Here is a 230,686-nt window from a genome sequence, read left to right as displayed (position 1 = left end):
GAGGAAAAGTAGTAGCAATTTCATCTTTAAAGGATCAGGTTGCTGAAGAATATAGTGATGTTTTCTATTATGTGGATCTTCCTCAAATTAGTGAAGATATTTTTCTAACTTTCCCTTTTATCTTATACGCACAAACCTTTGCTATGTATAAATCTATTAATCTTGGCTTTTCTCCAGATAACCCTTCTCCATTAGGAGTAGTTAACAGAGTTGTTAAAGGAGTTACGATTCACCCTTTTGCAAATGAGATGAAGAATGGAGGAGATTTATCTTGATTACATCAAGAAGTACGATTCTTTTAGATGCACAATCAAATGGCTACGCAGTACCGGCATTTAATATCCATAACTTAGAAACAATGAAAACAGTATTAGAAACAGCTCAGGAGCTGCGTTCACCGGTTTTGATTGCAGCTACACCAAGTACAGTTAGTTATATGGGGGAAGAATTTCTAATTAGTATGATGGAGGCCTCAAAAAAAAGATACGATATTCCAATTTGTTTTCATTTAGATCACCATGAAAAAATTAGTGATATAAAAGCTTTAATTGATAGTGGAATTCACTCAGTCATGATTGATGCCTCCCATCATGACTTTGAAGAAAATATTCGAATCGTTCGTGAAGTAGTTGATTATGCTACTTCATTTGGAGTTGCTGTGGAGGCGGAGCTTGGCCGACTGAGTGGAGTTGAAGATGATCTTGAAGTGGATGAAAAGGATCAAATTTATACAAATCCAGCACAAGCTAAAGAGTTCGTTTCTAGAACAGGAATCGATTCGTTAGCTGTTGCCATTGGAACGGCTCATGGTCTTTATAAAGGAGAACCTAAATTAGATATTGAACGATTAAGTGCAATCCAAAGAGAAGTTGATATTCCGCTAGTTCTTCATGGAGCTTCGGGCTTACCTGATGAATTAGTACAAAAAACGATTAAAAACGGAATATGTAAAGTAAATATTGCTACTGAATTAAAAATAGCTTTTGCTAAAGGATTACGTGGTTATTTAAATGAAAATCCAAATGCCAATGACCCTAGATATTATTTTAAAGATGCAGTAAGAGAAATGAAGTTAGTCGTTGCTGATAAAATTAAAATGTGCGGTAGTATGAATCGGGGTTAGAAAAATGATTGCTACAATTACATTAAATCCAGCTATTGATATTCGGTATAATCTTCCCGTCTTACACTTAGATGACGTTAATCGCGTTACAGCTGTAGATAAAACAGCCGGTGGAAAAGGACTTAACGTTTCACGTGTATTATCTCAGCTGGGAGTTAAAGTTACTTGTACCGGATTTTTAGGCGGAAAAAGTGGCGAGTGGATAGCTGGTCAGCTCCAAAATTATAATTTAATTAATCGTTTTGTAGGAATAAAAGGAGAGACAAGATTTTGTTTAGCAATTGAATCTAAAGAAGGTCATACAGAAATTCTTGAACAAGGGCCCGAGATATTGGAGAATGAAAGAGAAGAATTTTTGAAAAATTTTGATACCATTCTAGAATCGAATAACTATATTGTAGGTTCTGGCAGCTTGCCATATGGAATCAACTCTGATTTTTATAGAGACCTAATAGAAAAAACAAAACAAAAAGGGAAATATTTTCTTTTAGATTCAAGTGGAGAATCACTAGCCCAAGGTGTAAAGGAAAAGCCTTTTTTAATTAAGCCGAACAGAGAAGAGTTTTGCAAGTTAATCGGGTTAAACCAATTATCAATAGAGGATATGATCTGGCACGCTCGGGAAATATGCCAAAAGGGTACCCAATACGTTTTACTTTCTTTAGGAAAAGAAGGTGCTCTTTTAATTAGCAAGAACGTCACACTACGAGCAATCATTCCAACTTTAACAGAGGTGCACCAAGTTGGATCAGGAGATAGCATGCTTGCAGGCTTTGCCTTTGCACATTCGAAAGGTTATTCAATTGAAGATATTTTAAAGTGGTCATGTGCCTGCGGGATATCCAATGCTGCCTCGGAGCGGACTGGATCAGTTGAATTAACAAAAGTTCAACATTACTTTAATCTTATTAAGGTGAAGGAGTTAACAGGGGGCGATTATGGTGGAAAATATAGTTTGTTTTGATATCGGGGGTACATTTATCAAATTTGGACTAATAAATCGTGAAGGGCATTTAGTTTACAAAGATAAGATACCAACACCTAAAAGTAATATACAAAAGCTGCTTCCTGAACTTTTAGCTGAGAAAATAAAAAAGCTCCAAAATAATTTTTTAATAGCAGGAATTGGAATCTCCTCGTGTGGTCTTGTAAATCATGAAACAGGTAAAATTTTATTTTCCAACAATATTCCAGACTATTCAGGAATGAAGCTTGCAGAAATACTTTTCAATTTATTTAAATTACCCGTTAGTGTAGAAAATGATGTGAAAAGTGCTTGCATTGGTGAAATGTGGAAAGGTGCAATTCAAGGAAAGAAAGATGTAATTTTTCTAACATTAGGAACAGGTATTGGAAGCACCATTATCATAGATGGGAAGATTGTAAGCGGATCTCGTTATTTAGCTGGTGAACTAGGTCATACCGTCATTATTAGTAACGGACGTTCTTGTGGATGCGGACGGAGAGGGTGCTTTGAGAGATATGCTGCTACCTCAGCCTTAGTAAGCGATTATATTGATGAAAAGAACAAAAATGGTGAAGTTATAAAGAAAATCTCTGGAGAAGAAATCTTGGCTCTAGTAGAAGAAGGAGATCCAATTGCTACTGCCGTATATAAAAAGTTTATCAATTATATAAGCATAGGTCTCTCAAATATAGTTCATCTTCTGAACCCAGAGGCAATCATTATCGGAGGAGGAATTGCTGAGCGGGGAGAACGATTTATTCAAGACATCGACTCTGAGATTAAAAAGGAAACCATGCCAATTTATCATCAAGAAACTCTTGTATTTCCTTCGATTCTTGGGAATGATGCCGGGCTGTATGGAGCATGTTATTTAACTTTAAAAAAATTAAACTACTTACATGTATAAGTTTCAAGCAAACAGGCAGCATCCTATTTTGGTGTTGCCTATTGTTCTTTAAGAAAAAGTATTCCTGCGAAAGATAGAGGGGGAAGTATTATGAAAGCAATTAAGGTAGAAAAAGTTTATACGGCCGATAAAGTAATTGAAGCTGGCTATATACTGATTAACAACGGAAAAATAAATGGCGTAACAACGAATAAACCCTCCTGTGAAATTTTGGATTATTCTAGTTTTGTAGCCATTCCAGGCATGATTGATTTACATATTCATGGAATTGCTGGAAATGACACGATGGATGGTAGTATTCATTCATTGCAAGAAATGTCTATGTCACTTGCACGCCATGGAGTTACGGGATTTTTACCAACTACACTGACTCATGATTTCGAAAAAATTAAAAAAGCTGTAATGATCGTAAGTGAAGCGATGGGACAGACAGAAGGAGCAGAAATCATTGGATCGTATGTAGAAGGCCCATATATTACAACTGAGCATCGTGGTGCTCATCCGGTCAAGTATATTCGTGAACTAAATACTGATGAGTTAATTGAGCTTTTAAAAGTTTCCAATAATACGGTTAAAGTGATCACAATAGCTCCAGAAAAAGAGCTAGCAGAGGAAGCTATTAAATTGATAACAGATAAAGGAATTCAAGTGTCTATAGGTCATACAAATGCAGACTATGATACAACGAATAAAGCAATTGAACATGGGGCAAGAATTTCTGTTCACACGTTTAACGGCATGAGGGGATTTAATCATCGTGATCCTGGGTGTCTTGGTGCCGTTCTAACAAATGATCAGTGTTATTGTGAATGTATAGCAGATTTACAGCATGTCCACCCGGGAGCAATTAAACTTTTATACAAAGCAAAAGGAACAGAACAGATAATATTAATAAGTGATTCAATGGCAGCTGCTGATTTACCAGATGGATCCTATACGCTTGGTACATTAGATGTTAAAGTGGAAAATAAAATTGCTCGAACAGTAGAAACAGGCTCATTAGCTGGAAGTACGACTAATTTAATGGAATGTTTAAAAAATGTAAAAGATGTTTTAGGGGTACCTTTAGAATCTATTTTACCGATGGTCAGCCTTAATCAAGCAAAATTACTTAATATTCATCATGAAGTTGGAAGCATAGATTGTGGGAAAAAAGCAAATATCGTCTTAATTGATCGTCAGTTTAATGTTCAAGCTACTATTGTGAATGGAGAATTTGTATTTAGGAAAGATCATAAATAATATGAAGTATTTTAATAAAGAAGCAAAATTTAATAAAAGGTACTTAATTGAAGTATGTACAGAAGAAATTAATAAATAATAAGGATGACCTTACTATAAGTGATTAAATGATCATTTTTGGGTAGGTCATTTTGCTTTTTGAATGTACGAAAATTAGTAATTGAAATGAAATAAGAATGATTTTAAACGAGGACTATTGCCTAAAAGATAAAAACGTGGTAGATTAATACAGTATATATATTACAAATTATATAGAGGTCATATTTTCCCTATTTTAATTTTACTATACAAATCCTCTTGAGTCAACCCCCATTTTTATCTTTTAAAGGAGTGCATGAAATGAACAACGAACTTCAAAAAGAACAAGTAAGAATAAATACTGTACTAGATCTAATTACGGACAAAATTAGTAAATTAACAGACGAAACAGCCCAACGCAGAAACGAAGTAATCAATGTTCGTAAAAACTTTTGGGATGAGGTTAAAGTTAATACAGATAGCTTTGATGACTATTTAGAGACGGTTATTAGTTTAAGACAACAATCTCAACTTTTGGCGATCGGCCAAATTAATCATAAGCAATCTTCAAACCGATTATCAGCACTTCGTCGAATGAAAGAGGTTCCTTATTTTGGTCGCATTAACTTTACAGAAGAAGGTTTTTCTGAAACGGAGCGTATTTATATTGGCGTTTCAACGCTAATGGATGAAACTGGAGAGAATATTTTAGTTTATGATTGGAGGGCCCCAGTTTCAAGTGTTTACTATGATTATCCACCAGGTCCTGCTGAGTATGATACACCTGGGGGGAAAGTGAATGGCGTATTAGACCAAAAATGGCAATACATTATACGAAACGGTGTAATTGAATCAATGTTCGATACAAGTCTTACTATAGGTGATGAGATTTTGCAGCATGTGCTCGGCAAAGGTACGAATAAGCATATGAGAAGCATAGTAGCCAGTATTCAAAAAGAACAAAATCAGATTATTCGTTATGACAAAGGTAGATTACTGATTGTTCAAGGGGCGGCTGGTAGCGGAAAGACATCTGCAGCTTTACAAAGGATTGCATATTTGCTCTACAAATATAGAAACTGGATAAAAGCAGATCAAATTATCTTATTTTCTCCTAACGCAATGTTTAATAACTACGTATCGAGAGTTTTACCTGAACTAGGCGAAGAAAATATGCAACAAGTTACATTCCAAGAATACTTAGTTCATAGGCTAAGTGATGCGTTCCAAGTTGAGGATAATTATGAGCAACTAGAATATGTGCTAACTGCTATAGATGATCCTTCCTATAAGACTAGGACTTCAAGCATTCGATTTAAAGCTTCAACTCATTTCTTTGAAACGATTAAGGCATACAGACAGTCATTGGAATTATCCGGAATGGTCTTTAGGGGATTTAAATTTAGAGGCAAACCAGTCGTTACAGCTAAACAAATATATGAAAGCTTTTATAGCACTGACACTTCTTTAAAATTTAACAATCGATTAGAGAAGTTGACGGAATGGTTAAACAAACAAATCAATGAAATGGAAAAGCTAGAATTGAAAAAAACATGGGTACAGGATGAAATCGAGTTACTCAGCAAAGATGATTATCAAAAAGCATATAAGTACTTACAGAAAAAACAATCTAAAGAGGATTCATTCGATGATTACGAACAAGAAACTAAGGTATTAGGTCGAATGGTCGTGCGTAAAAAACTAAAGCCTCTACGTGAGTGGGTTCGAGGATTACGTTTCATTGACATAAAGGGTGTCTATAAACAGTTATTTTCCAATCCAACTCAAATTGAACAATGGATTGAAGGGGATACTCCTGAGAATTGGGAGGACATATGTCAGTTAACTTTAAATATGTTAGATGAAGGCAAATTGTTTTACGAGGATGCTACACCATATTTACTTTTAAAAGAGTTGGTTCAAGGATTCCAATCAAATGTTACGATTAAATTTGTACTTGTAGATGAAGCTCAAGATTATTCCCCTTTCCAATTTGAGTTTTTGAAGAGATTGTTTCCTTCTGCAAAGATGACCGTTTTAGGTGACTTTAATCAGGCTATCTTTGCGCATGCCAGTGAAATGGGAGATTTTAATGTCCTTAAAGGATTATATGGGCCAGATGAAACAAAAGTAATCAATCTGACCCGTAGTTACAGATCAACAAAACCAATTGTAGAGTTCACAAGTAGGCTCATACCTGGAGGCAATCTAATTACGCCTTTTGAACGAGTTGGGGATAAGCCTGTGTTAACGCAGTTATCTAATCGAGAAGATTTGCACAGCCATATTGCATCTAAAATTGAAGACTTAAAGAAAAGTGAATTCAATACAATTGCTGTCATTTGCAAATCTGCAGAAGAAAGTTTAGAGGCATATGAAGCATTAAAAGATGTTGAAGGAATCAAGCATGTGAAGAGAAACTCAGTTGAATATGAACAAGGTGTAGTCATTATTCCTGCATATTTGGCAAAAGGAATTGAATTTGATGCAGTGATTATTTATGATGCATCAGCTCAAGTTTATGGAGATGAGCATCTCCGAAGACTTTTTTATACTGCATGTACACGAGCAATGCATCAATTACATCTATATAGCTTAGGTGAAGCGACTCCTTTTTTAGATGATATCGGTTCAGAGTTCTTACTACTAAATCAGACCATAGTACATGACTAAATTTCAGACTGCCCGAAAACGCTCGCTTTCTTCGTTGCTTCGCCTGTCTGCGGTGCTCATTACCGTCTAAGGTAACTCCGCTCCTCACCAGGCTCGCGCCTCGAAAGACAAGCGCTTGCAATCAGTCTGAAAATCAATGTAAAAAAACTTCCCTTAAATTAGATAAGGGAAGTTTTTTTACATTGAACATTGTATCCTCTAGCTTGTAACTATTCGTAAAGAAAATTTTTATTTAAAGTTCATACTTAATTCATAATTAGTCGATATATTCATCTTGTAATAAGTCGTAAAGGAGGAAGTAAATTGGAGTATTTAAATAAAAAAATAATTACCCCAAATAATGGAGACTTGGCTGTAGAAGCGAGTGGTTTAGTTAAAATATTTGGTGAAAATCGTGCGGTTGATGGAGTGGATTTAAACGTTCGTGCTGGAAGTATTTATGGTGTACTTGGTCCAAATGGTGCAGGGAAAACAACGACAATTAGAATGCTGGCTACACTACTTAGACAAGACGCAGGTACTGCACGCATATTCGGACATGATGTTTTAAAAGAGGCTCAGATTGTGCGTCAATTAATTGGCGTTACTGGTCAGTATGCTTCCGTTGATGAGTCACTAAGTGCTACAGAGAACCTTATTATTTTCTCAAGATTACTAGGTCTAGGTAGAGCGGAATCGCGAAAGAAAGCAGCGGATTTATTAGAGGAATTTGGCTTAACGGAAGCAGCAAAGCGCCCATTGAAAAACTTCTCAGGTGGAATGCGTCGTAGATTAGATTTGGCAGCAAGTTTAATTGCTCAGCCACCACTTATCTTCTTAGATGAGCCGACAACTGGTTTAGACCCTCGTACAAGAAATCAAATGTGGGATACTATTCGTCGATTAGTAAAAGAAGGTTCAACAGTTCTATTAACAACACAATATCTTCAAGAGGCGGATGAACTAGCTGATCGAATCGCAGTAATAGATCGTGGTCATGTAGTTGCGGAAGGTACTGTTGATGAATTGAAAGCTTCAGTTGGTAGTTCATCGTTACAATTAAAAATTCAAGATATAAAAGATGTTCAAAAGGCGCGTCAAACAGTAGAACGAGTGCTAAAAGTAAAATCCAATATCACATTAGTAGAAGGAAGGATTACTGCACCTATGGCGGATGCCGACCGAGTAACCGACCTACTGATCGCCCTACGTGATGAAGGCATTCATCTAGCTGAAATGAGTGTACAAAAGCCGACTCTTGATGAAGTATTCCTTACGATTACTGGTAACAGCGTAGATGACGATGGATCAAAGGAGTCAGATAAAACAAAAGAAATGGAGGGAGTAAGGGTATGAGCACTTCAATAAAACCAGCTGCTTATCGTGAATTAAAAAATAAAACTAGCTTTAGTCAATCAGTAAAAAATTCATTTACGATGGCTTATCGTGGTCTATTAAAAATAAAACGTACACCAGAACAATTATTTGATGTTACATTACAACCTATTATTTTTACACTTATGTTTACTTATATTTTTGGTGGAGCAATCTCTGGGGATGTTAAGAGTTATTTACCGGTAATCATACCAGGAATCTTAGTACAGACTGTCATTACTACTTCGATTGTTACAGGTGTACAATTGCGTGAAGATATGGATAAAGGTGTATTCGATCGGTTCAAATCGCTGCCGATTGCACGTATTGCACCACTGGCCGGAGCCTTATTGGCGGATACGATACGTTATACAATCGCTACTGTTCTTACTTTCACGATGGGGTATATAATGGGATATCGCCCTGAAGGTGGCTTAGGCTATGTCGTTTTAGCTGGATTACTTGTAATTGTATGTTCGTGGGCGATTAGCTGGATTTTTGCCTTTTTTGGGGTAATTGCACGTACAGCGTCAAGTGTACAAGGGATTTCTATGCTAGCACTATTTCCATTAACATTCCTTTCAAATGCCTTTGTACCAGTCGATACAATGCCAAATTGGCTTCAATGGTTTGTAAAAATAAACCCGATTTCTCATCTGATCACTGCTGTGAGAAATCTTACGAACACAGGAACTGCAGGTTCAGATCTAATCATTTCGCTTATTGGAGCTGCTGTAATAGTAGCAATTTTTGCACCACTAACTGTAAAAGCTTATATGCGTAGAACATAATAGAAGGTGTTCCATTAGTTTTTTTCTAATGGAGCACCTTTTCTTTGCATTTTCTACTTGAAAATATTGAATAGCATGTGTAACATAATCAAGGTACAAATATATAAATAACTCATATAATCATGGGGATATGGCCCATAAGTTTCTACCGGACGACCAATATAATCGACCGACTATGAGTGAAAGCACATCTAGGGTTCCGCATTATTGTATATGTAAAATGGCTGGTCCGAGCGATGTGGGCACTACACGTGCTACACCATTAGGGATAAAAACCCAGAAGGACAGGTTTCACTTGAGAGAAACATACTCAAGTGGAACCTGTCCTTTTTTGTTTTATAAAGAGTAATAACTGTACGCCAATCAATATCGATATATAAAAGCAATGACAAGGGAGAGAATCAGATTGTTAAGTAAACAAAAAGCATTTACATTAGGTTTTCAACACGTCATGGCTATGTATGCAGGTGCAGTAGTTGTACCTCTTATAATAGGTGGCGCGCTTAAACTTACGCCAACTCAGATCGCTTATCTAATAGCAGCAGATTTATTTACTTGCGGTATCGCAACAATCCTGCAAAGCATGGGGACTAAATATATTGGCAGCAGATTGCCAGTCGTTTTAGGATGTACCTTTACGGCGGTAGGTCCAATTATTGCAATTGCATCTTCTTCAAACTTACCGACAGCTTACGGTGCAATAATTATTTCTGGGATTTTTGTTGTATTAGCTGCTCCTTTTTATGGCAAGTTATTAAAATTTTTCCCTACAATTGTAACAGGATCAGTAGTAACGATAATTGGACTTTCACTAATTCCAGTAGCTATGAATAATGCAGCAGGTGGACAAGGGAGTCCAGATTTCGGTCAAATACACAATTTATTACTAGCACTTCTTACACTCATCGTAATTTTAGTCATTAACAGATGGGCTAAAGGGTTTTTACGAACAATTTCCGTACTTGTTGGTTTGGTTGTGGGAACAATTGCCGGCTATGCAATGGGAATCGTTCACTTTTCAAGCGTATCAGAAGCATCATGGTTTAGTATCGCTCAACCATTCTATTTCGGAGCACCAAAAATCAGTATTACAGCTATTATCACAATGATTATCGTTTGTATCGTTAGTATGGTGGAATCAACTGGGGTCTATTTCGCAGTCGGAAAAGCGACTAACCAAAAGGTTAAACAAGATCAGATCGTAAATGGATTGCGTTCAGAAGGTCTTGCAATTATGCTCGGTGGTATTTTTAATGCATTTCCATACACAGCTTTTTCTCAAAATGTAGGTTTAATCTCACTTACAAAAGTTAAATCTCGTGAAGTTATTTATGCTGCGGGAAGTATCATGGTTGTTCTTGGATTATTACCTAAACTAGCAGCTTTAACGACTGTTATTCCGAATGCCGTTCTTGGAGGAGCAATGATTGTTATGTTCGGATCTGTCGCGGCTGCCGGTATTTCAATTCTTTCAGAAGTTGATTTAGGTAAAGGAGAAAACCTATTAATCGCAGCTTGTAGTATAGCAGTAGGATTAGGTTCAGCAACACTTCCACAAATGTTCGACCAACTACCTAATTTTTTAAAAATGTTAATGCAAAATGGAATTGTGACAGGTTCATTAACTGCGATTATTTTAAATTTATTCTTAACAAAACAAGATGTAGCAGTAGAAGTGCAAGTTACGTAAAAAATATCATAAACTAACAAAAGAGACCCCTGACTAGTTATAGGGGTCTTTTTAGTACTTGTTACTAATAAACTTCGATTTTAAATAATGCAAAATCATGTACGAACTTACAACTAACCTTGCCGTGCTCCCATAAACGCTAATAAATTTGCCTTGAATTGCTGATATCTCGATATTAAATTGCATACGTTTCGAATATCGATCCCAACACCCAAGCAGTATGACTGTGAGGAAACCGATTTGTGGAGAGAATACCGGCTCATCAAATACCCCTGTAAACAAAATAATTGGTAGGCCGAGTAAAAAACTGTTAAAAAAACATTTTTTACTGCGCTCAAACAAGAATAGGTGAATGCATTTTATAATATTTATACTAATTAATGTTATAAAAGCCAATCCTCCTAATGTTCCGTATTCCGCAAACATACCAAGCAGTAAATTATGTGCATGGGGGATGAAATGACCATATTGTATTACATATTCTTGACCAAATCCGATCGGGGTCACACCAAAGAATGGGTGATTTTTCCATATAGTATATGCGTTTTTCCAAATGTCCAACCTTTTATGCCCTGCTTGAATAACTGAATCGGCTCTTGGCATTATATAGAGCAACCATTTCGAAAAGAATAGTCCGATGATTGTACAAACAAAGAAAAAGATTCGATTAAGTCGGAAGATAAAAAGTAAATAAATGAGAATCATCGTCGCAAAGCCAGCTCTTGAACCCGTGAGATAAATTCCGTAACTAAGTAGTAGTTGGATCGGAAGCTGCCACGCTAAGCTAATATAGTGTTTCCTTTCTAGACTAGAAAGTAAACTGGCAAAGAGAAAAGAAATAGCGATTAATAAAATAAAAACAGTAAAATTGGGATTATATGCACAACCAATTAGACGGTTAAAATTCTTAGGTTCAACTTCTCCAAAAAGCACTGTCCCTAATAAATAACCAACAATTTTAGGAAATAACAACCATTTGGATATCCATCCAATTACACAACTATATACTCCTCCAAAGATTATGATCATGCGAAATCTCTGAAATAATTGACCCTTCTCAGTTACTAAAATCCTACAATATATTCCCCAGTAACCAAGAATCATGATACTGACCAATAAAAATAGTATATTTCTAAATAAAAGGGCAGCACCAATAGTAGATATAAGTAGACATAAGAAAAAGTACGAACTAAACGAATAAATAAATCGTTTATTAATAAACCATTGAGTATAGAGTGTACGAAGCCCGATGATCAATAGCAATGAAATACCTACTGGAGGTAAGAGAAAGCAGAGAAGTGCGCTTTTCTCCACTAACGAGAAATTTTTATAAAACTGTATAAACTTTTTCATTGTATACCCCTAGTTAAGTGACATAAATATCCTTAATCATATGGAGGATGTTGTCTTTTCATCTGTAAAATGAATTGTATTTTAGTTAAGTTGTCATCAGATTAACAAACATATTTTAAATACATAGGTTTAAAATACCACAATAGTTTATTAATTATGTTTTGAAATTGTAAATTGTGCCTAAACTTTTTTGCCAGACAAATTAATATACAAATTATAGAATTATGCATCTTTTAAAAGAAAAATTGTTAGTTGTCGTTTTATAAACATGACATTTTTTTGAACAAAAATACGATTAATAATATGAAATTTTTTCCTTATGAATTTTAGTGTTGAAATTTTATTTCAAAAAAAGTTATAATATGTATGAAATTAAATTTAGTTTTAAAAAATTACTTGAGGTGAAGCAAACATGCTTGAGAATTTAACAACCGAAACAAGAAATGAAAAAACAATGAATTTAGATGAAATGTCTATAGAAGAATTTTTAACCGTAATGAACGAAGAGGATGCTAAAGTTGCCACTGCCGTTCGAAATGAAATTCCTAATATTTCTAAAGCTGTTGAAAAAATTGTAACTGCTTTCAAACGTGGGGGTCGCTTGATTTATATTGGTGCAGGCACAAGTGGCCGCATAGGACTTTTAGACGCAGTTGAATGTCCTCCTACATTTGGAACAAGCCCAGAAGAGGTAGTAGGGCTAATAGCAGGCGGAGAAAAAGCTTTTATAAAAGCAGTTGAAGGCGCTGAGGATAGCGAAGAACTTGCAATTGAAGATTTAAAGGAAATTAAGTTAAGTAAAAATGATATTGTAGTTGGAATTGCAGCAAGTGGTCGTACTCCTTATGTTATTGGTGGTTTAAAATACGCCAAAGAGATTGGTGCTTCAACTGTGGCGGTTAGTTGTAACAAGGGCTCAAAAATTGGTCAAGAGGCAGAAATAGCAATCGAAGTTGTTAATGGACCTGAAGTATTAACTGGTTCAACTAGATTAAAGGCAGGTACTTCTCAAAAGTTAGTATGCAATATGTTATCTACAGCATCAATGGTTGGTATTGGAAAAGTATACGGTAACCTAATGGTTGATGTTCAATCAACAAATGAAAAACTAGTAGAGCGTTCAAAGCGTATTGTAATGGAAGCAACTTCTTGTTCATATGAAATTGCAGAAGAATATTTAACGAAGTCGAATCAAAGTCCAAAAGTAGCAATCGTTATGATTCTTACTGGATTTAGTTATGAGCAAGCAATTGAGCAATTGAAAAAATCAGAAGGATTTGTTCGAAAAGCAATACAAAAATAAAAATTGTTGGGGGAGTAGAAGATGGATAAATATCAAAGATTAGCTTCTGAAATCGCTGATGCAATCGGCGGTACTGATAATGTAGTTTCATTTACAAACTGTATGACAAGACTTCGTGTTAATGTTGCTGATCGTAATTTAATTAATGAAGATCAAGTTAAAAAAATTAACGGGGTTTTGGGAACTGTTGATGATGAGACTTACCAAATCATTTTAGGTCCTGGTACAGTAACTAAAGTTGCAGAACAATTTGGTCATCTGAAAAACAACTCATCAGGAAAACAAGGAACTTCATCAGCTGCTTTAAAAGAAAAGGGCTCAGATCTTAAAGCTGAATTAAAAAAGAAAAATAACACACCTTTTAAAAATTTCTTAAGAAAAGTCGGTAATATCTTTATTCCATTAATTCCAGCATTCGTTGGTGCAGGTTTAATTGCTGGTATTGCTTCGATTTTATCAAACAATATTACTGCTGAAAACCTAGATGCAGCAACTTGGTCACAATATGTTACAGTTTTAAATGTAATTAAAAACGCAATTTTTGCTTATTTAGCGATTTATGTTGGTATCAATGCAGCGAAGGAATTCGGGGCGACACCATCCCTTGGTGGGGTAATTGGTGGGGTAACACTTTTAACAGGTATGCTTCCTGATCAACCAATTAAAAATATCTTTAACGGTGATCCATTAGCTCCAGGTCAAGGTGGTATTATTGGTGTACTACTTGCAGTCTATTTATTATCACTTTTAGAAAAACAATTACGTAAAGTTATTCCAGATTCTTTAGATATTATTATTACACCAATGATTGCTTTATTAGTAGTAGGTTTGCTTACAATTTTCTTCATCATGCCATTTGCAGGATTTATTTCTGATAACTTAATTGGTTCAATTAACTGGATTATTGCAAAAGGCGGTATTTTTGCAGGATTTATATTAGGTTTGGGATTCTTACCATTAGTAATGTTAGGTTTGCATCAAGTATTAACACCAATTCATATCGAATTAATTAATACAACTGGTGCAACAGAATTATTACCAATTCTTGCAATGGCAGGTGCTGGACAAGTTGGAGCAGCATTAGCATTATGGTTACGTTGCAAAAAGAATAAATCATTATCAAATATGATTAAAGGTGCTCTTCCAGTAGGTATTTTAGGTATTGGTGAACCTTTAATTTACGGTGTTACATTACCTCTTGGTCGTCCATTTATTACTGCATGTATCGGTGGTGGTATTGGAGGTGCAGTAATTGGAATGTTTGGTAATGTTGGAGCAATTGCAATTGGTCCTTCAGGCTTAGCGTTAGTTCCACTAATTGCACACGGAATGTGGCTTAAATATGTGATCGGATTACTTGCTGGTTATGCTGGTGGGTTCGTCCTAACGTATTTATTCGGTACTCCAAAGGATGCAATGGCTGAACAAGAATAAATAACAAATAAAACCCGAATAATTAGACCTCTCAAGTCTACTATTCGGGTTTTTTATTTAATATGAATTGGAATCAATATACTGAACGATTCTTTCGCAAATTTCATGAGTGATTAAGGAATCATTTATTGAAGGGTCTGGCGTTTTATTCTGTTCTATACAGTCAATAAAGTGATCAACAATTTGGTAAAACCCACGTTTATATAAGGTTGGTTCCCAATCACCAAATTTTTTAATATTGATTTCTTTATTATGATAATGGGTTGTTTCAACTAAACTACTCACTACATATTTATTTTGTGGTGTCATATATTCAATCATTTCTTCTGTAACACCATTGTTTCTGTTCATTATTCCAATAGCCGTGCATCCCTCACCTATAAGATGAATGACTAGGTGTTCGAGCATACTATCTTTTTTTAAGAAATTGACTTTTAAATCAACTACATTAGTGGACATTAAATACCTAAGTGTATCCACGACATGAATAAAATCCTCTACAACAAATCTTCTAGTATATTCAGGAAAATTAAATCTATTTTTTTGCATGATTATTAAGCTAGCCTTTCCATGCATAGTAAGCTCTTTTACTCTAGGGATAAATCGTCTATTGAATCCAACCATCGCTATTTTTCCTTGTTCTCTGGCTAAATTTACAATTTGTTCAGTTTCTTTAAAATTCATCGAAATAGGTTTATCAATATAAACGTTTATACCATTTAATAATAACTTTTTCGTTATCATATAATGAGCTTCTGTAGCTGTACTAACAAATGCTGCATCAATATTCTTTTCTAACAATTCATCTACAGTATTAACAGTTTCACTGATTCGATATTTATTTGATAAATGGTCTAGTGTTTCATTATTTCTCGTACATAGCACCAACTCAATCTTTTCTTTTTCAGAAAGGACCGGTAGATAGGCCTTCGCAGCTATATCTCCTAAACCGATTATTCCAATTCTCATATGCTAACACCTCACTTGTTATTAATTGAAACACAGAAAAGTGGTAAAGTAAGTAATTGTATGTAATTTTACTTAAAAAATTTTGGATACTCAAATTAAATATCTCAGTTAAATCAAATAATTTTTTAAATTTTCAAAAAACTATTTATTCATTTAAGCTTTTCCATTATAATAAGGTCTAAAGTTGATTTTGATGATGATTTACTATTCCATTTTCCATTCCATCTTTTTTCCACACTAAACTTAGCAATTGCCTCATTTTGCAATTTACTTTCAATTAATTTCAAAGATACTATTTAAAATGAATGAATTATAAGCGTTTTCTAGTAGAGAGTTATTCTTTAATTAGGCATCCTATTTGAATATTTGCACTGGATTTTTTTGTTAATGTCTAAAATTTCATACATACAAGAAAGAGCTTTCCATATTAAATCTTAATATAAAAAAGGTAAATAAGCGGAGGGGAAAATTATGAGTACTTCACATTTTGCGTATTGGCCAAAAAGGGTATCTAAATCTTTAACTTTACCTGAGACAACACTTTATGATAATTTAGTCGTTTCGGCAAAAAGATATCCAAATAAAACTGCAATAGAGTATTATGGCGCTTCAAAAACGTATAAGCAGCTTCTTGAAGAGGTTGATTATTTAGCAGGGTATCTTGAGCATAGGTTAGAAATTTCCCCTGGTGAACGTGTAATGCTTTATATGCAAAACTCACCTCAATATGTCATCGCCTTTTATGCAATATTAAGAGTAAGAGGAATTGTAGTACCAATTAACCCGATGAACACCACAGATGAACTTGAATTCTACATAAATGATTGTGAAATTAAAACCGCAATTATTGGCCAAGAACTATCCCCTCAAATTGAACCTTTACAAGCTACAACTGGATTAGAGAATTTAGTAGTTGCAGTTTATTCTGAATACTTACCAACCATTCCTTTAGTTTCCGATTTAACGGCTGAAATAACTGAGTCAAAGAAAATCTATCAAAACGAAAATTTATTTTATTGGGAGGATGCAATACAAACACAGCTCACCCCGTCACTATATGAAGGTAATTCAGAAGATGTTGCAGTCCTTCCATATACTTCAGGAACAACCGGTTTACCAAAAGGATGTATACACACACATAAAACGGTACAAGCAAATGTAGTAGGATCTGCCGTTTGGATGAATATTTCTGCAAATGCCGTTAGTTTTTCAACTTTACCTCTATTCCATGTAACAGGAATGGTTCATGGAATGCATACACCGATTCTTACTGGTTCAAGTATGGTATTGCTAACGAGGTGGAATCGAAACCATGCATGCAAACTGATTGAAAACTATCAATGTACCCATTGGGTAAATATTAGTACAATGTTAATCGACTTTTTAGCAAATCCAAATTTAAATACAGAAGACATCAAGTCTCTTGTAAATATTGCAGGTGGTGGGGCTCCTCTTCCAGAAGCAGTAGGAGAGCAGCTATTCCAATTAACAGGTTTAAAGTTCGTAGAAGGCTATGGATTATCAGAAACAATTGCTCAGACACATTTTAATCCGCCAGATCGACCAAAACTTCAATGTCTTGGAATTCCATCATTTGACGTAGACGCCAGAATTATCGATCCAGTAACAATGAAACAGTTAGGTGTCGGTGAGGTTGGTGAGATTGTTGTTAATGGACCACAAGTATTTAAAGGCTACTTTAACCGACTAGAAGAAACAAATGACGCCTTTATTGAAATAGACGGAAAACTATTTTTCCGTACAGGAGATATTGGTCGGTTTGATGATGAAGGGTACTATTTTATCGTTGACCGTGTTAAAAGGATGATTAACGCATCAGGCTATAAAGTGTGGCCAACCGAAGTGGAAAACCTACTTTATAAACATCCAGCCATTCAACAAGCTTGTGTTGTTAGTAAGCCTGATGAAAAAAGGGGCGAAACAGTGAAGGCATATGTGATCCTAAATCCTATTTATTCAGGCAAAGTGAGTGAGGATGACATTATCGATTGGTCTAAAGAGCATATGGCTAACTATAAATACCCGAGATATGTCGAGTTTATTGAAAAATTACCAACTACCGCAAGCGGGAAAATTTTATGGAGGACTCTTCAGGAAGCAGAATGGAGTAAAGTGGAACAAGTTAATGAGTGAGAAAAGTCAAAAGTAAAGGGAAGGGATAAATAGTAACTAAATGAAAAGAGGAGCCTCAACATCAAATGTTTAGGTTCCTCTTTTTCGTGTTGTTTTTTGTTTGAACTATTTACCATTATCCAATTAGTGCCCTTAAACTATCTGGTAGTTATTACTAGATAGGTGTTTTTAATATTCAGACTAATAACAAATATAGTATGATAATTTTTAAAGAAAGCCCTTACACTAACTTACTACTGAAAAGGTGATTACAATCGTCAAAATAAGATTACGGTTAAGAAAATTAAACACTTTACGAAATCAAATATTGGCTGTCTTCTTGATTGTTATGGTGATTGTTTTATCTATTGTATCTATTATGGTATATAACCAAGTTGGAACGTTAATGAAAGATACAACAGAGAAGCAAATCAAACAAACGGCTGTTGAAGCAAATGGAAGAATGGAAACCTTGTATAAGCAAATTGACACGTTATCAAATCAATTAATGACCAATGAGACAGTTCAACAAATATTACTTGGATTGAAAAACGGAGAAAGTGTTGATTTTGCAAAAAGACAATCATTAATTAGAGTCATAAATAACTTTTTAGCGTACTCAAATGGAATCTCTTCTTTTGAGCTATATTCTTCAGAAGGTAATCGTATTTTTCCATTCGGCGAAAAAAATTTATCTAGTGTAATCGATGAGAAATGGGTAAAGGAAGCAGAAGCCGAGAAAGGAAGATTAGTGTGGGTAGGGAAAGATCCTAAAAATAGTAACTATTCTTATGCAATAAGAAGAGTAAGTTTAATGGATCGATGGTTTTCAAATGGAGGATATTTAGTCGTAAGAATTCTTAATAGTTACTTTCAGGTTGAAGAAAGTAATTTATCTCCTGGAGAGAAGGATTATATGATGCTTCTTGATAGGGATTTAGCTCCGATAACGGATAATTACGGCATTGATATTCAAAAGTTTTTATTAGAAGGATACGAATCGATAAAAATAAATAAAAAACAATATATGATTGTTACGCAACCATCTACAAAAACAGGCTGGACCCTTGTTATATTAAAACCTACAAGCTTTTTAAATGAGCGGGTAACACCGGTAAGAAAAGCGACCCTTTTATCTGGTGCGATTGGATTTATCATTTTTGTCATTTCATCAATTATTTTAGCAACAATGATCACAAGACCGATAAAGAAACTTACAAATACAATGAAGAATGCGAAAATGGACGAGTTGAAAATTAACAAGGAAAGCGCAGCTTCATTAGAAATTATTGAATTAAATAGAACATATAACCAGATGGTAGAAAATACTAATCATTTAATACAGGTCGTTTATGAAAAAGAATTACTTCGTAGTCAAACTGAGTTGAAGGCGCTACAAGCCCAAATTGATCCGCACTTCCTTTATAATACGCTAAATGCACTTTACTGGTCTTTAGATGATAGAGGTGAGGAGGATTTAGCAGAAATAGTGATTGCAATGTCGGGATTATTTCGTTATACAATTGGCAATGCAAACAGTAGTGAATGGGTAACTATACAAGCTGCTCTCGACCAAATTGAACGTTATTTACAAATTATGAAAATGAGATTAGGAGAACGGTTGTTATGGGAGATATCTGTTGAGCCAAGTCTATTAGCTATTAAAATACCTAAACTGCTAATCCAACCTTTAGTTGAGAACGCCATTATGCATGGTATTGAAAGTAGTCGAGAACAAGGGTTTGTTTTAGTGAAGATTAAACGGATTAATGACTCATCTAATTTATTAGTGGCTGTTAAGGACAATGGACCAGGGATCAATAGAGAAGCTCTTAATGCCCTTAATTTAGCAATTAAAAATGATAATGTATCGTCCTTTAAAGGGATGGGTATGGCGCTTACTAATGTAAATAAAAGAATCAAATTATATTACGAAGGATCTGACTTAAGTGACCTTCGTTTAGAAAGTGAGATTGGCAAAGGTACAACTGTATTATTCGAAGTTCCAGACAAAGGTGGAGAATAATTTGGATATAAAAACGATTCTAATTGTTGATGATGAACAAGTGACTAGACAAGGATTAAAAAAAACATTAGAGAAATGGTCAAACGGTAAATTTGAAATTCTTAGTGCGGCAAATGGTCAAGAAACATTTGAACAGATGAGCAGAACAAAAATTCATCTATTAGTAACTGATATTTGTATGCCTGAAATGAATGGTTTAGAGCTTTTAAAAAACCTAAAGGATAAAGGACATAAGTTTGTTTCAATTATTATTTCTGGACACCCTGACTTTGAATACGCCCAGGAGGCCATTCGTTTAGGAGTTGTAAATTACTTATTAAAACCGGTAAGTAAACAAAAGTTAATTGAGGCTATTGAGCAAGCGCTTGAAAAGGAAGCAAATATTGAACGGATTGAATATATGGAAAAAGTGACTGATCAGAAATTATTAAAACTAGATCAAGTTAATAACCGCTCTAACTCAATTAACGGAGCAAAGACCTTTATTAATGAAAATATAAGCAATCAAATTTCATTAAAGGATGTAGCAGAAGCGGTACATCTAAATGCGAGCTATTTTAGTGTGTTATTTAAAGAGCAGGTGGGGCTAACATTTAGTGAGTATTTGACTAGAAAGAGATTACAAATTGCAAAAAATCGTCTACTGACAACAGATTTACAAATTGAAGAAATTGCACTGGAAGTAGGCTATCAGACAGCTAAATATTTCATTAAGATCTTTAAGGATTACGAGGGTATTACCCCTAGTAAATTTAGAAAAGTGTCGGAACTTGATGATTCACTAATCCAAAAATAGTGGAATTTTATCCAATCGTGGTTACCTTACCGCGTTTTTTTTTTAGTGCTAGAATTTACTTGTAACGAAAAATTCAAAAAAATGGGGGTTAGACATGTTTAAGAAAGCGTCTTCATTAATGTTAGCACTAGTTCTTATTCTGATGGTTGCTTTAACTGGCTGTGGTAAATCAAATAACGCGTCAACTGAAAGCGGTTCCAAAAAAGTAATTAAGTTTATGCATCTTTGGCCAGCTGGTAGTTCTAAGCAACAAAATTTAATTGTATCTGACATTATTAAGCAATATGAGGCTGAACATAAGGATGTAAAAATCGAAGTAGAAGTTCTTGAAAATGAGCAATACAAGAATAAGATTAAAGTTCTTTCTTCTTCTAATGAACTTCCTGATGTCGGGTTTACATGGGCAGCAGGATATATGAAACCATTTGTAAAAGGTGGCCTTTTTGCTGATTTAGATGATGTGTTAAATAACGGATTAAAAGATTCTTTTGTAAGCGGAACAACAGAAGCATATGCAATCGATGGAAAAACATATGGATTACCTCTAGAGCTAAACATCGCTCCAATTTATTACAATAAAGCAATTTTTGAAAAATATAACCTTCAAGTACCACAAACTTATAGCGAATTCCAAAACGTTGTTAAAACACTTGCTAAAAATGGGGTTGCGCCAATCGCTTTAGGAAATAAAGATCGTTGGACAGGTTCACTTTGGTATATGTATTTGGCAGACAGAATTGGTGGAGCTGATGTACTAAATAAAGCAATTAACCGTACAGGAACATTCGAAGATCCTGCACTTGTATCAGCGGCATCAGAGGTTCAAAACCTAGTTAAAGAAAATGCATTTAATAAAGGTTTTAATGGATTATCGAATGATGAAGGTAAATCTGAATTCTTAAATGGAAATGCAGCTATGTACTTAATGGGAACATGGGAGCTTCCAAACTTTACGACAAATGAAGAAATTCCAAAAGATTTCCGTGATAACGTAGGTTTCTTTAAATTCCCTACTTATGAAGGCGGAAAAGGAAATATTAACAGCTGGGTTGGCGGCCCTGGAGTAGGTTTATTCGTAGCAGAGCATTCAAAAGTTAAAGCTGAAGCTAAAGACTTTGTTAAATTCTTTGTAGAGAAGTGGGGAGAGCAATCTGTTGAAAAAGCGGGTGTAATTCCAGCGACTAAGGTTGATACTTCAAAAGTAAATTTACCGCCGTTATATATTGATGTGTTAAATGAGCTAAATAAAGCTAGTAACTTAACACTATTTGCTGACGTTCAAATGAGTGCTTCTGTAGCAGAAACTCACTTAAACTTAATCCAATCTTTATTTGGAAATGAAGTAAAACCAAAAGACTTTGCAAAACAACATGAAGAAGCTTTAAAGGCAGAAGATAAATAAATTCTGACTAATGAAAAGGGCATATGGATTCATTGTAATATGCCCTTGATTTTTAAATATAGGGGAAGGAGTTGAATCGAAGTGAATAAAGCTATGTCAAATAAAAAAATAATCGCCTTGTATATTACACCAGCTCTTTTTCTGATCCTTGCTTTGATTTACGTTCCAATCGTACAAACTGGATACTTTGGCTTAATGAAATGGAATGGAATTGGGGAAAAGGAGTTCATAGGTTTAAAGAATTACTCCCACTTATTACATGATCCTCTATTTTGGAAAAGTGCTTTCCACTCCTTTTTATTGGCAGTATTTTCAGCAGTTAGTTTAATTGGTTATTTGTTCATCTCATTTATACTTGCCGGAAAAATTAAAGGTGCAGACCTTCTTAGAAAAATATATCTGATTCCAATGCTGCTTGCTTCTGTAGCAATTGCTCAGCTTTGGCTTAAAATTTATCATCCTACTAACGGTATTCTAAATAGCTTACTTGTTTCTCTAGGAGTTGATAATCCTCCAGCCTGGTTAGCAGAAACAAACTTAGCATTATATGCGATTATTATTCCAATTATTTGGCAGTACGCCGGTTTTTATATTCTGATTTACTATGCAGCTCTTAAAAATATTCCGGAATCTCTAATAGAGGCTGCAAGAATGGACGGGGCAACACCAATTCAAATCGCATTAAAAATAAAATTACCATTAATCATGAATGTTGTGAAAGTAACGATTGTTCTTGCTGTCGTTGGATCACTTAAATATTTTGATTTAATTTATGTTATGACAGGTGGGGGCCCTAATGGTTCAAGTGAAGTAATGGCTTCCTATATGTATCAAAAAGCATTCAAAGGTTTTGATTTTGGATATGCAAGTGCAATTGGATTTTTCTTATTAGTTATTTGTTTAGTAGTTACTTGGGTTATTCGTAAGTTTACTGAAGCAAATAATGACATTTACTAAAAGAAAGGGGGATTTTAAGTGGATACGGTAAGAGCTACAGGACCTCAAGCCATTGTAACTGAAAAGAAAACTGACCGAAGCAAGAATAGTGTTTTTAATAAAATTGCTTACGGATTTATGTATCTTTTCCTTATAATCGTAGCGATTTTTCAACTATTTCCGATCATATGGCTATTTCTTTTTTCACTAAAAAATAACCAAGAAGTTTTCAATATGTCACCTTTTTCTTTACCTGAAAGCCCAAAGTGGGAGAATTACACGAAAGTTTGGACTGAGGGAAACATTAGTCAATATTTCTTTAACAGTGTGACTTATACAATCGCTGCCGTTATTTTAACGGTTGTATTAGCAAGTATGGTAACCTTCGCCATTACAAGAATGAATTGGAAAGCAAGTAAATGGGTATTGGGATTATTTATGGTAGGTTTAATGATCCCAGTCCATTCTACATTGATTCCTTTATTTAATACTTTTACAAAAATAAATTTAATTGATAATCCACTCTCGGTAATCCTTACGTACACAGCTTTTAACTTGCCAATTACGATTATGATTTTAATTGGTTTTTACGAAGCTCTTCCTAGAGAGGTAGAAGAAGCAGCGATTATGGACGGAGCATCAATTAATCATATCTTTTTTAAGATTACTTTACCAATGACATCACCAGTAATTGCTACTGCAGCAATTATTAATATGATTTACAACTGGAATGAGTTTGTCTTTGTTAATACATTTATAAGTTCAGATCAATTTAAAACACTCACGGTTGGTATTCAAAACTTTATTGGACAGTATACGACTGATTGGGGAGCAATTGGAGCTACGTTAGTTATTAGTATTCTACCAATCCTAATTGCCTTCCTTATATTAAGTAATCGAATTGTAGAAGGAATTGCTTCTGGGTCAGTAAAAGGTTAACTGCATTAGATAAAGCTAAAATGAATTAGTAAAGGAGGGTGATTAAATGATACTCGGAAAAACAATGGGTAAATTGTTTACGCTATGTGAGTGGGTTATGAAATTAGCATATGTTAATCTACTATGGTTCCTCTTTACAATTGCAGGACTAGTCATATTTGGTTTTTTCCCTGCTACAGTAGCCCTATTTACAATTGTTCGTAAATGGATAGTAAAAGATACTGATCTTCCGATTTGGAGAACTTTTTTAAGTGTCTTCCTGAATGAATTTAAAAGTTCCAATAAACTTGGTTTGGTATTCATTTGTAGTGGTATCTTCCTAGCGTTTGATGTATTTTACATTCGAACGATTGAAGGGGTGCTCCAATTTATCTTAATCATCCCTTTGTTAATCATTGTGGCAGTTTATTTAATGGTTTTCCTTTATATTTTCCCACTATATGTACATTACGAATTTAAACTTAAAGACTATTTAAAAAATGCATTCTTTTTAAGTGTTTTTCATTTTCACATTACTTTACTAATGATAGTTAGTCTAATCGCAATATTATTTTTGTTGATGTACCAACCAGGACTAATTCCATTCTTTAGTGTCGTGTCAATTGCTTGGATTTTCATGTTCTGTGGTATGTATAGCTTTAATCGAATAGACCAAAGACAAGGTAAGGCTAGTAAAGTCTAAGTGCAGAAATTATGACAGAACGGGGAATCTAGATGAATACTTATGCTGAGGAAATCTCTTTTTTAAATGAACCAGCGATTAAAGCAGGTAATAGTGAATTGGAGATTATCATTATTCCCGGATGGGGATCAAACTTGATTTCCATGGTTCATAAAAAATCAAATACTGAGCTTTTAAGGGTCCCTAACTCAACCGAGGAGTATTTGAATAATCCAGTTCTTTACGGTACTCCAATCCTGTTCCCTCCAAACCGAATCGATCAAGGTAAGTTTCGATTTGGCAAAAGAACGTATCAATTTGAAATTAATGAAATGGACAAGCAAAATCACATTCATGGTTTTATTCACACAAGGGAGTGGAATATCTCGAGTGTAGAAGTTAATGAGCAAACGGTGAAAATTATTACTGAGTTTGATTCAAGTAAGCATGAAGATGTAATGACTCAATTCCCACATCATTTTGTGATAAGAATGAGCTTTATTCTGAATGATAATTTATTCGCTAAAAAAGCAGAAATTATTAATAAAAGTAATGAAGTTTTACCGTTTGGATTTGGATATCATACTAGTTTCGTATTCCCAGAAGAAACTTCAATCTTTAAGCTTCCAGTCGATAAACGTTGGAAACTAAATGATCGATTTTTACCAACAGGAGAATTAGAAGATGTTGAGTACAAAAATGAGTTGAGTGAAGGAATGAGCTTGTACGGGCTAGAGCTAGATGATGTTTTTCTATCTAGTCCTAATAACAGTGGCCTACAAACGGCACAAATAACAAACAATTCAACAGGAATTGAGATTAATTATACCGTTGACCAAAGTTTTAAGCATTGGGTTGTTTATAACAAAGATGGGAGAAGCGGCTTTTTATGCCCTGAGCCTTACACGTGGGTAACTAACGCTCCTAATCTTGAAGTGAATGGAGAATTGACTGGCTTACAGGGAATTGAGCCAGATGATATGAAAGTATTGCGCACATGGATTGTCATTTCACATAAGTCATAAAATACAAAACTACTATTTTAGGAGGAATTAAGCATGAGTTACTTTACTAATATTAACAAAATTAAATTCGAAGGTCCTAAATCAAAAAATCCATTTTCATTTAAATATTATGATCCTCAAAGAATAATTAATGGCCAAAAAATGGAGGATTTACTTCGTTTTTCAGTTGCTTACTGGCATACATTTACTGCGGATGGTTCAGATCCATTTGGAACAGGTACAATGCAACGTCCATGGAACCATTTAACGGGAATGGATCTTGCTAAAGCACGTGTAGAAGCATCATTTGAGTTCTATGAAAAATTAGATGTTCCTTTCTTCTGTTTCCATGATTCAGATGTTGCCCCTGAAGGAAATACATTAGGTGAAACTTATAAAAACTTAGATGTCATTGTAGAAATGATAAAAGAATATATGAAAACAAGTAAAACTAAATTGCTTTGGAACACGGCAAATATGTTTACTCATCCTCGCTATGTAAATGGAGCCGCTACTTCTAATAACGCGGACGTATTTGCATATTCAGCTGCAAAAGTGAAAAAAGGATTAGAAATTGCAAAAGAGCTTGGTGCAATTAACTATGTATTCTGGGGTGGGCGTGAGGGTTATGACACGCTTATGAATACAGATATGAAGCTTGAGCAAGACAACCTTGCGCGTTTCTTCCATATGGCTGTAGATTATGCAAAAGAAATCGGATTCGATGGTCAGTTCTTAATCGAACCAAAACCAAAAGAACCAACGAAGCATCAATATGACTTTGATGTGGCAACTGGACTAGCTTTCTTACAAGCTAATGGTTTAGAGAAACAGTTTAAATTCAATATTGAAGCAAATCATGCAACCCTTGCTGGTCATACATTTGAGCATGAATTACGCGTTGCTCGAATTAATGGAATGCTTGGTTCAGTTGATGCAAACCAAGGTGATAAGTTAATTGGTTGGGATACAGATGAGTTCCCTACAGATCTTTACTCTACTACATTAGCAATGTATGAAATCTTAAAAAATGGTGGCTTAGGAAAAGGCGGCCTGAACTTTGATGCAAAAGTTAGAAGAGGATCATTTGATGTAGAAGATTTATTCCATGCACATATAGCTGGAATGGATAGCTTTGCAATTGGCACATTAGTAGCTAATAAACTAATTGAAGATAAAGTATTTGAAAGCTTTATTGAAGATCGTTATAGCAGCTTCACTTATGGTATTGGTAAAGAAATCGTAGAGAATAAGGCAAGTTTCCATACACTTGAAGCTTATGCATTAAATTTGGGTGATATCCAAAATAAATCTGGTCGTGAAGAACGTCTTAAATCAGTGTTAAACCAATATTTATTAGAAGTGATTGCTGAATTCGCAACAGTTTAAAAATCTTTTGACCATAAAATGTGCTGGGAAACTCTTATTTCCAGCACATTTTTCTCATACGATATGCTAAAAAAACAATAAAAGGATGATTGTTATGAAATATGTAGTTGGTATTGATTTAGGTACAAGTGCCGTAAAAATTTTGTTAGTTAATCAGTCCGGAGAGGTATGCCAAGAAGTATCTCGTGCCTATCCATTAATACAAGAGAAATCCGGATATAGTGAACAAAATCCAGAAGAATGGGTTGAAAAAACAATCGACGGACTTGCTGAACTAGTTAGAGATTTTAAAGGTCATCCGAATGATATAGAAGGGATTAGCTTCTCAGGGCAAATGCATGGTCTAGTGCTATTGAATAAAGAAAATGAAAGCCTTCGTAATGCAATTTTATGGAATGACACAAGAACGACTAAGCAATGTGAAAAGATCAATGAAATAGTTGGCAAAGAACGTTTACTTGAAATAACGAAAAATCCAGCACTTGAAGGATTTACTTTACCAAAGCTTTTATGGGTAAAGGAAATTGAACCGGAGATTTTTCATCAGGCAGCAGTATTTTTATTGCCTAAAGACTATCTTCGTTATCGTCTGACTGGAGAAATTCATACTGAATACTCGGATGCTGCTGGAACATTACTTTTAAACGTAAAAGATAAGCAGTGGAGTGAAGAAATATGTACTAAATTCGATATTCCTTTACATCTTTGCCCACCAATTATCGAGTCTCATGATTGTGTCGGAACAATTACAAAAGAGGTTTCTAATTTGACAGGAATTAGTCGTGAAGTGAAAGTATTTGCAGGAGGAGCCGATAATGCTTGTGGTGCAATTGGCTCAGGTATTTTAAAAGAAGGCAATACGCTATGTAGTATTGGTACTTCAGGAGTTGTTCTTTCTTATGAAGAGCATGGAGAACACGACTTCAAAGGTAAAGTTCATTATTTTAACCATAGTAAAGAAGATGCTTTCTATTCAATGGGTGTAACGCTTGCCGCAGGATTTTCATTAAGCTGGTTTAAAGATACTTTTGCTGAGGGTGTGAATTTCGAACAACTATTAGATGATGTTGATCGTGTTTCAATTGGATCAAATGGTTTAATGTTTACTCCGTATTTGGTTGGTGAAAGAACGCCACATGCGGATTCAGTTATTAGAGGATGTTTTATCGGTATGGATGCAGCACATAAGAGAAGTGATTTTGCAAGGTCTGTCATGGAAGGCATTACTTTTTCATTGAATGAGTCAATTGAAATTTTCCGAAATAACGGTAAGAAGATAGATTCAATTATTTCAATTGGTGGCGGTGCTAAAAATCCTATTTGGCTTCAAATGCAAGCAGATATTTTTAATGCGGCAATTATTAAGCTTTCAAGCGAGCAAGGTCCTGGAATGGGTGCAGCGATGCTTGCTGCTTATGGATGTAATTGGTTTGAATCATTAGAGGCGTGTGCGGAAGAGTTTATAAAGCCAATCACTTCATATAAACCAATTAGTGAAAATGTTAAACAATATGAGAAGCTTTATTCTATTTATAAGCAAGTTTATTCCAACACGAAGGAACTAAATAGAATGTTATCTGAATTTAGAAAGTAGTATAAGACGCTAAAGATAACACTAGAGGGGGAGTTTTACTTGAATTATCGAGAGCTTGGTAATACAGGTTTAATGATTAGTGAGGTAAGTTTTGGAACTTGGGCAATTGGTGGAGCATGGGGAAAAACAGATGATACTGAAGCTTTAAAATCATTACAGCACGCAATCGACCAAGGTGTAAATTTTTTTGATACTGCAGATGTTTATGGAGATGGTCATAGCGAAGAACTGTTAGCTAAAGCCACAAAAGGACTTGAAGACAAAATTTATATCGGCACAAAGTTTTGCCGAAAAGGTGATATCTTTTCACCGGAAAATTACTCATATGAAGAGGTTAAGTCTTATTGCGAGGATAGTCTAAAACGCTTAAATCGAGATGTGATCGATTTATATCAAGTACATTGCCCAGCAACTGAAATTTTAAAGGATGGACAAGTATTTGATGTACTTGACCGTTTAAAAAGTGAAGGGAAAATCCGCCATTACGGGGTTAGCGTTGAAACGGTTGAAGAAGGAATGATTTGTTTAGAAAACTCAAATGTGAAAAGCTTACAGGTTATCTTTAATATTTTTAGACAAAAACCATTAGAAGAATTACTACCTGAGGCTTATAAACGTGGGGTTGGAGTTCTTGTAAGGTTACCTCTAGCCAGTGGACTCTTATCTGGAAAGTATAAGACTGATCATATTTTTGAGGAAGATGATCACCGAAACTTTAATGAAAATGGAGCGGCCTTTAATATCGGAGAAACATTTGCAGGCTTGGGCTTTAAAAAAGGAGTAGAATTGGTAAATCGAATTAACTGGATTGCTGAAGGAAGGTCATCGATGGCAAGTGCAGCACTTAGATGGATCTTAGATCAAAAGGAAATTACATGTGTAATTCCTGGATTTAGAAACCAAAGCCAAGTGGATGGCAACTTAGAAGCAATGAATATACAATCTTTTTCGAAAGCAGAATTAGATCAATTAGAGCTTTTCTATCAAAAAAATGTTTCTGACTTTATCAAAGGTGCTTACTAATAAGTAATGTATTGAACTATATAGATGTATATGGAGGAGTTTAAAATGGCTAAAATCAGTAATCCAATTTTACCGGGATTTAATCCGGATCCAAGTATTTGCCGAGTTGGGGAAGATTATTATATTGCAGTTTCAACTTTTGAATGGTTTCCAGGAGTAGGGATCTATCATTCAAAGGATTTAAAGAACTGGCGCATAGCATCAAGACCCTTGAAACGTTTAAGTCAATTAAACATGACAGGTAATCCAGATTCTGGCGGAATTTGGGCTCCTGCATTATCTTATCGTGATGGACAGTTTTGGTTAATTTACACTGATGTAAAGGTAGTTGAAGGTCAATGGAAAGATTGTCACAACTATCTCGCAACATGTGAAACGATTGACGGAGAATGGTCAGATCCAATTTACTTAAATAGTACTGGATTTGATCCGTCGCTATTCCACGATGAGGATGGAAAAAAGTATTTAGTGAATATGGTTTGGGATCATCGCGTAGGAAATCATCATTTTTATGGCATTTCATTACAAGAATACAGTGTAGAAGAACAGAAACTGATCGGAAAAGCAGAGGTTATCTTTAAAGGAACCGATATTAAACTGACGGAAGCACCACATTTATATAAAATAAATGATTACTATTACTTATTAACGGCAGAAGGTGGTACGAAATTTGATCACCAAGCTACAATTGCTAGGTCAAAACAGTTAATGGGCCCATATGAAGTACACCCAGAAAACCCATTAATTTCGTCATTCCATGCACCAAGAATTCCCCTTCAAAAAGCAGGACATGCATCAATTGTTCAAACACATACAGATGAATGGTTCCTTGTGCATTTAACAGGAAGACCATTACCAAGAGAAGGTCAACCGTTGTTAGACCCAAGAGGTTTCTGTCCATTAGGAAGAGAAACTGCTATTCAAAGGCTTGAGTGGAAAAATGATTGGCCGTATGTAGTAGGAGGGAATAGTCCTTCACTTGAAATAGAGGGTCCAAAAATAGAGGAAGTAAAATGGGAAAGCGATTACCCTGAGATGGATGACTTTAACTCAGAAATCTTAAACCCTCACTTTCAAAACTTAAGAATTCCATTAGGAGAGAAGATCGTTTCACTAAAAGACAATCCAGGGCATCTACGTCTTTACGGAAGAGAATCCCTAACATCTAAATTTACTCAGTCATTTATCGCAAGACGTTGGCAACATTTTAACTTTACTGCAGAAACAAAAGTAGCATTTAATCCAAGTACATTCCATCAATCAGCTGGTTTAGTAAATTATTACAACACTCAAAACTGGACTTCATGTCAAATAACTTCGAATGAAGAAAAGGGCAGAATTCTTGAATTAGTAACATGTGATAATTTTAAGTTCGATCAACCTCTTCAAGGCAACGAAATAATTATTCCAGAACACGTTGAATATGTGTATCTTCGAGTAGATGTGAAAACGAATGTTTACAAGTACTCTTACTCATTTGATGGAGAGGAATGGACAGAAATACCTGTAGCACTTTATTCATATAAACTGTCTGATGATTATATTCAAGGCGGTGGTTTCTTTACAGGTGCATTCGTTGGAATGCAATGTCAGGATACAAGTGGGCAAGGGTTGCATGCTGATTTTGATTATTTTGTTTATAAAAATTAGTAAAAAAGTTCAACCAATTTTGGTTGAACTTTTTTAGTCTAAGAATTACTTTATTAATTCTCTGCTAACTTTTTCTTAAAGTTAGCACTTGTATTCTTATTTTCTTTCACTACAGGTTCCTCTGCGGCTGTTGAACGTTTAATAAAGAATGCAAGAACTAGTGCTACTGCGGCAACGAATACCGTCACATAAAATGAGAAATTAATTCCCTCTAACATTGCCTTCATTGTGATCTCTTGCTTAATTTGAGCAAGCATTTCAGGTGTAGGTTTACTAGTCACATGCTTCATCGCTTCAGCAGCAAGTTCTTTAGCTTTAGATTCTGTACGATTCGACATTACTGTTACGAGTAAAGCAGTACCAATTGCTCCAGATACCTGCTGTAAAGTATTATTCATGGCAGTACCATGTGGATAGAATCGTTTTGGTAATTGATTTAAACCATTTGTTGATACTGGCATCATTACCATCGACATACCGAACATACGTAATGAGTATAAAATAATAATATGTGTATAAGTTGTATCCATTGTTAATTTACTTAAAAAATAAGTAGTAACAGTCATAATCGCTAAACCAGTTACTGCAAGTATTCTTCCGCCAATTTTATCAAATAATTTACCCGTAATTGGCGACATAATTGCCATTAATAATGCACCTGGTAACAGCATTAAGCCTGCATCAAAAGGTTTTATGCCTCGAAGCGTTTGAGTGTAAATCGGTAAAAGCATCATTGCTGAGAACATAGCCATTGTAACTACAATTGAAATCGCTGATGATAAAGCAAACATAGGATAGCGATAAATTCTAAAATTTAACATTGGCGTATCAAGTTTTAATTGACGCAAAATAAATAGTACTAATGAAATAACCCCTACGATTAAAGTCACATAAGCTTCTGGACTATCCCATCCTTTTGTTCCTGCAGTACTAAAACCATACAATAATCCACCAAAACCTATACTTGATAAAAGAACAGATAAAAGGTCGATCGTACTATTTGATTTCTCTTTTTTATCTTTAAGTAAGAAAAAGCCAATAATTAAAATCGTCAATGCGATCGGTGAAACAACATGGAAAAGCATTCTCCAGTCATAATGTTCAATAATCCAACCAGATAATGTTGGTCCAATTGCTGGTGCACCCATCATTACTAAACCAAAGAAGCCCATTGCAGTTCCTCGTTTTTCAACAGGGAAGCTAGTTAGCATAACGTTCATTAATAATGGCATTAAAATAGCCGAACCGGAAGCTTGAATCATACGGCCCGCTAATAATAAAGGAAACACATGTGCAAATCCTGCAGTTAAAGTACCAATATTAAATAAAAGTAGTGCAGTTAAAAATAAATGTCTAACAGAATATTTTTGGATTAAAAAAGCAGTAGTCGGAATTAAAATTCCATTTACTAGCATATATCCAGTAGAAAGCCATTGAACAGTCGAAGGCTCAACGTCCAAATCCTTCATAATAGAAGGTAAAGCAATATTAAGTAAAGTATTGTTTAAGAAAGCAATAAAAGCACCAATCATTAAGATTGTAATAATCCCATATGGTGGATTAACTGATTTATTCATGGAATGATCCATGATTCCCCCTCCTTTGTACATCTAGTTCAATTTTTTGAACTACGTTTCCATCTTCTATATAAGATAATATGATATACCATTCATTCATTAGATGCAATTATAATAACCATTAGAAATCTTTAATAATCTAATCAGATATTTACTAGTTAAAAATGTTAAAATAATGTACTATGTTTTTTAAGCAGTAATTAACTAGAACCAAGGTGATTATATGAATGATCGTAAACAGCATGTTGTAAAAATAGCTCATGAATTGTTTATTGAAAAAGGATTTCAAGCAACGTCAATTCAAGACATATTAGACTATAGCGGTATTTCTAAAGGTACATTTTATAATTATTTTTCGTCTAAAAGTGATTTAGTAGTCGCATTATTTAATATGATTTATAAAAAACTTGAACATGAAAGAAATGAGTTGTTGATCGGACAGAGCCCTTCAAACATTGAAATTTTCATTAAACAAATAACTTTATTAATGGAGGCAAATAGAGATAATAAATTGATTTCTCTATTTGAAGAAGTAATTTATATAAATGACTTAGATATTAAACAGTTCATAAGAGAAGGTAATTTTAAGACATTAAATTGGGTGTATACACGATTCTTAGACATTTTTGGCAGTGAGAAGAAAGATTTTTTATTAGATAGTGCCATTATGTTTTTAGGAATTATACACCATAATGTGAGATACTATGACCTCGCCAAAGATATGAATATTAGTATGGATCAAGTCGTCCGATATAGTGTAAAACGTATTATTAAGATTGTTGAGGATGTTGAGGAATCTGGTGAGCAATTATTCAATTTGGAATTATTAGATAGATGGTTACCAGTAAGAAAGACCGAAGAAAATCTTCAACAAAAGCTTTGTAGTATTATTTGTACAATGAAAAAATCAGCATTAAATAGTAATGAACAACAAAAGTACAATGAGTTACTAGATTTTTTACAAAACGAATTGTTGCAGTCAAAAACACCAAGAAAATATTTAATTGAGAGTGCCCTAGTATCCTTAAATGAAGGGAAGACATTACTAGGAGAAGAAGAACTACAAAGGCTGAATGAGCTGATCGACATTAATTTTATTCAACATGTAAAATAACTTAATTAATATGAAAGAAAACCATCCTTTAGCTTTTAATGCTTAGGTTGGTTTTCTTTTGTTTAAAAAATGATTAGTTCAAATGTTGCGATACTAAAGTTGTATTTTCCCTTGAAATTCTTTAATTAGATAAGTTCAATACAACTTTCGTCTACTTTTATGAAGGAAAATTAGCTTGAAATCAGTATAATTGTCGTTATTATACTTTTTTTACCATTAATTGACAAAAAATTCTGAATTGATGATATACTTTCTTTTATAAATGAAAAAGGAGGTATCTTTGTTGTGAAATCTTTAAAATCAATAGTAGTTTGGGGATTAATTTCAATACTTGGAGCTTTCTGTTTTTCTGTATTAGCTTTAAAAAGAGGGGAAACAATAAATGCAATTTGGCTCCTCACAGCGGCAGTTTGTACTTATGCAGTGGCTTATCGTTTTTATAGTAAGTTTATTGCAGAAAAAGTATTTAAACTAGACGAAGATCGTAAAACACCTGCCGAAATTAATAATGATGGTAAAGACTTTGTACCAACGAATAAGTGGGTATTATTTGGTCATCATTTTGCAGCGATAGCAGGGGCTGGACCACTGGTTGGACCAATTTTAGCTGCGCAAATGGGGTATTTACCCGGAACGATTTGGATTATAGTAGGAGTTGTTTTTGCAGGGGCAGTACAGGATTTTGTCATATTAGCTGCTTCTACACGTAGAAATGGTAAGTCGCTTGGAGAAATGATTAAGGAAGAGATTGGACCTATAACAGGGGTCATCGCGTTAATAGGTATATTAGGAATTATGGTTATTTTATTAGCTGTATTAGCACTTGTTGTAGTTAAAGCGCTTGCAGGAAGTCCGTGGGGAATGTTTACGATTGCAGCAACTATTCCAATCGCGATTTTCATGGGTATTTATATGCGATACATACGTCCAGGCCGAGTAGGAGAAGGGTCTTTTATTGGTGTGATTTTATTACTACTTTCATTATTTGCAGGACAATATGTAGCAGAAAATCCAACTTTAGCGGCAATGTTTACGTTTAAGGGAGAAACGATTGCCCTTATGTTGATTGGTTATGGGTTTATAGCATCAGTACTTCCAGTTTGGCTATTATTAGCTCCACGAGATTATTTAAGCACATTTTTAAAGGTTGGTACGATTTTAGCTTTAGCAATTGGCATTATTATTGTAGCACCAGATTTACAAATGCCGGCCGTTACAAAATTTATTGATGGAACAGGACCAGTATTTGCCGGAAATCTATTTCCATTTTTATTTATAACAATTGCTTGTGGATCTGTTTCTGGATTTCATGCATTAGTTGCTTCAGGCACTACGCCTAAAATGATTGAACGTGAAACGCATGCACGTGCTATTGGTTATGGGGCTATGTTAACGGAGTCTTTTGTAGCTGTAATGGCTATGATTGCCGCTTGTTTATTAACTCCAGGAGCATATTTTGCCATAAATAGCCCACCTGCCATAATTGGAACTGACGTGAACCAAGTGGCTCAAGTAGTTTCAAGTTGGGGCTTTACAATAGCTCCAAATGATTTGACTACGCTAGCCAAAGATGTAGGAGAACAAACAATTCTTTCTCGTACTGGTGGGGCACCAACTTTAGCAATCGGCATGGCGGCACTCTTCTCTAAAGTAATCGGTGGTAAAGCACTAATGGCTTTTTGGTATCATTTTGCTATTTTATTTGAAGCATTATTTATTTTAACAACAATTGATGCTGGAACTAGGATTGGACGTTATATGACGCAGGATATTTTAGGCAATGTGTATAAGCCATTTGGAAAGACGGATTCACTTCCTGCAAATTTAATTGCGACAGCTATTTGCGTTTTCGGCTGGGGTTATTTCCTTTATCAAGGTGTTATTGATCCACTTGGAGGCATTAATACTTTATGGCCGTTATTCGGTATCGCAAATCAAATGCTTGCAGCGATTGCATTATTGCTAGGCACAACTATCTTGCTGAAAATGGGGAAAAAGGCATATGCATGGATTACATTAGTGCCAACAATCTGGATATTAGTCGTTACAATGACAGCTGGTTGGCAAAAGCTGTTTCATGCATTACCTAAAATAGGGTTTTTAGCGCATGCTAAAGTTTTTAAAGATGGTTTGGATGCTGGCAAAATCCTTGCACCAGCAGCTAGTAAAGCACAAATGAATCAAATAATTTTAAATGACTATATTGACGCAACAATTTGTGGCTTGTTTATGGTGATTGTGCTTTTAGTTCTAATTGCTTCGATTCGAAATTGGATCAATATATTGTCTAATAAACCGATAAAATTACATGAAACTCCGTACATTAAACGTGAAGAAAGTGAACCGAAAAATTATGCACTATAAAGTGAAGGAGTTCAAAAAATATTATAAGCAGTTTATTAGTTTATTAGTAGGTGTACCTAGCTATGAGAAATATGTTGAACATATGAAAACACAACACCCTGATCAACCAATTCAATCTAGAAAAGAGTTCTTTATCGAAGCGCAAGAGTCACGTTTTAATTCAAAAGGTGGTAAAGTTACTCGTTGTTGTTAAAAAATATAGCACATCTAAATAATCTAATCAGTGAACAAAATCCACAAGAAATAATCTTGTGGATTTTTTGCTTCTATTTTTTATCTCTACGATATAAATCCAGCGTTTTATATCCAGCACCTAAGACCATTTTCATTTCTTCACGTCTTTTTGCCTTCGTTGCTTCTTGTTTAGCGCTATAGACGTGTCGTGCCCAATCTTTACGATATCCAGGAGTTAGAGATTTATAGATCGTAAGTAATTCAGGAGAATCTTCTAAATCCTTTTCAACATTTGGAATCATATCGATATAATCATCTACACACTGACTTGCTTTCGATGAATTCGCAGCTTTTGTTTTTGATTCGTCTTTTAATCCAACAACTGTAAAGACGTCATCTAATCCAACCATACGAGCAAATTTAATTGTACTTGAACCAATATATCCGCTCTCATCCGCACCTAATCCTTCAAATAAATCATCACGATGAATATAAGTCGGATATACTTTGTTTCCTTTTTTAGGATAGGCAATAAAAATATAGCCATTTTTGTCTAAATAATGATTCTGGATAATCTTTGTGACTAGTTTTTTTAACGAGTCCATATCAAGTACAAAAGCAAATATCAGATCATAAGGATGGTTTTGTAGATCCGTATCAAAATGTGGTAAATCTGCAAAATAATTTGCATCACTTGGTTGATTTAAAACTGTAGCTTTTTTATATTTTTTTAAGTTTAGCTTTTCAACAATCGTTTTAGTCATCCCGATCCACCTTTAAAGTAATATGTATAAGGCTATTATAAATCAAAATAAGTAAAAAAATAATAGAAGCTCAGGTTCGAGTTTCTATTATTTATTAGGTAGTATTGTTAGTCTAAAGAGCTTCTTTAATTACTTTTTTATAATAAAGAACGGATAAAAGACCAAAGACCGAATATAAAACAGCATATAAAACCATGACGATAATCATTGGTGTCCAGACTTCAGTACCGAATAAGAACCATCCAGATTGAACGGCAAAATAGCTATGAACTAGTCCGACTACTAATGGGATACCGAAATTAAACAATTGCTTAGAACGTATACCTCTTAATAGGTCTCTACGGGAGAAACCTAGTTTACGTAAAATAGTATAGTTTGGTTTTTCGTCAACACTTTCATCCATTTGTTTAAAGTATAAGATACATCCAGATGTCATTAAGAACGTTAGTCCTAAAAATCCGACGATGAACATAATAAGGCCCATATTTGCTTTCTGACTTTTAACGATTTCAAGTCGAGAAGCATTAGGATAATTCTTATCAAATTGATGGTCCATATAAATCGTATTTGCTTTTTCAATTTGTTTTTCATCACTTATATTAATTCCATTGTAGACAGTTGAATCTTTTTGAATGGATGAATCAAGATTCCGTTTTAATGTTTTAAATACTTGATCGTCTATAATTACAGTAGGAAATCCTCCATTTGTGAAATAGGAAGGTATAATCTTTTCACGTTTTAATCCTAAATAGTTTAGATTAAATTTTTCCTTACTGCTAGTTAATTCAATATGCCCTGAATCCTTTAAGGTCATAAATTTTTGAAGCATATCATCGTATCCAGTAAATAAGGCTTCATTTGAAGCAAGGTTTACTTTAACTGACTTTTCGCTTACAACCGCTAGTGGGAATTTGTCAGCATCCTTCATCATGCCTTTTAACTCTGTATCTAGTATATTCTTTATATTTGTATTAACTTGAATAACCTCAACCTGTTTTTCGTTATATTTAATACCATTTTCATTTAGAGCAGAGGTGAAAGTTTGTAAATCCTTATTATTATTTAAGAAAAAGTTAGCAGGGACATGGCTCTCTGCAGTTTTTTCGGCAGAATAATAAGATATATAGCTTAAAGATAATAATCCAATCGCTAGAGCTGAAACGGTTGTAATAATTGTTAGTAGCAAGGCATTAGACTTCATTCTAAACATAATTGAAGATAAAGATAGGACATCATTAATATTTAAATAGCCATTTTTCTTTTTACGAACGATATTTAAAATAAAACGAACCGAACTTTTATACACTAAATAAGTTCCAATAATGACTGACGCTAAAATATAAATCATTACCGAAAATAGTTCAGTCATAGTAGTAAAATCACCATCAAATAATTTTGATGATAGAAAATAACCTGAGATTATTAATAAAATACCTAAAATTCCAATAGAAATCTCGAAAATAGACATTTTTTTAAGCTTTCCTTCAGTCGATGAGACTACTCGGAATAAAGATAAAATAGTTTGACGTTTAATAAAAGCATAATTCATTAACATAATAAACGCGTAAATTACGACAAAAACAATTAATGTCTGCACTAATGCTTGTGAAGAAAAATGTAAAGTAGCAATCGCTTTTACTCCGACGATTTTATATAAAATCATGATGATTAGCCTTGAAATCGAAAAACCTACTAAGATCCCAAGAACCGATGAACTAAAATATAGAATACAATTTTCAACTGTTAAAATACCGAAAATCCTGTTTTTAGTCATTCCAATTAATTGAAACAAACCAATTTCTTTACTCCTTCTTTTTATAAAAATCATATTTGCATATAAAAGGAAAATCGAAACGATTGCGACAAGTAAAATCGACGCTGAGCGAATTGCTGCTGCTCCATTGATTGAACCCTTTGTCGCTTCCATTGAAGGATCATACTGCAATGTAACAAATGAGAAGTATAAGGCAGCACTAAAAATTAATGCAAAAACATATAGATAATAGTTTTTTAAATTCTTTTTTAAATTTCGGAATATCAAATGATTAATGCTCATGGTGAACACCACCTAATACACCTTGGGTTTTCATGATATCTTTAAAGAAATTCTGTCTCGTTTCATCGCCTTTGTGTAGTTGTGAATAGATTTGTCCATCTTTAATAAAGACAACGCGATTGCAGAAGCTTGCTGCTACTGGATCATGTGTAACCATTACAATTGTCGCGTTTCTTTTCTCATTTAGTTCACTTAGTTTATTTAATAAATCTGAAGCAGATTTTGAATCCAATGCGCCTGTAGGTTCATCTGCGAAAATAATACTAGGTTCATGAATAAATGCTCTAGCCGCTGAAGTACGCTGTTTTTGTCCCCCAGAGATTTCGTTAGGATACTTATCTTTTAATTCATAAATGCCAAGCTCTTTAGCAATAACATCAAACTTTTGATTTGCTTCACTTGGTGACGTTTTTGTTATTGATAAAGGTAGAAGTATATTTTCTTTTACAGTTAATGTGTCTAGTAAGTTGTATTCCTGGAAAATAAAGCCTAAGTAGTATTTACGAAATTCTGCTAATTGTTTTTCTTTCATATCCGTTATGTCTTTACCTTCAATTGAAATCGTTCCACTATTAATTTTATCTATCGAGGAAAGAACGTTTAGTAAAGTTGTTTTACCAGATCCAGACGGACCCATGATACTAACAAATTCACCTTTTTCGATGTTTATATTAATGCCACTTAACACTTCTTGTTTATTAAATTTATTTCCGTAACTTTTATGAATTTTATTTGCTTCTAAAATATTCAATTCGTACACTCCTTTATTTTCATTCGATAAAATTAGTATAAATGGTTACTAAGACCGTTTCCTTTGATTAACCGAACAATAAACAAAAGCATGTGACAATTTTGTCACATGCTTGTTATTTTTACAAATTCATTTCGTTTAGGGAAGGTTAGTGTGAAAGTTGAACCTTGATCTAACTCAGACTTTACTTGGAAAGTAATATGTAGGGACTGGGCAGCTTTCTTTGCTAAATATAATCCCATCCCTGTAGAGGCATTGTCTTGATGCTGAATCGTAGACGTAAATCCTTTTTCGAAAATTCGCGGCAAATCTTTTGAATGAATACCACGACCGAAGTCTTCAATTTCAAGAATCACTTGCTCATTTTTTTGCTTACTTATAATCCGAATGTCTGAAGATGGACTATATTTCACTGCATTTGTTAATAGCTGTCGTAGTATATATGATAGCCATTTAGCATCACTGAATACTTCTAGCTCCTCTAATTCAATATCAAATCCAATCCCTTTATGTATACACCATGATTGCAAAGTTTTAATCTCTGGATAAATGACATCTTCCAGTTGAATTTTTTCGATATAAAGATCATTTTCAATAAAAGGTATTCTTTTTTGGTGAAGCTGTTGATCTAGTAATAGGTGAATACGTAGCCATTCATATGTTAAATTTGATTTCAACTTTTCATCCTTCATACGATCAATCATTAAGTGCATTGCTGTTAAAGGTGTTTTTACTTCATGGATCCATGATAGGAGTTCATCTTTTTCTTGCTCTAAATAAGTTTGATTTTGAATAGCTATTTTTTTTAATAAGCTTGTTTGATTTGTTAAGCTATTTTCAACAATTTCTTCAAATGGGCTATTTGATTCTTCAACTCCAGTCAAATCAAGGTTATCTTCCCGTTCAACAAGACTTTTATAAAATTTTATTTCTTTAGGATATCGAATGACTAAAAAAATGATAAACAATAATAGTGATAGAAAGACAATGTAAAGTAGTGATTTTAAAGGAATTGACGAATCAATAAATGAAACAAATACAACAAGTACTTGTGTTAGTAGAAAAAAAAGAATCCAACTAAATCGCTCAATAAGAAATGTTTTAATCATTAGATAACCTCTTCTAAAGCAATATATCCTTGACCAACCTTTGTTTCAATAAATTGTCCTAATCCTATTTCATCTAGTCTTTTACGCAATCGATTTACGTTTACTGTTAAAGTATTATCACTAATAAATCGTTTATCATCCCAAAGGGCATTTATTAATTGCTCACGACTTACGATTTTATTTTTTTGTTCAATTAGTAGTTTTAAAATATAGATCTCATTCTTTGTAAGTTCAATTGCACCAGTTTTATTCGATACAGTATTTTTTTCATAGTCGACGGTTGCACTACACCAAGTTTTAAGAGCAATTTTTTCGGTATTGTAATTATATACGCGTCTAAGAGTAGCCTGGATTTTCGCAATTAGTACATCAAAATGGAATGGCTTTTGTATAAAATCATCTGCTCCAAGCTGCATCGACATGACCATATCCGAAGGGTGATCTCTTGAAGAGAGAAAGATAATAGGGACATTTGAATGGGAACGAATCATACGACACCAATGGAAACCATCGTATTTTGGTAGTTGTATATCAATGATGACTAAATCTGGTTTTATCTCTGTAAACTCTTGAATTACCTTACTAAAATCTGTTATTCCAAATACCTCGTAAGACCATCCAGATAAGCGATCTTTAATCTCAGTGAATAGAGAAGAGTCATCTTCAATGAGTAATAGTTTAAACAAATGGTTTCACCACACTTTTTATTTACTTTCCATTAATTGTAAAATAAAAACAAATTAAGTGCTATAAACGAATATAGTATTTACCTGAATAAAAAAAGTACACTGTATTTTATACAGTGCACTTTTAGTTCTTATCGATTATCAATCTTCTCAGGGTATAAATCATGGTTCATCATACGATGTTCAGCCATTTTTTCGTATTTTGTACCTGGTCGACCATAGTTACAATATGGGTCAATTGAAATTCCGCCACGTGGAGTGAATTTCCCCCAAACCTCAATATAACGAGGATCCATTAATTTGATTAGATCATCCATTATAATATTCATGCAATCCTCATGGAAGTCACCATGATTACGGAAGCTAAAGAAGTATAATTTTAATGATTTACTTTCAACCATTTTTTTCTCAGGAATATAGCTTATATAAATTGTCGCAAAATCAGGTTGACCAGTTTTTGGACAAAGTGAAGTAAATTCAGGGAAATTAAATTTTACGAAATAATCACGATCTGGATGAGTATTATCAAATGTTTCTAATATTCCTGGATCGTATTCAAATAAATATTTTGTGTTGTTGCTGCCAAGTAATGATACATCTTCTAGTGAACCTTTTGATCTTCCTACCATTTTGGTTAAACTCCTCTCTTATTTCCCCAAACAAATGCATGTAATTGAGGTAAAACTTTTACATTTTTAAATACTTTTGATTTCATTGCTTCATCTATTAGCCATTCGTAACGATTTAACATGTATTGTAATAAAGTGCTATCATCCGCATTTAGCCAACTATTTCCGACTTGTAAAAAGAACGGAACATGTGGGAATTTTTGATGAACAGTTTCCGCATAAGCTAAATCTTTTTCATCAAATATAACAACTTTTAAGCAAAACTTTGGATGATTTTCTAAATTTTGAATAATGCTTCCCAGTATATCAAAATCAGTATTCATGCCACTGCTAGGCGGTTTAGGCGATAAAGTCACTTCATCAATAGAAGGTAACCATGGTTGCCACTTACTACCTTGAGTTTCAAGAGCTAAAGTCATTTTCTTTTCCTTTAAAAACTCAACTACAGGGCCCAAAGATGGAAGTAAGGCAGGGTTTCCACCAGAAATCGTAATATGAGAGAATGTATCGCCGCCTATGTTGGTTAAATTCTTCCAAACTTCTTCAGCAGTCATCCATTTTATATTTTCTTTTTCACTACCATCCCAGGTGAACGAAGAATCGCACCAACTACAAGAGTAATCACAACCCGCAGTACGAATAAACATCGTTTTTTGGCCGATTGCCATTCCTTCACCTTGTACAGTAGGTCCGAATATTTCAAGTACTGGAATTTTACTCATTGATCATCCACTCCCTACGAGCTTCTGCATAGCAAGTAGGCGTTTCAAATAAACGAACAAACTCTACTCGAATATCTTGTGCAGGATTTGTATGATCTTTAAGTGCATTTTCCATTTGCTCATAAATCCAAACAACCATATTTTCTGCTGTTGTATTCATCGGGGGTAGCATCTCATTTAAATAACGGTGATCTAAATAGATTTCAATTTTTTCTTTCCAAATCTGTTTAATATCACCAAAATCGATCACTAAGCCGATTTCATCAACAAAACCACTAATTCCAAAAATAACTTTATATGTGTGTCCGTGTAAATTTTTACATTTACCTTCGTAGCAATGTAAGTGATGTGCAGCATCAAAGGTAAATTCTTTATTAACAAGAACGCGTTTATTGTGATATTTTAAGTCTTCTTTTTTTATATGCTCATCAATTTTATGAAGTCTTTCTACGATACGAAAATCAAACATTCTTTGCGGCTCCCTTCGATTGTAGGTAACGATCTAAACCAGCCTGACGAAGCTCACATGCCGGACATTCTCCACAACCATCAGAAATAATGCCGTTATAGCAACTTAATGTTTTATTTCTTACGTATTCAAATGCGCCTAAATCATCAGCTAGTTTCCATGTGTCAGCCTTATCGATCCACATAAGTGGAGTATGAATAACAAATGGATAATCCATTGATAGATTAAGAGTTACATTTAATGATTTAACAAAGATATCTCGGCAGTCAGGGTATCCGCTAAAGTCAGTCTCACAAACACCTGTAATAATGTGCTTTGCTCCTTTTTGTTTAGCAAGTACTGCTGCAAAAGATAGGAATAATAAGTTACGCCCATCGACGAATGTAGAAGGGAGTTCGCCTTCTTCGTGAGTTATATCAATATCTGATCTTGTTAAAGCATTTGGTGCAAGCTGATTTAACAGGGACATATCAAGGATATGGTGAGGAATATTTAATTCCTTACAAATATCTGCAGCTACATCTAATTCTAGTTTATGGCGCTGATTGTAATTAAACGTAACAGCCTCAACTTCACCAAATTGTTGCATAGCCCAGAATAAACAAGTAGTACTGTCTTGGCCACCGCTAAATACAACGATTGCTTTTTCATTTTTCATATTTCTTCTCTCCTTTACATGATTAAAAAGAAGAGGGCATCCCGAATAACAAAAATAAAAACAATACGACAAATATTGTTTTTCGCCTTATTTTTTTGTAGAGGGGAGTTTGCGACCTCTACCATAAGCAATAAAGCTTATGGATTTTTCTATTAAATTTTCTATCTATTAAATTGTACTAGAGAAGTACAATCATAATTCCCATTATAATCGTTTCACGTAAAAAGAACAAAAACTTTTGTAAGAAAGTAAAAAATTACATATGTCGGTTAGAAAAACACTGTTAATTTATTTGTATTTGCTGATACTAGTTTTTATATGGAAGTTACATTTTTGAATTTAGTAAATTAGATGATTAAAATTGAACAAATTCATAAGCCTTTTGTCGGAGTTTGTATTTTGGTATCCATTGGTTATGTCTTTATTTTGGGTGGCCGGATCCAGTCTATTTTTCCGATACCGAGAAAAAGGAAAGGATGTAAATTTTGAAGGGATTGATTGGCCATTAATTAGCATCTTAATACCTTGTTATAACGAAGAGGAAACAATTGAAAAGACAATTCAATATTTAGTGGAACTAGATTATCCATTAAAAGAAATTATTGCTGTAAACGATGGCAGTAAGGATTCAACCTTTAAAATTTTAGAAAAAATGGCAAATAATCATCGTGAGGTTAAAGCAATTGATTGTAGAGAAAATAGGGGGAAAGCAAATGCTCTACATATTGCTTGCCATGCATCAAAAGGGGAGTTTTTAGTTTGTATTGATTCTGATGCCATTTTTGCGCCTAAAGCTGCACAGTATCTTATTTATCATTTTCTACATAGTGGTGAAAGATTAGGTGCCGTAACGGGAAATCCAAGAATTCGAAATCGTGATACGCTACTGAGTAGATTACAAATAGTAGAATATTCTTCTATTATTGGGGCCATAAAAAGAACCCAAAGAATGCTAGGTAAAATTATGACTGTATCAGGGGTAGTCGTTGCATTTCGAAAAAAAGCACTTGTAGATGTAGGATTATGGGACCGCGACATGATTACAGAAGATATCGCAGTATCCTGGAAGCTACAAGAAAGATTTTGGGATATTCGCTATGAACCTCGTGCACTTTGCTGGATGTTAGTTCCAGAAACATTAAAAGGAATTTGGAATCAAAGAATTCGTTGGGCACAGGGTGGACAAGAGGTAATTATGCGGTATTGGCGTTTATTATTGGACTTTGGGCATAGAAGGATCTGGCCAATCTATTTGAACAATGGGTTAGTTTAATATGGTCATTTTCTTGGGTATTCGTGACAATTTACTATTTAATAACGGCTAACAGTATACAAGAATTAATAATATGGATGACCTTTTCTTCTTTCTCACTTGTTTTCATGAGTCTTATACAGCTTTGGATGTCGATAAGAGTGGATTCCACATACGATAACATAAAAAAATATTACTTGTGGGCCGCGTGGTATCCAGTTATTTATTGGGTTTTAAATGCAATGATTGTAATGTTTGCATTACCAAAAGCAATTAAATCAAGAATAAAAGGTGGTTATGCAACATGGACAAGTCCAGACAGGGGAAAAGGAAACTGGAATAATCGTTCATTCAAAGAAAAATTGGCTAAGTGAAGTGATAATTACTATTGCAACGTTAGTAGTTTGGATCTAATGCATAATTGTAATTGCTTATTTCATTAGTTCGCTAATAAATTACAATAATCGATATATAAATATAGTAAAGTCCTATTTTAAAATGACAAATCATGACATACGTATTTTTATTTTATTTACAATCCTTTTGTGGATCGGTTTTTATTTTGGTCTTTTAGGTTGGAAATTTTATAATCTAAAAAGATTTGGATCATTACGGAGAAGGTCATATCCAAAATTTACAACAAAGGAGGACCTCTTAAATTTAAAGCTTATGTCTGAAGAGGATTACAATAAATTACAGGATTCCAAAATAATAATCTTTGAAAATAACCCTATTCAAGAGTTAGTTAGTCATAATAAAAAATAAGTAATCCACATGTGGATATTTTTAATAAGGGACTTATACACATATTGACAGGTAGAAGCAATCTGCCAGTTTTTTAATTTTTAGAGGAAAACCGATGTAAAGGGAGTTGTACACATATTTGTACACAAGAATACATTTTGCAAACAATTGTATACGATAAAGTATACTTGTACACGAAAACGTAAACTTATTATCCACAGGTAGGAGACAGTTGTTCCGAAATTAATTTTAGAATGAAATAGGTATGTATACACTTTTGTATACAAGTACACGTTTTTGTAAACATTTGTATACATTTTTGTATACATGTACACAGAAGTGTATACAAGTTTATGTGTTTACAATTTTGTATACAAGATGACAATTCAGTTACATTTTTATAATAGTTCAGTATGGGACATTGACCGGATCGCTAAAGTTAGATAATCTAATATCAGAATTATCTATTAATATGTAAACCTATTAGCGAAAGGGATGATTTAAGTGGTAAATGCTCGTATAGCTGCTATTGATGTAGGAAACGATTCACTCAAAGGAATTTTTGGGAAGATGGAATCTGAGATTAATATTCCTAATATTATTGCAAGGGATACAGAAGATCGTCCAATCATTGGGATAGAAGAATTAGACAACCAAGATCCAGTTGATGGAATACATATTCGCGTTCACTCCCCTACTTTAAAAGAGAATAATACTGTTTATCGTGTAGGGAACCTAGCAACTAAAAGTGGTAATGCAACAGAATTAGATCCTGGGAGTAATAAGTCTGAAGAGGATCAAACGCTTATTATGTTATTTGCAGCTTTAGCGTTAGATGCAGCTAGAGAAGAAAATAAACAGATTGTAAAGAACTCTAATAATGTAATTGAGGCAACATACGTATTAGGAACCGGTCTTCCGCTTAGAGAAGTAAAGGAAGGAAAGGACGTCGGTTATCGTTCACGATTACTAGGCTCGGTTCACCAAGTAGAGTTTTTAGTGACACCAAGACATCAAGGATTAAAAGTTAATATTAAGTTTGAAGAAGTTAAAGTCTATCCTGAAGGATTTGCGGCTTTTATTAACTTAGTCATGGACAATCATTTAAACATAATTAATAAAGACCTTATAGATAAAAAAATCCTTATTCAAGACATCGGAGGGTTGTCAACTGATATTGCGGTAATTAGGAATCGAAAGGTAGATGACGATAAAGCTCAAGGTTTTAATCTTGGCGTGGCAGAGTCCCTAGAAGCAATTCGTGAAGAGATTCGTTCTAGACATGGAGTTGAACTTGATAGCCGAAGAGATGTTGTAGAGATCATTACAAAGAAAAGTGATCGAAATCATATTATGGTTAAGGGTAGTCGGACAAGCGTTCATGATATTGTAGACCGAATTCTACTAGAATTAGCAAAAAAACAATATCGCCATTTAAGAAATATTTGGCAGAAGAACTCACAAACTGAAATATGCTATTTCATTGGTGGAGGATCGCTAATCTTAAAAGAGTATCTTAAAACTCTTAATAATAACCTAGATGGTTATAATATTGATTTCTTTGAGGATGAGAAGGAAAGTATCTGGATGATGGCGAATGCTTATTATAAGCTAATCGCTGATTATGAAATAAAAAGAGTAAGAGAATCTAGAAGAGAAACACAACAAGCTGAAAAAGAAGAACAAAAAATGTCTAAAGCAAAATAAGGTGATTCCATGAAGGAAAAAGAATTGACGAGGGGACAACCTATTACATTTCGTATCCCTTCTGATACGCCTGATCAGATTATAAAACATTTGCAGCAGCTTAAACAAAGCGAAAGACGGAACTTTTCAAGTAAGATTGCTGAGTACGTAATAAGCGGAGTTAATGACTCATTATCAAAGCAAAGGCAAACAATAACGATTCCACTACCAAAAAGCCTAGATAAAGCTCAAAGAGATTGGTTAAAACATGAACATTCTGAGGCACTATTAGGTAGTATTGTGTACCAACTATTATCTAACCCAATTCGAACTGCTTCTCTTATTACTTCGCTAAATAGTAATAGTCTAGCAATTGAAGAAGCTCTATATCTTCAAGAAGAAATGAATGAACTAGAGCCAGAATTGGAACCCGTTCAATCAAAAATTCGTACAAGCGAACCGAATGTAACGAATTTAGATAATATTGGAAGAAAAGCCGATCGCGATGATGACTTAGATAACTTTAATTGGGAAGCTGTAAGCAAAAGCGAAATCTCTGCTGCCAAAGAAGAAATTGAAGAGGAAGATATGGATAGTCTACTCGGAGATTTTCTTGCACAAATGAATAAATAAGGATGCATAGAAAGAAGGGACCGAATAAATTTACGGTCCCTTTGTTCATTTTAATTATTTAATATCGTTCTGAGAGATTTGTGACAATGCTTCGCCAGCACTTTCGTCTGACTGTTCTTGTACAGCTAAATCTCCAAGTGAAAGCATTCCAACAAGATTGCCATTTTCTACGACTGGTAATCTTCTTATTTGATGCTGTGCCATTAAATTTGAAGCTTCTTGAAGACTAGCATTACAATCAATCGTCACAATATTATTGGACATTACTTGGGAAGCACTTCCGTTTCCATTTTGACCAATTCCACGTAAAGCCAAGTCACGATCTGTAATCATTCCTACAACTTGACCGTTTTCAACAACTGGAATTGCACCTACATTTAATGATTCCATTTTACTCGCTACTGATTGTAAAGAATCTTGATTTGAACAACATTCAACATTACTCGACATGACGTCTCTTACTTTCATAAAAACACCTCCATAAAAATAACAAAGATATTACTTTGAATATCTTTGTTTGTAGAAAAAATCAATAAAATTGATTTCAGACTAATCGCAAGCAATTTGCGAGCAATCTGAAATATTATTTGAAATATCCATTTAATTATTCGGAGCAATAGCAAATTTATGTTGCATAGTGTATTTTACGAGTTTAATGCGAGAAAATATTTTTTATGCGAAGTGACTTTCTTTTAAGGAATTCAGGTAAAACGATACCGATTAAAATTAAAATGATACCAAAATATTGTGGAGCTCCAACCGTTTCCTTTAATACAATCGCTGACATTAATGTAGCTGTTGGTAACTCTGCTGCCCCTAAGATAGAGGCAAGACCAGAACCTGTTAAAGGAACGCCTTTTGAAAACATTAAGGTAGAGAAAAATGGACCTAGAAAGCCAAGGATCAGTCCGTACTTTAATAAAAGTTCTGCAAATAAGTGCCAATTTGTGAAAAATGTAGGTGGGAGGAAGATAGCACAAATTATAAAACCACCTGTAATCATTAATGCCGTTTTTGTTATTGGGTTTGCTTTTAAAGCGATTCTACCGCTAAGTAATATAAAAGTACTGTACGAAACCGCGGACAACGCCCCAAATAAAACTCCTAACCAATTCAATGAACCAATACCATCGGTTAAAACATTTGTCGCGAAGATTGTGCCGATAACGAGAGGAATCAATGAGAGTAATTTACTTTTTTCTGGAAGTTTTCGATTGACTACTGATTCTAATAAAACCCCAATCCAAGTGAACTGGAACAACAGCACAATTGCTAATGATGCAGTAATATATTGTAAAGCCAAATAATAAAACATCCCTGTTAAGCCAGTAGTAGACCCTAATACAACAAGTAATAAAACATCCTTCTTTGTAGGCTTTAAATATTGTTCATTATTTGATTTAGCGGATCTACTTTTATTAAAAAGTACGATAGACCATAACAGTATAGCCCCAACAAACATTTGCATACCGACTACGTCATTTACAATGAAACCTTCACCATAAGCCAATTTTACAAAGGTAGACAAAACGCCATAACAAACAGAACCGATAATGATATATAGTATTCCTTTCAAAATAACACCTCGTTTTAATAAAAAGAAGTAAAGAGGGAAAACCTCTTTACTTATATCTAATTTCATATTTTGTTACTGTCTTGCTTGAGCGAGATATTTCTCCGGTAATACTTCCTCCAGAGTCACTCAAACGCTAATTACATTTCTTCTAAAATGCCCTTAACTAAGTTAACGAATTTCGTTCTAACCATGCTTGCTACTTCAATTACTTCTTCGTGGTTTAATGGCTGGTCTAGGATGCCACAAGCCATGTTTGTTAGGCAAGAGATACCTAAAACTTTCATACTACCGTGAACAGCTACGATTGCTTCAGGAACCGTTGACATCCCAACAGAGTCAGCACCAAGTGTACGGATCATACGGATTTCAGCAGGTGTTTCGTATGAAGGACCACTCCACCAAGCATATACACCTTGTTGTAATTTAAGATCTTGTTTCGCAGCTACATCTAATGCAAGGCTACGTAATTCTTTGTTATATACTTCAGAAACGTCAGGGAAGCGAGTTCCTAGTTCTGGGTTATTTGGTCCAATTAAAGGATTTGTTCCAACTAAATTAATATGATCAGTAATTAACATTAAATCGCCTGGATTAAAGCTAGTATTAACAGCGCCACAAGCATTTGTTACGATTAATTTTTCTACTCCAAGTGCTTTCATTACACGCACAGGGAACGTTACTTCATCTAAAGTAAAGCCTTCATAATAATGGAAACGGCCTTTCATTGCTACAACAGCTTGGCCTTTTAATTCACCGATTACTAATTCGTTTGCGTGTCCAACTGCTTCAGACTTTGCAAAATGAGGAATTTCACTGTAAGGAATTACAACAGAGTTTTCGATTTCATCTGCAAGAGTACCTAAGCCAGAACCTAATATTAATCCAACCGTTGGACGGTAGTTTGTTTTACTTAATATAAAATCTCTTGTTTCTAAAATATGTTCAGTTTTATGCATTTATTTTTCCTCCTAAAATGAGCGATAGGGAATTTAATAAGAATTTTAATAAATAATAATGCTTTCACCATAAGTCTAATGGATAACTCGTTACTTGTAAACAGACTAAAAACCATTTTGGTAAAAAGATTATTCTATTTTACTTAAAATGATGTAAAATGGTGTGTAAATAGCTGTACTAAATTCATAAAATATAAAAAGTTGAATAGAAGTGAAATAAGAATAGAGTTTTGGAGGAGTCAATGATCAGGCAATTTATAGGCTATCAGTCGCCTAAAATCAAAAGTTTAAAGCTTTTATATAGCTTAATACGAAAATTAGGGCCAATTAAGGTTAGTACATTAACTGAAATGACAGGGTATAAGCATACTACTTGTGTTCGGTTATTAGATGAATTAGTAGAGGAAGGACTTATTTACGACAGTGGTTTAGGGGTTTCTAGCGGTGGAAGGAGACCAGCAATGTATGTGATTAACCCAACTGCATTCTACTTAATCGGTGTCGAAATCACGAATTTATTTACAACAGTACTACTGCTTGATTTAAATCTAACAATTGTCGAATCAAAAAAATTAAAAATGAGCAACGTGAGTACTGGAGAATATACTTTAAATTTTGTAACCAAAAGTGTAAGTGAATTATTAGATCAAAATAAGATTAATAAAGACCAATTATTAGGTATTGGTATTGGAGTGTTGGACCCAATTGATCAAGAAAAGGGCGTAATGATTAAATCTGGATCATTTTTAGCAGATGGATGGGACGATTTAAATATTGTTAAGCACTTAGAAGAAGCCAATCAGTGCCCAGTATTACTAAATAACGGCACAAATTTAGCCGCCCTAGCAGAGTACAGACTAAATTTCAGTAAAGAAAACGAAAATATTGTTTTTGTTTCGAGTGATATGGGAATACGTTGTGGAATTATTCAACAAGGTAAATTAATAAGTAATAAGAACGAAATGGACGATGCTTTTGGACATATGATCGTTGATGTTCATGGAAAACTTTGTTCATGTGGTTCATATGGTTGTCTACAAGCGTACAGTAGTTTACCTGCAATTCGGGAAGAGGTTATCAAACGAGTTAAGCGCGGTGAGATTACTTCTTTGATGGGTGAAGTAAACGATGTCGAAAATATTAGCTATCATCAAATTCTTGAAGCTTTAGAGAAGGAAGATCCACTTTGTTTAGAGGTCATAAGAGAGGCGGCTAATTACTTTGGAATTGGACTGACTAATCTTATTTATATCGTACGCCCTGATATTGTAATTTGTGGAGGTACATTAGTTCCAAAGCCATTATTCTTTGATGTAGCATGCGAAACAGCACAAGGAAGATTGAAAAATTATCCAAACAGTCCTGTTCAAATCATTAAATCATCAACAGCCTATAACATCGTTGCACAAGGAGCTGGATGTATCGTATTTGATCACTTTACAGAGGAAACTATGTAATTAAAGCTAAAAACCGTTAAAGCTCTACCTGGGAACAGATAGAGGTTAACGGTTTTTTGTTTAAATAAATGAAATTTTATCCATATGGGTCAGCAATCATACCGTTTTCATCGTGGTAAAACTTGTATAGAAACCAATAATTTACTGATTAATTCCTCAAAATGATTTATGGCACGTTCAAAAATAAATAGCATAAACCCTTCCTGATTTCTTATTGTAACTTTCCAGTATGTCTTAAATCCTCAAATAAAGTATAGTCAGCTAGTACTTGATTATAGTAATTTTCGCTTAGTTGAAGGACGGTTGTTTTAAATTGAGGCCAAGCACTAATTGCATCTAGAACGCCTTGCTCAAAATTGTAGTTTACATATGTTGAATTATAGTCCTTGTCAGCTCTAGCATGAGCGTAGGCTAATGCTTTCGCAGAATACTTTAAGAAGTCCTGGACATCTGATTTACTTTTGAAATCAGATGCATCAAATGTTTCATCCCACGGTGAAATTCTTTGAACTCGGTAAGACTTGTTATTAAAACTCACTTCCCCTAAATGATTGTCAACTTTAATACCATTAGCTAACTCGCCTGTTTTGGAGCGATTAGCATGAGAAGTGAACCATGTATTGTACTGACTTTGAGACAGACTACCTTCTAAAAACATAGATGGATTACGTTGCTCTTTTACTTCTAATATTACATCATCGTTTTGTGATGTAGTATCACCTTCAATTAATACATAAAACTTGTCTACTCCTAAACTTCCTAGCCCTGAATGTAGGCGCCTGGCAAGATCTTTTATTGTAAAATATGTACTTGGCTTTGACGAAACGAAATTAGAAATACTAGCTTTATAATTTGGCCAATTATTAATGATGTTTGTGCGCTCTGTAGATGTCACGGCTAATAAATTACTGTTTGAAAAGTTAAATAATCTAGTTCCTGAAGTCGTAGTAGTCCATTTATTTAATAGCTTAGTTACACTATCAGAACTTTTAATATCACGCATCTCATCTTGGACGAATCCACTAGTTAATGTCCCTTCGTCTAGTTGAGTTGAAGTCTCACCACTATTTCCATTTACGGAAGTCAACGTATCTTGGTAAGTAGTTAAAAAACTTGTAACTAAATCACGTCTTTCCTGCATGGTTAAAGAGACACTTGAAGCCTCATTTGTCATAAGGAAAACACTAGTGGAGAAACGGATTAGATCCCAATAAAATGGTGCAACATAGGATTCATCTGAATCATTTAAATCAAAAACGATCTCACCGTTACTGTTATCAAAAAATCCTATGTTTTGTGTATGGGCATCTCCCTGAATCCATGTTCGAATATTTGCAGTAGTTTTCCAAGTGCTAGGAATAGGAATCACACCAGTTCCTAAGTCTGCATAGAAAAGGGGATTAGCAGCACGGTAAAAGGAAAATGGAGACTCTTCCATGCTAGAATATTTTTCTTGTCGAACGTTTGGATCAGTGATGAATGAATTTGCATTAATTAGTTGTGATTGGATGTAAGATTCCCTTGTTGATGATTGATCTGCAGCATAAGAAGTTGAAACTGGTAGGATTGATAAAAAGGCAGTTAAAGTCAAAATAGTGCGCTTCATAATATTCCTCCAAATTAAAATAGCTTACTTTTTCGATTTTAGATTATGAATATATAGATGATGAGAAAAGTGTATAAATTTTTAGTTAAATAAATTGTTCATTTTGCGCTATTAGACTATTAAATTGATTTGCGATTTCCATGGAAATTAATAAGAAGTGAGAACGTTTACAAAAAACGCTTGCAATCCTGTACGTACAAGAATATACTAATCTTGTACGTACAGGATGAATTTGAAAAATATAAAAAAATAATAGATTGCTCGAGGAGGGGATATCATGAGCCGATTTACTGATGAAGCAAAACAATTACTTCAGTACATAGGTGGTAAAGAAAACATCGCTACAGTAACTCATTGTGCAACACGAATGCGTTTTGTGCTGAAAGACGTTAAAAAAGCTGATGAAAAAATGATTCAAGAAATTAAAATAGTTAAAGGTACTTTTACGCAAGCCGGGCAATTTCAAGTAATTATCGGTAATGAAGTATCTGTTTTTTATAATGAATTTGTAAAATTAGCTGGGGTAGAGGAAACTTCAAAAGATGAAGCTAAAAAAGCTGCAAGGCAAAATATGACATGGATTCAAAGACTACTTGCTCACTTAGCGGAAATCTTTTCACCATTAATTCCAGCCATTGTTGTAGGGGGTCTCATCTTAGGATTCCGTAACATAATTGGGGATATTAAACTACTAGATCATGGTACTAAAACACTTGTCGAAACCTCTCAATTTTGGGCAGGTACACACTCTTTTTTATGGTTGATCGGTGAAGCCATTTTTCATTTCTTACCAGTTGGTATCACATGGTCAATTACAAAGAAAATGGGTACGACTCAAATTCTAGGGATTGTTTTAGGTATTACACTTGTTTCACCACAACTACTAAATGCATACGCAGTAGCAGGTGGTGCTGTACCACCAGTTTGGGACTTTGGTTTTGCTAAAATCGATATGATTGGTTATCAAGCGCAAGTTATTCCAGCTATTTTAGCCGGTTTCACTTTAGCGATTTTAGAGACAAATATTCGAAAAATCGTTCCAAGTGCAATTTCAATGATTGTGGTACCGTTCTTTGCACTAGTACCAACAGTGTTAATTGCACATGTAGTATTAGGTCCGATTGGATGGAAAATCGGTTCAGCTATCTCACACTTAGTTTATTCAGGATTAACGTCTTCATTTGGATGGCTATTTGCCTTAGTTTTTGGATTCTTCTATGCACCACTAGTTATAACTGGTTTGCATCATATGACTAACGCAATCGATCTTCAACTAATGAGTGAGCTTCACGGAACGAATCTGTGGCCGATGATTGCTTTATCAAATATCGCACAAGGCTCAGCTGTTTTAGCAATCATTTATTTGAATAGAAAGAATGAAGAAGAAAAGCAAGTATCAATTCCTGCTGCGATCTCTTGTTTCTTAGGGGTAACAGAGCCAGCAATGTTCGGTATTAACTTAAAGTATGCTTATCCATTCTTAGCTGCCATGATTGGCTCTGGTATAGCTGCTATTGTTTCAGTTGGTACAGGTGTAATGGCTAATTCAATTGGTGTTGGAGGTCTTCCAGCAATTTTATCTATTCAGCCTAAACATATTGGTATGTTTTCAATCGCTATGCTAGTCGCAGTCATTGTCCCATTTATATTAACGATTATCTTTAACAAGAAAAAACTGCTAGTGAAAAACTCATAATTATTTAAGGGGAAGGAAATTTATTTTCCTTCCTTTCGAATTTATTTATAAATCAAGGAGATTATCAAAATGAAGGATTTTAAGAACAGTGTCGTATACCAAATTTATCCTAAGTCTTTTTATGATTCGAATGGAGATGGTTTTGGAGACTTAAGAGGAGTTACAAAAAAGCTTGATTATTTAAAAGAATTAGGTGTTGACTACATTTGGCTTACTCCATTTTATGTATCTCCTCAAAATGATAATGGTTATGATGTCGCAGACTATCGAAATATTGATCCAGCATACGGAACAATGGAAGATTTTGATGAATTGGTGAAGGCTGCGAAGCGTTGGGATATAGAAATAATGCTGGATATGGTATTTAATCATACTTCGTCAAAACATGAATGGTTTAAAAAAGCCCTTGATGGAGATGAAAAATATAAAAATTATTATATTTTTAGAGAAGAAAAGGACGGAAAAGAGCCAACGAATTGGATCTCCAAATTTGGTGGTTCAACTTGGGAAAAAGTTGAAAATTCAAATGAGTATTATCTGCATCTCTTTGATAAAACCCAACCAGATTTAAACTGGGAAAATGATGAGGTACAAAACGAAATATTCGATATCGTTAATTTCTGGATTGATAAAGGAGTAAAAGGATTTCGTTTGGATGTAATTAATCTGATATCAAAACCAGAAGTTATGGTTGATGACGAAACAGGTGACGGCAGAAAATACTATACAGACGGACCTCGAATTCATGAGTTTTTAAAGAAGTTAAAAAATGAGACGTTTGGTAAGAAGGAAGAAATCATTACTGTTGGTGAAATGTCTTCAACTTCAATCGACCATTGTATTCGATACTCAAATCCGTCTGAGAATGAGTTATCGATGGTTTTTAGCTTTCATCATTTAAAAATCGACTATAAAGATGGGCAAAAATGGTCATTAATGGATTTTGATTTTATGTCACTTAAGTCCATTCTGGATCAGTGGCAAAAAGGTATGCAATCAGGAAATGGATGGAACGCCTTATTTTGGTGTAACCATGACCAACCGCGTATTGTTTCACGAATTGGAAACGATCAAAAATATCATAAAGAATCAGCCAAGATGCTTGCTACTTCAATGCATTTATTAAGGGGAACTCCATATATTTTCCAAGGTGAAGAAATTGGAATGCCTAATCCTAAATTTGATGAAATTGAAGACTATAGAGATGTAGAAAGCTTAAATTATTATAAAATATTAAAAGAAAATGGGGTTCCAGAAAGAGAAATATTAGCCATTTTAAAGAGCAAATCAAGGGATAATTCTCGTACACCTATGCAATGGAATGACTCAATACATGCAGGATTCACAACTGGAACACCTTGGATTTCAACAGGAAAAGATTATGAACAAATAAATGTTGAAAAGTCTCTAGCTGATGAAGATTCAGTGTTTCATCATTATAAAAAACTAATTAGCTTAAGAAAAGATTTCGACATTATTTCCACAGGTATGTATGATTCATTATTACTAAATCATGAACAAATCTTTGCATACACTCGTAAGCTGGGTAATCAAATGTTGTTAGTCGTTAATAATTTTTATGGCGAAGATACTCTTTTTAAATTACCAGAAGATATTGCTATTGGGGAGTATAACAAGCAGATATTAATTTCAAATTATACTGATTCTAGTCAGGATTTAACCAAATTTACGTTGCGCCCATATGAGTCTATTTGTTACCTTCTTGAGAAAAATGTGAGAATATAATAAAATTTTTCTAGGTGATGAAAATGAACGCAAAGTATATTTCGATCTATCATAAGTTAATTGAACAGATTGAAAAAGGGGCTTTTACTGTTGGTAGTAAAATACCTTCTGAAAAGTCATTAATGGAGCAATTTGATGTATCCAGAGATACAATTAGAAAATCATTACAAATGCTTGAGCAAAACGGTTATATAAATAAAGTTAAAGGTAAAGGTTCGTTTATTTTAGACACTGCAAAGTTAAATTTCCCGGTAACAGGTTTAATTAGTTTTAAAGAATTATCAAATCAAATCGGTAGAGAAGCAGAAACGATTGTAGAAATTCTTGAAAAGAAGTGGCCTAGTAAGTTTATAAGAGAACAACTAGAAATAGATGACCAAACAGCGATTTGGAAAGTAGTTAGAGCTCGAAAAATCGACGGGAAAAAAATAATTTTAGACAAAGAGTATTACAATAGTTCATATGTAGAAAACCTTTCAAGGTCAATCTGCGAAGGGTCAATTTTTGACTATATAGAAAATACTCTAAACTTAAATATTGGCTTTGCAAAAAAAGAAATTGTAGTACAAGCTTGTACAGAAGATGACCAAAAATATTTAGATTTAGATGGCTATGATATGGTAGTAGTTGTAAATACTTTTGTCTATTTAGACGATGGTTCTTTATTACAATACGGTCAATCTAGACATCGCCCAGATAAGTTCAAATTTGTTGATTTTGCTAGAAGAATTCAACAGGTTAATGAATGAATTTAAAGCTTTATTCAATTTTGACTGCACTCCTTAAAGTTGATGTAGAAAAAACCCTGTGTTTTGAAAACATCGAATTTAAGGGGTTTTTTTTAAGGCAAAAAATTGTTCCATATAATTGTGTAAAAAGAAATATGGATTAACGGGTTAATAGGACCACATAAAACTGAGCTATTTCCAAAAGAAAATAACTCAGTTTTTTCATTTCAATTTTGAGTTTCCTGAGCATTATGATCTATACTTTTCTCTAATTAAACTAAAGCATGCGACTTTACTTCTTTGACATTAAATACTCATATACATTCTTTTTAATTCTTTCTATAAAACTCTGCTTAACAATAGGATTTCCAATGAAAAAGCGGCTTTTGTTTCGATTCATCTGCAAATTCTCTTTAATAAAATCAAGTTTTTCTGAAACCAGCTTTAATTCTGTTAGTGATTTTTCTATTGAAGGAAATGGGAATATCTCAGTCTGATTATATGAATAAATATATTCGTCACTCTCAAAAGCATCATGACTATGTGTTTCTGATTCTGTAAACGCATGTACGCTGTCACTAGTATAAAAAATCGATTCGCCAATTTTTCTTGCTGGATTGCCCGCATATGAAGAATTAGATTCAATTTTTTTCCCACTAACTAATGACATGCCTCCGATAATACTGCCTGAACCAATTTGAGTTCCTTTTAAAATAAAAGCATGTTGACCAATCCAAACATGATCGCCAATATAAATGCTTTTACTTGGGTTAACTCTTTTCTTCGTGAAAGAATCATAAATTAGATGAGGGTCCGCTGTTCTAAACCAACAGTCAAATGAAAATAAACAGCCTTCTCCTACGATAACATTTTTTTGTTCTGAAATAATTATATTTAATTTGTTGTTAAAATAATTATCTCTTCCAAAATATAATACTGAATTATTGTAAACAATTGCATTGAGTATATAATTAAATCTGTTTTTACAAAGAAAAATAATTGTGTCATTTCCATTAAACTCAATATTACTATTTACTAAATGAACATTTTCATTATCACAATATAGAAGATTTCCTTTTCCTCTAAATATTATTTTTGAATTTGTTAGTTTAGGTTTCCCTATTATCTTATTCTCTTTTAAGTCCTCTATTTGTATAGTTTCATTAATAATTTCCATAATGTATTCCCTTTCACTTGGAACAAGAATTTGTTCTGACCTAGATAATTTGGTTCTTACTTTAGTATTGCCACTTTTACAACTACATCAAAAGGTAATCATATTATTAATATCAAAATAACTAGCAGAGTAAATCACTAATCCTTTAAGTGAAAGAGATTATTTTATGCATCAAATTTAAAGATTACAAGCATTCTTGCTTAGAAAAAGAGAGATTAAGTAATTTGCTTGTTTGTCATGTTATAATAAAAGACTTGATAGCGCATTGCGCGCGAAATGGTTTCAGCGGTTATTTCATAGAAAAAGATTATCTATTACCAAAATCTGCAGTTTTGTCTAACAGGTCACACTATATTAATGGATTATGGAAATAATGAGTAAAAAAGAGAATGAATGGATGGGCTTATGGATAAAGAAATGAATCTAAAAATTAAACAAAAGTTTGTAAAAGATTATAGAAACGGGTATCCACTAATTTCAAAAGAATCGATCGTGAATAGTAAAGATTTTATTAATGAAGGAACAATAATTAATCTAGTAGATGAACGTAATGGTTTTATTGGAAAGGGTTACTATGGAAAGCAAAATAAGGGTTTAGGTTGGATTCTTAGCCTGAAGGAGCATGAAAAGATTGGTCCTAAGTTTTTTGAAGATAAAATTAAACAAGCAATCGAAGACCGCCAACATTTTTATAATAGCTCTGATACGACAGCATTTAGAGTATTTAATGGAGAAGGCGATGGGATTGGTGGATTAACAATTGATTTTTTTGACGGATTTTATTTAATTAGTTGGTATAGCGAAGGAATCTATCAATTCAAAGATTGGGTTATTCAAGCAATAAAGAATATTGTCGAATTCAAAGGGATTTATCAGAAAAAGCGCTTTGATACAAAAGGTCAGTATATTGAAGAAGATGACTTTGTGATGGGGGAAAGAGGTCAATTTCCTATTATCGTAAAGGAAAATGGAGTTAATTTCGCTATTTATTTAAATGATGGCGCAATGGTAGGCGTATTTTTAGATCAACGTGAAGTTAGAAAACTAATTCGAGATAAATATGCTTACGAGAAAACAGTTTTAAATACTTTCTCATATACTGGTGCATTCTCTGTCTTTGCAGCAGTAGGAGGGGCAAGTAAAACTACTAGTGTTGACTTAGCAAATCGGAGCTTAGAAAAAACAAAAGAACAATTTAAAATTAATGGAATCGATCCTGTTACCGAGAGTATAGTCGTTGAGGATGTATTTCATTATTTTAAATATGCAGTTAAAAAGAACCTTTCATTTGATATGGTTATTTTAGATCCACCAAGCTTTGCAAGATCTAAAAAACATACCTTTAGTGCCGAAAAGGACTACAAGAATCTGTTGAAAGAAGCGATTACGATTACAGAAAATGATGGTGTAATTGTTGCTTCAACAAATTGTAGTACTTTTGGAATGAATAAATTTAAGGGGTTTATTGACACAGCGTTTAAGGAATTAGGCGGGCAATATAAATTAATGGAAGAATTCAGCCTACCTAATGACTTTAAAACAACTAAACAGTTTAAAGAAGGTAACTATTTAAAAGTCGTGTTTATTCGTAAAATTAAGTAAAAAAAGGGCAGACAGATATGTCAGCCCTACTTTTTTACTTTGAAGTTGCTTTTTCTTCATATAATTTGATCACTTCAATCATAACATTCGTTGCTTTAATCATATTGTCAATTGAGATGTATTCAAATTTACCGTGGTAGTTTTCTCCACCGGTAAAAATATTTGGAGTAGGTAGTCCCATATAAGAAAGCTGTGAACCATCTGTACCACCACGAATTGGTTCTACAATTGGTGTAATTTCTAGGTTTGTCATTGCCTCGTGAGCAATATCAACAACCTCTTTAACAGGTAAGATTTTCTCACCCATATTATAGTACTGGTCTTTTAACTCTAAAATAATGCTGTCTTCACCATGTGTTTCTTTTAATTGATTTACAATATTCGACAATGTCTCTTTTCGATTAGCAAATTTCGTTTTATCATGATCTCTAATAATGTAGTGCATTTTTGTTAACTCTACATCACCTTCAATTGATACTAGATGATAAAAGCCTTCGTAACCTTCAGTTGATTCCGGCGCTTCTTCTACAGGTAATAAATTATTTATTTCCATGGCAATTTTCATAGAATTTATCATTTTACCTTTGGCAGTACCTGGGTGCACATTTTTACCTTTTACTGTAATCAATGCACCTGCGGCATTAAAACTCTCGTATTGAAGCTCTCCTAGTGGACCACCGTCCATTGTGTAAGCATATTTAGCATCAAATGCTTTTACATCAAATTTATGTGGGCCTCTACCGATTTCTTCATCTGGTGTAAATGCGACTCTTATTTTGCCGTGTTTGATTTCAGGATGTTGAACTAAATACTCCATCGCAGTCATAATTTCAGCGATACCAGCCTTATTATCTGCACCAAGTAATGTTGTCCCATCAGTTGTCATTAATGTGTGACCTATATACTTACTTAACTCTGGTGAATGACTTGGAGATAATACAACATTTAAACTTTCATTTAAAACAATGTCATTTCCATCATAGTTTTCAACTAGCTGAGGGTTAACATTTTTTCCTGTAAAGTCTGTCGCTGTGTCTAAATGTGCTAAAAACCCAATTGTAGGAATTTGTTTGTCGGAATTTGCCGGAAGTGTAGCCATTACATAACCATTGTCATCCATTGTTACGTCAACTAAACCAATTTTGTTTAACTCTTCCACTAGCATGTGGCCCAAAGTTAATTGGCCAGGTGTAGAAGGGCATGTTTCACTACTTGCATTTGATTGTGTATCAACTTTTGCATAACTAATTAAACGATTAATTAACTCATTTTTCATATGAAAATCTCCTTTTTTACATTTATAATCCGTATGTAATGCGCTTTCATTTTTTGTTTTTAGTGAAAAGAGGCTACATTTATATTGTAGTTCTTTCTTTAATTGAAAGTAAAATATTACGCAGCTCTCTTTCTATTTAAAATGCTTTTAGCGATTAAAAACTGTGCTGAGTAGTAGGTGATCATAATTAACTCGTGACCAAATTTAATGCTTTTTACAAATAGGTCCCACGATAATATAGAATCTGAAATGATAAATAATAGGCTCCCCAAAATAGCCCATTTGTTTCCAGTCATTATGGCAGTAAATACCATCATTGAAATTGCTACTGAATAGGCTATTACTGGAATAACTAAGTTCTCCTGTCCACTTTCGTTTAAAGAGATTACTAAATTAGAGCATAGAAAAAACGCATAAACTGTAATTGGAATAATCGATAGTACGCGATAAATTGAAAATTTCCATCCAGATATAAAACCAGCAGCGTAAAACAAGTGCCCAATTAAAAAAGCACTTAAACCGACAACAAACCATATTAACGTTCCATCTCCAATCATACAAAAAACAAGACCTAAAAGTATGAGGGTACGATATTTAGTTGATTGATAAGGAATTTGTGAAAAGGCATAACTGATAATCAACACCATTGGAATTACCTTAAATAGTATTTTTATGCTTACAGGCTCTGAAGGAATAAAAAAGATATAGAGAATACCAAAAAACAAAATAAGTATAGGTAAATACTTCTTCAAAATAAAATTACCCCTTTCTAACTATTTCCTTTTTACTAAATATTATCAGTGAAAAGTGAAAAGAATGCTATTAGAAAAACGAAAGAGCAATCTATTAAACTATAAAAAAAGCAAACCCGAAAGGTTTGCTTTTTATGCGATAGCTATTCCATATGAGTGAGCAATCTGCCCATTAGTACTAGAAGATTTTGCAATAATAACTGTCGTTCCAACATTTATTTGATCGAATAACCATTCAATCTCACTGTTATGCATTCGAATACAGCCGTGACTAACTGATTTACCAATTGAGCTCTCATTAGCATTTCCGTGTATTCCATATGAGTTTCCAGGAGAACTACCCATACTTAAGCCCATCCACCTTTTACCTAGTGGATTATTTGGAGCCCCGCCAGGAATATTTTCTTTATACCAAGGTCTATTTTTAATTTTGTTTAAGACTTTAAACTTTCCAGTAGGTGTAGGAGAGGAGGCTTTTCCTGTTGCTACACTAAATGTTTTTACTAGTTTTCCTTTGTTATAATATGAAAGTTTATTTGTTTTTGTATTAACAATAATTAGCTGCCCATTTGAAAGAGGTTGGGAGCTCTTTGCCTCAGTGAATGAAGGCTTACTTTGATTTCCAGCAGCGTCAATTGACTGTACTTTTATAGGAGTAAATACTTTTAATTTACTGACCTTAAAAGAATAACTACCATTCTTTGTTGCAGCCATTTTAGCTGTATATTTACCGTTTAGATACAGTTTAACGGAAGCATTTGGTTCTGTTTTTCCACTAATGACAGCGGCATTTTCTTTAACTGTTTGGATTGTAGGTGCTGAAGGTGCAGTACGATCTAACACACGAATTGAAACAGGTTTACTTTGATTTTTACTCTTATCAACTGCAACAACTTGAAGAACTGTGTTTGCCTTTTGCTTCACCATTTTAATAGTAAACTTACCTGCCGAGTTAACTTTACCTTTTGCTAATACTTTCTTGTTTAAATAAATGAGAACATCAGCATTTGGTTCTGATTTACCTGATATGCTTTGAGATTGATCTGATATTGGAGGTATAGAAGTGATAGAAGGTGCAATTACATCTGAAACATATGATGTAGCTGTTTTACTTTTTAATCCAATTGAAACACCAACTGCATTTATTTTAGTAAATTCTTTTAGAGGTTTAATATTGAATTGAAAATTGCCTTTTGTATCCGTTTGTACAGTGCTTACAAGTTTATTGTTGATGAGAATTTGAACACTGCTGTTTTCTAAAAATACTCCTGTCACGGAAGTAGATTTATTAGTAATTGGATTGATTTTCGGAGTTGGCAAATCTTTAATCATAAATTTAATAGCCTGGTCTGAAACAGTTAGAGTTTGATCATCTAGTGTAATTGAACTTAGTTGATAAGTGCCTTTTATAAAAGAAGCTGTAACCCCAATTTTTCCAGCATAGTAAAGTTCTGAAGAAGAAGGATTTTTTAGTAAAACTTCCGTCAAATTATTCCCGTTTTTAAATGTGAGAGTTACATTGTTGAAATGTTTTTTAGTCGTTAATCCAACTTCAATAGATTGTCCAAATGTGGCTTCAGTCGTGTTTAAATTTAGATTATCTATATAATTTGATAACTCATTATCACTAAAACCTTGTGAAAAAGAAGTCGCGTTGGCCGTGGGTAATAGGAATAAAAGTACCCCTAAAATTACAGATACAATCTTATTAATCATTGTCTCTCTCCTTATATATGGAATTAATTACTAAATTTGCCAAATGGAGAGTGAATTCCTTTGTTTTCTTAGTAAAATAAAACGTCAATTTTCATCAAAAAAAGAACATTTGTTGAAAAAACAGAGGGAACAGAGAAAATAGTAAAATTAGGTAGAATAAAAGAGAAAATAGAAATTTTTGTAGAATTAATGTATTTTTTAAATATTATATTTATATAACTTACTCTCAATCTCAAATCCTGTAATTTAGGTTTTCCTTGATTATATTCCGTTCGCTTCCCTTTCCCCTGTTCTTAGTGTTAAAGTTAGTTAATAAGAAAATTGTAAATAAACTAAGGAGTATGATATGAGCAAAACAGTAGTATTAGCGGAAAAGCCTTCAGTTGCTAGAGATATAGCTAAAGTGCTTGGATGCAATCAAAAAGGTAATGGTTTTTTAGAAGGTAAAAAGTATATTGTGACCTGGGCATTAGGGCATCTTGTGACTTTGGCTGATCCTGAAGGATATGATAATAAATATAAGTCATGGAATTTAGAAGATTTACCAATGATTCCTGATAAATTAAAGCTTGTTGTTATTAAAAAGACAGGCAAGCAATTTCAAGCTGTGAAAACTCAATTATTAAGAAAAGATGTTTCAGATATCGTTATTGCAACAGATGCAGGGCGTGAAGGTGAGCTTGTTGCAAGATGGATACTTCAATTGGCAAAGGTTAATAAACCAATTAAAAGACTGTGGATCTCTTCTGCAACAGATCAGGCAGTAAAAAAAGGCTTTGAAAATTTACGTAGTGGAAAGGAATATGAAAATCTATATCTTTCTGCAGTAGCAAGAGCTGAGGCAGATTGGATAGTAGGGATTAATGCAACAAGAGCTCTTACTTGTAAGCATAATGCTCAACTTTCATGTGGTAGGGTTCAAACTCCGACACTTTCGATGATTTTAGAGCGTGAAAAGGAAATAAAAGAATTTAAGCAACAAACTTATTATGGGTTACAAGTACTAGCAAATAATGTTAGCTTTACGTGGCAAAATCGTAAGTCGAATGACCAGAAAATTAAAACGACCGATGAACTACAAAAAATTATTGGAACGATAAAAGGAAAACAGCTAAAGATTAAGGAAGTTTCGACTGCTGAAAAAAAATCTTTTGCTCCGCAGCTTTATGATTTAACTGAGCTACAAAGAGAAGCGAATAAAAGATTTAACTTTTCACCTAAAGAAACCTTATCCATCATGCAAAAGCTATATGAGCACCATAAAGTTGTTACGTATCCACGAACTGATTCTAGATACTTATCATCAGATCTAGTTGATACATTAAAGGAACGTTTATTTGCATGTAACATAAAACCTTATGGAAAAATCATTATGAAGTTAACGAATCAACCGATTAAAGTAAATAAGTCATTTGTAGATGACAATAAGGTTTCAGATCACCATGCGATTATACCAACAGAGCAGGCACCTATATTAAGTGAACTTTCTTCAAAAGAATTTAAAATATATGATCTAATCGTAAGAAGATTTTTAGCGGTCTTACTACCTCCATATGTATATGAACAAGAAAAAGTTATCGCAGAAATTGATAATGAGATATTTGTTGCGAAAGGTAAGAGGGTTATTTCACTGGGATGGAAAGAAGTCTTTAAGGACGAAGACGATCTTGATAGTACAGAGGATCAACGATTACCAATTATTAATGAAAATGAGCGTATTGAAGTAGCTAAAGTTATTGAAACTAAAGGGCATACGAAACCACCAGCATACTTTAATGAGGCCACACTTTTAAGTGCAATGGAAAACCCAGTACATTTTATGTCTGGTAATAGTAATGATTTAAAGAAGACAATAGGAGAAACAGGCGGATTGGGAACAGTTGCAACAAGAGCGGATATTATTGAAAAGCTTTTCAGTAGCTTTTTAATAGAAAAAAAGGGAAAAGATATTTTTATCACAAATAAAGGTAAACAATTATTAAACCTTGTTCCAGAAGCCTTGAAGTCACCAGCGCTAACAGCCGAGTGGGAGCAGAAGCTTCAAGCCATCTCCAAAGGTAAATTAGCTAAATCTAAATTTATGAGTGAAATGATTAGTTTTTCTTCAGATGCTGTGAAAGAAATAAAACAAACTGAACAAAAATTTAAGCATGATAACATGACTAGCACTAAATGTCCTGACTGCGGAAAGCTTATGTTAGAAGTAAACGGTAAACGTGGAAAAATGTTAGTTTGTCAGGACAGGGAATGTGGTCATCGTAAAACAATTTCACAGTCAACTAACGCGAGATGTCCTAATTGCTTTAAACGTTTAGAGCTAAGAGGCGAAGGAGAAGGTCAAATTTTTGTATGTGCATGTGGGCATAGAGAAAAACTTTCTACTTTTAAAGATCGACGTTCGAAAGAAAAAAATAGTAAAGTTTCTAAACGAGATGTTCAAAAATATTTAAAGCAACAGAACAAACAAGATGATGAACCATTTAATAACCCATTTGCAGAAGCCTTAGCAAAGCTGAAAAAACAATAATGGCAGAGAACCTGCACTTCTAACCAGTCATATGAGTTTACTCTATGACTGGTTTTTTTCGTTCAATTGCATATTCATCCACGACTTCACTATAATGATCGTCAAAATAAGTGTCTAGTTCCTTTTTTATCTTTTTTGATAGGACAGGACTTTTACCTGAAGTTGAGACTGATACAATAAGATCTCCTCTACGAACCACTGCGGGTGTATGGAAATCACTATTATTTTGATCACTTACATCATTAAACCATTGGAAATCTGAAGTACAATCTTTGACGAACTTATTTATATTTTTATCGTCTGTAGCTGCAATAACAATGTGAGCTCCAGTTAGATCAGCTTCTTCAAAATACTTATTTATCCATTTTATTGTAGGTAACTGTTTAAATTCATCACATAGTTGAGGGCTAATAATCGTAATTGAAGCACCACTTTTTATAAATGCTTTTGCTTTTCGAAAAGCGATTTTTCCTCCACCGATAATTGTAATCTTTTTGTTTTGAAGTGAGAAAACTAATGGAATCATTTCAGTCACGCTAATCGCTCCTATCTATATAATTGTATGGACAATTTATGCATCATTATTTTATCATATGTATTACCACTTTTTAGAACTAGCTAATTAATGATCCATTAAAAGTTTTTCATGTCTTTTATTGTAAAAATGATACAGTTTTGTTAATAATTCAATAAAAGTTCATCTTTTCTTTAGCATAAAAGTATTTTTTCTGTTAGGATAATTAGTATTATTTTTTCTGTAAAGATAATGATAAGACTGGAATCTAAATTAAAGAAAAGGTGAGTATTATGTTTAACAAATTAAAAAAAATGTTCGGTTTAGAGGAAGAACAACAACAAGGATCTGCTCCTGTAACGAAAGAAGCAACTAAGGAAGTTATCATTAAAGCGCCATTAACTGGAGAAATACATCCACTTTCTGAAGTACCTGATCCTGTATTTGCAGAAAAAATGATGGGTGATGGATTTGCTATTACACCTTCAGAAGGTGTTGTAGTAGCTCCTTTTGATGGAGAAATCGTACAAGTATTCCATACGAAGCACGCTATTGGAATTCGTTCAAATGAGGGTGTTGAAATCTTAATTCATGTTGGACTAGAAACAGTTAAACTAAATGGAGAAGGTTTCGATGCTCATATAACAGAAGGTCAAAAAGTTAATGCTGGAGATCATTTATTAACATTCAATATGGACTATATAAAAGAAAATGCAAAAAGCACAATTACTCCAGTTATTTTTACAAATGGAGATGCGCTAGAAAATATTAAAGTTACTGCAACTGGCTCAATTCAAAGAGGTTCAGATGCAGCTGTTGCTACATTAAAATAAAAAAAATAGCCCTAGGGCTATTTTTTTTATGCAGTTCTTACTTTTAAATGTTGTTTTCGCTTTACATTTAAACCAATGAACAATGGTTTTATAGTAGGTTGTGATTCAATAATAAATTTCTTTGCAATCATAGGCACAGCTAAGCCAATCATTGTGTACAATAACGGTCCATAATCGAAAAACTGTGAAAAAACAGCATTCGCAAAAATATGGATGTACATTATTGTTAATGATTCTTTACCAAATATTGTGCAAGGCTGGATAAATTGTAGTTTTGCTAGCTTTTGACATAAATAAAGTACAGCAATCGTCATTGTTATTGGAATTAAAGCATCTAAAAATAAATGGTTATATCTTAAATATTTAAGACTTAGATGGTAGTCTAATTTATTCAATTCATATAGGGTCATATAAACGATACTAAGCGTAATACATGATATTCCAAGGACGTTAGAAATTGACGATATCAATTTTTTTGTAAAGAATCCTAACCCTAAAAAGAAAATTGCTAGTAGAGCAACATCCATATTCCATGGAATCGAAATTTGATTAAAGGTATTTTTACCAATTTGTGGAATTAATTTAATTGTTTCAAAATGTGCAAGCAAATAGCAAGCAATTACGATGAATAGACGGGTACTATTCTTTTTAAAGAATAAACAGATTAACGCAAATAATATTTGTGTAATAAATAAACATGTCACATACCAAAATACGCCATGGACTCCAGTAATAAATCTACCACCAATTAACAATGAAAGGACTTCTTTTGATAAATTTGATTGGTTAATGGTACCGTCTATTACCTCAATTGTCATGTTATATAAACTAAATAAGACTAAATACGTACAGTAAGGTACAAGCAATCTACATGTTAGTTTTTTTATAAAAAATTTAAGTTCATTAATTGAATTGACCGGTTTAAATAAATACCCACTAATAATAAAAAATAGGGGCATATGGAACCAGTAAATAAATGTAATAGAATTCGGACCTTCTGTAGAATGACCATAAACAACCAAAAAGATGCCGATCATTTTGGCAACATCCAACCATTTTTCACGTTCTATTTTCATTTTATCACCTTGTTTTTATGGCTGGCTTAAAGAGAAAAAACTTCAAACCATAGCCAATTTTTTTAAATAATGTCCAACATATTGTAACTGATGAGTATTACAAAGTGACAACATGGACGTTACAATCAAGTTATAAAATGTAAATGAATATTTCATAAATGCAACAAATAGATTTGGATATTAGGTGTAGCATCGGATGATAGATATTGGAAAAAAATGTAAATTTTTATTAAAAATTATTAATAATCGGTTCTTTCGACAAATATATTAAGTTTTACATTATATACTTAGCAGGCTGAATTATAAAAGATAGTACACTTTTTAAATAATCATTTCATTAGTCGAGGTGAAGGAAAAACAATGGGCTCAATTATTAAAGTTGAAAATCTTAAAAAGAGATATGGAGATTTTTACGCTGTTAATGGAATTAGTTTTGAAGTTGAAAAAGGTGAAGTATTTGGATTACTCGGTCCAAATGGAGCTGGTAAATCAACGACAATGGAAATGCTTGTAGGATTAAGAAAACCAGATGAAGGTACGGCTACTATTGCAGGGCATGTGATCGGCAAAGACTCATATAAAGTCAAACAAGAGATTGGAATCCAACTCCAATCAACATCATTATTTGAACTGTTAAAAGTAAAAGAAATCATTGAAATGTATGCAAGCTTTTATCCAAGTCATATCCCGATTCAAACGTTGATCGATGAAATGCTTTTATCTGAAAAACAAGATAGTCTAGTAAAAGGATTATCAGGAGGACAAAAACAGCGATTAGCGATTGCATTAGCATTAATTCATGATCCTCAAATCATATTTTTAGATGAGCCAACTACAGGGCTTGATCCACAAGCTCGTAGAACATTGTGGGATATCATTTTAAAACTAAAAGAACGAGGTAAAACAGTAGTTTTATCAACCCACTATATGGATGAGGCTCATGTACTAGCAGATCGCATTGGTATCATGGATAAAGGCAAATTAATTGCGCTAGATACACCAAACAATCTAGTTAGTTCAATTTCTGCAGAGAGTGCGATTGAATTTAAGACAAAACTACCAGAGCAAGAAGAAAAGTTCGCACATTTAGACAATGTAATGAATGTCGTGATTAACCATGATTTCGTAACATTGTATACTCGTAACTTACAAGCTTCATTAATGGCTTTGCTTGAGTATACAAAAGAACAAGAAATGACGATTTCAGATTTATCGACTAGAACTGCGACTCTTGAGGACGTATTTTTACATATGACTGGAAGGGGGTTACGTGAAGAATGAAGGCTTATTATCAATTGACTTTAGCGCAACTCCGGATTTATGTACGTAATCGTCAAGCACTAATTTGGACACTATTATTTCCTTTTTTCTTTATGATTATTTTCGGATTAATGTTTAACGATGGGAATACAACTAGTTATTCAGTAAACCTAATTGATTATGATAACACTCAAGTAAGCAAACAAATTACAACTGTTTTAGAGAAACAAAAGTCGCTTAAAATTCATAAAAAAACAAATGAATTAAAGTCTAGGAAATTACTATCTGACGGTAAAACCGATTTTGTAATCGTCATTAAAAAAGGATTTCAAAATCAAGTTACAACTAAACAACAATCCGCTCCTGCACAAATAAAAGTACTTTATAATGAAAGTAATGCGGGCCAGCTTCAAGGTGGAATAGCAACGATAACAGCATATGTTGATGCCGCTAGTAAACAAATGGCAGGGTATACACCTAAAATCGTAACAGACTTTAAAGGAGTAGCTGGAATTACTCTTTCATATTTAGACTTTTTAGTGCCTGGAATTATTGCAATGCAAATCATGAATAATAATATGAATGGTGTCGCAGGCCAAATTGCGTCTTGGAGAGAACGAGGCGTACTAAGACGAATGCAAGGCACCACATTAAGAGCCTCAACGTTTATTGCCGCCCAAATTACAGCAAGGCTAATATTGAATAGTTTACAAGCCATCTTAACAATTCTAATTGGCTATTTTGGTTTCGACGTTAGTATTCGAGGATCATTCCTATTAGTAGTATTGTTTGTAGTATTAGGTACATTAACATTTATGAGCATTGGATTTATTATTGCAAGTTTAGCGAAAAGTCCAGAAAGTGCTGGACCAATTGCAGGCTTCATTTCGTTCCCACTAATGTTTTTAGGTGGAGTATTTTTCCCTGTAAATAATATGCCCGAATATTTACAACCGATTATAAAGACAATCCCAATTACGCACTTATCAACCGCAATGCGTGACATCATGAATGTCGGAGCATCATTTGGTGATTTACTTCCAGATTTCGGTTGGTTATGTGTCTGGATGGTCGTAAGCTTCTTAATCGCTGCACGTACATTTAGATGGGAGTAAGTGCAGAAACTAGATAATGAATAATGTAGATGAAACAAAGTAAATTAAAGTATTTGATTAAAAAAGACTTTCGCTAATTTTGGTGAAGGTCTTTTTTATTTTTCCCTTTTCTATATCCCGACTCCCATTCTTGCCTTTAAGAATAGTTATGCATTATTTATTGCATACTATTTAAAAATTAAGATTAGGTGAGTTATAGGTGAGTTCAATATTTGAAATCTATTTTCGTGATGTAAAGCGGGTTGTAACAAATTGGGCTGCATTGATGATTATCATTGGTTTAATTATCATGCCCTCAATGTATGCATGGTTTAATATAAAGTCCTCTTGGGATCCGTACGGCAATACAAAGGGTTTAAAAATTGCAATAATAAATGAGGATCGTGGTGCTACGGTCTTAAACAATAAAATTAATATCGGAAACGAAGTAATACATTCTTTAAAACAAAATCCTTCTTTAGGCTGGAGATTTACAAGTAAAAAAGTCGCAAATGAAGGGGTTAAACAAGGAAAATATTACGCTAGTATTTTAATTCCAAATGATTTTTCAACTAAAATTAGCACAGTTTTAACAGATCATCCTCAAAAACCTGAACTAGTTTATCAAGTTAATGAAAAACTAAATATTGTTGCGCCGAAATATACTGAAAAAGGTGCAACTGGTATTGCGAGTGAGATTACAAAGAAATTTGAAAAGACCGTAAGTAAGGAAGTATTGCAGGAGTTTAATAAAATAGGAATTGATTTACAAGCAAATTTACCTGAAATAAAAAAATTTGAACAAATGGTTTTTAAGCTTGAGAAAGATTTACCCGAAATAAAGACAACTGTGAATACAGCCTTAAATGACTATAAAAAAGTACAAAGCGTTATTCAAACTACAAAAAAAGATATGGAATTGATTAATAACATCGTAGCAAATGGTGAAAAATTAACGGCTAGTTTAAGTGGGTTTTTTAATCAAATTAACAAAGCAATTCAAGATTCAACTCCATTTATTAAAGAGACACTTAACCTACTCCAGAACCAGTCTCTTGTTATACAAAGTACATTATCACAATTACAAAATCAGACGATTAGTCAAGACGAATCCATAAGGCTATCGAATGATATCGGAAAAGTCCTACCGAATTCAAGAAATATGGTTACTTCTTTAAATCAAGTTCTTCAATCATTTAATAGCTTAGGTACTACAGCTGATTTTAGTAAAGATGTTAGTTCATTAAAAGATCTAGAATCAGATTTAATGATGATTCAAAATGAGAATGCTCAATTAAAAAGTGCAATTCAAAGCGGAAACGGTCTACCGAATGATTTACTTCAAAAAATGAATGAGAGCGCGGCAAGTATAAATAACAAAATAAACAGTTTAACTGGAAATTTTGATCAAGATTTAGCGCCAAAAATAAGTGAAGTTTCAAGATTAGTGAATGAATCACTAAAAAATACCCAGACTGTTTTGGCTGACGCAAAAACGAGTATACCTACAATAAAAGGTGTACTCCAGGACACATCAAATTTATTAGCAACCAAAAAGGGTGATATACAACAATTAGTAAATGAGTTACCAATGATTGAAGCGAAAATAAAAAAAATAGCGAATGAGATTAGAAAGGCTAAAGAAAAAGGAAGCATCGAGGATTTAATAAATTTTCTACGAACAGATATAGAAAAGGTAAGCGACTTTTATTCTAGCCCAATCGCAATAAAAAAGGAGCGAATGTTTCCAATACCGAATTATGGCACAGGCTTGACCCCTTTTTATACAACATTGTCGTTATGGGTAGGAGCTTTATTAATGGTATCGTTATTAACAACTGAAGTTCATGAAGAAAAACCATATAAAAGTAGAGAAGTTTATTTTGGAAGACTATTGACCTTTATAACTATTGGGGTATTACAGACAATAGTAGTGACTACTGGTAACTTCCTGATACTAGGTACTTATGCAGCAAGTAAAGGTTATTTTATCTTATTTTCACTATTGATTAGCATTGTATTTACGTTTATTGTTTATACGCTTGTTTCGGTCTTCGGAAATATCGGGAAAGGCATCGGTATTATTTTTTTGGTTCTCCAAATATCTGGAGCGGGAGGAGTTTATCCGATTCAAGTAACTCCGCCATTTTTCCAAAAAATAAATCCGTTTCTACCTTTTACCTATGCATTAAGCATGTTAAGGGAGGCGACTGGTGGAATCGTTTGGGAAACCATTTATAAGGACCTTCCAATACTAGTTCTTTTTGTCATCATTGCAATCATAGTGGGGGTTGTTCTGAAAGCACCTATTAATAAAAGAGCAAGTAAAATTTTAGATCTTTCTAAGAAGAGTAAACTCATCCATTAGTCATTTGAAAAAATAAATTCATATAAAAATCATTGAACTGTTTTGCCAAGTGCTATAACATAGATAAAAGTTATATCTTTATAGCTTTTAGGAGAAGTAGGTGTTTTGTATGAAATTATCAGTTGTTGTTTATTGTTATAACAACGGAGAAAATTTAGAGAAATTTCACGTTAATTTATCAAATGCAGTTAAGTTACTTAAAGAAGATTATGAAATTATTTATATAAACGACGGAAGTGATGATGATACACTACTAGCACTTCAAGTTGTTGCAAATCATAGCAGTCATTTGAAATATATCTCGTTTACTCGCCGCTTCGGAAGAGAGGGAGCAATTTGTGCTGGACTTGAACATGCAAAAGGCGATGTTGTCATCCTGATGGATGGAAGTTTTGTACATCCACCCAATGTTATTCTAGAGATGATGGATGAATACAAAAAAGGTCATAACCATGTAGTCGCTTCAAAAAAATTAGAGAGTTCAGTTCTAAAAAAAGCGAAAAAAGGGATTTTTGAGAAGGTCATTAAAAAATTTGTGGACCCTGATATTTTGCAAACCGAATCAGACTTTCGTTTGTTAAGCAGAAAAGTAGTGAATGCTATTTTAAGCATGCCAGAATCAAACCGCTATTCAAAAGGTATTTTTAACTGGATTGGTTACAAAATAAAAACGATTGAATATGAAATAACATCAAGAATCATTAACAAAGAGTCAGAGGTAAAGAGACTAGATTTGATAAAAAGAGCATTTGAATATATATTGTGTTTCAATACAAGACCATTGAGATTGTTAACGAAAGTCGGAATATTATTAATTGGTATAAGTATTGTCATCTTTATTATGATGAGCTTTAAAGTACTTTTTGTTGGGATTAGAATTCCTGGTTTATATACGATTTCCAATTTCATTATGTTATTTGGCGGAGTTCAAATCTTGATGATTGGAGTATTAGGTGAATATTTAGGAAAGACATATTACGAAACAAAAAGAAGACCCCAGTATATTATTGAGGCTTCAAGCTATGATGAAGATTAAATGTTAAGATATGATAAATTTGGAAATTCGACAAGAATCTTGTCGAATTTCTTTTTTCATTACATAATATTTATAGATAGAATAATATTTTAATGAAAGCTTGGAGAATAATATGGGGAATATTTATAAAGCTATTCCGGGGGTAGTTCTTTGCCTAATTATTGCACTTTTTAGTGAAACACTTTCTTATATATTACCGGTTGGAGCAGCTACATTTTCAATATTAATCGGATTGATTGTCGGTAATACAGTACACTTAAAGTCTTATTTTGAAGGCGGTAGAAAGTTTGCAGAAAGTAAATTATTAGAAGTCTCAATATTTTTATTAGGAGCAACGATCAGCATTCAAATGATTAGCCTACTAGGATTAAAAGGGATTTTGTTAATCGTGACACAAATGTGTTTAGTCATCATTTTTACGATTTGGTTAGGCGAAAAATTAGGTTTTGGTTTGAATTTTAGCTATTTAATGGCAAGTGGAAATGCAGTTTGCGGTTCGTCAGCAATTGGCGCAACAGCCCCAGCTATACAAGCCACGCAAGAAGAAAAGGGACTGGCTGTCACACTTGTAAATATGATGGGAACAGTCTTAATGTTTATTCTGCCTTTAATAGCATCTGTATTATATCACTCAGAAACATTGCCGACCTCTGCACTAATCGGAAGTACATTACAATCAGTGGGACAAGTAGTTGCTAGTGGTAGTTTAGTGAATGATGAAGTAAAAAATTATGCCACTTTATTTAAACTGATTCGAGTAGTTTTTTTAGTTTTTGTAGTTTTTAGCTTATCTACTATAAAAAGAAGACATATAGCAGAGGAATCTATTGAAAAAGTAAAAATCCAATTTCCTTGGTATGTAATTGGATTTGTCATCCTTTGTGTCTTTTATAGTTTAGGATTGCTACCAAGTTGGGCTGCGAATATTTCAAATAAGACTAGTCACTTATTTGAAATCATTGCACTCGCTGCAATAGGTTTAAATGTAAATCTAAAAATGATCATCAAACAAGGGAAGTCACTTTCACTTTATGCATTAAGCATCGTTGGTTTTCAAATCATCATCGCAATTTTGCTAATTCAAGTAATCTATTAATAATCGCGAACAACGACAAGAAACAACAAAACATATCTATTTCTCGGGAAATTTCGTCAGGAAAGGTGGTATTTCATTGCTTCAAATATCATCAAATTGGAAAGAAAAATTAAAACAAGAGTTTGAAAAACCGTATTTTAAAGATTTATTGCAATTTCTTGAAAAAGAATACAAGGAACAAACAATATACCCTGCAAAAGAGCATTTATTTCAGGCTTTAAACGAGTGTTCATACGAAGATTGTAAAGTAGTAATTATTGGACAAGATCCTTATCATCAACCAGGTCAAGCACATGGGTTAAGTTTTTCTGTATTACCGGGAGTAAAAATACCTCCTTCTTTAAGAAATATTTATAAGGAATTAAATAGCGATTTAGGGATAGAAATACCAACTAGCGGTTATTTAATTAAGTGGGCGAAGCAGGGGATTTTATTATTAAATACTGTTTTAACTGTTCGTGAAGGGGAACCAAATTCCCATAAAAATAAAGGATGGGAACTGTTTACTAATACGATCTTATCCGAGTTAAATAAGCAAGATCGTCCAATTATTTTTGTTCTATGGGGTAAACATGCCCAGGCTAAAGAAGAATTGATTACGAGTAACCACCATGTAATATTAAAAGCTCATCATCCAAGTCCCTTGTCAGCTAGTAGAGGATTCTTTGGAAGTAAACCATTTTCACAAATTAACCAAAAACTAGTAGAACTTCAACTAGAGCCGATTGACTGGACAGTAGAGTAGTCAATAAATGAGATTTAAAGAAGGGTTGTCTTTTTAGATTTTAGACAGCCCTTTCTTGTGATTATTACTTAGTACTCAATATAAACTTTTCAACAACTTTAGCGACGCCATCTTCATTATTTGTAGCAGTGACATAATCTGCTTGTTGCTTAATTTCATCAGGAGCATTTCCCATCGCAACGCCTAGTCCCGCAAACTTAATCATCGGTAAGTCATTATATCCATCTCCTACAGCAATTACTTCGTCCTGTCGAATTCCTAAAATTTGAATTAAGTGATTTAGACTTTTACCTTTATCTACTTCACTGTTCGTTAGTTCCAAAAAGAATGGCTTTGAGCGCATGACACTAATTTTACCTTCCAGCTCTTTTTGAAGTATTTTTTCAACTTGAGCTAATTTTTCTGGATTCTCCAACATTAACAATTTTACAACGTCATTTTGCACATGCTCGGTAAAGCTGCTTACTTCTTTAATAGGCAAGCCCGTGAGCTGGCCCTCGATATCAGTATATTGATTCCCTTTTTCTGTAATAATATCATTTTCAACATATGTATGTACGAAGACATTATGTTTCTTACTAATCTCATAAAGTTCATGTGCTTGCTCTTTTGTAAGTGTACATTCATAAACATTATTTTTTGTCTGATAGTCAGTAATGATTCCTCCGTTAAATGATAGGACATAGCTACCATAATCATGTAGTAATAGTTCCTCAGCTAACTTATGCATAGCAAAGGTTGGTCTACCGGAAGCTAACACTACTTTTACACCCATATCTTGAGCTTTGAGTAAAGCTTCCTTCGTTTTTTGCGAAATAACATGTTGATCCGTTAAAAGTGTGTCATCGATATCCAAAACAATCATTTTATAGTTCAAATTACATTACCTCCTAAAAATTAACTTTTTTAGTATACCACCGTTCAACTAAAATAGTGCTTAATTTGGTTGGTATTCGCTTTCAGAAAAAAGCCATAGTATAATAGGGTTTATTGGATTGTGTTAATAAAGTTTGGTGGTGATTTATCTGAATATCAGTGTAGAAAAAGTAATCCAGCAAATTGAAAATGAGTTACATAAGGCAAAAGTAAGTACACAAAAACCTGGACAGTTTCGAGAAAGAATTGCCAGTATTCGTTCTTTATGTGAGTTACTTCTTGAAGACGAGAGCAATGTTGAGGTTCCAAAGAATATAGTAACTAGTAGTATCGTTCAATCAATACCAAGTCAGCCTATTATATCCAGACCTTCTGTTATGCCTAAATTGGATGACTCGGAACAAAGCGGATCATTATTAGATTTTTAAGATAAAGGGGGAGTAGAAGTGAAACTATTTTTTTTATTAGGTAGTATTTTTGCATTTTTATCAATCGCATTAGGTGCATTTGGAGCACATGGACTTGAGGGGAAAATTTCCGAAAGATCACTTGAAATTTGGCAAAAAGCTGTTCAATATCAAATGTTTCAAACAGGTGGACTATTTATTATTGCATTTTTAATTGATAAATTTGGTTCAACAACTCAATTAATGTGGGCGGGATGGTTATCTGTAATAGGAATCATCTTATTCTCAGGGAGCTTGTACATATTAAGTGTTTCTGGAATTAAAATACTAGGTGCGATTACTCCACTAGGTGGTTTAGCATTTTTAGTAGCTTGGATATTAGTAGGGATTTCAGTAATGAAATAAAAAAAGTGTTCAATACAAGTGCAATTATTGCACTATATTGAACACTTTTTTTTAAAGTTGATAAGGCAAAGCTATTTCTTCGTCAAATGTGACGTAATCTAAGTAAATTGTCAACAATACGAAAGTTTTAGTTGTATTCACATCTCTGAGTACAATATGATCACGTCCAGCTCCCATAATATACCCAACAAAAACTTGTTGTTGATGACCAGTGAAAGTCATATAAACTGTAGCAACTTTTCCACGATTGGCTCTAAGTATATTTTCTACATAGGATTGTTCAAAAAGACCAGACGGGGTGGTAACTTGACCTTGTTGGGTAATCATACCGCCTGATGGGGCTGCAAATCCTTGCCCCTGTCCTGCTTGTTGTCCCTGTCCTGTTTGTTGTCCCTGCCCCTGTCCCTGCCCCTGGGCAGGCTGCGCCGCACGATAAATATTTTGATAATATTCGTAAGGATTACTCAAAGAAAAAACCTCCTTAGTTAAATCATTTAAACACTATAAACTTTAGGACAATCTTGAGAAGTTGGTTGATAAAAGCAATGTGACTTAAATCTTCCCGCTAGTTTTTGGTTAAACCAAGTTCCTGGGCATGAACCTGCGGGTCGGAAGAACCATAGGCCATAAGTTGCTGGCCAAAAACGCTGCCCTGCTATTACTCTTCTAGATAGCTCAATATCTTGGTCCCTGGCACGCTGGTAAAAGTAAGATTTTTGAACAGCTTCGAATCCACCAGGATTTTGATAAACCATATCTGTTATACTTCGAATGTCTCTAAAATCTAAGCAATCACATAAAACCCTATTAACACAAACATTTCCAACCATTGACATACCTTCTTTACCTTCTCCTTCAGCTTCAGCACGCATTAATCTTGCAAGCAAAGAAACCTCGGCCTCGGTATAACGAATTACAGCCATAAAAAAGCCTCCTCATCCGAATTAAATATTCTGCATGAATCCCATTGGTGATCGGAAAGCGAGGACTAATTAGTTCGTTCACTACTGTAACTATATTAAAATTGAAAGAAACATATGACATCTTTTCCAACAGGAAAATAAAAAACTTCTCAAAAAAGAGAAGTCTTTTAATTTATATACTATGACTGATCGTATTCAGTGGATACTCTCAAGTATTCAATTATACGTATAGATATTTTGAAAATGCGTCTTCTTTTAGGATCGTTCCAACAAAGAATGAACCAAATACTCCATAACGAGCACTTACTTCATCAAAGCGCATTTCATAGATTAATTTTTTGAATTGAAGTACGTCTTCAGAGAATAAAGTAACGCCCCATTCATAATCATCAAAACCTACAGAACCAGTAATAATTTGTTTAACTTTACCAGCGTAACCACGACCAATTTTACCGTGGCTGTACATCATTTCTTTACGAGAAGCTGAAGGAAGCATGTACCAATTATCTTCGCCTTCACGCTTTTTATCCATTGGATAGAAGCATACGTATTGTGATTTTGGTAAAGCAGGGTAAAGTCTAGCGCGAACATGCGGATTTTGATATGGATCGCCATCTTCTTCGCTTAAGTAATTACTTAATTCAACTACAGAAACGTACGAATAAGTTGGAATCATATACTGAGATAATGTAGTTTTATTAATTTCTGTTTCAATATGTAATAACTCATCCATTGTAGGTCGTAAAACCATAAACATAATGTCTGCTTTTTGACCTAAAATATTGTAAATAGCATGGCTACCTTCACCAGAATCAGCAACTTGATTCCATTTTGAGAAAACTTGTTGGAATTCAGTAATCGCTAGTTGACGCTCATCACTACCTAATTGTTTAAAAGCATGCCAATCCATACTTCTAAAATCATGTAAACAATACCAGCCATCTAAAGTTTTTGCAGCTTCACTCATTTTAAATCCCCCAAACGTTATCGTATTGATTTTCATTTATATAGCATACTACAAATAAAAGTATTTTGTAAAAACATACAAAATTATACAATATCCAAATTTAGTTAGAAAATTAGGAATTAATTTACTTTAAATGATAGCGCTTTATTAAATATATTATATTTTTCATTATTCTAAAAAGGTTTTATTCTAATTATGTACAAATAAAATAATTTTAAAGATTTTGGAGGCAATTATGAGCAACTTATTTGAAAGCATTAAACAAAAAGTATCAGGTAAAGGTATTTCAATTGTTTTACCAGAAGGTACAGATGAGAGAATCTTAACAGCAGCTGACAGACTAGCGAAAGAAGATGTATTAAAACCGATTTTAATAGGTAACGTAGAAAACGTAAAAGAAAAAGCAAGTAGTTTAGGTTTAGAACTTCAAGGAGTAGAAATTTTAGACCCAGCTACTTATGAAGAAATGGATCAATTAGTCGCATCATTTGTTGAACGCCGTAAAGGAAAAGCGACAGAAGAGCAAGCTCGTAAAGCCTTATTAGATCCAAACTACTTTGGAACGATGTTAGTATATGCTAACAAAGCTCATGGGTTAGTTAGTGGTGCTACACATTCAACAGCCGATACAGTACGACCAGCGCTTCAAATCATTAAAACAAAACCAGGCGTTACAAAGACATCTGGTGTATTTATCATGGTTCGTGAGGATGAGAAATACGTATTTGCAGATTGCGCGATTAATATTGCCCCAAATAGCCAAGACTTAGCTGAAATTGCAATTGAAAGTGCAAAAACAGCTAAACTATTTGACATTGAACCTAAAATCGCAATGTTAAGCTTTTCAACTAAAGGGTCTGCAAAATCGCCTGAAACTGAAAAGGTTGCTGGAGCAGTTAAAATTGCAAAAGAGCTTGCTCCTGAATTAACTTTAGATGGTGAGTTCCAGTTTGATGCAGCATTTGTTCCATCTGTTGCAAAAAGCAAAGCTCCTGATTCAGTTATTCAAGGAGATGCTAATACATTCGTATTCCCAAGCTTAGAAGCAGGTAATATTGGTTACAAAATTGCTCAACGTTTAGGTAACTTTGAGGCAATCGGACCAATCCTACAAGGCTTAAATATGCCTGTTAACGACTTATCTCGTGGTTGTAACAGTGAAGACGTTTATAAATTATCAATCATTACAGCTGCTCAGTCACTATAATTTAGGACGGAGTTAAGGAAAAAGAGTGCTCTTAAGTCAATGAACTTTTGAGCACTCTTTTTTTATTGGAACACTTTGTGTTAGTTTTTTTGATAAAAATCGAATTTAGGAAAATCATAAAAAACCTTTTTTCTGTTCTAATTATTTCTGCATAGAACTTATATCGGAATTACGATCAATCATTCGTTGCAAATGATAATTATATAATTCTATTTCATCATCAAGTAAGGAGTTAGGTGTTAATTTTGGAGTTAATTTAATTAATGATTGAAGTAGTCTTGTCATTACATCTGTCACTGTAAGATTTAATGATAGTAGTTCGGAAAGAGATGCCATTGTATCAGGTATAATTGTAGGATATTTAAATGAAGTTTCTTTGTCATCAATCGCAATTTCATAAAAATCTTTAATAATTGAAGCACGTTTTGAACCACTTTCGTTAATACATAAATAAATTTGAACAGCAACCCCTTTACGTATCCGACGTTGAGAGATACCCGCAAATTTCTTGTCATCAATACTTAAATCAAAATCGCCTGGACAATATGATCCTACTATTTCTTTTGCAACTATTTTATCTGTTAAATCCTTAAACATATCTTGAATTAGAGCATACATCGTTTCATAACCATCATTAATTTGCAGCTTATGTTCAGCTTCTGGAAAGAGGATAGATATATTTAGAACACCTTCATCTAAAACAACAGCAAGTCCACCTGAATTTCGTACGATTGCTTTGTATCCATGGTCATTAAGAAATTTAACACCATTCGTTAAATTCGGTAGTCTAGTATCTTGAATACCTAGAACTATTGTATTGTGGTGTACCCAAGTTCGAATTGTTGTTGGAGACTCCATTTTCCCAATTTTTGTACATAAAGTGTCGTCTAATGCAAAAGATTGGATTGCCTCAAAGGTTGGCCCTAAAGTTGAGCCGTCTATAAAACGTATTTCATCTGTTTGTAACCGATTCAAATGTTGATTCATTAAATAAGCCCCTTGCGTTTTGCGTTTGTTTTCCTATTTTAGCATGATTTTAAACTAAATAAAAAAACATCATATTCTGAATAGTAAATATAGATTGACAATAATTAGAATCAAACATATAGTAAATAAAGTAATGAAAATGATAATCGTTATCAATTAAACATCGATGAAAAAAGGAGATTGAAATGAAAAAGTTATTATTACCGTTGATTCTTATTTTTGTATTAATGACAAGTGCATGTAGCCATAATTCGTCAGATAAGAAGGCGAGTACTTCAAAGATGGACGACCAACCTAAAACATTTACATATCAATCGGAAACTGGTCCCGTTGAAGTACCAACACATCCAAAACGCGTTATCTTACTTTCAGGTTTTACGGGTAATGTCATTTCTTTAGGAGTAAGTGTTGTTGGGGTAGATGTTTGGTCAAAGAATAATCCAACCTTTAAGAAAGAATTAAAAGATGTAGCGGAAGTATCAGATGAGAACCTTGAAAAAATAATTGAATTAAAACCAGATTTAATAATTGGATTATCAAATATTAAAAATATAGATAAATTGAAAGAGATTGCTCCGACAGTAACATACACATGGGGTAAGTTAGATTATTTAGCACAGCATATCGAAATTGGTAAACTGTTAAACAAAGAGAAGGAAGCAACGGAATGGGTTGATGACTTTAAACAACGCGCAGTAAAAGCTGGGGATGAAATTCGCGCTAAAATCGGTGAAGATGCAACTGTATCAGTATTTGAATCATATGATAAACAGCTATATGTATTCGGTAATAATTGGGCACGTGGAACTGAAATACTATACCAAGCAATGAAATTAAAAATGCCTGAGAAAGTAAAAGAAGTGGCAATAAAAGATGGTTATTATACACTTTCTATAGAAGTGCTACCACAATATGCAGGAGATTACATTATTTTAAGTAAATATGCAGATGCAGATATATCGTTTCAGAAAACAGATACATATAAATCTATTCCAGCTGTAAAAAATAATCGCGTATATGAAATGCTTGGCAATGGTGCTTCGTTCAGTGACCCAGTCACACTTGAAAAACAGCTAGCATTCTTTAAAAAATCATTTTTAGGAAATTAATAGATTGTACAGGGATTTTCAAATTTAGTATGCATGAAAATAGAGGAACTAAATCAAAATTAAGATTTAGTTCCTCTATTTTGTAACTGACAATGTTATTCTGCAATTTTTTCTAAATTTCCGTTTTTATCCATTCTAAAGGATGTTGCTGCAGGTTTCTCTTCCTCTTCAAATAATACTAATTTTCTAGCACGGTTCATTATTTTCATCATTGTTTCATAGTCTTCTTGAACAGTAGTAGCGTCTTTTTCAAGTTTTTCTACTTGTCTCTGTAACTGTGAATTTCGTTCCTGTAATTGTATAAGCTCTCTTTTTAGTTGATCATTTTCACGGACTAAACGATCGCTACCAATCTGACTGCTTGAAAGACCTTGTAAGAACTGGATGACATCAAACATTGTAATTGAACTTTTTCTTGTATTCATTGGTGAAGCTGGTGGAGTCTGAATCTGTGATTGATATTGATTTTGAGCGGAAGGAATACTTGAAAATATCTCAGTCGTTGGTTCCTCGTTATGCGTTACTTCTTCACTTGCATCATTTTCATTATCAGTTTCCACAAAAGACCCAAATTCTTGATCGAGTTCAACGCCATATTCTAAATCTTGTTCATCATTTAAATAACGATCAAAATTACTAGATACATCTGTTTGTATATAACTAGATTCAGAAGGTGTATATAATAATTTTTTCTTAGCATCTTCACCTTTAGCGTGTCGAAGCTTTTCTTTACGGAATTTCTTTGCTAATTGAAGTGCTTTTTCATAATTATAGCGAACTACAGCATTCCAACGAAAACCACATGCAGCTGAAGTACGTTCTAGAACATCGCCTACTTCCTCAAAGGCATTTAATTGGGTACTACCTTCTCGTACGTGACGTAAAACGGTTTCTGCTAAAAGTAAATCATTTTCTTCAGTCCAAGCATCCTGTCTTAATTTCATCATAGAAATTTCCCCTCAACTTTCTTTTATTCAATTAATCGATTTAATTTCCTAGCTGATTAATAGAAGTTTGGACAAAAAAATAGAAAACTATACAAAAAATAGAAAATAGTAGAATACTATTTGGAGTGATTTAATTGGAAAACTTGCATGTCCTTTTTGGAACGAGTAAAATTACTGCTGAGTATGTTCAATTTAGAACAGAAAGGATTGTAAAAAAATGTCAAATGAATTTAGAGTATGTGATGACTGCCAGGCGACAAATATTAAAACATTAGTCCCTCGCTTAAAAAGAATAGATGATGAAGCAGAGATTAAAATTGGTTGTCAATCTTACTGTGGACCAGGACGAAAAAAATCATTTTGTTTCGTAAACAATCGTCCCTTATCTGCACCAAACGAAGATGATCTACTTATAAAGATAAAGTCAAAACTAGGTAAGAATTAAACGCTCCTTCATCTTTAGGAGCGTTTTTTTGATATAATAGATTGAAATGTGGAGAAGGCTTTCGGAACTAGACACCATGAAATACCTATTTTAACATTGATATCCAAGGGTTAAGAGATAAAAATTGATAATAAATGCAGAAGGTTGGTTTTTACCTTCATTGGAATTTGGCTTATGACTCGAGGGGTTAACGCCTGGAGCTAGACAATATGAAATGTGGAGAAAGCTTTCGGAACTAGACACCATGAAATACCTATTTTAACTTTGATATCCAAGGGTTAAGAGATAAAAATTGATAATAAATGCAGAAGGTTGGTTTTTACCTTCATTGGAATTTGGCTTATGACTCGAGAGGTTGACGCCTTGAGCTACAAAAGGAGTCCTGTTCAGAAAGTAAATCAATTAGCATATAAAGAATTAGTATACATATTGAAAGGGGGCCAAGATATGTCATATCGTTTCCAAAAGCTTTATGAGGAAAAAGTATTTAAAGATCCTGTACATCGTTATATTCACGTAAGAGATCAAGTTATTTGGGATTTAATAGGTACGAAAGAATTTCAGAGACTACGCAGAATTAAACAGCTTGGTACTACATATCTGACGTTTCATGGAGCTGAGCATAGTCGATTTACTCATTCGCTTGGCGTTTATGAAATTATAAGACGTATGGTAGATGATGTTTTTTCTGGTCGTCCTGAATGGAATAATGATGATCGCTTATTAGCTCTTTGTGCTGGATTATTACATGATGTTGGTCATGGTCCTTTTTCGCATACATTTGAGAAGATATTTAATTTAGATCATGAAGAATTAACGAGAGAAATTATTGAGGGTTCAACAGAAATTAACGAAATCCTAAGAAAAGTAGGGGATGACTTTCCTAAGAAAGTATCAGAAGTGATTGAGAAAACATCGGCGAATAAGTTAGTTACGAGCATGATTTCAAGCCAAATTGACGCTGATCGAATGGATTATCTTCTTAGAGATGCATACTACACTGGCGTAAGTTACGGTAATTTTGATATGGAACGTATTTTGAGAATTATGCGTCCTAGACCTGATGGTGTCGTTATAAAACAATCAGGTATGCATGCTGTTGAGCACTACTTAATTAGTCGTTTCCAGATGTACTGGCAAGTTTATTTTCATCCAGTGTCTAGAAGTGCGGAAGCCATTTTACAAAAAATATTACAAAGGGCAAAATATTTGCATGAAACAGGTTACCATTTTAATTATGTACCAGTGCATTTTGGGCATCTATTTGAAGGGAAAGTTGATTTAGATGAATATATCAAATTAGATGAATCAGTCCTTTTGTATTATTTCCAAGTATGGCAGGAGGAATCTGATCAAATCTTGAGTGATCTATGTCAACGGTTCTTAGATAGAAAATTATTTCAATATGTAGACTTTGATACACAAAAACATACTGAAAAGTTTGCTGAATTAAAAGAGTTATTTTTAGAAATAGAGATAGACCCGGAATACTATTTAGTCATTGATACAATTTCAGACGAAGCTTATGATTATTTTAGATATGGTGAAGAGGGTGGAAAGAAGCCAATTTTACTATTGCAAACGAACGGTGATTTGAAAGAAATTTCGCGTAAATCAGAGCTAGTAGATGGAATAACTGGTAAAAAGTTATTCGATTCTAAGTTATATTTTCCTCATGATTTAATTTATAATAATCCTGATGAAAAGAAAAAGAAAGTCATCGAAATGATTGAAGAAATAGCAGGGGCTAAAAGAAGATAAAAAACAGTAAACGGAAGTTATTCCGTTTACTGTTGATGTATGTAAGGAATTCTATTCGTCACTAAGGCGTTTGCCTGCAACTGCATAATGGTTTTTTGTCATTTCTTCAATGAAAACAACAATCTTTTCAGTTGGAGCACCTGTTGTTTCACTTACAGCATCAGTCACTTTTTCAACTAATGCTTTCTTTTGTTCTTCAGTGCGACCTTCTAGCATTTTTACTGTAACGTATGGCATATTATGACCTCCTTCGTTTTATCATTTTTATTATAACTCAGGAAGTCAGAATAATAACGATTAAATCGATTAACATTGAAGAAATCATAAAGAATAAATTAAACTATTAATAAATTAACCGTTTAGTTACATAAAATAGCGATTTTTCTCGAAAGGAGCAAAGAATGGGATCATTTTTTCAATATCCATTAAAAGATATACCATTAATATTATTAGTTGTTGCAATTTCGTTATCAGTTCACGAATTTGCGCACGCCTATGTAGCTTATAAATTTGGAGATGACACGGCAAAAAGACAAGGCAGATTAACGCTTTCTCCATTTAGACATTTAGACATTTTCGGTACAATTGCGATTATTATTTTAGGCTTTGGTTGGGCAAGACCAGTTCCTGTAAATCGCCATAACTTCAAACATCCGAGATTAGCAGGAATCTTAACCACAGCAGCGGGTCCGATTAGTAATCTAATTCTAGCGACGCTTGGTTTAATCGCTTATTCATTATTATATAAATACGGATTTTTTCATTCTTTCCCACAAGCACTATCACTTACTTTAGATTCTTTTTTTAATATTTTCATTCAAATGAATATAGTATTATTTGTATTTAATTTAATTCCTCTTCCACCACTAGATGGATATCGAATTTTAGAGGATTTAGCTCCTAATGATCTTCGTGCAAAAATGTCACAATATGAGCAGTATGGAGCATTTGTATTTTTAGTTTTAGTATTAACTCCATTAGATAACTATACAATTCAACCAATTTTCCAGGTTGCTATACCTTCAGTTTTCCACTGGATTAATTCAATCGTTACACCATTAATTTTTTAGGAGGGGCACAATGTCTGATCAACCAAAAAAGAAATCACTAGGTTTTAATATATTAAAAAATGATTCAACGAGTGGGCATGGCGGATTTGGTGTTGGAGCAATTAGTTTAGAAAATATTTCTCCAGTCTTTATTGATATACAAGAGAATGATGTTTTTGTAGATATCGGTGCAATGCACGCAAGAAGTTCAGTTGAAAAGGGGATCAAGTTTTTAACTAATGAGGATGAAGTTCCTAATGGAAAACCTTATTGGTTAGTGTGGGTCGCAACTGAGCGAACTGAAAGCGGTCCTTATTATGCTGGAGTAACAGGTTGCTACATGACTGTTGATCGCGAAGCTAGAAGGGGATATAAGCTTCTTCCTGACCACGTAAATAAAATGGATAAAGCGATGAAACGAAAAATAATGGTTGAACAGATGGATGAAAAATCTCGCAAATTATTAGCCAATTTCTTGAAATCGCACAATGAAGAGATGTGGAATAATTCATCTGAACAATTAAAAACTGTACTTTTAGGTTAGTATACCTTTTTGCACAATAAGTAAGTATAAATTGGCAGCGAAGAAGGAAAATCGACGTAGTTTCCAATTTTAGGTATTAAGTATAAGCGCAACTACGTCTCTGTCTTCGCCCTAGGGCTCGCCAATCGACGAGTTTTCTTTAGGTAAATTATATAAAAAATTTGAAGAAATCGTCGAATAATCTTTTTACATTTAAGACTAAATAAAGTAAACTAATAATAGCTTGGACAAAGCTAGGACTAGGACAAACAAAAGACCTTACCAATTTGGTGAGGTCTTTTGTTTTTACAGTAAATAATGTGAATACCAAGGCTTACTGTCTTTATTTTCCTTTTTATGTTTTTGGTTCATTTTTTTATTCATACAAGGTTTTGTAGGTTGTGTTCCTTTACGAAAATAAAGTGAAACCTTATCGCCGCATCCCTCTTTATACAAAAGACCAGTCTTTTCATCTACAGCAACTTTAACTAGATCACTAGGTAGTTTAGAGTCTATATTTTTATCCATTAAATTTGTCATAACTGATGCCCACACCTTCTTCGAAAGTGAACCTTCCTCTACGGTTAAATTTTTTGAATGATCATATCCAACCCATACTCCAACAATAAGATTCGAATGGAATCCAATCATCCAGCTGTCCGTTTTTGTAGTGCCAGTTTTACCATAATAAACTTTTGATAGTTCAGGAATAATACTAGTACCTGTTACTGGCAAGTAGCTTGAAAAATTTGTGTTGAACATTCCGTTCATGAGTTGTTTAAGAATAATGGTCTGATCTTTATCTAATCTTTGTTTTTTATCAAACTTTTCTTTATAGATCGTCTTTCCATTTTGAGTCTTAATCTCTTTTACGAAATGAGGAATCACATCTTTACCATTATTCGCAATTAAAGCATACGCTCTTGTCATATCGAGCAATGAGGCTTCTTGAGTGCCGAGTGCCATTGAAGGTAGTTTATTATTCGGTGTGGTTAAATAGAATAACTTCTGCGCTTTAATAAATTCGTCAGTACCGACTGCCTGTTGGGTTTTTACAGCGTATATATTATCTGAAACAGCAATAGCTTTAGCTAGAGTAATTGAATCATGTGCGTATAGATTGCCACTATTTTTGGGACTATATGAATCTCCATTTTCAAAGTGAAATATAGTAGGCTTACTTTGAAGTCTTGTTGATGGGGTATATCCATTTTCAAGTGCACTGTAATATAGAATTGGTTTTATTGTACTTCCTACCTGCCTTTTCGATGCTATTGCTCGATTAAATAAAAACTGTCCTTTCTCACGGCCTCCAGTCATCCCTAATACTTCACCAGTTTGACTATTTAATACGACTACACTAGCCTGTAAATCAGGTATTGGTCTAATATACTTATCAAAAGCTTGATCAATGTACTTTTGAATAGCGGGATTAAATGTTGTATAAATTTGACTACCATTGTTATTGATTGATTGTCCAATTGAAGCTGTTATTTCTTTTTGAACGCTTTGTTGAAAATAGGATGTAAATGAAGAATTTGAAGAATGTTTAATCGGTTTTAACTTAATCGGTTCATCAATTGCATTTTTAACACTTTTTGAGTTGATTAATTTATTCTGTTCAAGTGCTGATAAAATTCGTTGTTGCCTTTTCTTTACAGATGAAAAATGAACGTAAGGGTCATATTCTGAAGGATTGGCCGGAATACTTAATAAAAATGTAGATTCACCAATTGTCAGCTCGTTTGTCTCTTTTCCTAAGAAGGTATTCGCCGCAGTTTCTAGACCATAAATACCATGTCCAAAATATATGGTGTTTAAATATGCTTCTAATATTTTATTTTTACTGTAAGCTGACTCAAGTCTCATCGTTAAATAAGCCTCTTTTAATTTACGATTAAGCGTTTTTTGTTGTGAAAGATATAAGTTTTTTGCAAGTTGTTGAGTTATAGTACTTGCGCCTTGAGCGTATTGTCCCTTCGTTATATTAATTAAAATAGCAGAACCCAACCTTTTTAAGTCGAAGCCATGGTGATGAAAAAAATTACGATCTTCAGAAACTAAAATGCTATTGATTGCAATTGGAGGCACATCTGCAATTTTAAGTGTTTTACGATTTTGAAGTAGCTTCGTTTTACTAATTAGCTTTTGATTGTGATCATAATAACTGGAATTTGACTCAATAAATAATGAAGGTTTTGTAGACGTAGCTGCAAACAGATAGACACAAGATAAAAATAGTGTCCCTGAAATTGAAATAATCGTAAGTAAAATACCGACTTTTTGAAGTGTACGCCAATGAAAAGAGTAGTTGATATTATACAAAAATGCATCCTCCTCTCGATTCGTTTCTCTAATTTAATACTAGTATGGTAGATTAAGAGAAATTTTATTCAAATTACCGTAGTAAAAAATATCAAATAATTTAGCTTTAAAAATCTTGCATTTCACAAAAATTACTCTATACTTTTCTTTTGTACGGCAAAAATTTGTCGTAACAACACAAATCCGATAGGAATTAGGAAGAGTGGGGATAATACGAAACATAATCGAAAAAGTGGAGGCACCTTGTTCAGCCCCGACAAAACGATACTTATGTTTCAAACTAAATCTTGATAAAGAAGGGTAGATGCATTAAATGGAATTATGGTTTACTGAAAAACAAACAAAAAACTTTGGAATTACTGCTAAAATTAATAAAACTTTACATACAGAGCAAACTGAGTTTCAAAAGCTTGACATGGTAGAGACAGAAGAGTTCGGAAACATGCTTATTTTAGATGGTATGGTTATGACAACTCAAAAAGATGAGTTCGTATACCACGAAATGGTTGCACATGTACCTTTATTTACACACCCAAATCCTGAAAACGTATTAGTTGTAGGTGGCGGTGACGGTGGTGTTATTCGCGAAGTATTAAAACACCCAAGCGTAAAGAAAGCAACTCTAGTTGAAATCGATGGAAAAGTAATTGAGTACTCTAAAATATACTTACCTGAAATTGCAGGAAAATTAGAAGACCCTCGTGTAGAAGTAAAAGTAGACGATGGATTTATGCATATTGCAAATAGTGAAAATGTATACGATGTAATTATGGTAGACTCAACTGAGCCAGTTGGTCCTGCAGTTAACTTATTTACAAAAGGCTTCTATGCTGGTATCTCTAAAGCATTAAAAGAAGATGGTATTTTTGTAGCTCAAACGGACAACCCATGGTTTACTCCTGAGTTAATCACACAAGTTCAACGTGATGTAAGAGAAATCTTCCCAATCACTCGTTTATATATTGCAAACATTCCAACATATCCAAGCGGAATGTGGACATTTACAATCGGTTCGAAAAAACATGATCCACTTGAAGTAGAAGAGAATCGTTTCTTCGATATTGAGACAAAATATTATACTAAAGAGCTACACAAAGCAGCGTTCGTATTACCAAAATTTGTAGCTGATCTTACTAAATAAGGGGGCTTTATTATGCGTTTTGATGAAGCTTATTCTGGAAATGTATTTATAAAGAGTCATCCAAGCTTTGAAGAAAGTAAAGCAGTTATTTATGGTATGCCGATGGATTGGACTGTAAGTTTCAGACCAGGCTCTCGTTTTGGTCCTACGCGTATTCGTGAAGTTTCAATTGGATTAGAGGAATATAGTCCATATCAAGATAAAGAACTAGAAGAAGTTAAATATTTTGACGCAGGGGATATTCCATTACCATTTGGTAATGCTCAAAGAAGCCTTGATATGATTGAAGATTATATTGACGGCTTATTAGCTGAAGGCAAATTTCCTCTAGGAATGGGTGGGGAGCATCTTGTATCATGGCCAGTAATGAAAGCTATGTACAAGAAATACCCAGATTTAGCTATTATTCACTTTGATGCTCATACTGATTTACGTGATTCATATGAAGGTGAGCCATTATCTCACTCAACGCCAATTAAAAAAGTTTGTGATTTAATTGGACCAAAAAATGTTTATTCATTTGGAATCCGTTCTGGTATGAAGGAAGAATTTGAATGGGCTAAAGAAGTTGGAATGAATTTATTCAAATTCGAAGTGCTTGAGCCGTTAAAGAAAGTACTTCCAACGCTTGCTGGCCGTCCAGTATATGTAACGATTGATATCGATGTATTAGATCCTGCACATGCTCCTGGAACAGGAACTCTTGAAGCAGGTGGTATTACATCAAAAGAAATGCTTGATAGCATCTTAGCAATCGCAAACAGTGAAATTAACGTTGTTGGGGCAGACTTAGTAGAAGTAGCTCCAGTTTACGATCATGCAGAGCAAACTCAAGTTGCGGCAAGTAAATTTATTCGTGAAATCTTATTAGGTTGGGTAAAATAATTAGATTTGTAAAAGGCGATTTTTCGTTCATCAGGACGAGAATCGCCTTTTTATATTGAATTTGAAATTGAAACAATTGAGGCTACTTAAATAATAATTTACTAAAAATGTAAAAACCTTATTGATAATGATAATCATTACCTTTATAATTGAGAACGATTATTGTTATCAAATTATAGGAGAAGAGAAGATGAAAATGAAAAAAGGGGTAAGAAAATTTATTTTAACTCTACATTTGGTGTGCAGCTTAGTTTTTGGCCTTTTTATTATTGCTGTTTGTGCAACGGGTAGTGTATTAGTGTTTGGGAATCAGATTGAACATGTATTAAATCCGCAGTATTTTAAGCCTGCAAGTAGTGAAAGAAATATTGGAATTAAAGAAGCAGAAAAGATTTTCCTTGAACATTACAAAGGTTTTCAAATTTCGAGGATGGATGTGCCTTCAAAGTTAACAGATGTATATCATGCAAGTATGTCAAAAGGACATAATGAAATTGATGCATATGTTGATCCTAGCAATGGCAAATTATTAGGCAATTTTGACAGAGAGAAATCAATCGTTTCTTTTGTTAAAGAGTTACACACACACTTATTATTAGATGATATTGGTGAAACAATTATTGGTATCGTTGCAATTGCATTTATTATAATTCTTATTACAGGTATTTATTTATGGTATCCAGGTATTAAACGAATGGTTAAAAGCCTAAAAATTAAATGGAATAAAAGTCAAATGGCAAAAAATCTATCATTACATAATTTCATAGGGGTTATTACTTTACCATTTTTACTTGTTGTAGCAATAACGGGAATGCTATTTCCATTCCAAGAAAAGATTGAAGAATCTTTGAAATTGAAATTTACATCTAATTATCCTGAAGAACTTAAATCAGTTGATAATGGTAAACAACAAATAGGACTAGAAACGATAGTTGCCCAAATTAATAAAATACACCCGGAAGGTGAGTTATATAAGTTGAGACTTCCATCAGATAAAGAAGGTGTTATAGAGGCCCAATTAAGTGATGGCAGTTACGATCCTGAAGGTAAAGGAAATACAAGCGAATTTTTCGATCAATTTTCTGGAAAGCATTTAGGAACTTTTTCGAAAAATACTGAAACAGCCTATGATAAATTCTTTGTTTGGCGAGAAAGTTTGCATAGAGGAACTTTTGGTGGTGTGTTCGTAAAAACAATTTATGCCTTAGTTGGAATAGCTCCACTTGGTTTAGGAATAACTGGGATTACAATGTGGGCGTTAAAACGAAAAAATAAAGTTAAAAAAATGAGTAAATTACAGCAAACGGCTTAAGATAAAATTTTATATGGAAGTATGATTTAACGACAACAGTTGAATCATTTTTTAGAGCCCGAAAGAAAATGCGCTAAAAGCCGTATTTATCTTTCGGGTTTTTTGAATCGGGCAAAAATATGATTATTTGTACTGTTTTTATAGTAAAACAACAATTTTGTAGAAAGATAAAAATAGAAAAAAACACAAAGTTAACGTTGACGTTAACGATATATTAGGAGTAAGATAAATAAGTGATATAAAAACGTTAAATTTATTTCGAAAGGAGGCAATGATTTGCTCTACAAGATAGATGAAGTAGCGAAAGAATGTGGATTAACAAAGCGATCGATTCGTTATTATGAAGAAATTGGTTTAATTTCCCCACCTGAAAGAAGTGAAGGAGGATTTCGACTTTATTCAGACCTGCATATCGAACGACTGAAGAAAATAATGAATGTTCGGGATGTTCTTGGTTTTTCTTTGCAGGAGGTACAGGAGTATATGGCAATTGGTGAGGCGTTTGAAGAATTCCGATTGCAATATAGAGAAAACAAAGAAAAGATGAATGATGATGAAAGAAAAGAAAATCTATTAAGAGCAGAAGCAATACTTGCTCAACAATTAAGAATGATTGATGAGAAACTTAAAAAAATGAACGATATTCGAGATGAAATGAATGAGATGTATCAGAGGGTGAAAAAAGCATTAGAACAATAAATAATATGGGAGATGGATGAAATATGTCAAACTTGGCAGATAGTAAAAATCAAAAGACACATGCAAATCAAAAATCTAGTCTTTTGAATCAGCCAAAAGCTATTTGGGCTGTTGGCTTTGCTTGTATTATCGCATTCATGGGAATTGGATTAGTTGACCCAATTTTACCAGCAATTGCTGAAAAGATGCATGCTTCTAAAAGTGATGTAACGCTTCTTTTTACAAGTTACAATTTAGTAATGGCATTCGCGATGTTAATAACAGGTTTTATCTCTTCACGTATTGGAATTAAGTGGACACTTCTATTAGGCATACTAATTATTGCAGTCTTCGCAGGTCTTGGGGGAAATTCAAGCAGTATATGGGAGTTAGTATGGTTACGCGGAGGTTGGGGTCTAGGAAACGCGCTATTTGTTGCAACTGCATTATCTGCTATTGTTTCATTATCTAGATCAGGTGTTGCACAATCGATTATTTTATACGAAACTGCGATTGGTCTTGGGATATCAGTTGGTCCATTACTAGGTGGAGAATTAGGTTCAATCTCTTGGAGAGGGCCATTTTTTGGTGTAGCTTGCTTAATGGTAATTGCATTTTTATCTCTATCCTTTATGATGCCAAAAACACCTATTACACAAAGTACGAAAAAAGCATCGTTTCTTGATCCATTCCGTGCTCTTAAACATAGATCATTATTAACATTAGGGATTACAGCATTTTTATATAACTTTGGATTCTTTACTTTATTAGCATTCTCACCATTCTATATGGGATTAAAGGAACATGGTTTAGGATTTGTATTCTTAGGATGGGGACTTTTATTAGCAATTACATCTGTATTTATGGCACCAAAATTACAAAAAAAATTCGGTACACTTAAATCGATGTATGCTATGTTAGCACTTTTCGCTATTACACTTATCGTTATGGGAATTGGAACTGATACGAATAGTGTAATTATAGTTTGTGTAATAATTGCTGGTGCATTTTTAGGAAATAACAATACATTAATTACAACAGCAGTAATGCAAGCAGCTCCAGTTGAACGTTCAACAGCATCAGCTGCATATAGCTTTTTACGTTTCCTTGGTGGAGCAATTGCACCATATTTAGCAGGTAAACTTGCTGAATGGTATAATCCACATGTACCTTTCTATGTAGGTGGATGTTTTGTATTACTATCGGTACTTTTCTTATTTATTAATAAAAAGCATTTAATTCATATTGATAAAGCAGAATCTGCACATTAAAATGATCGAGTAACTCTCGATAAATGGTGAAAACCCGCTAGGAATTACGAGTTCCTAGCGGGTTTTTGTTTTTTGAATACAAACAAAAAACAGCCCTACACGAGCTGTTCTTCATGGTCCAAAATGACCGAACATCATCAGATAAACGATGAAGCCGATAAGTGCGAGTAATCCGATTAGTGCTGCTGTAAAACTGCCGAACATGATTGCTTTTCGTTTGATAATGAACCACAAAATAAGTCCAACAACGAATGGTACGAAAAAGGCGTACAAATAAATGAGAAAAATACTCGATAACGAAATGATTCCAATGCCTAGCCCAATGAAAAATAGTTTGCTAGATGATAGTCGTGCGATTGTTTTCATAAAATCCCCTTTTATTCTTCATATGTTCTTAATTGTCTCACAAACAGTTTTCAATTGAAAACAAAAATCCTCCTTACTTTCATGGCAAGGTTATTTTGTTAGTATGTTGATGCAATTGAAATTATTAGATGAGTTCAATGAGTAATAGTTCCTGCATTTTTAGAATTGGTGAGTCGAAATAAATTTGGCTGATTATTGCCTTCATTATTGAAAATGATCAATTTATCGTAATGAACTCTCATTAATTCACACACTTTTTATGGATGAAATTCATCATTATAAAGAACGAAGCTATGGATATTATGTAAAGAAAGTCCTATGAAATATTTTAGAATCAAGAAAGTACCCCAATTTTTCAGATAGTCATATTATTTCGTTCACTTTAATGAATATTTTTCACATTTTTTTGTTACCTATTTTATTTTTTTTATTAGATTATGCTAAAATGGGAAAAGATGATTTTTGGATGTGATTCGTTACGTTCATGGGGAGAAAAGGACGTGTAAAAGTGAAAGGACAACAAGGCATACCTGTCTCAATTGACTTTGAGACTTTGATAAAAGATCCACACGGGCGTGATAAAATCAGTTTTCAAGCAAATGGCCTATACTATAAAAAAGATGATGTTTCATATTTATTATTTGATGAAAATCACGAGGATCGAAAAGTAAAGGCTACTATGAAAATAGGTAAAGGGGAAGTAACAATTATTCGTAATGGCGGAGTTATGATGCGTCATCAATACAGAGTAAATGAAACAACTGAAGGTACTTTCTCAAATGAATTAGGAGTATTTCAAACTAAGGCATATACAAAAAAACTACAATTTCTAGTATCTGAAGGACCTTTAAAAGGGGTACTTCAATTAGGATATAAGTTATTCGTAGGAGATGAAAATGCTGGATCGTATAACATTACAGTATCAATTAAGGAGGCAACGATATGAATACATTAGAACAAGTAAAAAGTCGTTTGAAAAATGAAATCGAAGCTGCGGTATTAAAAGCAGGATTAGCAACGGAGGAACAATTACCACAAGTCGTATTAGAAACACCAAAAGATAAAGCGCACGGAGATTTTTCAACAAATATGGCAATGCAATTAGCACGTGTTGCTAAAAAGGCTCCTAGAATGATTGCAGAGGAGTTAATTAATTCTTTTGACCAAAGTAAAGCAAGCATTAAAAAAGTAGAAATTGCTGGACCAGGGTTCATTAATTTTTATATGGATAATAGTTATCTTACTGATTTAATTCCAACGATTATTAAATCGGGAAATGAATATGGCCAAACAAACTTTGGTAACGGTGAAAAGATTTTAGTTGAGTTTGTTTCAGCAAATCCGACTGGAGATTTACATTTAGGTCATGCTCGTGGAGCTGCATTTGGAGATTCATTATGCAATATTTTAGATAAAGCAGGTTATGAAGTAACTCGTGAATATTATATTAATGATGCTGGAAACCAAATTAATAATTTAACATTTTCGGTAGAAGCTCGTTATATGCAAGCACTTGGAATGGATAAAGAAATGCCTGCAGATGGCTATCATGGCTCAGACATTATTGAGATCGGTAAAACTTTAGCTGCTGAATTCGGTGACCGTTATGTAAATGAACCAGAAGAGGCTCGTTACAAGTTCTTCCGCGAGTATGGTTTAAAATTAGAAATGGAAAAACTACAAAGAGATCTACGTAATTTCAGAGTAGAATTTGATGTATGGTATTCAGAAACTTCATTATATCAAAATGGCAAAGTTTTAGAGGCTCTTGATGATTTAAAACAACGTGGTGAAACATATGAAGAAGAAGGAGCGACTTGGTTCCGTTCTACAACATATGGTGATGACAAAAACCGTGTACTAATTAAAAGTGATGGCTCTTATACTTATTTAACTCCGGATATCGCTTACCACCGAGACAAGCTTAGTCGTGGTGCAGATAAATTAATTGATATTCTTGGGGCTGACCACCACGGATACATTCCTCGAATGAAAGCAGCAATTCAAGCATTAGGATATAATGCTGATACGCTTGAAGTAGAAATTATCCAAATGGTTCAGTTATATCAAGATGGTGAAAAAGTTAAAATGAGTAAACGTACAGGTAAAGCTGTAACATTACGTGATTTAATGGAAGAAGTAGGTACTGATGCAACTCGTTACTTCTTTGCAATGCGCGGTTGTGACTCACATTTAGACTTTGATATGGACTTAGCTGTTTCTACATCAAATGAAAATCCTGTGTATTATTCACAATACGCTCACGCTCGTGTTTGTAGTATTCTTCGTCAAGGAGAAGAAATGGGTATTGTTTACAATGGGGAAGCGGATTACAGCCTTGTTTCGTCTGAAAAAGAATATGAGTTATTAAAGAAATTAGGAGAATTCCCAGCAGCGGTTTCATTGGCTGCTTCAAAACGTACTCCTCACCATATTACAAACTATGTGTTTGAATTAGCGGGCACATTCCACAGCTTCTATAATGCAGAAAAAGTATTAGATGCTGAAAATGTTGAAAAGTCAAAAGCTAGACTAGCCTTAATGAAGGCAGTTCAAGTTACGTTACAAAATGCATTAGCTTTAGTTGGAGTTTCTGCACCAGAAAAAATGTAAATAGTAAATTAAAAGTACCATGCCCTAATTTAGGGTATGGTACTTTTTTGTTAACTTAATCAAATTTCCAAAGTATTATTTTGTATTTTTTTAGTAAGTTATTTTGTACAACTTTGTCGGTAAATAGGGAAAGAAAACAAGTTTCACCATTTTTTTATAAATTTTTTAAGTTTTTTTTAAAATGACCCCCTAAAAAATGAAATTCTCTGCGAATAGTTATAGTGAGAATAAATAAATAAACTTTTACAAAGGGGAAAAAAATTCATGAAAAAATTATTAGTACATACAACGGCAACAGCATTATTATTATCTCAGTTAGGATTCTCTAGTTCAGTACTTGCTGCAGAAAATGATACAGTTTCGCCAACTGACCAAAAGGAAGAAGCACCTGCATTAGTTAAAGGCGATTTCTTCTATTTTGTTAAAACAACAGTAGAAAAAATTCAACTGTTACTAACGACAGACAAAGTTAAAGAAGCAGAACTATTAGCACAATTTGCTCAAGAGCGCATTCATGAAGCAAGAGAATTAATTAAAGAAGGCAAAGAAGATTTAGCAAAAGAAACATTAAAAGAAGCTTTAAGTCAAATGGATACTGCTCAAGGCCAACTTGATGGTAAACTTCCAACTGTTACTGAGCCAACGAATTCAGAAACAACAACAGAAGGTACTGTTACTACGAAGCCAGCAGAAGATTCAACTGAAGTAGAAAAAGAAGACACAGAAAAAGTTGAGACAGACAAACAAGATACAGACAAACAAGAAGTAGAAAAAGAAGATCAAGAAAAAGCTGAGACAGACAAACAAGATCAAGAAAAATCTGAAACAGACAAACAAGAAACAGATAAAGAAGATCAAGAAAAATCTGAAACAGAAAAAGAAAATGTTGAAAAACATGAAAAACAAAAATTAACAAAAGAGCAAAAAGAAATTGCAAAAATTCAACACCATTTAAATAACAATTTACTTGTTTTAGCAAATGTTTTAGATCAAGTTAAAAATCCAAAAGCAAAAGCTGCGATTGCTAAAAATATTGAAAAGAGCTTTAACAAAATTTCTGAAAGATTAGAGAAAGTCTTAAAGCATACAGAACAGGATTCAACTGCTCTAAAACCAGTTATTACAGTTCAATACCCTGATTCAACTACAGATCAGTCAGCAACTCCAGAAGTTATTACTACAGTAACTAAAATTGAAGACGTAAATGACACAGATGTAAAAAATGTTAATGAAGATGATCAAGGTGAAAATGATGACAAAGATGACGCTGCAAAAGTTGCTACAAAACCTGTAACAGTAGAGCATAAGGAAGAACATCAACATAAGTCAAAAGAAGTAAAACCAGTTAAAGTAAAAAAAGTAAAAGTTGAAAAAGAAGAAAAACATGTAGTAAAGCATGAAGTAAAACACGTAGTAAAGCACGAAAATGGTACAAACCATAGAAATCAAGGTGAACATGAAAATCGTGGAAAAAAAGAGAATTCAAATAACCAAGGTGAAAACCATGGAAACGGGCATGGTAAAAATTAATAAGTAATTATTTCCATTCACCTTTCAATTAAATCATATGAAACATTTCATAAGATGCGATATGCTTAAGCTTAACTGATTAAATTAAAATGGTGCCTCATACATTCATTTGATTATATAATGAGTGGAGGCGCCTTTAAATTTTAATGGCTAAGTAATCCTCTTTTGAAAGGAGATCGGGTCTTGTTACTTACAATTTTTCAGACGCTTTATAAAAGAAAAGAAAAAATTGAAGATATTGTATTAACAATACAACAGTCTTCATCAAAAGAACTAGATGATTTCATCGTTCAATATACTCCTTTTATAAACAAAACTGTTTCCACTATTTGTGGAAGATATATTACTAATCAAGAAGATGAATATAGTATCGGTTTAAATGCATTTCATGAAGCAATTAAACTATATTCATATAAAAAAGGTGCGTCATTTCTATCTTTTGCTAAGTTGATTATAAAACGAGAATTAATCGATTTCTTTCGCAAGGAATCTAAATACCAATCATTGACTTCAGAACAAACCGATTCAGATGATATACATAAACAATATGATGACCATGTGTATAGCTCTTATTTAAAAAACTTTGATGAAATAAATCGTAAAGAGGAAATTATTCATTTCAGTGAGATGCTTAAACAATTTGGAATTTCATTAGAAACTTTAGTAGAGGTTTCACCTAAACATGAAGACACAAGGGAGCATATTTATTCAGTTGTAGACCTTATTACATCTGATGAAGAAATGCTAACTTCTCTATATAAAAAGAAAAAACTACCAATGAATAAACTAGAAGCTAAAGTTAATATAAGCCGAAAAACGCTTGAAAAACATAGAAAATATATAATTGCCATGAGTATTATAAGCGTCAATGAATATATTTATTTACAAAACTATTTGAAAAGGGGGAACTGAAGATGAACAATGGTATTGTATTAAAAGTAAATCGCTCATCCGTAGTTGTACTAACTGCTAACGGAGAGTATTTAAAATGTAAAAAATTATTGTCATCCTATTCGATTGGCGAAGAAATTCAGTTCCCTAACCATGCAATAATTTTAAAAAATAAAGTAAGAATAAATACATCAAAAATGATACCTGTCATAATTGCTAGTGCATTAATTCTTATGTCTTTTGTATTCGTTAATTGGAACAATAAAAAAGTATTAGCAGCTGGAAAAGTTACAATTGTCGCAGACGCAAAGGTTTCACTATTTTTAGACAAACAGTTAAAGGTTATATCATTAAAAGGTCACAACGAACAAGGGAAAAAAGTGATTAATAAAATGGATAACTGGAAACAGAAGCCTTTGCAAATAGTTATGGATGACTTAGTTGATGAAATGGAAAAATCTAAAGTTATTGAACCTGATGAAAAAATCAAATTAACAGGTGAAATGAATAAAAAATTTAAAAATAAACAAGGTGAGCTAAATAGTGAATTAAAGGATATTCAAGAAAGTAATAGCCATATTAATATTCCAAATTCTAATGATTTAGATAAACCAAAAGTTGAAACTCGAAGTCAAAGTCTGAATACGGAAGTAAGAAATATTGATTCTCGTTCAACAGAAGTAACAAAAAGAGGAAATAGTAACAAAGATCAACAAGTTGTAAAGTCACACAATATAGACAAAAACAATGCTGGTAATCATGATTATTCTAAAGAAGATAAGAATAATAGACATCAAGAAGAGCACCGGGGAAACAAGCAACGTCAATGGAATCATAAAAACCAAGAAGAACATCATGAATCATCGAAGCAAAATCAAAACAAACAAAACAATAACGACGATAAGGATCAAGATAAAAAAAAAAATGAATACCATTATGGACGCGAAGTAGGAGAAAAAAATAGTTTACAAAAAGGAAACGACAATAATGATGGATGCCATGATTGTTATAATCGTGATAAAGACAATGAAAACGATGAAGACGAGGACAATAATGGCTTGCAGTATGATACTGAAAAACGCTCAGATTGATAATCTAAGCGTTTTTTTTGTATAAATTACTTGTTAATAGCATGAAAGTATAGAGCCTTATGAAAGGCCGCTCAAATGCTCATGAACGACTTTCCATTCACCTTGTTCATTCTTATTAAATATATTTGTAGCCCTACCGTGACCGACAACAAATTTCCCGTTCAAATAGCCTTCATATTGAAATTGATAAGTACATGTTGCAGAATTATGATCGGAAGTTAACCATTTTACATTTGTAGCTGTGTAAACTTCATCTTGAATTACATTCCAAGCATTTTCAAAATACTGCTGAATTTCTAGTAAAGAAGTACAGGTTTTGTCTGAAAACCAATAAATGGCGTCCTTGTGAATATATTTTTTTACTTGATTAAAATCATGTGTATTTGTTGCTTTTATGTACTGTTGTAGCGCTTTTTGATAGCTCATTTACAAACCACCTTTATAGTAGTGTTGAAGTAAGACTTGCAGGTGAATTATCTATAAACCATCATATCATTACTTTGCATAATTAATCAGTTAATTTAAGGCCAAAAGAAATCCTCAAGGTAAGTTAAACTTCCTTAAGGGCTGCGTAAGTATAAATAAACTTTTTAATTTCTTTCTTGACACCTTTATTTTCTGCAGTTATATCTTTGGTTCTCAACTTAAGTAACTTCGATCATACCACCACTTATTCGCTTATAACCTCTCCATTTCGCTATATCTTCCATTAATTGCAATAGAGCTAAATCCTTTTTTTTCGATTCAATCATTATATCGATATCACTTCCAATTGATCTGACGATGTCAAAAAAGGGCTTAATAAAATCAAGGTCAATTAAATCTGAATGCGCTCTAAACTCTTTATCGGATTTCGGAGATGAAATATGAATTTTAGGCTTCAAATATGTGTGCTCCCAGGTAGAGAATATAAGGGGTAATAATTTCTCTAACGGCTCTTCGCATAAGTTTGCCATATGATGATGATAGTCAAATACGAGAGGAATACCTTCGTTTTTACAAACCATTAGTGTTTCAGCTGTATTATATGTTTTATCGTCATTTTCTAACGTCATTTGTTTTTTTATGTGAGTAGGGAGCTTTTTTATATTTTCATAAAAACGTTGGATCGCAAGCTCTTTATTTCCATATGCTCCTCCAATATGTATATTAATAACGCTTTTGTCTGAAATACCCATTGCCTCAAGAACTTTATAATGATACTCCATATCAATCACAGCATTATCAGTTATATGAGATTTATCACTTGTAAAAAGCGTGAATTGGTTAGGATGGAAACTAACCCTTAATTCATGCTTCTTGATAAAATCACCTATTTCTTTAAATTGTTTGTGAAAAATATTTATATAATCAAATTCTACATCTGGATGAGTCGCCAAAGGGACCATTGAAGAGGACATTCTATATAAGGGAATTTGTTGTCCCACATTATAATGAAGTGCTCTATACGTATTTTCGATATTTTGCGATGTAACATAAATTAATTTCTCTAAACGTTCGTCCAGGTCAAGGGCTTTATAACGTGTAAATGTAAGAGTTTTTGCAGGTGAACAATTATATAATGATAATGCATGAGATACATATCCAAATCGAATAATCATATTTTGTTCACCTCTACATTGGTTTTTGTTTATGTATAAAGGATTACATTAATGGAGAAAGAAGCTTAGATAAAAGCTTGCGACATTTCCATAAGAATGTTGTATTTTTATAATGCCCAATAGGATATGATTTTGAGCGTTCTAAGTCCTTTGTAAATATTTCTTTAATCTTCAATATGAAAGATTCACTTGAAAAAATACAGCTCCATTCATCATTTATGCAAAGACTTCTACGATCAAAGTTAACGGATCCTACATCACAGCAACGATCATCGATGAGTAGTACTTTGGCATGAAAGAACCCTTTCTGATAATGAAAAACTTCCCCGCCACCTTCTAAAATTAAAAGGAGATGTGGAAAACTCGCCTCTTTAACTAGTCTGTGGTCTTCTTTTTCCGGGATCATTACGCATATGTGGACGCCTCGATTAAGAGCTGCAAGAAGTGCGTTCATCAATTTTTTTGTTGGAATAAAATAAGGTGTACCGATGTAAATATGTTTTTCTGCCTGATCTATTAAATCTTTATATAGGTTCTCAATGCGTACAAAGTCCGATGAATAGAAGTGGTGCTCGATTTCTCCTTTTGCTAATTCATCTTCTTTAATTAACGTAAAGGATTCTCCGCCACTTCTAACCCAGTCTATTAAAAATTGAATGTGTAAATCTTTTACACCTTCACCTGTCATTCGAATATGATAATCTCTCCAATAACCTAAGTCTTCATCAAAACCGATATATTCTTTACCAATATTAAAACCACCAAAGTAGCCGACTTTTTGATCTATTACTGTAATCTTTCGATGGTTACGGTGTTGAAACCGATAGAGAGTATATGGAAATCCAGTTCTCCGATTAAAAAGTACTTCCACGCCATTTTCTTTTAGTTTTTTTATTCTTTTACGCTTTAGTCTAAAACTTCCGATCCAATCAACAAGCAAGCGTACTTGTAATCCTTCCCGAGCTTTTCTTTCAAGTAATGATAAAAATTTTTCGGATGTATCATCATTTCGAACAATATAAAAAAGCATAGAAATGCTACTACTTGCTTCTGTTATATCGTCTAGAAGATGTTTGTATAATACGTTTCCATCCGTTATTAACATTGTTTCACTATATCTTTTTTTAAATGGACAAGTTTCATCATATTTATGAAAAGCTTTATAACCAAAATAAAGATCTAAACTAGCAAGGAGTATAAGAAAGAGTAGAGCAATTAAGCAAATGAAAAGAATCATATAATTAAACTCCTTTACCTTTTACGTGTTGATAGTATGACCATATACATTGAAGAATATGAAAAAGAGCCAATTTAATATGAAAAAGTATTTGACTGAATAGTCATTCATAATATAATTAAATTATATATTTTCTGAATATTATTATGGTTATAAATTTTTAAACAGTAAGCGTTTTCTTTATAGCCGGGAAAATTGGGGGAGGAATACATCATGAATCATGCACTTTTGTATTTGAACGCACTAGGGTTTGTGGCAATTACAGTTTATGCAATTTATTTATTCATTTACCTGATTCAAACAAGACTTGCCTACATCAAATTAGGTAAAAAAGAAGAATTTGAAAGAAATTTGAAAGAACGTTTTCAAAAAATTTGGGTCAATGTTTTTGGACAAAAAAAGCTATTAAAGGATAAGAAAAGTGGATTTATTCATTTGTTATTCTTTTATGGATTCATTTTAGTTCAAGCGGGGGCTTTAGACTTTATTATAAGAGGCCTTGTTCCTACTGCACATTTACCTCTTGGTCCTTTATATGGTGCATTTACATTTTTTGAAGAAATCATTGCGTTACTAATATTGGTGGCAGTTGTTTGGGCCTTCCATAGACGATATATTGAAAAGTTAGTTCGACTAAAAAGAGGTTGGAAAAGTGGTTTAGTTCTTATTTTTATTGGTTTATTAATGTTATCAACACTATTTGGTAATGGTATGGGAATCATTTGGCATGGTGAAGCAACGAGCTTACATGAACCAATCGCATCACTAATTGCAACAGTTTTTAACGGTATTAGTAAGCCTTTATCAATTTCTTTATTTTATGTTGCGTGGTGGACTCACTTAATTTCACTTTTAACGTTCTTAGTATATGTACCTCAATCAAAACACGCACATTTACTTGCTGGTCCAGCAAACGTGTATTTTAATCGTTTAACGAAAGCAGGAAAATTAGAAAAAATAGATTTTGAAGATGAAACACAAGAAACATTTGGTGTTGGAAAAATCAGCGACTTCCGTCAATCACAGTTAATTGACTTATATGCTTGTGTAGAATGTGGTCGTTGTACTAATGTATGTCCAGCAACTGCAACTGGAAAAATGCTGTCACCAATGGATTTAATTTTAAAACTTCGTGATCATTTAACTGAAACAGGGGCTGTTGTAACGTCTCGTGCACCTTGGGTTCCAACAGTTGCATTTTCTAAAACAAAAGGAAATCAATTAGCATTTGCTTCACAAGGAAAACAAGAATCAGCAGCAACATTGGAATATAGTCCAAGTTTAATTGGTGACGTAATTACTGAGGAAGAGATTTGGGCATGTACAACTTGCCGTAACTGTGAAGATCAATGTCCAGTAATGAATGAACATGTTGAAAAAGTAATTGATTTACGTCGCTATTTAGTTTTAACAGAAGGTAAGATGCAACCTGATGCTCAACGTGCAATGACAAACATCGAACGTCAAGGAAACCCATGGGGATTAAATCGTAAAGACCGTGAAAATTGGAGAGAACTTGATGAAAGTATTCATATTCCAACAGTAAAAGAAGCTCAGAAAGCTGGAGAAGAAATTGAGTACTTATTCTGGGTTGGTGCAATGGGTTCATATGATAATCGTAGCCAAAAAATCGCATTAGCATTTGCGAAACTAATGAATGAAGCTGGAATTAAGTTTGCTATTTTAGGTAATAAGGAGAAAAATTCGGGCGATACACCTAGACGATTAGGTCAAGAATTCTTATTCCAAGAGTTAGCAAGTAATAATATCGCAGAAATTGAAAAAACGGGAGTAAGCAAATTAGTAACAATTGACCCGCATGCTTATAACACATTTAAAAATGAATATCCTGATTTTGGTTTATCAATAGAAGTTTATCATCATACAGAATTATTATCTCAATTGGTTAAAGAAGGTAAGTTAAAGCCGGTTCATCAAGTAAATGAAGTGATTACTTACCATGATTCATGCTATTTAGGTCGATACAATGAAGTTTATGAAGCTCCTAGGGATATTCTTCGTGCAATTCCTGGTGTCAAACTGGTTGAAATGGAGCGTAAACGTGAAACAGGTATGTGCTGTGGAGCGGGTGGAGGATTAATGTGGATGGAAGAGCATGTTGGTAATCGTATTAATGTAACACGTACTGAACAAGCACTTGCAGTTAGTCCAAATGTAATTGGAACAGGTTGTCCTTATTGCTTAACAATGCTATCAGATGGAACAAAAGCAAAAGAAGTCGAAGAAAGTGTTAAAACACTAGATATAGCAGAGCTTTTAGAGTTATCGATTTTTGGTGACAAACAAAACCAAGCTTCATAAAAGTTCTATAACTTTTCAATCTTCATAAAATAGCAATGAAAGGTGTGCAACTTGTACACCTTTCAGACTGCCTGCCAGCGTTTTTTTATTTGGTGAATTGATTGATTATAGAATTTTATTATAGAGGAGAAATAGATAAAATTTTAAGGGGGAAAATGGGATGAGTAAGACAGTTATAGTAAGTGCAGTTCGTACACCAATCGGACGTTTTGGAGGCGCCTTAAAGGGCTTTAGTGCTGCTCAGTTAGGTGGTATCGCAATTAAAGAGACATTGAATCGTGTTAACCATCCATTAGAAAAGATTGATGATGTAATAATGGGTACAGTTTTACAAGGTGGACAAGGACAATTACCTTCAAGACAAGCACTGCGTAATGCAGGATTACCTTGGGAAACAAGATCAGAAACAATTAATAAAGTATGTGCATCTGGTATGCGTAGTGTTATGCTTTCTGATCTATTGATTCGTTCTGGCGAAAGTAAACGTATTGTTGCAGGTGGAATGGAATCAATGAGCAATACACCCTATTATCAAACCTCTATAAGATGGGGAAATAAAATGGGGAACACAGAATTAAAGGATGGTCTTCTAGTAGATGGCTTAACTTGTTCATTTACTGGAGTTCATATGGGCACATACGGAAGTGAAGTTGCTAAACTTGAAGACATATCTCGTGAACAACAAGATGAGTGGGCACTTCGTAGTCAACAACTTGCGGTTGAATCGATTAAAACAGGTAAATTTGAAGAAGAGATTGTAACGATTGAGTCAGTTGGCAAAAAAGGAGTCGTAACAAAAATAGAAGTAGACGAGTGTCCAAGGGAAGATACTACTATTGAAAAACTAGCTAAGCTATCACCAGCATTTGATCGCGACGGAACGATCACAGCTGGAAATGCACCTGGATTAAATGACGCAGGTGCAGCACTATTGTTAATGAGTGAGGAAGAAGCAAAACTAAATGGCTACTTACCTTTAGCTACAATTGTTGCAACAGAATCAATGGCTGTAGAAGCAAAGGACTTCCCTAGAACTCCAGGATATGTAATTCAAAAATTATTACAAAAAACAAATAAAAAGATGTCAGATATTGACTTATTTGAAATTAACGAAGCATTCGCAGCAGTAATTTTAGCAAGTGCGAAAATTGCGGATATACCTTTAGAAAAAATAAATGTAAATGGTGGAGCGATTGCTCTAGGACATCCAATTGGAGCAAGTGGTGCAAGAATCATCGTAACTTTAATTAATGCACTAAAAGCAAGAGGCGGAGGCCTTGGAATTGCTGCAATTTGTAGCGGTGGTGGTCAAGGAGACGCGGTCTTAGTAGAGGTACGATAAGAGAGAAAAGCAAGAATAGCAGGGTATGGGAAGAGTAGGAAAGGTGTGGAAGGGAATATTTCCTTCTGCCTAAGTACTACCTCCCTTAAGCTGTTATTTTTTTTGCTTTTCTATTTTTGCCTATTAACTTGATCCTATTTTTCCTTCCTTCCAGACTTAAAAATTTTTCTACAAAAAATAACAGGAATTTTCAGATTTTTGTCTAATATTATACGAAGTAGACTATCTTTTTAGTTAAAGTAGAAAATATTTTGTTAACGCTTACAAAAATCGACAAAAACAACATGGCAGTGATAAGGGAGCAATTAAGATAAGGGGAATAGGATATAAAATAATTATCTTCGATTAAAGCCTCTCATTTGATTGTGATCCTTGTCCTAGCAAAAATCGGGGGAAATGATCTATGCAATTTCGTTTAAGTGAAGAACATGAAATGATTCGTAAAATGGTAAGAGATTTTGCTAGAAATGAGGTTGCTCCGTCAGCTGCTGAGCGTGATGAGCATGAAAAATTTGATCGTTCAATTTTTGATCAAATGGCTGAGTTGGGATTAACAGGTATTCCATTCCCAGAGGAATATGGTGGAATCGGTAGTGATTATTTAGCTTACGTTATCGCGGTTGAAGAGCTTTCTAGAGTTTGTGCTTCAACAGGTGTAACTTTGTCAGCTCACACTTCATTAGCTAGTTGGCCGATATATAAATTTGGTACTGAAGAACAAAAACAAAAATTCTTAAAACCGTTAGCACAAGGAACAAAAATCGGTGCTTATGGATTAACTGAACCAGGATCTGGGTCAGATGCTGGTGGGATGAGAACGACTGCTAGAAAAGAAGGAAATGATTATATATTAAATGGTTCAAAAATATTTATTACTAACGGTGGAGAAGCGGAAATTTACGTAGTATTTGCAGTGACTGATCCTACAAATAAACACGGAGTTTCTGCATTTATCGTTGAAAGTGATACACCAGGTTTTTCAGTTGGAAAGAAAGAAAGTAAATTAGGTATTCGTTCATCGCCAACAACTGAAATTATCTTCGAAGAATGCCGTATCCCAGCTGAAAACCTATTAGGTGAAGAAGGTAAAGGATTTAAAGTTGCGATGCAAACTCTTGATGGTGGTAGAAATGGAATCGCTGCTCAAGCAGTAGGTATTGCACAAGGTGCTTTAGATGCGTCAGTTGATTATGCTAAAGAGCGTGTTCAATTTGGTAAACCAATTATTGCTCAACAAGGTGTCTCATTTAAACTTGCTGATATGGCTACAGGTATCGAAGCTTCTCGTCTATTAACTTATCAAGCTGCATGGTTAGAATCTAATGGACTTCCATATGGTAAGGAATCTGCTATGTCTAAATTACTAGCAGGAGATACTGCGATGAAGGTTACAACAGAGGCAGTACAAGTTTTCGGTGGCTATGGATATACGAAGGATTATCCAGTGGAACGTTTTATGAGAGATGCTAAAATTACTCAAATCTATGAAGGAACACAAGAAATTCAAAAACTAGTAATCTCAAGAATGCTGTAAAAATATTAATTCTTCTTTTCGCATTACGAATGATTAGGATAGCTTGGTACAAGGAATATGGGTAGACCTTTGCCAAGTTTTCTTTTACAAAAAAAAGCAATTATAATTCTGGGGGATGATTAGTATGGTAGAAAAGTATCAAGCTAAGCACAAGATTCGTTTCGTTACTGCATCAAGCTTATTTGATGGCCATGACGTGTCAATCAATATGATTAGAAGATTATTGCAAGAAAATGGTGTTGAAGTTATTCATTTAGGCCATAACCGCTCTGTAGAAGAAATTATTAACGCAGCAATTCAAGAGGATGTACAAGGTATTTCAATTTCTTCCTACCAAGGTGGACATATGGAGTACTTTAAATATATGTACGATTTGCTTCAAGAAAGAGGCGCATCTCACATCAAGTTATTTGGTGGTGGTGGTGGCGTAATTCTGCCTAAGGAGCAAGAGGAGTTAGAATCATACGGAATCACTAAAATCTATTCACCTGAAGATGGCCGTATAATGGGACTTCAAGGAATGATTAATCATATGTTACAAAGCACAGATTTTCTTCCACCTTTGAAAGACTTAGAAAACGTTCAAAAACTATCTGCTACAAATCATAAAGAAATTGCTAGATTTATTACTTTAGCTGAAAATAAAGGTTCTCTAGATTCAAGCCTAGAGATGGCCGCAACATTAGAAAAATCAGAAACTAGTAAAAGTGTAGTAATTGGTATGACTGGTACTGGTGGAGCGGGTAAGAGTTCATTAACAGATGAGCTAGTACGCCGTTTTATTCAAGAGTTTCCAGAAAAAACAATCGGTATTGTTTCAATTGACCCAACAAAACGTAAAACAGGTGGGGCACTATTAGGTGATCGTATTCGTATGAATTCAATTCACCATCCAAATGTGTATATGAGAAGTTTAGCTACTCGAGATAGCCAATCTGAAATCTCAAATGCATTAGAGGATACGATTTCAATCTTAAAATCAGCTGATTTTGACGTTATTTTTGTTGAGACAAGTGGTATAGGTCAAGGTGATGCTGCAATTACCAGGTACAGTGATATTCATCTGTACGTTATGACAAGTGAATTTGGAGCACCTTCGCAATTAGAAAAAATTGATATGATTGATTTTGCAGATTTGATTGCAATTAATAAATTTGAACGACAAGGCTCAGAAGATGCATTACGTCTTGTTCAAAAACAATATCAACGTAGTCGTCATCTTTTCCATGATGATATCGCTACAATGCCTGTATACGGAACAATAGCTAGCCAGTTCAACGATGCAGGAACTAATAATTTATTTTTAGCTTTAACAAAATCAATTGAAAAACACACTACAAATGAGTGGAATACGACATATATTAAGCCGGGTAATGTTGAGAAACAACATGTCATTATTCCAAGTAATCGTCGTTTTTATTTAAGAGAAATTGCAGAAACTGTAAGAAACTATCACGAAAACACTGAAGTTGAGGCAGCAAAAGCTTCAAAGCTTTATCAAATTGAAGGAACACTATCTGAAATAGAGTCACAAAATATTGAAGATGCAAAACATACATTAGTAGATTTGAAAAATAAATTTGAAGAATCTCTTGCTCCATCTACAAAACAAGCTCTAAATCATTTTAAATTGATTAAAGAAGCATATTCACAAGATCAACTAATTCAAAAAATTAGAGATAAAGAAATTAAAGTTGAGTTAACAACTACAACTTTATCGGGCACAAAAATACCGAAAGTATCTGTACCTACTTATCGAGATTATGGAGATTTATTAAGATGGGTAGCGAAAGAAAACGTACCTGGATATTTCCCATATACAGCTGGAGTGTTCCCATTCAAGCGTCAAGATGAAGATCCAAAGAGACAATTTGCTGGTGAGGGACCTCCAAGCAGAACGAATAAACGATTCCACTATCTATGTGAGAATGACCCAGCTAAACGTTTAAGTACAGCATTTGATTCAGTAACTCTATACGGAGAAGACCCAGCAATCCGTCCTGATATTTTTGGGAAAATTGGTGAGAGTGGAGTTAATGTATGTACTTTAGATAATATGATTGAGCTATACAATGGTTTTGATTTATGTAGTCCTTCAACATCTGTTTCTATGACAATTAATGGTCCAGCACCAATTATTTTAGCTATGTTCTTAAATACTGCTATCCATCAACAAGTTGAAATAAAAGAAAAAGAATTAGGTCGTATTTTAACAGTTGAAGAATTTATAGAAATAAAGCGAGTAACTTTACAAAAAGTTCGTGGTACTGTTCAAGCTGATATTTTAAAAGAGGATCAAGGTCAAAATACATGTATTTTCTCAACAGAATTCGCTTTAAAAATGATGGGCGATATACAGCAGTATTTTATTGATAATAGTGTTCGTAATTATTATTCAGTTTCAATTTCTGGATACCATATTGCTGAAGCTGGAGCAAATCCGATTTCACAACTTGCATTCACTTTATCAAATGGATTCACTTACGTTGAATATTATTTAAGTCGAGGCATGAAAATTGATGATTTTGCCCATAATTTATCGTTTTTCTTTAGTAATGGCCTTGATGCTGAGTATTCGGTAATCGGACGTGTAGCGAGAAGAATTTGGGCTGTAACTATGAAAGAAAAATATGGTGCATCTGAACGTAGCCAAAAACTTAAATACCATGTTCAAACATCAGGTCGCTCATTACATGCTCAAGAGATGGCATTTAATGATATTCGTACAACGTTACAAGCGTTATTGGCTTTATATGATAACTGTAACTCACTTCATACAAATGCTTACGATGAGGCTGTAACAACTCCTACTGAGGAATCTGTACGTCGTGCAATGGCGATTCAGCTTATTATTCAAAAAGAAAATGGTCTATCGAAAAATGAAAATCCAATCCAAGGATCATTTATCATTGAGCAGTTAACAGACTTAGTAGAAGAAGCGGTCTTAAAAGAGTTTGAGAAAATCAGTGACCGTGGTGGCGTATTAGGTGCGATGGAGCTTCAATATCAACGCAGCAAAATTCAAGAAGAATCACTTTATTATGAAACACTTAAACATAATGGTGACCTTCCTATTATAGGAGTAAACTCTTACATCAATCCTAACGAACAAATGGAATCAATTAATACAATGGAAATCGCTAGATCAAGCTACGAAGAAAAACAATCTCAAATTGATCATGTAGAGCAATTCCAAGTGAAACATAAATCAGAAGCACAAGTTGCTTTAGAACAATTAAAACAAGTTGCTCGTCAAAATGGCAATTTATTCGAAGAGCTAATGAATACTGTTCGCGTTGCTAGTTTAGGACAAATCACTCAAGCATTATATGAAGTAGGCGGACAATACCGTAGAAATATGTAAAAAAGAATTATGAAAGCCGTTTGTCCTGTTTTAAGACAGCAAAAGGGACATGTGATTGGAGTTAGGTAGAATGGGCGTCTTTTAGACGCTCATTTTACTATTTTCGCAAAAAAATAATCTAATATTGAAAAATATAGACAAGGTGCTAGCATATTTAACTTAGTTTTGTTTATAATGAAAGATATGTATTTTATAGCTAACTAGTAAAATTTATACATAATGTTATTAAATTATGGTGAAAATATTATTTTTAAAGGAGTGCTTACCTTGAGTTTAAAGCAATACTCGGAAGAGCAATTAAAAGAATTATCGCTTATTGAATTAGCATATGAACTTTTTTCTGAAACAAAGGAACCTATTTCTTTTTACGATTTAGTTGACCAAATGGCAACAGTTTTAGGTGTAACTAGAGAGGCATTATTAGAAAAACTTCCTCAATTTTATACAGAATTAAATATTGATGGCCGTTTCGTATGTTTAGGTGAAAATCGTTGGGGATTACGTGCTTGGTACCCATACGATCAAGCAGAAGAAGAAGTATTACCTGTTGCAAAACCTAAGAAGAAACGTAAACAATTGGAAGAAGACGATGAGTTCGAAGATTATGACACATCTGAAGATGATGATTTTGAAGAGGAAGAACTTGAGTTAGACGAGGTAGATGAAGATCTAGTTGATGATGATGAAACTGATGAGTTTGATGACGAAGAAATCGATGAAGATGATGAAGACCTTGAAATAGATGATGAAGATTTAGAGCTAGAAGATGAAGAAGATGAAGAATTAGATGAATTTGAAGAGGAAGAGGAGCTATAAGTTCTTGACTTTTAAGTACTGAATGAGTAGAATTCTTATTGGGCTCTTTAAAAAGAACGAAATATATTTTGACGCTCCCTATTTTAAATAGGGGGCGTCTTTGTTTTTTTACAAATACTCAATGTAATAAAACAATAAATGAAATGTTTGCTTTAGATTCAAATGTTAAAAATTTGCATGAAAAAACCCAGTTTTGGATGACAATAAAGCATGCATACAAAATGTTATTAAATAATTTTTTATAAAGGTTTAGCTTTGTAATTTCTTGTAAGGAAAAATAAAATACGAATGCTAAAAATGAAAGGGGCTCAATTATGACAAAGTATATTTTTGTAACAGGTGGCGTAGTTTCTTCTCTTGGTAAAGGGATTGTTGCAGCATCTTTAGGACGACTTCTAAAAAACAGAGGATTAAATGTAACAATTCAAAAGTTCGATCCGTACATTAACTTAGATCCAGGAACAATGAGTCCATACCAACATGGTGAAGTTTTCGTAACAGATGACGGTGCAGAAACAGACTTAGACTTAGGTCATTATGAAAGATTTGTTGATATTAACGTTACTAAATTCAACAATGTAACATGTGGTAAAGTTTATTCTACTGTATTACAAAAAGAACGTCGTGGAGATTACTTAGGAGGAACTGTACAAGTTATCCCACACATTACAAATGAGATTAAGGATAAAGTTTTCCGTGCGGGTCGCGAAACGAATGCTGATGTTGTTATCACTGAGATCGGTGGAACAGTTGGTGATATCGAGTCATTACCTTTTATCGAAGCTATTCGTCAAATTAAAGGCGATGTAGGTCGTGACAACGTAATGTATGTTCATTGTACACTTCTACCTTATATTAAAGCTGCTGGTGAGTTAAAAACTAAACCAACTCAACACAGTGTAAAAGAACTTCGTAGCATTGGTATTCAACCAAATGTCATCGTATTACGTTCAGAAACATCTGTACCACAAGAAATGAAAGATAAAATTGCTCAATTCTGTGATGTAGATGCAAAAGATGTAATCGAATGTGTAGATGCAGATACTCTTTATGAAATCCCATTAGCATTACAAGCACAAGGATTAGACAGTATCGCATGTAATCATTTAAAACTACAAACAAATGAAGCAGATATGACAGAGTGGATTTCTTTAGTAGACAAAGTTAAAAACCTAACTAAATCAACAAAAATCGCTCTTGTTGGTAAATATGTAGAATTACAAGATGCTTATATTTCAGTAGCAGAGGCATTAAAGCACGCAGGATATGCTTTTGATAGTGAAATTGAAATTAAATGGATTAATGCAGAAGAAGTTACATCAGCTAATGTAAACGAACTTTTAAGCGATGTAGATGGAATTCTTGTACCAGGTGGATTCGGAGACCGTGGTGTAGAAGGCAAAATCTTAACTGCACAATTTGCTCGTGAAAATAACGTACCATTCTTAGGAATTTGTCTAGGTATGCAAATTGCGTCAATTGAATTTGCTAGAAATGTTTTAGGCTTGAAAGGTGCTCACTCAGCTGAAATCGATCCTACTACTAACTATCCAATTATCGATTTATTACCAGAACAAAAAGATGTAGAAGATTTAGGTGGTACATTACGTTTAGGTTTATATCCATGTAAATTAGTTGAAGGTTCAAAAGCATACGAAGCATACGGAGAAGAAGTTGTTTATGAACGTCACCGTCATCGTTATGAGTTCAATAATGAATACCGTCAACAAATGGAACAAGAAGGATTTATCTTCTCAGGTACTAGCCCAGATGGTCGTTTAGTAGAAATTATTGAGTTGCCAAATCATCCATGGTTTGTAGCTTCTCAATTCCACCCAGAGTTTATTTCTCGTCCAAATAGACCACAACCATTATTCAGAGATTTTGTAGGAGCATCACTACAAAACCGAGGTTAAGGAAATAAAAAAACACCCAGCAGATTTTATAAAAATCATGTTGGGTGTTTTTGTTATTTTAGAATTATTTTTTAGTCGAAATCTGATAGGATTTCACTCATAGTAAGTAGTAAGCAGTGATAAATAAATAGTCCTGTAAGTAGAGTAGGTAAACAGATTCGGTCTCCTTCATCAGTTGGAACAAGCTTTCTTGTTAACTCATAGTTAATAAATACATCAGCTAGTTCTGATAAATGGTCTTCTCCATTGATTGTAGTAGAGACGATCACTAATCCAATGTTTGATTCTGATAGTTTCTTAGCAAGAAGAATAGCTTCTTGATCATCCGTCTGTCTTGTAAATAAAAGTACTCGATCTACTGGAGATAATGACTGAATTTCGCCGTTAATCAATAAAGGTTTAATTGAGTCGTTTTGTTCTGCTCCATCAGTTATTTCTGAAACAATACCAGCAAATTCTTTTGTACCATGAACATAAACGCATCCTTCTCCTATAACTGCCTGTGCTAGGAAGCGTGAAGCATCTTCAAATACTTCCTCATGCTTAACTATTTTTTGAAAAACTCCATTCAATTGTGTCGAAAAAATTTTTAACATTAAATAATACTCCCTCTTATAAAAGTATGGTCTAACCATTATACTGTAATTTAGATAGATACAAAAAATTTTAAAAAGTAATTTTTTGTATATTTTTCAAACGTATGCAGGAAAAAAGGTTTTTAAGTAGAATGTAAAAATTTAGGGGAATTTGTATTTTTTTAAGCAAGGTTATCTGGTTTAGAAAGGTGGTACTATTTTTGGGAAGTAAATTACTTATAGTAGACGATCAGTACGGAATTCGTTTGCTTTTACACGAAATTTTCAAAAAAGAAGGCTATGAGGTATTTCAGGCAGCTAATGGTTTTCAAGCAATTGATATTGTAGTGAAGGATTGTCCCGACTTAGTTATTCTTGATATGAAAATACCAGGTATGGACGGAGTGGAGATTCTAAAGCGAATCAAAGAAATTAATAAAGATATTAAAGTTATTTTGATGACGGCTTATGGTGAACTCGATATTATTGAAGAAGCTAAAAAATTAGGAGCACTACAATATTTTCCAAAACCATTTGATATTGATGAAATTAAAAAGGTTGTTAGAGAGCATACTTCACAACCACAATCTCAGCAGTAAAATAGCAGATGGGTAGCGGACCATCTGCTTTTATTTTTACCCATTAATTGAAAGCGTTTTCGGAAATAACGGATAAAACCGGTAGAAATATTGTTTAATTGTCTAAAATGTTACGATAATACGAACATTAGATGATATTTGTTGTGTTTTCATTTCATTTTTTGTATTCTTATGTTGTGATATAAATACCTTATAATTTACATAATAAAGAACAATTTGTAGCATTATATTCTTGTTAGTAAAATTATGGGTGCAGATTAATTTTCATAAAAGAGTATATAAGGAGGGCTTAAAATGCCTTTAGTATCTATGACTGAAATGCTTAATAAAGCAAAAGAAGGTAAATACGCTGTTGGTCAATACAATATTAATAACTTAGAGTGGACTTTTGCTATTCTTACTGCAGCTGAAAAAGAACAATCACCTGTAATTCTTGGTGTTTCTGAAGGTGCAGCTAAATACATGGGTGGATTTAATACTGTTGTAAAGATGGTAGAAGGTTTATTAATTGATTTAAAAATTACTGTACCTGTAGCAATTCATCTTGATCACGGTTCAAGCTTCGAAGCATGTAAAGCTGCAATTGACGCTGGATTTACTTCAGTTATGATTGATGCTTCTCATGATCCATTTGAGCAAAACGTTGAAACAACTAAAAAAGTTGTAGACTACGCTCACTCTCATGGTGTATCTGTAGAAGCTGAATTAGGAACTGTTGGTGGACAAGAAGATCACGTTGTTGGAGACATTATTTATGCTGACCCAGCAGAGTGTAAAGAACTAGTTGAGCGTACTGGCATTGATTGCTTAGCTCCAGCTTTAGGTTCTGTTCATGGACCATACAAAGGTGAACCGAAATTAGGTTTCGACGAAATGGAACAAATCGGTAACGAGACTAATGTACCATTAGTTTTACACGGTGGAACTGGAATCCCAACTGAACAAATTCAAAAAGCAATCGCTCGTGGAACTGCAAAAATTAACGTAAATACTGAGAACCAAATTGCTTTCAATAAAGCTGTTCGTGAATTTGTTGCAAATGATCAAAAACAATACGATCCACGTAAAGTTCTTGGACCAGGTCGCGAAGCAATTATCGCAACAGTAGCTGGTAAAATCCGTGAGTTCGGTACTAGCAACAAAGCGTAATATTTTAAGTTTTTTAGCTTAAAATATGATATATTATAATAAATTAAGCCGTCTAAATTATGTTTAGACGGTTTTCTTGTTTAACAAAGCCGTTTTTAGAAATAAATTTATATGTTTTTTCATTTAGACTTGAAGATATAAGCTAATAATGATTAGAATTAGTATAGGTCTAGTTAAGAATTTACCAAATATCTATTTCTACTTTATTAACTAATTAAAATTTATTTAAAGGTTTTACTGAATTTTTATTGAAATTCAAGATATTGTAATTAACCAATCCGAAGCAAAAGTCTTTATATTAGACTGTGGCTCTCGTATAAACTAAGATTAGAGAAGTAGAATTTTGGAGAAAATAAGTAGAAACTATTCGACAGTTGAGAAGTTCAAAAACTATACTTCTCTACTATTTTCTTCTGCTCATTTAGAAGGGAGTATACTATGGAAAAGCTTGTATTAGAAGGCGGTATACCTTTAAAAGGGACAATTCGTGTTAGCGGTGCCAAAAATAGTGCTGTGGCTTTAATCCCAGCAACTATCTTAGCAAGCTCACCTGTAGCACTTGAAGGAGTTCCTTCTATTTCGGATGTTCAAACACTATGTGACCTTTTAGAGGAAATAGGTGGTCAAGTAGAAGTATCTGATGAAAAAATAATGATTGATCCAACAAATATGGTTGCAATGCCACTTCCAAGTGGGAAGGTAAAAAAATTGCGAGCGTCTTATTATTTAATGGGTGCAATGTTAGGTAGATTTAAGCAAGCGGTTATAGGCTTACCAGGGGGCTGTTACCTCGGACCAAGACCTATTGATCAACATATAAAAGGTTTTGAAGCACTAGGTGCAAAAGTAACAAATGAGCAAGGTGCAATCTATTTAAGGGCAGAAGAACTAAAAGGTGCACGTATATACTTAGATGTAGTGAGTGTTGGTGCAACGATTAATATCATGTTAGCAGCGGTTTTAGCAAATGGTAGAACTGTTATTGAAAACGCTGCAAAAGAGCCTGAGATTGTTGATGTAGCTACTTTATTAACAAGTATGGGTGCTAAAATTAAAGGTGCTGGTACTGATGTAATTCGAATTGATGGAGTAGAATCACTATCTGGCTGTACACATACAATTATCCCTGATCGCATTGAAGCAGGAACTTATACAATATTAGCTGCTGCAACTGTGCAAGAAGGGGACAAGGTTATTGTTGATAATGTTATTCCTCACCATTTGGAATCGCTTATAGCGAAAATGAGAGAAATGAATATAGATATTGATACGAATGACGATCAAATTATCGTTTCAGGCTCAAATAAAGAACTAAAATCAGTAGATATCAAAACTTTAGTTTATCCAGGGTTTCCAACTGACTTACAGCAACCGTTTTCTGTGCTGTTAACGAAGGCAAATGGGACAGCCGTTATAACTGATACAATTTATGGTGCAAGATTTAAGCATATTGATGAGCTTAGAAGAATGAGTGCAACGATTAAGGTCGAGGGTAGTACGGCTATAATTTCCGGTCCTTCACAGTTACAAGGCGGCCGTGTAAAAGCAAGTGATTTACGTGCTGGAGCAGCGTTAGTTATAGCAGGCCTAATTGCAGAAGGTAAAACAGAACTAACTGGATTAGAGCATGTTGACAGAGGATATGAAGATTTAGTTGAAAAGCTTTTAGGATTAGGAGCTAATGTTTGGCGTGTTCAGCTAACCAAGCAAGAAGTTGAACAATTAAAAAATGCGTAAGATTGGGTGTTCACATACTCATAACATAATTTAGATAGTTTTCATTTACATCAAAGGGGGAGTTTTGAATGGAAAGAAGTTTATCAATGGAGTTAGTACGTGTTACTGAGGCAGCAGCGCTAGCATCTGCAAAATGGATGGGTTTAGGTAAAAAGGATGAAGCAGATGATGCTGCTACAACAGCAATGCGTGACGTATTTGATACGATTCCTATGAAGGGAACAGTTGTAATTGGAGAAGGCGAAATGGACGAGGCTCCAATGCTTTATATCGGTGAGAAACTTGGTAATGGCTATGGTCCACGAGTGGACGTAGCAGTTGACCCACTTGAAGGAACAAATATCGTAGCATCTGGTGGATGGAATGCTTTAGCAGTTATTGCGATTGCTGACCATGGCAATTTATTGCATGCTCCTGATATGTACATGGAGAAACTTGCAGTAGGACCTGAAGCGGTTGGTAAAGTCGATATCAATGCATCTGTTCTTGAGAACTTAACAGCTGTAGCAAAAGCAAAAGGAAAAAATATTAATGAAGTCGTTGCAACAGTATTAAATAGAGAACGTCATGCGAAGTTAATTGAAGAAATTCGCTCAGCAGGTGCTCGAATTAAACTGATTAACGATGGTGATGTTGCGGGTGCAATTAACACAGCTTTTGATCACACAGGTGTTGACATTTTATTTGGAAGTGGTGGAGCGCCAGAAGGAGTTATCGCTGCAGTTGCTTTAAAATGCTTAGGTGGAGAACTTCAAGGGAAGTTATTACCTCAAAATGAAGAAGAGATCGAACGTTGCAAACGCATGGGTATAGAAGATCCAAACCGTGTATTATATATGGACGATTTAGTTAAGGGTGACGACGCAATTTTTGCCGCTACTGGTGTAACTGATGGAGAATTACTAAAAGGTGTACAATACAAAGGGAATGTAGGTTCTACGCAATCATTAGTTATGCGTGCTAAATCAGGAACTGTTCGTTTTGTAGATGGACGTCACAGTCTAAACAAAAAACCAAACCTAGTTATTAAATAATCAAACAGCTTAAAAGCTTGGTTTTGATGAGGGTTAATAATGAATCAAAATTCTTTGTTAACGAAATCGGAATCTAGATATTAATTTAGTAGAATAATGACTCTTTCCTTTATTTACCAAGGGGAAGAGTCATTAAATAGTTTAGTCGAAAAATAGTTGGCATAAAAAACTCTTTCGAATTATAATCTCAATAGATAGTAAACCTATTAATTCTAATTACTTAGAATATTTTTAGGGGAAAAGGTTACACTAAAGAGTAATACTTTATGTAAGTTTCCTTCAAAAAACCTTCTAAATAACCTTCCGAATTAAGAAAACCCTAATTTGAACGAATAAAAGTAAAGAGTGGTGTTATATGAGTTTAACAATCTCTGCATTAGAAAACATGAAATTAAAAGATTTGTATGAACACGCAAAGGTAATGAAAATTTCGTATTACAGTAAATTAACGAAAAAAGAACTTATTTTTGCAATCCTTAAAGCGCAAGCGGAAAAAGATGGATTAATGTTCATGGAAGGTGTACTAGAAATTATCCCTTCAGAAGGATATGGATTCTTACGTCCAATTAATTATTCACCTAGTTCAGAAGATATTTATATTTCTGCATCTCAAATTCGTCGTTTTGATATGCGAAATGGTGATAAGGTTTCTGGAAAAGTACGTCCACCGAAGGAAAATGAAAGATACTTTGGTCTACTTCAAGTAGAAGCAGTCAATGGAGATAATCCTGAAAATGCTAAAGAACGTGTTCACTTCCCGGGATTAACTGCATTATATCCAAATAGACAAATGAAGCTTGAAACATCTCCTGCTAAGTTTTCTACAAGAATTATTGATATGATCTCCCCAGTAGGATTTGGTCAACGTGGTTTAATTGTTGCCCCTCCAAAAGCCGGTAAGACAGAGTTATTAAAAGAAATTGCAAATAGCATCACAACAAATCACCCAGAAGCTGAACTAATTGTATTGTTAATCGATGAGCGACCAGAAGAAGTAACGGACATTGAACGTTCTGTAAAAGGAGATGTTGTAAGTTCGACTTTCGACGAAACTCCTGATAGTCATATAAAGGTTGCTGAATTAGTATTAGAGCGCGCTATGAGACTAGTAGAGCACAAGAAAGATGTAATTATTTTAATGGATAGTATTACTAGGCTTGCTCGTGCGTATAATTTAGTTATTCCACCAAGTGGTCGTACATTATCAGGTGGTATTGATCCTGCTGCATTCCATAGACCAAAACGTTTCTTCGGTGCTGCACGTAATATCGAAGAAGGTGGAAGTTTAACGATTTTAGCAACAGCTCTAATCGACACTGGCTCACGTATGGATGATGTTATTTATGAGGAATTTAAAGGTACAGGTAATATGGAGCTTCACTTAGATCGTTCATTAGCTGAACGTCGTATCTTCCCAGCAATTGACATTCGTCGTTCTGGAACACGTAAGGAAGATCTATTAATACCAAAAGATCATCTGGACAAGCTATGGTTAATGCGAAAAACAATGTCTGATATTCCAGACTTTGTTGAACGTTATTTCAGAATGCTTCGTCAAACGAAAACAAATGAAGATTTCTTCAATACGATGACTGAGGAAAGTAGAAAAACGCCAGTCTCTAATAAATAGTTGGAAGATATAAGCAATCTGATAGAGAAATAGTGGGTTGCATTCTCCCGGGTTAGTTGCTATAATTTCATTTGTATGTGAAATGTAAATTATGTGGTATACACATGGTTTCTTATAACTCTGATTTCAAGGATTTCAGGGCGGAAGGAGATGAAAAACATGAAAGCGAATATTCATCCTAATTACAAGAAAGTAGTGTTTATGGATATTAACACTGGTTTCAAATTCTTAAGCGGATCAACAAAATATTCTAACGAAACAATCGAATGGGAAGATGGCGAAACTTACCCTTTAATCAAAGTTGAGGTTTCTTCTGATTCTCACCCATTCTACACTGGACGTCAGAAATTTGCTAACGCTGCAGGACGTGTTGAACGTTTCAACAAAAAATACGGCCTTAAGTAATATTGATGAAAAGCAGGCGAGTTATTGCTACTTTGCCTGCTTTTTTTACGCATTTATAGTCAAATAACATATAACTCTAATTCAATTTAGTGAATTTTTATATAAATACTCAAGATACTTACACGAATTATAAATACTGCTGAATTAACCGGCGTTTAAAATAAATAATAAAATAGTCTTTGTACTGATATAGAAAGGTGAGACACATAATGTTCTTTATGATGAAAAAAAATGGATGGATTGAAATGATTTGCGGAAGTATGTTTTCTGGAAAATCAGAGGAATTAATTCGCCGAGTTCGTCGTACGCAGTTTGCTAAGCAAAGCTGTGTGACATTCAAGCCATCAATTGATAATCGATACAGTGAAGTAGAAGTGGTGTCTCACACAGGTATGAAAGTACCTGCTTATGCAGTAACACACTCATCACATATTCTTAAATACGTTACAGAAGAAGTTGAAGTAGTTGCAATTGACGAGATTCAATTCTTTGACGATGAAATAGTTATGGTAGTTCAACAACTTGCTAACTCTGGGAAACGTGTGATTTGTGCAGGTTTAGACCAGGATTTTAGAGGATTACCATTTGGTAAAGTACCTGAAATATTATCAATTGCAGAACATGTAACAAAACTAAATGCAGTTTGTGCTTCATGCGGATCACCTGCAAGTAGAACGCAAAGATTAATAAATGGTAAACCTGCTTTATTTGAAGACCCTATTATTTTAGTAGGTGCATCTGAATCGTACGAACCAAGATGTCGTCACTGCCATGAAGTACCAACGAAAACAATTCAACCAGCACTTCAAAGTCAGAACGATTAATTTTACAGTAGGTTGAAAATTAGCTATTAAGACCATATACTAAGAAATGTGGAGAAAGCTCGCCCAGCTCTGAATGGATTATTATCGGAGAGCTAGCTTTCGGAACTGGACAATAATAATTGTGGATAAAGTGTTATTGGCGCTTTTACCTTAGAATTTAGAATTAAAGAAGCGATTTAGAATCGCTTTTTTTCGATATATATTTAGAAACTATTTAAGACGAAAATGTCGAGGTGAAAATTATGTTTGATCGATTACAAGCTGTAGAGGATCGCTATGATAGATTAAACGATTTACTTAGTGACCCGGAAATTATAAACGATTCAAAAAAGTTACGTGAATACTCAAAAGAACAATCAGACATACAAGAAACAGTTGATGTATACCGTCAATACACATCAGTTAAAGAGCAAATTAAAGATGCAAAAGCTATGCTTGAAGAGAAACTTGATGCTGATATGCGCGAAATGGTTAAAGAAGAATTAAATGATTTGGAAAACGAGTCAAAGGATCTAGAAGAACGATTAAAAATCCTTTTAATTCCAAAAGATCCTAACGATGATAAAAACGTTATCGTTGAGATTCGTGGTGCTGCCGGCGGAGACGAAGCTGCATTATTTGCTGCTACGTTATACCGTATGTACAGCCGTTTTGCCGAGGTTAACGGATGGAAAACAGAAATCATTGAAGGTAACTATACAGAGCTAGGTGGCTTTAAAGAGGTTATCTTTATGATCAATGGTAAAGGTGCATATTCAAAACTAAAATTTGAAAATGGTGCACACCGTGTTCAACGTGTTCCTGAAACAGAATCAGGTGGACGAATTCATACTTCAACTGCAACAGTAGCAGTTTTACCAGAAGCTGAAGAAGTTGAAATTGAAATTCATGAAAAAGACATTCGTGTAGATACATTTGCTTCAAGTGGTCCTGGTGGTCAATCAGTAAATACAACGATGTCTGCAGTGCGTTTAACTCATATTCCAACAAATACTGTTGTATCATGTCAGGATGAAAAATCACAAATTAAGAATAAAGAAAAAGCGATGAAGGTTCTTCGCGCTAGGGTTTATGATAAATTCCAAAGAGAAGTACAAGCAGAATACGATCAAAATCGTAAGCAAGCTGTAGGTACAGGTGACCGTTCTGAACGTATCCGTACTTATAACTACCCACAAAACCGTGTAACTGACCACCGAATTGGATTAACAATTCAAAAGCTTGATCAAATCGTTGAAGGTAAAATCGACGAAATTATTAATGCGTTAATTATGGATGATCAAGCAAAACGCATGGAACAAAGTCAATAATGACAACAAAGATATATGAAGCCCTAAAATGGGCTTCTTCTTTTTTACAAGAACACGGTCGTGATGAAAATGTGGGTGAAATTGTATTAAAACATATATTGGATTACAATCGAACAGAATTATTGCTAAATATGAGAGAAGACTTAGAAGAGAATCATTGGATGGAGTTTAAAGAATTGGTTCATAAGCACATAGATGGCCAACCAATCCAATATTTAATAGGCTATGAATACTTTTATGGCCGAAAGTTCTTCGTTAATGAAGAAGTACTAATTCCAAGACCAGAAACAGAGGAGTTAGTGGAAGGGGTACTGCATCGTATTCAAAAGAATTGGAAAAATACAGAACAACTTGAACTAGTAGATGTTGGAACAGGCAGTGGGGCAATTGCAATCTCACTTGCGCTTGAAAATAAACAACTAATAGTTCATACAGTTGATATTGCAGAAGAATCGATCCAAGTTGCTAAACAAAATGCAAAAGAGTTACAGGCAAATGTCCACTTTATACACAATGATTTACTGAATTACTTTATTGAAGAAAACAAGAAAGTTGATATTGTTGTATCAAATCCGCCGTATATTCCACATGAGGATTGGTTGGGTTTAGATGAAGTAGTTAAGGAACATGAACCATACCGTGCTTTAGTTGGTGGCGAAGATGGTCTAGATTTTTACCGTCGTTTTGCAAATGACTTGCCTAAAGTATTAAAAGAAAAATCACTGGTTGCATTTGAAGTAGGTGTCAATCAAGGTGAACAGGTTGCAGACATTTTAAGGAAAGCTTATCCGAACTCAAATGTTGAAGTTGTTTTCGATATTAATGGTAAAGACCGTATGGTTTATATGGTAAATGGCTAATTTAAATAGTGAATCGTAATGATATTGACTAGAAAAAGTCTATGTATTACGATTCTTTTTTTTGTGTTAAAGTTGTAAAAGATGAGGAAAATTTCAATCAAGAAAAAACAAAAACATTACGAAAGAAGATAGTTAGAATGAAAAAGTTTAATGGTTGGATTGTATTTAATGGTCATATTACAGCTACAAAATTTACTGAACTTTTCGAATGGTTACAAGATACAGCAATCGCAAAAGGAATAGACGTTTCTTTAGTTAAACATTATGAACTAATCCCAGTAATCGAAAAGGGTCAAGCGATTTTAAAAGGGAAATTCGCGAATGAGAAACCTGATTTTGTAATTTTTTGGGACAAGGATGTTCATTTAGCAAGGCATTTAGAAAATATGGGGCTAAAATTATATAATTCTGCGAGAACGATAGAAGTCTGTGATGATAAGGCTTTAACTTTTCAAGCGTTATCTAACTTTAATATACCTATGCCAAAAACAATTACGGCTCCGCTATTATTCCCTAATTGTGATTTAACAAACTATGATTTTTACGATGAAGTTATACAGGAATTAGGTTTTCCTTTAATAATAAAAGAGTCATTTGGTTCATTCGGTAGACAAGTTTATTTAGTTGAGAATAGCGAAGATTTTTTTAAGAAGGTAGATGAACTAAAGCACAAACCGCATATTTATCAAGAGTTTATAGAATCAAGTAGAGGGACTGATATTCGTATCCAAGTAGTAGGTAAACAAGTAGTAACAGCAGTATTAAGAAAATCAGAATCAGATTTTCGTGCAAATGTTACAAACGGTGGAAAAATGTATAAGTATGAGCCGACAGAAGACCAAATCAATTTAGCACTAAAATGCTCTGAAATAGTAGGAGCAGATTTTGCAGGGATTGACTTATTGTTTGGAGAAGATGGAAAAACATATATATGTGAGGTTAACTCTAACGCACATTTCAAAAATATTTATCTATGTACAGACGTGGATACAACGAAATATATTATTGATTATATTACCTGGGACTTGGAGAAAAACGTATGATTGGTTGGCTAATCTATTCCGAAGCAGATGCAGAAAGAAACAGAAAGTATATCGACTGGCTAGTAAGCGGAGCATTGGAAAATGGATTTGAGTTAAAATTACTATATACAGAAGATATTGTAATAGGTATTCGAAATGGTGTTAATATACTTTACTATCAAGGTAAAGAATTAAGCAAACCGGCCTTTGTAATCATGAGGAGCATATCACAAATATTATCTTCCCACTTTGAAGAAATGGGAATCAGAACATTTAATAACCAGGCGATTTCAACGATGGCCAATCACAAGTTTTTAACACACCAAAAGCTTTCTAGTCTAGGTATTCCAATGCTAGGCACATTTTATTATAAAAAAAGTACGATTACAAAATCCTTAGATACAGTCCAATTCCCTTGTGTGCTTAAGAATTGCACAGGAAGAGGGGGAAGCGAAGTATATTTTATAAATAATCAAGAAGAGTTACTGGATATTGTACAGAGCTCAAATTTTGATGAACTATTAATTCAAAACGTTGCAGAACAATTAGGTAAGGACTTAAGAGTTTTCATTATCGGTAAAGAAATTATTGCAGCTGTTTTAAGATATTCAGAAAAAGACTTTCGAGCGAATTTTTCTCTTGGTGGAGGCGCAATGCTTTATGAACTTTCCCAAAATGAAAAAGAACTTATTCAGAAAATAGTAGATCGCTTTGATTTCGACTTCGTGGGAATTGACTTCATGTTTGATGCAAACAACCAATTGATCCTAAATGAAATTGAGGACGTAGTAGGAAGTAGAACACTATATACAGTATCAGATATAGATATTGTTTCGTTGTTTATGGATTATATTAAAAAGCAGATAAACTGCTAGAGAAAAAAGATTTGAAAGATATCTAGGAAATAAAGAAAGCTTTTTAAGGTTTTTCCTGATTTTAATTCACACTTTCCTTTTCAATTGATAGTTAATAGAACAGTTAGGGTAACCTTTTTATCTATGAGGAGCCCAACATCTGCACAACGGAAAACGGGTAGCCTGAACTGGAAATCATCGTTTACTATCTAATTTAATAAAGAATCTATTAAAAAAAATAGAATACTAGTGTTTAAGAAAAAATGAAATTGTCTACACTGTTCCTAGAGGGATGGTGGAGAGAATGAAAACTAAAAATAAAACAAAAATAACATATAAAATTATTTCTTTATTTATCATATTATTGATTAGTTCATCAGTGTTAATGCCACTTCGAGATACAAATGCAAAAGGTAATGAAATGGTCGTAATTCCTAAGAAAGCTGTAAGACTACGAATTCTAGCAAATAGCGATTCTAGTGAAGATCAAGCTCTTAAACGTAAAGTTCGAGATGAAGTTAATGCTCAAATTAATACTTGGGTAAAAGATTTAACAACTTTTGAAGAGGGACAAAAGGTTATTAAAAGTCATATTCCAGACTTACAAAAAACAGTTGCACGTGTTATTAAAGAAGAAGGCTCAAATCAATCATTTACAATTACTTACTCTAAAAAAGTTAAATTCCCTACAAAATTATATGGTAGTTTCTTATATCCTGCTGGTGATTACGAAGCGGTTTTAATTAAACTTGGTGCAGGTCAAGGGGCAAACTGGTGGTGCGTATTGTTCCCACCATTATGTTTCCTAGATTTTTCAAACGGTGATGCAACTTTAAGTAAAGAGTCACTAAAATCGCAACAAAAGGTAGATCATGAAACAAAAATCGATAATGAAACAAAAATCGATAATGAACCAAAAAGAGAGTTTAAAGAACAAGAAGCATTACGTTTAAGCAATGATGATTCTAATATTGCAACAAAACAAAACGATGAATCATCTTTACAGGATGATACTGAGGACAAGAGCAGTGAAGATGCGGTTGTGGCTTCCACTCTACCTGGTGATGAACGCAAAGATGATATTAAGGTAGAGAGTTTCTTTGTACAAATGTTAAAGCAATTATTTTAGTTCTAGCAGTCTCCCTATGTGCATAAAGTATTACAAGCATACTAGGGAGGTTTTTTTTATGAAAATACGTTCAGCGATTCAGGAAGATTTTGATACAATTTTTTCATTCTTGGGACAAGCAGGATTATCTACAAACGGACTTGAGGAGCAACAAGAATCTTTTTTCATAATGGAAGATGAGTTTGGGAAAGCACAAGCTGTTATAGGATATGAACAAGATGGAGAAGAAGCGTTATTAAGATCACTAGTAGTTGCACCTACCATTTACTCACAGCATATGGTACTCTTTTTACAAAGTGTTCTTGAAAAACTAAAAGATGAAATGATTAGTAAAGTATATTTATTAACAAGACAGCATGTAGTTCAAGACCTATTCCTTTTACTAGGTTTTGGGCAAGTCGAACAGGAAAATGTTTCGAACAGTATTAAAGAAATGAAGCATTACCAAACTACTATTACGAATGAAGAAGTATTAGTTTATCAAAAAGAACTATACACAAAGTTATCCACAAATTAGCAAGTTTTGTCCACAATTTGTGGATAAAACTTGCTTTTCATTCTTTGGATAATGTCTAAAATTGTAAAATATACACTATTATTCACTCTAGAGAGAGGTGCTACGTATGGAAACGAAAATATGGTATGTGGATAATCCTGTGAATAAAGAAGAAGTTTACCCACAGATTGTGGATGCAGCAAAAAATTTACAGTTAGGACAAGTTGTCGCTTTTCCAACAGAAACAGTTTATGGGTTAGGAGCAAATGCTCTTTCAGATGAAGCGGTACAACGAATCTTCCAAGCAAAAGGTAGACCAAGTGATAATCCCCTTATTGTACATATTGCCAACAAAGAACAGTTAAATAATCTAGTTGAAGAAATTCCTTTAGATGCCAAAAAACTAATGGATGCTTTTTGGCCAGGTCCATTAACGTTAATTTTAAAAAGTAAAAAACATGTTTCAAAATATGTAACGGCAGGGTTATCCACTGTTGGAATAAGAATGCCTGATCATCCAGTTGCTCTAGCGTTAATTGAGGCTTGTAATTTGCCAATAGCAGCGCCAAGTGCAAATACTTCAGGCAAGCCTAGTCCAACTTCTGCTAAGCATGTATTTGAAGATTTAAATGGACGAATTGTAGGAATTGTAGATGGTGGTAGTACAGGAGTCGGAGTGGAATCGACGGTTATTGACTGTTCCCAAGATACTTTTACAATATTAAGACCAGGTAGTATTACCCCAGAAATGATAAAAGAAATAATTCCTACGGTGGAAGTAGATCCAGCAACAATGAGGGAAAATGAAGCACCAAAATCACCCGGGATGAAATATAAACATTATGCACCAGATGCTCAAATGCATCTTGTAAATGGAAGTATTGAATTTATACACAAACTTATACACAATTCCAAATCAGAAGGTAAAAGAGTAGGGATATTAACGACGGAAGAAAATGCAACGAAATATGATGCAGCAGATGTTGTTCTTACATGTGGAAAACGTAGTGACTTATCAACTGTTGCTGCAGCATTATATGATTGCATTCGTCAGTTTAATGAAGAACATGTTTGTATCATTTATTGCGAAACTTTCCCTTATGAAGGTATTGGAATTGCCATTATGAATCGTCTGTGGAAAGCTTGTGGACATTCGGTGATACAGGAAAAATAATCGTACGGGCGTCTATATATAGACAAATATCCTAAGAATTGATTTTCAGACTGATTGCAAACACTTGTCTTTCGAGGCGCGAAGCAACGAAGAAAGCGAGTGTTTGTCAACAGTCCGAAAAATTTTATTAATTTCCCTCATATGATTTGTAGGACGTGCATATCTTTTAATAGCAAGTCCTAGGGGGGAAAGCATGAGTAGCTCTTTAATCAATGAACTAGTTACATTAACTATTATGGGATCTGCGCTAGGTTTAGATGCATTCTCAGTTGGTTTAGGAATGGGAGTTATACAACTAAAATTTAAACAGATCATTAATATAGGAATTGTAATCGGTCTCTTTCATGTAATAATGCCCTTAATAGGAATGATCATTGGATATGAGTTATCCGAGAATCTGGGACGATTTGCTGCATTACTCGGCGGATTTTTATTAATGGGAATAGGCTTTCACATGATTTATTCAACTTTATTTGGTAAAGAAGAAAATAAATATTCACCGACAGGAGTAGGTTTACTTCTTTTTGCATTTAGTGTAAGCGTGGACAGTTTTTCGGTTGGAATTAGCTTAGGAACATTCGGTGCTAAAACCTGGCTAACCATTTTACTATTTGGTATTATTAGTACAATTTTAACTTGGGCTGGATTACTTTTAGGAAGAAGAGTAGAACAGGAACTCGGTAAATTTGGAGAACTATTAGGTGGTTCATTCTTATTGATTTTCGGAATAAAACTATTATTTTTTTCTTAAAAGATACATATGGCGAATATGAGCTAAGGATGGAGAAAATTGGAGACAATTGCCCCATCCTTTTACTTTTTAGTAAAATAGATTAAATAAAACGTTCAGATAAATGAGGGTGAGGTATTAAGATGGAAAATATATTATTTGTTTGTACCGGAAATACATGTAGAAGCCCAATGGCAGAAGCACTATTAAGACATCATGGGAATGAGCTCTATCAGGTCAAGTCTGCTGGAGTATTTGCTATGTCAGGCGACCCTGCCTCTCAAAATGCAATATTGGCACTAAAATATAAAGGGATTGAAATAAATCATTCCTCGCAGCAAGTAAATGAAGACCTTTTGGAATGGTCTTCGAAAGTCTTATCAATGACATTGAGCCATAAACAAATGTTAGTTTCTAGGTTTCCTCAATATAAGGATAGAATCTTTACATTTTATGAATATATAAACGGTCAGGCTAAAGATATTTCTGACCCTTATGGAGGGTCATTAACAATTTATGAAAATACTTTGACGGAATTAGAAGAGTTGATAAAACAGATTGTACAGAAACAAAACGATTATTAATTTAAACAGTGATTGGGTGTTAATTAGATGCCCTAAATCTGAACATAATAGTGTAAGATAGAAATTGAAGTTAATTCAATACAAAAGAAAATTGAATCAAAGAGATCAATACGGGGGTTATCTAATGAAAGTAGCAATAGCATCTGATCATGGTGGATTAAATATTCGTCAAGAAATCATGAATTTAATGGATGAAATGGGTATTGAATACGAAGATTATGGTTGTGAGTGTGGTACATCTGTAGACTACCCAGATTATGCATTCCCAGTTGCACAAAAAGTTGCAAATGGAGAAGTAGACCGTGGAATATTAATTTGTGGGACAGGAATTGGTATGTCAATTGCCGCAAATAAAGTTGAAGGAATTCGATGTGCATTAGTACATGATACTTTCAGTGCAAAAGCAACTCGTGAACATAATGATACGAATATTCTAGCTATGGGGGAACGAGTAATCGGACCTGGTTTGGCGAGAGACATTGCAAAAATATGGTTAACGACTGAATTTGAAGGCGGTCGACATGAAAATCGAGTAAATAAAATTAAAGACTACGAAAAAAATCATCAATTATAAAACTTAAACGAGAAGCCGTTAATCCAAAACATCATGTGAAGATTATCGGCTTTTTTAATAATGAGTCGAAAGGAGTAAAACAAATGAATGAAGAGTTAAGGTTAGTTGGCGAGCAAATAAAATCATTATTAAACGAGCTAAATGATCATGTGAATTTTACAAGTGACCATGTTTTAGTCATTGGATGTAGCACTAGTGAGGTTAGCGGACAAAGAATTGGAACTTCAGGAACAATAGGAGTAGCAGAAGCTTTATTTAATGAGATTAAGGACTTTCAAGATGAAACAGGAGTACAGTTAGCGTTTCAATGCTGTGAACATTTGAACAGAGCATTAGTTGTTCAAAGAAAGACGGCAAAAAATTTACAACTCGACGAGGTTACTGTGATACCAGTTCGTACTGCAGGAGGAGCTCTTGCTTCATTCGCATTTAGACATTTAGATAATGCTGTAATTGTTGAACACATTAAAGCGGATGCAGGAATTGATATTGGCGATACTTTAATCGGCATGCATTTAAAGCACGTAGCAGTTCCTTTAAGAACAAGTATTAAACAAGTTGGACAAGCTCATATAACGGCGGCAAAGACTCGTCCAAAGTTGATTGGTGGAGCACGTGCAGTTTACTCAATAGATGAAGATTTGAAATAAAGCGTTTTTTATTATAATAGAATAGTTAAATGTTAGTTATTTGAAAGATATATCTTTCATTTTCAATGCAAAACATGGTAAAATAGAAAGGAATTCGGTCGTTTTATCGAATAATATAGCAAATTTATACTAGTAATGTTCGTGTTTTATAAAAAGGGGGATATAACTGTGGAAAATTTAAAAAAGCAAGATCCATCATTGTATGAGGCAATACAGTTAGAGTTAGGTAGACAACGTACTAAAATCGAGTTAATTGCTTCTGAAAACTTTGTAAGCGAAGCAGTAATGGAAGCCCAAGGTTCAGTATTAACTAATAAATATGCTGAAGGATATCCAAGCAAACGATACTATGGCGGTTGTGAATATGTTGATATCACAGAAAACATTGCAAGAGACCGTGCAAAAGAAATTTTCGGAGCAGAACACGTAAATGTTCAACCTCATTCAGGTGCTCAAGCGAATATGGCAGTTTATTTCACTATTTTAAAACATGGTGATACAGTATTAGGTATGAATTTATCACATGGTGGTCATTTAACTCACGGAAGTCCAGTAAACTTCAGTGGAGTTCAGTATAACTTCGTTGAGTATGGAGTAGATCCAGAAACTCAAGTAATTAACTATGAAGATGTATTAGAAAAAGCTAAAGCACACAAACCTAAATTAATTGTAGCTGGTGCAAGTGCTTATCCAAGAGCAATTGACTTTAAAAAATTCAGAGAAATTGCAGATGAAGTTGGAGCTTACTTAATGGTTGATATGGCACATATCGCTGGTTTAGTAGCAACTGGTCTCCATCAAAATCCAGTTCCATTTGCTGATTTTGTTACAACAACTACTCATAAAACATTACGTGGACCACGTGGTGGTATGATTTTATGTAAAGAAGAATTCGCAAAAGCAATTGATAAATCAATCTTCCCTGGAATTCAAGGTGGACCATTAATGCACGTAATTGCAGCGAAAGCTGTAGCATTTGGTGAAGCATTACAAGAAGATTTTAAAAAGTATGCACAAGCGGTCATCGATAACGCTGCTCGTTTAGCAGAAGGCTTAAAATCTCACGGCTTAAATTTAGTATCTGGTGGCACAGATAATCACTTAATTTTAATTGACGTTCGTTCATTAGAGTTAACTGGTAAAGTTGCTGAGCACGTATTAGATGAGGTTGGTATTACATGTAACAAAAATACAATCCCATTTGATCCAGCAAGTCCGTTTGTAACAAGTGGTATCCGTATCGGTACAGCTGCTGTAACTTCAAGAGGATTTACTTTAGAAGATATGGATGAAATTGCATCAATCATTGCTGAAACATTAAAAAATCACGAAAACCAAGAAGTACTAGAAGCATCTCGTAATCGAGTTAATGCTTTATCAAGCAAATACGAATTATATCCTACATTTTAATAAATAAAGTATAAGCTATCTTTAGCACTGCATTTTCAACATTGAAGGTGCAGTAATACTAAAGATAGCTTTATTTTTTTAAAAAATTTGTGATGAAGTTCACAAAACGTTCATTTAAACTTGTGAAAAACTTCACATTAGTCATCGGAAATAGAGTACAATAACTCATGTAAACAGTAATTAAAAAATATCCAAACGGAGGCAAAAAATTATGTTTATTAATTTTTTAAGAACTAATAAAATTGCATCTGGTTTCTTAACTATTATTCGTCTTTATTTAGGTTATGAGTGGATTCATGCAGGATGGGGTAAGTTATCAGCTGGTGGTTTCGATGCTTCAGGATTTTTAGGATTTGCAGTTAAAAGTGCCTCAGGGGAACATCCAGCTGTTCAAGGCTGGTGGGCAGACTTCCTTACAAACTTTGCAATACCAAACATCGATTTATTTAACTTTTTAGTACCTATTGGAGAATTCGCAATCGGACTTGGACTTATTCTTGGATGTTTTACAAAAACAGCAATGTTCTTTGGTTTAATGATGAACTTTGCATTTATGTTTAGTGGTACAACTAGCACAAATCCACAAATGGTATTATTAGGAATCTTTATTATAATTGCTGGTACAAATGCAGGACGTATCGGATTAGATCATTATATTCGCAAGTTTTTTAATAGAAAAAATTCTTTCACTCCAAAAGTATCAGATCATAATTTAAGTAAAGCATCTTAACTATACACACTTAAGAGGGAACCAATTGGTTCTCTCTTTGCGTATTAAATAAAAACTTCTCTGACTTTTAATAATGAGGAAGAGGAGTTTTTTATTCAAAATGGGTCAAAATAGCAATTAGATTAGTAAAAAAAGGAAATATTGAAGTTTGACTGTAAAAAAGATCTAAATTAATTCTAAGTGATTGTATAATGTGGCTTGAATTATTTAACCGCTTTCGGTATTCTTTTTAAGAATAATAAATTAATAAGTATTTGCAAGGAGCGATAAAAGTGAGTAAAGTATACGTTTTTGATCATCCGTTAATTCAGCATAAAGTTTCTTTAATTCGTAAAAAAGACACTGGAACAAAAGAATTTCGTGCACTAGTTGATGAGGTTGCAGGTTTAATGGCATTCGAAATCACACGCGATCTACCACTACAAGAAGTGGAAATCGAAACACCAGTAGCAATTGCAAAGTCAAAAGTTATTGCTGGTAAAAAATTAGGAATTGTACCAATTTTACGTGCAGGTTTAGGGATGGTTGATGGATTCCTTCAATTAGTTCCTGCAGCTAAAGTTGGACATGTTGGATTATACCGCGATCCTGAGACATTAAAACCGGTTGAATATTACGTTAAACTTCCTACAGATGTAGAAGAGCGTGATTTCATTGTGATTGATCCAATGCTTGCGACAGGTGGATCAGCAGTTGAAGCGATCAACTCTTTAAAAACACGAGGTGCTAAAAATATTAAGTTTATGTGCTTAATTGCAGCTCCAGAAGGTGTTGAAGTTTTACAAAAAGCACACCCAGATGTGGATATTTACATAGCTGCCCTTGATGAAAAATTAAACGATCATGGTTATATTGTTCCTGGTCTTGGCGACGCTGGAGATCGTTTATTCGGTACAAAGTAATTACATTTTTAAAGCTTTCCTAGCATAGGAGAGCTTTTTTTCACATTAAGAAAGTATAAATTTGCAGAGATGAAGAGGACTCGACGTAGTTGCAAATTATAGGAATTTAAGTATAAGTGCAACTACGCCTCTGTCTTCGCTTAAAGGCTCGCCAATCGGCGAGTTTTCTTTAAATTAAAAGGGGTATAATAATTAAAAATTTGAACGTGAAATAAAGATAGGTAAGTTAAAGGGGATTAGGGAATGTCACTCGAAAAACAAAGATTAATAATAGATGCAGCAAGACTATACTATGATTCTGACTTTAGTCAACAAGAGATCGCGACACAATTAGGAATCTCTCGTCCAACTGTATCTAGATTACTTCAACAAGCAAAGGAATTGGGATATGTACGCATTGAAATTATTGACCCCCTAGAAGGAAATCAAGATTTAGCCCGAGAGTTAAAGAAGAAATATAATTTACAATCTGTAGAGGTTTGCTATTCACCAATTGATGACTACAATGAAGTTTTGCAAACAATCACTAAAAAAGCTGCGGATGTGTTAGTAGATTTAGTCCATGATGGTGACGTTGTAGGGGTAACTTGGGGAACAACGATGTATCATATTGCAACGAAGTTAAGTAATAAACAAGTAAAGGGTGTAGAAGTAATTCAGCTAAACGGTGGAGTAAGTTACTCTAAAACGAATACTTATGCATCTGAAACGGTTAATTTGTTTGCTGAAGCATTTAACACCGTTCCAAGATATTTACCACTACCAGTAATATTTGATAATCCACAAGTAAAACAAATGGTTGAGGAAGATCGCCATATTGGTCGATTAATCGATTTGGGAAAACAATCAAATGTCGCAATTTTTACTGTAGGAACCGTAAAAAAAGATGCCTTGTTATTTAGAGTTGGCTACTTAAACGAGAAGGAAGAGGCGGATTTACAAACATTTGCTGTAGGAGACATTTGCTCACGCTTTTTTGATAAAGAAGGAAATATTTATTCTGAACTGCTTGATCGTAGAACGATTGGAATTGAGTTAGATGAGCTAAGAAGTAAAGAAAAGTCTATTTTAGTTGCAGGCGGAGAAAGAAAAATAAACGCTATTCACGGTGCATTAATGGGTAAATATGCAAACGTTTTAATAACCGATCAATTTACTGCAAAAAGATTGCTAGAGCAGGAATAAGCAAGGGAAAATCAGATATTTTTACAATTAAAAAGGAGGCGTCTTTAGTGTCAGTTAATCTGGCTTAGGTGACAGCCTTTTTTTTTATTTAATAGGAAAAATTATCCATGAACATAAGTTCAATTTGTATTTTACAAAATTTCATAGCGGTGATATAGTATAGACATATTCAAAGTAACTTAGTAAATAAACATTTTTTTATAATAAAACCATTAAGGGAGCGACTATATATGAATTACGCAAAATTAGTAGATCACACATTATTACGAGCTGACGCAAAAAGAGAAGAAATTGCAAAACTAGCTGAAGAAGCAAAAGAGTTTAGCTTTGCATCAGTTTGTATCAATCCAACTTGGGTTTCTTATGCAAGTGAATTATTAAAAGATACTTCTGTAAAGGTTTGTACGGTTATTGGTTTCCCTCTAGGAGCAAACACTCCAGAAGTAAAAGCATTCGAAACTACAAACGCAATTGAAAATGGTGCGGAGGAAGTTGATATGGTTATCAATATTTCTGCATTGAAAGAAAAAAATGACGAATTAGTCGAAAGAGATGTACGTGCAGTTGTTGAAGCTGCTAAAGGTAAAGCTTTAGTTAAAGTAATTATTGAGACTTGTCTTTTAACTGACGAAGAAAAAGTTAGAGCGTGTGAATTATCAGTTAAAGCTGGCGTTGACTTTGTAAAAACATCAACAGGATTTTCAACTGGTGGAGCAACAGCAGAAGACGTTGCATTAATGCGTAAAACTGTTGGAGAAAACGTAGGCGTTAAAGCTTCTGGCGGTGTTCGTAACTTAAAAGACGTAGAAAATGTAGTAGCTGCTGGTGCAAACCGTATCGGAACAAGTTCAGGTGTTAAACTCGTTCAAGGCGAAGAAGCAAACACAGCTTATTAATTTCAAAATAATTTTAAAATAAAAAAAAGTGAGTGAGTTATTGCTCTTTAGCTCTTACGTTGGTAATATGGTAAAGCGAAGACAAAACTCACACACTTTAATCAAGAATTACCTAACAATTCGTTAAAGGGTGATAAATATGAATACACAATCATTAATCAAAGAAGCTTTAAAAGCTCGTGAAAACGCATACGCTCCATACTCGAAATTTAAAGTAGGTGCAGCAATTTTATTGAATAACCAAACGGTCTACACAGGTTGTAACGTAGAAAATGCTTCTTATGGACTAACAAATTGTGCAGAAAGAACTGCTATATTTAGTGCTGTCGCTGCGGGTAACGGTTCAGCAAAGATCGAATCAATCGCAATAGTAGGGGACACTGAAGGGCCAATTTCACCATGTGGTGCATGTAGACAAGTTATCGCAGAATTTAGTGATGAAAATACAAAAGTATACTTAACTAACTTAAAAGGTGACATCGCTGAAACAACTGTTAAGGAATTACTTCCTGGATCATTTAGTTCAAAAGATTTACAAGGTTAATCCTTGTCTGACATCTAACTTCTATATGATGTCTGACATCCAACAAATAAAAAAGTTGTGTTCGTTTTGAAAGCGCTTATATTAATAAAAAATAAATTTATTGGATTTTCGGGGGAGAAACATGAAATATATTATAGCTCTTGTTGGATTACTAGTTGTTTTCGGTCTAGCATTCATCGCTAGTAGTGATCGTAAAAACATTAAATATCGCCCAGTTGTCATCATGGTCGTTGTTCAAATCATTTTAGCGTTCTTATTATTAAATACAGAAGTAGGTTTAATTTTAATTAAAGGGATTTCTAACGGATTTGGAAAGTTATTAGAATACGCTGGTGAAGGTGTTAATTTCGTATTTGGTGGTATGGCAAATGAAGGTGCTTTCCCATTCTTCACAGGAGTATTATTACCAATCGTATTTATTTCTGCATTAATCGGTATTTTACAATTCACAAAGATTTTACCATTTTTTATTAAATACATTGGTTTAATCTTAAGTAAAATCAATGGTATGGGTAAATTAGAGTCTTACAATGCAGTAGCATCTGCAATTTTAGGACAATCTGAAGTATTTATTTCAGTAAAAAAACAATTAGGTCATTTACCAAAAAATCGTTTATATACTCTTTGTGCATCAGCAATGTCAACAGTATCTATGTCAATCGTAGGTGCATATATGACGATGGTTGAACCAAAATATGTAGTAACGGCAATTGTCTTAAACTTATTTGGTGGATTTATTATTTCTTCAATTATTAATCCTTACACTGTTACACCTGAAGAAGATATCTTAACGGTACAAGAAGAAGAAAAACAAACATTCTTCGAGATGCTTGGTGAGTATATTTTAGATGGTTTCAAAGTAGCAATCATCGTTGCAGCAATGTTAATTGGTTTTGTTGCATTAATTGGTGCAATTAATAATATTTTTGATATGATTTTTGGAATCTCATTCCAAGGGATTTTAGGTTATGTTTTTGCACCATTCGCATTCATTATGGGTGTACCATTTAAAGAAGCTGTTGATGCAGGTAGTATTATGGCAACAAAACTTGTTTCAAATGAGTTCGTTGCAATGATGGATTTAGCAAAACATGGTAAAGAGTTCTCAACTCGTACATTAGGAATTGTGTCAGTTTTCCTTGTATCATTTGCTAACTTCTCATCAATTGGTATTATTGCAGGTGCAGTTAAAGGTTTACATGAAAAACAAGGTAATGTTGTAGCCCGCTTCGGTTTAAAATTATTATTTGGTGCAACATTAGTAAGTGTTTTAACGGCAATTATCGTAGGGATCGTTTTAAAATAATTTAATCCAAGCGTTTGACTTAGATCAGGCGCTTGTATTTTTTTTCTAATCTTAAAGTAGGAGGGTTGAGTTAAAAAGTGAATTACTAACAATTTACTTTTTAACAAGTCACTATGGGATCTGTAGGTTTACTTTTATCTGGTGCAACTCTGTTTTTAAATAGTCTTGTTTTATTAAATAAAGCGAATGCTAAAAGTGCAGCTTTATTAAACTTATTTGTTGGTACATTACAAATCGTTTTTCCTTTCTATTTATTAATGCATTTAGGTGCTGGTAAGTGGGAATTATTTAATACGGCAAGTATTTTCTTTTTTGGTATTACTTATTTATATAATGGATTTACAAATCTTAAAGGTTTTAATGGAACTGGCTTAGGTTGGTTCTCACTTTGGGTATCAATCATGTCTGTACTTTGGGCTTTCGTAAACTTCGCTATTATTCATGATGTTGTGAACGGACTATTATGGGTTATGTGGGCATATTTATGGTATCTATTCTTTGCTGGCCTTGTATTAGGTAAGAAAATAGAGCGATACACAGGAATTGTTGCAATGATACAATCTTGGACTACAATTACTCTTCCTGCATTTTTTATGCTTTTAGGGATTTGGCAGGAGACAGTCATTTCAAATGCATGGATCGTCGTTTTAGGAGCATCAATATTGTATTTTGTCATCCATGAAGTTAAAGCGTATGTTACAAATAAAAAATTCCAGTTGTTTAATCAACCTGAATTAAAAAATTAATGATAATAAAAAAGACTAACTTTTTAGGTAAGCTTTATGCTTTACCTAGAGTTAGTCTTTTTTTATTTTGAAAACTTTGTAGGTTCTAGAGAAAATTACCTTTTTATACATGAATGAACGATTAGTGAGAAAGCTAAAAAGAAAATATCTTATATAAAGGAGAACCTGCATTGAATGAAAAATTACTTTCTTAAAATAATTATTTGTTTAGTTTTTTTACTAGTTCCATTTAAAGATGTTTATGTAAATGCACATGAACAACAAAAACAAGTAGCTTTAATTTCAGTTAAAGACGGAATGATTACACAGGCGATAAAATATATTGCTGAACGTTTCCCTAATGTAACCGTAAGACAACAATACACTGAGACGTACTATGGTTTTTCTGTATCGGGTTCTCTTGAAGAGTTATCACAGTTAGCTAAAATGCCGTTAGTAAAGGATATGCACTTTGTTACAACTTATAGAGCTCATTTAGAAGATAGCATCCCTTTTATTGGAGCGGACGAAGCTCAATTATATAAGGATCAAAGGGGAAGAAAGATTACTGGTGAAGGTGTAAAGGTAGGAGTAATCGATACTGGTGTAGATTACAGGCATCCTGATTTGAAATCAAATTATGGTGGCGGTTATGATACGATTGATTTAGATAAAGATCCAATGGAGACTAAGCTTGAAGAAAAAAGTACATTTCATGGTACCCATGTAGCTGGTGTAATAGCGGCAAATGGAAAAAGAAAAGGTGTAGCCCCTAAAGCTACAATCTATGCATACCGTGCTCTTGGTCCTGGTGGCGTTGGTACATCTGAAACTGTTATGGCTGCAATTGAGCGAGCAGTGAAGGATAAAGTAGATATTATTAATTTATCGCTAGGTAATGATGTAAACGGACCAGACTGGCCGACAAGTATCGCGTTAGATAAGGCAGTAGAGAAGGGTGTACTTGCAATTACGGCTGCAGGAAACTCTGGACCAGGACTATGGACTGTTGGTTCTCCTGCAACTGCATCAAAGGCTTTAACCGTTGGTGCGAGCTATCCACCTGTACTTTTTCCATCTATACATGTGAAAAATAAAGAGACAATTATTAGTCCTATGATCGGATCTGCTAAATGGAGTAAAGGTTTAAATGGGAGATTTGTATTTAAGAAATATGGGGAAAAGCGTGATTTAAAAAGAGTAAAAAACAAAATTGTCTTGCTTGAAAGGGGAAAAATCACATTCACTGATAAAGTAAAAAATGCTCAAGATGCTGGTGCTAAAGCTGTTATTGTCTTTAATAATATTGATGGAAATTTCATCGGACAAATTAAAGGGAAATTTACTGTTCCGGCTGCGACTATTTCAAGAAAAGAAGGCTTAATGATTAAGAAAATCATTGAAAAAAATAAAGTGGAAGCTAAAACTGGACATGAAAAGAAGGTTGATATTCTAGCGGATTTCAGCTCTAGAGGGCCGGTAACAGGTACTTGGCAAATGAAGCCGGATTTATTAGCTCCAGGTGTACAAATAAAAAGTACAATTCCGGGTGGGTATCTAGCACTTCAAGGAACGAGTATGGCAAGTCCACACGTTGCTGGAGCAGCAGCTCTAATAAAACAATTACACCCAGATTGGAGTATGGAGGATTTAAAGAGTGTGCTCGTCAATACAGCAACACCATTATATAAGAATAATAAAAAGATGTATCATGCGTACGAACAAGGGGCTGGAAGATTAGATATTGAAAAAGCACTTGAGACTGAGACAACATTATTCCCGACATCTTTATCTTTAGGAGTAACGAGGAAAACAGATTTACAAGTAAAGAAAGATTTTGTCGTAAGAATATCTAATAAATCAAATATGCCAAAACAAGTTACAGCTATAAATAATCAGCCAGCGACTGGAATACAATGGGTATTACCTAAGCCTTTTACAATTCCAGCGCGCACTAGCAAAAAGATTAATCTAACTGCAACAGTTGATACGAAAGTATTAAGAGATGGATTTTATGATGGGGCAATAACGTTCAGTACAAATGATGATGAAAATCTAAGAATGCCGTTTTTATTACTACAAGGAGAACCGAACTTTCCGTCAGTAATGGGATTTCACTTTGGAAGAGTAAAAGGGAAAAACCGCTATAAATATGAACTCTATTTACCAAGTAAGGTTGAGGAATATAAAATTGCTGTTTTTGAATCAGAAACGTTCCGTTTGTTAGGAATAATTGATGAACAGGAAAATAGTAAAAGGGGAATTATCAAAAAGGAATTAGTTTTAAAAGACTTTCCTAAAAGTGGAATTTATAAGTTTGTGATCTTTTATAAACGTAAACAATATGAAAGTGCAACGGAATCTTATGTCAATGTCGCTAAAATTTATGTAGAAGACTAAAAATTGGTAAGTAATTTTTAATAGTTTTTTAATTTAGGTAATTGACACATTTTTGTAACATATTGTATGCTTAACATGAATGTTTAAAAGGGTTTTCAATGTATGTAAATACTATGTTATTAAAATTTTTTGAACGTTTTGTGAACAATTTGTGAACGTTTTCAATGTTTAGAGATTTTAGCAAATATTTGTTGTAGAATTAACCATGATAAGACTTTTGGCAATTTTTTGAGAATGAAAATTGACATGGAGGGATTTTGTATGAAAAACAACAATCAACATCCTCTTAAAGCAATGGCACTCATGTCTTCCATTCTAGCTCAGCTTGTCGGTTCTATTCTCATAGGCATCTTTTTAGGAAGATGGATTGATTCATTTTTTAATTGGCCAGTACCAGTATTTATGATCATCTTTTTACTGTTAGGATTATTTACTGGAATCTACGGCACGCTTAAATTAGTTAAGCAATTCACACCAGGGGACTAGTTACATGCAAAAAGATAATTTTAGACGATTCACACGAGATATGTTGTATATCATTGCTTTAGCTGTTTTGGGTTGGGCATTTACCGACTACAAAACAATATTCACAGGCTATATTCTCGGAACAGTAACTAGCTTTTATTGTATATGGATTCTACACAGAAAGATAAATACCTTTTTTGACCGAGTTTTAAAGCAACAAAAAGTTCGATCTTTAGGTACTGTAATTTGTCTTTCAGCGGTGGCTCTAGCTATGGTCATCGCGCTTCGGTATGAAAATTTTGTGAGCATACCGGCACTAACTGCGGGACTAATGACAGGACATCTTGTCATTATGATACATTTTGCATTACAACAAACGTCTTTTGCAAGGAAGAGAGGTGAATAAATTGGAACACGGCACTTATGGTTTTAAATTTATTGGTTTAGATTTTACGTTAACAAATGTTCTAATGACAACCATTGCTGCAGTAATCGTTTTTATCATCGCAGTTACATGCGCAAGAAGTCTACAAATACGCCCAACAGGAAAGCAAAACTTTTTAGAGTGGGTTATAGATTTCGTTAAAGGCATTATCAACAGTACAATGGATTGGGAAACTGGTGGTCGCTTCCTTACACTAGGTGTGACATTACTTATGTACATATTTGTTTCAAATATGTTAGGTCTACCATTCGATATCTCATTCGATGGAAACTCAGTTTGGAAATCACCTACATCAGACCCAGTCATTACTTTATCATTAGCAATCTTTATAGTTGGTTTATCACATTATTATGGTATTAAGATGCGAGGTTTTGGAGCGTATGGCAAAACATTCTTCCAACCAATGCCATTCTTATTCCCATTAAAAATTATTGAAGAATTAGCAAACACATTAACACTAGGTCTTCGACTTTACGGTAACATTTACGCGGGGGAAATCTTACTAGGTTTACTTGCAACAATGGGTACACATGCTTATGCAGCAAGCGCAGGAGAAGGCGTTCTTTGGACAATTGCAGCGGCAATACCAATGATCATATGGCAGGGATTCTCTGTATTCGTAGGTTCAATCCAAGCGTTTATCTTCGTTATGTTAACAATGGTTTACTTGTCACATAAAGTGGCGGACGAGCATTAATCTGCTCATCTTAAATTTGGTAGTTTGATAAAAATTATAAAAAAAAATATATTTCTTATGATTAAGAAGGAGGAAATTTAAAATGGCTTTAATCGCAGCGGCAATTGCAATAGGTTTAGGTGCACTAGGTGCAGGTATTGGTAACGGTTTAATTGTATCACGTACAGTAGAAGGTGTTGCTCGTCAACCAGAATTACGTTCAACTCTTCAAACTTTAATGTTCATCGGGGTTGCATTAGTTGAGGCACTTCCAATCATCGCGGTAGTTATCGCATTCATGGCATTTGGTAAAGCTTAAGATTTATACAAGCAGTTAAAAAATGGCGAAGTTTGTGTTCACATTTACTTCGCCATTCCTTTATGACACTTTTGTTGTAAAGATTTAATTATGAAAGTTAAGCTAAGGTCGGTAATAGTCCTGGGCTATGTTATAAAAAAGAAAAATTATTAAATGATACCCTCGAAGGGAGTGAAGGCTTGTGTTAAACGGATCATTATTCGTAATAGGTGAAGCACACGGACATGGTATACCTTGGGGCGATGTAGCGTTTCAATTAGTAATCTTCTTAATACTACTTGCTTTATTACGTAAGTATGCATTAGGACCTGTAATGGGAATTATGAAACAACGTGAAGATCACATCGCTAATCAATTAGATTCAGCTGAGAAAAACAACGCTGATGCAATGAAACTAGTTGAAGAGCAAAAGCAAGAGTTAGTTGCTGCTCGAACTGAAGCTCGTGAGCTTCTTGAGAAAGCTAGAAAGCAAGCTGATGTACAACGTGAAGAAATCGTTGCAGCAGCAAAAGCAGAAGCTGAAAACTTGAAAGAAAGCGCTAAACGTGAAATTACTCGTGAAAAAGAGCTTGCAGTACAATCAGTTCAACAACAAGTTGCTTCATTATCTGTATTAATTGCTTCTAAAGTACTTGAAAAAGAAGTGAAGTCTGAAGACCAATCTGCTATTTTTGATCAATATCTTAAAGAAGTAGGCGAAGCTAAATGAGTAACGAATTAGTTGCAAAACGCTACGCAAACGCTCTTTTTGAATTAGCAACTGAACAAAATTTAGTAGAAACTGTTGAACATGACTTACAAGTAGTGAAAAAGGAGTATGTAGGAAACTTAGAATTAAATAAGTTCTTACAACACCCTGGAATCACAAAAGAAAGCAAAAAGTCTGTCTTAAATGACACGTTTGCTTCAATCTCTGAAACGGTATTAAATCTAGTATGTTTATTAGTCGATCGTGGGCGAATGAGCACTATTTCTAACTTAGTAACTGAATATGTAAAAATTGCGAATGAAACTCGTAATATTGCAGATGCAACAGTTTACTCTGTAACGGCAATGTCTTCTGAAGAACTAGATAAAATTGGAGCGTTATTCGCTTCTAAATTAGGTAAAAACTCAATACGTTTGAAAAACGAAATTGATCCATCTTTAATCGGTGGTTATAAAGTTCGTGTTGGAAACCGTATTTTTGACGGCAGTTTAAAAAATAAACTTGTTCGAATTGAACGTGAATTAATCGCAAAATAGTTTGTAGATAGGGGTGAAATGCATGAGCATCAAAGCTGAAGAAATCAGTGCGCTGATTAAAAAGCAAATCGAAAATTACCAAACTGAAATAGAAGTTAGTGATGTTGGTACAGTTATCCAAGTTGGTGACGGTATCGCTCGTGCTCATGGTCTTGACCAATGTATGTCTGGAGAGCTAGTTGAGTTCTCTAACGGCGTTATGGGACTAGCACAAAACTTAGAAGAAAACAACGTAGGTATTATCATCTTAGGACCTTACACAGGTATTAAAGAAGGCGACGAAGTTCGTCGTACTGGACGCATCATGCAAGTTCCAGTTGGTGAAGCATTAGTAGGACGTGTAGTAAACTCATTAGGTCTACCAGTTGATGGTTTAGGCCCAATCGAAACGACAAAATCTCGTCCAATTGAAAATGCTGCTCCAGGCGTAATGGCGCGTAAATCAGTACATGAGCCATTACAAACAGGTATCAAAGCGATCGACGCTCTTGTACCAATCGGACGTGGACAACGTGAGTTAATCATCGGTGACCGTCAAACTGGTAAAACAGCTGTTGCTATCGATACAATCCTTAACCAAGCTGACCAAAACATGATCTGTATCTATGTTGCAATCGGTCAAAAAGAATCAACAGTTCGTGGACTTGTTGAAACTTTACGTAAGCACGGCGCTTTAGATTACACAATCGTTGTAACTGCACCTGCTTCATCTCCAGCTCCAATGTTATACTTAGCTCCTTTCGCTGGTGTAACGATGGGTGAAGAATTTATGTACAATGGTAAACACGTATTAGTAGTATACGATGATTTATCTAAACAAGCGGTAGCTTACCGTGAACTTTCATTACTATTAAAACGTCCTCCAGGTCGTGAAGCATATCCAGGGGATGTATTCTACTTACACTCTCGCTTATTAGAGCGTGCAGCTAAGTTAAATGATGAGTTAGGTGGCGGTTCTTTAACTGCATTACCATTCATCGAAACACAAGCTGGTGATATCTCAGCTTATATTCCAACAAACGTAATCTCGATTACTGACGGACAAATCTTCTTACAGTCTGACTTATTCTTCTCTGGCGTACGTCCAGCGATCAATGCAGGTCTTTCTGTATCACGTGTTGGTGGTTCAGCGCAAACTAAGGCGATGAAATCAGTAGCAGGTACGCTACGTCTTGACTTAGCGTCATTCCGTGAGCTTGAAGCATTTGCTGCGTTCGGTTCTGACTTAGATAAAGCAACTCAAGCTAAACTTAACCGTGGTGCTCGTACAGTTGAAATCCTTAAACAAGGTTTACACAAACCGTTAAAAGTAGAAAAACAAGTAACATCTTTATATGCGTTAACACGTGGTCACTTAGACAGCGTAGCAGTTGAAGACATTACTCGTTTTGAAGAAGAAATGTTAGCTTGGATGGATGCTAACGCAAAAGGTCTTTTAGATGCTATTCGTGATACTGGTAAATTACCAAACGAAGCTGACCTTGACGCTGCAATCACAAGCTTTAAAAAGAACTTTATTGCTTCTAAATAAGAAGGCGATTTAAATATCTGGATTTGAAGGATCGGGCTCTAGCTCGTCCTTCATTTAACTGTTTACCAAAAGGTGGTGAAAACCTGTGGCATCATTACGCGATATAAAAACAAAAATTAATTCAACAAAAAAGACAAGCCAAATCACAAAAGCGATGGAGATGGTATCTGCTGCGAAATTAAACCGTGCTGAGCAAAACTCTAAGCAATTCGTTCCTTACATGGAAAAAATGCAAGAGGTAGTTGGTAGCGTGGCAAAAGGCGTAAACAGTAGACATCCGATGCTAGTAACTCGTCCAGTTAAAAAGACTGGTTACATTGTCATCACTTCTGACCGTGGTTTAGCGGGTGCATTTAATAGTAACGTATTACGTGCGGTAACTAATACAATTAAAGAGCGTCATAAATCAAATGATGAATTTGCAATTATTGTACTAGGTCGAGTTGGACGTGACTACTTTAAGCGTTTAGGTTACCCAATCGTTGAAGAGGTTCTTGGGCTTCCAGATCAACCTTCATTCGATGATATTCAAAAATTTGCTAATCGTACAGTTCAAATGTATACAGACGGCATTTTTGATGAGCTTTACTTGTCATATAACCATTTCGTAAGTAAGATTTCTCAAGAAGTTACTGAGAAAAAGCTATTACCTTTAACAGATATTGACACAGGTAAGGCAACAACTAATTACGAATTTGAACCATCTGATGATGAAATCTTAGAAGTCTTACTGCCTCAATATGCAGAAAGCTTAATCTTTGGTGCATTATTGGACAGTAAAGCTAGTGAACACGCTTCACGTATGACAGCGATGAAAAGTGCAACTGATAATGCGAAAGAAGTTATTAGTAAGCTTACTCTTCACTATAACCGTGCGCGTCAAGCAGCAATTACACAAGAAATTACTGAAATCGTCGGTGGAGCAGCAGCACTTGGCTAATCTGCTTACAACGGCTATATAAATTGAACGGCTTTTAATGAAACAATGCTAGGAGGAAAAGCGATGAGCAATGGTATTATTACTCAGGTATTAGGTCCAGTAGTAGACGTAAAGTTCGAAAACGGCCAATTACCACAAATATATAATGCGTTACGTGTTCGTAAAGAAGCGGGCGACGCAAACGAAGTAAACATTGATTTAACATTAGAAGTTGCTCTTCACTTAGGTGACGATACTGTTCGTACAGTTGCAATGGCTTCAACTGATGGATTAGTACGTGGAATGGAAGCAGTTAACACAGGAAAACCAATTTCGGTTCCAGTTGGTGACGCTACATTAGGACGCGTATTCAATGTGTTAGGTGACAACATTGACTTAGACGAAGAACTTGGAGAAGACGTACGTCGCGACCCAATTCACCGTCAAGCACCTAAATTTGAAGAATTAACTACAAAAGTAGAAATCCTTGAAACGGGTATCAAAGTAGTAGACTTATTAGCTCCTTACATCAAAGGTGGTAAAATCGGTCTATTCGGTGGTGCGGGTGTAGGTAAAACTGTATTAATTCAAGAATTAATTAACAACATCGCACAAGAGCACGGCGGTATCTCAGTATTCGCTGGTGTAGGTGAGCGTACTCGTGAAGGTAACGACTTATACCACGAAATGAGCGACTCTGGCGTTATCAAGAAAACAGCGATGGTATTCGGACAAATGAACGAGCCACCTGGTGCACGTCAACGTGTTGCCTTAACTGGTTTAACAATGGCTGAATATTTCCGTGATGAGCAAGGACAAGACGTGTTATTCTTCATCGATAACATCTTCCGTTTCACTCAAGCAGGTTCTGAGGTTTCTGCCCTATTAGGTCGTATGCCTTCTGCGGTAGGTTACCAACCAACTCTTGCTACTGAAATGGGTCAATTACAAGAGCGTATCACTTCAACAAACAAAGGTTCTGTAACTTCGATTCAAGCGATTTACGTTCCTGCCGATGACTATACGGATCCAGCACCAGCTACAGCGTTCGCTCACTTAGATGCAACAACTAACTTAGAGCGTCGTTTATCAGAGATGGGTATTTACCCAGCGGTAGATCCATTAGCATCTACATCTCGTGCATTAAACCCTGAAATCGTTGGTGAAGAGCACTATGAAGTAGCTCGTCAAGTACAATCAACTTTACAACGTTATAGAGAACTTCAAGATATCATCGCAATCTTAGGTATGGATGAGTTATCAGAAGAAGATAAATTAGTCGTAGCTCGTGCTCGTCGTATTCAATTCTTCTTATCTCAAAACTTCCACGTTGCGGAGCAATTCACAGGACAAAAAGGTTCTTACGTACCAGTTAAAGAAACTGTTAGTGGATTCAAAGAGATCTTAGAAGGTAAATATGATACTCTTCCTGAAGATGCATTCCGTCTAGTTGGACGCATTGAAGAAGTAGTAGAAAAAGCAAAAACATTAGTATAATAATTGTCTAATCGACAGCTTGTTCATCATTCTAACTGAATGGACTTGATTAGCTCACGAAGCTAGACAGGAGGAGTTCACTATGAAGACAATGAAAGTCAGTATCGTCACTCCTAATGGACCGGCTTATGAAGGCGAAACAGAATTCGTTAGCACGAAAGCAACTAGCGGTGAGCTAGGTATTTTACCAGGACACATTTCAACTGTGGCACCGTTAGCAACAGCACCTGTTAAAATTAAAACACCAGCTGGAACAGATTACGTTGCAGTGAGTGGCGGATTCATTGAAATTCGACCTGAAGCCGTTACAATATTGGCTCAATCTGCTGAAGCATCAACTGAAATCGACGTTGAGCGTGCAGTAGAAGCAAAAAAACGTGCAGAAAAACGTCTACAAGACAGACGCCCTGACACAGATATCAAACGTGCAGAACTTGCTTTACACAAAGCAATGAACCGTTTAAACGTAGCACAATATAAGTAATTAAAAAAAGAGCCCTTTTGGGGCTCTTTTTTTGTTGGGTTAAGTAGGGTGGGGGTAATTAGAAAACTGATAGGTGCATTTTTGAAAATATGGAAGTGGAAATAAATACGTTGAGCGTGTAAATAAGGTCAAATTAATGGAGAATAAACTGAAAGGTGTAAATAAAATCGAAGTATCTGTAATTAAGCATTATGAAAGTGCATTTAAACAAGTTAGAGACTTGCTTCACATACTCCCTATCTACAACTCTTCAAGACTCCTTCGTAAACTAAACCTACCGACTATTTAGACGAGCTGTCACAGCAATCCTCTTTTTAGTTTAATTCCAATCCCGCTGTTGTTAAGACACCATTTCTTGAGATTTTTAAAAGGTATTCTGCCATGTGTTTTTTTGTGTATGGCATGTCATTTTCAACCCAAAATGAAATTACGCTGAGAGTTGCACCTGATATATAACTTACTAGTAGGTCACCTGGGACAAGGTATTTATTCTTTTTTGGCTGTATGAATGCAATGCCTTTTTCGAAAGTTGTTGATAATACTTCGTAAAGTCTTCTTCTAAAAATATTTGGTCCTTGTCGTTTTAGTAGGACTTTGTAGAAGTAACTGTTTTTTTCGATATGTTCGAATAGATGGAAGTAGGATTGTAAGGCCATTTCATCGAGTGAGTTTGGGTTTCCGTCATACATACTAAAATCTACGTTCTTTATGGCGCTGTCCAAATCAACTAGTTTTTCTCTAACGATTTGGCGGACCATTTGGTATTTGTCTTCGTAGTGGCTATAAAAGGTTGCCCTGTTGACATTTGCTTTTTTAGTTATATCTTGTACACTGATCGCTTCGAATTCTTTATCTGCTAATAGCGTAATTAATGCATCTTGTAAAAGTTGTCTAGTTCGAATGACACGAGGGTCGAGATTATTTTTTATGCTCATTTTAAAACTCCTTTATTAAATAACTTTAAGAAAGTAAACAATCATTATTAGTAGTGTTGCTTAAACAACAAATTTTAAATTATTAACGGTTGAGTACGTTTATAAATCAATTATAATTAAAAACTATGAGAAGTAAAACGACAATGTGTTGCTTTACTTTTGTTACCTATATAGAGAAAACGATTAAAAATTTAGGAGGAATTTTATTTATGGGGAACATGAAGAAAATGGTGTTTGTTAACATAATTACTTTAATCATATTAGTTGCTGGTGGATTTGCTGGTTATTACTATTATGATCAATCAACAAATTATATAAAAACTGATAATGCAAAAATAGATGGGCAACAAATTGTTATTTCATCTCCTGCTGCTGGTAAGCTTGAGTCATGGTCAGGTACTTTCGGAAAAACATTTTCACCAAATGAATCAATCGGGAAAGTTTTAACTGCTCCTCAAACAGCTGGGGATACTGCACATGAAGTATCAGTTTCAGTACCAACAAATGCTACGATTGTTCAAGCAAATGCAATTAAAGATCAATTAGTTGGAACAGGTTCAACTCTTGGTTATGCATATAACTTAGATAATCTTTGGGTTACTGCAAATATTAAAGAAACTGAAGTAGAAGATGTTAAAAAAGGTCAAGAGGTTGATGTGTATGTTGACGCATATCCAGATACTACTTTAACAGGTACTGTGGAATATGTTGGATTAACAACTGCAAATACATTTAGTTTATTACCTTCTGGAAACTCTAATGCAAACTATACGAAAGTTGAGCAGGTTGTACCTGTAAGAATTGCTTTAGATCATAATAAGTCATTTGAAATTGTTCCAGGAATGAATGCTTCTGTTCGTATCCATAAGTAAGGAGGAATTTCTATGTCTACAGGAATGATCATAGCATATGGAGGGTTTTGCTTAATTGTTTTCTTTATTATTAATCGAATCGTATTAAGAAATAAAGAAAATGACCTAAAAATAGATAAAAGAGAAGAAATGGTCCAATCGGAAGAACCAAATAAAATAGAAAAAACTGAAGAAATTCAAAAGAAATCAATTCCATCTGAGTCAAGTGAAAAACAGAGCTTTAGTATGGGAAAAGTTCTGACAGTTCTATTACTAGGGATGTTCGTGTCTATTTTAAATCAGACATTAATAAATGTTGCTTTACCGAAGTTAATGGCAGATTTTAATGTAACTACTTCGACTGCACAATGGTTATCTACTGGTTTTATGCTAGTGAATGGTATTTTAATTCCGGTCAGTGCTTACTTAGTTGATACATTTACTTATCGAAAATTATTTATCTTTTCAATGATTGCCTTTACAATCGGTTCAATTATTTGTGCTTTATCAGGAAACTTCCCAGTTATGATGGCAGGTCGCGTAGTTCAAGCTGTCGGGGCTGGTATTTTAATGCCGCTTGGTATGAATATCTTTATGACGATCTTCCCGCCTGAAAAGCGTGGTGCAGCAATGGGATTAATGGGGATTGCAATGATCCTGGCACCTGCAATTGGTCCAACAATAACTGGGTATGTAGTACAAGATTATTCATGGCATTTCTTATTTTATGGAATGGCTGTGTTAGGTGTCATTTCAATCATTTTGTCTAATGCTTGGTTTCATATTTCACGTAAACGTTCATTCCCAACTTTGGATATTTGGGGAGTAATAAGCTCGTCACTTGGATTTGGAAGTTTATTATATGGATTCAGTGAAGCTGGTAATAAAGGTTGGGGTAGCACTGAAGTAGTTCTTTCTTTAGTAATTGCTTGTATCAGTTTAGGTTTATTTGTGTGGAGAGAATTAACTGCTAAACAACCATTAATAAATTTAAAAGTATTTAAATCTTTTTCGTTTACTTACACATTATTAATTAACTTAATCGTTACGACTGCTTTATACGGAGGGATGATTTTACTACCTCTTTATTTACAAAACATTCGTGGGTTTACACCAATTAGAGCAGGATTATTATTGCTTCCTGGTTCATTGATAATGGGTGCGCTCGGACCACTTACGGGTAAATTGTTCGATAAATATGGTATCCGTCCTTTAGCAATTTTTGGTTTACTTATTATGACTTTTACAACTTATGAGTTCACTAAATTATCTATTGATACACCGTATTTAAAAATTATGTTTTTCTATACTTTACGTTCATTCGGTATGTCATTTATTATGATGCCAATTATGACTGCTGGTTTAAATAAAATACCACTTAAGATGATTTCGCATGGTACTGCAACTCAAAATACACTACGACAAGTTGCGGGTTCGGTAGGTACTGCAGTCCTTGTTACAATTATGACGACTCAAACGACTAATCACATGGCAAACTTCTCAAATGAAGTAACGTCGACGAATCCGTTCATTATGGACTGGATTCACCAAACAGGTGCACAGTTAGCTGGTGCAGCTGGAATAACCCCTTCTCAAGGTGGAGTTTTAGCAGTTACAACCCTTTATAGCCAGGCGTCTAAATTAGCTTCTATTAATGGAATCAATGATGCATTTATCTTTGCAACTGCATTGTCTGGTATTGCATTAGTACTTTCATTCTTTATGGGAAGTACAAAAAGTAGAAAGTTAGCACAACCTAAAACTAAAAATCAAAATAAGCAGTCTTCAGAAACGATTGCATCTTAAAAAAAGGCCAGTTCATGTTTTGAACTGGTTTTTTTTCGACAATTATCACTATTTTTTAATTTGTGGGAATTGTGAATAACTTTCTGTGGATTTGTGGATAACTCTTATACTGATATACAATTTTAGTAACTGGTAATGACAATAGAAATATTAGAAATTTATTAGAACGACATACATCTAAGATAATTTAAGAATATTGGAATTTATTTTCCAGCTATATTATTCAATTTTTTGATTAATGGCAATAAATATCGACACGTTTTTGTCACATTTGTTATAATGGATACGATTACAAAACTGAATAGTAAAAATTAATGAAAAATACATTATATTTATAATAAGTATATAATGTAGAGCTCTTTAGTTAGAGGAGGGACAAGTTTCGTGAATGCTTATTTAAATAATTATGTGATCGTAGTTGTGTTTCTAGTTATAGGAATTGCGCTTCCAGTTGTCGCACTCTCGGTAATAGGTAAAATTTTGAGACCGAATGTACCAACTGAAGCAAAAGCAACGACCTATGAAAGTGGTATTGAACCATTTCATGATGCGAAGGTTCGTTTCCACGCTGGATATTACATTTTTGCACTATTATTCGTTATTTTTGATGTTGAAACTGTTTTCTTATATCCGTGGGCGGTTGCATATGATCAATTAGGACTTTTTGCTTTTGTAGAGATGATTATTTTTATTCTTATGCTACTACTTGGACTTATTTATGCTTGGAAGAAGAAGGTGTTGAAATGGTTATGAAGTTAGATGGAATTTCTGTTGCTGAAATGGAAGAACTCCAAAAGAATATTTTTTTCACGACTTTGGAAGAAGTGAAGGCATGGGCAAGAAGTAACTCGTTGTGGCCATTAACATTCGGGTTAGCTTGTTGTGCAATCGAAATGATGGGTGTAGGTTCATCTCATTATGACTTAGACCGATTTGGCTCATTTTTCCGTACTTCTCCTCGTCAATCTGACTGTATGATTGTTTCTGGAACTGTAACGAAAAAGATGGCGCCAATTGTTAAACGCCTTTACGATCAAATGCCTGAACCAAAATGGGTAATTGCGATGGGCTCATGTGCGACTGCTGGTGGACCATATGTTAACTCGTATGCAGTTGTTAAAGGAGTGGACCAAATTGTTCCAGTAGATGTGTATATCCCTGGATGCCCTCCGAATCCAGCAGCATTAATTTATGGTATTAACAAATTGAAAGAGAAGATTCGTTACGAAGCTAAAACTGGAAAGCAGGTGACGAATAAGTGAGTGAAGATAAGTCAAAAGAACAGTTAAAGAAAGAAGCAGCTGAGAGGGCTAAAGAAGCGGCTCGACGTAAAATGGAACAGTTGAAGGCAGAAAAGGAATCTGCAAAAAATACTGAAGTTCAAAAAGAAGAAGTTCCTGTAGTTGAGGAACCTACTGTTGAAAATGAAGTTAAACAAGAGGAACCAGCTTCAGAAGATGAAAAAGCGAAAGCACTTGCACTAGCGAAAGCGAAAGCAGTAGCAGCGGCGAAAGCAAAGGCAGCAGCAATTGCGAAACAAAAAGCAGCGGAATCAGGCGAACAGGCTCAAGCAGAAGAGCAAGAGGCGACTTCTGATGAAGATAAGGCAAAGGCTTTAGCAGCGGCGAAGGCAAAAGCAGTAGCAGCAGCAAAAGCAAAGGCAGCAGCAATTGCGAAACAAAAAGCAGCGGAATCAGGCGAACAGGCACAAGCAGAAGAGCAAGAGGCGACTTCTGATGAAGATAAGGCAAAGGCCTTAGCAGCGGCGAAGGCAAAAGCAGTGGCGGCAGCAAAAGCAAAGGCAGCGGCATTAGCAAAGCAAAAAGCAGCAGAAGGTGGAGAAGCTCCGGCAGATGGTGCAGATGATGAAAAAGCGAAAGCAATTGCTGCAGCAAAGGCAAAAGCAGTAGCAGCAGCAAAAGCAAAGGCAGCGGCATTGGCAAAACAAAAAGCAGCGGGTGGAGAAGACACTGCTGGTTCAGACGATGAAGCGGCAAAAGCAAAAGCGAAGGCGATCGCAATTGCGAAGGCAAAAGCAGCGGCAGCGGCAAAAGCGAAAGGTAAAACAGACGGTGGTAAAGAGGCTCCAGTTGAAGAAGTGAGACCTTCCCATAATCAACCTTTGTTAGATGAAGTAAAGGCATTAATTGAAAAAGAGTTTGGAGCAGATGTTATTGAGGAAGCAATTATTAATACGCTTTCTAAACATGATCCAACTTTTACAATTAAAAGAGATGCTTATTTTAAAGTAGCACAGTTCTTAAAGAATAATGAACAGCTACATTTTACTTATTTATCTGGATTACACGGAACTGATTTTGTTGAGTACATGGAAGTTTACTCTTACATATATTCATATAAACGTAAACATGGAATCGCTTTAAAAGTAAGAGCAGACCGTGAACAACCTATTGTTGATAGTATTACTCCAATATGGGAAGGTGCAAACTGGCCAGAGCGTGAGACTTACGACTTACTTGGTATTCAGTTTGAAGGACATCCAAAGTTGGAGCGTATATTGCTGCCAGATAATTGGGTTGGCTATCCACTAAGAAAAGATTACGTTCAATTTGACGAGGGGGTGTAGGATAAGCCATGATTCGTACGGAAGAAATGCTATTAAATGTCGGACCTCAGCATCCAAGTACACACGGTGTATTTCGTCTTGTGTTAAAGATTGATGGAGAGATCATTAAAGAGGCGACACCTGTCATCGGTTATCTACACCGTGGTACAGAGAAAATCGCTGAAAATCTTCAATATACACAGATTATTCCATATACAGACCGTATGGATTATCTATCAGCAATGACAAATAACTATGTTATCTGTCACGCTGTTGAAACAATGATGGATATTAAAGTTCCAGATCGCGCAGAGTATCTACGCGTTATTTCAATGGAATTAGGGCGCGTTGCTAGTCACTTAGTTTGGTGGGGTACAAACCTTCTAGATATTGGGGCAGTGAGTCCATTCCTTTATGCTTTCCGTGAGCGTGAAATGATTATCAATCTATTAAACGAACTTTGTGGAGCGAGATTGACTTTTAACTACATGCGTGTTGGTGGGGTTAAGTGGGATGCTCCTGAAGGTTGGATTGAAAAAGTAAAAGAATTTATTCCTTATATGAGAGAGCAATTAAAAGGATATCACGATTTAGTTTCAGGTAATGAAATCTTTATTAATCGTGTAAAAGGTATTGGTGCATATTCACAAGAAGATGCAATTAATTTTTCATTAAGTGGTGCAAATCTTCGTTGTACCGGTGTTAAATATGATCTACGAAAAGATGCTCCATATTCTATTTACGACCGCTTTGATTTCGATGTCCCAGTGGGAACAGTTGGCGATGCATGGGATCGATATATGTGCAGAATGCTAGAAATTGAAGAGTCATTAAAGATTTTAGAACAAGCTGTTGAACAATTCCCTGCTGAAGGTGATATTTTAGCAAAAGTTCCTAAAATCATCAAAGCCCCAAAAGGTGAAGGATACGTTAGGATTGAGTCACCGCGTGGAGAAATTGGTTGCTATATTGCAAGTGATGGAAAAAAAGAGCCGTATCGTTTGAAGTTTAGACGACCATCTTTTTATAACCTGCAAATTCTTCCAAAGTTATTAAAAGGTGAAAACATCGCAAACTTAATTACTATTTTAGGTGGTATTGATATTGTACTTGGGGAGGTAGACGGATAATGATAGAAAATCTTCTACAAAGTACACCGTCTTGGATAAATTTTCTCATCTATTTAGGTTTAGGCGTTATTTTTCTATTTGTAGTTTTAGGTTTCGTAACATTTGGAATCCTATCAGAACGTAAAGTAATGGGTTTCATGCAAGGGCGTATTGGACCTAACCAAGTTGGTGGACGTTATGGTTTACTTCAAACTGTTGCTGACGTATTAAAACTACTTTTAAAAGAAGATACAATTCCGAAAGCGGCAGACAAACCATTATTTATACTTGCACCGGTCATCGCATTTGCACCAGCGTTTATGGTATTAGCAACTCTACCTTTCACAGAGAACTTACAGTTTGCTGATATTGGTGTTGGATTACTTTACTATATTGCTGTTTCAGGATTAACAACAGTTGGTGTTGTCACAGCGGGTTGGGCTTCAAATAACAAATATTCACTTATTGGTGGTATGCGTGCAGCAGCACAGATGATTTCATATGAAATTCCGTTAGTAATGAGCGTATTAGGTGTTATTTTATTAACTGGAAGCTTGAATTTAAATGATATTGTTAATGCACAAGAGAATGTATGGTTCATTGTAACTCAGCCGATTGCTTTCATCGTTTTCTTAATTGCAGCTGTAGCTGAATTAAACCGTACACCTTTTGACTTACCAGAGGCTGAGTCAGAGCTTGTAGCAGGTTATCATACAGAGTTTTCAGGATTCCGTTGGGCATTCTTTATGCTTTCAGAGTATGTTTACTTTTTTGCAATGTGTTCGTTAATTACGATTCTATTTTTAGGCGGATGGAAACCAATTGCGGGTCTAGACTTTATTCCTGGAGCTGTATGGTTCTCTTTAAAATTTAGTGTAATTTTATATTTATTAATTTGGTTCCGTGTAACGTTCCCACGTTTACGTGCTGACCAATTAATGGAGTTCGGTTGGAAGGTATTATTACCAGTTTCATTAGCTAATATTTTAATAACTGCATTAGTAAAAAGCTTGTTCTTCTAAACAAATAGACCAATCTAAAGGGGTGTGAGTCATGATTGGGTTAGTAAAAGGTTTAAAATATACTCTTCAAAATTTAACGCGCGAAAAAGTGACGTATGATTATCCAAATCAGCCGATTCCGTTACCAGATCGTTTTCGTGGAATTCAAAAGTTTTATCCAGAAAAATGTATTGTTTGTAATCAATGTTCAGCAATTTGTCCAACAGACTGTATTACATTAACTGGAAAAAAACATCCTGATCCTACGAAAAAAGGAAAAATTATCGACACATACGATATAAATTTCGAAATTTGTATTCTATGTGATTTATGTACAGAAGTTTGTCCAACAGAAGCGATTATTATGACAAATAACTTTGAACTTGCTGAATATTCACGTGATGAATTGTTTAAAGACCTTCAATGGCTTGATGAAAACGATCAAAACATTCGAAAGGAGAATAAAGCATGAGTGGTTTTGTAGTTGCTTTCTTTCTTCTTTCTTTATCAGCCATTTTAGGTGGCGTAATGATGTTAAACTCAACGAAAGTTATGCATATGATGCTTTCACTTGTATTAACATTCATTAGTATTGCTGGGATTTATGTCCTTCTATCAGCTGAATTTGTAGCTGTTGTTCAAATTCTTATTTATTCAGGTGCAGTAACAATCTTAATGATTTTTGGAATCATGTTAACGAAACATGATATTGAAAGTGAAAAACCAAAAAGAAATTGGAGAAATATTGCGGCATTAATCGGTATTGTTGCATTTGGAGTCGTTATGTTTTTAGGTGTAAATGGACTTTCAATCGACGCATCAGATGTTGATTTAGCAACAAATAATACGAAAAATATTGGATTAGAATTATTTACAAATCATATCGTGCCATTTGAAGTAATGTCTGTTTTATTACTAATTGCTTTAGTAGGTGCGATCATTTTAGCAAAATCAGATGATTCAAAAGAGGAGGGTACGAAGGAATGAATTCAGTTCCAATTAATGCTTATCTTCTTTTAGCGCTAATTTTATTTTGTATCGGATTATATGGTGCATTAACAAAACGAAACACAGTAATCGTGTTAATTTGTATTGAGTTAATGTTAAATGCCGCAAATATTAATTTAGTGGCATTTAGTAAGCTTGGTGTAGCACCTTCGTTAACAGGACAAATTTTTTCATTATTTACGATTTCAGTTGCAGCTGCTGAGGCTGCAGTGGGCGTGGCAATTTTAATTGCATGGTATCGTCATCGTCAGACAGTCAATATCGATGAAGCTGATTCATTGAAAAGATAAATAGGAGGTGGAATTTGATGATGCAGTATGCTTGGCTTGTTCCGGTACTTCCGCTAATTTCCTTTCTAATCCTAATATTAGCTGGTACAAAAGGAAAGAAAGGTAGTGGGATTTTAGGAGCAACTTTAACAGGAATCTCATTCATCATCTCCTTGTTCGTCTTATTTGACCGTCTACAAGGGGATACAGTGCAGAAACTATACACTTGGTTAACAATTGGAAATATCGATATTCACGTTGGATATGTAGTAAATGCACTAAATTCGTTAATGTTAGTAATCGTTACGTTTGTTAGTACATTAGTACATATTTATTCAACAGCATATATGGAAGAGGATGACCGAATTACAGTGTTTTTCGCATACTTGGGCTTATTTACATTTGCGATGTTAGCACTTGTCATTTCACCTAGCATTCTACAACTTTATGTATTCTGGGAGTTAGTAGGTTTAGGTTCATTTTTACTTGTTGGTTTCTACTTTTATAAAGAGGAAGCAAAAGCAGCGGCTAAAAAAGCGTTCATTATGACTAGAATAGGGGACGTTGGTTTATTCATCGGGATGGTACTTTTATTTTGGAAAACAAAGAGCTTTGATTTCGATCAAATTTTCAATGTAATCCAAGGTGGGCAAGTGAGTACTGGTATGTTAACACTTATTGCGATCTTGATTTTCGTAGGAGCAATGGGTAAATCAGGTCAGTTCCCACTTCACACATGGCTTCCTGATGCGATGGAAGGTCCAACACCTGTTTCTGCATTAATTCACGCAGCAACAATGGTAGCTGCTGGTGTTTACTTAGTAGCAACGACTTATCCAATCTTTATTGCTAGTGGAACTGCTTTAACAGTAGTGGCGATTGTCGGAGGATTTACAGCGATCTTTGCAGCGAGTATTGGTCTTGTGCAAAGAGATATTAAGCGAGTTCTAGCATACTCTACAGTCAGTCAATTGGGCTATATGATGCTTGCATTAGGTGTAGGTGGTTATACAGCAAGTATTTTCCACTTAACAACTCATGCGTTTTTTAAAGCATTGTTATTCTTAGCTGCAGGTAGTGTTATTCATGCCGTACACACTCAAGACATCTTTAAAATGGGTGGGTTACGTCAGAAAATGAAATGGACATCTACACTATTCTTAATTGGTACATTAGCTATTACAGGTGTACCATTACTATCTGGTTTCTTTAGTAAGGATGAGATTTTAGCTGCAACCTGGGAAAATGGAAATTACGTTTTATTCATAGTAGCTTTAATAGCGGCATTCTTTACTTCTTTCTATATGTTCCGATTATTTTTCTTAGTTTTCACTGGAGAAGAGAAGACAAAAGGTGCGCACGAGTCACCAATGTCAATGGTTCTTCCAATGTCACTACTAGGGATCCTTGCAATATTTGCAGGTTATATTAATACACCATTCTTTGGTCGTCACTTAAATGAGTTTTTATTAGACGGAGCTCCATTTACAATTGCAGAGCATAGTCATGAGCCGGTTTGGATTATGATCGTAGCAACGCTTGTTTCTTTAGCTGGTATTACGCTTGCTTACAATATGTATGGAAGAAAAGCTAAGCAATCTAAACAAGAAGAAAATGGATTATTCTATGAAATTCTTCTTAATAAATATTATATTGACGAATTATATAACGGTTCAATCGTAAAAGGTATGTTTGCAATCGGACATGTAATGTTTGCTATTGAGCGTTTTGTAATTGAAGGGCTTGCAGTTCTTGTAAAAGGAATTGTAAATAGTGTCGGTGGAATTGGTTCAAGGCTTCAAAGTGGTCAAGTTCAAACTTATGGATTTATTACATTACTTGGTCTTGCTCTAATCTTATTAGCAATCGTTGTGACAGGGGGGTACAACTTATGATGTCTCATTTCTTATTATGGGTTGTTTTCTCACCTTTATTGGGATTATTACTAGTTTCTTTTGCTCCAAAGAATTCTTATAAGCTCTGGGCATTATTGACTTCGGTTTTATCATTTGCAGTTACTATACTTGCTTATATTGCAGGTCAAAACCATTCTAGTTTAAAAGATTGGAATATTTCTTATGATTGGTTTTCATTTGGAAAGTTTTTCGCTGGATCAACTAGATTGTTTCAAGTTAAGTTTGAGCTTGGAGTAGACGGTCTATCATTAGTAATGATTTTACTTACTGGTATTATCTCATTAATCGCTGTAATAGCAGGTTACTCAATTAATAAAGGTTCAAAAGGCTTCTATCTACTACTATTTATTTTACAAGTAGGTATGTTTGGTGTATTTGCAGCTCAGAACTTAGTGTTATTCTTCTTATTCTTTGAATTAACGTTAGTTCCAATGTTCTTCTTAATTGGTAAATGGGGCCGATTTGATAGTGAACGTGCTGGATACCAATTCTTAATTTATAACGGATTAGGATCTGCATTCTTATTATTTGTTATTGCTGTCCTATTTGCTCGTACAGGCACAACAAATTATGAAGTTTTAGCAAACATCATTCCAGCAGGACAACAAACAATTAGTCCAATTTCAGAGCATTTAAAAATGGTTCTATTAATTTGTTTATTAATTGCGTTTGCAATCAAACTACCATTATTCCCGTTCCATCGATGGATGGTGAATGTTCATACTCAAGCAAACCCTGCTGTAGTAATCATTCACGCTGGTATCCTATTAAAAATTGGAACTTACGGTTTAATTCGTTTTGCTTTAGGTGTTTTCCCAGAGCAATTTGAAAAAATGTCGGTAGCTCTTGCGATTATTGGTGTAATTAATTTACTTTACGGAGCTTATATTGCTTTAATTCAAAAGGAATTACGCTCGGTATTGGCATATTCAAGTTTCTCACATATGGGGATTGTTATTATTGGATTAGCAGCAATGAATAGCGCTGGAATTCAAGGAGCAATTTTACAATCAGTATCTCACGGTTTAATTGCAGCACTTCTATTTTTAATAGTTGGCATGTTAGAAAACCGAGGTGATACTACTAGTTTTGACCGTATTTCTGGTCTTTCAAAATCAGCTCCAAGACTAGCTGGCTTATTGCTTTTTGGTGGTATGGCATCGTTAGGTTTACCAGGTCTATCAGGGTTCGTAGGAGAATGGTTATCATTTGTTGGCCTTTTCCAATCTCATAAAGCAATAGCAACTGTAGGTACGTTAGGAATCATCTTAACTGCAGCTTATATTTTAAGAGCAATTTTACAATTAAGCTTCGGTAAAGCTAGTGAATTTATTTCATCATTCACTGATTTGTCAAAACGCGAAGCAATCGCTTCAGTTATTTTAGTATTTGCGATTGTCCTGCTTGGTGTATACCCAGCTTTCGTAAATAATATGATTGTTTCATCAGTGGATTTTATCATTCAAGGGATTAGAGGTGTATAGAAGATGACTTGGAAAGCATTATCTGAATTTCAATGGGGAACAATGGGTCCTGAGATTATTCTAGTAGCTGCTGCGCTTCTTCTATTAACTCTTGAACTCTTACTACCTAAAAACTCGAGTCGTAAAATAGTCGGTTGGATTGGTTTACTAAGCGTTGTTGGATCACTAGTATGGTTAATCACACTTTATTCACATAAACCAATAAGTCTATTAGCGGGATCGTTTAAACTTGATTCTTTTGGGCTTCTCTTTAAAACTATTTTATTAATAGGAGCAATCTTAGTTTTATTACTTGCTCTTGGAGATAAATCAATTGCAGAGCGCTCAGAATACTACACATTGTTTATTACAGCGTTAATTGGAGCAATGTATATGGCTTCAAGTAGTGATTTAATCACATTATTTGTTGGATTAGAGCTACTTTCGATTTCATCTTATATTCTAGTCGGCATTCAAAAGAGAAGAGAAGGCTCTTCTGAGGCTGCACTTAAGTATGTAATTAACGGTGGTATTTCAACTGCAATAACATTATTCGGACTAAGCTATACTTATGGCTTAACAGGTACAACAAATATTACTGAAATGAATTTGGCACTTCAACAAGGAATTCCAAGCAGTAATGAATTTCTAATGATTCTAGCATTTGTGCTAGTATTTGTTGGATTATCATTTAAACTTGCGTCTGTTCCGTTCCATATGTGGGCGCCAGATGTATATGAAGGTGCTCCAACCCCTGTAACAGCATTTTTAGCAACAGTTTCAAAAACAGGTGGGTTTATTATCGTACTTCGCATCTTCTTAGCAATTTTTACGGGTGCATTATTGATGAAGGAACAAAAATCTGTATTTGAAGTAATGCAACCAGTTGTTGCTACATTGGCCGCGTTATCGATGATTATTGGTAATACAATAGCTTTAAAACAAAACAGTCTAAAGCGTATACTTGCATACTCAGGTATTGCACACGGAGGTTATGTTCTAGTTGCATTTGTAAGTATTTCACCATTCATGTTTGAGGGAATCTGGTTCTATTTATTAGCTTATACATTCATGACAATCGGTATTTTAACAATTGTCTACAATGTACAACAACAAAGGGGATCTGACTCATTATCATCATTTGCAGGGTTAATTAAAACGAATCCATTTTTAGCGATTACAATGACAATATTTGTGTTATCACTAGCAGGTATTCCTTTAACTGCAGGGTTTATAGGAAAGTTAAATATTTTCTTGGGGGCTTTCGTGCAAGTTAAAGGATATTATGTATTAGGCGGAATTCTACTTTTAACTACAGTAGTATCTTATTTTTACTATTTCGGCATCCTTCAAAATATTTTCTTTAGAAGTGGTGAAGAGCGTAAAGTTGTACTTCCTAAGACACATCTATTCGTTGTATTGGTTTGTGCTGTTTTAACAATTGTATTGGGAATTAAACCATCTTTAGCATTAGATGTATTTCATAAGCTAGACATTGTGAAAGACTTCTTTATGGCGTAAAATATATTTAAATTAAAAGTGTAGGTTGATTCCTACACTTTTTAATTTGTAAAGAAAGTATAAAATTAGTTTTTCAGACTGTTAAAATTACTTGCACTAAGAAAACATTGGCTAAAAAAGCAACTAGGCAATCTGAAAGTTTTTCTATAAAAATCGAGCGAAAAGAGGACGTAATAATTGGAAGCTTTAGTTGGGACAGAAGCGTTATTAGCAATAATTGTCCATTTATTTTTCATTATTTTAACTTGGTGGGCTTTAACAGCAATTAAGTGGGAGAGTATTATGAAAAAAGGTCATGTCGCCCAAATTCGACTTTTTATGGTGCTATTGACGATTACAATTTCTTCTGCTGTAAGTAGTTTTTTCTTAGACTATCTACAATATACAAAAAACATTACATATTTATTGAAATAATTTGTCAAAAAGTATGTTACGATGTATCGTATAAACCCCTCTCTACCTGTGAAAAATGGAAGTAAGAGAGGGGTTTATTTATGAAAAAGACTATGTACTTATTTTTAATTACTATTACTTTTGCTTCTGCACTATTTTTTAATTGGGGTAAAATCGGTATGGCTGATACAGGTGTAGGCCAATTGAACCGTTTTGCAGATGTATTAAATAAAAAAGACATTTCGGTTACAAGTTGGAATTTATACGCAAGAGAAGCTAAAATGAATACTTCGGTGTCTAAAATAATCAGTAAATATAAAAATGATTTTAAAAATTTTAAGTGGACGAAAGCTGACAATGGTAATAAAATAATTGGTACGTTTAATCATAATTTGGTCACAGAAAGAATCGTTGTTACATCTACTGGCAATAACAGCAGCTATGTAATTTATGAACTTAGTGGGACTAAATGGGACCAGCATGCTGAAAAAGAAACAAATAAACTGATAAAGAACTCATTGGAAAATATTTTTAGTAAAGAACCTACTTTTTTTACTTGTATAAAGGGGACAATGGGTGGTAAACTTGAAGGTGTTTTGCAAGGTATAAAAAATGATTTTTTGGGGACTTTTAAAGCAACAAAAATTGAAGAAATAAAAGAAGGGGCATTCGTCTCTGTTTCAGCATATACTGAACAGTGGAATGACGCTCTGGTTGCAAATGGCAAAAAAATTAATTTACAAATTGCAATACGTGAAAATAATGTTGATAAATCAACGACAATTATTATTGGCACACCGATTATAACAGTAGAATATTGATAGATCTATTTTAGGACACGGAGGGGAAAAGTTTGGATAAAATCATTGTCCGTGGCGGGAAACAGCTTCAAGGCACAGTTCGTGTAGAGGGTGCAAAAAATGCTGTCTTACCAGTTCTTGCTGCAGCGCTACTAGCTAGTGAAGGAAAAAATATAATTCATGACGTACCAACTCTATCTGACGTTTACACGATTAACGAAGTTCTTCGTAATTTAAATACAGAGGTTGGGTTCAAAAATAATACAGTAACAGTTGATGCTTCAAAGGATTTACATGTTGAAGCACCATTTGAATATGTTCGTAAAATGCGAGCATCTATTCTTGTAATGGGACCACTTTTAGCAAGAAATGGTCATGCACGTGTAGCGTTGCCAGGTGGATGTGCGATTGGATCTAGACCAATTGAACAACACTTAAAAGGATTTGAAGCAATGGGAGCTCAAATTACGGTTGGTAATGGTTTTGTAGAGGCAAAATCAAACGGTCGTTTAAAAGGGGCAAAAATCTATTTAGATTTCCCAAGCGTAGGAGCAACAGAAAATATTATGTCTGCAGCAGCACTTGCAGAAGGAACAACAATTCTTGAAAATGCTGCAAAAGAACCTGAAATTGTTGACTTAGCAAATTTCATTAATGCAATGGGCGGTAAAGTTCGTGGTGCTGGAACAGGCACTATTCGAATTGAAGGTGTACCAACATTATTTGGTACAACTCATCACATTATTCCAGACCGTATTGAAGCTGGAACATTTATGGTAGCAGCAGCGATTACGAATGGTAATGTATTAATTGAAAATGCAGTTCCAGAGCACTTAAGCTCAGTTGTAGCGAAAATGCGTGAAATGGGCGTAACAATTATCGAAGAGGAAGAAGGACTTCGTGTAATTGGTACAGACAATTTAAAACCTGTAGACATCAAAACAATGCCTCACCCAGGCTTCCCAACAGATATGCAATCACAAATGATGGCACTTCTATTAAAAGCTAATGGAACAGGCATGATTACTGAAACAGTCTTCGAAAATCGTTTTATGCACGTGGAAGAATTCCGTCGCATGAATGCAAATATTAAAATTGAAGGTCGATCAACTATTATTCATGGACCAAATGATCTTCAAGGAGCAGAAGTAGCTGCTACAGATTTACGTGCTGCTGCATCACTTATCCTTGCTGGTCTTGTTGTTGATGGATATACTCGTGTTACTGAATTAAAACATTTAGATCGTGGTTATGTAAATTTCCATGAAAAGCTTGCTGCACTTGGAGCGGACATTGAACGTGTAAACGAACCAAGCACAGCTGTAGAGGAAGAAACACTAAAAGATTTACAAGCGTAAACTAAAAACTAATTCAAATGCCTGGCACTTTGTGTTACCCCACATAGAGTCGGGCATTTTTGCATTTTCATGCAACTTTCTACTATCAGTTATAGACAGAAACCTTATAAAATATTCTAAAAATAATAAAAAAATAATACAATTTGTTAAAAGAATCTAATTTGAAACAATCTATTACTTGTTCTAAATGCTTGTCCATATACATAAATTATCTTTAGAAAAGGCAATTAGTTGAAAATTGTCATTTAAAGTTGTTTTGAAATGGATAGGAGGAAAATATGAAGTCATTTAAAACATTAATCACTGCAGGATTAACTACTTGCTCAGTCGTTATTATTATCCCTACATTGCTTGTTCTACCATTTCATAGCCACACAGATGGTAGATTGGTTGATCAGCTACAGAAAAAAGCAAACCAAGTCGCAGCAGCGAACAAAAATGACAATCTAAGTATTGAAGTTTTTAGAACAAAAACACAAAAAGTTGAAAAACTACCAATCGAGGAATACGTATTAGGAGTAGTAGCATCAGAAATGCCAGCAAAATTTGAAACAGAAGCATTAAAAGCACAAAGTTTAAGTGCAAGAACATTTATCATCAAACGGTTGAAAGAAGGAAAACCACTTGATGAGGGTGGAATTGTTGATGATTCAGTTAATTTTCAAGTCTTTCAGGATCGTGACGATCTGAAGAAAAGATATGGTGCTGAATACGATAAAAATATAGCTAAAATTGAAAAAGCTGTAAAAGCCACTGAAGGACAAATATTAACTTACGATGGACAACCTATAACTGCTTCATTCTTCTCCACAAGCAATGGATACACAGAAAACTCCGAAGAATATTGGAAAAATAGTGTACCATATTTAAAAAGCGTACCGAGTCCTTGGGATTCCGTTGCTCCCAACTATATATCAAAAAAATCATTTACAATAAGTGATTTTGAAAAGAAACTTAATGTGAAAATTAATAAGTCAGACATAGGGAAAGTCACTTCGAGAACACAAGGTAAACGTGTAGAACAAGTGGCGTTTGGTAAAAAAACTCTTTCAGGGAAAGAGATTAGAGAAAAACTAAACCTACGTTCAACAGATTTTTCTTGGGAGCGTTCAGGTAATGATATTATCATTACAACAAAAGGTTTTGGCCATGGAGTAGGTATGAGTCAATACGGAGCAAATGAGCTTGCTAAGCAAGGAAAAACATACGATGAGATTGTTAAGTATTATTATAAGGGAATTAACATAAAGAAGCTTAGTAAGAAGGACTATGACCTATTAGAGAAGCTTTGAGAAAGGTACAGTAAGACAGACCTCATTAAGGTCTGTTTTTTTGTATAACCGCTAAGATCGGTTTTATATGAAAAGAAGAAAATAACATAAAAAACACTCTAAATCGAACTAAGATTCGTTCACTTAGAGTGTTTTTTGATTAAATAAAATATTGATTTTGGGAAATTAAGAAGTTTAATTGCAGAAATACCAGTGTTATTTGCAACATGCAGGTTCAATTTCAGTTCCTTACGATACATAAGATTACACTACAATTCCTCTTCTTTTCTTAGCCCTTACTGCTTTTGAGCATATTTATAATAAAAATATCCAACAAATGGACGTACCTTTATGTTTTTTACATTTGATTTTTGCAAGTATACATAGCCAGCTTGGTAAACTGGAGCAATCGCAGCATCATCTAGTAAAAGGTCTTCAGCATTATGAAGGAGTTGAGTACGTTCTGTTTCGTTTTGTAAGCTGATTGTATTTGCTTTTTGAATAAATTCGTCATATTGAGCGTTTTTATAATTTAATACATTTAAAGCCGATTTAGATGTAAATAGCTCTAAATAAGTCGTTGGATCTGGATAATCTGCACCCCATGTATCTAGAGAAAGATCATAGTTTCCTTGCTGACGCAATTCGAATTTTTGTTGTGCAGGTTGTACGACAATATTAACTGTTAGACCTTTTAAATTTGTTTCTAATTGTGATTTTAAATATTCACCGATTTTACGCGATGTATTGTTATCACTTACTAGTAATGAAATTGCAGCTTTTGACTTACCACTTTCAGATAAAGCTTCTTTAAAAAGTGATTTCGCCTCCTCTAAACTTACTGCAGAAGGATGAGATGTTGAGCTAACAAAGTCGACGCCTTTAGAGTTTTTTACTAAACCTTTAGGAATAATTCGATCAGTAGGAATAGAACCATCGTTTAATAGCGTTGTACTAATGTCCTCTTTATTAAAGCCATTTGCGATTGCCTTACGCATTTTTAGATTTGCTAAAAATGGATTTTTTTGATTAAAGCTGATGTAAGAGATAATTGGCATAGCTAATTTGTTTAATTCTTTATTACCTTTATAACGATCGATAACGTTAGAATCAATAATCGCTTGGTCAAGTTCACCTGTTTCATAGAGATTAACTGCAGTTGTTGTTTCTTTCATGATTTTAACGTCAATTTTATTTACATGGACATTCTTTTTATCATAGTATTGTGGATTTTTTGTCATTGTGAATCCAGCTTCATGATCCCATTTACTTACAACGTAAGGACCGTTATATAAAGTTGTATTTGCTTCTAGACCATATTTGCTACCTTGCTCTTTAACGAATTTTTCATTTAACGGGAAGAACATTGGTAAACTAGTCAGTTGAATGAAATATGGAATAGGACGTTCAAGTTTAATTTGTAATGTTTTATCGTCCAGTGCAGTTACCCCGAGTTTATCCACAGATAACTTTCCTTGGTTAATTTCTTTTGCATTTTCAATATCATATAAATCGTATGCAAACTGAGCTTTAGTATTTGGATCGACTGCTCGTTTCATTGCAAAAACAAAGTCTTTTGCTGTTACTGGGTCTCCATTTGAATATTTAGCATCTCTTAAAGTAAATGTATAAACTTTACCATCCGTACTAACTTTATGTGACAAAGCAGCAGCGGGGACGTATTCTCCTTTTTCATTTGGCATATAAAGACCTTCCATTACACTATTAAGTGCGTTCAATGATGGTCCATCTAAAGCTAGTGAACTATCAAGACTGACAATATCTGAAGTATCCATTAAATGTAGCGTGTGATCATTTGACTTCGAAGCTACCTGATTTGATTGTTGTCCACAGCCTGCTAGTGCCAATGTGAGTAATAAAGTAATTGATATGAAGGTTTTCTTAGTAAATATCATTTTATTTTTTCTCTCCTTATTTTTGGGTACAAAAAAAGAGTCCCCGCCTTATAGAAAGGACGAGGACTCCCGTGGTGCCACCTTAATTAGCCTAAAAACGTTTAGACTCACTTTGCAGTATCAAAACAAATGAATTGAACTACCTTGTGACAAAAAGCAGTATCGAAACATGAGTTTGAATACCTGTCTCTTTTATCGGTGAGACGTCCGCCAAAGCCTACTGCATAAATAAATGGTTCGGTTTGGGTGCTCAGAAGCCCATTCAAAAATATGTCCGTACTGACTTGCACCAACCGTCAGCTCTCTGAAACTTTCATATAATCTACTCTTCTTCATCATCGCAAAAAATATATAATGACTGAAATAATTTTTAAGTTTAGGTTTTTAATACATCGTACAAGCTTGTAGTGTGATTATATTTTGTAAAAAAGAAAAATGCAAGAAAAATATTTTATTAACTTCATAATGAGACTTATTAACTTATCCACAAATATTGTGTATAAACCTTGTGGAATTGTGGATAAATCGCTTTCATTTGTTAATATTGTTCAAGTATTTTGTGGATTAGTGTGAATTAGTTTGAAATTGTGTGGAAAAATAAGAATTTTGTCGAACTAAAATTTTCTAAATTGCGTATATAATTCCAGAAATCTGTTGACAATGATTGCAGAGGTGATAAGGATGAGAGAGGAACAAAACAAAAAAACTTCTCAAAAAGTTATTAAAATGTTAAGAAAGCGTTGGGTTGTACCAGCAATTTATTTAGTGAGTGCGGCAGTAATTTTGACAGGTGCTTTATGGTATCAATACAGTAATGCTCCAACTCCAACAAAAACTGGAACTACAGTTGATACGAGAGAGCCTGAAGCAATTCCAGCTTCACAGCCAGAAGAAAAATTAACTTACCCAGTTTCAAAGGATGCAACAGTTCAAGTAAAAAGTCATTATTATGACGACTCTGCTTCAAAAGATGAGCAACAAGCATCATTAATTCAAATGGATAATAATACTTTCACGATCAACACTGGTATGGATTTAGTTGATAAAAGTGGAAAAGAATTTGATGTAACTGCTGCTCTTAGTGGTACTGTAACAAAAGCTCAAAAAGATGCTGAGCTAGGTTATGTAGTTGTAGTAGAAAGTGGTAACGGATTAGTTTCATATTACCAAAGCTTAAAATCTGTAAGTGTTGAGCCAGGAACAAAAGTTTCACAAGGACAAGTTCTTGGTACTGCTGGAACAGCTTTAATTGGCAAAGAAAATGGCATTCATGTTCATTATGAATTACGTAAAGATGGTGTAGCAATTAATCCAGAGAAATACCAAGGACAAGATGTTTCATCAATTATTAGTTCTGTTAATACAAAAGGCGAAACAAAAGAATCTAATACAATGAATACTTCTGGTAATGTATCAGATGACAATGAAGAAGGTTCTTCTAATACTGATTCAGATGGAAATAAAATTCAACAATAATAATTAAGCAATTCACAAAGTGCCTAACACGTGGGAATCATACCCCATATGTGTTGGGCACTTGTTTTTTTCTGATAATTGTGCATAGTTAGACACCTTTGCTAATACAATGTTATAAACCCATCAAAGAGGTGTTTGAGGTGAGGAATCGTGGATTTTCTACCTAGTCAAAATAAATGTACCTCAGCAGGTCAGTCAGAGCAGGAAAAAGAGCAGCTTAGTCAGTCAAAACGAGTCTCATTTCACGCTTCTCACATCCATTTAGAGGAGGAGAGTAGTGTGCACGATTACATCAAAGAGAGAACGATCAAGATTGGGAAATATATCGTGGAGACGAAGAAAACAGTTCGTGTAATAGCTAAAGAATTTGGAGTATCAAAAAGCACAGTACACAAAGATTTAACAGAACGCCTACCGGAAATCAATCCAGATTTGGCAAATGAAGTAAAAGAAATTTTGGATTATCACAAATCAATTCGTCACTTACGCGGTGGAGAGGCTACAAAGCAAAAGTATCAAAAAGAAGACGTTGAGAAAGTAACTAAATAGGGTTTCTGAGCCTTGAAAACAAAATTAGAAATATTTAACCTCCTGTTCACAAATATTAATTACTAAAAGTAGTTCTTTATGGTAAAATTATATTTTGGTATGGAACGTATTCGGGGAACTGCTCATGAGTATAGTGAATAAGGAGGAGCCAAAAGGAATGTTTTCTAAGGATATCGGAATAGATCTTGGTACAGCCAATGTCTTAATACATGTTAAAGGTAAGGGAATCGTATTAAACGAACCTTCTGTAGTTGCAATAGAGCGTAGTAGCGGTAAAGTATTAGCAGTAGGGGAAGAAGCAAGCCGCATGGTAGGTCGTACACCTGGTAATATCGTAGCAATTCGTCCACTTAAAGACGGTGTAATTGCTGACTTTGATATTACTGAGGCAATGCTACGTCATTTTATAAATAAATTAGATGTAAAGGGATTCATGTCAAAGCCGCGTATTTTGATTTGTTGTCCAACAAACATCACATCTGTTGAACAAAAAGCAATTCGTGAAGCTGCTGAAAAGAGTGGCGGTAAACAAGTTTATCTTGAAGAAGAGCCAAAGGTTGCTGCAATTGGTGCTGGAATGGATATATTCCAACCAAGTGGTAACATGGTAATTGATATTGGCGGTGGGACAACCGATGTCGCAGTTTTATCGATGGGAGATATCGTCACCGCCTCTTCAATTAAAATGGCAGGGGACAAGTTTGATATGGAGATTTTAAACTATATCAAGCGTGAATACAAACTGCTAATTGGAGAGCGTACTGCAGAGCAAATTAAAATTGAAGTAGGTACTGTTTTCCCTGGCGCAAGAAATGAATCAATCGATATCCGTGGACGAGATATGGTAACGGGATTACCTCGTACAATTACTGTACAATCTGATGAAATTCAAAGAGCATTAAGTGAACCAGTTTACTTAATCGTACAAGCTGCAAAAACAGTATTAGAGCGTACTCCACCTGAATTATCAGCTGATATTATTGATCGTGGAGTTATTCTTACTGGTGGCGGAGCATTACTTCATGGAATAGATATTTTACTTGCTGAAGAATTAAAAGTACCTGTTTTCATCGCTGAAGATCCAATGCAATGTGTTGCAGTAGGTACTGGAATTATGTTAGAAAATATTGATAAAATTCCAAGTCGTTACTTAAAATAAAAATCTCAAGCTATATAGCTACACACTGAAATCTCAAGCATATAGAGCTTGGGATTTTTTTGTTTGGAATATATTAGGAGCAGTTATCTTTGTAAGAATAGTGTTTAGGTTTTGTAAAGTTAAGATGAACAAGAAGGTAGTCATAGTTAGAATAGAGAAAAGGAAAGTATCAAAGTTTAAAACGCTCCATTTAAAGTTTAAATTAAGTAATTGTAAAACGTGGATTATCTAGGTAAGCAGTACATATGATTTAATACTTAAAACTCTAACATCTTAAAAATTATGTAAAACGCTACTCTAGTTTCACTTGGGACTTGATCTAAAGAAAATCGAAAAGGGTTGATTGGTAGATAGTTAATTTAACTGGTGTAAATGATGATCGAACTTCAGGATAAGTAAAGATACCTTTAAAAAGTAATAGACCTATAGAAATCAAAACTGAATTTGCAATTAAGAGTAAATTTTATCACGTTAGGCAGTGTTAAAGGTTTTTTTATCTTTACTGATTAATTGTATAGGATGGGGATGAACTATGACGCATATAGTTGTTGCTGGTACGGGATATGTTGGTCTTACTACAGGAGTTTCATTTGCTTCAGTTGGTTACAATGTAACGTGTGTTGATATTGATATTGAAAAAATTGAATTATTGCAAAAAGGAATTTGCCCTATTTTTGAACCGGGTTTGAAAGAATCATTATTAGAAAATATTTTCCTTAATAAAATTGAGTTTACAACAAATTACAAAGAAGCTTATAGCCATGCAGATATCATATTCATTGCGGTCGGTACACCAGAACTTCCAGATGGAACAGCAAATTTGCACTATTTAAAAGGGGTTGCGAAAGAGATCGCAATTAATGCTAAAAAAAATCTAACAGTTGTTATTAAAAGCACTGTTCCAGTTGGAACGAATGAGGCAGTTAAGAGAATAATGTTGGAAAATGCCCCTCGACATTTAACGATTGATATAGTATCAAATCCTGAATTTTTAAGGGAAGGTTCTGCACTTTACGATCTATTTAATGGTGATCGAATTGTCATTGGTTCCGAAAGCCAAAGTGCAACGGAATTAATAAAGGAATTATATAAACCATTTAATACAGCTATCTATACAACAGATGCAAGAAGTGCGGAAATGATTAAGTATGCATCTAATGCTTTTTTAGCTACTAAAATAAGTTTTATTAATGAAATTGCTATGATCTGTGAAAAATTGGATGCTAATGTTGATCATGTTGCCCATGGTATCGGGCTAGACCACAGAATCGGTTCAAAGTTTTTAAAAGCTGGAATTGGATATGGCGGATCTTGTTTTCCAAAGGATACGACTGCTTTAGTAAAAGAAGCTGAGCTAGTAGGTGTAGACTTAAAACTATTAAAATCTGTTATTACAATTAATAATCAACAGAAAATAAAACTTTTCGAATTAACAAAATCTCTTTTTGGAAATTTAAAAAATAAAGAAATTGCAATTCTAGGAGTTAGCTTTAAACCAAATACAAATGATATTCGACATGCACCTTCTATCGATTTAATTAATCAGTTCATCAGAGAAGGTACTAAAATAACCGTATATGATCCGTATGCCTTACCTGAATTAAGAAAAGTATTCGGAGATTCCATAAATTATTCAGTTAATGTGAAGGAAGCTATTCATGAAAAAGAGGCCACATTTATTTTGACTGAATGGAGAGAAATCGTAGAAACAGATCTCCAATTGTACGAGGAGCTAATGAAGCTTCCATTATTAATTGATGGACGTAATTGTTTTGAATTAATTAAAATGCAAAAAAAGAACATTCACTATTACTCAATCGGTCGAAAGCCAGTAAATCCGATCCCACAGCTTATTAGTAAATAATTATAAATAAATTTAAGACTCATTTGAACTGAAAATTTCTAAGACTCTTTAATAGGAGTGGGACCCTTAAGTTGCTTGGATAAGACACGGCACTTCGGAGATCGAGCAACCTAGATGGAAAAAAATTCTTATATCAAAAGTGAAGCGGGGTGTCTCATGAGACAGCCTTTTTTTGTGTGCAAAATAAACCACTTAGAAAACAATACATTAAATGAAATATTTTGGAAAAAGTATAAAAATAATAAGCCATGATTATGGGGTGGTGGAAAAAAGTGTTTAACTACAAAGAAACCAATAGTGCAGCTACAAATAAAAAAATTCCATTTCAGAATAATATATCCCGTTCTTTAAGTAAGGACATTTTAGAAAATATAAAAAGAATAAAAGATGATTTTGGAGATAGCTCTGACCTTGTGATTCGTCATGAAACACTTGGAGAAGGTATGCAGTATTCGTTTGCTGTGATTCATATTGACGGAATTTCAAATGAGAAATTAGTGAATGATGGAATCATTAATAAAATCGTTAAAGTTAATGCAGAAAAAGAAACAACGCTGTCATTAACAGATTTAGAGAATGGGTTAAAAAGCGTAATCGCCGTTTCAAGTTTAAAATCACAATCAAGCTATACAAATCTCTTATCAGCATTACTGATTGGAGATACCGTTGTTCTTTTAGATCATGATAGTAATTTCTTAGTTGCATGTACAAAAATGGTCCAATCTAGAAGTATATCAGAGCCTTCAACACAAACTGTAATCAGGGGACCAAAGGATAGTTTCACAGAAAGCTTACGTACAAATACTTCTCTGATTCGTAATAGAATCCAGCACCCAGCGTTACGGATTGAGTCAATGAAAATAGGCGAAGTAACGAGAACAGACGTAGAAATAATGTATATAAAAGGGGTTGTAGATGAAGAGTTATTAAGGGAAGTAAAACATCGCTTAGAGGCTATTAATGCAGATGAAATCTTAGAATCCAGCTATATTGAAAACTATATTCAAAACGATCAAAAGACTATTTTTCCTACATTGATTAACTCAGAGAGACCTGATGCTGTAGTAGGTAACTTACTGGAAGGACGTGTTTCTATCTTTGTAGCTGGTACACCATTTGTCTTAATTTTACCAGCTACATTTACGCAGTTTTTTCAATCTCCAGAGGATTATTATCAAAGCTCATATATTGGTACTTTTTTAAGAATGCTGCGTTATCTGTCCTTTTGGACTGCTTTGTTTGCACCTGGAATTTTCATTGCAATTACTTCCTTTCATCAGGCTGTAGTTCCAACGGTTTTATTAGTAAGCTTAGCTGCTCAACGTGAAGGTGTGCCATTGCCAGCGATTGTTGAAGCACTTGGTATGGAACTAGTTTTTGAAGTATTACGTGAAGCTGGAATTCGAATGCCAAGAGCGGTTGGGCAGGCGCTTTCAATTGTTGGAGCCTTAATCTTAGGGCAAGCAGCTGTACAAGCAGGATTTGTATCTGCGTCAATGGTAATCATCGTATCAATTACTGCGATTGCTAGCTTTACGATCCCTTATTATAATATGTCAACAGCTGCTAGGATTCTTCGGTTTATATTATTATTGGCAGCAGCTTATATTGGTTTATTTGGAATTTTGATTGGCGGTTTAATTATATTATTGCATATGTGTAGTCTACGATCTTTTGGAGAGCCATATTTTGCGCCATTTGCTCCATTCCGTATAAAAAGTCAAAAAGATACTATTTTAGTTGTACCTACTCAAGGAAACACGAAAACCGTTAAAGAACAAAGATCTGGAGAATAAGTATGAAAAGAAAATGTATGATCTTAATTCTAATTACAAGTTTACTTTTGGTGAGTTGTTCTAATTATAAAGAATTAAACAGTGTATCGATCGTGGTAGCTATGGGTGTTGATTATATACCTAAAGAAAATCAATACAATATGGTTCTTCAAATCATTAATCCGAGTGCAATTGCTAGTGTAACCGGATCCATAGGTACACCAGTTATTTCCCTAGAAGAAAAAGGTAGAACCATTTCGGAGGCGGCTCGAAACGTTACAAAAAGTGTTTCTCGATCAAATATCTATTCTCATGTGGCACTCGTTGTCATTGGTGAAAACTTAGCAAAGGAAAAAACGTTGAACTATATATTTGATGTGTTTGAGCGAGATTCCAAAATACGTGTTAATATTCCAGTTATTATTGCAAGGAATGACAGTGTTTATCGAGTAATGAATAACTTGCCAGCACTTGATAAATTACCGGCTAAGTCGATCGTAGGAAAAATTAAAAATACTTCATCTCTTTTAGGGGAAAATCAAGAAATACAAATGCGACAAGTAATATCAGCTCTTTCAAGTAGTGGTAGAGAACCAGTCATTAATGGTGCAATTTTAGAAAATGAAACCAAGACTTCTGAAACACTTGATAATTTTTCAAGTGTGAAATCATCCTATAACAAAATTGAGGGGTTAGGCGTTATTAAAAAAGGAAGGCTAGTAGGATGGTTAGATGGCTCACCAGCAAAATCGGTACAAATAGTTGATAATGCAATAAAAGAAACAAATATACAAATAAAATGCAGCAAAACAGAATTTGATTCGATGGAACTCACACGTGTGAAAACGGACACGAAGATTAAAATGAAAGGTAAAATACCAATAATTCACATAAAAGTAAAAGCGATAGCCATTATTGATGAAGTACTTTGTAATGACAATTTTGATAAGGCAAACACTCTAAAAAAATATGAAATATTAAGTGAGAAAGCGATAAAGCAATCCCTAGATGAAGGAATTAAAAAAGCACAAGGATATGGTGCAGATATTTTTGGGTTTGGCGATAAACTACATTTATCAGATCCAAAGGTTTTTAAAAAATATGAGAAAAATTGGAATGAACAATTTCAAAAAGCTAAAGTGAAAATTGATGTTGATGTCCAAATAAATAATGTAGGTATGAGAAAAAAAGCTTATCCATTTTAGAAAAGAAGGGAATGCTAATGAATCGAAAATTATCAATTGGTGCCTACCAATTCTTTAGTATTATATTTTTATTTGAAATGGGGAGCGCTACATTAGTAGGGATTGCATCTGGTGCAATGCAGGATGCTTGGGTTAGTGTTTTAATAGCTTTGGTTACTGGATGCTTACTATTTTGTGTTTACATTAAATTATTTGAACTGTATCCCGAGTTACCATTTACGAGATATATTCAATCTATATTAGGGAGGTTTGCAGGTAAATTACTAGCAATGGTTTATATTCTCTATTTTATTTATATTGGAGCACGAGTTCTTAGAGACTTTGAAGAACTACTCGTGATTACACTTTACAATGCGTCATCTCTAATTTCAATCGGTATTTTAATTATGTTTTTATGTATGTATGCAATCTTTAAAGGCTTTGAAGTATTCGGGAGAGTATGTGAGTTTCTTTTTTTCGTAATCATCGCCATAACGACAACAATTATTGGTTTTGAAGTAATTGCAGGTTTAATAAAAACTGATAATTTAAGACCCGTACTAGAGACCGGATGGAAAACTGTAATAAAAGAGGCTTACCCTTTGACTGTTACATTTCCATTTGGTGAAATGCTTGTATTCACAATGCTTTTACCTTATTTAAAGAAACAGGAGTATGCATGGAAGGTCGGTATTCCTGGATTAATCTTTGCAGGTCTGGTTTTAACGTTAGTAACAATGCTTAATATTTGCGTTTTAGGAGCAAACACGGTGGTAAGAGCTACTTATCCTATCTTAACTGCTATTAGTTATATAAATATTGCTGATTTTATTCAAAGATTAGATTCTGTCATTGTCATTGTTATCGTCATAGGAGGATTTATTAAGATAACGGTTTTCTTCTTTTGTGCGATCGTTGGAGCGGCAGATTTATTTAAAGTAAAAAAATCTGATACACTTACTTATCCAATTGCAGTAATCATATTAATTTGTTCCATATGGATGGCACCTGATTATTTAGAGCACTATAAAGAAGGGCTCGACATTGTGCCTTACTTTTTACATATACCTTTACAAATCATTATTCCTACTGTTCTGTTGGTCATTGCAGTCATCCAAAAAAAAGCAAAAACAAAAACAAAAGAGAATGCAGCTTAGAAGCTCTAACTGCATTCTCTTTCGTTTTAATTAGAAGTATTTTGATTTTGTTCTTGATTTCGTTTCTTTTTTAGTTTTTTCATATACGATAGGACGATTTTGGCAACGCCGAATGGTACGGTAAAAAAGAAAATTAATACATAATCTTCACCTACTAGTTCAGTTTTGCTAAGCTTTATATTCGTTAGTAAGTGAGGAAATTCATCCCCATTATATAAGTCGATTCCTTCCAATAAGCACATCTCTAGTATAAATAAACAAAGAAAAACCCAAAATACTTTCAATGCCCGCACCCCATTTATAATGACTAATTACTATTATTTTGGTATATGATGGCAGTGATTATACGAAAAGTTAGGGAAACTTCAAGAAAAGTCTATGACTATTTATCTGAAAATTTAGTATATAATAAAAGGAGTGTAAAAGGGGTGAGTTAATTGATCCAAATATTTAAAAACAAAAATTTTTCATGGCTATTTTTAGCGAATTTTACTTCTCAGCTTGGTTCTGTAGTAGGGATGACAGCATTTATGTTGTACTTATTAAGAAAATTTTCAAGTCAGCCATACTATGCTACGATAACCGAGCTAATGTATACCCTACCAATGATCTTTGTTTTCTTTTTAGTAGGTGTAGTAGCAGACCGTTTAAATCGAAAGAAAATAGCAGTTAATTGTGACTTTATAAGCGCGATATTATCAATTATTCTACTAATAACGATTATGCAGGATTGGATTTACCTATCATTCGGAATTCTCTTTTTAAGAAGCGGCGTCTCAAAATTTTTCCAACCGGCTCAATCTGCTTTATTACAGGGAATATTAACAGAAGATCAGTATGCAATATCAGCCGGTTTAAACCAGCTAGTTAGTAGCTTATTTATGCTTTTTGGCGGAGCAATTGGAACTTTCATATTTTGGACTCTCGGAGTAGAAGCAGCCATCGTCATTGATATGATTTCCTTCATTGCATCGGGACTATTTATTTTATTAGCAAAAGTTTCAAAGGACATTACGAATCCGAATGGAGAGCATAAGCTTAAAGATTTGAAATTTACATTAGTCTTAAAGGATTTTAAAGAGGGAATATACTATATAATTAATCATTCATTACTTAGATCACTTATATCTGGTTTCTTTTTATTTGGTGTAATTAATGGTGGATTCTCAGTTATGCCATCATTTATTTTAAAATATAAACTGGCACCTTCTAACTATGAAGAAATGTTAATTTATATTGGAGTAGCCTTTGGTTCGGGCGTTTTAATTGGAAGTATAGTTGGATCAATGCTCGCGAAGAAAATGCCACTACCATATATGATCATAATTGGATTAATTGTTTCTGGCTTATGTGTTGTTGCAGGAGGTTTCTCTAATACTACATATGCTTATATCATTTGGCAATTCATAATCGGGTTGGCTTTACCTGTTATTAATATTGGTCTTGGAGGATGGTTCCCTAAAATTGTTGAAAAAAAGATGATGGGAAGAGTTCAGGGCTGGATATCTCCTATTATTTTATTCTCCCAAAGCATCACATTGGGATTAATTGCAGCTTTTTATCCTTCGATTTTAAAAATTGAATGGCTCCATGCCATAGTCGGTGCTAGCTTGTCGATTGTTGGTATTTATTATTTATTTATACTGCCTAAGTTTCTTAGAGCTGAGTCTATTAAAACCGTAAATGTTGAGAAATCGGTAAATCAATAAATAGAATAAAAAAGAGACAGATATAAAAGGCAAATACCTCTTTTATACCTGTCTTTTTGTATGAATTTGTATTTATAAACTAACAATCTTTAAAAAAATATAATTTAAATAATTAAAGTGCTGATTTATTATTTGAATTATGTTTGTATAAAATCGATTTGCGACTTTTTTGGATCCAGTAGCCAATTGATACTAATATGACCCACGGAACACCAATTTTCCAAGCGGAGTTCCAATCTGGTGAAAATGCCATTGTAATTAAAATACCACTAAGTAGAAGTATTCCGATCCATTGAAGAAATGGAAAGAGCGGTGCTTTGACTGGTAATGGCTCGTTATAATGAAGGTGAACGGTTTTTCTAAAACGAAGATGACTAATTAAAATCATAAGCCATACTAAAATTCCACCAAAGATTGAGATACCAAATAATTTGTTAAATGTATCTGGGTAGTACATAGACAATACAGTTGCGATTAATACACCTGCACTTGAAATGAAAATTGCTGTTACGGGCGTACCATTTTTAGATAATTTACCAAATGATTTTGGAGCATAATCTCCGCGAGATAAGGAGAATAACATACGTGATGTTAAGTATAAATTAGTATTCATACTGGATAGTGCAGCGGTTAAGATCACAAAATTCATAATGCCAGCCGCATATCTCACACCAGAACTCTCAAAGACTTTTACAAACGGTGATCCAGAAATCTCATGGGCACCTGCTTGCATCCAAGGAATAACAGCAACGATGATTCCTAATGATAGAATATAGAATAAAAACAAACGTAGAACCATGCTCTTCATTGCTTTAGGAATAGCTTTTTTTGGGTCTTTAGATTCCCCTGCTGTTACAGCGACAATCTCTACACCATAAAAACTAAAGATTGCCATAAGTACAGCCATCCAAACGCCTTTAAACCCATTTGGTAGGAACCCGTGCTGATCGGTATAATGGTGAAATCCTACAGAGTGTGAATGTCCAATTCCAAATAGGAGCGAAACACCAAAAACTATGAATAGTACAATAGCAACGACTTTAATCATTGCAAACCAATACTCGATTTGACCAAAGTTGGAAACAGACCTGCTGTTCACAAGGACTAACGCAATACCAAATCCGAGTGTCCATAACCAAACAGGAATACTCGGGAACCAATACTGCATGTACAGTCCAACCGCAACAGCTTCTCCACCAATTGCGATTACTTGTGCCGCCCAATATGTGTAGCGAATAAGGAAACCTGCCCAAGGATTTAAATACATCTCTGCATAAGTGCCGAATGAACCGGCTGTCGGGTGCACAACTGCCATTTCAGATAAACTAAACATCATTATCACTGATATGAATGCAGCAATAATATAACTTAGAATAACCCCAGGTCCAGCGTATCCGATTGCAATGCCACTTCCCATAAATAAACCGGTACCAATTGCTCCACCAATCCCAATCATGGTCAGTTGTTTACTAGTTAGCGAACGACTTAGTCCTCCTTCTCGTTCAATTACAGTTTTGTTTTCATTCATATTGTTTCGCCACCTTTCTTGAATTGTTTTCTATAAGATAACGTCCAATCAACACTTTTTCCGGCAATCAGCATACTAAAAAACGTGAGGAATGTTCGCTGTAATCCTTCTCCGATTAAGGAATACAAAAGGACAATTCCATTTATAACCATCATCGTTTTTCCAATAGAAAAACTCGGGAATTTTCTATTGATTACTACACTTGCTATATCAAGTCCTCCAGTTGTACCACCTGCTAAAATCACGATTCCAATTCCGATACCAGACAAAATTCCACTGAGTATACATCCTATTAACGGAAGATGCGGGCCTGGTAGTGAGGAGAAGAGAGTTAAGAAGAATGATAAACTACACATTCCAAGTAAACTAAGCAATGCAAATGGTACACCAACTGCTCGGTATCCAATTAAAAATAGTGGTATGTTTAATAAAAAGTAAAGAATCCCTAGTGGAATAGGCATAAATTTAACAAGCAACATACAGATACCACCAAGTCCTGGAGCCACAATTCCATTTGGCACCTGGAAAAAGTAATAGGTAAGTGAGACCAAAATTGTTCCAACAATTACTATAATTGATTTTTTGAAATATAGTTTTTGGTTAGCTTTCCCTAATTGCATAAGCAATTTCCTCAATCGCGCGTACAATTTCATCTTCTGTATTGTAGAAATGAGGAGCTACACGTAAAACGTCATTTCGGGCAGAGACAATTATTTTTTTTGTTTTTAAGTATTGCTCAACGGCATTAGCTTGTTCCACTCGAATTGCAGTGTTACTACCTTTTATTGATAAATCTGTTGGGCTAACAACGGTCAATCCGAGTGAATGCGCTGTTTCAATTGCAACAGTAGATAAGTAAGATAGATAATCCTGAATAGATGGAACACCAATTTGATTTAAAAAAGAAATTCCTGCTTCAGCTGCATAAGCGTTTATCATCATCGGAGTTCCCGTATCAAATCTCCTTGTCCCTTCCGCATAATCAAGAAGATGCTGATCAAAAGCAAATGGATTTACTCGACTAAACCAACCAGTCGTTGGGGGCTGGAGAGACTCTGCTAACTCTTTTCTTACATATAAAAAGCTAATCCCAGGAATACCAAGTAAAAACTTTTGTGCACCTGTTGCGAGTGCATCGACTCCCATTTCCTTTACATCGATTGGAACACTTCCAGCAGATTGATAGGCATCGACAAATAGTAGTGATCCATTCGCTTTAGTAATGTTTGATATAGCTTTGATATCCTGAATAAACCCATTATAATAAGACACATGTGGGACAGAGGTAATAAGTGTGTTTGAATCCACTGCTTTTTCATATTGTTCGATTTGAATTTGATGAAGGTTTTCATTTAAAAACGTGACGTTTGCGCCACGTGGTACTTGTGATAGCCAAACGTGACCAATGCATGGGAAATCAATATCTGTTGTAACAACTTTATTTCGACTTCCAGTAAAATTTAACGACGCTGCAAATGATGAAGCGGCATCAGATACGCTAGATAACACCGCAATCTCATCTGGAGAAGCATTTATTAAAGTAGCAAAGGCGACTTTTGCTTCATATACTTTGTCCATCCATCCTTCCCAGTCCATACCTTTTTCGGTCCAGCTTGTAAGGTAAGATTGAATACTTTCCTTCACAGGTGATGAGATTGCACTTTGGGAACAACTTGATAAATGAATTGTTTCAGATAAGGTCGGAAAAAGAGAACGTTTCTCTAAAAATGGGCTAGTCATATTAAATTCATCCTTTCACTGTTTTGATAGCGTTTTCATTATTTGATACATAATTAATTTGAGGTGACATATGAATCATCAATCCTTATGGTTTGAACAAGGCGAATGGACAGCAGCACCTTTTCTTAAAGTAGGTAAAGAACTGTCATTCTCACGTGAAGTCGTATTATTCCAACAAGAAGAAAATCATCCATTTGTTTATCTCGTCCTTGAAGGGCGAATTCGTATTTACTTGTTATCACCTAATGGAGCCGAGCGCCATTTATATATCGTAGGCTCTGGTAATATAATTGGTGAATCAAACGTATGGGCAGATGAAGCATATGGATATAACGCTTCTACCTCGTCAATCGCACGTGTCTTTAGAATTCCAAAATCAACGTTTCGCGATATCGTTATGAGTGAGCCAGAACTCATTCTTAAAACGCTAAGTTCGCTAAGTAATAAACAATCAGCTCTACTTCTTCAAACAAGGTTAATGAGTTTTTCAGATGTAGGAGAGCGTGTCTTAACAATGTTGCGCCAATTAGCATCCTCATATGGTAAGGAAACACCGAAGGGTATAACAATTACGATTCCATTCACTCACCAAGAACTAGCTTATGTAGTTGGTTCATCACGTGTAAGCGTGTCCTATGTAATGAATGAATTATGTGAAAAAGGATTCATTGAGAAACAAAATGGGCGATACACGCTGTTGACCTAAAGAGCAGCATCTCTTTCTTGTTCTAACTTAATGATAAAAAAATCGGTTCCTTTCGTCTGTCAAATACTTTACAAAATTTCTAACTTTTATAAATTTTCTGTAAATAAAACATATAATAGTTGAACACAGTAGGTAGCTTGAATAAGTTGGGGATGACCCTTTGCTTTTAGGTGATCACTAATAACTAGACTTAAAAGTAATAGATAACATATTGAGTTCTATGATTGGCTTAATTGACTAAGAAACTTACCGTTTTAGCTCTTATAGAGTAATTGGAGTAATATTGGTAAGCAAATGAGCGGTTTCATTATTGGTTTGCGTTAACTTACAAAATAAGATAGTATTATATTAATAGCGCATAGAAGCTGGTCTTAAGACTTGCTTCTTTTTTATTAACATATTGAATCTTTACAAATGGAGGACTACATAAAATGTTAGATATTAAAGCAATTAAAGAAATTCTTCCTCATCGTTACCCATTTTTATTAGTAGATCGTATTATTGAGCACGAAGAAGGTAAACGTGCGATTGGCATTAAAAATGTAACTGCTAACGAAGAGTTTTTTAACGGTCATTTCCCTGATTATCCTGTAATGCCAGGGGTACTAATTGTAGAAGCTCTAGCACAAGTTGGTGGAGTTGCGGCTTTAAGCCTTGAGCAAAATAAAGGAAAACTAGCATTATTTGCTGGTATCGATAATTGCCGTTTTAAAAGACAAGTAGTACCAGGTGATCAGCTAAGACTAGAGGTTGAACTAGTGAAAATGCGTGGACCAATTGGTAAAGGTAAAGCAGTAGCAACAGTTGACGGACAAATAGCTTGTGAAGCTGAACTTACATTTGCACTTAAATAAATAGATTGAAAAAAAAGAAGCCTATTTTTGAAATAGGCTTTCTTTTATTTTTAAAAGAAGGGCATTTAACTGTTATTTAAAGTGGCCTCTCTCCAAATAATTTCATCTATAATTGAGGGGGAAAAATATAAGTAATCAAATTCACTTTTACTTTAAGAAAGGTTTTTTACCTCATGATTTCTTCTCGGATTGTCTCTAAGTATGACTCTTTGTCATCCCTATAAAATAAATTATATGTGTCAAACGGAATCATTTTATCGTCTGTCGTTACAAAATGAACACATGATTTTTTTACGCTACGAACATCTAAATCATAATTATCTTGGAATTTCATAATTAATACTCGAAATACATTTTCATATCCCATTCCACTTGGTAAAATCACTTTTGGTAAACAACATAGCAGATCCTTTAATCCTTGAAATCCACTTTGAGGGGAGTGATTTAAACTAAATAACTTAAAAACTTTGTTTCGTAGCTCTTCATCACTCTCGAAAACTATTGTATTCCTTTCGCCCTCAAGCAATACATTCTTATCAATGATACTAGTTAAAGGGGTGATTTTACCGCCCATTTTTAAAGCATAACCCATTGCTAAACTGTCAGGATGGCACGGCACAGGAATAATATCGTCTTCAGAATAGAATTCACTTTGTTTAATAATCTCTTGGCGAACTTCACTCAGTGTTAAGCGTTCAGTTGATGGGTCGTAATTTTCTGTTCTTCCGGCATGTTGAATAGGTTGGAAAGTTACACCACGTACACATTTTTGTTCTGTACCCCATTTAATAATTTTGCCTATTTCATGGTCATTTAAGCCCTTTTTTAAGACAGCTACTAGCGTTGTACTAATATTATATTTATTTAAATTAGTAATAGCTTTTTGTCGCACCTCTCGTAAATCGCGCCCTCGTAGCTCAAGAAGTGTATCCTCTTCAAAACTATCAAATTGGAGATAGATTTCAAAGCCAGGTTTGTAACTTGCGAGTCTTTTTACAAAGGCTTCATCAGTGGCAATTCTAATTCCGTTAGTATTGACCATGAGGTGTTTAATACTTCGCTTTTTTGCCTCATCTAGTATTTCAAAAAATTGAGGGTGAATTGTCGGTTCACCACCGGAGATTTGAACTACATCTGCTTCATTTTCGTTTTTAATAATCGTATCAAACATCCGTTTGATGGTTTCTAAGTCTTTCCAAGTAGTTCGTTTAGGGGAACTTTCTGCATAACAAATTGGACATTGCAAATTACATACGTCTGTTATTTCAACAATACTCAAACAACTATGCTGTTCATGATCTGGGCAAAGACCACAATCGTATGGGCAACCATATTTAATTGGAGTGTTCCATCGATGGGGCATTTCACTTGGTTTAATAAACTCTCTACATAATTGGTAGTAAGGGATATCTGTAGAAATTAAGACTTTCTCCATACCGTGGTGCATGCAGCGTTTTAACATATAAACGCAATCATTTTCATATATAATTTTTGCTTCTACTTTTCGTAAGCATTTACTACAAACAGATAATGTAAAATCACTGTAGGTATACGGACGATTTGGCACGATAATTTCTCCTTCTCTGATAGATAAAATAGAAAGCGTAATACAATACGCCTAATAAACAAGTTAGTTGAATACTACTCATTTCTCCATATGGCTTGATTGTCGGTTTTAGCCATTCAATGAAAAACCTATAAAGAAAGTATGAGCTGGAAAATAGAGCAAAATGAAAGCCTTCATAAGGTTTTTGTCTAAAAATGTATTTTATAACGAACAGTAGACAGCATAAAAAAGCTATATCATAAAGTGATGTTGGGTGACGTTTTATTCCATCACCTACATCAATACCAAATACACTTGACGTAGGGATCCCATATGTATCATCATTTATTCCGGTTAAAAAACAACCTATTCTTCCAATGCACATTGCCAGACAAAGTGGAAGGACCATATCATCTCCGGTTGAACGCGTTTGCTTACAAAGCTTTTTACTTAATTCGACTCCAAAGATCCCACCAAGTAACCCTCCGACAATGGTTTTACCTTGAAATATTCCAAGTAGACCATGACTATTAATACTATGTAATAATTTTGGGATGTCCTGTAGTGAAGCGACAATCAGACTTCCCAAAAGGGACCCTAGAATTGCTCCTATTAGTACATAAACGGTTTTTTCTTCACTAATTGTTTCCTTCCGGCGGAACTTAATGTATATTCTAAATCCTATAAAAAAGGCCAAACTTTCAAAAATTCGATGTGGGTGAAGTTCCATGCCGAAAAGCGGGATCATTACAGGGGTGTTTATAGTATCACTTCCTTTTTTATTTCAAAAGTTTTATTGTCATGTTGCTAACCCTATGATACTATTTTTCTGAATGTTCTACTATCTTATATTTATAGGTAGTGCAAATTGGGGAGGGGGGAATGAGATTGTCAGATAAACGTGATCATCATCCAGTTGCTGATTTTTTTAAAGGGATTATTCTTGGAACACTCACTTCATTCAGTGGGATCCTAGTTACTATAATGGGAATCGATTTATTAAAATTTCCCATCGCGGCTGGAATCGTTGTTGCTATACCACTTCTAATAGGTATTTCTTGTTGGGGAGTCTCAAAAAGAAAGTTCTTGGCAATAGGGTTTTTCATGTCTCTGCCAATTGTGTTCTTTATATTCTATTCGATTTGTGGGACCTTTTTTTATAATCTTTAATAAAGAAATCCAAATAAAAAAACATGCATATTCCCATTGCATGTTTTTTATTGTTTTACTATCTGTATTAATTAAATCGATTTTCGCCATTCTATAGCTTTTCGCTCTATTTCTTTCACAAAAGCATCTTTTCCGTCCATATATCCATAAATATCTTGTGGAAATTTTTCAGCAAGCTGTGCTTTTAATTCTCCATATGCTTTCATCTCATCTTCATGTGCTCTTAAATAAGCAGGAACCGCAATATGACGCTCAATTTCTTTTTCATTATCAAACTGATACATATGCATTTGATGGGTACGATTCTCACCACCTTTTCGGAAGTATCTTCTACCTGGAAGGCCGAATTCACCAAGTCCCTCATAACCAATTTCAGCCAATTGATCATTATACTTGTCTATGTTTTCTATGTTTTTAACGACAGGTAACATATCGATAATCGGTTTAGCCTTTAAATTTGGAACTGATGTACTACCAATGTGATGAATCTCAATAAGCTCATCTTTTAAGATTTCACGTATTTGGTTAGCTTCTATTTGAAATAAGTTTTTCCAATTTTCATCATGGTTTTTGACAATTACGTTCATTCCAGTATTTGTGCCCATAATATAACCTCCAATTAATAGAAAATGGGATTATCTCTATACAATAATCCCATTTTTCATTCATATTAAACACCTAACAACTCAACAAGCTCATCCATAGACAATTCTGTAATCCACTGTTCGCTCGTTATGATTGTATCGTTTAGTGATTGTTTCCGTTGTAGCATTTCATCAATTTTTTCTTCTAGTGTTCCGATCGTTACAAATTTGTGGACTTGAACGAATTTTGTTTGCCCTATTCTGTATGCTCGGTCAGTCGCTTGATTTTCAACTGCTGGATTCCACCAACGGTCAAAGTGCATTACGTGATTTGCTGCTGTTAAGTTTAATCCTGTTCCACCAGCTTTGAGTGAAAGAATAAACACTTTTACCTCGCCGTTTTGGAAGCGAGAAATCATATTATCACGGGCAGTTTTAGGAACACTACCGTTTAAGAATAATACCTCTTCACCAAATTTTGCTTGGATTGCCTCTTTAAGCATATCACCCATTCTCACATACTGAGTAAAGATTAGGCAGCTTTCGCTCTGTTCAAGGATTGGGTCTATTAATTCGAATAGTCGTTCAACTTTACTTGATCTCTCTTCGAATTCAACAAGCTGTGATTCCTTCAAGAATAAAGAAGGGTGATCACAGATTTGTTTTAATTTATTTAGCATCCATAAAATGCGGCCTCGACGTTCGATACCAGTTAATGTATCGATTTGTTTTAAGCTGTCTTGAACAACTTGCTCGTATAATGCAGCTTGTTCTACTGATAAAGGACAAAGCATTTTTTGTTCTTGTTTTGGTGGAAGATTTAAAGCAACATCTTCATCTTGCTTCGTTCGTCTTAGTAAGAAAGGTGAAATTAAACGATGAACAGCATTTATTTTTTCTTCATCGCGGTCCTTCTCAATAGGGTTTACATAATTGCTTGCGAAACGGTTTAGTGAACCAAGATATCCTCTATTTATAAAATCAAATATTGTCCAAAGCTCCGTTAAGCGGTTTTCCATTGGAGTTCCGGTAAGAGCAATCCGGTGCTCAGCTTTTAACCCGCGAACTGCGCGAGACTGCTTTGTCGTTGGGTTTTTTATGTTTTGAGCTTCATCAAGAATGATACTCTTCCAAACATATTGCTTTAGGTCTTCATAATCTAACACGCTTAAAGCATAGGAGGTGATGACAATATCGACATCTCTCATTATTGAAAATAAGTCTTCACCTTTTAAACGGTTACCTCCATAGTGAACATGAACGGTTAAATCAGGATAAAATAATTCAATTTCTCTTTTCCAGTTGTTGATAACAGAAGTAGGGCAGACAATCAATGATGCCCCTCGTTTTTCTTCGTTTTCTTTACGATAAGCTAAATAAGAGATCGATTGAATTGTTTTACCAAGCCCCATATCGTCAGCAAGTAGTGCACCAAATCCCATATTTTTCAAATGAACTAACCATTCGAATCCTTTTTGCTGATATGCTCGTAATGTTGCTTGCAGACCATGAGGAACATTAAGCTCAGGAACTTCTGAAATGGATGTTAATCGTTTAGTTAATTCTCGGAATACATCATCTACTTCAATTTCAACTTCGGCAAAAGGTGAGTGATCGTCCTCGGGTTTTTCAGTCCCTTGTAGTAGCTCATGTTGAAGAACTTCGTGAAATCTAAGTCCTTGCTTTTCAGCCTTTGCCATCATTTTCTTCATACGTGCAATAAAAGCAGGGTCAAGTGCAATCCACTGACCGTTAAATTGAATTAAACGTCTTTGATTTTCAACGAATTGTTGGAATTGTTGTTCCGAAAGCTCCATTCCATTTGTAGAGATTCGCCAGTTGAAGTCAACTAATGTTTCCATATTGAAAAATGAATTTCCAGCAGGTTTACCTTTTACACTTGCCTTTAAAGTCATCTTATTTTGTTTTAAAGCTTGCCACCAGCTTGGTAAAAGAACCTGAATATTTGCTGAAAGTACTTTTTCACTATCCTCAGTTAAAAATGTCCAAGCTTCTTGTTCACTTAAAATTTCTTTTGGCTTATGATCATCGATTAAGTTTGGTGCTAATAATCCTACACCTTGGAACGTTCGATCTAAATACTCTGCATAAGAAGAATGCTTTTTGTGTAATGATTCATGTCCGTTATATTCATAAGGTTTTATCGTTTTTCGCTCATCTATTAAATATGTACGTAGATTCCAGTCGTCATGCTCACTCATTGGCTCTTCAAGTACTAATCGAATCGAAAATGGAACATCATCGTCTCTTAGCCCGATTTTTACATGCCAATCGTCTTCATCAATACTATGTGTGAGTTGCTGTTTTATATAACTTGGATTGTGATACAAGCCCCTAGCAATATCCCAGCGTTTTGACTGTAAAGTTTCTATTTCAAACTGCTGTTTAATTGCAGAAGAAACCAATTCCTGTAAAGTTGGTTCTAATTGTTCAAATCCATCAATTTTCCATAGCTCTTCGCCATTCTGATAATGAACAAAACTTGGCGAAACGTGGCCCTCGTTAAAATCATCGTATAAGCGTGAGATTACCGAATGAAACTCATTTGCTTCATCTAAATAAGTAATCTCTACTAATGAGTTTTCTTGGTGTTCTCTAAAAAAAGTAAGTGCTTCGATTGGAGTTAAAAGAATTCCTTCAATCTGACCGACTCGGGTCGGTTGCAATAATGTTCCATAATATGAAGGTTCATGCCATTGAAACACTAGATGCTTCCATGCGGTTACCGGTAAAATGACACCGTGACTTTGCATTCCATAAATGAGTAAGCCTTTTCGCTCAACCCATTTTACGGCAATACTAAGATTTGCTAGTCGCTTCATTGACTAATTTTCCTTTCTTTAATTCCTCTTGAAGTGCACGTAAACGAATAAATTGAGATTCAACATACTGAATATAGTCTTCCCACTCATTCATGCGCTTTAATTTTTTATAATTTGTTCTTAGTTTTTTCAAATATCGAACAGCTATTTTATAGTTTGCTCGGCCTTTTAACTCAATGTAATAAAGAACTAAGTGATGGTATATAGGTAATACAGATTGAGGTGAGTACTTATGTACTTCCTGAAGGTCATGTTTATCAATATAATCAGGATTGTAAGAATATAAGTGCATTTGCAGCTCAGCCCATCGTTTGTATTCTCGATTATGCATTAAATAATCAGTGTACTGCATCACACTATATGGAAGTAATGCTTGATAAACTACTTCTAGGCCGGCCGTTTCATTAGTGTAAAAACTATTGTACTCATAATTAGTAAGGAAATGTTTCGCAAAAGTAGTTTTTGCATATTCATCATCGCCATTTTTTAAAAAGTGTAAAAGCATCTCGTAATACAATGGTAAAAATAATGTTAGTCGATCTGTTTCATTGTTTTTTCGAAGACTTTCTATCCAGTAAGTAAAGCAATAGAGAGTACGTTCATTATCGCTGTATTGCTTTATAATGGGTAGCATTGTTTCATCTTCTTTTAATAAATAATATAGATGAGCTTTTCCTAAATCTGCATAGTAGTTGTCCTCAACCTTTGATAATGTTTCTAAATCCTTATATAAAATCTTTGGACTATTTAATAGCTCTTTATATACATGACGAAAAGAGTTATATCGAGGAACTAAACAAAGGTTTCTTTCTAATAAAAGAGCCTGCAACTGCTCACGAAGAACTTCTTCGTACTGAGTAGACACGGAACCCCCAGTTAAATTATGTAATTGTCTACTTACTGCGTCAATTTGATTTTCTAGCATTGTCATTTCGCGCGGTAAATGCGCATTGTCGTAAACTGTACTTTGAATTTCGATTTGTCCGACCATTTTATTCATTGTAAAAATGGATGCAAGTAATTGATATTGTAGCTTTTCCTTTTCTTGACGTGGTTGTTGATTCAATAATCCATGATAAAACCGTTCATATAATGGATATACAAAATAAACATCTTGGTAAAATGACGTTCTTTGCTGTTCAATATACTCCTTATACTTTTGCTCAAATAACGCTACTGTCTCTTTCGGTCGATCCTGCTCAAACATACTCATTTGATCTAGCAGTTGGCGACCAGTCATGATATTCGGGATACTTTTTAAAGAAGACTGCTTAAACTTCCTCATAATATCTCCGACTAAAGAAAATGAAGCGGCAGCATAGCAAAGAAGTGCAATTTGATGTTGGCATGGAGGAGCTTCGTAGCAATCACATCCATTTTGATCATGGTTTTCAATATGTAGAATTGGTAAATGAATTTGATCCCCTTCTTCGACAACACCAACTAGGCGACCTTCGCGAACCGAAACATTATATACTTGACCTAGTCGATACAACTGTAGGCCAGTTTCAACAAGCTCTGCGTCCCTCGTATTTTGAGGAGAAAGCTTTGAAAAGAGTGAATATGAAAGTTCATAAATAATATCTTTACTTAAATCACGCTGAAGCATTCGATGCCTCCTTACTCGAAACATTCTTATTGGTAATTATACCCTAAACAAATACGATACACATAGCCGAAAAGGGAAAAATTGAAAGTTGATATAGATTGGTAATATTAAGTTGTAAAAATTCGGGAACGCAATTAAAAGTATAAATCGCAAATAAGTTCCGGGAACGCAAATAAAAAGTGTAAATCGCAAATAAAAACCATCAAATCAAATATATTCAACAGATATATCGCACTTATATGTAAAATCCTCATAGTTTCAACTAAAATCGATAAAAACATACCTATATTTAAAGTAAAAAACGTAACAGGAATGGGCAAGTGTGTAATACAATTTTAATATGCAATGAAAATGCTAATATTATAAAATATTAATATATTAGACAATTAAAAAAAGCTCCCTAAATAGGGAGCTTTTCGTCTGTTATGAGTAAAAAACAATTACTTACATATCACAATTGTTTTTGACTAACTAGAGAGGTGAAGGGTTTGAGAAAAGGTTTTATTAGTTTAATTGTTTTAGTACTTATGTTTAGTATGTTTAAAGATGTATTTGCGGAAACAAAAGCTGCAGACAAATGGGTTGTAACTCTAAAACCTACAGAATTGACGATTCAGAATGGAACTGGAGGAACAACTGGAGGCGCAACAACTGGAGGAACAACTGGAGGCGCAACCGGAGGAACAACTGGAGGAGCAACTGGAGAAGCAACTGGAGGAACAACCGGAGGAACAACTGGAGAAACAACCGGAGGAACAACTGGAGAAACAACCGGAGGAACAACTGGAGAAGCAACTGGAGGAGCAACTGGAGAAGCAACTGGAGGAACAACTGGAGAAGCAGCTGGAGGAACAACTGGAGAAACAACCGGAGGAACAACTGGAGGAACAACTGGAGAAACAACCGGAGGAACAACTGGAGAAGCAACTGGAGAAGCAACTGGAGGAGCAACTGGAGAAGCAACTGGAGGAACAACTAGTGAAACTGGTACTACTACAAATACTACAATAACAATACCAGCAAACGTTAAGTTAAAAGTAGATAAAGAGGAGAATGACCTTTACTATGTTACTTACAATGGGAATGCTGGGACTATATTAAAAAGTGCTGTCCGAAATGCAACTCCATGGGAAATCTACCCAACGGCGAAAATCTTTAAAGTAACAAACGATACACCTCTGTTATTAAATGAAAATGGTAAATTAGTGAATAGGGGAACAGTTAAAGCAAATACGGTTTTTAGTAAAATAGGTGAGAAGGATCAGTATTTAATGATCCAATATTCTAATCAAACTGCTTATATTGATAAAAATAAAACAATTCCTTTACCAAATGAGACATTGCCTGTAGTTAGTATTGTGACGCAGCCTGTTAAAATTACGGCAGGTGTTGCAGTGCGAAATACTAAAATTGTCTTCCCGCGCGATCCGAAACCAACAATGATTAACATAACTGCTAAGCAAAAAATAGTAATTGATTCAGCTTATTCCTCTTATTATGTTGTTAAAGTTGGAGGACTTAAGGGGCTTATTCCTAAAGCGGATATTTCGTTAAAAACCTATAACTACGTTGACCCAAATGGTGATTACTCATATGAGGAATTGACAGCGGATTTACAGGAACTGAATGCTTGGTATCCTGGATTTACTAAAGTTGAAACAATTGGTAAATCGGTAGATGGTAGAAATTTATATGCGATTAAGCTAGGGACTGGAAAATCTGAAATTAGTATAAACGGTTCGCATCATGCTCGTGAGCATATGACAACAAATGTCATAATGGAAATGCTTGATCAATACGCTAGTGCGTATGAAAAAAATACAAAGATTTCTGGTTTTGATGTAAGAAAAACATTATCTCAAACGTCTATTTATTTTGTACCTATGGTTAATCCTGATGGTGTAATGCTTGTACAAAAAGGTGCGAGCAGTGCAAAGAATCCAAATCAGGTCATTAAATTAAATAATGGTAGCAAGAATTTTAAAGCTTGGAAGGCAAATGTACGTGGCGTAGATTTAAATCGTCAATATCCAGCTGGGTGGAATACAATTTCTGGAAATAAGTCAAAGCCTGGACCTGATAACTATAAAGGTACGAAGGCTCTAAGTGAACCAGAAGCTAAAGCTTTATATGATTTCACTAATAAACATTCATTCAAAAATACAGTTGCATACCACTCATCAGGAAATATTATTTTCTGGCATTATAATCAAACAGGAACTCAAATGGCTAGAGATAAGGCAATTGCTACAAAATTATCAAAACAAACAGGGTATAGTTTGGTCGCTCCCGCAAAAGGTGGAGGCGGTGGATATAAAGACTGGTATGTCGCTGCAAAAAAACGACCTGGATTTACGATTGAAATTTCTCCTTATGTAGGGAACAAACCAGTTCCAAATAGTTACTTTAGTAGTATTATGAAAAAGAACTTACCAGTTGGTTTAATTCTTGCTAACGAAAAGTAAAAAATAAGGTCATTTTTTATAATAATATTATAAAATTTAATTATTCTTCGTGCACAATTTGTTTTTCATTTCATTTTATGTTACGATAGGGACATACTTAATAAGAAATTGGTTAATTCAATTCATGTGTTAAAAGGGACGAATTTTCATCCTGTTCTAATGTGTGTATTTTTTCTTAACAATACTCATTAAGTGTAAAAAAACAGGTATATATGGAGGTTCGTACAATGAACACAGGTACAGTTAAATGGTTTAACGCAGAAAAAGGTTTCGGATTCATCGCTGTTGAAGGTGGAGACGATGTATTCGTACATTTCTCAGCTATCCAAGGCGAAGGTTTCAAATCTCTTGAAGAAGGCCAAAAAGTAAGCTTTGAGATCACTCAAGGTAACCGTGGCGCTCAAGCTGAAAACGTAGTTAAATTATAATTTTCACTTCTGAGTGAATAAAAGGCTGCTAGCATTTTTGTTAGCAGTCTTTTTTTGTTTGGAGAAGTAGTAATGGCGCGGTAAATAAAATGTCCACAATCGTAGATAAACTATTTAAAAAAGCAAACCAAAAAAAATTACTAAAACCTCAAATATCTTCCAAATTTTCTATTAAAATTGTATTAAAACAACTAAAACTGGTTTTAAAACTGGTAAATACAATAGTAAATCTTACCAAAAAAACACAAAAGGTGGTCTTGAAACTATATTCATACTTTATTTTGACCAATTGGTCATCCTAGTTATTCATAAAAGAATCTAATAAGTTCGAAAATCAACAAAAAAAGAGCTTTGAGTAAGCTCCTTTTCCTAAAAAAGTCTTTATTTTAATGCTGAATCAATTAATTCGGTTGCTTCAAGCTGCGATATGCCTTTAATTAAGCTAAGTTCACCAACAAACATGCGTTTAGCCATGTCTAGCATTTCTCTTTCACTAGGGTTTAAAGGTTTCTCCCTACTTTGAAGTGTTAGATCACGCACCACTTGAGCACCAGCGAGTAATTCGCCAGATTTTAATTTTTTCATGTTTAAATCATATTTTTGTTTCCAAGATAAGGAATCGTCGGGAAGACCATTTGAAAAGTCATCTAATACATTACTTAAATGTTCTTTGTCTTCGACTAAACGAATTTTCGTATTTGACACATTCCCTTGAGGGACCATCAATTTTAAATTGCTGGATGGTATGTTGATTATGTAGTACTGTTGTGTTACACCTTGTATAACTTTCTCTTCGATGGAATCAATTACTGCAGCTCCCTGCATTGGGTAAATAATTTGATCGCCAATTTTGAACAATGTACCCACCTCCGAAAATTCTTATAGCTTAAGTATAACATTAATAAATGAAATAACAAAATTTATATGATAACATCTGTAAAATAAAACTGTCAATAATTTTATGTATATTTTTTTACTTTTTTGGGGAAAAGATGAACATGTTGTATGGTCGTGGACATAATATGAAGAAAGAGACTGTCGAAAGGAGGTTAAGTTACTAATGAATTTTCGTGTAGTTATTTTTATCGTTACAGTACTAACTTTTTTTACAGCGACCACCGGATGTAGCCAACAAGAGCAAAGAGAGCTAGAGAAGCTTCCCAATGGCGTATTGCTAGCAGCATCTGAGCTTTCTTATGAAGCATTTCTAAGTAAAGAAATAGGCAAAAGCTTAAGAGAACATAAAGGGGTTGCTAATCCATTACTTACTCAAGTTCATAAGAATCTTAGTGATTATAAGCTTGTTTCCATTACATCTGGTAATATTGGATTTTCTGCAATTGCATTAAAAAACAATAAAAATAATAGTTTACTATTTGCTTTTAGTGGATTAAAGAAAATAAATTTACAAGATATTTATCAAAGATTAGTTGAATTTGAAACTCCTGAGAATGGTTCACCAGTTGTCGTTGATCAACAAGCTCAGCAAGCATATGACTGGGTTACATCAATATTAAATAAAAAAGAGAACAATCATTCAAGTGTATATGTTACTGGTCATTCGTTTGGAGGTTATTTGGCTCAATTTGTGGGTTATCAGCTTAAAAATGATAAAAAATTGAAAAATCATCTATTTGTACAGGGCGTTACATTTAACTCATTAGGTGTACTATTAGATGATGGTTCGAAAAAACTTCATGCAAAATCACAAAAAGTCCAAAAAACGTTTAAACCACTATTTACAAATTACATTGTAAAGGGTGACCCATTGGACTACGCGAATAAAACCTTCTTTAAACAAATAACAGGGTACTCACTCCAGCATCTCGGTAATGTCAAATATATTACAGTTGATGAGAATTATAAAACGTCTTTAACTGCTTTAGAAAAAACAACAGATTTATGGACAAAAGCAAGATTATTGAAACCGTTGTACCCATATCACGATCTAGTTGAGTTTGAGGGTGCGTTTTGGAAATAATTCAATAAAAGCTACTATCAACAGATAGTAGCTTTTATTGAATTATTTATTTATATTGTATGTCATCTCTTAGTGATTCTACCTTTGTTAGGGCTTGATCAATGTCTGCCTCGCTTACCCCGAAGTGAGCTAGTGCATCATGGAGATGGGTAGCAATTGCATTAAAATGTTCGGGTTGAATATTCATTCCTTCATGAGCTTTTGACATGGATTTACCAGTATATTTGTTAGGTCCACCTAAAGCGAAACTAATAAACTTCGTTTGATGACGACGTTGCTTGTCCATATCCGTTTGATCAAAGAAATGATTAACTGTTTCATCTTTTAGGACTAATTCATCGTAAAAATAATCAACTACTTTTCCAACTGTTTCTTCTCCACCATATTTTTCATAAAGAGTTTGTTCCATTTAGTAGCATCCTTTCAAAATAAGATATAAGTAGAATCCCCTAAATTACTTGGAATTATTACAATTTATAACTGACTATTTATCGATTAAGTCATGATATGGAAAGACATTTGTTAAACAATTGTGTTTCTTATAATTAAGCTCTTATATGTAAGCCTAATCAAACCGTGTAAACAAATTGATTAGACCATTAAAGATTCAACCACCTATCCATAACTGGAACTTACTTTGTAGAAAGTTTTAAACTGTGTACGAAATAATATGTGTAATCGTTAGAATGAATATTTTTGTATATTTATATCAGATAAATTAATGGTGGTTGAATTTTACTTTAATAAATAATTAACGCACCTATTGTGGCTTAGCTCATACTCTTTCAACTATTTCTTTTAAGTGACTGTATTGTTTTTGTTAATATCTTTAGATGTTAATGCAAGTGTATTATTAATTAATGTGTTGTCTTCAATATCATAAGGAGGCGCACCGACGCCACCGTTAGTTGTGTCAATTCCAACCCTTTTTATTTTAGATGTTATTTTATTTCCTTTAATTACTGCTCCTTTAACTTGAGTAGGAGAATTGTTCCATGCGTCACGGCCAATTTGAATGATTGGATGATCTGCAGAAGTTGTTACACTATCATTTATTGTATTGTTAAGAAAGGCAAAACTTGTTGCATTATTTACTAAAATAACGTTACCAGATACAGATTTATCAAAGTCGAATGTTGAACTTGATATAGTAACATTTGGATATCCATTGTCATTATCAAGTATTACAGTACTATTTTTAAACTTTCCTTGATTAATAGTTACTTTTCCAGGATAGAAATTTATCTTTCCATTTGTAACAATTAGATTGTTATAGTTTCCAGAAGCTAATCGAGATTCAGTAGTATTATTAAATGTAACATTCGAGTATAAATTCGAAGCGAGTCCATTGCCACTTAGACCATTGTTTCCTTCTAGATAAATAGTACTCAACGTTATTGGCTTGTCTCCCCAAATAGCAAAACCATGCAATTCTGAATCCTGTCCAGAAGATGTAAGAGAAATATTGGATGCGTTTATGCCGTTTTCAACAGTCTGAGTAAAGCTGATATCTGAATCAACACCAACAAGACCATCTACAACTATATTTTCTCCACCGTCAAAAACTGCTCCACTTTTTGTTAGTTTGTTATTTGTAAAAGTAATATTAGAAGAACCGTCTGAACTTACAAATGAAGAATTGTCAAAGGTGTTATTAGAAGCAGAAACGCCACCCCAGCTAGTTGAAGCAAAAGTAGCATCAGGACCAAAGTAGTTATTATTTGCTATTGCATGGCCACCATAAGAGAGTACCATATGAATTTTATTATTTAAAAATTCATTACCGCTTATCTCCGTATTTATACCCGGGTAAAATCCAGGCTCTAAATCAACTCCACTTCCAGGAGCGACTCCACTTATATCGTGAATTTTATTATTTAGTATTTTGACGCCATCTGTACCTACTAAACTTATGCCTTGTCGACGGTTATTGCCTATATTGCAATTTTGTATGAGTAAATTTTCCGTAACTGCAACAGACATCATTTGAACACCAACATTTGCTGTACTAGTAGCATTAAAAACGGCACGCCATTTAACTGCGTCATCTGGAATCTTAGAATATCCAAAAGAAGAATTGAAATCTTGATCTTTATCAGTTTTAACTAAACTTCCATCTGAGCGGTAATAATATAAATCGTATTTTCCGGATACTCCATCAGGATTCCACATCATAATATTTCTAAAATGAGGATTTTGATACGCTGGATCACTTAGGGTATAAGGTTTAGTGCGAATTTTACCTGATTGGCTAATAGGGTTTCCATTAGCATCTAATCCACCTAATTCGAGGTTGGCTGAATCAATCCACTCGCCTGTGACTGTTGTACCACCAGCTTGAACACCATCACCAGTAAAATCTGTAAAATTAACACCATCAATAGTGACATTACTTGCTCCCTCTGTTATAATTCCAAATCCCCACTCATGTGTACCTGAAGTGTACGGACCAACATAAGTGTAATCGTGAGTATATCGGTCACCTTTCAGGGTACCACCTTTTATAGTCACATTTACAATCTCTTTACTTAGCGAAATAATAGCGTATTGTTCCCATTTATTTGTTTCCTTTTGGAGTACCGTATCACTATCCATTAAAAATGTCATATTACTTACCATATTAATTTGAGCATTATGATCTCTATCTTCTACGCCTTTAGCTATTAAGTACGTACCACCTAATACATGAAAGGTAGTGTACCCGTTGCTAGTTGCCCACTGTAATGCCTGGTTAAATCCATTTGTTGTTTCAATTGGGTGAGAATTATCATTATAGATTCCCCATTTAGTTCTTTCTTGCGAAGTTAGTTCATATACTCCTCCCGGAGGGGAAACAACCGTAGTATCTTTTGTGACAACTGAGGAACTCGTAGATTGATTGCCGTATTGATCATTCGAGACAGCAGTGATTGTAATCCTTCCGTTATTTAAAGAACTCATATTAAATATCACTGAAAAATTTCCGCTCGTGTCAGACGTAGTTACTCTAGATAGTGGACTATGAATACCATCACTAACAGTTACTGTTACTTTTTGGTTTGCTTCCACTTTTCCAGTTACTGGATAAGCACTTTGATTTTGTAATGTAACATTCGAGACACTTAAAAGAATCGCTGGTCCAAGGGTGTCTTTTAAAACAGTCTTATTAACCTTTCCACTTGTATTACCTTTTGTGTCCTTTTGGTAAGCTTCCAAGTTTAACTGGCCATCTTTTAGAGTAGTGAGATTGAATTTTGTAGAATAGGTACCGCTTGAATTTGCTTTAACAGTAGTAGAAATCGTATTTTTATTAGGATCTTTAAGCGTTAAATAAATAGTAGCATTTGCAATCCCACTACCACTTACGATATAGGAGCTTGCATTTATACTTGTTACAACAGGTAAACTATTAATCTTTGGGCTACTAATTGCCAAATAACATGACACTCCTTATAAATTAGTATATTTATAGGAGTAGTATATTTGTTTCAGTCCTAATTGCTTGTACTAATTAAGATAAAGCATAAAAGATGGTGAAACTATCTAGTAAGTAAATGGAATATTATTAAAAAAATTTAATTTTTCCTAGTAATTAAGTATGGTAATTGTTCTTATGTTTAGTACTAAACATAATTTATTAACAATAAATTTACTAGGAATTTATAATTAATTTACTAGAATCTACTATTATTAAAGCATAGTAAAATAGATATAAATTGGAGCGAAAATGTTATTGACTAGTTCATTATAAAGAATTAAAATTAAGTTCATAATTACCCTAATTTTCAGACTTTATTTAGTCATAAGAGTACTTATTATGCATAATTATATGCGTACATAATATTTTGATAGCTTATTACAATGTTGTTCGTTATATAGAATCTTTCGTCATGTTTTTATATCCAGTAAAAAATACTAAAAAATGAAGGTGAATGGATGAATAGTGTAAGGCCTAAGGAAATTGATATAAAGGAATATTTTGATGTAATTAAAAGTCGATTTTGGATTATTATTGTTTTTACTATTTTAACTACATCAGCTGGTTACCTATATCAGAAATTTTATAACAATTATGTTCCTGTGTATGAATCATCTACTAGAATAATGATTAATACAAAGGATGACTTGAGTACGTTAGCGGTTATGATTAATGATCCAACTGTTTTGGCAAGAGTAATTAATAATTTAAACCTTAATATTTCTAAAGACACTTTAGCAAAAAAATTAAACGTGCGAAGAATAGGTGATTCAACTATTTTTAGTATTAAAGTACAAGATACCGATTCAACTATTGCTAAAAATATTGCGAATGAAACTGCGAAATCATTTAAAGATGAAGTTAGTAATCTATTAAATTTTAAAAATGTTCAGTTATTAACCCCAGCAGAGGCAGCGCCATTGCCAATTAATAAGCAAAGTAATAAAGTCATTATTTTTGCATTTGTTATGGGGATTGTTATTAGTATTGCGTTAGTATTTTTAATGGATTCTTTAGATCAAACAATTAAAAGACGAAGCGAAGTTGAAGAAATCCTAGAGGTTCCTGTAATTGGCATAGTTCCAAATATGAATAAGAAAAAGTTACTAACTGAGAAAAAGAAATATAAATTATTAAAAAATGAAGGTGAGAATGTTGATATTTAATAAAAGAAAACAAAACACAGCCTTTAAAAAAAGAAATCTAGTAACGTTTACAAATCCAAATTCAATTATATCTGACCAATTTCGAACAATACGTACAAATTTACATTTTTTAACTGAGGGAACAAAGAATAAGATCCTCTTAATTACTTCAACTGGTAAAGGTGAAGGAAATTCAACAATTAGCGCTAATTTAGCTGTATCGATGGCTCAGCAGAAAGAAAAAGTCTTATTAATAGATGCTAATTTAAGGGAAGCTTCAATACATACAATTTTTAAATTACAGAACAATGTTGGATTAACAGATTTGTTAACAAAACGTATAGAGCTTAAAGATGTAGTAACAAGTACAGACTTTGAAAATTTGGATGTATTGACTAGTGGCACAATTAATTTTAATCCTGTAGAACTTTTGGCGAATTCAGCGGTTAAAGAATTATTTAAAAAATTGATTACCTCTTATGATATTGTACTAATTGATTCACCATCAATATTAGACTATACAGAGACAAGGGTACTTGCAAATCAATGTGATGGTGTAGTTCTAGTACTTAATCGTGGTAAAACTGAAATAGAGAAGACGAGTGAGGCTAGTAGAGTAATTGAGCTGTCACATGGAAGATTGATCGGTGCAATTATAAATGAAAAGTAAGTAAAATTTTTACTATTTTGTTCTTAATTAAGAACAATGTTTAATAGAATAGTTTAGGTAATGTCTACTTTCCTTTATCAATGTAGGCACTCGATCATGCTGTGGGTTGAAATATACCTTAGACGCAAGTCGTCAAGAGTGTGGTGTGAGGGTGGGTTGAATGCCCGTTTTTTATATAAAGTGTTTATTTATGTGCTTTTTATAGAGAGTGCAAAAATAAGCACTTTATTACTACAGTATGGAGATGTGAATATGAAAAATAAGGATAGGCCACCTAAAACACTAAAGAATAAAATTAGATTCATTCAACAATTTGAACGGCTAAGTGAAGCTAATTGGTTACCAAATAATAAAATAAAAGACGATGGAAGAAAAAAACTTGAATTAAATAACGTAGGATGGTTTATGAGAGGAGCATTCAAGTGACTTATAGGCAAAGATTATCTCTATTTATAATTATTGATTCATGTATTGTACTCACATCCATTTTTATTAGTCGATTTTTAGTAGATGCAACAATTGATATTTTTATTAAACATGTTTTTATAAGTTCACTTTTTCTTTTAATAAGCCATCATATTTTTTCATTCATTTTTAAACTTTATAAAAAGGCATGGGAATATGCAAGTATAGGTGAAATAATTATTATCTTTAATATTGTAACGTCTTCAATACTTTCATCATTAATTATCCAGCAAATGATTATGCAAAAAACGTATTTCAGGTTATTTGCGGTCGCTTGGTTACTTCATATGTTATTAATAGGTGGTTCAAGATTTACTTGGAGGTTATATAGAGATTCATTCGTTAGAAAAAATATTATTAAGAAGAGAACCTTAATAATTGGTGCTGGCGCAGCAGGCACTATGGTTGCGAGACAACTTTTAAAAAGTAACGATAATTATAGTCATCTCCATCCTGTTGCTTTTATAGATGATAACGTAAAAAAACATCATTTAGATATATTGGGTATCCCCGTCTTAGGAGGGGTTGAAAAAATTGAAAGTGTTGTAAATAAGTATTCAATTGAAAATATCATTATTGCAATTCCTTCTTTACGTAAAAAGGAGTTAAATATTATCTTTCAAGGATGCTCTAAAACAAAGGCTAGCACTAAAATACTACCTATGTTAGAAGATCTAATTACTGGTAAGGTTTCAGTCAATCAATTTCGTGATGTTCAAGTAGAGGACTTATTAGGAAGGGATCCTGTTGAAATGGATATGGGTAGCATTTCTGAATCGATTACAAATAATGTTGTATTAGTTACAGGAGCGGGAGGATCAATCGGTTCGGAAATATCGCGACAAATTTCTAATTTTAATCCGAAACAATTAATTTTACTTGGACATGGTGAAAATAGTATTTATTCAATTGAAATGGAACTAAGGAATAGTTTTAAGGATTCTAGTATTGAATTTATTACGGAGATTGCTGATTTACAAGACGAAAAGAAAATGATGTCAATTATGGAACAATATGGTCCGGATGTTGTCTACCATGCAGCAGCACACAAGCACGTACCTTTAATGGAGCGAAATCCGGAGGCAGCAATTAAAAATAATATAATTGGTACTATGAATGTTGCAAAAGCAGCTAGCTGGCATTGTGTAAAAACATTTGTCATGATTTCAACTGATAAAGCTGTCAATCCAACAAGTGTAATGGGTTCAACGAAAAAACTTGCAGAAATGATTATTCAAGATATGGATAAAAATAGTGATACAAAATTTGTAGCAGTTCGATTTGGAAATGTGCTTGGTAGTAGGGGCAGTGTTATTCCACTATTTAAAAAGCAAATTGAAAATGGAGGCCCTGTCACTGTTACTCACCCAGAAATGGTGCGTTATTTCATGACGATTCCCGAGGCATCTAGGCTAGTGATACAAGCAGGGGCATTAGCAAAGGGTGGCGAAATCTTCGTATTAGACATGGGTGAGCCGGTAAAAATAGTAGATCTTGCTAGAAATTTAATTTTATTATCAGGAAATTCACTTGATGATATAGAGATTGAATTCTCAGGAATGAGACCGGGAGAGAAGCTATTTGAGGAATTGTTAAAAGAAGAAGAAATTCATGAAGAACAAATTTATCCGAAGATTTATATTGGAAAAACAACAGATTTGCGTATAAGTGAAATACATGAAATTATTGATAACTTTTCAGATTTAGAGAAGGAAGATCTTAGAGAGAGATTATTGAACTTGGCTAATAATAGAGTTATTTCTCAAACGAACGCTACAACACCAATTTTAAATTAAGGGAGAAAGAGATGAAAATTAAAAAAGCCATAATACCTGCTGCTGGATTAGGTACTAGATTTCTTCCAGCAACAAAAGCAATGCCAAAAGAGATGTTGCCAATTGTAGATAAACCTACTATTCAGTATATAGTTGAAGAAGCTATTGAATCAGGAATAGAGGATATTATTATTGTAACCGGAAAAGGAAAAAGAGCGATTGAAGATCATTTTGATAATTCATTTGAACTGGAACAAAATCTATTGGAAAAAGGTAAATTTGAATTATTATCAGAGGTTCAGAAATCATCAAAGATGGTAGACATTCATTATATTCGTCAAAAAGAACCAAGGGGCTTAGGTCATGCGATTTGGTGTGCACGCAAATTTATAGGTGATGAACCATTTGCAGTGTTATTGGGCGATGATATTGTTAAAGCCGATACACCATGTTTAAAGCAGATGATTGGGCAATTTAATCGATATAATGCTTCTATATTAGGTGTACAAACTGTAAATGAAGCTGAGGTTTCTAGATACGGAATTGTTGACGGAAGTTTAATAGATAATCATTTTTATAATGTTCATAGTTTGGTAGAAAAACCAAAGCAAGAGGAAGCTCCTTCAAATTTAGCGATTTTAGGTCGCTATATACTAACGCCGAGAATATTTGATATTTTAAGTAATCAGAAGCCAGGGGCTGGAAATGAAATTCAACTGACGGATGCAATTGCTGAACTTAACAAACAAGAAGCAGTCTATGCTTATGATTTTGAAGGAACACGATACGATGTAGGCGAGAAATTAGGTTTTATTAAAACTACTCTTGAGTTTGCTCTTAAAAGAGAGGACTTGAGAAATAATGTTTTAGATTATTTAACGGAACTAATGAAAAAAGAATTAATTAGCGGGTCGAATGATTAGAAAATAATGTTGATAGGTGAAAAAAATGAAAAAAAAGGTGCTTTTTTGTGCAACTGTGGATTATCATTTTACGGCATTTCATATGCCATATATAAAGTGGTTCAAGGATAATGGCTGGGAAGTACATATAGCTGCTAATGGGGAAAATAATATTCATTATGTGGACAAAAAGTTTAATCTACCTATCCAAAGATCGCCTTTTAATTTTAAAAATATAAAGGCACTAAAAGACCTTAAAAATATAATAGATGAAAATAATTATGAGATCATACATTGCCATACACCCATGGGGGGGATACTTGCTCGCCTTGCGGCTCGTAAGTCCAGGGTTAAAGGAACAACAAAATTGATCTATACAGCACACGGATTCCATTTTTGTAAGGGTGCTCCTATATTAAACTGGTTATTATATTATCCAATTGAAAAATTCATGGCTCCCCTATCAGATTGTCTAATTACAATTAATAAAGAAGATTATGAGTTATCAAATAGAAGTTTTAACATTAAAAGAATCGTACATATCCATGGAGTTGGAATAGATACAGAGGAGTTTAAGCCAATTGATGAATTAAATAAAAAAATAGTAAGAGAGTCATTTGGATATCAACCAGATGACTTTTTGCTTTTTTATGCAGCTGAATTTAATAAAAATAAAAATCAACAATTTCTACTTAATTCATTGGCCTTAATAAAAGATGAATTATCAAATGTAAAACTTCTACTTGCTGGTGAAGGTGCTTTACTAAATGAATGTAAACAGTTAGCAAATCAACTTGGAATTTCACATATGGTAGACTTTTTAGGTTTTAGAAAGGATATTAAAGAAATTCTACCTATGTGTGACGTTGCGGTTGGGTCTAGTCTACGTGAAGGTCTGCCGGTCAATATAATGGAAGCAATGTCTTGTGGCTTACCGATTATAGCAGTAGATAACCGGGGGCATAGAGAGCTTGTAACTAATAACAAAAATGGATGGCTTGTTAAGAGTAATGACTCCACTGGTTTCTCAAACGCTATAAAAGACCTTGCCGAAAGAAAGGGTCTTAAAGAGAGGCTTGGGTCTAATAGTAGAAAGATCATTTTGAGAAAATATAGCATTGATAAAGTAATATTGGAAAAAAGTGAGGTATATAAGAGCTATATGAAGGAAATGGAGGATACAATGTGGGCTACCCTTTAAGAATCTTACATACCGTTGTTAATATGAACAGAGGTGGCGCGGAAACATTAATAATGAATTTGTATCGTAATATTGATCGAACGAAAATACAGTTCGATTTTTTAACGTGTAAAGAGGGGGCATATGACTCTGAAATAATTGCCATGGGTGGAAAGATTCATAGAATTCCATATGTAACGGACGTTGGTCATTTAGGTTATATAAGAAAACTAGATAAGTTTTTTAGACTAAATCCTAATTATAAAATCGTACATTCTCATATGGATAAAATGAGTGGCTTAGTTTTAAGAGCAGCAAAAAAAGCTAATATACCCACGAGAATTGCCCACAGCCATAATACAAAAAGTGAAGGTGGATTGGCTTCACAGGTTTATAAATGGTATGCGGGTAAATACATTGAGCCCAATGCTACCCATTTATTTGCTTGTTCGGAGTCTGCAAGTAGGTGGTTATTTACTAAACGTTCAAGTGAATCACTAATCCTAAAAAATGGAGTTGAAAGTGAGAGGTTTCAATTTTCATTAAATTTAAGAAAACAAGTTAGGGATCAGTTAAATATCTCAGACAAAGCATTCGTACTTGGCCATGTTGGAAGATTTAATCAACAAAAAAATCATCTTTTTTTACTAGAAATTTTTGCTTCACTATTAAAAAAAATGCCGAATGCAGTTCTAATCTTAGTTGGAGGAGGTTCCCTTCAAGCAAAAATAGAATCGAAAATAAAAGAACTTCAAATAGAGAAAAATGTAAAGTTACTTGGTATTAGAGATGATATTCATAAACTTTTACAAGCAATGGATGTATTTGTTTTCCCATCTTTGCATGAAGGGTTACCTGTAACGTTAATAGAAGCACAAGGTGCAGGTTTATCTTGTATTATTTCAGATGCGATTACAACAGAAGTAGATATGGAGATGGGGCTAATCCAATACTGTTCTTTAAATGACAGTGAAAAATGGGTTGAGAAAATCTTGAAAGAAGCAAAAAGAAATTTTAATAGAGGAAATGCAGAGAATGCATTGATCCAAAAAGGATATGATATTCGCAAAACAGCGGAGAATACCCAAAAGACTTATATCTCGTTAGGGAGGTAGGATATGAAGAAGTTAACTGTATTTACTCCAACATTCAATCGAGCATACTGCCTTCATAAATGTTACGAGAGTTTAAAGAATCAAACATGCAAAGAATTTATCTGGTTAATCATTGATGATGGTTCAACTGACAATACTAAAGAATTGGTTGAAGGTTGGATCGAAGAAAATAAAATTGAAATTATGTATTATTGGCAGAAAAACCAAGGAATGCATGGTGCCCATAATGCCGCTTACCAGAAAATTGTCACAGAACTTAATGTCTGTATTGATTCAGATGATTATATGCCTTTAGAAGCAGTTGAAAAAATTATTGAGTACTGGAATCAATTTGGTAACGATAATGTGAGTGGAATTATTGGGCTAGATGCATATTCAGATGGAAAAATTATTGGTACAAAGTTGCCGGTTAATAGAAAGCAGTCTAGATTATTTGATTTATATAATAAATTTGGAGTAACTGGTGATAAAAAGCTTGTATATCGGACAGAGTTAACAAAAGAATTTCCATATCCACTATTTAAAAATGAACGGTATGTTGGTCTAGCATACAAATATCACATGCTTGATAAACAATACGAAATGCTATTAATGAATGAAATTTTATGCTATGTAGAGTACCTTGCGGATGGATCATCGTTAAATATGTTAAGTCAATATATTAAAAATCCGAATGGGTTTGCGTTCTATCGAAAAGAAATGATGAAATTGCCCTTTGCAAGTCAATTGTTTAAATTCAGACAGGCCATTCATTACGTTTCTAGTAGCATTATGAGTAGAAACTGGAGTTTTTTAGACGAGACGCCTAAAAAAGGTTTAACAATCTTGGCGATTCCATTTGGGATAACTTTATATATTTATATTACGACAAAAACAAAAGCCGCCTAGAAAGTGGTTTTGTTTTTTGGAAGGATATTGGTATGACTATATTTTGGTTCAATTTAGCAATTGTATTTGTTTTTTCATTCATGGCGCGAGTAGCCTCAAGGGCCAGCATATCTAGCACTGCAACTTTATCAGCAGTCTATATAAAACCTAATAAAACGTTGGCATTTGTTGTATTAGTAACTCTAGTTTGCGTATCGGGACTTAGATCAAATATCGGGGATACATATGCATATGTGGATATCTATAAAAGACATGACTTTACATGGAACTATATTTTAGAGTCTAAAGATATTGGATTCGGCCTTCTGCAAATGATCTTAAAATATTTTTCTTCAAATCCTCAAATATTGTTAATTACAACAGCAATTATCACGAATGTATTGGTTATTTTTACATTGTATAATTACTCAAGAATTTTTGAATTGAGCGTTTATGTGTATATCACTGGTGGTTTGTTTCTGGTCTCTATGAATGGAATCAGACAAGTACTTGCTGCATCCATTGCTTTTGCAGGTATAAAACTATTGCTAGAAGGTAGTTTTAAACGCTATCTACTCGTTATTTTATTTGCTTCTTTATTCCATCAAACTGCACTTATTTTAATTCCAATTTATTTTCTTGTGCGCTTTAAAGCATGGTCAAAAGTAACAATCGCTCTATTATTATTTTCAATTGTATTCATAATTGGATTTAATCAACTTTCAACTTATTTGTTTAACGCCATTCAAGATACCCAGTATGCAGTCTATAAAAACTTTCAAGAAGGTGGAGCTAGTGTTATACGAGTTGCAGTAACAGGAATTCCACTATTAATTGCTTTTATGGGAAGAGAGAAGTTAAGAGAAATGAATCCAAAGAGTGATATTGTTGTCAATATGGCTTTACTTGGATTTGTCTTTATGCTTATATCAACGCAAAATTGGATATTTGCAAGAATTTCAATTTATTTTAGTTTTTATCAGCTAATTTTAATTTCATGGATTGTGAAATTATTTAGAGTAAGAGATCAAAAGTTAATATATTATGGCATATTAATTTGCTACTTTTTTTATTATTACTATGAAAATGTAATTAGTCTGCAAATACAATATTTCAGTGATTATATTAATTTAAACTGGTAAAAGTGATCGCTTTTTAGTCTTTTATAGGAGGAAAAATAAATGGCAATTCTTGTAACTGGAGGAGCAGGATATATAGGGAGTCACACGATCGTAGAGCTGTTACAAAGTGGCAATGAAATTATTGTTCTAGATAATTTTACAAATAGTAAGCCAGAGGCATTAAAAAGAGTGTCAGAGATAACGGGTAAGTCATTTAAAACATATAATATTGACCTATTAAATAGAGATGAGTTAGAAAATATATTTTCTCAGAATAAAATATCGGCTGTCATCCATTTTGCCGGGCTTAAAGCTGTAGGTGAATCAGTCAAAACTCCTATTGAATACTATCATAACAATATTACAGGAACGATTAACCTTTGCGAAATGATGAGAAAATACGGAGTAAAAAAGCTTGTTTTTAGTTCTTCTGCTACAGTCTATGGTTCAACAAATGAATCTCCGATATCAGAAAGTAGTAAATTAGGTGCCTCTAATCCATACGGACGAACTAAGTTTATGATTGAGGAATTCCTTAGGGACGTATATGAATCAGACCATACTTGGAGAATTGCATTATTGAGATATTTTAATCCAATCGGTGCACATCATAGTGGTTTAATTGGTGAGGATCCAAATGGCGTTCCGAATAACTTAATGCCGTTCATTTCACAAGTAGCAGTAGGTAAATTGGAGCAATTAACTATTTTTGGAAACGACTATCCAACAAAAGACGGCACAGGTGTGAGGGACTATATTCATGTGGTAGATTTAGCAATTGGTCATATTAAAGCACTAAAAAACTTAGAAAGCAATACTGGAATTGAAGCATATAACATTGGTACAGGCACTGGCTATAGTGTTCTAGAAATGATTGAAGCTTTTGAAATAGCATCTGGTAAAAAGATTCCTTATAGAATTAAAGAAAGACGTCCTGGTGATGCGGCAGTTTGTTATGCGAATCCAACAAAGGCTATGCAAAAACTTGGCTTTACAGCTACTAAGGGAATTCATTTAATGTGTGAAGATACATGGAGATGGCAAAAAAATAATCCGAACGGATATACTGAAGAGATTGAACAAGTTACAGTGCAATAATGCAGTGTTTTTTTTGTTTGGGAGGAAAAAATGGAATCAATTAATTTATCACAACAACAATTAATAGATATTCTAAAACTCTTTTACTATAGAGGAAGCCATTCGAATGAGTTAAATACGATTGATTTTATAAATGATATGAAAAAAACGATCTTAATGATTAGTACAAACAATTTAGTAGAAACGAAGTAATTAATTTTTAGGAGTAAACTAAAAATGAAGAGAGTAATAGATTTAGTATTTTCAATAGTAATATTGCTGTTGCTATCGCTACCTCTAATAGTTGTAGCAATTTTTGTTAGATTAAAAATGGGTGCTTCAATATTATTTACTCAACAGCGCCCTGGTTTAAATGGTAAACCATTTTACTTGTATAAATTTCGTACAATGAGTGATTTGCATGATGCAGGGGGAAACCTTTTATCGGATGAATTACGTTTAACTACCTTCGGGAAGTTTTTAAGAAAGTATAGTATTGATGAGTTTCCACAATTAATAAACGTGGTTAAAGGGGAAATGAGTTTAGTTGGACCTAGACCATTTTTAATGGAATACCTATCTTTATATACAGAAGAACAGATGCTAAGACATAATGTAAAACCCGGAATTACAGGGTGGGCCCAAGTAAATGGACGCAATTCACTTACATGGGAGGAGAAATTTAAAATGGACGTATGGTATGTGAAAAATAATAATCTCCTTTTAGACTTGAAAATCCTGATTAAAACAGCCATTAAGGTAATAAAAAAAGAAGGAATTTCACAGGAGGGGCAAGTGACAATGGAAAAATTCACTGGTTCTAATGAAGTGATGTAATATGAAAGTAATTATTTTAGGTAATGGGGGACATAGCAAAGTTATTCAAGACATCATTTACTCAATAAAGGGAAATGAGATTATCGCTATACTAGATGACAAATATAAGGTTGAAAAACGTGAGAATGGGATTATATATGCTCCATTTGTTTCTTTAAAAAGATTTCTAGATCAAGACGCTAAAGTAGTCATTGCAATAGGAGATAATAAGCTTAGAAAAAATATAGTTAATTCAATTGATATTAAAAAAGAACAGTACTTAACAGTTGTTCATCCTTCAGCGGTTGTTAGCACTTCGACTAGAATTGGATACGGAACAGTGGTCATGCCGAATGTAGTTATTAATGCACAAGCGCAAATTGGCGATCATTGTGTAATTAATACTGGAGCAATCATTGAACATGATAATCAAATCGGAGACTATACGCATGTCTCTCCGAATGCTACTTTAACAGGAAGTGTTTTAGTTGAAGAAGGTGCACATATCGGAGCATCAGCGACTATTATTCCCGGGATTAAAGTAGGGTGTTGGTCAATTGTAGGTGCGGGTTCAACGGTTATTCACAATATTCCATCGCTTAGTACAGTAGTAGGCTGCCCAGCTAGAATTATTAAAAATTTAAATTTTTAGATTAAATTTTTCGAAAAGGTGGTAAGTGAATTGACCTTATCAAGAATTTATTTATCTCCCCCGCATATGAGCGGAGAGGAGATAAAATATATACAGGATGCATTTAATACAAATTGGATCGCACCACTTGGACCCAACGTGGATGGATTTGAAAAAGAGATTATTAATTATGTAGGAGCCAATGAGGCGTTAGTTGTTAGTTCAGGAACAGCTGCAATCCATTTGGCTCTTTCTTTATTAGATGTCACAAAAGGCGATAAGGTATTTTGCTCCAGTCTTACCTTTGTGGCTAGTGCTAACCCAATAATTTATCAAGGGGCCGAACCGATATTTATAGACTCGGAGCCCGATACATGGAATATGTCACCAAAAGCACTTGAAAGAGCATTGCATGACTCTTATTTAGAAGGAACTCTTCCAAAAGCAGTTATCGTTGTAAATCTATATGGACAAGTTGCAAAAATGGATGAAATTCAATCGTTATGCGCCAGATACAATATACCTATTATTGAGGATGCTGCTGAATCACTTGGTTCTACTTATAAAGGCAGAGTTAGTGGTACTTTTGGGCATTTTAGTATTTTTTCCTTTAATGGAAATAAAATTATTACGACATCTGGTGGCGGAGCACTTGTTTCAAATAATACCGAGTTAATACAAAGAGCAAGATATTTAGCCACTCAAGCTAGGGATGAAGCTCGACATTACCAACATAGTGTAACAGGTTACAATTATAGGATGAGTAATATACTGGCTGGGGTTGGTAGAGCTCAATTGCAAGTATTAGAGGAGCGAATTGAAGCTAGAAGAAGGATTTTTCAACGATATTTTGAAGAGCTAAAGGATTTACCAGGTCTAACTTTTATGCCAGAGTTAACAAATACACGCAGTAACCGGTGGCTTACGGTATTAACGATTAAAGAAGAGGAATCTAAGCTATCAGTAAATACACTATTAGATGCATTAGAAGAGGAAAATATTGAAGCAAGACCCGTATGGAAGCCATTACACATGCAACCCCTATTCAAAGGAGTTCGTTATTATCCCCACGAAGAAAATAACCATGTTGCAGAGAGGATGTTCGAAACTGGGATTTGTTTGCCATCAGGATCGAATCTATCGTTTGACGATCAAAGTAGAGTAATAAGCTGTATCAAAAAAGTATTTTATAAAGTAGCTTGTAGGGAGGGCATTCTATGACAGAACAGCTGAGGTGCCAAAAATGATAGGAAGAAACATTCAGGAAATTCGTGTCAAAAAGGGACTTACTTTATCAGAACTTGCAGAAAAAGCTAATATATCTAAGTCATATTTAAGCAATATTGAGCGTGAATTAAACGATAATCCGTCTATTCAAGTTGTAGAAAAGATTTCAAAAGTATTAGGAGTTGATTTTAGAACATTACTGGGGACTAATACAGAAAATAATAAACTCGAAAGCGACTATTTAGATCTTATAAAGGAATTAGTTGAAATTGGCATTGGAAGAGAAGAATTAAGGGAATATAAAAAGGTATTTGAATTTGTAAAATGGAAGAATTCTAAAAATCATTGATAAGAAATGCTAAAGGGAGTTATGTATGGATAAAACAAAGCCCTTAAAGGTCCTTCATGTCGTTGGTGCAATGAATAGAGCAGGGACCGAAACGATGCTAATGAATATATATCGAAATATAGATCGGAACAAAATTCAATTTGATTTTATTTCTTATAGTCAAAAAGAAGCACACTATGATCAAGAAATAGAAAGATTAGGCGGACGCATTATAAGATTGGAAAAAACATACTCAGTTACAGAAATTTATGCCGCGATTAAAAAGTACGGTCCGTATGATGTAGTTCACGCACATACATTATTTAATTGTGGTATAGCCAATTTAGCGGCTCGATTAGCAGGTGTAAAGATTAGAATATCACATGCACATACAACCTTAGATACTAATCAATCTTTAGTTAGAACGATTTATAAAGGAATAATGCGAAAACTCATCAATGTAACTTCAACAAAATTATTGGCATGTAGTAATGGTGCCGGACGATATTTATTTGGAGAGAAAGAATTAGTAAAAACAAGATATTCCTATTATCCGAATGTAATAGATTATACAAAATTTTTAGAACCGCCATTAAAAGAAGTGAAGAAATTCAAAGAGGAAGCAGGTTTAGAAAATAGTTTTGTAATTGGACATATCGGTAGGTTTATGGATGCAAAAAATCAATTGTTCTTAATTGAGATAATGAAGAACATTTTAAAAAAGGAAAAAAACATTATCTTGTTATTAGTTGGAGATGGGGAATTAAGAGCAAGTATTGAAGAAGAAGTTAAAAAGTTTGGAATCGATGAGAATATTAAATTTGTAGGTGTTAGGGAAGACATACCAACGCTATTACATAGTATGGATTTATTTGTTTTTCCATCTTTGTACGAGGGATTAGGACTTGTTCTTTTAGAGGCACAAGCAAGTGGTATACCTTGTATTGTATCTGAAGCAATACAGCCTGAGGCAAACTTAAATATCGGACTGGTCAAGCAGCTCATGTTAAGCGAAGGACCAGAACTTTGGGCAAATACAATATTAATGAATTCTCGGAATAAAGAAGGAAATATTAACCGAATAATTAATGGATTCGAAACGGAAGGGTATTCGGTTTCTAAAGGAATATCAAATTTATTGGCTATTTACCAATATTCGACAGGTGAACTAAATGAAGAAGAATATATTAGTGGCATCCTTTGATCTAGAGATTGGAGGAGTTGAGAGAAGCCTAATCAGTATGTTAACTAACTTTGATTATAACAACTATATAGTTGATTTAATGCTTTATAGTCACTCTGGTGAATTCATGAAGTTGTTGCCCAAAAAAGCAAATCTACTTGCAGAAAGTAAGGCGTATAAGACATTTCGAATGCCAGTCCTCGATGTAGTAAAAAGTGGGCAATTAAGTCTTGCGCTTTCAAGACTGTTAGCAAAGTATTTGGCAAATAAAAATCACTCTTCTGAAAATGGATATAAACAAATGCAATATATGTGGAAGTACTCAGTCCCTTTACTACCAAAACAAAGTAAGAAATATGATGTGGCAATTAGTTACTTATGGCCACACTATTTTGTCGCGGAGAAGGTAGATGCTGAGATCAAAATTGCATGGATTCATACAGATTTTTCAACAGTGGAAACAGACATTGAATTGGATGTAAAAATGTGGAGTAAGTTCAATTATATCGTAGCAGTCTCAGATGAATGCAAAAATGCATTCATAAGTAAATATTCAGCATTAGGGGACCGAGTCATTGTAATGGAAAACATTACAACTCCTGAATTGATTAACACATTAGCAAATGAAAAAGCCGATAATCCAATGGTGGAAGATGCTAGATTTAAAATTATTACTGTGGCCAGACTATCATACGCAAAAGGGATTGATTCCGCGGTTAAAGCATTGAAAATGTTAAATGATCGAGGATACAAAAACATATGTTGGTATGTAGTTGGTTACGGGGGCGACGAACAACAAATTAAAGATTTAATAGAGGAAAATAATTTAACGGATCAGTTTATTCTTTTAGGAAAGAAAATAAATCCCTACCCCTTTATAAAAGAAGCTGATTTATACGTACAACCATCTAGGTATGAGGGAAAAGCAGTTACAGTGGTCGAAGCGCAAGTTCTTTCGAAGCCAGTTCTTATAACAAATTATCCAACAGCTAAAAGCCAAGTAAAAGATGGATTTGATGGTTCAATCTGTGAGCTCTCAGTTAAAGGTATTGCAGATGGTATTGAAAAACTTTACTTAGATTCCCAAATGAGAGTGCAATTAGTAAACAATTGTAAAGGTACAGTTTTTAGTAATTTAAATGAACTAAACAAACTTTATAGCTTAATATAATTTGCAACAGCTTTTGCTTAAATATAAACCTGTATAAGGGAGGTTTTTCTAGTGAAAAAAAATATACTCTTTGTAATTGATTCCTTACACATAGCTGGAGCGGAAAAAAGTTTAACAACACTATTGAATTTATTAAATCTAGAAGAATACTCCGTTGATCTAATGTTATTCGCACACGGTGGTGAATTTGAGAAGCTGGTTCCTAAGGATGTAAATATTTTACCCCCCCTTAAATACACCAAATATACTGAGCTAAGTATGACTGACTCAGTTATCTACTCATTAAAGAAATTTAAATTTGGTATGCTATTTTCAAGGCTAAAGTATTCCTTTGAAATAAGGAGAAAAAATTATAGTATAGCGGAAGAAGCAAGAATATTTTGGGAAAGTGTTTCCAATGTGATCGAGAAAAATGAAAAAGTATATGATATTGCAATAAGTTATGCACAAGGTATTCCTACTTTTTATGTCGCTGATAAAGTTATAGCTAAGGAAAAATATGCATGGGTAAACGTAAGCTATTATTTAACTGATCATGAAAGGAATTTTCAAGAACCGTTTTATGATCAATATAAAAAAATTGTAGCTGTATCAAATTCTACACGTGAAATCTTCATAGAGACTTTTCCTAGTTATTCCAGTAAAGTGGAGGTTATTTTTGATATAAATAATCCGGAATTTATTAACCAAATGGCATTAAGTGGAGATAGTTATCAAGATAATTTTAATGGCATTAAAATTTTAACGATTGGAAGGTTGGCACACCAAAAGGGTTATGATCTTGCTTTAGAAGCTTGCAAAAATCTGAAAGAAAAGGGCATTGACTTTAGATGGTATGTATTAGGAATGGGCCCGTTACAACAAGAAATTGAAAAGTATATTGAGGATCATCAGTTACATACAAACTTTATATTGTTAGGAGTAAAATCAAACCCTTATCCATATATAAAAGATGCTGATCTTTATGTTCAAACATCGAAGTTTGAAGGATTTGGTCTTGCAATTGCTGAAGCACGTATGCTAAATATTCCTGTGGTAACAACTAGGTTTGACGCAGTTTATAGTCAAATGATTGATGGGAAAAATGGTTTAGTTGTAGATATGACGGCTGAAGGTGTAACAAACGGGATATTAAAATTAATCACGGATAATGAACTGAAAGAGAATATAGTAAAATTCTTACAAGTTGAGAAAAAAGGTAATGTCGAAGAATTAGAAAAATTTTATGAGTTAATAGGTTAATGTAAGAAGAGAGAGTGAAGCCTATGAAAATAAAGATATTATTTATGATAATTAATATGAATATTGGTGGAACTGAAAAAGCACTGCTAAATATGTTATCTGAGATGAATGAAGATGAATACGAAATTACTGTACTTATGTTAGAAGAGTTTGGTGGTTTTTTAAATGAATTACCAAGTAATATTCGAATTGAATATGTAAAAGATTACGACAAAATAAAAGCATTACTAAATAATCCACCTTTATTCGAAGCAATGGAAATATTAAAAGATGGTAAACCGGTTCACGCTATTAATTTAATCTTTCATCACATACTTTCAAAGGTTATGAAAGATAGAAGTTCATACTTAAAATATGTATTAAAAGATTATGGTAAATTTGAAAAAGAATATGATATAGCGGTAGCTTATGCAGGTCCAATGGATTTAATAAGCTATTTTGTTATGCACAAAATAAACGCCAAAAAGAAAGTTCAGTGGATTCATTTTGATGTAACTAAAATTTCCTTTAATAACAAGTTTGCTATTAATCTATATAAGAAGTTTGATCAAATTTTCGTTGTATCAAATGAAGGAAAAGAAAAACTTATAGAGAAGTTATCTGGAATAAAAAACAAAATAAATACATTCGGAAATATTATTTCTTCAAGTTTAATCGAAAAGATGGCAGAAAGAGAGTCAGGATTTGATGAAGATTTTAAAGGAATAAAAATTCTAACGGTTGGAAGACTTTCAATTGAAAAGGGTCAGGATTTAGCAATCAAAGTATTATCGAAACTAAAGAAAGCCGGATACGAAATTAAATGGTATTGCATTGGAGATGGAGAAGGTAAAGCAGAGTATCGCAAATTAATAGAGGAGTATAATGTTTCGGAAGACTTTATTTTATTAGGTACGAAAACAAATCCATATCCTTATATGAAGCAATGCGATATATATGTTCAGCCATCGCGACACGAAGGATATTGTATTACTCTTTCTGAGGCAAGATGCTTTAATAATCCAATCGTTACAACAAATTTTACCGGTGCAAATGAACAACTCATAAATCGGGTAACGGGCTTAATTGTTAATTTTGATGAAGAGGAAATGTATAAGGCAGTGAAAGAATTACTAGATAATGAGATTTTAAGAAATGAAATAAAAATAAATTTACAAAAAGAATCTGTAGATACTACAAAGGAAATAGAGAAATTGAATTTACTCAATGTATAAAAAATTTACCTCATTAGTCATCTAGATAGGTATTCTGGTTTTTATTACTCATTTTTGGGGTGAAATATGAAGAAAAAAGTTTTATTTATGCTTAGTAGTATGAATATAGGCGGTGTGGAGAAATCTTTTCTATCATTATTATCAGTAATTCCAAAAGATAAATATGATATAACGCTCCTCCTTTTAGAGAAAAAAGGCGGATTTTTCGAGAATATCCCAGATTGGGTTAATGTAGTAGAAGCTACATGGTTTACCACAATTAAAGATATTATATTACAACCTCCATACAAAACTTTGAAAGATTACTTTCATAATAAGCAATACGTAAAAATGCTATTTTTTTTAAGTAAATACTTAATTTCCAAAAAAATTGCAGATCGAAATATTTATTATCATCATATTTTTAAGGATGTTCCAAAAGATTTTACTTTGTATGATGTAGCTATAGCATATCAAGGACCTACTGACATCATTGATTATTATATCGCCAACAGAGTAACTGCTAAAAAAAAGGTGTCATGGATTCACTTCGATGTTTCAAAGCATCTAATCAATACGAAATTATATAAAAAGCTTCATAGAAAGTTCGATAAGATCTTTGTCGTTTCAGAGGAAGCAAAGAAAATGCTAATTGAAAAATTACCACAAGATGTAAATAAAACAGAAGTATTTAAAAATATACTTTCATCAAGTGTAATTAATAATATGTCTTTAGCAGAGGTTGACTTTGATAATAGTTTCATAGGGAAGAAAATTTTGACAGTTGGAAGGCTTTCGATGGAAAAAGGTCAAGATATAGCTATAAAGGTATTATCAAAATTAATTGAAAATGGATATAACGTGAGATGGTATTGCATTGGTGAAGGTGATGATCGCAAAGAATACGAGGAGTTAATTCGTAAACTTGGGTTAGAATCCAATTTTATTTTATTAGGTGCAAAACAAAACCCATATCCGTATGTAGCAAATGCCGATCTTTATGTACAAACTTCTAGACACGAAGGTTTCTGTCTTACTTTAGCTGAAGCTAGGTGTTTACATAAACCAATCGTCACTACAAATTTTACAGGTGCATATGAGCAAATCACTGATAATTATGATGGGTTAATTGTCAAATTTGACCATGATGAGTTATTTGAAAAAATAACATACTTAATTAACAATCCTGGAAAAAGCGAGGATTTATCTAGAAATCTATTAAACGAAATTGTAGATACTACTTCTGAAATAGATAAGTTATATCAATATATTGGATAAGATGGAGTGAAATTAATGAATCCAAAAATCAGTATTATTGTTCCTGTATATAAAGTAGAACCCTATCTTCATAAGTGTATAAATTCATTATTAGATCAGACGTTTGCTGATTTCGAATTAATTCTAGTTAACGATGGATCACCAGATAAAAGTGGGGAAATTTGTGATCATTATGCCTCTAAAGATAATAGAATTAAGGTATTCCATAAAGAAAATGGTGGGCAAGCTAGCGCAAGAAACATGGGATTGGATATAGCAAAGGGAGATTATATAGGATTTGTTGATAGTGATGATTATGTTGAAAATGATATGTTTGAATCATTAATTGAGAATGCATTGAAATTTGAGGCAGATGTTGTTGAGTGCGGCATAAAAATTGTAAATGGTAATAAGGTAGAACAAATTCAAAATAATAACCAAGTTGAAATTGGTGATAATATATTCGCTCTAAAAGGACTATTAAACAATGGATACAGGAATTCAGTTTGTAATAAGTTGTATAAAAAAGAAATCTTTGATGATCTTAGATTTCCAAATAAGTTATATGAAGACGGTTTTTTAGCATTTAAAATATATTATTTGGTAAAGAAATACGTATTTATTGGTGCAAGTAAATATTATTACGTACAAAGAAACGAGAGTACAATGTCAAAACAAGAAATATTCACTTTAAGGAATTTAGATGGCTTAGAGTGTGATGAAGAGAGATTTCATTTTATACGGGAACGGGTTAGTGAACAATCATTACTTACTTTATCAGAATCTTATTTTTTTACCCGTATATTATTTTTTTATCAAAAATTACTTAACAATAAAGAAATTGATCCAAATAAGAAATACAGAAATGAATTAAAAAACAAAATCCTAAAAAGTTACCGAGAATTTTTAGTAAATCCAAATTTAAAGAAATTTTATCCTATAGTAAAGACTTCGAAGTTAAATATTAACAAGTTTAACTTTATATTTACGAATTATATGTGGGGATTAAATTACCTTTTAAGAACATACTCTAATATTCGTAAAATATTAATAATGGAAAGGATAGTGAACAAATGAATCCCAAAATAAGTATTATTGTTCCTGTGTATAAAGTAGAGTCATATATACATAAATGTGTGGATTCAATCTTAGCTCAAACTCTAACTGACTTTGAACTTATCCTTGTCGATGATGGATCACCCGATCAATGCGGAATAATATGCGATGAGTATGCTAAAAAGGATAATCGAATAAAAGTAATTCATAAAAAAAATGGCGGGCAAGCAAGTGCTAGAAATGCTGCTTTAAATATTGCTAAAGGCGATTATATAGGATTTGTAGATAGTGATGACTGGATCGAACCGGATATGTATGAACTACTTTATAATATTTGTATTGAGAATGACTGTGATATTGCAAACTGTACGAGTATAGTTCATTATAACGACAAAACAATCATAAATGGATCAGAGCCATTAACGATTCATAATAGAAGTCAAGCAATGAAGGCATTATTTGAAGGTGCATTATATGATGAAGTTGTTTGGTCGAAATTAATGAAAAGAAAGCTTTTGGAAAATCTTAGATTTCCAGAAGGGATTATGTATGAGGATACAGCATTTACTTATAAAGTAATTAATGAGAGTGAAAAAGTATGCTATATTGGCGAACCAAAATATCATTATATTAAGCGCGAAAATAGCACAATGGATCTGGCAGTAAAAAATAAAAGTATTGATGCAGTCCTGATTTATGACGAAATCTATCGTTATGTAAGTCGATATTATCCTGAACTAAAGCCAATCATAACACTAAAACTGGCTAATAATGCAATGGCTGTTTTAAACACAATTTCACTAGATCCAAATCATATTTTATATCAAATAGAATATAAAAAAGTAACCGAGATTTTAAACAATTACTTCACTGAAACAATCAAACTAAAAGAGTATGTTACAAATGTAAAAATATTATTATTTGCAACACGTATTCACCCTATTTTGTATAAGTTAATAATTAATTTCCTATCAAGGAGAAAAAGAGGATGAGCATATACCGAAGAATGTATGTGTTAGGCTCAAAAATAAAAATAAGAAGTATTGAACAGATTACCACCCTATTTAATGGAATGGTTTTTTTATTTTCTAGCCAACCTTCTGTAAAAACAACTGATGAAAGTTTAAATCTAATTGTTCAAAATAAATGTTCTATAAGTAGGTATGGCGATGGTGAGTTCAATTTAATGAACGGAAAAAGCTTAAGATTTCAGCCATATTCAGAGGAGTTAAGCTTAAGGTTAAGTGAAATTATCAAAAGTAATCAAGAAAATCATGAAGTCTTTATCCCAAATGTTTTTAAAAATGTTGACTGGTGTACAGACAGATCAAGAAATTATTGGATACGTTACTTAAATTTAAATCGATATAAGATTTATAAACTACTACAAAAGAACAAGGTCTATTATGATTCATTGGTCACTCGACTTTATATAGACTATAAGGATAAAAGTCAGGCTGAGTTCAGGTTTAAGACTTTTAAAAAGCTGTGGCATCAAAAAGAGGTCATTATTATTGAAGGAGAGCAAAGCAGACTAGGAATTGGAAATGATTTGTTCGATAATACCAAATCAATAAAAAGAATTTTATGTCCAGCTACTGATGCATTTGCAAAGTATGATCAAATATTTGAAGAGGTAATAAAACACGATAAATCAAAACTAGTGTTAATTGCTCTTGGGCCTACAGCTACGGTATTAGCTTATGACTTAGCTAATTATGGCTATCATGCAATTGATATTGGACATATTGATATTGAATATGAATGGTTTTTAAATAAAGCTGTAGAAAAAGAAGCAATTAAAAATAAATATGTAGGTGAAGTTCCAGAAGGTACTGATGTTCATGGTATTAACGACATTAAGTATGAAGAAGAAATCATTTCTAGAATATCGTAAATTCTAAAATAGGGGACATTGAATGACCTTTGAGATTTTAATAATTGTTTCTATATATAAAGTAGAAAAGTATCTTAATAAATATAAGATTTAAAACTAGGGGAAAGACTTAGTAATCCGTTCTAAGTATAGGGATTACTTATTTTATTTTTAAAGGGTGATATATTTTGAAGTCTTCGTTAAGTAAATTACTAATGCTTTTTAACAAAAAGGAAAAGAAGAAACTTATAATTTTATTTATCATGATGATAGTAGCAGCGGTATTTGAAACAATTGGAATTGGAGCTATTTTCCCTTTTGTAGGGATTTTAACTGATCCAAAGGTAATTGAAGAACAATCTATTTTATCGTTTTTATATAATTTTTTTCATTTCAATTCCATTAATGGATTTATCGTATTCGCAGGAATAGCATTGCTTTCAATCTTTTTTATTAAAAACATATATCTATTATTTTTTAATTATATACAAGTACGTGTCATTCTAAATCAACAAGTAAGATTATCTAGAAGCCTGTTTAAGGAGTATTTAACGAAACCTTATGTATTTCATTTACAAAGAAATACATCAGAATTACTCCGAAACATAAATTCAGAAATCACAAAACTTTTCCAAGGAATTATCATATCGGGCTTTCAACTATTAACAGAAATTCTAGTAACATCATTTATTTTAGCTTTGTTAATTTTTACGGCTCCTTTAGCAACTATTGTTGCTTCAATACTACTAGGAGGTAGTGTATTTATCTTTTTTAGATTTTTTCGTAAAAAGATTAGCCATCTAGGTACTGAACAACAAATAGTAAACGCTGCAATGATTAAGTGGGTAAACCAAGGGCTAGGTGCGAGTAAAGAAGTAAAGGTTTCAGGTAAAGAAGATTTCTTTGTTAATGCCTTTACTGCTCAAAGTCAAATAGGCGCAAGAAATAGTCGACAATTAGGAATGTTAAATCAAGTACCGAGATACTTTATTGAAACGATTATGGTAACAATCGTACTGATTACGATGTTAATCATCGTTTTTAAAGGTAGTAATACTACTAGTTTAGTTTCAACAATGGCACTCTTTGCTATGGCAGCATTTCGTTTAATGCCTTCAATTACTCGTATTGTAGGATTTATAACAGCTATTCGTTATTCTCAACCTGCTTTATCAACTATTTATGACGATTTGTTTTTAAATAAAGACCAAAATGTAAGCAGTGACCATCCGGTTCTTGAGGATCATTCAACAATACTTGACCAAAATGAAAGAGTTTTTACAGATTCCATTATATTGAAAGATATTTCTTTTAAATATCCTAATCAGAAAGACTTTTCAGTTAGAGATGTATCTTTACAGATTCCTATCGGTCAATCTGTTGCATTTATTGGTGAATCTGGTGCTGGAAAAACAACTTTAGTTGATATCATTCTTGGATTATTCCACCCTGAAAACGGTGAAATCTTAATTGATGGAAAAAACTTAAATGATCAAAGAGCAACATGGAAGCAAAAAATTGGTTATATTCCACAATCGATTTTTTTATCTGATGATACAATTCGCGGTAATATTGCATTTGGTTTAGATGAGAACCAAATAGATGATTGTGCTGTATGGAGAGCATTAGAGCAGGCACAATTAAAAGAATTTGTTGAATCACTTCCTGATCAATTAAACACAACTGTAGGTGAAAGAGGAGTAAGACTTTCGGGCGGACAACGTCAACGTATTGGAATTGCAAGGGCACTATACCACAATCCAGAAATAATTTTTATGGATGAAGCAACATCTGCACTAGATAATGAAACAGAAAAAGAAATTATGAAAGCGATCGATGGCTTAAAGGGAGAAAAAACGTTAATTATTATTGCGCATCGTCTGAGTACAATTGAAAACTGTGATACTGTTTTCAAATTGAATAAAGGTAGATTAGTGACAGTTGACCATAAATTAAAGCACTCAGTTATTTAATAGTGGTAAATATCTAATTTAAACTATTCTTAAAGGAGGTACGTAATGTTTAGGAGAGGATTAGAAAAATTAAAAAATAAAGCAGCCCAAACTTGGTACTGGCATGGGTTTTATGGGAATTTAATTAGGGAGATGGAAAGGAAAATAAAACCAAAAAATGGTGAAAATGAAGTTTCTTTCATAAATAAACCTGGCATTGCATTTTCATTTGATGACAGTTTTAGAGTTGAGCAATGGTATAAATATGGAATGGATTTATTCGGATATTACGATGTTAAAGTAACATTTAATATTAACGCATTTCACCATTTTGAAGGTGAAAGGGAACATAATCAAAAGGAAATAGATCTGTTACTAGAATTACAAGCAAATGGCCACGAACTTGCTCACCATAGCTTAACGCACCAAAATGCTAAAACATATATTGAGGAACATGGTTTAACAAAATGGATTGAAGATGAAATAGAATCATTATTTAAATGGATGGAAAAACAATCTCATTCTAAAACAAAAGAAAAGTTTAAATTGCCTGTGACTTATTCATTTCCATTTGCTGCATATAATGATGAAATGATAAACGAGATCGTTCCAAAGTATTTTAAAGTTGTAAGGGGACATTCGGCTGCTGATCATTTAACTCCTTTCAATCATACTGGATTTGCACCTGCTATTTGTATAGATAGTATATTTTTAAAAAATAAAAAGTATATAAAAAGAATTTTGAGAGTTGTTAAGAAAACTGGGCTAAATTTAATTTTAATGTCGCATTCTATATTACCTGAAGATGTAAAGTGGGAAGATTTTGGTTGGGGAGAAGAATCGGAACTCGCTGGAACGTGGAGAACCTCACCTAAAATGATTGAAGAAATTATTAAAGAAGCAAAATCATTAGGGTTGGAATTCTATACTACTGCTGAAATAGCTGGAATTGCCACATTTATAGATCAAACTTTAGAACATTGTATTAGACAGCAGCTCCATAATCCAAATGTAAAATGGATAACGATTTCTGAATTGAGCTCGATAAAAGAATTAGATCTAGGCGGTCAAAATATTTCTAACCTAGACGGAGTACAATATCTATCTAATTTAGAGAAAATTAATCTATATGGTAATAATATTTCAGATTATAGGTTGTTAGAAAGACTTAGTAAGTTAAAGGAAATAAAAATAGATAATGATCAAATCGAGGCTAAAACGGGGACTTTCTTTTAAAAAAATTGAAAAATAATAAGGGAATGGGAATTATGACATTAAGAGATATCTTAAAAGACATCTTAAAAAGTAATAAAGTTACATTGTACTTTTATGACTATATTAGAAAAGCAAGATATGATTTTATTCCTATGATTAGACCAGTCATTATACCAAATATTATATTCAACTTTAAAAAGTTTTTAAGGGTAACTCGTATTGATAGAAAGAGTCGTTTTGAAAAATTAAAAAGTATAAAAAATAAACATTTAGGTGAAAGATGTTTTATAGTCGCAACGGGACCAAGCCTGAAAGTTGAGGATTTGGAAAAACTTCGTGGTGAAATTACATTTAGTATGAATTCAATTTGCCTCGCGTTTAACGAAACAGATTGGAGGCCGACCTATTATGGTATTCAAGATATTAGAAATTATTTTAAGTTCAAAGATGATATTAAAGAATTGGATTCAGAATGCAAATTTATTGGTGAATCTATTTTAAAACGTGATACTGTTTCAGAAGAATTTTACGTTTATCCAATGAACATGCTAAACCATAATTGGATGCATAAAAAATATAATACAAAATTTAGCGATGACGCATTTGCAGTTGTGTATGATGGATATACAATTACTTACTCACTTATACAAATTGCAGTTTACATGGGATTTAAGGAGATCTATTTACTTGGAGCAGATAGTAATTATTCTAGGGATTTGAACCACCATTTTAAAAATTATGATTATCATGATTCTAATTATACAGTTGCTGGCTTAAAAATGATTGATGCGTACAAAG

210 protein-coding genes, 1 riboswitch and 1 other annotated feature (2 of these 212 only partly in view) are annotated in these 230,686 nt (G+C 33.9%); of the genes, 161 read left to right on the top strand and 49 right to left on the bottom strand.

Features of this window, described 5'->3' with window-relative positions; all coding sequences use genetic code 11:
* From ABEY15_RS19030 to ABEY15_RS18990, 9 genes are all read left to right on the top strand, one after another.
* On the top strand, nucleotides 1-275 hold the 3' portion of the coding sequence (locus ABEY15_RS19030) for an SIS domain-containing protein (RefSeq protein WP_429891683.1). It extends 937 nt beyond the left edge of the window; only the last 275 of its 1,212 coding nucleotides appear in the window; its start codon lies beyond the left edge, outside the window; the stop codon is at nucleotides 273-275.
* On the top strand, nucleotides 272-1,123 hold the full coding sequence (gatY, locus tag ABEY15_RS19025) for a tagatose-bisphosphate aldolase subunit GatY (protein ID WP_429891682.1): 852 nt from the start codon (nucleotides 272-274) through the stop codon (nucleotides 1,121-1,123). The genes ABEY15_RS19030 and gatY overlap by 4 nt, the downstream gene beginning before the upstream one ends.
* A gap of 4 nt (nucleotides 1,124-1,127) precedes the next feature.
* Entirely contained in the window at nucleotides 1,128-2,087 is a 960-nt protein-coding gene (gene pfkB / locus ABEY15_RS19020; RefSeq protein ID WP_429891681.1) for a 1-phosphofructokinase, read from the top strand.
* Nucleotides 2,062-2,997 (top strand): ROK family protein, encoded by a 936-nt coding sequence (locus ABEY15_RS19015; RefSeq protein WP_429891680.1) that lies wholly within the window; start codon nucleotides 2,062-2,064, stop codon nucleotides 2,995-2,997. The genes pfkB and ABEY15_RS19015 overlap by 26 nt, the downstream gene beginning before the upstream one ends.
* Nucleotides 2,998-3,087: 90 nt before the next feature.
* A complete protein-coding gene (gene nagA / locus ABEY15_RS19010; protein WP_429891679.1) occupies nucleotides 3,088-4,239 on the top strand; it encodes an N-acetylglucosamine-6-phosphate deacetylase in 1,152 nt (383 codons plus the stop codon).
* Nucleotides 4,240-4,578: 339 nt separating this feature from the next.
* On the top strand, nucleotides 4,579-6,930 hold the full coding sequence (gene helD / locus ABEY15_RS19005) for an RNA polymerase recycling motor HelD (RefSeq protein ID WP_429891678.1): 2,352 nt from the start codon (nucleotides 4,579-4,581) through the stop codon (nucleotides 6,928-6,930).
* A 303-nt stretch (nucleotides 6,931-7,233) separates the two neighbouring features.
* The gene (locus tag ABEY15_RS19000; RefSeq protein WP_429891677.1) at nucleotides 7,234-8,265 is read left to right on the top strand and encodes an ATP-binding cassette domain-containing protein; all 1,032 of its coding nucleotides are present in this window, start codon (nucleotides 7,234-7,236) and stop codon (nucleotides 8,263-8,265) included.
* Nucleotides 8,262-9,074 (top strand): ABC transporter permease, encoded by an 813-nt coding sequence (locus tag ABEY15_RS18995; protein ID WP_091024940.1) that lies wholly within the window; start codon nucleotides 8,262-8,264, stop codon nucleotides 9,072-9,074. The genes ABEY15_RS19000 and ABEY15_RS18995 overlap by 4 nt, the downstream gene beginning before the upstream one ends.
* 92 nt (nucleotides 9,075-9,166) lie before the next feature.
* A riboswitch (purine riboswitch) is annotated at nucleotides 9,167-9,270 on the top strand.
* A 210-nt stretch (nucleotides 9,271-9,480) separates the two neighbouring features.
* The gene (locus tag ABEY15_RS18990; protein ID WP_429891676.1) at nucleotides 9,481-10,764 is read left to right on the top strand and encodes a nucleobase:cation symporter-2 family protein; all 1,284 of its coding nucleotides are present in this window, start codon (nucleotides 9,481-9,483) and stop codon (nucleotides 10,762-10,764) included.
* 51 nt (nucleotides 10,765-10,815) lie between these two features.
* Here ABEY15_RS18990 and ABEY15_RS18985 read toward each other — a convergent pair whose 3' ends face one another.
* Nucleotides 10,816-12,117, bottom strand: a complete 1,302-nt coding sequence (locus ABEY15_RS18985) for an O-antigen ligase family protein (RefSeq protein ID WP_429891675.1) — start codon at nucleotides 12,115-12,117, stop codon at nucleotides 10,816-10,818.
* A gap of 412 nt (nucleotides 12,118-12,529) precedes the next feature.
* Between ABEY15_RS18985 and murQ the strand changes: the two genes are divergently transcribed.
* Together murQ and ABEY15_RS18975 are read left to right on the top strand one after the other, a co-directional pair.
* Nucleotides 12,530-13,420: an N-acetylmuramic acid 6-phosphate etherase gene (murQ, locus tag ABEY15_RS18980; protein ID WP_429891674.1), complete on the top strand. Its 891-nt coding sequence runs from the start codon at nucleotides 12,530-12,532 to the stop codon at nucleotides 13,418-13,420.
* A gap of 21 nt (nucleotides 13,421-13,441) precedes the next feature.
* On the top strand, nucleotides 13,442-14,854 hold the full coding sequence (locus ABEY15_RS18975; protein WP_429891673.1) for a PTS transporter subunit EIIC: 1,413 nt from the start codon (nucleotides 13,442-13,444) through the stop codon (nucleotides 14,852-14,854).
* 57 nt (nucleotides 14,855-14,911) lie between these two features.
* Here the strand turns inward: ABEY15_RS18975 and ABEY15_RS18970 are convergent, their stop codons facing one another.
* A complete protein-coding gene (locus tag ABEY15_RS18970; RefSeq protein WP_429891672.1) occupies nucleotides 14,912-15,823 on the bottom strand; it encodes a Gfo/Idh/MocA family protein in 912 nt (303 codons plus the stop codon).
* A 471-nt stretch (nucleotides 15,824-16,294) separates the two neighbouring features.
* Between ABEY15_RS18970 and ABEY15_RS18965 the strand changes: the two genes are divergently transcribed.
* From ABEY15_RS18965 to ABEY15_RS18910, 12 genes are all read left to right on the top strand, one after another.
* A complete protein-coding gene (locus ABEY15_RS18965) occupies nucleotides 16,295-17,977 on the top strand; it encodes a long-chain fatty acid--CoA ligase (protein ID WP_429891671.1) in 1,683 nt (560 codons plus the stop codon).
* Nucleotides 17,978-18,362: 385 nt separating this feature from the next.
* Entirely contained in the window at nucleotides 18,363-19,982 is a 1,620-nt protein-coding gene (locus tag ABEY15_RS18960) for a sensor histidine kinase (RefSeq protein WP_429891670.1), read from the top strand.
* A 1-nt stretch (nucleotide 19,983) separates the two neighbouring features.
* Nucleotides 19,984-20,778, top strand: coding sequence for a response regulator transcription factor (locus ABEY15_RS18955; RefSeq protein WP_429891669.1), 795 nt, complete (start codon nucleotides 19,984-19,986; stop codon nucleotides 20,776-20,778).
* 94 nt (nucleotides 20,779-20,872) lie between these two features.
* Nucleotides 20,873-22,180, top strand: a complete 1,308-nt coding sequence (locus ABEY15_RS18950) for an extracellular solute-binding protein (RefSeq protein WP_429891668.1) — start codon at nucleotides 20,873-20,875, stop codon at nucleotides 22,178-22,180.
* Between the two features lie 81 nt (nucleotides 22,181-22,261).
* A complete protein-coding gene (locus ABEY15_RS18945; RefSeq protein WP_429891667.1) occupies nucleotides 22,262-23,137 on the top strand; it encodes a carbohydrate ABC transporter permease in 876 nt (291 codons plus the stop codon).
* A 102-nt stretch (nucleotides 23,138-23,239) separates the two neighbouring features.
* Nucleotides 23,240-24,055: a carbohydrate ABC transporter permease gene (locus ABEY15_RS18940; protein ID WP_387326040.1), complete on the top strand. Its 816-nt coding sequence runs from the start codon at nucleotides 23,240-23,242 to the stop codon at nucleotides 24,053-24,055.
* 46 nt (nucleotides 24,056-24,101) lie between these two features.
* Nucleotides 24,102-24,737: a YesL family protein gene (locus ABEY15_RS18935; protein ID WP_429891666.1), complete on the top strand. Its 636-nt coding sequence runs from the start codon at nucleotides 24,102-24,104 to the stop codon at nucleotides 24,735-24,737.
* Between the two features lie 32 nt (nucleotides 24,738-24,769).
* A complete protein-coding gene (locus ABEY15_RS18930) occupies nucleotides 24,770-25,741 on the top strand; it encodes an aldose 1-epimerase (RefSeq protein ID WP_429891665.1) in 972 nt (323 codons plus the stop codon).
* Between the two features lie 33 nt (nucleotides 25,742-25,774).
* On the top strand, nucleotides 25,775-27,109 hold the full coding sequence (gene xylA, locus ABEY15_RS18925; RefSeq protein ID WP_429891664.1) for a xylose isomerase: 1,335 nt from the start codon (nucleotides 25,775-25,777) through the stop codon (nucleotides 27,107-27,109).
* A 94-nt stretch (nucleotides 27,110-27,203) separates the two neighbouring features.
* Nucleotides 27,204-28,703 carry a xylulokinase gene (gene xylB, locus ABEY15_RS18920; RefSeq protein WP_429891663.1) on the top strand — a complete coding sequence of 500 codons (1,500 nt, stop codon included), beginning with the start codon at nucleotides 27,204-27,206 and terminating at the stop codon, nucleotides 28,701-28,703.
* 39 nt (nucleotides 28,704-28,742) lie between these two features.
* On the top strand, nucleotides 28,743-29,726 hold the full coding sequence (locus tag ABEY15_RS18915) for an aldo/keto reductase (protein WP_429891662.1): 984 nt from the start codon (nucleotides 28,743-28,745) through the stop codon (nucleotides 29,724-29,726).
* 45 nt (nucleotides 29,727-29,771) lie between these two features.
* A complete protein-coding gene (locus ABEY15_RS18910; protein ID WP_429891661.1) occupies nucleotides 29,772-31,376 on the top strand; it encodes a glycoside hydrolase family 43 protein in 1,605 nt (534 codons plus the stop codon).
* A gap of 53 nt (nucleotides 31,377-31,429) precedes the next feature.
* On the opposite strand, the gene ABEY15_RS18905 is transcribed toward ABEY15_RS18910, so the two are convergent.
* The gene (locus ABEY15_RS18905; protein ID WP_429891660.1) at nucleotides 31,430-32,965 is read right to left on the bottom strand and encodes a DHA2 family efflux MFS transporter permease subunit; all 1,536 of its coding nucleotides are present in this window, start codon (nucleotides 32,963-32,965) and stop codon (nucleotides 31,430-31,432) included.
* A 211-nt stretch (nucleotides 32,966-33,176) separates the two neighbouring features.
* Here ABEY15_RS18905 and ABEY15_RS18900 point away from each other — a divergent pair, with 211 nt between their 5' ends.
* The 3 genes from ABEY15_RS18900 to ABEY15_RS18890 all read left to right on the top strand — a co-directional run bounded on the left by ABEY15_RS18900 (nucleotide 33,177) and on the right by ABEY15_RS18890 (nucleotide 36,624).
* On the top strand, nucleotides 33,177-34,067 hold the full coding sequence (locus ABEY15_RS18900; RefSeq protein WP_429891659.1) for a TetR/AcrR family transcriptional regulator: 891 nt from the start codon (nucleotides 33,177-33,179) through the stop codon (nucleotides 34,065-34,067).
* Between the two features lie 285 nt (nucleotides 34,068-34,352).
* Complete coding sequence (locus tag ABEY15_RS18895) at nucleotides 34,353-36,431, top strand: carbon starvation CstA family protein (RefSeq protein ID WP_429891658.1); 2,079 nt, start codon at nucleotides 34,353-34,355, stop codon at nucleotides 36,429-36,431.
* Nucleotides 36,421-36,624, top strand: coding sequence for a YbdD/YjiX family protein (locus ABEY15_RS18890; RefSeq protein WP_056469068.1), 204 nt, complete (start codon nucleotides 36,421-36,423; stop codon nucleotides 36,622-36,624). The genes ABEY15_RS18895 and ABEY15_RS18890 overlap by 11 nt, the downstream gene beginning before the upstream one ends.
* A gap of 73 nt (nucleotides 36,625-36,697) precedes the next feature.
* On the opposite strand, the gene ABEY15_RS18885 is transcribed toward ABEY15_RS18890, so the two are convergent.
* The 9 genes from ABEY15_RS18885 to queC all read right to left on the bottom strand — a co-directional run bounded on the left by ABEY15_RS18885 (nucleotide 36,698) and on the right by queC (nucleotide 44,449).
* Nucleotides 36,698-37,369, bottom strand: a complete 672-nt coding sequence (locus ABEY15_RS18885; RefSeq protein WP_429891657.1) for a YdeI/OmpD-associated family protein — start codon at nucleotides 37,367-37,369, stop codon at nucleotides 36,698-36,700.
* Between the two features lie 112 nt (nucleotides 37,370-37,481).
* A complete protein-coding gene (locus ABEY15_RS18880) occupies nucleotides 37,482-39,425 on the bottom strand; it encodes an FtsX-like permease family protein (RefSeq protein WP_429891656.1) in 1,944 nt (647 codons plus the stop codon).
* On the bottom strand, nucleotides 39,415-40,176 hold the full coding sequence (locus tag ABEY15_RS18875; protein ID WP_429891655.1) for an ABC transporter ATP-binding protein: 762 nt from the start codon (nucleotides 40,174-40,176) through the stop codon (nucleotides 39,415-39,417). Before ABEY15_RS18875 ends, ABEY15_RS18880 begins: the two co-directional genes overlap by 11 nt.
* Nucleotides 40,177-40,280: 104 nt before the next feature.
* Complete coding sequence (locus ABEY15_RS18870; protein ID WP_429891654.1) at nucleotides 40,281-41,285, bottom strand: sensor histidine kinase; 1,005 nt, start codon at nucleotides 41,283-41,285, stop codon at nucleotides 40,281-40,283.
* Nucleotides 41,285-41,971 carry a response regulator gene (locus ABEY15_RS18865; RefSeq protein ID WP_429891653.1) on the bottom strand — a complete coding sequence of 229 codons (687 nt, stop codon included), beginning with the start codon at nucleotides 41,969-41,971 and terminating at the stop codon, nucleotides 41,285-41,287. The genes ABEY15_RS18870 and ABEY15_RS18865 overlap by 1 nt, the downstream gene beginning before the upstream one ends.
* A 131-nt stretch (nucleotides 41,972-42,102) precedes the next feature.
* Nucleotides 42,103-42,600, bottom strand: coding sequence for a preQ(1) synthase (queF, locus tag ABEY15_RS18860; RefSeq protein ID WP_088012612.1), 498 nt, complete (start codon nucleotides 42,598-42,600; stop codon nucleotides 42,103-42,105).
* A gap of 5 nt (nucleotides 42,601-42,605) precedes the next feature.
* A complete protein-coding gene (gene queE, locus ABEY15_RS18855) occupies nucleotides 42,606-43,322 on the bottom strand; it encodes a 7-carboxy-7-deazaguanine synthase QueE (protein WP_429891652.1) in 717 nt (238 codons plus the stop codon).
* Nucleotides 43,315-43,791 (bottom strand): 6-carboxytetrahydropterin synthase QueD, encoded by a 477-nt coding sequence (queD, locus tag ABEY15_RS18850; RefSeq protein ID WP_429891651.1) that lies wholly within the window; start codon nucleotides 43,789-43,791, stop codon nucleotides 43,315-43,317. Before queD ends, queE begins: the two co-directional genes overlap by 8 nt.
* Nucleotides 43,784-44,449, bottom strand: a complete 666-nt coding sequence (gene queC, locus ABEY15_RS18845; RefSeq protein ID WP_429891650.1) for a 7-cyano-7-deazaguanine synthase QueC — start codon at nucleotides 44,447-44,449, stop codon at nucleotides 43,784-43,786. Before queC ends, queD begins: the two co-directional genes overlap by 8 nt.
* Nucleotides 44,450-44,864: 415 nt before the next feature.
* On the opposite strand from queC, the gene ABEY15_RS18840 reads away from it, so the two are divergent.
* The 4 genes from ABEY15_RS18840 to ABEY15_RS18825 all read left to right on the top strand — a co-directional run bounded on the left by ABEY15_RS18840 (nucleotide 44,865) and on the right by ABEY15_RS18825 (nucleotide 48,764).
* Nucleotides 44,865-45,722 carry a glycosyltransferase gene (locus tag ABEY15_RS18840; protein ID WP_429891649.1) on the top strand — a complete coding sequence of 286 codons (858 nt, stop codon included), beginning with the start codon at nucleotides 44,865-44,867 and terminating at the stop codon, nucleotides 45,720-45,722.
* Nucleotides 45,723-45,862: 140 nt separating this feature from the next.
* The gene (locus tag ABEY15_RS18835; protein ID WP_429891648.1) at nucleotides 45,863-46,075 is read left to right on the top strand and encodes a hypothetical protein; all 213 of its coding nucleotides are present in this window, start codon (nucleotides 45,863-45,865) and stop codon (nucleotides 46,073-46,075) included.
* 874 nt (nucleotides 46,076-46,949) lie between these two features.
* On the top strand, nucleotides 46,950-48,152 hold the full coding sequence (locus tag ABEY15_RS18830) for a ParM/StbA family protein (protein ID WP_335484448.1): 1,203 nt from the start codon (nucleotides 46,950-46,952) through the stop codon (nucleotides 48,150-48,152).
* Between the two features lie 9 nt (nucleotides 48,153-48,161).
* Nucleotides 48,162-48,764: a hypothetical protein gene (locus ABEY15_RS18825; RefSeq protein ID WP_429891647.1), complete on the top strand. Its 603-nt coding sequence runs from the start codon at nucleotides 48,162-48,164 to the stop codon at nucleotides 48,762-48,764.
* Between the two features lie 54 nt (nucleotides 48,765-48,818).
* Here ABEY15_RS18825 and ABEY15_RS18820 read toward each other — a convergent pair whose 3' ends face one another.
* The 3 genes from ABEY15_RS18820 to ABEY15_RS18810 form a co-directional block, all read right to left on the bottom strand.
* Nucleotides 48,819-49,232: a CBS domain-containing protein gene (locus ABEY15_RS18820; protein ID WP_429891646.1), complete on the bottom strand. Its 414-nt coding sequence runs from the start codon at nucleotides 49,230-49,232 to the stop codon at nucleotides 48,819-48,821.
* A gap of 184 nt (nucleotides 49,233-49,416) precedes the next feature.
* Complete coding sequence (locus ABEY15_RS18815) at nucleotides 49,417-50,340, bottom strand: EamA family transporter (protein WP_429891645.1); 924 nt, start codon at nucleotides 50,338-50,340, stop codon at nucleotides 49,417-49,419.
* Nucleotides 50,341-50,477: 137 nt separating this feature from the next.
* Entirely contained in the window at nucleotides 50,478-51,296 is an 819-nt protein-coding gene (locus ABEY15_RS18810; protein WP_056469109.1) for a purine-nucleoside phosphorylase, read from the bottom strand.
* 242 nt (nucleotides 51,297-51,538) lie between these two features.
* On the opposite strand from ABEY15_RS18810, the gene ABEY15_RS18805 reads away from it, so the two are divergent.
* Nucleotides 51,539-52,753: an ROK family protein gene (locus ABEY15_RS18805; protein WP_429891644.1), complete on the top strand. Its 1,215-nt coding sequence runs from the start codon at nucleotides 51,539-51,541 to the stop codon at nucleotides 52,751-52,753.
* A 211-nt stretch (nucleotides 52,754-52,964) separates the two neighbouring features.
* Here the strand turns inward: ABEY15_RS18805 and ABEY15_RS18800 are convergent, their stop codons facing one another.
* On the bottom strand, nucleotides 52,965-54,359 hold the full coding sequence (locus ABEY15_RS18800; protein WP_429891643.1) for a DUF2252 family protein: 1,395 nt from the start codon (nucleotides 54,357-54,359) through the stop codon (nucleotides 52,965-52,967).
* A gap of 277 nt (nucleotides 54,360-54,636) precedes the next feature.
* Here ABEY15_RS18800 and treP point away from each other — a divergent pair, with 277 nt between their 5' ends.
* From treP to treR, 3 genes are all read left to right on the top strand, one after another.
* Nucleotides 54,637-56,055, top strand: coding sequence for a PTS system trehalose-specific EIIBC component (treP, locus tag ABEY15_RS18795; protein ID WP_429891641.1), 1,419 nt, complete (start codon nucleotides 54,637-54,639; stop codon nucleotides 56,053-56,055).
* 69 nt (nucleotides 56,056-56,124) lie between these two features.
* Complete coding sequence (treC, locus tag ABEY15_RS18790; protein ID WP_429891640.1) at nucleotides 56,125-57,801, top strand: alpha,alpha-phosphotrehalase; 1,677 nt, start codon at nucleotides 56,125-56,127, stop codon at nucleotides 57,799-57,801.
* 23 nt (nucleotides 57,802-57,824) lie between these two features.
* Nucleotides 57,825-58,550, top strand: a complete 726-nt coding sequence (treR, locus tag ABEY15_RS18785) for a trehalose operon repressor (protein ID WP_429891639.1) — start codon at nucleotides 57,825-57,827, stop codon at nucleotides 58,548-58,550.
* A 271-nt stretch (nucleotides 58,551-58,821) separates the two neighbouring features.
* On the opposite strand, the gene ABEY15_RS18780 is transcribed toward treR, so the two are convergent.
* On the bottom strand, nucleotides 58,822-59,706 hold the full coding sequence (locus ABEY15_RS18780) for an acyltransferase (protein WP_429891638.1): 885 nt from the start codon (nucleotides 59,704-59,706) through the stop codon (nucleotides 58,822-58,824).
* A gap of 405 nt (nucleotides 59,707-60,111) precedes the next feature.
* Between ABEY15_RS18780 and ABEY15_RS18775 the strand changes: the two genes are divergently transcribed.
* Nucleotides 60,112-61,308, top strand: a complete 1,197-nt coding sequence (locus ABEY15_RS18775; protein ID WP_429891637.1) for a class I SAM-dependent rRNA methyltransferase — start codon at nucleotides 60,112-60,114, stop codon at nucleotides 61,306-61,308.
* A 34-nt stretch (nucleotides 61,309-61,342) separates the two neighbouring features.
* Here the strand turns inward: ABEY15_RS18775 and pepT are convergent, their stop codons facing one another.
* From pepT to ABEY15_RS18760, 3 genes are all read right to left on the bottom strand, one after another.
* On the bottom strand, nucleotides 61,343-62,584 hold the full coding sequence (pepT, locus tag ABEY15_RS18770) for a peptidase T (RefSeq protein WP_429891636.1): 1,242 nt from the start codon (nucleotides 62,582-62,584) through the stop codon (nucleotides 61,343-61,345).
* A 116-nt stretch (nucleotides 62,585-62,700) separates the two neighbouring features.
* Complete coding sequence (locus ABEY15_RS18765) at nucleotides 62,701-63,336, bottom strand: lysoplasmalogenase (protein WP_429891635.1); 636 nt, start codon at nucleotides 63,334-63,336, stop codon at nucleotides 62,701-62,703.
* Nucleotides 63,337-63,468: 132 nt separating this feature from the next.
* Complete coding sequence (locus tag ABEY15_RS18760; RefSeq protein WP_429891633.1) at nucleotides 63,469-65,052, bottom strand: Ig-like domain-containing protein; 1,584 nt, start codon at nucleotides 65,050-65,052, stop codon at nucleotides 63,469-63,471.
* A 346-nt stretch (nucleotides 65,053-65,398) separates the two neighbouring features.
* On the opposite strand from ABEY15_RS18760, the gene ABEY15_RS18755 reads away from it, so the two are divergent.
* Entirely contained in the window at nucleotides 65,399-67,579 is a 2,181-nt protein-coding gene (locus ABEY15_RS18755) for a DNA topoisomerase III (RefSeq protein WP_429891632.1), read from the top strand.
* A gap of 37 nt (nucleotides 67,580-67,616) precedes the next feature.
* Here the strand turns inward: ABEY15_RS18755 and ABEY15_RS18750 are convergent, their stop codons facing one another.
* Complete coding sequence (locus ABEY15_RS18750) at nucleotides 67,617-68,105, bottom strand: precorrin-2 dehydrogenase/sirohydrochlorin ferrochelatase family protein (RefSeq protein WP_429891723.1); 489 nt, start codon at nucleotides 68,103-68,105, stop codon at nucleotides 67,617-67,619.
* A 281-nt stretch (nucleotides 68,106-68,386) separates the two neighbouring features.
* Between ABEY15_RS18750 and ABEY15_RS18745 the strand changes: the two genes are divergently transcribed.
* Nucleotides 68,387-68,926 carry a PTS sugar transporter subunit IIA gene (locus tag ABEY15_RS18745; RefSeq protein ID WP_429891631.1) on the top strand — a complete coding sequence of 180 codons (540 nt, stop codon included), beginning with the start codon at nucleotides 68,387-68,389 and terminating at the stop codon, nucleotides 68,924-68,926.
* A 26-nt stretch (nucleotides 68,927-68,952) separates the two neighbouring features.
* Here ABEY15_RS18745 and ABEY15_RS18740 read toward each other — a convergent pair whose 3' ends face one another.
* Complete coding sequence (locus ABEY15_RS18740; RefSeq protein WP_429891629.1) at nucleotides 68,953-70,002, bottom strand: acyltransferase family protein; 1,050 nt, start codon at nucleotides 70,000-70,002, stop codon at nucleotides 68,953-68,955.
* 360 nt (nucleotides 70,003-70,362) lie between these two features.
* Between ABEY15_RS18740 and ABEY15_RS18735 the strand changes: the two genes are divergently transcribed.
* The 6 genes from ABEY15_RS18735 to ABEY15_RS18710 all read left to right on the top strand — a co-directional run bounded on the left by ABEY15_RS18735 (nucleotide 70,363) and on the right by ABEY15_RS18710 (nucleotide 77,601).
* Complete coding sequence (locus ABEY15_RS18735; RefSeq protein WP_429891628.1) at nucleotides 70,363-71,283, top strand: ABC transporter ATP-binding protein; 921 nt, start codon at nucleotides 70,363-70,365, stop codon at nucleotides 71,281-71,283.
* Nucleotides 71,280-72,377, top strand: a complete 1,098-nt coding sequence (locus ABEY15_RS18730) for an ABC transporter permease (RefSeq protein ID WP_098232042.1) — start codon at nucleotides 71,280-71,282, stop codon at nucleotides 72,375-72,377. Before ABEY15_RS18735 ends, ABEY15_RS18730 begins: the two co-directional genes overlap by 4 nt.
* A gap of 199 nt (nucleotides 72,378-72,576) precedes the next feature.
* Nucleotides 72,577-74,724, top strand: a complete 2,148-nt coding sequence (locus tag ABEY15_RS18725) for a YhgE/Pip family protein (RefSeq protein WP_429891627.1) — start codon at nucleotides 72,577-72,579, stop codon at nucleotides 74,722-74,724.
* Between the two features lie 109 nt (nucleotides 74,725-74,833).
* A complete protein-coding gene (locus tag ABEY15_RS18720; RefSeq protein WP_429891625.1) occupies nucleotides 74,834-75,760 on the top strand; it encodes a glycosyltransferase family 2 protein in 927 nt (308 codons plus the stop codon).
* 112 nt (nucleotides 75,761-75,872) lie between these two features.
* Nucleotides 75,873-76,856, top strand: a complete 984-nt coding sequence (locus ABEY15_RS18715) for a YeiH family protein (RefSeq protein ID WP_429891624.1) — start codon at nucleotides 75,873-75,875, stop codon at nucleotides 76,854-76,856.
* A 76-nt stretch (nucleotides 76,857-76,932) separates the two neighbouring features.
* Entirely contained in the window at nucleotides 76,933-77,601 is a 669-nt protein-coding gene (locus tag ABEY15_RS18710) for a uracil-DNA glycosylase (RefSeq protein WP_429891622.1), read from the top strand.
* Between the two features lie 64 nt (nucleotides 77,602-77,665).
* On the opposite strand, the gene ABEY15_RS18705 is transcribed toward ABEY15_RS18710, so the two are convergent.
* Nucleotides 77,666-78,478, bottom strand: coding sequence for a Cof-type HAD-IIB family hydrolase (locus ABEY15_RS18705; RefSeq protein ID WP_429891621.1), 813 nt, complete (start codon nucleotides 78,476-78,478; stop codon nucleotides 77,666-77,668).
* A 139-nt stretch (nucleotides 78,479-78,617) separates the two neighbouring features.
* On the opposite strand from ABEY15_RS18705, the gene ABEY15_RS18700 reads away from it, so the two are divergent.
* Together ABEY15_RS18700 and ABEY15_RS18695 are read left to right on the top strand one after the other, a co-directional pair.
* A complete protein-coding gene (locus ABEY15_RS18700) occupies nucleotides 78,618-78,905 on the top strand; it encodes a YwdI family protein (protein ID WP_429891620.1) in 288 nt (95 codons plus the stop codon).
* Nucleotides 78,906-78,923: 18 nt separating this feature from the next.
* Nucleotides 78,924-79,289 (top strand): DUF423 domain-containing protein, encoded by a 366-nt coding sequence (locus ABEY15_RS18695; protein ID WP_429891619.1) that lies wholly within the window; start codon nucleotides 78,924-78,926, stop codon nucleotides 79,287-79,289.
* A 51-nt stretch (nucleotides 79,290-79,340) separates the two neighbouring features.
* Here the strand turns inward: ABEY15_RS18695 and gerQ are convergent, their stop codons facing one another.
* The 3 genes from gerQ to hemQ all read right to left on the bottom strand — a co-directional run bounded on the left by gerQ (nucleotide 79,341) and on the right by hemQ (nucleotide 81,179).
* On the bottom strand, nucleotides 79,341-79,757 hold the full coding sequence (gene gerQ / locus ABEY15_RS18690) for a spore coat protein GerQ (RefSeq protein ID WP_429891618.1): 417 nt from the start codon (nucleotides 79,755-79,757) through the stop codon (nucleotides 79,341-79,343).
* Nucleotides 79,758-79,783: 26 nt separating this feature from the next.
* A complete protein-coding gene (locus ABEY15_RS18685) occupies nucleotides 79,784-80,212 on the bottom strand; it encodes a cell wall hydrolase (RefSeq protein WP_429891617.1) in 429 nt (142 codons plus the stop codon).
* A 220-nt stretch (nucleotides 80,213-80,432) separates the two neighbouring features.
* The gene (hemQ, locus tag ABEY15_RS18680; protein WP_429891616.1) at nucleotides 80,433-81,179 is read right to left on the bottom strand and encodes a hydrogen peroxide-dependent heme synthase; all 747 of its coding nucleotides are present in this window, start codon (nucleotides 81,177-81,179) and stop codon (nucleotides 80,433-80,435) included.
* A gap of 235 nt (nucleotides 81,180-81,414) precedes the next feature.
* Here hemQ and pta point away from each other — a divergent pair, with 235 nt between their 5' ends.
* Nucleotides 81,415-82,386: a phosphate acetyltransferase gene (pta, locus tag ABEY15_RS18675; RefSeq protein ID WP_429891615.1), complete on the top strand. Its 972-nt coding sequence runs from the start codon at nucleotides 81,415-81,417 to the stop codon at nucleotides 82,384-82,386.
* Between the two features lie 141 nt (nucleotides 82,387-82,527).
* Here pta and ABEY15_RS18670 read toward each other — a convergent pair whose 3' ends face one another.
* Nucleotides 82,528-83,373 carry a lipoate--protein ligase family protein gene (locus ABEY15_RS18670; RefSeq protein WP_429891614.1) on the bottom strand — a complete coding sequence of 282 codons (846 nt, stop codon included), beginning with the start codon at nucleotides 83,371-83,373 and terminating at the stop codon, nucleotides 82,528-82,530.
* 185 nt (nucleotides 83,374-83,558) lie between these two features.
* On the opposite strand from ABEY15_RS18670, the gene ABEY15_RS18665 reads away from it, so the two are divergent.
* Entirely contained in the window at nucleotides 83,559-84,482 is a 924-nt protein-coding gene (locus tag ABEY15_RS18665; RefSeq protein ID WP_429891613.1) for an iron-hydroxamate ABC transporter substrate-binding protein, read from the top strand.
* 95 nt (nucleotides 84,483-84,577) lie between these two features.
* On the opposite strand, the gene ABEY15_RS18660 is transcribed toward ABEY15_RS18665, so the two are convergent.
* Nucleotides 84,578-85,426, bottom strand: a complete 849-nt coding sequence (locus ABEY15_RS18660) for an RsfA family transcriptional regulator (protein WP_429891722.1) — start codon at nucleotides 85,424-85,426, stop codon at nucleotides 84,578-84,580.
* Nucleotides 85,427-85,646: 220 nt separating this feature from the next.
* On the opposite strand from ABEY15_RS18660, the gene ABEY15_RS18655 reads away from it, so the two are divergent.
* Complete coding sequence (locus ABEY15_RS18655; RefSeq protein ID WP_429891612.1) at nucleotides 85,647-85,874, top strand: DUF1450 domain-containing protein; 228 nt, start codon at nucleotides 85,647-85,649, stop codon at nucleotides 85,872-85,874.
* Between the two features lie 447 nt (nucleotides 85,875-86,321).
* The gene (locus ABEY15_RS18650; protein ID WP_429891611.1) at nucleotides 86,322-87,635 is read left to right on the top strand and encodes an HD domain-containing protein; all 1,314 of its coding nucleotides are present in this window, start codon (nucleotides 86,322-86,324) and stop codon (nucleotides 87,633-87,635) included.
* A gap of 51 nt (nucleotides 87,636-87,686) precedes the next feature.
* Here the strand turns inward: ABEY15_RS18650 and ABEY15_RS18645 are convergent, their stop codons facing one another.
* Nucleotides 87,687-87,872, bottom strand: coding sequence for a 2-hydroxymuconate tautomerase (locus ABEY15_RS18645; protein ID WP_025671006.1), 186 nt, complete (start codon nucleotides 87,870-87,872; stop codon nucleotides 87,687-87,689).
* Between the two features lie 164 nt (nucleotides 87,873-88,036).
* Here ABEY15_RS18645 and ABEY15_RS18640 point away from each other — a divergent pair, with 164 nt between their 5' ends.
* Together ABEY15_RS18640 and ABEY15_RS18635 are read left to right on the top strand one after the other, a co-directional pair.
* The gene (locus ABEY15_RS18640; protein ID WP_069033700.1) at nucleotides 88,037-88,705 is read left to right on the top strand and encodes a site-2 protease family protein; all 669 of its coding nucleotides are present in this window, start codon (nucleotides 88,037-88,039) and stop codon (nucleotides 88,703-88,705) included.
* A 10-nt stretch (nucleotides 88,706-88,715) separates the two neighbouring features.
* Nucleotides 88,716-89,228, top strand: a complete 513-nt coding sequence (locus ABEY15_RS18635) for a YwhD family protein (protein WP_429891610.1) — start codon at nucleotides 88,716-88,718, stop codon at nucleotides 89,226-89,228.
* Nucleotides 89,229-89,513: 285 nt separating this feature from the next.
* On the opposite strand, the gene ABEY15_RS18630 is transcribed toward ABEY15_RS18635, so the two are convergent.
* Nucleotides 89,514-91,532 carry a transglycosylase domain-containing protein gene (locus ABEY15_RS18630; protein WP_429891609.1) on the bottom strand — a complete coding sequence of 673 codons (2,019 nt, stop codon included), beginning with the start codon at nucleotides 91,530-91,532 and terminating at the stop codon, nucleotides 89,514-89,516.
* Nucleotides 91,533-91,845: 313 nt separating this feature from the next.
* Here ABEY15_RS18630 and speE point away from each other — a divergent pair, with 313 nt between their 5' ends.
* The 5 genes from speE to ABEY15_RS18605 all read left to right on the top strand — a co-directional run bounded on the left by speE (nucleotide 91,846) and on the right by ABEY15_RS18605 (nucleotide 96,819).
* Complete coding sequence (gene speE, locus ABEY15_RS18625) at nucleotides 91,846-92,673, top strand: spermidine synthase (protein ID WP_025671010.1); 828 nt, start codon at nucleotides 91,846-91,848, stop codon at nucleotides 92,671-92,673.
* Between the two features lie 12 nt (nucleotides 92,674-92,685).
* Nucleotides 92,686-93,558, top strand: a complete 873-nt coding sequence (gene speB / locus ABEY15_RS18620; RefSeq protein ID WP_429891608.1) for an agmatinase — start codon at nucleotides 92,686-92,688, stop codon at nucleotides 93,556-93,558.
* Between the two features lie 190 nt (nucleotides 93,559-93,748).
* On the top strand, nucleotides 93,749-94,870 hold the full coding sequence (locus ABEY15_RS18615; RefSeq protein ID WP_429891607.1) for a PepSY-associated TM helix domain-containing protein: 1,122 nt from the start codon (nucleotides 93,749-93,751) through the stop codon (nucleotides 94,868-94,870).
* A gap of 276 nt (nucleotides 94,871-95,146) precedes the next feature.
* Nucleotides 95,147-95,569, top strand: a complete 423-nt coding sequence (locus ABEY15_RS18610; RefSeq protein ID WP_429891606.1) for a MerR family transcriptional regulator — start codon at nucleotides 95,147-95,149, stop codon at nucleotides 95,567-95,569.
* Between the two features lie 23 nt (nucleotides 95,570-95,592).
* On the top strand, nucleotides 95,593-96,819 hold the full coding sequence (locus ABEY15_RS18605) for an MFS transporter (RefSeq protein WP_429891605.1): 1,227 nt from the start codon (nucleotides 95,593-95,595) through the stop codon (nucleotides 96,817-96,819).
* Between the two features lie 111 nt (nucleotides 96,820-96,930).
* On the opposite strand, the gene ABEY15_RS18600 is transcribed toward ABEY15_RS18605, so the two are convergent.
* Complete coding sequence (locus ABEY15_RS18600) at nucleotides 96,931-97,185, bottom strand: hypothetical protein (RefSeq protein WP_429891604.1); 255 nt, start codon at nucleotides 97,183-97,185, stop codon at nucleotides 96,931-96,933.
* Nucleotides 97,186-97,693: 508 nt separating this feature from the next.
* Here ABEY15_RS18600 and ABEY15_RS18595 point away from each other — a divergent pair.
* The 5 genes from ABEY15_RS18595 to ABEY15_RS18575 all read left to right on the top strand — a co-directional run bounded on the left by ABEY15_RS18595 (nucleotide 97,694) and on the right by ABEY15_RS18575 (nucleotide 103,310).
* Entirely contained in the window at nucleotides 97,694-98,131 is a 438-nt protein-coding gene (locus tag ABEY15_RS18595) for a DUF1934 domain-containing protein (protein WP_165346951.1), read from the top strand.
* The gene (gene argS, locus ABEY15_RS18590) at nucleotides 98,128-99,798 is read left to right on the top strand and encodes an arginine--tRNA ligase (protein ID WP_429891603.1); all 1,671 of its coding nucleotides are present in this window, start codon (nucleotides 98,128-98,130) and stop codon (nucleotides 99,796-99,798) included. The genes ABEY15_RS18595 and argS overlap by 4 nt, the downstream gene beginning before the upstream one ends.
* A 264-nt stretch (nucleotides 99,799-100,062) precedes the next feature.
* Nucleotides 100,063-101,328, top strand: coding sequence for a DUF5667 domain-containing protein (locus tag ABEY15_RS18585; protein ID WP_429891601.1), 1,266 nt, complete (start codon nucleotides 100,063-100,065; stop codon nucleotides 101,326-101,328).
* 183 nt (nucleotides 101,329-101,511) lie between these two features.
* Complete coding sequence (sigI, locus tag ABEY15_RS18580) at nucleotides 101,512-102,240, top strand: RNA polymerase sigma-I factor (protein WP_429891600.1); 729 nt, start codon at nucleotides 101,512-101,514, stop codon at nucleotides 102,238-102,240.
* A gap of 2 nt (nucleotides 102,241-102,242) precedes the next feature.
* Nucleotides 102,243-103,310, top strand: coding sequence for an anti-sigma factor domain-containing protein (locus ABEY15_RS18575; protein WP_429891599.1), 1,068 nt, complete (start codon nucleotides 102,243-102,245; stop codon nucleotides 103,308-103,310).
* A 57-nt stretch (nucleotides 103,311-103,367) separates the two neighbouring features.
* On the opposite strand, the gene ABEY15_RS18570 is transcribed toward ABEY15_RS18575, so the two are convergent.
* From ABEY15_RS18570 to cls, 3 genes are all read right to left on the bottom strand, one after another.
* Nucleotides 103,368-103,736 (bottom strand): YybH family protein, encoded by a 369-nt coding sequence (locus ABEY15_RS18570; RefSeq protein WP_429891598.1) that lies wholly within the window; start codon nucleotides 103,734-103,736, stop codon nucleotides 103,368-103,370.
* A 218-nt stretch (nucleotides 103,737-103,954) separates the two neighbouring features.
* Nucleotides 103,955-104,911, bottom strand: coding sequence for a UV DNA damage repair endonuclease UvsE (gene uvsE / locus ABEY15_RS18565; protein WP_429891597.1), 957 nt, complete (start codon nucleotides 104,909-104,911; stop codon nucleotides 103,955-103,957).
* A gap of 43 nt (nucleotides 104,912-104,954) precedes the next feature.
* Nucleotides 104,955-106,148, bottom strand: a complete 1,194-nt coding sequence (gene cls, locus ABEY15_RS18560) for a cardiolipin synthase (protein WP_429891596.1) — start codon at nucleotides 106,146-106,148, stop codon at nucleotides 104,955-104,957.
* A gap of 213 nt (nucleotides 106,149-106,361) precedes the next feature.
* On the opposite strand from cls, the gene ABEY15_RS18555 reads away from it, so the two are divergent.
* From ABEY15_RS18555 to ABEY15_RS18530, 6 genes are all read left to right on the top strand, one after another.
* Nucleotides 106,362-108,470 carry a heterodisulfide reductase-related iron-sulfur binding cluster gene (locus ABEY15_RS18555; protein ID WP_429891595.1) on the top strand — a complete coding sequence of 703 codons (2,109 nt, stop codon included), beginning with the start codon at nucleotides 106,362-106,364 and terminating at the stop codon, nucleotides 108,468-108,470.
* 160 nt (nucleotides 108,471-108,630) lie between these two features.
* Nucleotides 108,631-109,812: an acetyl-CoA C-acetyltransferase gene (locus ABEY15_RS18550; RefSeq protein ID WP_429891594.1), complete on the top strand. Its 1,182-nt coding sequence runs from the start codon at nucleotides 108,631-108,633 to the stop codon at nucleotides 109,810-109,812.
* Between the two features lie 403 nt (nucleotides 109,813-110,215).
* Nucleotides 110,216-111,346 (top strand): acyl-CoA dehydrogenase, encoded by a 1,131-nt coding sequence (locus ABEY15_RS18545; protein WP_429891593.1) that lies wholly within the window; start codon nucleotides 110,216-110,218, stop codon nucleotides 111,344-111,346.
* A gap of 124 nt (nucleotides 111,347-111,470) precedes the next feature.
* Nucleotides 111,471-114,710 carry a fused isobutyryl-CoA mutase/GTPase IcmF gene (icmF, locus tag ABEY15_RS18540; RefSeq protein ID WP_429891592.1) on the top strand — a complete coding sequence of 1,080 codons (3,240 nt, stop codon included), beginning with the start codon at nucleotides 111,471-111,473 and terminating at the stop codon, nucleotides 114,708-114,710.
* 267 nt (nucleotides 114,711-114,977) lie between these two features.
* Nucleotides 114,978-115,526 (top strand): DNA-directed RNA polymerase subunit delta, encoded by a 549-nt coding sequence (gene rpoE, locus ABEY15_RS18535; protein ID WP_429891591.1) that lies wholly within the window; start codon nucleotides 114,978-114,980, stop codon nucleotides 115,524-115,526.
* A 314-nt stretch (nucleotides 115,527-115,840) separates the two neighbouring features.
* The gene (locus ABEY15_RS18530) at nucleotides 115,841-117,442 is read left to right on the top strand and encodes a CTP synthase (protein ID WP_429891590.1); all 1,602 of its coding nucleotides are present in this window, start codon (nucleotides 115,841-115,843) and stop codon (nucleotides 117,440-117,442) included.
* 71 nt (nucleotides 117,443-117,513) lie between these two features.
* Here the strand turns inward: ABEY15_RS18530 and ABEY15_RS18525 are convergent, their stop codons facing one another.
* A complete protein-coding gene (locus ABEY15_RS18525; protein WP_429891589.1) occupies nucleotides 117,514-118,038 on the bottom strand; it encodes a DUF2529 family protein in 525 nt (174 codons plus the stop codon).
* A 200-nt stretch (nucleotides 118,039-118,238) separates the two neighbouring features.
* On the opposite strand from ABEY15_RS18525, the gene ABEY15_RS18520 reads away from it, so the two are divergent.
* The 37 genes from ABEY15_RS18520 (at nucleotide 118,239) to ABEY15_RS18340 (ending at nucleotide 152,457) form a co-directional block, all read left to right on the top strand.
* Complete coding sequence (locus tag ABEY15_RS18520; protein ID WP_025671030.1) at nucleotides 118,239-118,616, top strand: response regulator; 378 nt, start codon at nucleotides 118,239-118,241, stop codon at nucleotides 118,614-118,616.
* A gap of 294 nt (nucleotides 118,617-118,910) precedes the next feature.
* Nucleotides 118,911-119,765 (top strand): class II fructose-bisphosphate aldolase, encoded by an 855-nt coding sequence (locus ABEY15_RS18515; RefSeq protein ID WP_069033722.1) that lies wholly within the window; start codon nucleotides 118,911-118,913, stop codon nucleotides 119,763-119,765.
* 438 nt (nucleotides 119,766-120,203) lie between these two features.
* Nucleotides 120,204-121,502, top strand: coding sequence for a UDP-N-acetylglucosamine 1-carboxyvinyltransferase (locus tag ABEY15_RS18510; RefSeq protein ID WP_429891588.1), 1,299 nt, complete (start codon nucleotides 120,204-120,206; stop codon nucleotides 121,500-121,502).
* 68 nt (nucleotides 121,503-121,570) lie between these two features.
* On the top strand, nucleotides 121,571-122,536 hold the full coding sequence (gene glpX, locus ABEY15_RS18505; RefSeq protein ID WP_331222970.1) for a class II fructose-bisphosphatase: 966 nt from the start codon (nucleotides 121,571-121,573) through the stop codon (nucleotides 122,534-122,536).
* A 355-nt stretch (nucleotides 122,537-122,891) separates the two neighbouring features.
* On the top strand, nucleotides 122,892-124,166 hold the full coding sequence (gene rho / locus ABEY15_RS18500) for a transcription termination factor Rho (RefSeq protein WP_098859827.1): 1,275 nt from the start codon (nucleotides 122,892-122,894) through the stop codon (nucleotides 124,164-124,166).
* A gap of 159 nt (nucleotides 124,167-124,325) precedes the next feature.
* A complete protein-coding gene (locus ABEY15_RS18495; protein WP_025671035.1) occupies nucleotides 124,326-124,571 on the top strand; it encodes a type B 50S ribosomal protein L31 in 246 nt (81 codons plus the stop codon).
* Nucleotides 124,572-124,780: 209 nt separating this feature from the next.
* Complete coding sequence (locus ABEY15_RS18490; RefSeq protein ID WP_429891587.1) at nucleotides 124,781-125,395, top strand: thymidine kinase; 615 nt, start codon at nucleotides 124,781-124,783, stop codon at nucleotides 125,393-125,395.
* Between the two features lie 242 nt (nucleotides 125,396-125,637).
* Complete coding sequence (prfA, locus tag ABEY15_RS18485; RefSeq protein WP_429891586.1) at nucleotides 125,638-126,705, top strand: peptide chain release factor 1; 1,068 nt, start codon at nucleotides 125,638-125,640, stop codon at nucleotides 126,703-126,705.
* A complete protein-coding gene (gene prmC, locus ABEY15_RS18480; RefSeq protein ID WP_429891585.1) occupies nucleotides 126,705-127,565 on the top strand; it encodes a peptide chain release factor N(5)-glutamine methyltransferase in 861 nt (286 codons plus the stop codon). The genes prfA and prmC overlap by 1 nt, the downstream gene beginning before the upstream one ends.
* Nucleotides 127,566-127,702: 137 nt before the next feature.
* Entirely contained in the window at nucleotides 127,703-128,608 is a 906-nt protein-coding gene (locus tag ABEY15_RS18475) for an ATP-grasp domain-containing protein (protein ID WP_429891584.1), read from the top strand.
* Nucleotides 128,605-129,462 (top strand): ATP-grasp domain-containing protein, encoded by an 858-nt coding sequence (locus ABEY15_RS18470; RefSeq protein WP_429891583.1) that lies wholly within the window; start codon nucleotides 128,605-128,607, stop codon nucleotides 129,460-129,462. The genes ABEY15_RS18475 and ABEY15_RS18470 overlap by 4 nt, the downstream gene beginning before the upstream one ends.
* Nucleotides 129,463-129,826: 364 nt before the next feature.
* The gene (gene spoIIR, locus ABEY15_RS18465; RefSeq protein WP_429891721.1) at nucleotides 129,827-130,570 is read left to right on the top strand and encodes a stage II sporulation protein R; all 744 of its coding nucleotides are present in this window, start codon (nucleotides 129,827-129,829) and stop codon (nucleotides 130,568-130,570) included.
* Between the two features lie 58 nt (nucleotides 130,571-130,628).
* Nucleotides 130,629-131,087: a hypothetical protein gene (locus tag ABEY15_RS18460; protein ID WP_429891582.1), complete on the top strand. Its 459-nt coding sequence runs from the start codon at nucleotides 130,629-130,631 to the stop codon at nucleotides 131,085-131,087.
* Between the two features lie 106 nt (nucleotides 131,088-131,193).
* The gene (locus ABEY15_RS18455) at nucleotides 131,194-132,240 is read left to right on the top strand and encodes an L-threonylcarbamoyladenylate synthase (protein ID WP_429891581.1); all 1,047 of its coding nucleotides are present in this window, start codon (nucleotides 131,194-131,196) and stop codon (nucleotides 132,238-132,240) included.
* A 193-nt stretch (nucleotides 132,241-132,433) separates the two neighbouring features.
* Nucleotides 132,434-132,991, top strand: coding sequence for a manganese efflux pump MntP family protein (locus tag ABEY15_RS18450; RefSeq protein ID WP_429891580.1), 558 nt, complete (start codon nucleotides 132,434-132,436; stop codon nucleotides 132,989-132,991).
* 122 nt (nucleotides 132,992-133,113) lie between these two features.
* A complete protein-coding gene (locus tag ABEY15_RS18445; protein ID WP_429891579.1) occupies nucleotides 133,114-133,554 on the top strand; it encodes a low molecular weight protein arginine phosphatase in 441 nt (146 codons plus the stop codon).
* A 124-nt stretch (nucleotides 133,555-133,678) separates the two neighbouring features.
* A complete protein-coding gene (gene rpiB, locus ABEY15_RS18440) occupies nucleotides 133,679-134,128 on the top strand; it encodes a ribose 5-phosphate isomerase B (RefSeq protein WP_025568584.1) in 450 nt (149 codons plus the stop codon).
* 83 nt (nucleotides 134,129-134,211) lie between these two features.
* Nucleotides 134,212-134,778 (top strand): TIGR01440 family protein, encoded by a 567-nt coding sequence (locus ABEY15_RS18435; protein ID WP_429891578.1) that lies wholly within the window; start codon nucleotides 134,212-134,214, stop codon nucleotides 134,776-134,778.
* A 168-nt stretch (nucleotides 134,779-134,946) separates the two neighbouring features.
* A complete protein-coding gene (gene glyA, locus ABEY15_RS18430; RefSeq protein ID WP_025672256.1) occupies nucleotides 134,947-136,188 on the top strand; it encodes a serine hydroxymethyltransferase in 1,242 nt (413 codons plus the stop codon).
* Between the two features lie 211 nt (nucleotides 136,189-136,399).
* Nucleotides 136,400-136,918 (top strand): DoxX family protein, encoded by a 519-nt coding sequence (locus ABEY15_RS18425; RefSeq protein ID WP_429891577.1) that lies wholly within the window; start codon nucleotides 136,400-136,402, stop codon nucleotides 136,916-136,918.
* Between the two features lie 272 nt (nucleotides 136,919-137,190).
* Nucleotides 137,191-137,820 carry a uracil phosphoribosyltransferase gene (gene upp / locus ABEY15_RS18420; RefSeq protein WP_025568588.1) on the top strand — a complete coding sequence of 210 codons (630 nt, stop codon included), beginning with the start codon at nucleotides 137,191-137,193 and terminating at the stop codon, nucleotides 137,818-137,820.
* 243 nt (nucleotides 137,821-138,063) lie between these two features.
* On the top strand, nucleotides 138,064-139,005 hold the full coding sequence (locus tag ABEY15_RS18415; RefSeq protein ID WP_429891576.1) for a sugar-binding transcriptional regulator: 942 nt from the start codon (nucleotides 138,064-138,066) through the stop codon (nucleotides 139,003-139,005).
* 230 nt (nucleotides 139,006-139,235) lie between these two features.
* Nucleotides 139,236-139,901: a deoxyribose-phosphate aldolase gene (gene deoC, locus ABEY15_RS18410; protein WP_429891575.1), complete on the top strand. Its 666-nt coding sequence runs from the start codon at nucleotides 139,236-139,238 to the stop codon at nucleotides 139,899-139,901.
* Between the two features lie 139 nt (nucleotides 139,902-140,040).
* Nucleotides 140,041-140,445, top strand: coding sequence for a cytidine deaminase (locus ABEY15_RS18405; RefSeq protein WP_429891574.1), 405 nt, complete (start codon nucleotides 140,041-140,043; stop codon nucleotides 140,443-140,445).
* 121 nt (nucleotides 140,446-140,566) lie between these two features.
* On the top strand, nucleotides 140,567-141,751 hold the full coding sequence (locus tag ABEY15_RS18400; protein WP_025568592.1) for a NupC/NupG family nucleoside CNT transporter: 1,185 nt from the start codon (nucleotides 140,567-140,569) through the stop codon (nucleotides 141,749-141,751).
* A 113-nt stretch (nucleotides 141,752-141,864) separates the two neighbouring features.
* Nucleotides 141,865-142,497 (top strand): AmiS/UreI family transporter, encoded by a 633-nt coding sequence (locus tag ABEY15_RS18395; protein ID WP_429891573.1) that lies wholly within the window; start codon nucleotides 141,865-141,867, stop codon nucleotides 142,495-142,497.
* A 174-nt stretch (nucleotides 142,498-142,671) separates the two neighbouring features.
* Nucleotides 142,672-144,876 carry a S8 family serine peptidase gene (locus ABEY15_RS18390; protein WP_429891572.1) on the top strand — a complete coding sequence of 735 codons (2,205 nt, stop codon included), beginning with the start codon at nucleotides 142,672-142,674 and terminating at the stop codon, nucleotides 144,874-144,876.
* 261 nt (nucleotides 144,877-145,137) lie between these two features.
* Nucleotides 145,138-145,362 (top strand): AtpZ/AtpI family protein, encoded by a 225-nt coding sequence (locus ABEY15_RS18385; RefSeq protein WP_025568596.1) that lies wholly within the window; start codon nucleotides 145,138-145,140, stop codon nucleotides 145,360-145,362.
* A gap of 4 nt (nucleotides 145,363-145,366) precedes the next feature.
* On the top strand, nucleotides 145,367-145,747 hold the full coding sequence (locus tag ABEY15_RS18380) for an ATP synthase subunit I (RefSeq protein ID WP_025568597.1): 381 nt from the start codon (nucleotides 145,367-145,369) through the stop codon (nucleotides 145,745-145,747).
* 64 nt (nucleotides 145,748-145,811) lie between these two features.
* Complete coding sequence (gene atpB, locus ABEY15_RS18375) at nucleotides 145,812-146,483, top strand: F0F1 ATP synthase subunit A (RefSeq protein ID WP_429891719.1); 672 nt, start codon at nucleotides 145,812-145,814, stop codon at nucleotides 146,481-146,483.
* Nucleotides 146,484-146,565: 82 nt separating this feature from the next.
* On the top strand, nucleotides 146,566-146,781 hold the full coding sequence (gene atpE / locus ABEY15_RS18370; protein WP_025568599.1) for a F0F1 ATP synthase subunit C: 216 nt from the start codon (nucleotides 146,566-146,568) through the stop codon (nucleotides 146,779-146,781).
* 205 nt (nucleotides 146,782-146,986) lie between these two features.
* Nucleotides 146,987-147,490 (top strand): F0F1 ATP synthase subunit B, encoded by a 504-nt coding sequence (atpF, locus tag ABEY15_RS18365; protein WP_088012699.1) that lies wholly within the window; start codon nucleotides 146,987-146,989, stop codon nucleotides 147,488-147,490.
* On the top strand, nucleotides 147,487-148,026 hold the full coding sequence (locus ABEY15_RS18360) for a F0F1 ATP synthase subunit delta (protein ID WP_248267416.1): 540 nt from the start codon (nucleotides 147,487-147,489) through the stop codon (nucleotides 148,024-148,026). Before atpF ends, ABEY15_RS18360 begins: the two co-directional genes overlap by 4 nt.
* 22 nt (nucleotides 148,027-148,048) lie before the next feature.
* On the top strand, nucleotides 148,049-149,557 hold the full coding sequence (gene atpA / locus ABEY15_RS18355) for a F0F1 ATP synthase subunit alpha (RefSeq protein WP_248267415.1): 1,509 nt from the start codon (nucleotides 148,049-148,051) through the stop codon (nucleotides 149,555-149,557).
* A gap of 85 nt (nucleotides 149,558-149,642) precedes the next feature.
* Nucleotides 149,643-150,497: a F0F1 ATP synthase subunit gamma gene (locus tag ABEY15_RS18350; protein ID WP_069033739.1), complete on the top strand. Its 855-nt coding sequence runs from the start codon at nucleotides 149,643-149,645 to the stop codon at nucleotides 150,495-150,497.
* Between the two features lie 63 nt (nucleotides 150,498-150,560).
* Complete coding sequence (gene atpD / locus ABEY15_RS18345; protein WP_025568604.1) at nucleotides 150,561-151,973, top strand: F0F1 ATP synthase subunit beta; 1,413 nt, start codon at nucleotides 150,561-150,563, stop codon at nucleotides 151,971-151,973.
* An 82-nt stretch (nucleotides 151,974-152,055) separates the two neighbouring features.
* Nucleotides 152,056-152,457, top strand: a complete 402-nt coding sequence (locus ABEY15_RS18340; RefSeq protein ID WP_429891571.1) for a F0F1 ATP synthase subunit epsilon — start codon at nucleotides 152,056-152,058, stop codon at nucleotides 152,455-152,457.
* A 314-nt stretch (nucleotides 152,458-152,771) separates the two neighbouring features.
* On the opposite strand, the gene ABEY15_RS18335 is transcribed toward ABEY15_RS18340, so the two are convergent.
* Complete coding sequence (locus ABEY15_RS18335; protein ID WP_429891570.1) at nucleotides 152,772-153,392, bottom strand: TetR/AcrR family transcriptional regulator; 621 nt, start codon at nucleotides 153,390-153,392, stop codon at nucleotides 152,772-152,774.
* A 227-nt stretch (nucleotides 153,393-153,619) separates the two neighbouring features.
* Here ABEY15_RS18335 and ABEY15_RS18330 point away from each other — a divergent pair, with 227 nt between their 5' ends.
* The 17 genes from ABEY15_RS18330 (at nucleotide 153,620) to spoIID (ending at nucleotide 170,745) form a co-directional block, all read left to right on the top strand.
* Nucleotides 153,620-154,264 carry an HlyD family secretion protein gene (locus tag ABEY15_RS18330; RefSeq protein ID WP_429891718.1) on the top strand — a complete coding sequence of 215 codons (645 nt, stop codon included), beginning with the start codon at nucleotides 153,620-153,622 and terminating at the stop codon, nucleotides 154,262-154,264.
* Nucleotides 154,265-154,276: 12 nt separating this feature from the next.
* Nucleotides 154,277-156,049 carry a DHA2 family efflux MFS transporter permease subunit gene (locus tag ABEY15_RS18325; RefSeq protein ID WP_429891569.1) on the top strand — a complete coding sequence of 591 codons (1,773 nt, stop codon included), beginning with the start codon at nucleotides 154,277-154,279 and terminating at the stop codon, nucleotides 156,047-156,049.
* Between the two features lie 384 nt (nucleotides 156,050-156,433).
* Nucleotides 156,434-156,802: an NADH-quinone oxidoreductase subunit A gene (locus ABEY15_RS18320; protein ID WP_056469320.1), complete on the top strand. Its 369-nt coding sequence runs from the start codon at nucleotides 156,434-156,436 to the stop codon at nucleotides 156,800-156,802.
* The gene (locus tag ABEY15_RS18315; RefSeq protein WP_056469321.1) at nucleotides 156,793-157,311 is read left to right on the top strand and encodes a NuoB/complex I 20 kDa subunit family protein; all 519 of its coding nucleotides are present in this window, start codon (nucleotides 156,793-156,795) and stop codon (nucleotides 157,309-157,311) included. Before ABEY15_RS18320 ends, ABEY15_RS18315 begins: the two co-directional genes overlap by 10 nt.
* Nucleotides 157,308-158,636: an NADH-quinone oxidoreductase subunit C gene (locus ABEY15_RS18310; protein WP_429891568.1), complete on the top strand. Its 1,329-nt coding sequence runs from the start codon at nucleotides 157,308-157,310 to the stop codon at nucleotides 158,634-158,636. Before ABEY15_RS18315 ends, ABEY15_RS18310 begins: the two co-directional genes overlap by 4 nt.
* 8 nt (nucleotides 158,637-158,644) lie before the next feature.
* A complete protein-coding gene (locus ABEY15_RS18305; protein ID WP_025568980.1) occupies nucleotides 158,645-159,745 on the top strand; it encodes an NADH-quinone oxidoreductase subunit D in 1,101 nt (366 codons plus the stop codon).
* On the top strand, nucleotides 159,745-160,746 hold the full coding sequence (gene nuoH / locus ABEY15_RS18300) for an NADH-quinone oxidoreductase subunit NuoH (RefSeq protein WP_429891567.1): 1,002 nt from the start codon (nucleotides 159,745-159,747) through the stop codon (nucleotides 160,744-160,746). The genes ABEY15_RS18305 and nuoH overlap by 1 nt, the downstream gene beginning before the upstream one ends.
* Nucleotides 160,747-160,777: 31 nt before the next feature.
* The gene (gene nuoI, locus ABEY15_RS18295; RefSeq protein WP_025568978.1) at nucleotides 160,778-161,197 is read left to right on the top strand and encodes an NADH-quinone oxidoreductase subunit NuoI; all 420 of its coding nucleotides are present in this window, start codon (nucleotides 160,778-160,780) and stop codon (nucleotides 161,195-161,197) included.
* On the top strand, nucleotides 161,194-161,712 hold the full coding sequence (locus ABEY15_RS18290; protein WP_429891566.1) for an NADH-quinone oxidoreductase subunit J: 519 nt from the start codon (nucleotides 161,194-161,196) through the stop codon (nucleotides 161,710-161,712). The genes nuoI and ABEY15_RS18290 overlap by 4 nt, the downstream gene beginning before the upstream one ends.
* Entirely contained in the window at nucleotides 161,709-162,023 is a 315-nt protein-coding gene (gene nuoK, locus ABEY15_RS18285; protein WP_172446426.1) for an NADH-quinone oxidoreductase subunit NuoK, read from the top strand. The genes ABEY15_RS18290 and nuoK overlap by 4 nt, the downstream gene beginning before the upstream one ends.
* 17 nt (nucleotides 162,024-162,040) lie before the next feature.
* A complete protein-coding gene (gene nuoL, locus ABEY15_RS18280; protein WP_429891565.1) occupies nucleotides 162,041-163,897 on the top strand; it encodes an NADH-quinone oxidoreductase subunit L in 1,857 nt (618 codons plus the stop codon).
* On the top strand, nucleotides 163,897-165,402 hold the full coding sequence (locus ABEY15_RS18275) for a complex I subunit 4 family protein (protein ID WP_429891564.1): 1,506 nt from the start codon (nucleotides 163,897-163,899) through the stop codon (nucleotides 165,400-165,402). Before nuoL ends, ABEY15_RS18275 begins: the two co-directional genes overlap by 1 nt.
* Nucleotides 165,403-165,405: 3 nt before the next feature.
* Nucleotides 165,406-166,902 carry an NADH-quinone oxidoreductase subunit NuoN gene (gene nuoN / locus ABEY15_RS18270; protein ID WP_429891562.1) on the top strand — a complete coding sequence of 499 codons (1,497 nt, stop codon included), beginning with the start codon at nucleotides 165,406-165,408 and terminating at the stop codon, nucleotides 166,900-166,902.
* Between the two features lie 177 nt (nucleotides 166,903-167,079).
* On the top strand, nucleotides 167,080-167,316 hold the full coding sequence (locus ABEY15_RS18265; protein ID WP_025568971.1) for a DUF1146 family protein: 237 nt from the start codon (nucleotides 167,080-167,082) through the stop codon (nucleotides 167,314-167,316).
* 80 nt (nucleotides 167,317-167,396) lie between these two features.
* Nucleotides 167,397-168,116: a YwmB family TATA-box binding protein gene (locus ABEY15_RS18260; protein ID WP_429891561.1), complete on the top strand. Its 720-nt coding sequence runs from the start codon at nucleotides 167,397-167,399 to the stop codon at nucleotides 168,114-168,116.
* 32 nt (nucleotides 168,117-168,148) lie between these two features.
* The gene (gene murA, locus ABEY15_RS18255) at nucleotides 168,149-169,453 is read left to right on the top strand and encodes a UDP-N-acetylglucosamine 1-carboxyvinyltransferase (protein WP_025568969.1); all 1,305 of its coding nucleotides are present in this window, start codon (nucleotides 168,149-168,151) and stop codon (nucleotides 169,451-169,453) included.
* A gap of 278 nt (nucleotides 169,454-169,731) precedes the next feature.
* On the top strand, nucleotides 169,732-170,745 hold the full coding sequence (gene spoIID / locus ABEY15_RS18250) for a stage II sporulation protein D (protein WP_429891560.1): 1,014 nt from the start codon (nucleotides 169,732-169,734) through the stop codon (nucleotides 170,743-170,745).
* Nucleotides 170,746-171,020: 275 nt separating this feature from the next.
* On the opposite strand, the gene ABEY15_RS18245 is transcribed toward spoIID, so the two are convergent.
* Entirely contained in the window at nucleotides 171,021-172,640 is a 1,620-nt protein-coding gene (locus tag ABEY15_RS18245; protein WP_429891559.1) for a peptide ABC transporter substrate-binding protein, read from the bottom strand.
* Nucleotides 172,641-172,692: 52 nt separating this feature from the next.
* Nucleotides 172,693-172,988, bottom strand: a binding site (T-box leader).
* A gap of 333 nt (nucleotides 172,989-173,321) precedes the next feature.
* On the opposite strand from ABEY15_RS18245, the gene ABEY15_RS18240 reads away from it, so the two are divergent.
* The 7 genes from ABEY15_RS18240 (at nucleotide 173,322) to ABEY15_RS18210 (ending at nucleotide 181,804) form a co-directional block, all read left to right on the top strand.
* Nucleotides 173,322-174,116 (top strand): peptidoglycan DD-metalloendopeptidase family protein, encoded by a 795-nt coding sequence (locus ABEY15_RS18240; RefSeq protein ID WP_429891558.1) that lies wholly within the window; start codon nucleotides 173,322-173,324, stop codon nucleotides 174,114-174,116.
* Nucleotides 174,117-174,395: 279 nt separating this feature from the next.
* Nucleotides 174,396-174,665, top strand: a complete 270-nt coding sequence (spoIIID, locus tag ABEY15_RS18235) for a sporulation transcriptional regulator SpoIIID (protein WP_025569002.1) — start codon at nucleotides 174,396-174,398, stop codon at nucleotides 174,663-174,665.
* 157 nt (nucleotides 174,666-174,822) lie between these two features.
* Nucleotides 174,823-175,824: a rod shape-determining protein gene (locus ABEY15_RS18230; RefSeq protein ID WP_025569003.1), complete on the top strand. Its 1,002-nt coding sequence runs from the start codon at nucleotides 174,823-174,825 to the stop codon at nucleotides 175,822-175,824.
* A gap of 532 nt (nucleotides 175,825-176,356) precedes the next feature.
* Nucleotides 176,357-177,688 (top strand): UDP-glucose dehydrogenase family protein, encoded by a 1,332-nt coding sequence (locus tag ABEY15_RS18225; protein WP_429891557.1) that lies wholly within the window; start codon nucleotides 176,357-176,359, stop codon nucleotides 177,686-177,688.
* A gap of 272 nt (nucleotides 177,689-177,960) precedes the next feature.
* Nucleotides 177,961-179,484 carry a spore germination protein gene (locus ABEY15_RS18220; protein WP_429891556.1) on the top strand — a complete coding sequence of 508 codons (1,524 nt, stop codon included), beginning with the start codon at nucleotides 177,961-177,963 and terminating at the stop codon, nucleotides 179,482-179,484.
* Nucleotides 179,485-179,486: 2 nt separating this feature from the next.
* Nucleotides 179,487-180,668, top strand: coding sequence for a Ger(x)C family spore germination protein (locus ABEY15_RS18215; protein ID WP_429891555.1), 1,182 nt, complete (start codon nucleotides 179,487-179,489; stop codon nucleotides 180,666-180,668).
* A 17-nt stretch (nucleotides 180,669-180,685) separates the two neighbouring features.
* The gene (locus ABEY15_RS18210; protein ID WP_429891554.1) at nucleotides 180,686-181,804 is read left to right on the top strand and encodes a GerAB/ArcD/ProY family transporter; all 1,119 of its coding nucleotides are present in this window, start codon (nucleotides 180,686-180,688) and stop codon (nucleotides 181,802-181,804) included.
* Nucleotides 181,805-181,830: 26 nt separating this feature from the next.
* Here ABEY15_RS18210 and ABEY15_RS18205 read toward each other — a convergent pair whose 3' ends face one another.
* Nucleotides 181,831-182,088: a hypothetical protein gene (locus ABEY15_RS18205; protein ID WP_429891553.1), complete on the bottom strand. Its 258-nt coding sequence runs from the start codon at nucleotides 182,086-182,088 to the stop codon at nucleotides 181,831-181,833.
* A 153-nt stretch (nucleotides 182,089-182,241) separates the two neighbouring features.
* Between ABEY15_RS18205 and ABEY15_RS18200 the strand changes: the two genes are divergently transcribed.
* Nucleotides 182,242-183,513 (top strand): MFS transporter, encoded by a 1,272-nt coding sequence (locus ABEY15_RS18200; protein ID WP_429891552.1) that lies wholly within the window; start codon nucleotides 182,242-182,244, stop codon nucleotides 183,511-183,513.
* A gap of 112 nt (nucleotides 183,514-183,625) precedes the next feature.
* On the opposite strand, the gene ABEY15_RS18195 is transcribed toward ABEY15_RS18200, so the two are convergent.
* The 3 genes from ABEY15_RS18195 to ABEY15_RS18185 are packed head-to-tail and all read right to left on the bottom strand — an operon-like array spanning nucleotide 183,626 to nucleotide 186,781.
* Nucleotides 183,626-185,041, bottom strand: coding sequence for an amino acid permease (locus ABEY15_RS18195; protein WP_429891551.1), 1,416 nt, complete (start codon nucleotides 185,039-185,041; stop codon nucleotides 183,626-183,628).
* Nucleotides 185,038-185,661, bottom strand: a complete 624-nt coding sequence (locus tag ABEY15_RS18190; protein ID WP_429891550.1) for a YitT family protein — start codon at nucleotides 185,659-185,661, stop codon at nucleotides 185,038-185,040. The genes ABEY15_RS18195 and ABEY15_RS18190 overlap by 4 nt, the downstream gene beginning before the upstream one ends.
* Nucleotides 185,642-186,781: an aminotransferase class V-fold PLP-dependent enzyme gene (locus ABEY15_RS18185; protein ID WP_429891549.1), complete on the bottom strand. Its 1,140-nt coding sequence runs from the start codon at nucleotides 186,779-186,781 to the stop codon at nucleotides 185,642-185,644. Before ABEY15_RS18185 ends, ABEY15_RS18190 begins: the two co-directional genes overlap by 20 nt.
* A 70-nt stretch (nucleotides 186,782-186,851) precedes the next feature.
* On the opposite strand from ABEY15_RS18185, the gene ABEY15_RS18180 reads away from it, so the two are divergent.
* The gene (locus tag ABEY15_RS18180) at nucleotides 186,852-187,487 is read left to right on the top strand and encodes a Crp/Fnr family transcriptional regulator (protein WP_429891548.1); all 636 of its coding nucleotides are present in this window, start codon (nucleotides 186,852-186,854) and stop codon (nucleotides 187,485-187,487) included.
* 431 nt (nucleotides 187,488-187,918) lie between these two features.
* Nucleotides 187,919-188,341, top strand: a complete 423-nt coding sequence (gene fabZ, locus ABEY15_RS18175) for a 3-hydroxyacyl-ACP dehydratase FabZ (protein ID WP_056469377.1) — start codon at nucleotides 187,919-187,921, stop codon at nucleotides 188,339-188,341.
* Between the two features lie 166 nt (nucleotides 188,342-188,507).
* Here fabZ and ABEY15_RS18170 read toward each other — a convergent pair whose 3' ends face one another.
* Together ABEY15_RS18170 and ABEY15_RS18165 are read right to left on the bottom strand one after the other, a co-directional pair.
* A complete protein-coding gene (locus ABEY15_RS18170) occupies nucleotides 188,508-189,908 on the bottom strand; it encodes a radical SAM protein (protein ID WP_429891546.1) in 1,401 nt (466 codons plus the stop codon).
* Nucleotides 189,880-190,635 carry a prolipoprotein diacylglyceryl transferase gene (locus ABEY15_RS18165; protein WP_429891545.1) on the bottom strand — a complete coding sequence of 252 codons (756 nt, stop codon included), beginning with the start codon at nucleotides 190,633-190,635 and terminating at the stop codon, nucleotides 189,880-189,882. The genes ABEY15_RS18170 and ABEY15_RS18165 overlap by 29 nt, the downstream gene beginning before the upstream one ends.
* A 140-nt stretch (nucleotides 190,636-190,775) precedes the next feature.
* On the opposite strand from ABEY15_RS18165, the gene ABEY15_RS18160 reads away from it, so the two are divergent.
* Nucleotides 190,776-191,057: a hypothetical protein gene (locus ABEY15_RS18160; RefSeq protein ID WP_429891544.1), complete on the top strand. Its 282-nt coding sequence runs from the start codon at nucleotides 190,776-190,778 to the stop codon at nucleotides 191,055-191,057.
* A gap of 71 nt (nucleotides 191,058-191,128) precedes the next feature.
* Here the strand turns inward: ABEY15_RS18160 and ABEY15_RS18155 are convergent, their stop codons facing one another.
* From ABEY15_RS18155 to ABEY15_RS18145, 3 genes are all read right to left on the bottom strand, one after another.
* Nucleotides 191,129-191,662, bottom strand: a complete 534-nt coding sequence (locus ABEY15_RS18155) for a GrpB family protein (RefSeq protein ID WP_429891543.1) — start codon at nucleotides 191,660-191,662, stop codon at nucleotides 191,129-191,131.
* Nucleotides 191,663-191,727: 65 nt separating this feature from the next.
* Nucleotides 191,728-194,484 (bottom strand): DEAD/DEAH box helicase, encoded by a 2,757-nt coding sequence (locus ABEY15_RS18150; protein ID WP_429891542.1) that lies wholly within the window; start codon nucleotides 194,482-194,484, stop codon nucleotides 191,728-191,730.
* Nucleotides 194,462-196,093, bottom strand: a complete 1,632-nt coding sequence (locus tag ABEY15_RS18145) for a hypothetical protein (protein ID WP_429891541.1) — start codon at nucleotides 196,091-196,093, stop codon at nucleotides 194,462-194,464. Before ABEY15_RS18145 ends, ABEY15_RS18150 begins: the two co-directional genes overlap by 23 nt.
* Nucleotides 196,094-196,581: 488 nt before the next feature.
* Here ABEY15_RS18145 and ABEY15_RS18140 point away from each other — a divergent pair, with 488 nt between their 5' ends.
* Together ABEY15_RS18140 and ABEY15_RS18135 are read left to right on the top strand one after the other, a co-directional pair.
* Nucleotides 196,582-198,558, top strand: coding sequence for a M14 family metallopeptidase (locus ABEY15_RS18140; RefSeq protein WP_429891540.1), 1,977 nt, complete (start codon nucleotides 196,582-196,584; stop codon nucleotides 198,556-198,558).
* A 227-nt stretch (nucleotides 198,559-198,785) separates the two neighbouring features.
* Entirely contained in the window at nucleotides 198,786-198,986 is a 201-nt protein-coding gene (locus ABEY15_RS18135; RefSeq protein WP_056469390.1) for a cold-shock protein, read from the top strand.
* 381 nt (nucleotides 198,987-199,367) lie between these two features.
* On the opposite strand, the gene ABEY15_RS18130 is transcribed toward ABEY15_RS18135, so the two are convergent.
* A complete protein-coding gene (locus ABEY15_RS18130) occupies nucleotides 199,368-199,853 on the bottom strand; it encodes a CarD family transcriptional regulator (RefSeq protein WP_335490646.1) in 486 nt (161 codons plus the stop codon).
* Nucleotides 199,854-200,046: 193 nt separating this feature from the next.
* On the opposite strand from ABEY15_RS18130, the gene ABEY15_RS18125 reads away from it, so the two are divergent.
* The gene (locus ABEY15_RS18125) at nucleotides 200,047-200,967 is read left to right on the top strand and encodes a lipase family protein (protein WP_429891539.1); all 921 of its coding nucleotides are present in this window, start codon (nucleotides 200,047-200,049) and stop codon (nucleotides 200,965-200,967) included.
* A 46-nt stretch (nucleotides 200,968-201,013) separates the two neighbouring features.
* On the opposite strand, the gene ABEY15_RS18120 is transcribed toward ABEY15_RS18125, so the two are convergent.
* A complete protein-coding gene (locus ABEY15_RS18120; RefSeq protein WP_098428376.1) occupies nucleotides 201,014-201,376 on the bottom strand; it encodes a group I truncated hemoglobin in 363 nt (120 codons plus the stop codon).
* A 389-nt stretch (nucleotides 201,377-201,765) separates the two neighbouring features.
* The gene (locus ABEY15_RS18115) at nucleotides 201,766-204,381 is read right to left on the bottom strand and encodes an Ig-like domain-containing protein (protein ID WP_429891538.1); all 2,616 of its coding nucleotides are present in this window, start codon (nucleotides 204,379-204,381) and stop codon (nucleotides 201,766-201,768) included.
* A 501-nt stretch (nucleotides 204,382-204,882) separates the two neighbouring features.
* On the opposite strand from ABEY15_RS18115, the gene ABEY15_RS18110 reads away from it, so the two are divergent.
* The 26 genes from ABEY15_RS18110 to ABEY15_RS17985 form a co-directional block, all read left to right on the top strand.
* Nucleotides 204,883-205,590 carry a YveK family protein gene (locus ABEY15_RS18110; protein WP_429891537.1) on the top strand — a complete coding sequence of 236 codons (708 nt, stop codon included), beginning with the start codon at nucleotides 204,883-204,885 and terminating at the stop codon, nucleotides 205,588-205,590.
* Entirely contained in the window at nucleotides 205,577-206,239 is a 663-nt protein-coding gene (locus ABEY15_RS18105) for a CpsD/CapB family tyrosine-protein kinase (protein ID WP_429891536.1), read from the top strand. Before ABEY15_RS18110 ends, ABEY15_RS18105 begins: the two co-directional genes overlap by 14 nt.
* Before the next feature lie 252 nt (nucleotides 206,240-206,491).
* Entirely contained in the window at nucleotides 206,492-206,665 is a 174-nt protein-coding gene (locus tag ABEY15_RS18100; protein WP_429891535.1) for a hypothetical protein, read from the top strand.
* Complete coding sequence (locus ABEY15_RS18095) at nucleotides 206,662-208,500, top strand: polysaccharide biosynthesis protein (RefSeq protein WP_429891534.1); 1,839 nt, start codon at nucleotides 206,662-206,664, stop codon at nucleotides 208,498-208,500. The genes ABEY15_RS18100 and ABEY15_RS18095 overlap by 4 nt, the downstream gene beginning before the upstream one ends.
* An 11-nt stretch (nucleotides 208,501-208,511) precedes the next feature.
* Nucleotides 208,512-209,402: a UTP--glucose-1-phosphate uridylyltransferase GalU gene (galU, locus tag ABEY15_RS18090; protein ID WP_429891533.1), complete on the top strand. Its 891-nt coding sequence runs from the start codon at nucleotides 208,512-208,514 to the stop codon at nucleotides 209,400-209,402.
* A gap of 25 nt (nucleotides 209,403-209,427) precedes the next feature.
* Nucleotides 209,428-210,582: a glycosyltransferase family 4 protein gene (locus tag ABEY15_RS18085; protein WP_429891532.1), complete on the top strand. Its 1,155-nt coding sequence runs from the start codon at nucleotides 209,428-209,430 to the stop codon at nucleotides 210,580-210,582.
* Nucleotides 210,567-211,676 carry a glycosyltransferase family 1 protein gene (locus ABEY15_RS18080; RefSeq protein WP_429891531.1) on the top strand — a complete coding sequence of 370 codons (1,110 nt, stop codon included), beginning with the start codon at nucleotides 210,567-210,569 and terminating at the stop codon, nucleotides 211,674-211,676. Before ABEY15_RS18085 ends, ABEY15_RS18080 begins: the two co-directional genes overlap by 16 nt.
* 3 nt (nucleotides 211,677-211,679) lie before the next feature.
* Nucleotides 211,680-212,564 (top strand): glycosyltransferase family 2 protein, encoded by an 885-nt coding sequence (locus ABEY15_RS18075; RefSeq protein WP_429891530.1) that lies wholly within the window; start codon nucleotides 211,680-211,682, stop codon nucleotides 212,562-212,564.
* A 32-nt stretch (nucleotides 212,565-212,596) separates the two neighbouring features.
* Nucleotides 212,597-213,685 (top strand): EpsG family protein, encoded by a 1,089-nt coding sequence (locus ABEY15_RS18070; RefSeq protein WP_429891529.1) that lies wholly within the window; start codon nucleotides 212,597-212,599, stop codon nucleotides 213,683-213,685.
* A 39-nt stretch (nucleotides 213,686-213,724) separates the two neighbouring features.
* Nucleotides 213,725-214,762 (top strand): UDP-glucose 4-epimerase GalE, encoded by a 1,038-nt coding sequence (galE, locus tag ABEY15_RS18065; RefSeq protein ID WP_429891528.1) that lies wholly within the window; start codon nucleotides 213,725-213,727, stop codon nucleotides 214,760-214,762.
* A gap of 30 nt (nucleotides 214,763-214,792) precedes the next feature.
* A complete protein-coding gene (locus ABEY15_RS18060; RefSeq protein WP_179887114.1) occupies nucleotides 214,793-214,954 on the top strand; it encodes a hypothetical protein in 162 nt (53 codons plus the stop codon).
* A 24-nt stretch (nucleotides 214,955-214,978) separates the two neighbouring features.
* Entirely contained in the window at nucleotides 214,979-215,578 is a 600-nt protein-coding gene (locus ABEY15_RS18055; protein ID WP_429891527.1) for a sugar transferase, read from the top strand.
* A 1-nt stretch (nucleotide 215,579) separates the two neighbouring features.
* Nucleotides 215,580-216,209 carry an acetyltransferase gene (locus ABEY15_RS18050; protein ID WP_429891526.1) on the top strand — a complete coding sequence of 210 codons (630 nt, stop codon included), beginning with the start codon at nucleotides 215,580-215,582 and terminating at the stop codon, nucleotides 216,207-216,209.
* An 18-nt stretch (nucleotides 216,210-216,227) separates the two neighbouring features.
* A complete protein-coding gene (locus ABEY15_RS18045; RefSeq protein WP_429891525.1) occupies nucleotides 216,228-217,409 on the top strand; it encodes a DegT/DnrJ/EryC1/StrS family aminotransferase in 1,182 nt (393 codons plus the stop codon).
* A 22-nt stretch (nucleotides 217,410-217,431) separates the two neighbouring features.
* Nucleotides 217,432-217,764 carry a helix-turn-helix domain-containing protein gene (locus ABEY15_RS18040; RefSeq protein ID WP_429891524.1) on the top strand — a complete coding sequence of 111 codons (333 nt, stop codon included), beginning with the start codon at nucleotides 217,432-217,434 and terminating at the stop codon, nucleotides 217,762-217,764.
* 25 nt (nucleotides 217,765-217,789) lie between these two features.
* Nucleotides 217,790-218,947 carry a glycosyltransferase family 1 protein gene (locus ABEY15_RS18035; protein ID WP_429891523.1) on the top strand — a complete coding sequence of 386 codons (1,158 nt, stop codon included), beginning with the start codon at nucleotides 217,790-217,792 and terminating at the stop codon, nucleotides 218,945-218,947.
* On the top strand, nucleotides 218,916-220,097 hold the full coding sequence (locus ABEY15_RS18030) for a glycosyltransferase (RefSeq protein ID WP_429891521.1): 1,182 nt from the start codon (nucleotides 218,916-218,918) through the stop codon (nucleotides 220,095-220,097). The genes ABEY15_RS18035 and ABEY15_RS18030 overlap by 32 nt, the downstream gene beginning before the upstream one ends.
* 51 nt (nucleotides 220,098-220,148) lie before the next feature.
* Entirely contained in the window at nucleotides 220,149-221,339 is a 1,191-nt protein-coding gene (locus ABEY15_RS18025; protein WP_429891520.1) for a glycosyltransferase, read from the top strand.
* A gap of 23 nt (nucleotides 221,340-221,362) precedes the next feature.
* Nucleotides 221,363-222,553 (top strand): glycosyltransferase, encoded by a 1,191-nt coding sequence (locus ABEY15_RS18020; RefSeq protein ID WP_429891519.1) that lies wholly within the window; start codon nucleotides 221,363-221,365, stop codon nucleotides 222,551-222,553.
* Between the two features lie 66 nt (nucleotides 222,554-222,619).
* On the top strand, nucleotides 222,620-223,810 hold the full coding sequence (locus tag ABEY15_RS18015) for a glycosyltransferase (protein ID WP_429891518.1): 1,191 nt from the start codon (nucleotides 222,620-222,622) through the stop codon (nucleotides 223,808-223,810).
* A gap of 15 nt (nucleotides 223,811-223,825) precedes the next feature.
* Complete coding sequence (locus ABEY15_RS18010; RefSeq protein WP_429891517.1) at nucleotides 223,826-224,866, top strand: glycosyltransferase family 2 protein; 1,041 nt, start codon at nucleotides 223,826-223,828, stop codon at nucleotides 224,864-224,866.
* Nucleotides 224,863-225,837, top strand: a complete 975-nt coding sequence (locus ABEY15_RS18005) for a glycosyltransferase family 2 protein (RefSeq protein WP_429891516.1) — start codon at nucleotides 224,863-224,865, stop codon at nucleotides 225,835-225,837. Before ABEY15_RS18010 ends, ABEY15_RS18005 begins: the two co-directional genes overlap by 4 nt.
* Nucleotides 225,834-226,742: an SP_1767 family glycosyltransferase gene (locus ABEY15_RS18000; protein ID WP_429891515.1), complete on the top strand. Its 909-nt coding sequence runs from the start codon at nucleotides 225,834-225,836 to the stop codon at nucleotides 226,740-226,742. Before ABEY15_RS18005 ends, ABEY15_RS18000 begins: the two co-directional genes overlap by 4 nt.
* A 167-nt stretch (nucleotides 226,743-226,909) precedes the next feature.
* Nucleotides 226,910-228,694, top strand: a complete 1,785-nt coding sequence (locus ABEY15_RS17995) for an ABC transporter ATP-binding protein (RefSeq protein WP_429891514.1) — start codon at nucleotides 226,910-226,912, stop codon at nucleotides 228,692-228,694.
* A 45-nt stretch (nucleotides 228,695-228,739) separates the two neighbouring features.
* Nucleotides 228,740-229,909: a polysaccharide deacetylase family protein gene (locus tag ABEY15_RS17990; RefSeq protein ID WP_429891513.1), complete on the top strand. Its 1,170-nt coding sequence runs from the start codon at nucleotides 228,740-228,742 to the stop codon at nucleotides 229,907-229,909.
* A gap of 32 nt (nucleotides 229,910-229,941) precedes the next feature.
* Nucleotides 229,942-230,686, top strand: the 5' portion of a protein-coding gene (locus tag ABEY15_RS17985) for a 6-hydroxymethylpterin diphosphokinase MptE-like protein (protein ID WP_429891512.1). The gene runs 143 nt beyond the window's last position; only the first 745 of its 888 coding nucleotides appear in the window; it begins with the start codon at nucleotides 229,942-229,944; its stop codon lies beyond the right edge, outside the window.

The sequence above is a fragment of the Gottfriedia acidiceleris genome, from assembly GCF_050457485.1.
GTDB classification, from domain to species: Bacteria; Bacillota; Bacilli; order Bacillales; family Bacillaceae_G; genus Gottfriedia; species Gottfriedia acidiceleris_D.
Note: the sequence above shows the minus strand (reverse complement) of the source record. Positions and strands in the feature narration are given on the sequence as shown.

What these genes read in the sequence shown, in the direction of transcription:
- ABEY15_RS18950 (WP_429891668.1), top strand. Translation starts at nt 20,873, where the DNA reads ATGTTTAAGAAAGCGTCTTCATTAATGTTAGCACTAGTTCTTATTCTG.
- ABEY15_RS18395 (WP_429891573.1), top strand. Translation starts at nt 141,865, where the DNA reads ATGGGATCTGTAGGTTTACTTTTATCTGGTGCAACTCTGTTTTTAAAT.
- ABEY15_RS18435 (WP_429891578.1), top strand. Translation starts at nt 134,212, where the DNA reads ATGAATGAAGAGTTAAGGTTAGTTGGCGAGCAAATAAAATCATTATTA.
- ABEY15_RS18685 (WP_429891617.1), bottom strand. Translation starts at nt 80,212, where the DNA reads ATGGCTGTAATTCGTTATACCGAGGCCGAGGTTTCTTTGCTTGCAAGA.
- ABEY15_RS18910 (WP_429891661.1), top strand. Translation starts at nt 29,772, where the DNA reads ATGGCTAAAATCAGTAATCCAATTTTACCGGGATTTAATCCGGATCCA.
- ABEY15_RS18225 (WP_429891557.1), top strand. Translation starts at nt 176,357, where the DNA reads ATGACGCATATAGTTGTTGCTGGTACGGGATATGTTGGTCTTACTACA.
- ABEY15_RS19015 (WP_429891680.1), top strand. Translation starts at nt 2,062, where the DNA reads ATGGTGGAAAATATAGTTTGTTTTGATATCGGGGGTACATTTATCAAA.
- ABEY15_RS18575 (WP_429891599.1), top strand. Translation starts at nt 102,243, where the DNA reads ATGAACAATGGTATTGTATTAAAAGTAAATCGCTCATCCGTAGTTGTA.
- ABEY15_RS18650 (WP_429891611.1), top strand. Translation starts at nt 86,322, where the DNA reads ATGTCATATCGTTTCCAAAAGCTTTATGAGGAAAAAGTATTTAAAGAT.
- ABEY15_RS18315 (WP_056469321.1), top strand. Translation starts at nt 156,793, where the DNA reads ATGGTTATGAAGTTAGATGGAATTTCTGTTGCTGAAATGGAAGAACTC.
- ABEY15_RS18415 (WP_429891576.1), top strand. Translation starts at nt 138,064, where the DNA reads ATGTCACTCGAAAAACAAAGATTAATAATAGATGCAGCAAGACTATAC.
- ABEY15_RS18450 (WP_429891580.1), top strand. Translation starts at nt 132,434, where the DNA reads ATGAGTAGCTCTTTAATCAATGAACTAGTTACATTAACTATTATGGGA.
- ABEY15_RS18455 (WP_429891581.1), top strand. Translation starts at nt 131,194, where the DNA reads ATGGAAACGAAAATATGGTATGTGGATAATCCTGTGAATAAAGAAGAA.
- ABEY15_RS18720 (WP_429891625.1), top strand. Translation starts at nt 74,834, where the DNA reads ATGAAATTATCAGTTGTTGTTTATTGTTATAACAACGGAGAAAATTTA.
- ABEY15_RS18475 (WP_429891584.1), top strand. Translation starts at nt 127,703, where the DNA reads ATGAAAAAGTTTAATGGTTGGATTGTATTTAATGGTCATATTACAGCT.
- ABEY15_RS18325 (WP_429891569.1), top strand. Translation starts at nt 154,277, where the DNA reads ATGTCTACAGGAATGATCATAGCATATGGAGGGTTTTGCTTAATTGTT.
- ABEY15_RS18445 (WP_429891579.1), top strand. Translation starts at nt 133,114, where the DNA reads ATGGAAAATATATTATTTGTTTGTACCGGAAATACATGTAGAAGCCCA.
- ABEY15_RS18030 (WP_429891521.1), top strand. Translation starts at nt 218,916, where the DNA reads ATGAAGAAGAATATATTAGTGGCATCCTTTGATCTAGAGATTGGAGGA.
- ABEY15_RS18070 (WP_429891529.1), top strand. Translation starts at nt 212,597, where the DNA reads ATGACTATATTTTGGTTCAATTTAGCAATTGTATTTGTTTTTTCATTC.
- ABEY15_RS18635 (WP_429891610.1), top strand. Translation starts at nt 88,716, where the DNA reads ATGTCTGATCAACCAAAAAAGAAATCACTAGGTTTTAATATATTAAAA.
- ABEY15_RS18010 (WP_429891517.1), top strand. Translation starts at nt 223,826, where the DNA reads ATGAATCCAAAAATCAGTATTATTGTTCCTGTATATAAAGTAGAACCC.
- ABEY15_RS18740 (WP_429891629.1), bottom strand. Translation starts at nt 70,002, where the DNA reads ATGAAAATAGAACGTGAAAAATGGTTGGATGTTGCCAAAATGATCGGC.
- ABEY15_RS18390 (WP_429891572.1), top strand. Translation starts at nt 142,672, where the DNA reads ATGAAAAATTACTTTCTTAAAATAATTATTTGTTTAGTTTTTTTACTA.
- ABEY15_RS18305 (WP_025568980.1), top strand. Translation starts at nt 158,645, where the DNA reads ATGATTCGTACGGAAGAAATGCTATTAAATGTCGGACCTCAGCATCCA.
- ABEY15_RS18900 (WP_429891659.1), top strand. Translation starts at nt 33,177, where the DNA reads ATGAATGATCGTAAACAGCATGTTGTAAAAATAGCTCATGAATTGTTT.
- ABEY15_RS18195 (WP_429891551.1), bottom strand. Translation starts at nt 185,041, where the DNA reads ATGAATGAAAACAAAACTGTAATTGAACGAGAAGGAGGACTAAGTCGT.
- queC (WP_429891650.1), bottom strand. Translation starts at nt 44,449, where the DNA reads ATGAAAAATGAAAAAGCAATCGTTGTATTTAGCGGTGGCCAAGACAGT.
- ABEY15_RS18135 (WP_056469390.1), top strand. Translation starts at nt 198,786, where the DNA reads ATGAACACAGGTACAGTTAAATGGTTTAACGCAGAAAAAGGTTTCGGA.
- glpX (WP_331222970.1), top strand. Translation starts at nt 121,571, where the DNA reads ATGGAAAGAAGTTTATCAATGGAGTTAGTACGTGTTACTGAGGCAGCA.
- ABEY15_RS18665 (WP_429891613.1), top strand. Translation starts at nt 83,559, where the DNA reads ATGAAAAAGTTATTATTACCGTTGATTCTTATTTTTGTATTAATGACA.
- ABEY15_RS18840 (WP_429891649.1), top strand. Translation starts at nt 44,865, where the DNA reads ATGTCTTTATTTTGGGTGGCCGGATCCAGTCTATTTTTCCGATACCGA.
- ABEY15_RS18060 (WP_179887114.1), top strand. Translation starts at nt 214,793, where the DNA reads ATGGAATCAATTAATTTATCACAACAACAATTAATAGATATTCTAAAA.
- ABEY15_RS18405 (WP_429891574.1), top strand. Translation starts at nt 140,041, where the DNA reads ATGAATACACAATCATTAATCAAAGAAGCTTTAAAAGCTCGTGAAAAC.
- ABEY15_RS18360 (WP_248267416.1), top strand. Translation starts at nt 147,487, where the DNA reads ATGAGTAACGAATTAGTTGCAAAACGCTACGCAAACGCTCTTTTTGAA.
- ABEY15_RS18995 (WP_091024940.1), top strand. Translation starts at nt 8,262, where the DNA reads ATGAGCACTTCAATAAAACCAGCTGCTTATCGTGAATTAAAAAATAAA.
- ABEY15_RS18545 (WP_429891593.1), top strand. Translation starts at nt 110,216, where the DNA reads ATGCAATTTCGTTTAAGTGAAGAACATGAAATGATTCGTAAAATGGTA.
- hemQ (WP_429891616.1), bottom strand. Translation starts at nt 81,179, where the DNA reads ATGAGTGAAGCTGCAAAAACTTTAGATGGCTGGTATTGTTTACATGAT.
- xylB (WP_429891663.1), top strand. Translation starts at nt 27,204, where the DNA reads ATGAAATATGTAGTTGGTATTGATTTAGGTACAAGTGCCGTAAAAATT.
- queE (WP_429891652.1), bottom strand. Translation starts at nt 43,322, where the DNA reads ATGAGTAAAATTCCAGTACTTGAAATATTCGGACCTACTGTACAAGGT.
- atpD (WP_025568604.1), top strand. Translation starts at nt 150,561, where the DNA reads ATGAGCAATGGTATTATTACTCAGGTATTAGGTCCAGTAGTAGACGTA.
- ABEY15_RS18150 (WP_429891542.1), bottom strand. Translation starts at nt 194,484, where the DNA reads ATGAAGCGACTAGCAAATCTTAGTATTGCCGTAAAATGGGTTGAGCGA.
- atpA (WP_248267415.1), top strand. Translation starts at nt 148,049, where the DNA reads ATGAGCATCAAAGCTGAAGAAATCAGTGCGCTGATTAAAAAGCAAATC.
- ABEY15_RS18460 (WP_429891582.1), top strand. Translation starts at nt 130,629, where the DNA reads ATGAAAATACGTTCAGCGATTCAGGAAGATTTTGATACAATTTTTTCA.
- ABEY15_RS18960 (WP_429891670.1), top strand. Translation starts at nt 18,363, where the DNA reads ATGAAAGATACAACAGAGAAGCAAATCAAACAAACGGCTGTTGAAGCA.
- ABEY15_RS18190 (WP_429891550.1), bottom strand. Translation starts at nt 185,661, where the DNA reads ATGCAATTAGGGAAAGCTAACCAAAAACTATATTTCAAAAAATCAATT.
- ABEY15_RS18750 (WP_429891723.1), bottom strand. Translation starts at nt 68,105, where the DNA reads ATGATTCCATTAGTTTTCTCACTTCAAAACAAAAAGATTACAATTATC.
- ABEY15_RS18640 (WP_069033700.1), top strand. Translation starts at nt 88,037, where the DNA reads ATGGGATCATTTTTTCAATATCCATTAAAAGATATACCATTAATATTA.
- ABEY15_RS18870 (WP_429891654.1), bottom strand. Translation starts at nt 41,285, where the DNA reads ATGATTAAAACATTTCTTATTGAGCGATTTAGTTGGATTCTTTTTTTT.
- ABEY15_RS18015 (WP_429891518.1), top strand. Translation starts at nt 222,620, where the DNA reads ATGAAGAAAAAAGTTTTATTTATGCTTAGTAGTATGAATATAGGCGGT.
- ABEY15_RS18385 (WP_025568596.1), top strand. Translation starts at nt 145,138, where the DNA reads ATGAAAAACAACAATCAACATCCTCTTAAAGCAATGGCACTCATGTCT.
- rho (WP_098859827.1), top strand. Translation starts at nt 122,892, where the DNA reads ATGAGTTTAACAATCTCTGCATTAGAAAACATGAAATTAAAAGATTTG.
- ABEY15_RS18755 (WP_429891632.1), top strand. Translation starts at nt 65,399, where the DNA reads ATGAGCAAAACAGTAGTATTAGCGGAAAAGCCTTCAGTTGCTAGAGAT.
- ABEY15_RS18965 (WP_429891671.1), top strand. Translation starts at nt 16,295, where the DNA reads ATGAGTACTTCACATTTTGCGTATTGGCCAAAAAGGGTATCTAAATCT.
- ABEY15_RS18530 (WP_429891590.1), top strand. Translation starts at nt 115,841, where the DNA reads ATGACAAAGTATATTTTTGTAACAGGTGGCGTAGTTTCTTCTCTTGGT.
- ABEY15_RS18290 (WP_429891566.1), top strand. Translation starts at nt 161,194, where the DNA reads ATGAGTGGTTTTGTAGTTGCTTTCTTTCTTCTTTCTTTATCAGCCATT.
- spoIID (WP_429891560.1), top strand. Translation starts at nt 169,732, where the DNA reads ATGAAGTCATTTAAAACATTAATCACTGCAGGATTAACTACTTGCTCA.
- ABEY15_RS18730 (WP_098232042.1), top strand. Translation starts at nt 71,280, where the DNA reads ATGAAGGCTTATTATCAATTGACTTTAGCGCAACTCCGGATTTATGTA.
- ABEY15_RS18120 (WP_098428376.1), bottom strand. Translation starts at nt 201,376, where the DNA reads ATGGAACAAACTCTTTATGAAAAATATGGTGGAGAAGAAACAGTTGGA.
- ABEY15_RS18810 (WP_056469109.1), bottom strand. Translation starts at nt 51,296, where the DNA reads ATGCATAAAACTGAACATATTTTAGAAACAAGAGATTTTATATTAAGT.
- ABEY15_RS18075 (WP_429891530.1), top strand. Translation starts at nt 211,680, where the DNA reads ATGAAGAAGTTAACTGTATTTACTCCAACATTCAATCGAGCATACTGC.
- ABEY15_RS18570 (WP_429891598.1), bottom strand. Translation starts at nt 103,736, where the DNA reads ATGAGCTATCAAAAAGCGCTACAACAGTACATAAAAGCAACAAATACA.
- ABEY15_RS18885 (WP_429891657.1), bottom strand. Translation starts at nt 37,369, where the DNA reads ATGACTAAAACGATTGTTGAAAAGCTAAACTTAAAAAAATATAAAAAA.
- ABEY15_RS18670 (WP_429891614.1), bottom strand. Translation starts at nt 83,373, where the DNA reads ATGAATCAACATTTGAATCGGTTACAAACAGATGAAATACGTTTTATA.
- argS (WP_429891603.1), top strand. Translation starts at nt 98,128, where the DNA reads ATGAATACATTAGAACAAGTAAAAAGTCGTTTGAAAAATGAAATCGAA.
- ABEY15_RS18050 (WP_429891526.1), top strand. Translation starts at nt 215,580, where the DNA reads ATGAAAGTAATTATTTTAGGTAATGGGGGACATAGCAAAGTTATTCAA.
- helD (WP_429891678.1), top strand. Translation starts at nt 4,579, where the DNA reads ATGAACAACGAACTTCAAAAAGAACAAGTAAGAATAAATACTGTACTA.
- atpE (WP_025568599.1), top strand. Translation starts at nt 146,566, where the DNA reads ATGGCTTTAATCGCAGCGGCAATTGCAATAGGTTTAGGTGCACTAGGT.
- ABEY15_RS18735 (WP_429891628.1), top strand. Translation starts at nt 70,363, where the DNA reads ATGGGCTCAATTATTAAAGTTGAAAATCTTAAAAAGAGATATGGAGAT.
- ABEY15_RS18555 (WP_429891595.1), top strand. Translation starts at nt 106,362, where the DNA reads ATGAATCATGCACTTTTGTATTTGAACGCACTAGGGTTTGTGGCAATT.
- ABEY15_RS18605 (WP_429891605.1), top strand. Translation starts at nt 95,593, where the DNA reads ATGTCAAACTTGGCAGATAGTAAAAATCAAAAGACACATGCAAATCAA.
- ABEY15_RS18660 (WP_429891722.1), bottom strand. Translation starts at nt 85,426, where the DNA reads ATGAAATTAAGACAGGATGCTTGGACTGAAGAAAATGATTTACTTTTA.
- ABEY15_RS18425 (WP_429891577.1), top strand. Translation starts at nt 136,400, where the DNA reads ATGTTTATTAATTTTTTAAGAACTAATAAAATTGCATCTGGTTTCTTA.
- ABEY15_RS18490 (WP_429891587.1), top strand. Translation starts at nt 124,781, where the DNA reads ATGTTCTTTATGATGAAAAAAAATGGATGGATTGAAATGATTTGCGGA.
- ABEY15_RS18970 (WP_429891672.1), bottom strand. Translation starts at nt 15,823, where the DNA reads ATGAGAATTGGAATAATCGGTTTAGGAGATATAGCTGCGAAGGCCTAT.
- nagA (WP_429891679.1), top strand. Translation starts at nt 3,088, where the DNA reads ATGAAAGCAATTAAGGTAGAAAAAGTTTATACGGCCGATAAAGTAATT.
- ABEY15_RS18775 (WP_429891637.1), top strand. Translation starts at nt 60,112, where the DNA reads ATGGATAAAGAAATGAATCTAAAAATTAAACAAAAGTTTGTAAAAGAT.
- ABEY15_RS18210 (WP_429891554.1), top strand. Translation starts at nt 180,686, where the DNA reads ATGAATCGAAAATTATCAATTGGTGCCTACCAATTCTTTAGTATTATA.
- ABEY15_RS18760 (WP_429891633.1), bottom strand. Translation starts at nt 65,052, where the DNA reads ATGATTAATAAGATTGTATCTGTAATTTTAGGGGTACTTTTATTCCTA.
- ABEY15_RS18930 (WP_429891665.1), top strand. Translation starts at nt 24,770, where the DNA reads ATGAATACTTATGCTGAGGAAATCTCTTTTTTAAATGAACCAGCGATT.
- ABEY15_RS18165 (WP_429891545.1), bottom strand. Translation starts at nt 190,635, where the DNA reads ATGATCCCGCTTTTCGGCATGGAACTTCACCCACATCGAATTTTTGAA.
- ABEY15_RS18155 (WP_429891543.1), bottom strand. Translation starts at nt 191,662, where the DNA reads ATGGGCACAAATACTGGAATGAACGTAATTGTCAAAAACCATGATGAA.
- ABEY15_RS18985 (WP_429891675.1), bottom strand. Translation starts at nt 12,117, where the DNA reads ATGAAAAAGTTTATACAGTTTTATAAAAATTTCTCGTTAGTGGAGAAA.
- ABEY15_RS17990 (WP_429891513.1), top strand. Translation starts at nt 228,740, where the DNA reads ATGTTTAGGAGAGGATTAGAAAAATTAAAAAATAAAGCAGCCCAAACT.
- ABEY15_RS18495 (WP_025671035.1), top strand. Translation starts at nt 124,326, where the DNA reads ATGAAAGCGAATATTCATCCTAATTACAAGAAAGTAGTGTTTATGGAT.
- pfkB (WP_429891681.1), top strand. Translation starts at nt 1,128, where the DNA reads ATGATTGCTACAATTACATTAAATCCAGCTATTGATATTCGGTATAAT.
- ABEY15_RS18180 (WP_429891548.1), top strand. Translation starts at nt 186,852, where the DNA reads ATGAATCATCAATCCTTATGGTTTGAACAAGGCGAATGGACAGCAGCA.
- speB (WP_429891608.1), top strand. Translation starts at nt 92,686, where the DNA reads ATGCGTTTTGATGAAGCTTATTCTGGAAATGTATTTATAAAGAGTCAT.
- prfA (WP_429891586.1), top strand. Translation starts at nt 125,638, where the DNA reads ATGTTTGATCGATTACAAGCTGTAGAGGATCGCTATGATAGATTAAAC.
- ABEY15_RS18585 (WP_429891601.1), top strand. Translation starts at nt 100,063, where the DNA reads ATGAAAAAATTATTAGTACATACAACGGCAACAGCATTATTATTATCT.
- ABEY15_RS18020 (WP_429891519.1), top strand. Translation starts at nt 221,363, where the DNA reads ATGAAAATAAAGATATTATTTATGATAATTAATATGAATATTGGTGGA.
- treC (WP_429891640.1), top strand. Translation starts at nt 56,125, where the DNA reads ATGAAGGATTTTAAGAACAGTGTCGTATACCAAATTTATCCTAAGTCT.
- queD (WP_429891651.1), bottom strand. Translation starts at nt 43,791, where the DNA reads ATGTTTGATTTTCGTATCGTAGAAAGACTTCATAAAATTGATGAGCAT.
- ABEY15_RS18185 (WP_429891549.1), bottom strand. Translation starts at nt 186,781, where the DNA reads ATGACTAGCCCATTTTTAGAGAAACGTTCTCTTTTTCCGACCTTATCT.
- ABEY15_RS18005 (WP_429891516.1), top strand. Translation starts at nt 224,863, where the DNA reads ATGAATCCCAAAATAAGTATTATTGTTCCTGTGTATAAAGTAGAGTCA.
- ABEY15_RS18745 (WP_429891631.1), top strand. Translation starts at nt 68,387, where the DNA reads ATGTTTAACAAATTAAAAAAAATGTTCGGTTTAGAGGAAGAACAACAA.
- ABEY15_RS18880 (WP_429891656.1), bottom strand. Translation starts at nt 39,425, where the DNA reads ATGAGCATTAATCATTTGATATTCCGAAATTTAAAAAAGAATTTAAAA.
- uvsE (WP_429891597.1), bottom strand. Translation starts at nt 104,911, where the DNA reads ATGATTATTCGATTTGGATATGTATCTCATGCATTATCATTATATAAT.
- ABEY15_RS18340 (WP_429891571.1), top strand. Translation starts at nt 152,056, where the DNA reads ATGAAGACAATGAAAGTCAGTATCGTCACTCCTAATGGACCGGCTTAT.
- spoIIR (WP_429891721.1), top strand. Translation starts at nt 129,827, where the DNA reads ATGCCACTTCGAGATACAAATGCAAAAGGTAATGAAATGGTCGTAATT.
- ABEY15_RS18330 (WP_429891718.1), top strand. Translation starts at nt 153,620, where the DNA reads ATGGTGTTTGTTAACATAATTACTTTAATCATATTAGTTGCTGGTGGA.
- ABEY15_RS18825 (WP_429891647.1), top strand. Translation starts at nt 48,162, where the DNA reads ATGAAGGAAAAAGAATTGACGAGGGGACAACCTATTACATTTCGTATC.
- prmC (WP_429891585.1), top strand. Translation starts at nt 126,705, where the DNA reads ATGACAACAAAGATATATGAAGCCCTAAAATGGGCTTCTTCTTTTTTA.
- ABEY15_RS18380 (WP_025568597.1), top strand. Translation starts at nt 145,367, where the DNA reads ATGCAAAAAGATAATTTTAGACGATTCACACGAGATATGTTGTATATC.
- xylA (WP_429891664.1), top strand. Translation starts at nt 25,775, where the DNA reads ATGAGTTACTTTACTAATATTAACAAAATTAAATTCGAAGGTCCTAAA.
- galE (WP_429891528.1), top strand. Translation starts at nt 213,725, where the DNA reads ATGGCAATTCTTGTAACTGGAGGAGCAGGATATATAGGGAGTCACACG.
- ABEY15_RS18820 (WP_429891646.1), bottom strand. Translation starts at nt 49,232, where the DNA reads ATGAAAGTAAGAGACGTCATGTCGAGTAATGTTGAATGTTGTTCAAAT.
- ABEY15_RS18240 (WP_429891558.1), top strand. Translation starts at nt 173,322, where the DNA reads ATGAGAGAGGAACAAAACAAAAAAACTTCTCAAAAAGTTATTAAAATG.
- ABEY15_RS18245 (WP_429891559.1), bottom strand. Translation starts at nt 172,640, where the DNA reads ATGATATTTACTAAGAAAACCTTCATATCAATTACTTTATTACTCACA.
- ABEY15_RS18615 (WP_429891607.1), top strand. Translation starts at nt 93,749, where the DNA reads ATGAAAATGAAAAAAGGGGTAAGAAAATTTATTTTAACTCTACATTTG.
- ABEY15_RS18935 (WP_429891666.1), top strand. Translation starts at nt 24,102, where the DNA reads ATGATACTCGGAAAAACAATGGGTAAATTGTTTACGCTATGTGAGTGG.
- ABEY15_RS18215 (WP_429891555.1), top strand. Translation starts at nt 179,487, where the DNA reads ATGAAAAGAAAATGTATGATCTTAATTCTAATTACAAGTTTACTTTTG.
- deoC (WP_429891575.1), top strand. Translation starts at nt 139,236, where the DNA reads ATGAATTACGCAAAATTAGTAGATCACACATTATTACGAGCTGACGCA.
- ABEY15_RS18515 (WP_069033722.1), top strand. Translation starts at nt 118,911, where the DNA reads ATGCCTTTAGTATCTATGACTGAAATGCTTAATAAAGCAAAAGAAGGT.
- rpiB (WP_025568584.1), top strand. Translation starts at nt 133,679, where the DNA reads ATGAAAGTAGCAATAGCATCTGATCATGGTGGATTAAATATTCGTCAA.
- nuoK (WP_172446426.1), top strand. Translation starts at nt 161,709, where the DNA reads ATGAATTCAGTTCCAATTAATGCTTATCTTCTTTTAGCGCTAATTTTA.
- nuoN (WP_429891562.1), top strand. Translation starts at nt 165,406, where the DNA reads ATGACTTGGAAAGCATTATCTGAATTTCAATGGGGAACAATGGGTCCT.
- ABEY15_RS18145 (WP_429891541.1), bottom strand. Translation starts at nt 196,093, where the DNA reads ATGCTTCAGCGTGATTTAAGTAAAGATATTATTTATGAACTTTCATAT.
- ABEY15_RS18645 (WP_025671006.1), bottom strand. Translation starts at nt 87,872, where the DNA reads ATGCCATACGTTACAGTAAAAATGCTAGAAGGTCGCACTGAAGAACAA.
- galU (WP_429891533.1), top strand. Translation starts at nt 208,512, where the DNA reads ATGAAAATTAAAAAAGCCATAATACCTGCTGCTGGATTAGGTACTAGA.
- ABEY15_RS18510 (WP_429891588.1), top strand. Translation starts at nt 120,204, where the DNA reads ATGGAAAAGCTTGTATTAGAAGGCGGTATACCTTTAAAAGGGACAATT.
- ABEY15_RS18125 (WP_429891539.1), top strand. Translation starts at nt 200,047, where the DNA reads ATGAATTTTCGTGTAGTTATTTTTATCGTTACAGTACTAACTTTTTTT.
- nuoI (WP_025568978.1), top strand. Translation starts at nt 160,778, where the DNA reads ATGATTGGGTTAGTAAAAGGTTTAAAATATACTCTTCAAAATTTAACG.
- ABEY15_RS18105 (WP_429891536.1), top strand. Translation starts at nt 205,577, where the DNA reads ATGTTGATATTTAATAAAAGAAAACAAAACACAGCCTTTAAAAAAAGA.
- ABEY15_RS18780 (WP_429891638.1), bottom strand. Translation starts at nt 59,706, where the DNA reads ATGGAAATTATTAATGAAACTATACAAATAGAGGACTTAAAAGAGAAT.
- cls (WP_429891596.1), bottom strand. Translation starts at nt 106,148, where the DNA reads ATGATTCTTTTCATTTGCTTAATTGCTCTACTCTTTCTTATACTCCTT.
- ABEY15_RS18100 (WP_429891535.1), top strand. Translation starts at nt 206,492, where the DNA reads ATGAAAAATAAGGATAGGCCACCTAAAACACTAAAGAATAAAATTAGA.
- ABEY15_RS18805 (WP_429891644.1), top strand. Translation starts at nt 51,539, where the DNA reads ATGATCAGGCAATTTATAGGCTATCAGTCGCCTAAAATCAAAAGTTTA.
- treP (WP_429891641.1), top strand. Translation starts at nt 54,637, where the DNA reads ATGAGCCGATTTACTGATGAAGCAAAACAATTACTTCAGTACATAGGT.
- treR (WP_429891639.1), top strand. Translation starts at nt 57,825, where the DNA reads ATGAACGCAAAGTATATTTCGATCTATCATAAGTTAATTGAACAGATT.
- ABEY15_RS18055 (WP_429891527.1), top strand. Translation starts at nt 214,979, where the DNA reads ATGAAGAGAGTAATAGATTTAGTATTTTCAATAGTAATATTGCTGTTG.
- ABEY15_RS18230 (WP_025569003.1), top strand. Translation starts at nt 174,823, where the DNA reads ATGTTTTCTAAGGATATCGGAATAGATCTTGGTACAGCCAATGTCTTA.
- ABEY15_RS18335 (WP_429891570.1), bottom strand. Translation starts at nt 153,392, where the DNA reads ATGAGCATAAAAAATAATCTCGACCCTCGTGTCATTCGAACTAGACAA.
- pta (WP_429891615.1), top strand. Translation starts at nt 81,415, where the DNA reads ATGAGCAACTTATTTGAAAGCATTAAACAAAAAGTATCAGGTAAAGGT.
- speE (WP_025671010.1), top strand. Translation starts at nt 91,846, where the DNA reads ATGGAATTATGGTTTACTGAAAAACAAACAAAAAACTTTGGAATTACT.
- ABEY15_RS18550 (WP_429891594.1), top strand. Translation starts at nt 108,631, where the DNA reads ATGAGTAAGACAGTTATAGTAAGTGCAGTTCGTACACCAATCGGACGT.
- fabZ (WP_056469377.1), top strand. Translation starts at nt 187,919, where the DNA reads ATGTTAGATATTAAAGCAATTAAAGAAATTCTTCCTCATCGTTACCCA.
- ABEY15_RS18470 (WP_429891583.1), top strand. Translation starts at nt 128,605, where the DNA reads ATGATTGGTTGGCTAATCTATTCCGAAGCAGATGCAGAAAGAAACAGA.
- ABEY15_RS18600 (WP_429891604.1), bottom strand. Translation starts at nt 97,185, where the DNA reads ATGAAAACAATCGCACGACTATCATCTAGCAAACTATTTTTCATTGGG.
- ABEY15_RS18085 (WP_429891532.1), top strand. Translation starts at nt 209,428, where the DNA reads ATGAAAAAAAAGGTGCTTTTTTGTGCAACTGTGGATTATCATTTTACG.
- ABEY15_RS18400 (WP_025568592.1), top strand. Translation starts at nt 140,567, where the DNA reads ATGAAATATATTATAGCTCTTGTTGGATTACTAGTTGTTTTCGGTCTA.
- ABEY15_RS18260 (WP_429891561.1), top strand. Translation starts at nt 167,397, where the DNA reads ATGAAAAAGACTATGTACTTATTTTTAATTACTATTACTTTTGCTTCT.
- ABEY15_RS18890 (WP_056469068.1), top strand. Translation starts at nt 36,421, where the DNA reads ATGCACTATAAAGTGAAGGAGTTCAAAAAATATTATAAGCAGTTTATT.
- nuoL (WP_429891565.1), top strand. Translation starts at nt 162,041, where the DNA reads ATGATGCAGTATGCTTGGCTTGTTCCGGTACTTCCGCTAATTTCCTTT.
- icmF (WP_429891592.1), top strand. Translation starts at nt 111,471, where the DNA reads ATGGTAGAAAAGTATCAAGCTAAGCACAAGATTCGTTTCGTTACTGCA.
- pepT (WP_429891636.1), bottom strand. Translation starts at nt 62,584, where the DNA reads ATGAAAAATGAGTTAATTAATCGTTTAATTAGTTATGCAAAAGTTGAT.
- ABEY15_RS18040 (WP_429891524.1), top strand. Translation starts at nt 217,432, where the DNA reads ATGATAGGAAGAAACATTCAGGAAATTCGTGTCAAAAAGGGACTTACT.
- ABEY15_RS18000 (WP_429891515.1), top strand. Translation starts at nt 225,834, where the DNA reads ATGAGCATATACCGAAGAATGTATGTGTTAGGCTCAAAAATAAAAATA.
- ABEY15_RS18110 (WP_429891537.1), top strand. Translation starts at nt 204,883, where the DNA reads ATGAATAGTGTAAGGCCTAAGGAAATTGATATAAAGGAATATTTTGAT.
- ABEY15_RS18275 (WP_429891564.1), top strand. Translation starts at nt 163,897, where the DNA reads ATGTCTCATTTCTTATTATGGGTTGTTTTCTCACCTTTATTGGGATTA.
- nuoH (WP_429891567.1), top strand. Translation starts at nt 159,745, where the DNA reads ATGATAGAAAATCTTCTACAAAGTACACCGTCTTGGATAAATTTTCTC.
- ABEY15_RS18975 (WP_429891673.1), top strand. Translation starts at nt 13,442, where the DNA reads ATGGATAAATATCAAAGATTAGCTTCTGAAATCGCTGATGCAATCGGC.
- ABEY15_RS18905 (WP_429891660.1), bottom strand. Translation starts at nt 32,965, where the DNA reads ATGGATCATTCCATGAATAAATCAGTTAATCCACCATATGGGATTATT.
- ABEY15_RS18525 (WP_429891589.1), bottom strand. Translation starts at nt 118,038, where the DNA reads ATGTTAAAAATTTTTTCGACACAATTGAATGGAGTTTTTCAAAAAATA.
- atpB (WP_429891719.1), top strand. Translation starts at nt 145,812, where the DNA reads ATGACAACCATTGCTGCAGTAATCGTTTTTATCATCGCAGTTACATGC.
- ABEY15_RS18035 (WP_429891523.1), top strand. Translation starts at nt 217,790, where the DNA reads ATGGATAAAACAAAGCCCTTAAAGGTCCTTCATGTCGTTGGTGCAATG.
- queF (WP_088012612.1), bottom strand. Translation starts at nt 42,600, where the DNA reads ATGGTAGGAAGATCAAAAGGTTCACTAGAAGATGTATCATTACTTGGC.
- ABEY15_RS18715 (WP_429891624.1), top strand. Translation starts at nt 75,873, where the DNA reads ATGGGGAATATTTATAAAGCTATTCCGGGGGTAGTTCTTTGCCTAATT.
- murQ (WP_429891674.1), top strand. Translation starts at nt 12,530, where the DNA reads ATGCTTGAGAATTTAACAACCGAAACAAGAAATGAAAAAACAATGAAT.
- ABEY15_RS18800 (WP_429891643.1), bottom strand. Translation starts at nt 54,359, where the DNA reads ATGAAGCGCACTATTTTGACTTTAACTGCCTTTTTATCAATCCTACCA.
- ABEY15_RS18655 (WP_429891612.1), top strand. Translation starts at nt 85,647, where the DNA reads ATGTCAAATGAATTTAGAGTATGTGATGACTGCCAGGCGACAAATATT.